The sequence below is a fragment of the Arthrobacter sp. NPDC092385 genome, from assembly GCF_044755105.1.
Taxonomy (GTDB): Bacteria; Actinomycetota; Actinomycetes; order Actinomycetales; family Micrococcaceae; genus Arthrobacter_D.
Genome location: NZ_JBIVQL010000007.1, coordinates 56,137 through 228,005 on the forward strand (window position 1 = coordinate 56,137; position 171,869 = coordinate 228,005).

Annotated in this window: 153 protein-coding genes, 1 tRNA gene, 1 other RNA gene and 3 pseudogenes (1 of these 158 running past the window's edge); 60 read left to right on the forward strand and 98 right to left on the reverse strand. The window is 68.4% G+C overall.

What is annotated here, in order from left to right:
* Together nadA and ACIQCY_RS10630 are read right to left on the reverse strand one after the other, a co-directional pair.
* Positions 1 to 99, reverse strand: the 5' portion of a protein-coding gene (gene nadA, locus ACIQCY_RS10625) for a quinolinate synthase NadA (RefSeq protein WP_400483859.1). 1,182 nt of this gene lie to the left of the window's left edge; 99 of the gene's 1,281 nt are visible here — the first part of the coding sequence; the start codon lies at positions 97 to 99; its stop codon lies beyond the left edge, outside the window.
* Positions 100 to 188: 89 nt separating this feature from the next.
* On the reverse strand, positions 189 to 1,019 hold the full coding sequence (locus tag ACIQCY_RS10630) for an NrtR DNA-binding winged helix domain-containing protein (protein WP_400483860.1): 831 nt from the start codon (positions 1,017 to 1,019) through the stop codon (positions 189 to 191).
* A gap of 245 nt (positions 1,020 to 1,264) precedes the next feature.
* On the opposite strand from ACIQCY_RS10630, the gene ACIQCY_RS10635 reads away from it, so the two are divergent.
* Together ACIQCY_RS10635 and ACIQCY_RS10640 are read left to right on the forward strand one after the other, a co-directional pair.
* Positions 1,265 to 2,062, forward strand: a complete 798-nt coding sequence (locus tag ACIQCY_RS10635; RefSeq protein WP_400483861.1) for an alpha/beta fold hydrolase — start codon at positions 1,265 to 1,267, stop codon at positions 2,060 to 2,062.
* 142 nt (positions 2,063 to 2,204) lie between these two features.
* Positions 2,205 to 3,230 (forward strand): serine/threonine-protein kinase, encoded by a 1,026-nt coding sequence (locus ACIQCY_RS10640; RefSeq protein ID WP_400483862.1) that lies wholly within the window; start codon positions 2,205 to 2,207, stop codon positions 3,228 to 3,230.
* A gap of 86 nt (positions 3,231 to 3,316) precedes the next feature.
* Here the strand turns inward: ACIQCY_RS10640 and ACIQCY_RS10645 are convergent, their stop codons facing one another.
* The 5 genes from ACIQCY_RS10645 to ACIQCY_RS10665 all read right to left on the reverse strand — a co-directional run bounded on the left by ACIQCY_RS10645 (position 3,317) and on the right by ACIQCY_RS10665 (position 10,336).
* Positions 3,317 to 3,469, reverse strand: a complete 153-nt coding sequence (locus tag ACIQCY_RS10645) for a hypothetical protein (RefSeq protein WP_400483863.1) — start codon at positions 3,467 to 3,469, stop codon at positions 3,317 to 3,319.
* A gap of 86 nt (positions 3,470 to 3,555) precedes the next feature.
* Positions 3,556 to 4,881, reverse strand: coding sequence for an MFS transporter (locus ACIQCY_RS10650; protein ID WP_400483864.1), 1,326 nt, complete (start codon positions 4,879 to 4,881; stop codon positions 3,556 to 3,558).
* A gap of 70 nt (positions 4,882 to 4,951) precedes the next feature.
* A complete protein-coding gene (locus ACIQCY_RS10655) occupies positions 4,952 to 8,005 on the reverse strand; it encodes an AAA family ATPase (RefSeq protein WP_400483865.1) in 3,054 nt (1,017 codons plus the stop codon).
* 9 nt (positions 8,006 to 8,014) lie between these two features.
* Complete coding sequence (locus ACIQCY_RS10660; protein ID WP_400483866.1) at positions 8,015 to 9,178, reverse strand: exonuclease SbcCD subunit D; 1,164 nt, start codon at positions 9,176 to 9,178, stop codon at positions 8,015 to 8,017.
* 66 nt (positions 9,179 to 9,244) lie between these two features.
* A complete protein-coding gene (locus ACIQCY_RS10665; protein ID WP_400483867.1) occupies positions 9,245 to 10,336 on the reverse strand; it encodes an aquaporin in 1,092 nt (363 codons plus the stop codon).
* Positions 10,337 to 10,474: 138 nt separating this feature from the next.
* Here ACIQCY_RS10665 and ACIQCY_RS10670 point away from each other — a divergent pair, with 138 nt between their 5' ends.
* Both ACIQCY_RS10670 and ACIQCY_RS10675 read left to right on the forward strand, forming a co-directional pair.
* Positions 10,475 to 11,524 carry an ADP-ribosylglycohydrolase family protein gene (locus tag ACIQCY_RS10670; RefSeq protein WP_400483868.1) on the forward strand — a complete coding sequence of 350 codons (1,050 nt, stop codon included), beginning with the start codon at positions 10,475 to 10,477 and terminating at the stop codon, positions 11,522 to 11,524.
* A 3-nt stretch (positions 11,525 to 11,527) separates the two neighbouring features.
* Complete coding sequence (locus tag ACIQCY_RS10675; RefSeq protein ID WP_400483869.1) at positions 11,528 to 12,442, forward strand: SDR family NAD(P)-dependent oxidoreductase; 915 nt, start codon at positions 11,528 to 11,530, stop codon at positions 12,440 to 12,442.
* Positions 12,443 to 12,461: 19 nt separating this feature from the next.
* Here the strand turns inward: ACIQCY_RS10675 and ACIQCY_RS10680 are convergent, their stop codons facing one another.
* A complete protein-coding gene (locus tag ACIQCY_RS10680) occupies positions 12,462 to 13,454 on the reverse strand; it encodes an exonuclease domain-containing protein (protein ID WP_400483870.1) in 993 nt (330 codons plus the stop codon).
* Positions 13,455 to 13,550: 96 nt separating this feature from the next.
* On the opposite strand from ACIQCY_RS10680, the gene ACIQCY_RS10685 reads away from it, so the two are divergent.
* Entirely contained in the window at positions 13,551 to 14,189 is a 639-nt protein-coding gene (locus ACIQCY_RS10685; protein ID WP_400483871.1) for an HAD family hydrolase, read from the forward strand.
* 21 nt (positions 14,190 to 14,210) lie between these two features.
* Here ACIQCY_RS10685 and ACIQCY_RS10690 read toward each other — a convergent pair whose 3' ends face one another.
* The 8 genes from ACIQCY_RS10690 to clpS form a co-directional block, all read right to left on the reverse strand.
* Positions 14,211 to 14,897, reverse strand: a complete 687-nt coding sequence (locus ACIQCY_RS10690) for a GNAT family N-acetyltransferase (RefSeq protein ID WP_400483872.1) — start codon at positions 14,895 to 14,897, stop codon at positions 14,211 to 14,213.
* Positions 14,894 to 15,601, reverse strand: coding sequence for a DedA family protein (locus ACIQCY_RS10695; protein ID WP_400483873.1), 708 nt, complete (start codon positions 15,599 to 15,601; stop codon positions 14,894 to 14,896). The genes ACIQCY_RS10690 and ACIQCY_RS10695 overlap by 4 nt, the downstream gene beginning before the upstream one ends.
* 76 nt (positions 15,602 to 15,677) lie before the next feature.
* Positions 15,678 to 16,307 carry an RdgB/HAM1 family non-canonical purine NTP pyrophosphatase gene (gene rdgB, locus ACIQCY_RS10700; RefSeq protein WP_400483874.1) on the reverse strand — a complete coding sequence of 210 codons (630 nt, stop codon included), beginning with the start codon at positions 16,305 to 16,307 and terminating at the stop codon, positions 15,678 to 15,680.
* On the reverse strand, positions 16,300 to 17,091 hold the full coding sequence (gene rph / locus ACIQCY_RS10705; RefSeq protein WP_400483875.1) for a ribonuclease PH: 792 nt from the start codon (positions 17,089 to 17,091) through the stop codon (positions 16,300 to 16,302). The genes rdgB and rph overlap by 8 nt, the downstream gene beginning before the upstream one ends.
* Before the next feature lie 83 nt (positions 17,092 to 17,174).
* The gene (locus ACIQCY_RS10710; RefSeq protein ID WP_400483876.1) at positions 17,175 to 17,972 is read right to left on the reverse strand and encodes an MBL fold metallo-hydrolase; all 798 of its coding nucleotides are present in this window, start codon (positions 17,970 to 17,972) and stop codon (positions 17,175 to 17,177) included.
* Positions 17,969 to 18,880, reverse strand: a complete 912-nt coding sequence (murI, locus tag ACIQCY_RS10715) for a glutamate racemase (protein WP_400483877.1) — start codon at positions 18,878 to 18,880, stop codon at positions 17,969 to 17,971. The genes ACIQCY_RS10710 and murI overlap by 4 nt, the downstream gene beginning before the upstream one ends.
* A gap of 105 nt (positions 18,881 to 18,985) precedes the next feature.
* The gene (locus ACIQCY_RS10720) at positions 18,986 to 19,561 is read right to left on the reverse strand and encodes a DUF2017 domain-containing protein (protein ID WP_400483878.1); all 576 of its coding nucleotides are present in this window, start codon (positions 19,559 to 19,561) and stop codon (positions 18,986 to 18,988) included.
* 8 nt (positions 19,562 to 19,569) lie between these two features.
* A complete protein-coding gene (gene clpS, locus ACIQCY_RS10725) occupies positions 19,570 to 19,878 on the reverse strand; it encodes an ATP-dependent Clp protease adapter ClpS (protein WP_400483879.1) in 309 nt (102 codons plus the stop codon).
* A 135-nt stretch (positions 19,879 to 20,013) separates the two neighbouring features.
* Here clpS and ACIQCY_RS10730 point away from each other — a divergent pair, with 135 nt between their 5' ends.
* Both ACIQCY_RS10730 and ACIQCY_RS10735 read left to right on the forward strand, forming a co-directional pair.
* A complete protein-coding gene (locus ACIQCY_RS10730; protein ID WP_400484002.1) occupies positions 20,014 to 21,330 on the forward strand; it encodes a nicotinate phosphoribosyltransferase in 1,317 nt (438 codons plus the stop codon).
* Positions 21,327 to 21,950: an isochorismatase family protein gene (locus ACIQCY_RS10735; protein ID WP_400483880.1), complete on the forward strand. Its 624-nt coding sequence runs from the start codon at positions 21,327 to 21,329 to the stop codon at positions 21,948 to 21,950. Before ACIQCY_RS10730 ends, ACIQCY_RS10735 begins: the two co-directional genes overlap by 4 nt.
* Before the next feature lie 82 nt (positions 21,951 to 22,032).
* On the opposite strand, the gene ACIQCY_RS10740 is transcribed toward ACIQCY_RS10735, so the two are convergent.
* The 3 genes from ACIQCY_RS10740 to ACIQCY_RS10750 all read right to left on the reverse strand — a co-directional run bounded on the left by ACIQCY_RS10740 (position 22,033) and on the right by ACIQCY_RS10750 (position 25,722).
* Positions 22,033 to 23,811, reverse strand: coding sequence for a DEAD/DEAH box helicase (locus ACIQCY_RS10740; RefSeq protein WP_400483881.1), 1,779 nt, complete (start codon positions 23,809 to 23,811; stop codon positions 22,033 to 22,035).
* Positions 23,808 to 25,274, reverse strand: coding sequence for an MFS transporter (locus ACIQCY_RS10745; protein WP_400483882.1), 1,467 nt, complete (start codon positions 25,272 to 25,274; stop codon positions 23,808 to 23,810). The genes ACIQCY_RS10740 and ACIQCY_RS10745 overlap by 4 nt, the downstream gene beginning before the upstream one ends.
* A gap of 145 nt (positions 25,275 to 25,419) precedes the next feature.
* Complete coding sequence (locus ACIQCY_RS10750) at positions 25,420 to 25,722, reverse strand: DUF3039 domain-containing protein (RefSeq protein ID WP_400483883.1); 303 nt, start codon at positions 25,720 to 25,722, stop codon at positions 25,420 to 25,422.
* A gap of 223 nt (positions 25,723 to 25,945) precedes the next feature.
* Here ACIQCY_RS10750 and ACIQCY_RS10755 point away from each other — a divergent pair, with 223 nt between their 5' ends.
* Entirely contained in the window at positions 25,946 to 27,184 is a 1,239-nt protein-coding gene (locus ACIQCY_RS10755; protein ID WP_400483884.1) for a DUF222 domain-containing protein, read from the forward strand.
* Positions 27,185 to 27,192: 8 nt separating this feature from the next.
* On the opposite strand, the gene ACIQCY_RS10760 is transcribed toward ACIQCY_RS10755, so the two are convergent.
* The 7 genes from ACIQCY_RS10760 to ACIQCY_RS10790 all read right to left on the reverse strand — a co-directional run bounded on the left by ACIQCY_RS10760 (position 27,193) and on the right by ACIQCY_RS10790 (position 35,520).
* Entirely contained in the window at positions 27,193 to 27,858 is a 666-nt protein-coding gene (locus ACIQCY_RS10760) for a PKD domain-containing protein (RefSeq protein WP_400483885.1), read from the reverse strand.
* Between the two features lie 305 nt (positions 27,859 to 28,163).
* Positions 28,164 to 28,760, reverse strand: coding sequence for a DUF6318 family protein (locus ACIQCY_RS10765; RefSeq protein WP_400484003.1), 597 nt, complete (start codon positions 28,758 to 28,760; stop codon positions 28,164 to 28,166).
* 272 nt (positions 28,761 to 29,032) lie between these two features.
* On the reverse strand, positions 29,033 to 30,598 hold the full coding sequence (locus ACIQCY_RS10770; protein WP_400483886.1) for a transporter: 1,566 nt from the start codon (positions 30,596 to 30,598) through the stop codon (positions 29,033 to 29,035).
* On the reverse strand, positions 30,580 to 31,389 hold the full coding sequence (locus ACIQCY_RS10775; protein ID WP_400483887.1) for an ABC transporter ATP-binding protein: 810 nt from the start codon (positions 31,387 to 31,389) through the stop codon (positions 30,580 to 30,582). The genes ACIQCY_RS10770 and ACIQCY_RS10775 overlap by 19 nt, the downstream gene beginning before the upstream one ends.
* 62 nt (positions 31,390 to 31,451) lie before the next feature.
* Positions 31,452 to 32,564 (reverse strand): NADH:flavin oxidoreductase/NADH oxidase, encoded by a 1,113-nt coding sequence (locus ACIQCY_RS10780; protein WP_400483888.1) that lies wholly within the window; start codon positions 32,562 to 32,564, stop codon positions 31,452 to 31,454.
* Positions 32,565 to 32,616: 52 nt separating this feature from the next.
* Positions 32,617 to 33,573 (reverse strand): co-chaperone YbbN, encoded by a 957-nt coding sequence (locus tag ACIQCY_RS10785; RefSeq protein WP_400483889.1) that lies wholly within the window; start codon positions 33,571 to 33,573, stop codon positions 32,617 to 32,619.
* A gap of 54 nt (positions 33,574 to 33,627) precedes the next feature.
* The gene (locus ACIQCY_RS10790; protein ID WP_400483890.1) at positions 33,628 to 35,520 is read right to left on the reverse strand and encodes a hypothetical protein; all 1,893 of its coding nucleotides are present in this window, start codon (positions 35,518 to 35,520) and stop codon (positions 33,628 to 33,630) included.
* A 198-nt stretch (positions 35,521 to 35,718) separates the two neighbouring features.
* Here ACIQCY_RS10790 and ACIQCY_RS10795 point away from each other — a divergent pair, with 198 nt between their 5' ends.
* A complete protein-coding gene (locus ACIQCY_RS10795) occupies positions 35,719 to 37,038 on the forward strand; it encodes an AI-2E family transporter (protein ID WP_400483891.1) in 1,320 nt (439 codons plus the stop codon).
* A gap of 13 nt (positions 37,039 to 37,051) precedes the next feature.
* Here the strand turns inward: ACIQCY_RS10795 and ACIQCY_RS10800 are convergent, their stop codons facing one another.
* Both ACIQCY_RS10800 and ACIQCY_RS10805 read right to left on the reverse strand, forming a co-directional pair.
* The gene (locus ACIQCY_RS10800) at positions 37,052 to 37,861 is read right to left on the reverse strand and encodes an alpha/beta hydrolase (RefSeq protein WP_400483892.1); all 810 of its coding nucleotides are present in this window, start codon (positions 37,859 to 37,861) and stop codon (positions 37,052 to 37,054) included.
* A 39-nt stretch (positions 37,862 to 37,900) separates the two neighbouring features.
* Positions 37,901 to 38,224: a hypothetical protein gene (locus tag ACIQCY_RS10805; RefSeq protein ID WP_400483893.1), complete on the reverse strand. Its 324-nt coding sequence runs from the start codon at positions 38,222 to 38,224 to the stop codon at positions 37,901 to 37,903.
* 88 nt (positions 38,225 to 38,312) lie between these two features.
* On the opposite strand from ACIQCY_RS10805, the gene nucS reads away from it, so the two are divergent.
* A complete protein-coding gene (gene nucS, locus ACIQCY_RS10810) occupies positions 38,313 to 39,008 on the forward strand; it encodes an endonuclease NucS (RefSeq protein ID WP_400483894.1) in 696 nt (231 codons plus the stop codon).
* A 44-nt stretch (positions 39,009 to 39,052) separates the two neighbouring features.
* The gene (locus tag ACIQCY_RS10815; protein ID WP_400483895.1) at positions 39,053 to 40,261 is read left to right on the forward strand and encodes an N-acetylglucosamine-6-phosphate deacetylase; all 1,209 of its coding nucleotides are present in this window, start codon (positions 39,053 to 39,055) and stop codon (positions 40,259 to 40,261) included.
* Positions 40,262 to 40,298: 37 nt separating this feature from the next.
* On the opposite strand, the gene ACIQCY_RS10820 is transcribed toward ACIQCY_RS10815, so the two are convergent.
* The 13 genes from ACIQCY_RS10820 to ACIQCY_RS10880 all read right to left on the reverse strand — a co-directional run bounded on the left by ACIQCY_RS10820 (position 40,299) and on the right by ACIQCY_RS10880 (position 51,834).
* Entirely contained in the window at positions 40,299 to 40,730 is a 432-nt protein-coding gene (locus tag ACIQCY_RS10820; protein WP_400483896.1) for a DUF2550 domain-containing protein, read from the reverse strand.
* Between the two features lie 10 nt (positions 40,731 to 40,740).
* Positions 40,741 to 41,034, reverse strand: a complete 294-nt coding sequence (locus ACIQCY_RS10825) for a F0F1 ATP synthase subunit epsilon (RefSeq protein ID WP_400483897.1) — start codon at positions 41,032 to 41,034, stop codon at positions 40,741 to 40,743.
* Between the two features lie 5 nt (positions 41,035 to 41,039).
* Positions 41,040 to 42,503, reverse strand: coding sequence for a F0F1 ATP synthase subunit beta (gene atpD, locus ACIQCY_RS10830; RefSeq protein ID WP_400483898.1), 1,464 nt, complete (start codon positions 42,501 to 42,503; stop codon positions 41,040 to 41,042).
* Positions 42,504 to 42,583: 80 nt separating this feature from the next.
* Complete coding sequence (locus ACIQCY_RS10835) at positions 42,584 to 43,477, reverse strand: F0F1 ATP synthase subunit gamma (RefSeq protein WP_400483899.1); 894 nt, start codon at positions 43,475 to 43,477, stop codon at positions 42,584 to 42,586.
* A gap of 92 nt (positions 43,478 to 43,569) precedes the next feature.
* Positions 43,570 to 45,204, reverse strand: a complete 1,635-nt coding sequence (gene atpA / locus ACIQCY_RS10840; protein WP_400483900.1) for a F0F1 ATP synthase subunit alpha — start codon at positions 45,202 to 45,204, stop codon at positions 43,570 to 43,572.
* Between the two features lie 98 nt (positions 45,205 to 45,302).
* Complete coding sequence (locus tag ACIQCY_RS10845; RefSeq protein ID WP_400483901.1) at positions 45,303 to 46,115, reverse strand: F0F1 ATP synthase subunit delta; 813 nt, start codon at positions 46,113 to 46,115, stop codon at positions 45,303 to 45,305.
* Positions 46,115 to 46,669 (reverse strand): F0F1 ATP synthase subunit B, encoded by a 555-nt coding sequence (locus ACIQCY_RS10850; RefSeq protein ID WP_133080843.1) that lies wholly within the window; start codon positions 46,667 to 46,669, stop codon positions 46,115 to 46,117. The genes ACIQCY_RS10845 and ACIQCY_RS10850 overlap by 1 nt, the downstream gene beginning before the upstream one ends.
* Positions 46,670 to 46,719: 50 nt before the next feature.
* Positions 46,720 to 46,935 (reverse strand): ATP synthase F0 subunit C, encoded by a 216-nt coding sequence (locus ACIQCY_RS10855; RefSeq protein ID WP_019481292.1) that lies wholly within the window; start codon positions 46,933 to 46,935, stop codon positions 46,720 to 46,722.
* Positions 46,936 to 47,010: 75 nt separating this feature from the next.
* Positions 47,011 to 47,832 carry a F0F1 ATP synthase subunit A gene (gene atpB / locus ACIQCY_RS10860; RefSeq protein ID WP_400483902.1) on the reverse strand — a complete coding sequence of 274 codons (822 nt, stop codon included), beginning with the start codon at positions 47,830 to 47,832 and terminating at the stop codon, positions 47,011 to 47,013.
* Positions 47,833 to 47,917: 85 nt separating this feature from the next.
* On the reverse strand, positions 47,918 to 48,235 hold the full coding sequence (locus ACIQCY_RS10865; RefSeq protein ID WP_400483903.1) for a hypothetical protein: 318 nt from the start codon (positions 48,233 to 48,235) through the stop codon (positions 47,918 to 47,920).
* A 1-nt stretch (position 48,236) separates the two neighbouring features.
* Positions 48,237 to 48,746, reverse strand: a complete 510-nt coding sequence (locus tag ACIQCY_RS10870; protein ID WP_400483904.1) for a hypothetical protein — start codon at positions 48,744 to 48,746, stop codon at positions 48,237 to 48,239.
* 149 nt (positions 48,747 to 48,895) lie between these two features.
* Complete coding sequence (locus ACIQCY_RS10875) at positions 48,896 to 49,918, reverse strand: glycosyltransferase family 4 protein (protein WP_400483905.1); 1,023 nt, start codon at positions 49,916 to 49,918, stop codon at positions 48,896 to 48,898.
* Positions 49,915 to 51,834, reverse strand: coding sequence for a polysaccharide biosynthesis protein (locus ACIQCY_RS10880; RefSeq protein WP_400483906.1), 1,920 nt, complete (start codon positions 51,832 to 51,834; stop codon positions 49,915 to 49,917). Before ACIQCY_RS10880 ends, ACIQCY_RS10875 begins: the two co-directional genes overlap by 4 nt.
* 204 nt (positions 51,835 to 52,038) lie before the next feature.
* Between ACIQCY_RS10880 and ACIQCY_RS10885 the strand changes: the two genes are divergently transcribed.
* Both ACIQCY_RS10885 and ACIQCY_RS10890 read left to right on the forward strand, forming a co-directional pair.
* Positions 52,039 to 53,031, forward strand: a complete 993-nt coding sequence (locus ACIQCY_RS10885) for a glycosyltransferase (protein WP_400483907.1) — start codon at positions 52,039 to 52,041, stop codon at positions 53,029 to 53,031.
* Positions 53,028 to 53,987 carry an NAD-dependent epimerase/dehydratase family protein gene (locus tag ACIQCY_RS10890; protein WP_400483908.1) on the forward strand — a complete coding sequence of 320 codons (960 nt, stop codon included), beginning with the start codon at positions 53,028 to 53,030 and terminating at the stop codon, positions 53,985 to 53,987. Before ACIQCY_RS10885 ends, ACIQCY_RS10890 begins: the two co-directional genes overlap by 4 nt.
* A gap of 34 nt (positions 53,988 to 54,021) precedes the next feature.
* Here ACIQCY_RS10890 and ACIQCY_RS10895 read toward each other — a convergent pair whose 3' ends face one another.
* From ACIQCY_RS10895 to argS, 10 genes are all read right to left on the reverse strand, one after another.
* Entirely contained in the window at positions 54,022 to 54,729 is a 708-nt protein-coding gene (locus tag ACIQCY_RS10895; RefSeq protein WP_400483909.1) for an L-threonylcarbamoyladenylate synthase, read from the reverse strand.
* Between the two features lie 61 nt (positions 54,730 to 54,790).
* Positions 54,791 to 55,726, reverse strand: coding sequence for a glycosyltransferase (locus ACIQCY_RS10900; RefSeq protein WP_400483910.1), 936 nt, complete (start codon positions 55,724 to 55,726; stop codon positions 54,791 to 54,793).
* Positions 55,723 to 56,595 carry a peptide chain release factor N(5)-glutamine methyltransferase gene (gene prmC, locus ACIQCY_RS10905; protein WP_400483911.1) on the reverse strand — a complete coding sequence of 291 codons (873 nt, stop codon included), beginning with the start codon at positions 56,593 to 56,595 and terminating at the stop codon, positions 55,723 to 55,725. The genes ACIQCY_RS10900 and prmC overlap by 4 nt, the downstream gene beginning before the upstream one ends.
* A 2-nt stretch (positions 56,596 to 56,597) precedes the next feature.
* Positions 56,598 to 57,677: a peptide chain release factor 1 gene (prfA, locus tag ACIQCY_RS10910; protein ID WP_400483912.1), complete on the reverse strand. Its 1,080-nt coding sequence runs from the start codon at positions 57,675 to 57,677 to the stop codon at positions 56,598 to 56,600.
* Positions 57,678 to 57,833: 156 nt separating this feature from the next.
* Positions 57,834 to 59,987, reverse strand: a complete 2,154-nt coding sequence (gene rho / locus ACIQCY_RS10915) for a transcription termination factor Rho (RefSeq protein ID WP_400483913.1) — start codon at positions 59,985 to 59,987, stop codon at positions 57,834 to 57,836.
* A gap of 372 nt (positions 59,988 to 60,359) precedes the next feature.
* Positions 60,360 to 61,349, reverse strand: coding sequence for a homoserine kinase (thrB, locus tag ACIQCY_RS10920; protein WP_400483914.1), 990 nt, complete (start codon positions 61,347 to 61,349; stop codon positions 60,360 to 60,362).
* A gap of 1 nt (position 61,350) precedes the next feature.
* On the reverse strand, positions 61,351 to 62,454 hold the full coding sequence (thrC, locus tag ACIQCY_RS10925) for a threonine synthase (protein WP_400483915.1): 1,104 nt from the start codon (positions 62,452 to 62,454) through the stop codon (positions 61,351 to 61,353).
* The gene (locus ACIQCY_RS10930; protein ID WP_400483916.1) at positions 62,455 to 63,786 is read right to left on the reverse strand and encodes a homoserine dehydrogenase; all 1,332 of its coding nucleotides are present in this window, start codon (positions 63,784 to 63,786) and stop codon (positions 62,455 to 62,457) included. It lies immediately after the preceding gene.
* Positions 63,783 to 65,312 (reverse strand): diaminopimelate decarboxylase, encoded by a 1,530-nt coding sequence (lysA, locus tag ACIQCY_RS10935; protein WP_400483917.1) that lies wholly within the window; start codon positions 65,310 to 65,312, stop codon positions 63,783 to 63,785. Before lysA ends, ACIQCY_RS10930 begins: the two co-directional genes overlap by 4 nt.
* Positions 65,313 to 65,314: 2 nt before the next feature.
* Positions 65,315 to 66,964, reverse strand: a complete 1,650-nt coding sequence (gene argS, locus ACIQCY_RS10940; RefSeq protein WP_400483918.1) for an arginine--tRNA ligase — start codon at positions 66,962 to 66,964, stop codon at positions 65,315 to 65,317.
* Between the two features lie 233 nt (positions 66,965 to 67,197).
* Here argS and ACIQCY_RS10945 point away from each other — a divergent pair, with 233 nt between their 5' ends.
* The 12 genes and pseudogenes from ACIQCY_RS10945 to hrpA all read left to right on the forward strand — a co-directional run.
* A complete protein-coding gene (locus ACIQCY_RS10945; RefSeq protein ID WP_400483919.1) occupies positions 67,198 to 67,725 on the forward strand; it encodes an FMN-binding protein in 528 nt (175 codons plus the stop codon).
* A 7-nt stretch (positions 67,726 to 67,732) separates the two neighbouring features.
* Positions 67,733 to 68,593, forward strand: coding sequence for an FAD:protein FMN transferase (locus ACIQCY_RS10950; RefSeq protein ID WP_400483920.1), 861 nt, complete (start codon positions 67,733 to 67,735; stop codon positions 68,591 to 68,593).
* A complete protein-coding gene (locus tag ACIQCY_RS10955; protein WP_400483921.1) occupies positions 68,590 to 70,101 on the forward strand; it encodes an FAD-dependent oxidoreductase in 1,512 nt (503 codons plus the stop codon). Before ACIQCY_RS10950 ends, ACIQCY_RS10955 begins: the two co-directional genes overlap by 4 nt.
* 281 nt (positions 70,102 to 70,382) lie before the next feature.
* A complete protein-coding gene (locus ACIQCY_RS10960; RefSeq protein ID WP_400483922.1) occupies positions 70,383 to 70,757 on the forward strand; it encodes a cupin domain-containing protein in 375 nt (124 codons plus the stop codon).
* Between the two features lie 132 nt (positions 70,758 to 70,889).
* Positions 70,890 to 70,962 (forward strand) — tRNA-Arg (locus ACIQCY_RS10965).
* A gap of 121 nt (positions 70,963 to 71,083) precedes the next feature.
* Positions 71,084 to 71,824 (forward strand): DUF4129 domain-containing protein, encoded by a 741-nt coding sequence (locus ACIQCY_RS10970; RefSeq protein WP_400483923.1) that lies wholly within the window; start codon positions 71,084 to 71,086, stop codon positions 71,822 to 71,824.
* Positions 71,825 to 71,828: 4 nt separating this feature from the next.
* On the forward strand, positions 71,829 to 72,356 hold the full coding sequence (locus ACIQCY_RS10975) for a hypothetical protein (RefSeq protein WP_400483924.1): 528 nt from the start codon (positions 71,829 to 71,831) through the stop codon (positions 72,354 to 72,356).
* Complete coding sequence (locus tag ACIQCY_RS10980) at positions 72,353 to 73,351, forward strand: AAA family ATPase (RefSeq protein WP_400483925.1); 999 nt, start codon at positions 72,353 to 72,355, stop codon at positions 73,349 to 73,351. The genes ACIQCY_RS10975 and ACIQCY_RS10980 overlap by 4 nt, the downstream gene beginning before the upstream one ends.
* Positions 73,352 to 73,388: 37 nt before the next feature.
* Complete coding sequence (locus ACIQCY_RS10985) at positions 73,389 to 74,765, forward strand: DUF58 domain-containing protein (protein WP_400483926.1); 1,377 nt, start codon at positions 73,389 to 73,391, stop codon at positions 74,763 to 74,765.
* A complete protein-coding gene (locus ACIQCY_RS10990) occupies positions 74,762 to 75,346 on the forward strand; it encodes a hypothetical protein (RefSeq protein WP_400483927.1) in 585 nt (194 codons plus the stop codon). The genes ACIQCY_RS10985 and ACIQCY_RS10990 overlap by 4 nt, the downstream gene beginning before the upstream one ends.
* Positions 75,347 to 75,395: 49 nt before the next feature.
* Entirely contained in the window at positions 75,396 to 76,403 is a 1,008-nt protein-coding gene (locus ACIQCY_RS10995; protein WP_400483928.1) for a helix-turn-helix transcriptional regulator, read from the forward strand.
* 22 nt (positions 76,404 to 76,425) lie between these two features.
* Positions 76,426 to 80,511, forward strand: a pseudogene (gene hrpA / locus ACIQCY_RS11000) (ATP-dependent RNA helicase HrpA); the annotation flags it as partial.
* Positions 80,512 to 80,543: 32 nt separating this feature from the next.
* On the opposite strand, the gene ACIQCY_RS11005 reads toward hrpA, so the two are convergent.
* On the reverse strand, positions 80,544 to 80,969 hold the full coding sequence (locus ACIQCY_RS11005) for an HIT family protein (protein ID WP_400483929.1): 426 nt from the start codon (positions 80,967 to 80,969) through the stop codon (positions 80,544 to 80,546).
* A gap of 177 nt (positions 80,970 to 81,146) precedes the next feature.
* The gene (locus ACIQCY_RS11010; RefSeq protein WP_400483930.1) at positions 81,147 to 81,974 is read right to left on the reverse strand and encodes a sulfurtransferase; all 828 of its coding nucleotides are present in this window, start codon (positions 81,972 to 81,974) and stop codon (positions 81,147 to 81,149) included.
* Between the two features lie 112 nt (positions 81,975 to 82,086).
* Here ACIQCY_RS11010 and ACIQCY_RS11015 point away from each other — a divergent pair, with 112 nt between their 5' ends.
* Complete coding sequence (locus ACIQCY_RS11015; RefSeq protein WP_400483931.1) at positions 82,087 to 83,202, forward strand: PLP-dependent cysteine synthase family protein; 1,116 nt, start codon at positions 82,087 to 82,089, stop codon at positions 83,200 to 83,202.
* Between the two features lie 6 nt (positions 83,203 to 83,208).
* Here ACIQCY_RS11015 and ACIQCY_RS11020 read toward each other — a convergent pair whose 3' ends face one another.
* Positions 83,209 to 83,868: an MBL fold metallo-hydrolase gene (locus ACIQCY_RS11020; protein ID WP_400483932.1), complete on the reverse strand. Its 660-nt coding sequence runs from the start codon at positions 83,866 to 83,868 to the stop codon at positions 83,209 to 83,211.
* Positions 83,869 to 83,947: 79 nt separating this feature from the next.
* On the opposite strand from ACIQCY_RS11020, the gene ACIQCY_RS11025 reads away from it, so the two are divergent.
* The 3 genes from ACIQCY_RS11025 to ACIQCY_RS11035 all read left to right on the forward strand — a co-directional run bounded on the left by ACIQCY_RS11025 (position 83,948) and on the right by ACIQCY_RS11035 (position 85,694).
* Positions 83,948 to 84,421 (forward strand): Fur family transcriptional regulator, encoded by a 474-nt coding sequence (locus ACIQCY_RS11025; protein WP_400483933.1) that lies wholly within the window; start codon positions 83,948 to 83,950, stop codon positions 84,419 to 84,421.
* 106 nt (positions 84,422 to 84,527) lie between these two features.
* Complete coding sequence (locus tag ACIQCY_RS11030) at positions 84,528 to 85,079, forward strand: MarR family winged helix-turn-helix transcriptional regulator (protein ID WP_400484004.1); 552 nt, start codon at positions 84,528 to 84,530, stop codon at positions 85,077 to 85,079.
* 75 nt (positions 85,080 to 85,154) lie between these two features.
* A complete protein-coding gene (locus ACIQCY_RS11035; RefSeq protein WP_400483934.1) occupies positions 85,155 to 85,694 on the forward strand; it encodes a MarR family winged helix-turn-helix transcriptional regulator in 540 nt (179 codons plus the stop codon).
* 27 nt (positions 85,695 to 85,721) lie between these two features.
* On the opposite strand, the gene ACIQCY_RS11040 is transcribed toward ACIQCY_RS11035, so the two are convergent.
* The 6 genes from ACIQCY_RS11040 to ACIQCY_RS11065 form a co-directional block, all read right to left on the reverse strand.
* Positions 85,722 to 86,603: a metal ABC transporter permease gene (locus ACIQCY_RS11040; protein ID WP_400484005.1), complete on the reverse strand. Its 882-nt coding sequence runs from the start codon at positions 86,601 to 86,603 to the stop codon at positions 85,722 to 85,724.
* Positions 86,604 to 86,605: 2 nt separating this feature from the next.
* A complete protein-coding gene (locus tag ACIQCY_RS11045; RefSeq protein ID WP_400483935.1) occupies positions 86,606 to 87,445 on the reverse strand; it encodes a metal ABC transporter ATP-binding protein in 840 nt (279 codons plus the stop codon).
* Positions 87,446 to 87,506: 61 nt separating this feature from the next.
* On the reverse strand, positions 87,507 to 88,532 hold the full coding sequence (locus ACIQCY_RS11050) for a metal ABC transporter solute-binding protein, Zn/Mn family (RefSeq protein WP_400483936.1): 1,026 nt from the start codon (positions 88,530 to 88,532) through the stop codon (positions 87,507 to 87,509).
* 95 nt (positions 88,533 to 88,627) lie between these two features.
* Positions 88,628 to 89,716: a hemolysin family protein gene (locus tag ACIQCY_RS11055; protein WP_400483937.1), complete on the reverse strand. Its 1,089-nt coding sequence runs from the start codon at positions 89,714 to 89,716 to the stop codon at positions 88,628 to 88,630.
* Positions 89,713 to 91,158: a hemolysin family protein gene (locus ACIQCY_RS11060; RefSeq protein ID WP_400483938.1), complete on the reverse strand. Its 1,446-nt coding sequence runs from the start codon at positions 91,156 to 91,158 to the stop codon at positions 89,713 to 89,715. Before ACIQCY_RS11060 ends, ACIQCY_RS11055 begins: the two co-directional genes overlap by 4 nt.
* Positions 91,159 to 91,451: 293 nt before the next feature.
* On the reverse strand, positions 91,452 to 92,903 hold the full coding sequence (locus ACIQCY_RS11065; RefSeq protein ID WP_400483939.1) for a GuaB1 family IMP dehydrogenase-related protein: 1,452 nt from the start codon (positions 92,901 to 92,903) through the stop codon (positions 91,452 to 91,454).
* Between the two features lie 210 nt (positions 92,904 to 93,113).
* On the opposite strand from ACIQCY_RS11065, the gene ACIQCY_RS11070 reads away from it, so the two are divergent.
* From ACIQCY_RS11070 to ACIQCY_RS11095, 6 genes are all read left to right on the forward strand, one after another.
* A complete protein-coding gene (locus tag ACIQCY_RS11070; protein WP_400483940.1) occupies positions 93,114 to 96,983 on the forward strand; it encodes a multifunctional oxoglutarate decarboxylase/oxoglutarate dehydrogenase thiamine pyrophosphate-binding subunit/dihydrolipoyllysine-residue succinyltransferase subunit in 3,870 nt (1,289 codons plus the stop codon).
* A gap of 160 nt (positions 96,984 to 97,143) precedes the next feature.
* Positions 97,144 to 97,743 carry a GDSL-type esterase/lipase family protein gene (locus tag ACIQCY_RS11075; protein ID WP_400483941.1) on the forward strand — a complete coding sequence of 200 codons (600 nt, stop codon included), beginning with the start codon at positions 97,144 to 97,146 and terminating at the stop codon, positions 97,741 to 97,743.
* A 229-nt stretch (positions 97,744 to 97,972) separates the two neighbouring features.
* Entirely contained in the window at positions 97,973 to 99,757 is a 1,785-nt protein-coding gene (locus ACIQCY_RS11080; protein ID WP_400483942.1) for an ABC transporter family substrate-binding protein, read from the forward strand.
* Positions 99,758 to 99,860: 103 nt separating this feature from the next.
* The gene (locus ACIQCY_RS11085) at positions 99,861 to 101,393 is read left to right on the forward strand and encodes an ABC transporter permease (protein ID WP_400483943.1); all 1,533 of its coding nucleotides are present in this window, start codon (positions 99,861 to 99,863) and stop codon (positions 101,391 to 101,393) included.
* Between the two features lie 8 nt (positions 101,394 to 101,401).
* A complete protein-coding gene (locus ACIQCY_RS11090) occupies positions 101,402 to 102,436 on the forward strand; it encodes an ABC transporter permease (RefSeq protein WP_400483944.1) in 1,035 nt (344 codons plus the stop codon).
* Positions 102,436 to 104,217 (forward strand): ABC transporter ATP-binding protein, encoded by a 1,782-nt coding sequence (locus ACIQCY_RS11095; RefSeq protein WP_400483945.1) that lies wholly within the window; start codon positions 102,436 to 102,438, stop codon positions 104,215 to 104,217. Before ACIQCY_RS11090 ends, ACIQCY_RS11095 begins: the two co-directional genes overlap by 1 nt.
* A 127-nt stretch (positions 104,218 to 104,344) precedes the next feature.
* Here ACIQCY_RS11095 and ACIQCY_RS11100 read toward each other — a convergent pair whose 3' ends face one another.
* Positions 104,345 to 105,310, reverse strand: a complete 966-nt coding sequence (locus ACIQCY_RS11100) for a zinc-binding dehydrogenase (protein ID WP_400483946.1) — start codon at positions 105,308 to 105,310, stop codon at positions 104,345 to 104,347.
* Positions 105,311 to 105,481: 171 nt separating this feature from the next.
* Here ACIQCY_RS11100 and ACIQCY_RS11105 point away from each other — a divergent pair, with 171 nt between their 5' ends.
* The gene (locus tag ACIQCY_RS11105) at positions 105,482 to 105,556 is read left to right on the forward strand and encodes a 50S ribosomal protein bL37 (RefSeq protein ID WP_369299106.1); all 75 of its coding nucleotides are present in this window, start codon (positions 105,482 to 105,484) and stop codon (positions 105,554 to 105,556) included.
* A 115-nt stretch (positions 105,557 to 105,671) separates the two neighbouring features.
* Here the strand turns inward: ACIQCY_RS11105 and rsrA are convergent, their stop codons facing one another.
* Together rsrA and ACIQCY_RS11115 are read right to left on the reverse strand one after the other, a co-directional pair.
* Positions 105,672 to 105,932, reverse strand: a complete 261-nt coding sequence (rsrA, locus tag ACIQCY_RS11110; RefSeq protein ID WP_400483947.1) for a mycothiol system anti-sigma-R factor — start codon at positions 105,930 to 105,932, stop codon at positions 105,672 to 105,674.
* Complete coding sequence (locus ACIQCY_RS11115; protein WP_400483948.1) at positions 105,929 to 106,609, reverse strand: sigma-70 family RNA polymerase sigma factor; 681 nt, start codon at positions 106,607 to 106,609, stop codon at positions 105,929 to 105,931. Before ACIQCY_RS11115 ends, rsrA begins: the two co-directional genes overlap by 4 nt.
* 372 nt (positions 106,610 to 106,981) lie before the next feature.
* Here ACIQCY_RS11115 and ACIQCY_RS11120 point away from each other — a divergent pair, with 372 nt between their 5' ends.
* The 11 genes from ACIQCY_RS11120 to ACIQCY_RS11170 all read left to right on the forward strand — a co-directional run bounded on the left by ACIQCY_RS11120 (position 106,982) and on the right by ACIQCY_RS11170 (position 116,703).
* Positions 106,982 to 107,530, forward strand: a complete 549-nt coding sequence (locus ACIQCY_RS11120; protein WP_400483949.1) for a DoxX family protein — start codon at positions 106,982 to 106,984, stop codon at positions 107,528 to 107,530.
* A 5-nt stretch (positions 107,531 to 107,535) separates the two neighbouring features.
* On the forward strand, positions 107,536 to 108,894 hold the full coding sequence (aroA, locus tag ACIQCY_RS11125; RefSeq protein WP_400483950.1) for a 3-phosphoshikimate 1-carboxyvinyltransferase: 1,359 nt from the start codon (positions 107,536 to 107,538) through the stop codon (positions 108,892 to 108,894).
* A complete protein-coding gene (gene rsgA / locus ACIQCY_RS11130; protein WP_400483951.1) occupies positions 108,891 to 110,021 on the forward strand; it encodes a ribosome small subunit-dependent GTPase A in 1,131 nt (376 codons plus the stop codon). The genes aroA and rsgA overlap by 4 nt, the downstream gene beginning before the upstream one ends.
* Positions 110,022 to 110,195: 174 nt before the next feature.
* The gene (locus ACIQCY_RS11135; protein WP_043446208.1) at positions 110,196 to 110,399 is read left to right on the forward strand and encodes a cold-shock protein; all 204 of its coding nucleotides are present in this window, start codon (positions 110,196 to 110,198) and stop codon (positions 110,397 to 110,399) included.
* Between the two features lie 132 nt (positions 110,400 to 110,531).
* A complete protein-coding gene (hisN, locus tag ACIQCY_RS11140; RefSeq protein WP_400483952.1) occupies positions 110,532 to 111,341 on the forward strand; it encodes a histidinol-phosphatase in 810 nt (269 codons plus the stop codon).
* A gap of 27 nt (positions 111,342 to 111,368) precedes the next feature.
* On the forward strand, positions 111,369 to 112,133 hold the full coding sequence (locus ACIQCY_RS11145; protein ID WP_400483953.1) for a class I SAM-dependent methyltransferase: 765 nt from the start codon (positions 111,369 to 111,371) through the stop codon (positions 112,131 to 112,133).
* Between the two features lie 31 nt (positions 112,134 to 112,164).
* Positions 112,165 to 113,088 carry a metal ABC transporter substrate-binding protein gene (locus ACIQCY_RS11150; protein ID WP_400483954.1) on the forward strand — a complete coding sequence of 308 codons (924 nt, stop codon included), beginning with the start codon at positions 112,165 to 112,167 and terminating at the stop codon, positions 113,086 to 113,088.
* The gene (locus ACIQCY_RS11155; protein ID WP_400483955.1) at positions 113,085 to 113,900 is read left to right on the forward strand and encodes a metal ABC transporter ATP-binding protein; all 816 of its coding nucleotides are present in this window, start codon (positions 113,085 to 113,087) and stop codon (positions 113,898 to 113,900) included. The genes ACIQCY_RS11150 and ACIQCY_RS11155 overlap by 4 nt, the downstream gene beginning before the upstream one ends.
* 1 nt (position 113,901) lies before the next feature.
* The gene (locus ACIQCY_RS11160; protein WP_400483956.1) at positions 113,902 to 114,786 is read left to right on the forward strand and encodes a metal ABC transporter permease; all 885 of its coding nucleotides are present in this window, start codon (positions 113,902 to 113,904) and stop codon (positions 114,784 to 114,786) included.
* Positions 114,786 to 115,538, forward strand: a complete 753-nt coding sequence (locus tag ACIQCY_RS11165; RefSeq protein ID WP_400483957.1) for a metal-dependent transcriptional regulator — start codon at positions 114,786 to 114,788, stop codon at positions 115,536 to 115,538. The genes ACIQCY_RS11160 and ACIQCY_RS11165 overlap by 1 nt, the downstream gene beginning before the upstream one ends.
* Before the next feature lie 64 nt (positions 115,539 to 115,602).
* Entirely contained in the window at positions 115,603 to 116,703 is a 1,101-nt protein-coding gene (locus ACIQCY_RS11170; RefSeq protein ID WP_400483958.1) for a glutamate--cysteine ligase, read from the forward strand.
* A 31-nt stretch (positions 116,704 to 116,734) separates the two neighbouring features.
* On the opposite strand, the gene ACIQCY_RS11175 is transcribed toward ACIQCY_RS11170, so the two are convergent.
* The 18 genes and pseudogenes from ACIQCY_RS11175 to ACIQCY_RS11260 form a co-directional block, all read right to left on the reverse strand.
* Positions 116,735 to 118,885, reverse strand: a complete 2,151-nt coding sequence (locus ACIQCY_RS11175) for an alpha-galactosidase (protein ID WP_400483959.1) — start codon at positions 118,883 to 118,885, stop codon at positions 116,735 to 116,737.
* Between the two features lie 40 nt (positions 118,886 to 118,925).
* The gene (locus ACIQCY_RS11180; protein WP_400483960.1) at positions 118,926 to 119,153 is read right to left on the reverse strand and encodes a hypothetical protein; all 228 of its coding nucleotides are present in this window, start codon (positions 119,151 to 119,153) and stop codon (positions 118,926 to 118,928) included.
* A gap of 46 nt (positions 119,154 to 119,199) precedes the next feature.
* A complete protein-coding gene (locus ACIQCY_RS11185; protein ID WP_400483961.1) occupies positions 119,200 to 120,507 on the reverse strand; it encodes a D-alanyl-D-alanine carboxypeptidase family protein in 1,308 nt (435 codons plus the stop codon).
* A 124-nt stretch (positions 120,508 to 120,631) separates the two neighbouring features.
* Positions 120,632 to 120,999, reverse strand: a transfer-messenger RNA (tmRNA) gene (gene ssrA / locus ACIQCY_RS11190).
* A gap of 117 nt (positions 121,000 to 121,116) precedes the next feature.
* Positions 121,117 to 121,491 (reverse strand): hypothetical protein, encoded by a 375-nt coding sequence (locus tag ACIQCY_RS11195; protein ID WP_400483962.1) that lies wholly within the window; start codon positions 121,489 to 121,491, stop codon positions 121,117 to 121,119.
* Positions 121,488 to 121,961: an SsrA-binding protein SmpB gene (gene smpB, locus ACIQCY_RS11200; protein WP_105030166.1), complete on the reverse strand. Its 474-nt coding sequence runs from the start codon at positions 121,959 to 121,961 to the stop codon at positions 121,488 to 121,490. The genes ACIQCY_RS11195 and smpB overlap by 4 nt, the downstream gene beginning before the upstream one ends.
* Before the next feature lie 70 nt (positions 121,962 to 122,031).
* Positions 122,032 to 123,606: a peptidoglycan DD-metalloendopeptidase family protein gene (locus tag ACIQCY_RS11205; RefSeq protein WP_400483963.1), complete on the reverse strand. Its 1,575-nt coding sequence runs from the start codon at positions 123,604 to 123,606 to the stop codon at positions 122,032 to 122,034.
* Positions 123,607 to 123,610: 4 nt separating this feature from the next.
* Positions 123,611 to 124,525, reverse strand: a complete 915-nt coding sequence (ftsX, locus tag ACIQCY_RS11210) for a permease-like cell division protein FtsX (RefSeq protein ID WP_400483964.1) — start codon at positions 124,523 to 124,525, stop codon at positions 123,611 to 123,613.
* Positions 124,522 to 125,226, reverse strand: coding sequence for a cell division ATP-binding protein FtsE (gene ftsE, locus ACIQCY_RS11215; RefSeq protein WP_400483965.1), 705 nt, complete (start codon positions 125,224 to 125,226; stop codon positions 124,522 to 124,524). The genes ftsX and ftsE overlap by 4 nt, the downstream gene beginning before the upstream one ends.
* Before the next feature lie 171 nt (positions 125,227 to 125,397).
* Entirely contained in the window at positions 125,398 to 126,513 is a 1,116-nt protein-coding gene (gene prfB / locus ACIQCY_RS11220) for a peptide chain release factor 2 (RefSeq protein WP_400483966.1), read from the reverse strand.
* Between the two features lie 107 nt (positions 126,514 to 126,620).
* Complete coding sequence (locus ACIQCY_RS11225) at positions 126,621 to 127,130, reverse strand: pilus assembly protein TadG-related protein (protein WP_400483967.1); 510 nt, start codon at positions 127,128 to 127,130, stop codon at positions 126,621 to 126,623.
* A complete protein-coding gene (locus tag ACIQCY_RS11230; RefSeq protein ID WP_400483968.1) occupies positions 127,130 to 127,579 on the reverse strand; it encodes a hypothetical protein in 450 nt (149 codons plus the stop codon). The genes ACIQCY_RS11225 and ACIQCY_RS11230 overlap by 1 nt, the downstream gene beginning before the upstream one ends.
* Positions 127,580 to 127,640: 61 nt before the next feature.
* Positions 127,641 to 127,985 (reverse strand): TadE/TadG family type IV pilus assembly protein, encoded by a 345-nt coding sequence (locus ACIQCY_RS11235; RefSeq protein ID WP_400483969.1) that lies wholly within the window; start codon positions 127,983 to 127,985, stop codon positions 127,641 to 127,643.
* A 78-nt stretch (positions 127,986 to 128,063) separates the two neighbouring features.
* Positions 128,064 to 128,279: a hypothetical protein gene (locus ACIQCY_RS11240; protein WP_400483970.1), complete on the reverse strand. Its 216-nt coding sequence runs from the start codon at positions 128,277 to 128,279 to the stop codon at positions 128,064 to 128,066.
* Between the two features lie 25 nt (positions 128,280 to 128,304).
* Positions 128,305 to 129,246: a type II secretion system F family protein gene (locus ACIQCY_RS11245; protein ID WP_400483971.1), complete on the reverse strand. Its 942-nt coding sequence runs from the start codon at positions 129,244 to 129,246 to the stop codon at positions 128,305 to 128,307.
* Positions 129,243 to 130,100 carry a type II secretion system F family protein gene (locus tag ACIQCY_RS11250; protein WP_400483972.1) on the reverse strand — a complete coding sequence of 286 codons (858 nt, stop codon included), beginning with the start codon at positions 130,098 to 130,100 and terminating at the stop codon, positions 129,243 to 129,245. The genes ACIQCY_RS11245 and ACIQCY_RS11250 overlap by 4 nt, the downstream gene beginning before the upstream one ends.
* A pseudogene (locus ACIQCY_RS11255) lies at positions 130,097 to 130,459 on the reverse strand (CpaF family protein); the annotation flags it as partial. The pseudogene ACIQCY_RS11255 and the gene ACIQCY_RS11250, both read right to left, overlap by 4 nt.
* Positions 130,460 to 130,583: 124 nt before the next feature.
* Positions 130,584 to 131,204 (reverse strand): Ltp family lipoprotein, encoded by a 621-nt coding sequence (locus ACIQCY_RS11260; RefSeq protein WP_400483973.1) that lies wholly within the window; start codon positions 131,202 to 131,204, stop codon positions 130,584 to 130,586.
* A 319-nt stretch (positions 131,205 to 131,523) separates the two neighbouring features.
* Here ACIQCY_RS11260 and ACIQCY_RS11265 point away from each other — a divergent pair, with 319 nt between their 5' ends.
* Positions 131,524 to 132,996: a recombinase family protein gene (locus ACIQCY_RS11265; protein ID WP_400483974.1), complete on the forward strand. Its 1,473-nt coding sequence runs from the start codon at positions 131,524 to 131,526 to the stop codon at positions 132,994 to 132,996.
* 134 nt (positions 132,997 to 133,130) lie between these two features.
* On the opposite strand, the gene ACIQCY_RS11270 is transcribed toward ACIQCY_RS11265, so the two are convergent.
* The 5 genes from ACIQCY_RS11270 to ACIQCY_RS11290 form a co-directional block, all read right to left on the reverse strand.
* Positions 133,131 to 133,799 carry a recombinase family protein gene (locus ACIQCY_RS11270; protein ID WP_400483975.1) on the reverse strand — a complete coding sequence of 223 codons (669 nt, stop codon included), beginning with the start codon at positions 133,797 to 133,799 and terminating at the stop codon, positions 133,131 to 133,133.
* A 98-nt stretch (positions 133,800 to 133,897) separates the two neighbouring features.
* On the reverse strand, positions 133,898 to 134,701 hold the full coding sequence (locus ACIQCY_RS11275; RefSeq protein WP_400483976.1) for a hypothetical protein: 804 nt from the start codon (positions 134,699 to 134,701) through the stop codon (positions 133,898 to 133,900).
* A 909-nt stretch (positions 134,702 to 135,610) separates the two neighbouring features.
* Positions 135,611 to 135,970: a hypothetical protein gene (locus ACIQCY_RS11280; protein ID WP_400483977.1), complete on the reverse strand. Its 360-nt coding sequence runs from the start codon at positions 135,968 to 135,970 to the stop codon at positions 135,611 to 135,613.
* A 459-nt stretch (positions 135,971 to 136,429) separates the two neighbouring features.
* Positions 136,430 to 136,759, reverse strand: a complete 330-nt coding sequence (locus ACIQCY_RS11285) for a hypothetical protein (RefSeq protein ID WP_400483978.1) — start codon at positions 136,757 to 136,759, stop codon at positions 136,430 to 136,432.
* Positions 136,760 to 136,838: 79 nt separating this feature from the next.
* On the reverse strand, positions 136,839 to 137,045 hold the full coding sequence (locus ACIQCY_RS11290; RefSeq protein WP_400483979.1) for a hypothetical protein: 207 nt from the start codon (positions 137,043 to 137,045) through the stop codon (positions 136,839 to 136,841).
* A 373-nt stretch (positions 137,046 to 137,418) separates the two neighbouring features.
* Between ACIQCY_RS11290 and ACIQCY_RS11295 the strand changes: the two are divergent.
* A pseudogene (locus tag ACIQCY_RS11295) lies at positions 137,419 to 138,789 on the forward strand (zinc-ribbon domain-containing protein); the annotation flags it as partial.
* Between the two features lie 135 nt (positions 138,790 to 138,924).
* Positions 138,925 to 139,602 carry a Helicase associated domain protein gene (locus ACIQCY_RS11300; RefSeq protein ID WP_400484006.1) on the forward strand — a complete coding sequence of 226 codons (678 nt, stop codon included), beginning with the start codon at positions 138,925 to 138,927 and terminating at the stop codon, positions 139,600 to 139,602.
* Positions 139,603 to 140,035: 433 nt separating this feature from the next.
* Here the strand turns inward: ACIQCY_RS11300 and ACIQCY_RS11305 are convergent, their stop codons facing one another.
* The 4 genes from ACIQCY_RS11305 to ACIQCY_RS11320 form a co-directional block, all read right to left on the reverse strand.
* Entirely contained in the window at positions 140,036 to 140,686 is a 651-nt protein-coding gene (locus ACIQCY_RS11305) for a hypothetical protein (RefSeq protein ID WP_400483980.1), read from the reverse strand.
* Positions 140,687 to 141,123: 437 nt separating this feature from the next.
* Positions 141,124 to 142,077 carry a hypothetical protein gene (locus ACIQCY_RS11310; RefSeq protein ID WP_400483981.1) on the reverse strand — a complete coding sequence of 318 codons (954 nt, stop codon included), beginning with the start codon at positions 142,075 to 142,077 and terminating at the stop codon, positions 141,124 to 141,126.
* A gap of 126 nt (positions 142,078 to 142,203) precedes the next feature.
* Complete coding sequence (locus tag ACIQCY_RS11315) at positions 142,204 to 143,004, reverse strand: hypothetical protein (RefSeq protein WP_400483982.1); 801 nt, start codon at positions 143,002 to 143,004, stop codon at positions 142,204 to 142,206.
* A gap of 20 nt (positions 143,005 to 143,024) precedes the next feature.
* The gene (locus tag ACIQCY_RS11320) at positions 143,025 to 144,095 is read right to left on the reverse strand and encodes a CpaF family protein (protein WP_400483983.1); all 1,071 of its coding nucleotides are present in this window, start codon (positions 144,093 to 144,095) and stop codon (positions 143,025 to 143,027) included.
* A 307-nt stretch (positions 144,096 to 144,402) separates the two neighbouring features.
* Between ACIQCY_RS11320 and ACIQCY_RS11325 the strand changes: the two genes are divergently transcribed.
* From ACIQCY_RS11325 to ACIQCY_RS11360, 8 genes are all read left to right on the forward strand, one after another.
* The gene (locus ACIQCY_RS11325) at positions 144,403 to 147,333 is read left to right on the forward strand and encodes a hypothetical protein (protein WP_400483984.1); all 2,931 of its coding nucleotides are present in this window, start codon (positions 144,403 to 144,405) and stop codon (positions 147,331 to 147,333) included.
* A 176-nt stretch (positions 147,334 to 147,509) separates the two neighbouring features.
* The gene (locus ACIQCY_RS11330) at positions 147,510 to 149,939 is read left to right on the forward strand and encodes a GH25 family lysozyme (RefSeq protein WP_400483985.1); all 2,430 of its coding nucleotides are present in this window, start codon (positions 147,510 to 147,512) and stop codon (positions 149,937 to 149,939) included.
* A 78-nt stretch (positions 149,940 to 150,017) separates the two neighbouring features.
* Complete coding sequence (locus ACIQCY_RS11335; protein WP_400483986.1) at positions 150,018 to 151,334, forward strand: hypothetical protein; 1,317 nt, start codon at positions 150,018 to 150,020, stop codon at positions 151,332 to 151,334.
* Entirely contained in the window at positions 151,331 to 152,332 is a 1,002-nt protein-coding gene (locus ACIQCY_RS11340; protein ID WP_400483987.1) for a glycosyltransferase family 2 protein, read from the forward strand. Before ACIQCY_RS11335 ends, ACIQCY_RS11340 begins: the two co-directional genes overlap by 4 nt.
* A gap of 58 nt (positions 152,333 to 152,390) precedes the next feature.
* Complete coding sequence (locus ACIQCY_RS11345) at positions 152,391 to 153,128, forward strand: glycosyltransferase family 2 protein (protein ID WP_400483988.1); 738 nt, start codon at positions 152,391 to 152,393, stop codon at positions 153,126 to 153,128.
* Between the two features lie 3 nt (positions 153,129 to 153,131).
* Entirely contained in the window at positions 153,132 to 153,605 is a 474-nt protein-coding gene (locus tag ACIQCY_RS11350; protein ID WP_400483989.1) for a DUF2304 domain-containing protein, read from the forward strand.
* Between the two features lie 7 nt (positions 153,606 to 153,612).
* On the forward strand, positions 153,613 to 154,554 hold the full coding sequence (locus ACIQCY_RS11355) for a glycosyltransferase (RefSeq protein WP_400483990.1): 942 nt from the start codon (positions 153,613 to 153,615) through the stop codon (positions 154,552 to 154,554).
* 22 nt (positions 154,555 to 154,576) lie between these two features.
* A complete protein-coding gene (locus ACIQCY_RS11360; protein WP_400483991.1) occupies positions 154,577 to 155,674 on the forward strand; it encodes an NAD-dependent epimerase/dehydratase family protein in 1,098 nt (365 codons plus the stop codon).
* Between the two features lie 144 nt (positions 155,675 to 155,818).
* Here ACIQCY_RS11360 and ACIQCY_RS11365 read toward each other — a convergent pair whose 3' ends face one another.
* Positions 155,819 to 157,678, reverse strand: coding sequence for a hypothetical protein (locus tag ACIQCY_RS11365; RefSeq protein ID WP_400483992.1), 1,860 nt, complete (start codon positions 157,676 to 157,678; stop codon positions 155,819 to 155,821).
* A 47-nt stretch (positions 157,679 to 157,725) separates the two neighbouring features.
* Positions 157,726 to 158,940 (reverse strand): acyltransferase family protein, encoded by a 1,215-nt coding sequence (locus tag ACIQCY_RS11370; RefSeq protein WP_400483993.1) that lies wholly within the window; start codon positions 158,938 to 158,940, stop codon positions 157,726 to 157,728.
* A 112-nt stretch (positions 158,941 to 159,052) separates the two neighbouring features.
* Here ACIQCY_RS11370 and rfbA point away from each other — a divergent pair, with 112 nt between their 5' ends.
* A complete protein-coding gene (gene rfbA / locus ACIQCY_RS11375) occupies positions 159,053 to 159,922 on the forward strand; it encodes a glucose-1-phosphate thymidylyltransferase RfbA (protein WP_400483994.1) in 870 nt (289 codons plus the stop codon).
* Positions 159,923 to 160,021: 99 nt separating this feature from the next.
* Here the strand turns inward: rfbA and ACIQCY_RS11380 are convergent, their stop codons facing one another.
* The 5 genes from ACIQCY_RS11380 to glf form a co-directional block, all read right to left on the reverse strand.
* Entirely contained in the window at positions 160,022 to 161,974 is a 1,953-nt protein-coding gene (locus tag ACIQCY_RS11380; RefSeq protein WP_400484007.1) for a DUF6541 family protein, read from the reverse strand.
* Between the two features lie 159 nt (positions 161,975 to 162,133).
* Complete coding sequence (locus tag ACIQCY_RS11385) at positions 162,134 to 162,862, reverse strand: ABC transporter ATP-binding protein (protein ID WP_400483995.1); 729 nt, start codon at positions 162,860 to 162,862, stop codon at positions 162,134 to 162,136.
* Between the two features lies 1 nt (position 162,863).
* Positions 162,864 to 163,772, reverse strand: coding sequence for an ABC transporter permease (locus tag ACIQCY_RS11390; protein WP_400483996.1), 909 nt, complete (start codon positions 163,770 to 163,772; stop codon positions 162,864 to 162,866).
* Positions 163,769 to 165,796, reverse strand: a complete 2,028-nt coding sequence (locus tag ACIQCY_RS11395; protein WP_400483997.1) for a glycosyltransferase — start codon at positions 165,794 to 165,796, stop codon at positions 163,769 to 163,771. Before ACIQCY_RS11395 ends, ACIQCY_RS11390 begins: the two co-directional genes overlap by 4 nt.
* Complete coding sequence (gene glf, locus ACIQCY_RS11400; RefSeq protein WP_400483998.1) at positions 165,793 to 166,980, reverse strand: UDP-galactopyranose mutase; 1,188 nt, start codon at positions 166,978 to 166,980, stop codon at positions 165,793 to 165,795. The genes ACIQCY_RS11395 and glf overlap by 4 nt, the downstream gene beginning before the upstream one ends.
* 325 nt (positions 166,981 to 167,305) lie before the next feature.
* On the opposite strand from glf, the gene ACIQCY_RS11405 reads away from it, so the two are divergent.
* Positions 167,306 to 171,313, forward strand: a complete 4,008-nt coding sequence (locus ACIQCY_RS11405) for an FtsK/SpoIIIE domain-containing protein (protein WP_400483999.1) — start codon at positions 167,306 to 167,308, stop codon at positions 171,311 to 171,313.
* Between the two features lie 6 nt (positions 171,314 to 171,319).
* Here the strand turns inward: ACIQCY_RS11405 and ACIQCY_RS11410 are convergent, their stop codons facing one another.
* Complete coding sequence (locus tag ACIQCY_RS11410; RefSeq protein WP_400484000.1) at positions 171,320 to 171,742, reverse strand: hypothetical protein; 423 nt, start codon at positions 171,740 to 171,742, stop codon at positions 171,320 to 171,322.
* Positions 171,743 to 171,869 lie beyond the last annotated feature (127 nt).

Sequence of the window (171,869 nt, forward strand, 5' to 3'; positions counted from 1 at the left end):
GGACCAGGGATCACGGGCGAGGTCGGGTGAGCAGGTCGCGGTCGACAGGGACGCTTCCGACTCGTCGCGTGAGTGCTGGATGGCGGTGGGAACGGACACGTGCTTCTCCTTGGAGTGGGGTCGGCCGGGCACGGCCGGCGACGGAGTCGGAGTCGGGGCTGGAGTGGGACGAGCGCGGTGGCACCGGATCAGGCCGGTTCTCGGGCCGCCGGTGCGCGGGCTGCGGGTGCGCGGGCTGCGGGTTCGGCGGCTGGTTCGGCAGCTGCGGGTTCGGCGGGTGCGCGGGCTGCGGGTTCGGCGGGTGGACCGCTCGCCGAGCCGGCGTCCGACGTCGATGCTTCCGCGGGTGTCCCGGTGTACCGGTAGAGGCGCGGCGGGCGGTTGCGCCCGCCCTGCAGCACCTCGTCCGTCGCGGCGATATCCTTCGCGGACCGGAGCTGGCGCCGGAAGTTCGCCGGATCGAGGTGCCTGCCGAGCACCGCCTCGTACACGCCCCGGAGCTGCGCGAGCGTGAAGCGCTCGCCCAGGAAGTGGTAGGCGACCGAGCCGTACTCGATCTTGCCGCGGAGTCGCTGGAGGGCGTAGGCCACGATCTCGTCGTGGTCGAAGGCGAGGCCTGCCGCATCGGCGGCACGGAACCACCGCACGTTCTCGGACTCCCGGGCCAGGTCGGCCTGGTCCGGCCGGACGAGTGCCCAGTACACGATCGAGACGAGGCGCTGGGTGGCGGACCGGTCGAGGCCACCGAAGGCGTACAGCTGCTCGAGGTAGGTGGGCTCGAGGTCCGTCGTCTCCCTCAGGTTCCGCGCTGCGGCGTCCTGCAGGGACTCCTGGCCACCCAGCGGCCCTCCCGGCAGCGCCCAGCGCCCGAGGTGCGGCTGCCGGATACGCCGGACCAGCGGGAGCCAGATCTCGGACCGCCCCGACCCGGGGTCGGTGCGGAGCGCGAAGATGACGGTGGAGATGGCGAGGGAGGGCGCCTGTGCCTGCCGCTCCGAGACGTTGGCCGAGCTGTGCATGACGGCCCTTTCGCCTCCCGCATCATTCCCCTTGTTAGGGTCAGAATGACTATAACTCATTCGGCGTGCGCTGTCAGGACGTCCGGCATGTTCGGACTGCGGTCGACGTCTCATTGCGGGCCGACCGGACCCCCGGGTTGCCCCGCGGGCGGAAAGTGTCTAAAGTCACAGTCGTCGGCCCGAGGGCCGCGCGGCGGGGATGTGTTCAACGGTGCACATATCTCTGCCGCCCTTACCATGGGGGCATGGACCACCACGCCGTACACGCCGTCGAAGGCGTCGACCCCCACCTGTCCATCACGCGCAGCGATGCCGCCGATCCGCGCCCCCTGCCGCCGATCCTGCTTCTGCACGGCTTCGGTTCCTCGTCCCGGCAGAACTGGATCGACACCGGCTGGGTGCGCTTCCTGGGGGACGCCGGGCGCAGCGTGATCATGGTCGACCTGCCCGCGCACGGGGACAGCGCCGCGCCGGATGACGCCGCCGCCTATGCCCCGAGCCGCATGCGGGCGGACATCTTGCAGGCCCTGTTCGATGAGAGGGTGCTGCCCCTCCGCGAGGACGACCGGACCTCCGGCGTAGACATCATCGGCTACTCCCTCGGCTCGCGCCTGGCGTGGGAGTTCGGCGCCACGCAGCCGGAGATCGTCCGCAGGATGGTGCTCGGCGGACCCGGCACGGGAGATCCGCTCGCCGCCTTCGACCTCGAGGGAGCCGAGCGCTTCCTCGCCGGCGGCGCCCCGCCGCAGGATCCGGCCACCGCCGACCTCCTGCGCATGGCGCAGGCGGGCCCCCACAACGACCTCCCGTCGCTCCTGGCGATGGTCTCCGCGATCAAGACGGAGCCGTTCGACCCACGAGGCGCCGTGCCGAGGATGCCCCTCCTCCTGGTCTCGGGCGACCAGGACGAGTACAGCGGCGGCATCGAGGACCTCGGCGACTGGGCTCCGCAGGCGAGGATCGCGACGCTGCCGGGCAGGAACCATGCGAATGCCATCACCGCCAGGGCCTTCAAGGATGCGGCCGTCGCGTTCCTCGGCTGAGGACTCCTGCGCGAATGTCCGCCGACGCGTGCGTGGCAGCGCCATTCAGGCGGTGCACCCGCGTTATACTGAAACTGATCAGCAGCCTTATGGTGAGGCTCGGCGATGATCGATACCCACAACCTGTAGCGGGAGGACACCCATGGATGTGCTCCTTGCTGACCGGTACCAGACCACCGACCTGCTCGGCGTCGGCGGAGCTGCTTCGGTGTACCGCGCCGTGGACAGGAATCTCGGTCGCGATGTCGCCATCAAGATCTTCAATCCCACGACGGCGGACGACGACAACTACCGACGCCAGCACACGGAGACGATGCTGCTCTCCACCCTGAACCACCCGGGTCTGGTGACGCTCCACGACGCCGGCATCCACGAGGACGACGAGGGCCGCACCACGGGGTTCCTGGTCATGGAACTCGTGGACGGCGAGGACCTCCGGCACCTCCTCAAGCGCGGCGCACTTCCCGCCGAGGACGTCGCCCAGCTCGGCGCGGACCTGGCGGACGCGCTGGCCTACATCCACTCCGAGGGAGTGGTGCACCGGGACGTCAAGCCGGCCAACATCCTGATGTTCCACAGCGGGGACAACGCCACACGCCTGTACGCGAAGCTGACCGACTTCGGTATCGCCCGGATGGTGGAAGCCACGATGGCCACGGCCATCGGTGCGACGATCGGTACTGCGAACTACCTGAGCCCCGAGCAGGCCAAGGGCGACCCGCTGGACGAGCGCAGCGACATCTACTCCCTCGGGCTCGTGCTCCTCGAGTGCCTGACCGGCGTCAAGGCCTTCCCCGGCCCGGTGGTCGAGGCCGCGCTGGCGAGGTTGCTGCGCGACCCCGAGGTGCCTGATTCGCTCGGCCCCGACTGGAGCGACCTCCTGCGCCGGATGACGTCGAGGAATCCGGCCGACAGGCCGTACGCGCATGATGTCGCCCTGCACCTGCGGAACGACACCGACGAGCATTTCGGTGGCCATCGACCCACCGCCGGCGCCTCGGTGGCGGTTTCTGCGCTGCCGGTTTCTGCGACGCCGGTTTTGGGGGCGCCGGTTTTGGGGGCGCCGGCTTCGGTGGCGGCCCAGGAGACGGATGTCGTCACCGGTGGCGTCTTCACGGGCAACATCCACATCCCCGACCCGCCGACCCGCGCCCCGAGCATCAGCTGAGTTCCATCAGCAGCTGAAGCACGCCGGCGAGCTGCTGAGACAGCTCGCCGGCGTGGTCCGCAAGTGTCGTAGGGCCCGCGACGCTCCTAGGAGCCGCCGTCGTCCTCTTCGGGTTCGAAGTTGCTCGCCTCGTCGGTGGATCCGGCCGCCACGCCGTCGTCGCTCACGGGGATCGTTCCCTCCGGGCCGATGCCGTCCGTGTCGTCCGTGTCGTTCTGCCCGGTGCCTTCGGTACTCATGCTTCCTCCTGTGTCTCGGATGTCCTTTGATCCTATGCTCGGCCCGAGGCAATTGACAGCAGGCTGATCATTGTCCGGAGCAAGGATCAGGGACGGGGCGGCCGCAGCGCGACGGCGGACGCGGCCCCGAGGACGAGCAGGACCCCCGCCGCCGACGCCGGGACGACGGCGGCCCCGGCCGCCCCGGCGGCTTCCGCGAGGGTTCCGGCGAGGGCCGAGCCGATCGCGGTCCCGGCGACGATGCCGCTCGCGAGCAGCGTCATGACGGTGCCCAGCCTGTGACCCGGGGCGACGGCGGAGCCGATGGAGAAGATGGTGACCATGGTCGGGCCGACGAAGACCCCGAGGACGAACAGCACGGCCAGCATGGCGGGGATGGAGTGCGGGAGGGCCAATGCCGCGGCAGCTCCCGCCATGCCCGCCGCCGATGCCATCCACCGGCCGGTGTGGCCGAATCGCTGCGACCAGTAGGCCACGGACAGGGCGGCGAATGCCGAGCTCAGTCCCATCACCGCGTACAGCAGCCCGGAGGACTCGGCCACGCCGAAGTCCCCGGCGAACGCCGTGAGGAACGTCTGTGTGGAGCCGAAGAACGTGCCGATGGCGATCATGCCCGCCACGGGAAGCAGGACGAGCGCGGGCCGGTAGTCCCGAGGCGCCGCGGTCTCCGCGCCTTCCCCACTCCCGGCGGTGCCGGCAGCCGGTGCGTCATCGCTGAACGCGACGGTCCGGTGCACCGCGAAGGCACTGACGAGCGTGATGGTGAGGGCCGCAGCCAGGGCGAGCGGAAGCCACGGAGCGATGAGGCTCGCGAGCAGCCCCACGAGGGCGGGACCGAGGACGAACGTGAGCTCGTCCGCTGTCCCTTCGTAGGAGAGCGCCGTGTCGAGATCCGACCGGGGGGTGCGGCGCGTCATCGCCATCCACCGGACCCTGGCGAGCGGACCGATCTGCGGGCAGGTGAAGCCCATGGCGAAGGAGGTTGCGAGGACGAGCGACAGGGCGTTACCGCTGAAGCCACTGCTGGTCAGCGTCACCACCAGCAGCGCGGCAATGGCCACGGTGTTCAGGACCGCCGACGCCAGCAGGACGATCCGCTGCCCACGCTTGTCCGCGAGGAAGCCGAGGAGCGGGGCACCGAGCGCGGAGCCGATACCGACGGCGCCTGCAGCGAAACCACCTGCCGCGTAGGAGCCGCTCGCAGTCGTGACGAGCGTCAGGGCTCCGACGGTGAGCATCGCGAGCGGAAGCCTCGCGAAGAGGCCCAGGACGAGGAACGAGGTGCCCGCGAGCTGCGGGAGGACACCGAACCTGCCGAGGCGGGACCGCCGGGGGCGGTCGGGGGCCGGAGTGGAGGACGAGCCCGCAGGGGGGAAGGAGTCCGGCGAAGCCGGTGAAGGGATTGTGTACATGCGCTTTCCGGGTGCATCAAACGCGCATCGTCCCCCCTCCCGATGCGCCCGACCCGGTAACCCGACAAGTTTACACGCCGGCCGGTTGCTCCACATAGCGCAGGATGGAGCCCTGCCTGCCCTTCAGGACCTGCAGTTGCGCCGCCACCCGCTGTTTGAGTTCGGGCACGTGGCTCACCAGGCCCACGACCCGGCCACCGCTCCTCAGCCCTTCCAGGGCGTCCATGACCTGTTCCAGCGCCTGGTCGTCCAGGGACCCGAACCCCTCGTCGACGAAGAGGGTCTCGATATCCAGGCCTCCCGCTTCCTGCTGCACCACGTCGGCCAGTCCGAGGGCCAGTGCGAGCGATGCCATGAAGGACTCGCCGCCGGAGAGGGTCGAGGTGTCCCGCCTGTTGCCCGTCCAGCCGTCGATCACGTTGAGGCCGAGACCCGACCTCTTGTTCCCGGACGTGGCATCGCTGTGGACCAGCTGGTACCGGCCGTCGGACATCTGCAGCAGGCGCTCGGTGGCGGCGGCTGCGACCTGTTCGAGCCGCGACGCCAGCACGTAGGTCGCGAGGGACATCTTGTAGAGGTTCTCCCCGCCGCCGCGCGCTGTGTCGGCGACGGCCGAGACCCGGTGCGCTTCTTCGCGCAGCGGTGCGATGTCGCGTTCGAGGTCGGCGAGCTGCGCGGCGTAGCTGTCCAGTTGCGCGACGGAGTGCCCGAGCACCTCCGCACCGATGCCGGCCCGATGTGCTCGCGCCCGGAGGTCGTCGGCGGCAGCACCGGCGTGCCGTTCGTCCTCCTCGGTAGGGGGTGTGACGCCGTCGCGTTCCTCGCGCAGGGCCTCGCGGATGCCGTCGTCGTCCCATGCGGCGTCCAGGTGGTGTCCGCGGACCTCGTGGTCCCTGATCGCCTGCACCGCGCGGGCGTGACGGTCGTCCGGCAGCAGTGCCGCGCGGGCTCCGTCCCCCGTGCTGAAGGGCGTGCCGAGGAGCGCTTCCTCGAGCCGCCGGCGGTTGTCCTCCCGGCGGGCCGCAGCGCTTCCTAGGGCGTCGAGTGATTCCCGAACGGCCTCGAGGTCGTCGAAGGCCGCCTGGACCTGGTCGATACGGGCCGCCAGCGAGGACGAGCTGCCCTGCAGGCCACTGAGCCGCTGCGCGAGGGTCTCCTCCTGGTCGAGCAGCGACGACCGCCGCGACTGTGCCGCGGCGCGTTCATCCCGCAGGGCATCGCGTACCGCACCGGTCCTCTCCTCCTCCTCCGCCGCGCGGCGCATCCGTTCCTCGAGGGCGGCACACTCGGCGTGGGCGGCCTCGGCGTCCTGCAGCCTGAGGCGGGCGGTACGCGTCAGCGCCGCCGCGTCCCCTGGCTCGGCGTCGCCGCCGCGGGCTGCGAGTTCCGCCACCTCCAGGCGTGCCCGGTCCCGCACTTCACGGGCATCGTGGAGCGTCGCTTCGGCGTCCGCCTGCAGGCGGCGTGCGGACTGTTCCTCGTCGAGGGTGATGCGGTCCCCTCCTGGGGAGGTCACCGGGGCCGGGTGCTCGGGGCTGCCGCACACCGGGCACGGCTGCCCGTCCTGCAACTGCTCGGCGAGTTCCTCGGCGGCCTGCTCGAGCCGTAGCTGCAGCTTGGCGAGCCACTCCTCCTTCAACTGCAGGAACCGCTCCGACGCTGCCCCGTGCTCGGTCTCGGCCGCATCGCGGCGGCCGGCGGCGGCGAGGTACTGCTCGACCGTCTCCTCCGCCCGCACGGCCGCGGCGAGATCGGCTCGGAGGTGGGTCAGTCCGTCGGCGGCCCGGCGCAGGTGGACGACGCTTTCGGCATCAACCGTGCGCTCGCGCTGAAGGCGGCCGATCGCCTCCTCCGCGTCGCCGATACGGGCGTCGAGCTGCCGGGTCCTCCCGGCCAGGGACTGCAGTTCGGACCGCACGTCCAGCAGCCGCTGCTCATCCGGCAGCGCCGCGCGGAGGACCCCCAGTGCGGAGGAGGACGCCGCGCAACCGTCGGTCAGCAGGCCGCGTGGCACCTCGTCCCCGGACAGGTCGTCCTCATCCAGGTACTCGGCGGCCGTCGCATTCTGCCGGAGGCGCAGCAGGGCGTCTCCGTGCAGCGTGCGAGCCCGTCCGAGTGCTTCCGTGCCTTCGTCATCGAGCCGTAGCAGGGCGGTCAGTGCCTGGGCCTGGTCGTGACGGCGCGTCAGCTCCTCGAGGCCCTCGATCTCCTGCGCGCGCCCCTCATGATGCTCGCGCTGGGACCGAAGCGTGGCGAGGGCTTCGGAGCGGGCGCGCTGTCGTCGCAGCAGCGTCAGTGCGCCGTCGGCGAGTGCGCTCTGCTCCGCCAGCTCCGTGCTCTCGAGGGCGGCAGCATCCCGGCGCTCGGCGAGGGCTGCGGCCAGATCCCGCATCGATGCCGCGAGGTCCTCGGAGGAGCCCTGGTCGGCACCGGCGGCCACTACGGCCAGGCCGTGGCGTTCGGCTTCATCGACGGCCCGCAGCAGGAGGTTCCGCTGCTTCCCCTCCTGCTCGGCCAGCTTCCGGGCGATCTGCTGGCTCGCCTCCGCGAACAACCCCTCGAGGTCCTCGAAGCGGGTGGTCGAGAAGAGCCTCTGCAGCAGTTCGCGCCGCGGCTTGGCGTCGGCCCGGAGGAAGGCCGCGAACTCGCCCTGCGGCAGCATCACCACCTTGGTGAACTGTTCCTTGTCCATGCCGAGCAGGGACTGCAGCTCCAGCCCCGCCTCGTCGTTGCGCGCCGACTTCTGGACCCAGTCGAATCCGATCCGCTCGCTGAGCAGGGTGCGTGCCTGCTCCGTGGTCGTTCCGCCGCCCCTCCGCGCCGGGCGTTCCCAGGCGGGTGACCGCACCACCTGGAAACGGCGGTCGGCGATGGAGAACTCGAGGGAGACCTCGGGAGCGACGGACTCGGCCGCGTGGTCGCTGCGCAGCCTCTTGGCGGAGTGGCGGGCTCCGGGCACCGAGCCGTAGAGCGCGAAGCACACGGCGTCGAGCACACTCGACTTGCCGGCGCCGGTGGGACCGTTGAGGAGGAACAGCCCCTGGCTCGAGAGCGCGTCGAAGTCCACGCTCTGCCGGTCGGCGAAGGGCCCGAAGGCCTGGATCTCGAGCTGGTGCAGTCTCATGGGACGTTCCTAGCGTTCGTGGGCGAGGCTCAGTGCGGCGTCGACGGTCGACCGGACGAGGGCCTGCTCCTCGGGTGAGGCCTTCCTGCCCCGGACGTGTTCCAGGAAGCCGCAGCAGATGTCGGCGTCGTCGCGCGCCTCCGCGATGCGCTGGCTGTAGGTACGGGCGTCGTCCCGCTGCCCTCCCTCGGGCGCGAAGGCCAGCACGAGGGTGTCCGCGAAACGTGTCCTCAGGCGCTCCATGGCGCGGGCGGGCCGCTCACGGTCGGTGAGGGTGATGTGGCAGTAGGCTTCCTCGGCCCACTGCAGGTCCTCGCGTCCCAGGAGGTCGTCGAGCGTGCCGCTGAGGACGGCAAGCTCGCGAGCGGCCGGCCATTCGACGGCGCGGACCTCGCGCACCCCGTCCGGCGTCACGTCCAGGAGCCAGGCTCCCTTGTTCTGGTCGACCTCCGAGAAGGAGTACGCGAGCGGTGAGCCCGAGTAGCGCACCGTCTCCGAGAGCTTCTGCCTGCCGTGCAGGTGGCCGAGCGCGGCGTAGTCGAAGCCGTCGAAGAGCGAGAGCGGCACGGCACCGAGACCACCGATGGCGAGGTCGCGCTCACTGTCGGAGGACGCGCCGCCCGCGGCGAACGTGTGGGCCAGGACGATCGACACGACACGCCGCTCGGCCCGCCGGAGCACCAGGTCCTCGCGGACGCGGTCGAGCGCTGCGCCGGTCACCGCGGTGTGCGTGGCCGCATCGGCCTTGAGGCCGTCCGCGACCACGCGGGGCTCGAGATAGGGGATGCCGTAGACCGCCAGTTCGGCAGCGGGTCCCAACGGCCAGGTCACCGGCACAGCGATGTCCTCCATGCGCGTTCGCAGATGGACGCCGCCGCGGGCCAGGATGCGACCGCCGAAGCCGAGCCTCGTGGCCGAATCATGGTTGCCGCTGCTGATGACCACCTGCGCACCGGCGACGGTCAGCCGTTCCAGGGCCTCGTCGAACAGCGCGACGACATCGACGGCGGGCAGGGCGCGGTCGTAGACGTCACCGGCCACCAGGACGACGTCGACAGCCTCCTCGCGCACGGTCTTCTCGAGGTTGTCGACGAAGATCCGCTGGGCGTCGATGGTCCCGGTGCCGTGGAACGACCGCCCCAGGTGCCAGTCGGATGTGTGGAGGATCCTCATGATTTTCACGCTACCGCCGCGCGCCGACATTCGAGTGTTCAGCGCGCGGCGGGGCCCGAGATGGCGCTAGCGGACCGGTCCGGAGGCGCCGGGGGCGTCGTCGCCGGACGTCGTCCCGCGCGCTTCGCGAACGCGCCCGTCGCGGGCGGGTTCGTCGAAGAAGGATGCGGCATCACCGGACGCCGTGTCGCGGAAGCCGCTGGAGTCGGCCGCCGTCGGGCTGTCATCGACGGGCGAGCCGTGCTGCGGTTCGGCCGCAGCGGCAGCGGCACCGGCACCGGCACCGGCACCGGCACCGGCACCGGCGGGAGCCTGCACAGCGTCCAGCGGCGCGTCCCTGCGGCGGGCCGGCGCCGGGGAATCGACGCTGCGGAAGACCAGTCCCGCGATCAGTGCGCCGACGATGGGTGCGACCCAGAACAGCCACAGCTGACCCAGTGCCCACGAATCGGCGAAGATCGCCGAAGCGGCCGCGCGGACCGGGTTCATGCCGCCGTTGGTAACCGGCAGGAGGAAGGAGAGCAGCCCGGCATAGGTGAGGCCGACGGCGAAGGGTGCGAGGTCGCGCCGGGCGCGCTGCGAACCCGCGCCCAGGAAGACCGCCACGAGGAGCGCGGTGGCGACGACCTCCAGCAGGAACGCGCTGGTCAGGGGGAACTGTGCCGCCGAGTGCTCGCCGAAGCCGTTCGATGCCGAGCTGAAGAAGTCGCCGATGTTGGTGAGCTGGGAGTTGGCGCTGAGCACGAGCCAGATCAGCCCCGACGCAGCGACCGCTCCGAGCACCTGGGCTAGGACGTACGGAGCGACCGACCTCCAGTCCGTCCGGCCCGCGACCGCGCACCCGATGGTGATGGCGGGGTTGAAGTGGCCGCCGGACACGTGGCCGAAGGCGATCATCGCGGCGACGACGGCGAAGCCGAAGACCAGCATGGGCTGGAGCGAGGTCTCCGTGGCCAGCATGGTCGCACCGAGGCCGGCCAGGATGACGAGGAACGTGCCGACCGCCTCGACGATCGAGCGCGCCACGAACCCGGGGGCCTGCAGTCCGTCGTGCCTGGTGCCGTCGTGCCTGGTGCCGTCGAGCCTGGTGCCGTCGAGCCTGGTGCCGTCGAGCGCGGGTTCTGCCGTCGCTCCGGCCGGTGTCGTGGGGTGGGTCATGATTGCGCAATCCTTCGATGGTGCCTCGGGAGACCGCCCGGTGCTTGTCCGGGCCGCCGACAAGCCTTCCATCCTAGTCTGCACGGCGGCTGGGAGGACCAGGAGCTCCGGGGTCCCGGGCCTCCCTAGACTGGACGGGTGACCACTGACAGTACTCCCGCACCCTCCCCCGCGAACCCCGGCTACGAGGACCGCGTCCTGGGTTGCCTGCTCGGCACGATGGCGGGGGACGCCCACGGCCTGCTGCGGGCCGCCGGCGATGATCCGTCCGCCGCGCTCGCCGACCCTGCGTCCCTCGCCGTCTCGGACGCCACCCACCTGACCCTGTACACGGTCGACGGCCTGATCGAGGCTCTGGAATGGGCCAATGACGGGGTCGCCGCGGACGAGACCGCCTGCCTGTGGCTCTCCTACCTCCGCTGGCTCGGCCGCCAGGGTGAACACCTGCCGCCCAACGCGCCCGCAGCGCCCGCGCGGTGGCTCGACCGGCAGGAGGACCTGCTGCCCGTCCACGATCCCGACGCCGACACCGTACGTGCCCTCCTCACGGGCGAGATGGGGACGCAGGCCAGGCCGCTGAATCCGCGTGCAGAGGGGCCGGGCGCGCTGATGCGCTCCGCTCCGTTCGGGCTCGTGCCGCGCATCCCCGCGAGCATGGTCGAGCGCCTGACGATCGAGGCCGCGGCGCTCACCCACGGGACCGCCGCCGCCCGGAGCACCGCTGCCCTTTTCAGCAACGTCATCAGGTCACTCGCCATCGAGGGCGTCAGCCTCGACGAGGCCGTCAGCGCCGCCCGGGGGGAAGAACACCACCTGGCCGACGGCGCAGGGCACGACGGCGCCGCGGCACTGTCGGCCGGTGAGGCGGCAGTCGCCTCGCACGGCGGAGGATCGGCCGCCGCCGGCAGGACGGCGGCGGGAACGTTCGAAGCCGCACTGCAGGCCGTCCTCGAGGCCGGCGCCGGGGCGTCGTCACCCCGGGACCAGCTGGCAGCGGCTCTGGCCCACGCAGCAGGAGCGGGCAGGCCCGATGCCTCACCGGTGGTCGCCTCCTCCGTGGCCGGCGCCATCATCGGTGCGCTCCACGGCACGGCTGCCGTCCCGTCGGCCTACCTCAGCGCCTCGGGGGTGCCCCACGTCGTCCGCACCATGGCACGGACGCTGCTCTCCGCGACGACGGGCTCCTGACCCATGTGGGATCCGGCCGCGCTTCCCCCGCTTGCCGGCCGGCGCGTCCTCGTGACGGGCGGTAATGCGGGCCTCGGCTACTTCGCCTGCGAGCAGCTCGCCGGAGCCGGAGCGGACGTGGTCATGGCATCGCGCAGCAGGGACAGGGCGGAGCGCGCCATCAGCGCCATCCGCAGCGTGCATCCGGATGCCGTCGTCACCTTCCAGCCCCTCGACCTGGCCGATCTCTCCTCGGTGAGGGCGGCCGCCGCGACCATCGCCGCGGGCCCCCCGCTGGGCGGCCTGCTGGCGAACGCCGGCGTCGTGGGCTCACCGCTCAGGCGCACGACGGCGGACGGCTTCGAACTGCAGTTCGGCACGAACCACCTCGGCCACTACGCGCTGATAGCCCTCCTCCTTCCGGCGCTGTCGGCCGCCGCGACGAGGATCGTCCACCTCGGGAGCATCAGCCACCGATGGGCGCGACTGACGCCGTCGTCGCTCCAGCCGTCGACGTACCGCAGCGCGAGCGCCTACGCGACGTCCAAGCTGGCCGTCATGTCCTTCGGCTTCGAGCTCGCGCGGCGCCTGGACCTGACGCGCAGCCCGGCGACGAGCGTCGTCGCCCACCCGGGCCTCGCCCTGGGGATGTTCACGCCGGACCGGCCGGGCGTCGAGGCGCGCCGGGAAGCGGCAGGATGGCAGCGGGGGATCATGCAGCCGGTCGCCCAGGGGAAGCATGAAGGGGCCTGGCCGCTCGTGCGCGCCACGATCGACACCGACATCCCGAACGGGTCCTACTGCGGGCCCGACGGCTGGTTCCAGCTCACGGGACGCCCCGCGCTCGTGCCGGCGGAACCCCGTGCACGGGAGAGCAATGCGGCCTCGAGGCTCATCGACCTGTCGGCCCACCTCACCGGGGTGGACCTGCGCTTCTGAGCGGAGGTCCGCGAGCGGGCTACTGGCTCTCCGCGGGCCACCGGCCGCCGGTCATCTGCAGGAACTCGGCCTCCGAGAGCACCTCGATCGCCTGGCCCCGCTCGTGCAGTTCCAGGACGCGCCGTGCCTTGCCCGTCACGCGGCCGTTGCGCAGGTCCGAGGCGACGAAGCCGTCACCGACCACGAGGACCGTTGTCCTGCGCGTGACGGAACTGGCCGGTTGCGCTCCCAGGCGTGCCGCCCGTTCCTTGGCCTGCGGACGCGGGATACCGAGGTTCCCGGTGAAGACGACGGTCTGCCCGTAGAGCGGGTGCCGCGGGTCGGCCTGCGCGTTCGCATGCGGGTTCTCGCCCTCCTCGGGCCAGCCCGACCAACCCGACGGCGAGGATCCGCGTTCGAGTGCCGTGCGCGTCGCCTTCGACAGCTCGTCGACGCCCGGTGCGTACGGCTCGGCACGGGACAGCGGGAGGTTGTGGTGCCCGAGGACGTCCTCGACGGTCGGGGCGCCGTACCGGCGGGCGATGTCGATCATGATGCCGGCGCACGCGCGCGCGTCCTCGACGGCGTCGTGGTGGTTGAGGAGCGGCACGCCCGCTGCCTCCGCGACGAACGGCAGGGAGTAGGACGGAAGCGAGTAGCTCCTGCGTGAGAGCACCACGGTGCAGGCGTAGTCCCAGGCGGGGCCCGGGAGGGCGGAGACTTCGAGCGCCGACCGGATGACGCCGAGGTCGAAGGCCGCATTGTGGGCGACCAGGACGTCGGAGCCGATGAAGCCGCCGATCTCCGGGAACAGGTCACCGAAGCGGGGGGCATCCTCGACCATGCCGGAGGTGATGCCGTGGATCGCGATGTTGCGGGAGTCGAAGTGGTCGTGCCCTACGGGCGGGCGCATCAGCCAGGACGCCTCTTCCACGACCCGGCCGTCCCTGACCTTCGTCAGGCCGACGGCGCACGGGGAGCCGCGGAAGCCGTTCGCCGTCTCGAAGTCGATGGCCGTGAACGCGATTCCCACGTGTACCAGTTTACCGCCCGCTTCCCCACCCCCCGTTCACGCAGCGTTAACCGACGGACAGCCGCGCGTGCGCCGGAGTTGGCCATACGCTGAAGCATGGCCCGCAACGACAGCTCCCGCCGGTGGTACCTCTTCGACTACGGCAACGTGGTCTCCACCTCCCCCACGCCCGAGGACTGGGAGCAACTCGCGGAAGCGACCGGTGTGGCGAACCTGCAGGCATCCACCTCGACCTACTGGCAGCACCGCCACGCCTACGACGCCGGAGCACTGACCTCCGACGAGTACTGGTCGCTCGTCTGCGGCCAGCGCGTGGGCGCGGTGAGATCCGGCTGGCTCGACATCCTCGACGACAACCAGTGGTCCCACCCGAACCTCGAGACGCTCGACGTCCTCGAGGACCTGGACGCGCGGGGCGAGCGCCTGGCGCTGCTCTCCAACATGCCGGCCGCCATGGTCTCCCAGTTCATCGACGCGCCGTGGACCAGCCTGTTCCAGCGCCTGTTCTTCAGCTCGTCGCTCCGGCTCGTGAAGCCGTCTCCGGCGATCTTCCACCACGTGCTGACGGAACTCGCCGTGGAACCGGACCTCGTGACCTTCGTCGACGACTCCCCGGCCAACGTCGCTGCCGCCCTGTCCCTGGGGATCGACGCCCGGCTGTTCGCGCCGTCGTCGGACCTCTCCCGCCTGCTCTCGGCACCCGCAGCCGCCGAGCGGCCCTTCCCGCGGGCGTAGGACACCGGATGCCCGGCCGGCTCAGGCCGCCGATCCGGTGATGAGGAACGCGAGCGCGCCCCGGGCCCCCTGCACCTCGGCGGTCCACTCGGGCCGGCGGAAGTCCTCGCGGGCCAGCACCAGGTTCTGCTGTACCTGGACCTCGCCCGGGCGGCCCTCCACCAGGGCCGTCCCGTTGGGGACGTAGCCGAGTCGCCGGGATACGCGCAGTGACGCCGCGTTCCAGTCGGCCGCCTCCGAGACGGCGGACGTGGCGCCGAGGTGATCGAACGCGAACTGCAGCACGGCGGCGCGCATCTCCGTGCCGAATCCCCGGCCGTGGACGGACCGCGTGAGCCAGGATCCGGAGCCGACGCGCCGCAGCAGCGGGAAGGAGCGTGCCATGAGGTCCTGCACGCCGATGACGCGCCCCTCATGGAGCACCGCGAAATTGATGGTCCAGTCCTCGACCGAGACGCCGGCCCGGATGCGCCACTGGTGCCTCGCGGCCGCCGGGATCAGGAGGTCGCGGGGTGCGTCCGTCCACGGGACGCTGAACGGCATCTCGGCGGGGTCGTGCACCCCGGCCAGGACGGCGTCCACCAGGTCCGGCAGGTGCTCGTCCCGGACCGGGGTCAGGACGAGGCGGGGCGTGGTGAGGACGAGCCCGAACAGCGGCCAGACGCGGACCAGCGGGTCCGGGGCGCGGTCTCCGGGACCGCGCGTCACTGCACCCGCTTCCCGGCGCGGTGCTTGCGCACCTTCGAGAACACGAAGTAGGCGGCGAACAGCACGACGGCGACGATCACGATCTTCTGGAACGTGTCGGCGTACTGCTCGACGATGTGCCAGCTCTCCCCGAGGAAGAAACCCGCCATCACGAAGATCGAGTTCCAGATGAGGCTGCCGGCCGTGGTCAGGAGCAGGAACTTGCCGAGAGGCATGCGTTCGATACCGGCCGGTATCGACACGAGGCTCCGGAAGAGCGGGATCATGCGGCCGAAGAACACCGCCCGGTAGCCATGCCGGTTGAACCAGGCCTCCACCTTGTCGACATCCTCGAGGTCGATGAGGGGCACCCTGGACACCAGGCGGCGCATGCGGTCGCGTCCCAGCCAGGCTCCGAGCGCGTACAGCGCGTAGGCGCCGACGACCGAGCCGAGGGTGGTCCACAGGATCGCCTCGAACAGGGAGAAGTTACCGCGGCTGGCGGTGAATCCGGCCAGCGGCAGGATCACCTCGCTCGGCAGGGGTGGGAAGAGGTTCTCGAGCGCGATGGCGAGCCCGGCACCGGGGGCCCCGATGGTTTCCATGAGGTTCACCGCCCAGTCCGTGACGGCGCCGAGGGCGGAGCCGTCCGACGTCGTGGTCGCCGTCGCGACCTGGAGCTGGGCTGTCTGGATGATGCTCACGGTGGTATTCGTCCCTCTCATGGTCCGTCCTGCCGGACGGCGCGTGGTGCTGGTGGTTCCTTCGGTGCTGCGGTCCTGCTGGATTCAGGCGCGGGGCTCAGGAGAGCGCCTCGATGAGGTGCGGCAGCAGGGCGCGGAAGGCGATGCCCCGGTGGCTGATGGCGTTCTTCTCCTCGGGTGCCAGTTCCGCGCAGGTGCGCTGCAGTCCCTCGGGCACGAGAATGGGGTCGTAGCCGAAACCGCCGTCGCCGCGCGGGGCCGTCAGCAGGGAACCGCGCAGTTCACCCCGCTCGGTGCGGTTGTGCTGCGGCCCGGCGAAGGGGCGCGCGATCGCCGCGGCGCAGACGAAGGCCGCTCCGCGTCGCTCGGCGGGGATGTCTGCGAGCTGGGCCAGGAGGAGCTCGAGGTTCGCGGCGTCGTCGCCATGCCTGCCGGACCACCGGGCGGAGAAGATCCCCGGAGCCCCGCCGAGGACGTCCACGGCCAGGCCGGAGTCGTCGGCGACGGCGATCAGGCCGGTGGCCCGGGCGGTCTGCTCCGCCTTGAGCAGCGCGTTCTCCTCGAACGTGACACCGCTCTCCACCACGTCGGGCGCTCCTGCCGCGGCGGCGTCGACGACCTGCGTGTCGACGTCGAGCCCCGGCACCTGGCCGCGGAGGAGTTCACGCAGTTCCCGCAGCTTGCCGGCATTGCGCGTGGCGAGGACGAGCCGGGGCGCGTCAGCCACCGGAGGAGTCCCGGAGGGTGTCGATCTGGATACGGGCGAGCTGGGCGGTGCCGAGCAGGGCGAGGTCCAGGAGCGCATCGAGCTCGGCGCGGTCGAAGGGAGCACCCTCGGCGGTGCCCTGCACCTCCACGAACGTGCCGGAACCGGTGACGACGACGTTCATGTCCGTCTCCGCGCGCACGTCCTCCACGTAGGGCAGATCCAGCATCGGGACGCCGTCGATGATGCCGACGCTGATGGCCGCCACGGTGTCCGTCAGCGGAGAGGCCGAGGCGGGGATGAGCTTCTTGTCCTTCGCGTACCGGATGGCGTCGGCGAGCGCGACGTAGGCGCCCGTGATCGCCGCGGTCCTCGTGCCGCCGTCGGCCTGCAGGACGTCGCAGTCGAGGACGATCGTGTTCTCCCCCAGTGCCTTCGTGTCGATGATCGAACGCAGCGACCGGCCGATCAGCCGGGAGATCTCGTGCGTCCTGCCGCCGATCCTGCCCTTGACCGATTCCCGGTCCGACCGCGTGTTCGTGGCGCGCGGGAGCATGGCGTACTCCGCCGTCACCCAGCCCTTGCCCTCACCCTTGAGCCATCGCGGGACGCCGCTGGTCAGGGAGGCCGTGCAGAGCACGCGCGTGTTGCCGAATTCGATGAGGGCCGACCCCTCGGCCTGCTTGGACCACCCGCGCGTGATGCTGATGTTGCGCAGCTGGTCGGGCGTCCTGCCGTCCGCGCGCAGGACGGGGGTCGCGGTGCCGGCGGAGGACGGAACGGGCGTGGAATTCGCGGAGGTCATGATTTCCAGTCTAGACGGGAGCACATGGGAGATTGCTGGTAGCGCGATGCCCGGCGGTCTGCCGCGCAGCCGCGTTCCGGTCCTCAGACCGTGTAGGAGACCCCGGCGACGGCGACCGCGAGGTGGCCGTGATAGCTCTGCCGGGCTTCGGTGACGGCCACGTTGGCGTCGTTCCACACCGGCAGGTGGGTCAGCAGGAGGCGCTTGGCGCCGGCCCGGGTGGCTACGTCGCCCGCGCGCCGACCGGTCAGGTGGACGCCGGTGATGGCGTCGTCACGGCCCTCGTGGAAGGCGGCCTCGCACAGGAAGATGTCCGCGTTCCGGGCGGCGTCCACGAGCCCGTCGCAGGCGTCCGTGTCCCCGGAGTAGGTCAGGACGTGGGGGCGGGGGTCGCCGTGCTCATCCGCTTCGGCGACCTCCACCCGCAGGGCATACGCCTCCTCGATGGGGTGCAGGACCTGGTACGGCGTGATGGTGAACGGCCCGACCGACACCGCGGCGCGGTCGTTCCAGGAACGGAAGTCGAAGTCCTCGTGCATGCCGGGATCCAGCTCGAGCCCATACGCGCTGGCCATCCTGTCCGCCGTCGCGGCCGGTCCCCAGACGGGGATGCGGGGCAGTCCCCAGCCCGCCGGGTCCCAGTGGACGGCCACGTGGAGACCGCACAGGTCCATGCAGTGGTCCGGGTGGAGGTGGGACAGGAACACCGCGTCGATCTCCCGCAGGTCCATGTACCGCTGCAGGGCGCCGAGCGATCCGTTGCCCAGGTCGAGGAGGATGCGCCAGGTGCGGCCCTCCCACTCCGCACTGAGCAGGTAGCAGGAAGCCGGCGACTGCGGCCCGGGGAAGGAGCCGCTGCATCCGACGATGGTGAGTTTCATGCGCGCGGGAATCCGGCGGCGGCGATCATCTCGGGCGTGATCCGCGCGAGGCTGCCGGTCGGGTACTGGGCGGCGACGTGGTCCACGTGCTGCACGGCGAGCACCTCCGGGCCCAGGAACCTGCGGGCCAGCACCTCGAAGCCGGCGGCGTCGCCCGTCGCGATGAAGCGGTGGACGGCCGGCGCTCCGTCGCTGCGCTCGAGGCCGTGGGACACGAGGGCCCGGTAGACGTCCTTGGCCGTCTCCTCCGCGCTGGAGACGAGGGTGACGGCGTCGCCCATCACGTAGGAGATGACGCCCGTGAGCAGTGGATAGTGGGTGCAGCCGAGCACGAGCGTGTCCACGCCCGCGTCCTGCAGGGGCCGCAGGTACTCCTCGGCCGTCCGCAGGAGGGCCTCTCCCCCGGTGATCCCGGCCTCCACGAACTCGACGAATGCGGGACACGCCACCGAGGTGACCTCGAGGTGCGGTGCGGCAGCGAAGGTGTCGTCGTAGGCGCGCGAGCCGACGGTCGCCGTCGTCCCGATTACGCCGATGCGGCCCGAGCGGGTGGAGGCCACGGCACGGCGGACGGCGGGCTGGATGACCTCGATCACGGGGATGCCGTACCGGGCGGTGTAGCGCTCGCGGGCGTCGCGGAGCACGGCGGCCGACGCCGAGTTGCAGGCGATGACGAGGAGCTTCACGCCCGAGTCGACGAGCTCGTCCATGACGCCGAGCGCGTGCGCGCGGACGCGGGCGATCGGGAGGGGTCCGTACGGCCCGTTCGCCGTGTCGCCGACGTACATGATCGATTCGTGGGGCAGCTGGTCGATGACGGCTCGCGCGACCGTCAGTCCGCCGACGCCGGAGTCGAAGATGCCGATCGGCGCTCCGCTGCGGTCCGTGTTCTCTGGCTCTGGGCTCATGGTCCTCTGACAATAGGACGTGTCGCGGACGAAAACTATCCGCTCCTCCGTGGGTTTTGTCACAGCCTGCCGATCATCGTTTGGGGCAGCAGGCGGCGCGGAGGATCAGCGTTCCAGCCGGGCGGCCTTCAGCATGGCCTGCACGAGGGATTCCTGCAGCCAGGTGATGAAGTTGTACACGAGCGCCAGGTAGGACTCGACGTCGTCGACGTCCTTCGAGTCCGCGATGTCGTGCAGCCGCTCGGCGTCCTCCTCCGTCTCGATGCTCAGCCGGTCGGCGAGGACCAGCCGGACGTCGTTGAGCGCCTGGGCGAAGAGCCTCGCCTGCTCGTCGTTGAGCGTCATGGGGCTCGACTCGATCAGGAGGGCGGTGCCGCGCAGCGCACCGATCTTCTGCTCGCGGAGGGAGCGCTCCGTCAGGCGGCGGAAGGCCAGCGCCTCGTCGTCGTCCCCGCGGACGGCGTCGGGCAGGAGGCGGCGGACGGCGGAGTCGTCCGGCGGGGCGGCCTCTGCATCAGCACCGGCCATGCCGACGAGCGCGGCCAGGGGATCGTCGCTGGGCGCCGTCTCGGGTTCGAGCATGGAGATGACGTCGTCGAGCAGCGCGCCGAGGAGGCGCGCCTCACCCGGCTCCAGCGCTCCGGTGATTCCGCGGCGCGTGGACTTGAAGGCTTTGGCCATGGGTGGGCTTACTCGCTTCCGACTTTTTCGAAGGTGGCCCACAGTCCGTACGAGTGGAGCGCGACGGTGTCCTGCTCCACCTTCTCGCGGCTGCCGGAGACGACGGCGGAACGGCCCTGCTCATGCACCTCGAGCATCAGGGTGCGCGCCTTGGCCTCGCTGTACCCGAAGTAGGTCTGGAAGACGTAGCTCACGTAGCTCATGAGGTTCACCGGATCGTTCCAGACCACCACGACCCAGGGCTGGTCCAGAGCGGTCTTCTCGGCCGTCCGCACCTCTTCCAGGGTGTCGGTGCCGGTTGCAAAGCCTACTGTCATGCCTTCCAGTCTAGGTGGGATCACCGACGCCGGGTGGCCGGGTACTCACACGGCGGACGCCCCGCTATCGTTTTGAGGGTGACCAACGCCCTGACCTCAGATCAGCCCGCCGCGACCGGTTCGGAGCCTCCCGCCGTGAACGCGCCGAACAGCGCGCTCTTCACCGACCAGTACGAACTCACGATGCTGCAGGCCTCCCTGCACTCGGGTGCGGCCCACCGCCGGTCGGTGTTCGAGGCCTTCGCGCGCCGCCTTCCCGCGGGCCGTCGCTACGGCGTCGTCGCCGGGACGGGCCGCCTGCTGGAGGCGCTGGCCACCTTCCGCTTCGACGACGCCCAGCTCGCGTTCCTCAGCGACCACCGCATCGTCGACGACACCACCCTCTCCTGGCTGGGGGACTTCCGCTTCACGGGCTCGATCTCGGGTTACGCGGAGGGCGAGGCCTACTTCCCGAACTCCCCCATCCTGACGGTCGAATCGACCTTCGCCGAGGCCTGCATCCTCGAGACCCTCATCCTGTCGATCCTCAACCACGACAGCGCGATCGCCTCGGCGGCGTCCCGGATGACGGGGGCCGCCGCGGGCCGCCCCTGCATCGAGATGGGCTCCCGCCGCACGCACGAGGAAGCCGCCGTCGCCGCCGCCCGCTCCGCGATCATCGGCGGCTTCGCCAGCACCTCCAACCTCGAGGCGGGCCGCCGGTACGGGCTCCCCACGGTGGGGACGGCCGCACACTCCTTCACCCTCCTGCACGACTCCGAGCGCGCGGCTTTCGAGGCACAGGTCGCCTCGCTCGGTCGCGGCACGTCGCTCCTGGTGGACACGTACGACGTCGAGCAGGGCGTGCGCACCGCCGTCGAGGTGGCGGGACCCGAGCTCGGGGCCGTGCGGCTGGACTCCGGCGACCTCGTGGCGCAGGCGCGCTGGGTGCGCGGACTCCTCGACGACCTCGGCAACCACACCACCAAGATCGTCGTGACGTCGGACCTCGACGAGTTCGCGATCGGGCTCCTCGCCTCCGCACCCGTGGACTCCTACGGCGTCGGCACGTCCCTCGTCACCGGCTCCGGAGCGCCGACCGCGGGCATGGTCTACAAGCTCGTGAGCCGGCAGGACGACGACGGCACGTTCGTCTCCGTTGCGAAGGCCGCCAAGAACAAGGCGTCCGTCGGCGGGCTCAAGCACGCGCTGCGCCGGCTCGACGAGAGCGGCACGGCGCAGGTCGAGGTCGTCGGGATCGGCATCAGCCCGGCCGACGACGGCAACGACCGCCCGCTCATCCAGCAGTTCGTCCGGGACGGCGTCGTCCTGCCCGGCTGGACCGGCCCCGAAGCGGTCGTCCGGGCCGCCGAGCGCCACACCCGGTCCCTCGCCGAGCTGCCCGGGGCCGTCCGCCGCCTGCAGCGCGGCGAACCCGTGATCCCCACCGAGTACGAGGAGGCAGCACCATGACGCGCGCACTGATCATCGTGGACGTCCAGAACGACTTCTGCGAGGGCGGCTCCCTCGCCGTCGACGGCGGGGCGCAGGTCGCCGCCGACATCAGCGACCACATCGACGAGCAGGCCGGCTCGTACGACTACGTCGTCGCCACCCAGGACTGGCACATCGACCCGGGAAGCCACTTCTCCGAGACGCCCGACTTCGTGGATTCCTGGCCCATCCACTGCGTCGCCGACACGAAGGGCGCGGACTTCCACCGCGACCTCGACACCGAGAGCGTGGACGCCGTGTTCCGCAAGGGTCAGTTCGAGGCCGCCTACTCGGGTTTCGAAGGCGTCAAGGCGCCCGACGACGAGGTGCCGACGGGCGAGCAGAAGCTCGGCGGCGCAGCGGTGGACAGCGACGAGGACCCGATGACGCTCGACGACTGGCTGCGGGACCACGAGGTCGACGACGTCGTGATCGCCGGCCTGGCGACGGACTACTGCGTCCGGGCCACGGCGCTCGACGCACTGCAGGCCGGCTACTCGGTCACCGTCATGGCCGGCCTGACGCGTGGCGTGCACGAGGACAGGTCGGAGGACGCCCTCGACGAACTCGAGTCCGCCGGGGTCGAGCTGGTGCGCTAGCTCTTCCTGCGGAGAAGGCCGGGCTGGTCCTCCAGCCCGGCCTTCTCCGTGGTCCTGCTTGCTGCGTGCTACTTCCTGCCTGCTACTTCTTGCCGATGAACCAGTCCTGCAGCTTCTGCAGTCGGCGCTGGAGCTGATCCTCGTTGGCCTGCGCCACGGCGGGACCGCCGCACTGGCGGCGCAGCTCGGTGTGCACCTGGCCGTGCGGCATGCCGGTGCGCGCGGCCCAGGCCGAGACGTTCTTGGCGAGCTGGCCACGCAGTTCGGTGAGCTGCCGGTGGTCCACCACGAGCGGCTCGGCCGCGGGCGCTGCCGTCGGCCCGGCCTTCCGACGGGACTGCTGCTCATGCTGGCGCTGGCGCAGCAGCTGGCCCATCTGGTCGGCGTCGAGCAGGCCGGGAATGCCGAGGAAGTCGAGTTCCTCGTCGCTGCCCATCTCACCACCGGTACCGAACTCGCCGCCGTCGAACAGCACGCGGTCGAAGGAGGCCTGCGACTCGAGTGCTTCGAACTTCTGCTTCGTCAGGGCGTCGGATGCCTTGTCCTCGCGGTTCGCGGCCTCCATCAGGCCGTCCTCGAGGCCGAACCCCTCGTCGTCCTTCTCGGGGCGGTCGAGGGCGTGGTCGCGTTCGAGTTCGAGCTGGTTCGCGAGCGCCATGAGGTTCGGCACGGACGGGAGGAAGATCGACGCCGTCTCCCCGCGTCGCCGTGCACGGACGTACCGGCCGACGGCCTGGGCGAAGAACAGCGGGGTGGCCGTCGAGGTCGCGTAGACCCCGACGGCGAGGCGGGGTACGTCGACGCCCTCGGACACCATGCGGACGGCGACCATCCAGCGCTTGTCGCCCTCGGAGAACTCCTCGATCTTCGAGGACGCCTTCGCGTCGTCGGACAGGATGACGGTCGGGGACTCCCCCGTGATCCGCTTGAGCTGGCCGGCGTAGGCGCGGGCGTCGTCGTGGTCCGTCGCGATCACGAGGCCACCGGCGTCGTGCACGGTGCGCCGCACCTCGGTGAGCCGCTTGTCGGCGGCTGCGAGGACGGCGGGGATCCACTCGCCGGCAGGGTTGAGCGCCGTCCGCCAGGCCTGTGCGGTGATGTCCTTCGTCACCGCAGCCTCGCCGAGGGACGCGGCCATCTCCTCGCCCCCGCTGGTCCGCCAGCGCATCTGCCCGGAGTAGGCCATGAACATGACCGGGCGGACCACGTGGTCGCGGAGTGCCTGGCCGTAGCCGTAGGTGTAGTCGGCGCGTGAACGGCGGATGCCGTCCCGGTCCTCCACGTATTCGACGAACGGGATGGCCGCGGTGTCGGAGCGGAACGGGGTACCGGTGAGGGCAAGACGCCGGGTGGCCGGCTCGAACGCCTCGCGGATGCCGTCGCCCCAGGACAGCGCGTCGCCACCGTGGTGGATCTCGTCGAGGATGACGAGGGTGCGCGCGGCCTCGGTCTTCGCGCGGTGCAGCATGGGCTTGCTCGCGACCTGCGCGTAGGTCACGGCGACGCCGATGAATGCGCCTCCGTGGCGGCCGTCCGCGTTCTTGAAGTTGGGATCGATCGCGAGGCCCACCTTGGCCGCGGCGTCGGCCCACTGGCGCTTGAGGTGATCGGTCGGCGCGACGACGGTCACCCGGTTGACGATCCCGCGTTCGACGAGCTCCGTCGCCACCCGGAGGGCGAACGTCGTCTTGCCCGCACCGGGGGTTGCGACGGCGAGGAAATCGCTCGGTGACTCCCGGAAATACTTCTCCAGCGCTTCGCTCTGCCACTGGCGCAGCTTGGGGGCTGTCCCCCAGGCGGCGCGCTCCGGATATGCGGGAGGCAGGGCTGCGCCGGCACCGAACAGGGTGTCATTACTCACGCCGGGACAGTACCTTCCATTGACTTCTTGGGGGTGAGGCCGGGGCCGCCATCGGATGGCCGTGCCCCTCTCAGACCCGAAACTATACCTGCCCCCGTGAACACCCACAGAGCCAGCCAGATCGCAACAAAGGTCGGCACGTGTCCGGCGTTGTCGGGGTCGTGCAGGAGGGCGAAGAGGGCTCCGGCACCCGCCGTTCCCGCAACGCCGCCGAGCTGGTCCGAGATCTGGAGCGCAGCGGAGTTTCGTCCCTGCTCACCCTGCGGGGAGAGCTTCAGAACCAGGACGGAGGTGCTCGAGAGCGTCATGCCCATCGCGAAGCCCGACAGCCCCCACACGACGACGAGCACCCAGAGCGGCGCTTCGACGGCGGTCGCGAGGGCGAACCCTCCCAGTGACAGTGACAGCACCGAGGACCCCGCCACCAGCAGCCACTGCCGCCCGAACGTGACCCGCGCCTGGACGAAGGACCCGGCGCTCCACCCGAGGGCTCCGGCGCTCAGGGTCAGGCCCGCCGTGCCCGGATCGATGCCGCGGGAGTTCACGAGCATGAGGGGGATGAAGGCCTCCGTCCCGAAGAACGCCACGTTCACGATCCCGCGCGTCGCGATGATGCTGGGCAGTCCGCGGGCCAGGACCAGGGTGCCCCTGGGCAGGAGCGCAGGAAGCACGGCCAGTGCTACGGCGATGCCCGCGGCGGCCAGGGACACCAGGGCGATCACCGTCCCTGCCGTGGGATCCGCCGTATCGGCGAGGTGGACGACGGCCCACTGCGCGGCGAAGACACCGCCGGCCAGTGCGAACCCCCGGAGGACCCGCGTCTTCGCCGGACCGGCGTCGGCCGCGACCAGGGCGCCCAGATCCTTCGTCTTCGGCCACACGATGACGACGGCGGCGATCACCACGGGCGCGACGCCGAGGAACACCCACCGCCAGCCGAACTCCTGCGTCACGAAACCGGCCACCACCGGCCCGATGAGCGCCGGGAGGACCCAGGCTGCGGCCAGCCACCCGAACACCACGGGTTGTGCCCGTTGCGGGAAGGACCGGCCGATCACGACGTACACCGCCACGATCATGAACCCGCCACCGAGGCCGGACACCGCGCGGCCCACCGTGACGAGCCAGAAGTCCGGCGCCGCTCCTGCCGCAAGGAGACCGAGGATCATGAGCGACATCCCGACGGCCAGGGCCGGCCGCGGGCCCTGGCGGTCGCACCACGAACCGGCGACGACGGTCCCCAGGAGTGATGCCGTCAGGTACATCGAGAAGGCCAGACCGTAGCTCGATTCGCCGGACAGCTCGTCCGCGACCACGGGCATCGCGGTGATGACGGCCATCGCCTCGAAGGCCGCACAGGTGATGATGGCCAGGATGCCGATGGTGAGAGGGCGCAACTCGGGAGACATCGCTCCCGTGGGCTTGTCCCCCGCCCCGCCGGACGTCTTGCTGGCCTCGCTCATTGCACCTGGTGTTCTACTCGGGGTGGGGACTGCGTGTTCTGCTCGGCGTGGGACTGCGGCTTCCCGGGTGACTGGAGCCCGGCGCTCTCCGCTGCGCGCCGTGGCCTCCCGTTACCGCGGTCGCCCTTCGCAGGCGACGCGCGGTTCAGCCCTTCGGCTTGTCGCCGCCACCCGGGCGCAGGCCGTTGTAGATCTCCTTGCATTCAGGACAGACCGGGAACTTCTCGGGGTCCCGGCCCGGGGTCCACACCTTGCCGCAGAGGGCGATCACGGGCTCGCCCGTGAAGGCGGACTCCATGATCTTCTCCTTGCGGACGTAGTGCGCGAATCGCTCGGCGTCTCCGGGCTCGACCTCCTGACGTACCTCCTCACGTTCGAGGGTGGCCGTCGAGCCGCCCGTGCCCGGATCGAGGGGATCGTTTGCGAAGGGATCTGGAGGCATAGTCATGGGCCCAGTCTATCGCTCGGCCCCCTTGACGGTCAGGCGTCTCGGCACTGCTCCGCCTGCCGCACGCTACACGACGGGCAGGTGTCGATGGGTGGCGAATTACCTTTCCCCAGGAAGATGTGCGGGTGCTCAAAATGTCGGTGGCGGGTTGGAGAATGATGGTATGCGCAGCGCTTCGGAGCATTTGGCGGAACTCGGACGGTTATCCGCTCGAATGCTTTCCTTGAGCGTCGAAAAAGCGCGTATCGACGCCGAGATCGCCGATACCACCGAACAATTGCGCACAGTCTTCGAGGACCGCATGTTCCAGAACATGCTGAAAGCGCCCAACAACGAGTCCAGCAATGCTCGCCGCCGCCGGACGAACCTCGCCGACACCACCACCGCCTCGGAAGTGGCGTGCCTGCTGCGAATCTCCGAACGGACCGCGCACCGACTCGTGCAGAACTCCGCACTCCTGGTCAACCACTACCCGAAGACCCTGGGGGCGCTCCGCGCGGGATCCATTTCGTGGGGGCATGCAACGGCGCTGCTGCACGAATACGCAGGGCTGCCTGACGCTGCGGCAGCACGTCTCGAAGGCACCCTCCTGCCCCTTGCGGAGAGCACCACCGTGCCTCGCCTTTCCTACCGGGCCCGCCGCCTCAGGACGCAGCTCCACCCTGTCGTCCTCGATGACAGGGCTCGTGCCGCCTCCGCCCGGCGATGCGTCGACTTCGAGCCTGCGGACGATGCGATGGCCTGGCTCCACGTCCATCTCCCCGCCACCGATGCCTCGGCCATCGATGCCCGGCTGACCCATGCTGCGCGCGCCCTGCAAGCTCCGGACGAGGGACGGTCCCTCCCGCAGCTACGGGCCGACATCCTGACCGATCTCCTCCTCGAGGAGCACCTGCAGGCTGCTGGAGGGCCGGCCGATAACGCCGGGGGCGAGGACGATCGGCCGGGCCGGCAGGGTGCACCTGCCACTGCAGGGGGCTATCGGGTTCGAGCACACATCAATGTCACCGTCCCGGTCCTGACTCTGCTCGGCGTCGACGACGCACCTGCGGATCTCGAAGGCTACGGCCCCATACCCGCTGAGATCGCTCGGAGGCTTGCAGCACATGCTCCCTCCTTCACCCGGTTGCTCACTCATCCCGAGTCAGGCGCCGTGCTCAGCGTCGGCCGCACCACGTACGCCGTGCCGGCCGACCTCAAGAATTGGTTACGGGTCCGCGACCGGACCTGTAGACACCCGGGCTGCTCCGTACCGGCATCGCGCTGCGAGCTGGACCACACGAAGCCCTGGTCGCACCAGGGGACGACGTCGCACGACAACCTCGCCCACCTCTGCCGCAAGCATCACATGCTCAAGAGTGAGGGGATCTGGCGCTATGACCAGCCGTCGGCAGGAGTGCTGACCGCAACATCACCCGGCGGCAGGACCTATGACTGCGCGCCCGAAGTCCTGCTTGCCTAGCTTCCCGGTCACCGGGTCGGTGCCTCGCAGCCGATCCCGGTCGGGTTCTCGATGCAGTTCTGGCTGACGTTGTGCCCCTCGGTCCGCCAGATACTCATGAGGTGAGGCGGTGACACCACGGCTGCTTCACCAGCTACCGGCTGGAAGGGCCCGCCGTCCACGGAGTAGTCGCCCGCGAAGAAGGTGGTCAGTGTGAGGTTGAAGTCGCCCGTCCGACCGTACTGATGGCTCGTCGGGGTCTGGGTATCGAAGGCACCACCTGGCACCGGGCCGCCAGGGCTGGTCGTCCTCGCTGTGGTGCCATCTCCGTAGTTCCACTGGTAGGACACCGGCCGGGCCTTCAGCACGATCATCGCGTCCTGGAACTCGAAGGTGAACTCCTGCTCCGTGGCCTCGGCGTAGATATTCGAGTGCGCGTTCCGTAGGCCGAAGTTCAGGGGCTGGGAGACGACCGTGGCGGCGAGTACGGGTTGCTTCTGGAACTCCTCGAGCGTGATGACGATGGGCGCTTCCTCCGGTGCTTCCGCTCCCTCGATCGGCGGATCGGGCACCTGCCCGGGGTACATGCACGACGATCGGCCGGTTGGCGTCTGCGTTGCCGGCTGCACGTTGCTGTTCACTTCGATCCAGTTGACGAGGACGCCGCCGTCCTGAGCGTCGCATTGGGCGTTCATCGTCGGGCACGTTGCCGGGTTGAGGTCACTGCCACTTCCGGCCGTGCACGCGCGCTCGTAGATGTAGTCAAGACCGTTTGTCAATGGAAGCGCTGCGGGCTGGGACGACGACTCAGTTACTCCTGTCTTCGTAGGCGGTCGGAGAGATTCACTTCGACCCTTCGATCCTGATGAATTAGAAGCACCAAATTCATTGTCTTCGGCAAAAGCCGAGGGGATTTTGCTATCCGCGACCGACGGAGATAAAGGGAGAAAGCTTAGAAGAACTACCCCCAACACGAGCAGTGGTCGTCCTTGCAGCCTCATCAGGTGCCCTCCGGTTTTCCGAAGTCGAGCACTACCCAAGCATCATCGCGATAGAGAGAAAAGAGTACGTTGACTGACGCATCCGGAGCTTCACCTAGTGTATTAGTCCCATCCTTCTGATAATAAATCAGGTCGGCCTGCTGATAGTTGACGAAGGACTGGATCGAGCCGGATGTGTTGAGACGAAAATCGGTGCCAAAATCGATGATTCGAAATTCGCCTCCTCCCATCCATCCTCCGTCTGCATAGAAGTCACCGACAACTTGCTTCGTCTGGGCGCAAGTCCTACACCCGGGGTCCGTCACCGCCTCGTACGGCACCCAGTCATTCGTCTCGTATCCATAAGAGAACAACTCGAACCAATACCTGGTGAACGCCTCGAGCCCCTCCGCCGAGTTCTGGTCCGCCAGTGCGGGCTTTACGGGGACAGGGATGTTGGCGGCCGGACCGGCAGAGGACGCGGGTGAGGGCTCAGGCGTCGCCGAGGCGGTCGGGGTCGAAGCGGGTTCGACGGTGGGAGCCGACGACGACGGCACTTCGTCGGATGGCTGATTCGCTGTGGGGTCGCCGTCGCCCTGGCACCCGGTCAGCAGCATCAGGGCCACGACTGCTCCCGCCAGGACCGGCACCGCCCGCTGACGAGCGCTCGCTCGCGCCCCTGGACCCGAATCTGAACTCGCAGAGATCACGCCACTCCCCCATCAAAGTCGGCTACCACCCGGAATGGCCCCCAGCATAGCCCGAAGCGGTCAAGCCGCTACAGGTTATGCACAGTCCAGATCGGCCGGAATTGCCAACTACAGGGGCGACCCTTGCCAGGGGTGGAAAGTCCCCTTATCGTTCGCGCGCCCGGGGCGAAGGGATGGAATCAGCGGTTGCTCGAGACGGCCAGCAGAAGCTCCGGTGCCCGGCGGTCGTACCATCGGCCACCGACACGGACACCGACCACCAGCAGAATCGCACCGAGAGCCAGCCCGACGAGCAGGCTCAGCCAACCGAACAGCGCATTCCCGGTAGCGAAGTAGGCGATGGTCAGGGCGATCTCGGGAAGCGCCAGCAACAGCATCACGAACCAGCCGACGAACTGCACGGCGAACATCAGGAAGTTGGTACCCGGTGGCGTCTTGAAGGCACTCTCGCCAGGAAGCGGGACGTTGTAGGTGTACCGCGCCGATACGACGCTCGAAAGCCCCGCGCCGGTCAGCAGGAGACCGATCGACAGACCCAGCATCACCGGCAGGTCCTCCGCCCGCCCCGTGATCAGGAGCGGCACCACGGTGAAGACCAGCGTGACCGGCAGCGCGAAGACCAGCAACGCGGCGACGCGTCCCATCCGGTCGTCCCGCCCGCTGACACCCGTGGACAGGTGGAGGCTGAAGGCCGTGTTGTCGTAGGAGATATCGGCGGAGATGGACCACGCCATGAGGAACGCGGTGATGGGCCCGAGGAACACGAAGGCACCTCCCGACGCTCCTCCGGAGAAATACAGCAGCACTGCGATGAACGGGATCACGACGAGCGATGCGAAGTACCGCGGGTCCCGCAGCCAGTAGGTGAGGGCCCTCGCCCCCACGGCACCGGCGGGCGTCGCGGGGAAGCGCCCGAACCACCCGAGATTCCCGCCGGCACGTTTCGCGACGGCGTTGTAGGGAGGAGTGACCAGGGCGTGGCCGAGGCTGCGGCTCCACAGCGCGAGGAACAGCACCAGCGTCACCACCCCGATCAGGAATCGTACGACGGCGAGACCGGCGTCACCGGCCGCGACGTCGGCCGGCGCCGCCCAGAGCGCGCCGAGCGGGGTCCAGGCCAGCACATCGGCGAGGGATGCGGCGAAGCCTGGCGAGTTCTGGAAACCGGCCGTCACTCCCGCGATGATCGGGCCGAGGAAGATCAGCGGAATGAATGCGACGATCCCGTTGACGTCCTTGAAGCGGCGGGATCCCGTCATCGAGGACACCGCCGTGGTCACGAGCCGGGACGCGACGACGCACAGGAGGACGGCGACCAGTCCGCACACGAGCGCCGTCAGCGCGGCCGCCGGGTACCGGATCCAGGTGAGTACCTGCGCCAGGGCTGCGATCAGCGTGACGACGCCGGGGATACCCACCAGCCCGCCGAGCACGAGCCCGGTGAGCAGCTGCCGCATCGGGATGGCGAAGGTCACGAACCGCGCCGGGTCGAGTGTCATGTCGATGCCGGTCACCGCGATGGGGATGATGATCCACCCGAGCACCGCCGCGGAGCCGCCGAGCACGAGGATGGTGCGGATGAACTCGAGGTCTGCCGCGCCCAGGAGCACGAGACCGACAACGAGGAACGACAGGATTCCCAGCCCGTACAGCCCGCCGAGGATCACCCCGATGAGTTGCGCGGTGCTCCGCTTGAACGTGTTGCGGAGCAGGAGGAGCTTCAGCCTCAGGAGGTCCGCAACCACGACAGCCCTTCCGAGGTGTTGCGACCGCCGACCAGCTCCACGAAGCGGTCCTCGAGCGTGGCGTCGCCCCGGACCTCGTCGACCGTCCCGGCGGCCAGGACGGTACCTCCGGCGATGACCGCGACGTGGTCGCACATGCGCTGGACGAGGTCCATGACGTGGCTGGACACGATGACCGACCCCCCGGACTGCACGTAACCCGCCAGGATGTCCCGGATGTTCGCCGCCGAGACGGGATCCACGGACTCGAAGGGCTCGTCGAGGACCAGCAGCTTCGGAGCGTGGATCAGGGCGGATGCCAGGGCGATCTTCTTGGTCATGCCCGCCGAGTAGTCCACCACCAGGGTTCCGGCGTCGTTCGTGAGGTCGAGGGCGCGCAGCAGGTCACCGGTCCGCTCGACGACCGTCTCCCGGTCCATCCCGCGGAGCAGGCCAGCATAGGTGACCAGCTGCTCGCCTGTCAGCCGATCGAACAGCCGGACGCCGTCGGGCAGGATGCCCATCAGCTTCTTCGCCTCGAGGGGCTGCGCCCACACGTCCACCCCGTGCACCAGCGCCTGCCCGTAATCCGGGCGCAGCAGGCCCGTCGCCATCGACAGCGTGGTGGTCTTGCCGGCTCCGTTCGGGCCGACCAGCCCGTAGAAGGAGCCCGGCGGTACCTCGAGGCTGACGCCGTTGACGGCGATCTTCTCCCCGAAACGCTTCGCGAGGCCGCGGATGCTCAATGCCGCCGTTCCGCCCTGGGTATGGGGATTGTCCGCAGGGGACGGTGTCGGCACGGGGGAACTCATACTTCAACGCTAGCAACGCCCGCTCGCGCCGCTCGTCATCCCAAAGGAGGAGAAGGAGCCCGTCAGAAGGAGCCGGCGCGCTCGTACTGCGCCGCGGGGACGAGATCGTGTCCGAGCTCGTGGGCCGCTCGCATCCACCAGTGCGGGTCACGCAGGGCGGCCCGTGCAACGAGCACGACGTCGGCCCGCTCGCCGCGGATCACCTCGTCCGCCTGCCGGGGGTCGCTGATGAGGCCCACGGCGCCGGTCGGCACGCCCGAGGACCGCACCTCCTCGGCAAGGGCGACCTGGTACCCCGGCCCCACGGGAATCGACGCCGCCGGCACGGCGCCCCCGGAGGAGACGTCCACGAAGTCCACCCCTTCCTCGGCGGCGCGCTTGGCGAGCCGTGCGGAGACGGCGCCGTCGAGCCCGCCCTCCGTCCAGTCGGAGGCGGAGATGCGCAGCAGCAGCGGCATGGTCTCCGGGATCGCACGCCGGACCTCGCGGACCACGTCGAGCGTCAGTCGGAAGCGGGCCTCCTCGGAGCCGCCCCAGCCGTCCGTCCGGGTGTTGACGAGCGGCGAGAGGAACTGGTGGAGCAGGTAGCCGTGCGCGGCGTGGATCTCCACGGTGTCGAAGCCGGCCTTCACGGCGAGCGCGGCAGCCGAGCCGAAGTCGCGGATCACCTTCGCGATGTCCTCTTCCGTCATCGCGCGCGGTGCGGCGTACCTGCCGAAGGCTTCGTCCGTGGGGCCGAGGGTCTGCCAGCCGCCCTCCGACGCGGGCACGGAATCGTGCTTGCCGCTGAAGGGCCAGTAGGTGGACGCCTTGCGTCCGGCATGCGCGAGCTGGACAGCCGTCTTCGTCCCGACGGCGCTGTGCTCGTGGATGAAGTCGTTGATGCGGCGCCACGCGTCGGCCTGCTCCTGCGTGTAGATCCCGGCATCACGGGGGCTGATCATGCCCTCGTGGCTGACGGCTGCGGCCTCGGTGATGATGAGCGCCGCTCCCCCCGTCGCGAACTGCCCGAGGTGGACGAGATGCCAGTCCGTCGGCACTCCGGCAGCAACCGCGGGATCGCACGAGTACTGGCACATCGCCGCGACCCAGCCGCGGTGCGGGAGGTCCAGTGAGCGGAGCGAGATCGGATCGAAGAGGCCGGGCGTGCCGGCCTGGGCAGCTGCGGAAGTCATGGCATCCTGTGGTCGTCGTACGGGTGGGGTGTGGTCGGGAGGGCTGGGGTGCCTAGAACAGGGCGCGGGCGAGGGCGCTCCGGGCCTTGGTCACGCGCGGATCGGCCACCCCGACGACGTCGAACAGTTCCAGCAGGCGCTTGCGCGCCACGTCCCTGTCCTCGCCGAAGGTCCGGCCGATGAAGGCGATGATCCGGTTGAAGGCGTCCTCGATGTGCCCGCCGGTGAGGTCCAGGTCCGCGACGGCGAGCTGGGCGTCCGCGGCGTCGGGCTCGTCCGCTCCGCGCTGCCGCACAGCGGCCGCATCCATGTCCTGCACGCGCTGCATGAGTTCCACCTGCGCCAGCCCGGCTTTCGCATCGGCGTCGGCGGGCTGCTCGGCCAGTGCGCGGCGGTAGGCTCCGGCGGCGGCCGCGTAGTCGCCGGCCTCGATGGCGTCGAACGCTTCCTGGTGCAGGGGTGGCAGGGGCGGTTCTTCCGCGCCGGCCGGGCCGGGCTCTGAGCCGTCGTTGAGCGTGCCGGTCACGCCGTTCGCCTCGGCGACCTTCATGAGCTCGTCGAGGTACGCGCGGATCTGGGGGTCCGGAAGGACACCCTCGAACAGCGGCACGGGCTGGCCCTTCACGACGGCGACCACGGTAGGCGCGCCCTGCGCCTGGAACGCCTGCGCGATCTGCGGCTGCGCCTGGAGGTCCACGTTCGCGAGCAGGATCCGGCCGTCGAACTCGACAGCCGCCGCTTCCAGCACGGTGGTCACCTGGTTCGACTGCTCGCTCCAAGTGGCCCGGAGGTTGACGACGACCGGCACCTGCGCGGAGAGCTGCACCAGCTGCGGGAAGGTCTGCTCCGTCACCTCGACGATGTACGGGCTCGGAGCCGCCGCGGCCTGCCGTGCCGCTGCCGGGCGGGCAGCCGCATCGGCGCGTGCCTTGAGCGCGGACAGGTCCACGGCTCCCCGCAGGTTCATGCTCGACGGCGGCATTCCGCCCCGCTGTGCTGGTGTGGACAATGCTCTGCCTTTCTCTGACTACTGCTGGTGGAAGCCTGGTGGCGGGTTGCCCGGCTAGCGGAGCTTGGCGGACAGCAACTGCTGGGCGGCGCCGATGACCCGGATCTTATCGTCGCTGCCGGCGGGGGGAACGTACATCATCACGGCCTCTCCGTAGTTGACGTCGATGCCCTTCTCGCTCGTCTCCGTGCCGGTCAGGGACTGGTACACCGTCCCCTTGAGGTCGATCGTGTCACCCGCGGCCTTCGGCACGCTGGAGTACGTGTGCGTCAGGTAGCCGAAGACCATCGCACCGCCGTCGCCGGTCAGCAGGGCCTGCGTCCGGTCGGTCCCTGCCTTGTGGACGAAGGTGATGGTGGCTGCCTTGTTGCCGGGATCGGCCACCACGCCGGACTGGAACTCGGTGATCGCGGCGGCGAACGAGTTCTGGTCGAACGTTCCCGCGTTGGCGCCGGACGGCTGCGTCAGGAAGTCCGCGATGGACGCGACGGCATCCTGCGGCGCGGTCGCGAGCGCGCCGGCCTCGTCGAGCGGGACAGGGCCCGTGGCTCCGGGAGCAGGCGGCGAGGGGAAGGTGGTCCCCGGCAGCATCTGCACGGCCGACGCCAGCTTGTAGTTGTCCCGTGGGGTGTCCTGGACGAGCAGGAGCGCCTGCGGCACCGGATTCTCGTCCCCCTGGGTCAGGGCGACGATCGTCCGGGGCCACTCCGGGTCGGTCGGGACCATGTCCAGCAGCACGGGGTCTGCGGCGACCGGCGCGAGGGCGGCGGCGCCCGCGTCCTTCGCACGCACCGCGTAGGAGCCGGTGCGCAGGTCCAGCGCGGCGCCGGCGACGCGCGGGGCCAGGCGCCGCGCGTCGGACGCGGCGTCGGCGTCGGCGACCGTCGAGGCGACGGCGGCGAGGATGCGTTCGAGCTGGGCGTCCAGCACGACCGGCGGACCGCTGGCCCCGCTCCCGGCCGAGGGCGCCCCGTTGGCGGCGGCCGTCGCCGCTGCGCTGGAAGAGCTGGTGGCGGAAGGGGTGGCGGAAGGGGTGGCGGAGACGCTTCCCGATGACGACGGCGAGGGAGACGGCGACGGCGTCGCCATGCCGGGGGCGATCCCGAGCAGCGATCCCGCTCCGACCAGGCCCGCGACGACGAGCGCCGGGCCGGGCGCGGCGATGGACGCCGCTCCACCGGTCGTGCCGCTCCGGGCGTGGCGCCGAGCATGGGCGCGGGTACCTTCGACGGCCTCGGCCGCCCGATTGCCGCCCCGGCCCCGCGGGGCGATGAAGAGGAGCGCGATGCCGAGGACGACGACGAGCGCGCCGCCGATGATCAACGGCAGGGCGAACGGGGTGGACTGGTCGTTCGGTCGGGTGATGGACACCTGCGTGGGAGCCGGCGCCTGGCCGTCGCCTGCGAGCAGGATCGACCAGTCCCCCTCCACGGGTTCGCTCCACCGGTAGGTCAGCGTCCCGTCGCCCGGCTCCTCGGTGGTCCAGAGATCGCTCCCGCTGGGATCGGGGACGGTGTCCTCGCCCTCGGAGTACTCGGAGGACAGCGCGTCCTCGCTCACGCCGTTCACGCTGAGGTGGGCGGCGTCACCGACCCACGCCTCGACGTCCGATGCCCGCCCGACCGCGAGGGTGAAGGGACCCTCGGCCTCGACGGTCACCTCGACCGACCCGTCGGCGTCGCCCCGCGAGCCTGACTCGATCACGGTGACGGGCCCCGACCGCGCGTCCTGCGCGACACGTGCGGTCACCGTCTCGGCGGGAGCCCAGACGGTCCGCTGCCCGATGCCGAGAAGCATCAGCAGGAGACCTGCCACGATGATCGCTACTGCTGTCTTTCCACGCACTGGCTGCCTATCGTCGTCCGTCACGGCGGACCGCGTGGCCCCTTCCGCTCTGATGGCCCGCAGCAGGGCATGCCGCTGCGGGAACTGCTCAGGAATAGTCACCCAATGGTAACGAAGTTCGTCCGGGGTGATCGGCGCGGCGCCGCGCCTCGCTCCAGGACCGGCGGGACGACGGCGTCCACACGGCCGCCCGGGGTGCCGCCCGCCAGGAGCGTCGCCGCCCTCCCCCCGGCTGTTAGGGTTTCGCTAGTTGGACCACCCGCGGACCAGTCACCGCACGGCCGAAAGCAGAGCTCCTCGTTGACAGACCACCAGGACGTCCCGCTCGATCAGCCGCTCCCGCGGCCCGAGGCCGAGGGGACCAGCGACGAAGGGCAGCCCTCCGCCGAACGGCCGACGGGCGTGACGCCGCCGCCCTCGACCCTGCGGTCCCTCTTCACGCTCGCGCGGCGATCGCTCCCCACCGCGCAGCCCCGTCCGCGTTTCGAGTTCCCCCCGGACCGTGAGCCCGACCCGGTGGCCGTCGATCCGGAGGTGTCGCTCGCCGACGAACGCCTCAAGTTCGGCGGTGCGTACCCGAGGAGCATGAGGGCCCACCCCATCCACTTCGGGTTCATGATGAGTGTCGGTGTGGGCCTGGCGCTCCTGGCCTTCTTCATCATCACCAACGTGGGCCAGCTGCTGGTGTGGATCGGGGCGGCCCTCTTCATCGCGCTCGGCCTCGACCCGATCGTCCGCTGGCTCGAGACGAAGCAGGTGCCGAGGCCGGCCGGCATCGCGGTGTCCCTCCTGATCCTGGTGGGGATCGTGGTCGGGTTCTTCGCGCTGCTGATCCCGACGATCGTGAGCCAGACCTCCCAGATCATCGACCGCGCACCGGGCTATGCGGACAGCTTCCTCAACTCCGAGTTCTTCACGACCGTCGACCAGCAGTTCCAGGTGCGGGAGCGCGTGACCTCCGAGATCGACAAGTTCTTCACCAACAGCGAGGCCGTGGGCGGCATCTTCGGCGGCGTCCTCGGTGTGGGGACGGTGATCGTCAACGGACTGTTCGGAGCACTGGTGATCCTGGTCCTCGCCCTCTACTTCCTCGCATCCCTGCCGGGGATGAAGAAGTGGGCCTACCGGCTGGCCCCGCGCTCGCGCCGGCCGCGCGTCGAGGTGCTGTCGGAGGAGATCACCCGCAGCGTCGGCATGTACGTGATCGGGCAGGCCTGCGTCGCCCTGCTGAACGGCTCGTTCGCGTTCATCGTGATGTCCATCGCGGACGTCCCGTTCTCGGTGCTGCTGGCGTTCGTCGTCGCACTGCTGGCCTTCATCCCGCTGGTCGGCGGGACCATCGCCGCCGTCCTCGTCACCCTGATCGCCCTGACGGTGGGCTGGCACACCGCCCTGCTGTTCGCCATCCCGTACGTGGCCTACCTGCAGTTCGAGGCGTACTTCATCTCGCCGCGCATCATGCAGCGTGCCGTCGCGGTCCCCGGTGCCGTCGCGGTGATCGCCGTGATCGCGGGCGGCAGCCTCCTCGGGGTCCTCGGAGCGCTGATCGCCATCCCGACGGCCGCGGCCGTGATGCTCCTGCTCAAGGAAGTCTTCATCGCGCGCCAGGACAGCCAGTAGCGGCGTCCGGCGCTCAGCCCGCCGCCAGCGGTGACGGGGCGACGGCGGCCGGTCCCGTCCATGTGGACGGGAGCGGCAGGTCCACCTCGGGCCGCACGACGCCGACGATCTCGTCGAGCGCACGGGCCGCGTACTTCTCCCCGACCCAGAGGTGCTTCGCCCCGTCGATCCCCGTCACGTCGGCCTGCGGTATGCGCGAGAACCGGTCCTCCGCCTCCTGCGGCACGAGGTAGTCGTCGAACTCGGGCACGAGCACCTTGAGCGGGAGTCCGCTGGAGGCCCACGCGTCGAGATCGGCATCGCCGGCGCGGTGCAGCGGGGGCGAGAGCAGGATCGCGCCCTCGATGAGTTCCGCCACCGGGTCCTGCGCCCCGTACTTCAGGCACAGCTCGGTGCCGAAGGACCAGCCGACCAGCCAGATGTGGTGGAGCCCCTGTGCCACGGCCCAGTCGACCGCGGCCTGCAGGTCGAGGCGCTCGGCGTCACCGCCGTCGAACGTCCCTTCGCTGCAGCCGCGGGGCGAGCAGGTGCCGCGCGTGTTGAAGCGCAGCACGGCGATGTCCGCCAGCGCCGGCAGCCGGAAGGAGGCCTTCTTGTACACGTGTGAATCCATGAAGCCGCCGTGCGTCGGCAGCGGGTGCAGCGTCACGAGGGTAGCCTTCGGCGTCCGCCCCTCGGGAGCCGCGAACTCGCCCACGAGGGTCAGACCGTCCGCGGTCCGCAGTTCGATGTTCCGGCGATCGGCCGGGAGCACCGTCGACGCGCGGATCTCGATCTCCTCGTCGCTGGTCGTGAAGGTGTAGTCGGGGGAATCGCTGGCCATGGGACCAGTCTAGGTGGGGCCGAGCCTGCCGCTCCGTCCTCAGTAGCGGAAGCTCCTGGTCTGCCAGCACCGCACATGCCAGTGCCTCCGGTCGGCGAGGGCCGTCTCGGGGCCGAACAGCGAATCCTCCCGCCACACCACGAGGTGGGCGATTCCGGGCAGGATGGACGAACTGCATCCGGGACACGTGTAGGTCTTGGCCGCATTCCGCTCGGTGATGCGGCGCACCGACCACTCGCCGTCGGGAGCCGACTCGCGCAGCGGAAGCCCCGCGCGCGCCCGCTCGAGGTCCACCTCGGGCGGCGCCGTCCACTTGGGTCGGGAGGACCCGCGGGGGCGGTTCGGACGGTTGGATCGGGGCATCCCTCCAGTCTGCCCGATCCGCCGCCCCGAGGACGCACCGCCGCCCGCCGCTCACGGGTCCGGCGTCCCGGCCGGTAGAGTCTTCGTCGTGCGTCTTGTCATTGCCCGCTGCTCCGTCGATTACATCGGCCGCCTCCGGGCGCATCTCCCGCTGGCCACCCGGCTCCTCATGGTGAAGTCGGACGGCTCCGTCCTCGTGCATTCCGACGGCGGGTCCTACAAGCCGCTGAACTGGATGAGCCCGCCCGCTTCCCTGCGCGTGAGCCAGCCCGACGACGCCGACCGCGCCGAGGGCGTCACCGAGGTCTGGACCGTGCAGCATGCCAAGAGCGACGACAAGCTCGTGATCAGCATCCGCGAGCACCTGCACGACTCGTCCCACGACCTCGGCGTGGATCCCGGGCTCGTGAAGGACGGCGTCGAAGCGGACCTCCAGCGGCTCCTCGCCGAGCAGATCGAACTCCTCGGCGCGGGCTTCACGCTGATCAGGCGCGAGTACATGACCGCGATCGGTCCCGTCGACATCCTCGCGCGGGACGCGGAAGGCCGCACCGTCGCGATCGAGCTCAAGCGGCGCGGCGACATCGACGGCGTCGAGCAGCTCACCCGCTACCTCGAACTGCTCAACCGGGATCCCATCATGTCGCCGGTCCGCGGGGTCTTCGCCGCCCAGCAGATCAAGCCGCAGGCCCGGGTCCTCGCCACGGACCGCGGCATCGACTGCCTCACACTGGACTACGACGCCATGCGCGGCGTCGACGACAGCGCGTCCCGCCTCTTCTAGGCAGGCCCCTAGGGGCCTGCCCTCCGGCCCCCTAGAATCGGACCATGGCCCTCTCCAGCGGAACGCCCCGTGCCCTGTCCGGACGAATGGTGACCGATGCGGGGATCGTCGAGGACGGCGTCCTACGGTGGGAGGGCTCGCGCATCACCGAGGCCGGGGCGTCGCACGGACGCGCGCCCTCGGAGCAGCTGCCCGAGGGCTACCTCATCCTGCCGGGCCTCATCGACCTGCACTGCCACGGTGCCGGCGGAGGCGACTTCACCTCGGGCTCGGTCGCGGACATCGAGGCGGCCGCGGCGCACCTGCACCGCAGCGGGTCGACGACGGTTCTCGCCAGCACCTGCGCGGCACCGCTCGAGGACCTCGAGGCGGCCTTCGGCAGGCTCGCGGCGGCCGCGGACGCAGGGCTGATCGCGGGCATCCACGCCGAGGGGCCCTTCCTGTCGAAGCAGCGCAACGGCGCCCACGATCCCGCTTTCCTGATCCTGCCCACGCAGGAGGACGTCTCCCGCCTCGTCACCGCGGCCCGGGGGCGCCTCGCCTCGATGACCTACGCCCCCGAACTGCCGGGGAGCGACGTCCTCGTCTACGAGCTCGTGATGCACGGGGTGATCCCCTCCATCGGGCACACGGACAGCACCACCGAGGAGACGGGCGCCGCCCTGGACCTCATCAACGAGGAACTGGCCTCGACCGGCTTCGCGGGTTTCAGTGGACGGCCGACGGCGACACACCTGTTCAATGCGATGCCGGTGATCCATCACCGCTCGCCCGGCCCGGCCCCCCTGCTCCTGCAGCGGGCGCGGGCCGGCGAGATCGCCGTCGAACTCATCGCGGACAACGTCCACCTGCACCCGGAGACCGTCCGGATGGCCTTCACGATCGCGGGCTCCGAGAACATCTGCCTGGTCAGCGACTCGACCGCCGCGGCGGGCCGTGCCTCCGGCACCTACAGGCTCGGGCACAGGGAGGTCACCGTCATCGACGGCGCGGCCGTCCTGCTGCAGGGTGGCGCTCTCGCCGGCGGCGCCGGGAGCCTCCTCGACGTCGTGCGCTGCACCATGGCAGCGGGAGTGGGGGTGGTCGACGCCGTCCGCGCCGCGACCGCGGTTCCTGCCGTCGTCCTGGGCCTGGCCGACGAGGTGGGCAGCCTCCGCAGCGGGCTGCGTGCTGACGCCGTCGTGGTGTCACCCGAGCTCGAGCTCAAGGGGGTCCTGCGCGGCGGGACCTGGATCCGGCCGATCGAATCCTAGGAGGGGCTGACCGGCTCCCCCGCATCCCGACCGGTGGTCAGCGCCAGGTGCCGATACCGATCACCGGACCGGCCTCGATCCACGAGGAGAGGCCCGCATAGACGTCGTACTTCATGGCGAGGTCGAACGGCTCGCCCTCGTAGGCCAGCTGGACGATGATCGCCCCCGGCTGGATCCGGACACGCTCCGCCTCGGTGGGCGCACGCCAGCCCTCGACCTCGAGCGAGCTGCGCAGGAAGCGGAACCTGGGGATGGGGCTCAGCGAGAGGAGGCTGAGCCACTCGAGGTTCTTGTCCGTATAACGACAAACCCCCACCCGCCAGCCCTTGGGAGGGAGGCGGATGGAGGCGTCGAAGGTGCCGAGGGCACGGTTGAGCTGATAGCGCCGGAGGAGGAATGCGCCGATCACGAGCACGAGCAGGCCGAAGACGACCGCAAGGCAGATGAACGTCACACCCAGTGCCTCCATGCCGAGGATCCTAGACGGATTCCGGAGTCACCGAACCGCCGACCTTGGCGTTGTCCGCCACGATCACGACACGGTTGGAGTCGACCGAGAAGAAACCGCCATCCACACCGACCACCAGGCGTTCGCCGTTGACCGGCTCCACCGAGAGCTCCCCCGCCTCGAGGATCGCGAGGATGGGGGCGTGGCCCGGGAGGATACCGATCTGCCCGTTGGCCGTGCGTGCGTTGACGGTGCGCGCCGCGCCCGACCACACGAAGTGGTCGGCCGCGACGATTTCGACCTCGAGTTCGCCGTTCGTCGCCATCGGCGCTACTTACCGGTCTGCTCTTGGATCTTGGCCCACTGGCGCTCGACGTCATCGAGTCCGCCGACGTTGAAGAACGCCTGCTCCGCGATGTGGTCGAGGTCGCCGTTGCAGATCGCCGCGAAGCCCTCGATGGTGTCCTTGATGGAGACCGTCGAGCCCTCGACGCCGGTGAACTGCTTGGCGGTGTAGGTGTTCTGCGAGAGGAACTGCTGGATGCGGCGCGCACGGGCGACGACGACCTTGTCCTCTTCGCTGAGCTCGTCGATACCGAGGATCGCGATGATGTCCTGCAGCTCCTTGTTCTTCTGCAGGATCTGCTTCACGCGCACGGCCGTGTTGTAGTGGTCGTGGCCGATGTACTGCGGATCCAGGATGCGCGAGGTCGACGCCAGCGGGTCCACGGCCGGGTACAGGCCACGGGACGCGATCTCGCGGGAGAGCTCGGTGGTCGCATCGAGGTGCGCGAAGGTGGTGGCCGGAGCCGGGTCGGTGTAGTCGTCCGCAGGCACGTAGATCGCCTGCATCGACGTGATCGAGTGGCCCTTCGTCGAGGTGATGCGCTCCTGGAGGAGGCCCATCTCGTCGGCGAGGTTCGGCTGGTAGCCCACGGCGGACGGCATGCGGCCCAGAAGGGTCGACACCTCCGAACCTGCCTGCGTGAACCGGAAGATGTTGTCGATGAAGAGCAGCACGTCCTGGTTCTGGACATCGCGGAAGTACTCCGCCATGGTCAGGGCCGAGAGGGCCACGCGGAGGCGCGTTCCCGGCGGCTCGTCCATCTGGCCGAACACGAGGGCGGTGTCCTTGAGGACGCCGGCCTCTTCCATCTCGACCCAGAGGTCGTTGCCCTCGCGGGTACGCTCGCCGACACCGGCGAACACCGAGGTGCCACCGAAGTTGCGCGCGACACGCGTGATCATCTCCTGGATGAGCACGGTCTTGCCGACACCGGCGCCACCGAACAGGCCGATCTTTCCACCCTTGATGTAGGGGGTGAGGAGGTCGATGACCTTGATGCCGGTCTCGAGCATCTCCGTCGAGCCCTCGAGCGACGCGAAGCTCGGAGCCTTGCGGTGGATGGGCCAGCGCTCGGTGATCTCGAGTGCGGACTCGTCGACGTCGAGGGGCTTGCCCAGGACGTTGAAGATGTGGCCCTTGACGCCGTCGCCCACGGGGACGGAGATCGCCGCTCCGGTGTCCTGGACCACGGTGCCGCGGACGAGTCCGTCGGTGGCCTGCAGGGAGATCGCGCGGACGAGGTTGTCGCCCAGGTGCTGCGAGGTCTCGAACGTGATCAGGCGGGTCTCACCGTTGAGAGTGATCTCGGTGGTGAGGGCGTTGTACATTGCGGGGATTGCGTCGGCCGGGAACTCGACGTCGACAACCGGGCCGATGACACGTGCAATACGGCCGGTGGCGCCGGGGGCAACTGAGTCCGTACCGTGTTCAACAGTCTGGGCAGTCATCTCTCTCACTTCATTTACGTAGATGGCGTGGAACTAAGTCTAGCTGTGCACCCGCGCCCACGAGGACCCGGATGGGGGTGTCAGGAGGCGTTCAGCGCATCCGCGCCGGCCACGATCTCCGAGAGCTCCTGGGTGATCTCCGCCTGGCGGGCGGTGTTGCGCAGGCGCGTGTACTTCTTGATGAGTTCCGTGGCGTTGTCACCCGCGGACTTCATGGCCCGCTGGCGCGCAGCGAGCTCGCTCGCCGCAGCCTGGAGCATGGCCGCGAAGATGCGCGACTCGATGTACCTCGGCAGCAGCGCGTCCAGGACCTGCTCGGGCTCCGGCTCGTACTCGTAGAGCGGGAGCAGCTCGCCGTCCTGCGGCACTTCCTCGTCCACGACCTCGAGCGGGAGCAGCCGCATGACCGACGGCTCCTGCACGACCATGGAGCGGAACTTCGTGTAGACCACGTGGATCTCGTCCACGCCGCCGTCCTCGTAGTCCTTCAGGAAGGTGGACAGGAGGGCTTCACCCACCTCGCGTGCTGTCTCGAACTCGGGAGCATCGGTGCCACCGGTCCAGACCTTCTCGTAGTCCCGGCCGCGGAAGTCGAAGTACGACTGGGCCTTGCGGCCGATCAGGTACGACTGGATCTCCTTGCCCTCGGACCGGAGGGTCTCGAAGAGACCCTCCGCCTGCTTGAGGGCGCTGGCCGAGTACGAACCCGCGAGGCCGCGGTCGGACGACAGCACCAGCACGGCAGCGCGCCGTACCTGACCGCGCTCGGTGGTCAGGGGGTGGTCGATCTCCGACTGCGACGATACGGCCGACACGGCGCGGGTGATCGCGTTGGCGTACGGCAGTGCCGCTGCGACACGCGTGCGCGCCTTGCCGATGCGAGAAGTCGCGATCAGTTCCATCGCCTTGAAGATCTTCCGCGTCGACGTGGTCGAGGCGATCTTCTGGCGGTAGACCCGGATCTGGGCTCCCATTCTTGTCCTTTCCTTCGCTCCCGCTGCGGGAAGCGATCAGGCCAGGGTGCTGCGGGCCGGGAGGGGCGGCGCCCCTCCCGGCTGCAGTACCTCTAGCGCTTCTGTCGAACGATCTTTTCCTGCTCGACCGAATCGGCGTCGATCGCCGCGTGCTCCTCGTGGCCTGCGCCGAAGCCGCTGGCGCCGACTCCGAAGAAGCCCTGCTTGAAGCCGGTGATCTGCGTCTTCAGCTCGTCCGCCGTCGAGTCCTCGAGCTTGCCCGTCTGGGCGAGGGTCGTGAGGACCTGCGACTTGTGGCCGAGGTGCTCCAGGAACTCCGTCTCGAAACGGTTTATGTCCTCGACGGGTACGTCATCGAGGTAACCGTTCGTGCCGGCCCAGATGGACACGACCTGCTGCTCCACCGGCATCGGCGAGTACTGGCCCTGCTTGAGCAGTTCCATGAGCCGTGCGCCGCGGGTCAGCTGCTGGCGTGATGCCGCATCCAGGTCGGACGCGAACATCGCGAACGCCTGCATGTCGCGGTACTGCGCGAGGTCGAGCTTCAAGGTTCCGGAGACCTTCTTCATCGACTTCACCTGTGCGGCACCGCCGACGCGGGACACCGACACACCGACGTCCACGGCGGGACGCTGGTTGGCGTTGAAGAGGTCCGACTGCAGGAAGATCTGGCCGTCGGTGATCGAGATGACGTTGGTCGGGATGTAGGCCGACACGTCGTTCGCCTTCGTCTCGATGAGCGGCAGGCCCGTCATCGAGCCTGCTCCGAGCTCGTCGGAGAGCTTGGCGCAACGCTCTAGGAGGCGGGAGTGCAGGTAGAACACGTCGCCCGGGTAGGCTTCGCGTCCCGGCGGACGGCGCAGCAGCAGCGATACCGCACGGTAGGCCTCTGCCTGCTTCGACAGGTCGTCGAACACGATGAGGACGTGCTTGCCGCCGTACATCCAGTGCTGGCCGATGGCCGAGCCGGCGTACGGAGCGAGGTACTTGAAGCCCGCGGGGTCGGAGGCGGGGGACGCGACGATGGTCGTGTACTCCAGCGCACCCTTGTCCTCGAGGGTCTGGCGGACGGCTGCGATCGTCGATGCCTTCTGGCCGATCGCGACGTAGATGCAGCGGACCTGCTTGTTCACGTCACCGGAAGCCCAGTTGGCCTTCTGGTTGATGATCGTGTCGACGGCGATGGCGGTCTTGCCGGTCTGGCGGTCACCGATGATGAGCTGGCGCTGGCCGCGACCGATCGGGATCATCGCGTCGATGGCCTTGAGGCCGGTCTGCATCGGCTCGTGCACCGACTTGCGCTGCGTGACGCCGGGAGCCTGGGTCTCGAGCGCACGGCGGCCTTCGGCGACGATCTCGCCGAGGTCGTCGATGGGCTGGCCCAGGGGGTCGACGACGCGGCCGAGGAAGGCGTCACCGACGGGAACGGAGAGAATCTCCCCCGTGCGGTGCACTTCCTGGCCTTCTTCGATCCCGTTGTAGTCACCAAGGACGACGACGCCGATTTCACGGGTGTCGAGGTTCTGGGCGAGTCCGAGCGTGCCGTCCTCGAACCGCAGCAGCTCGTTGGCCATGACGGAGGGAAGACCCTCGACACGGGCGATGCCGTCGCTGGCGGTGGTCACGCGGCCGACTTCGACGCGCTCCGCGTTTCCGGGCTCGTAGGACGCCGCAAAATCGTTCAACGCACTACGGACGTCTTCGGCGTTGATGGTCAATTCGGCCATCTCAGTCCCTGCTCTCCTGTGTTGTGGTCACCTTGGGATGCGTGGCGACCGGTGTGTGATTCAGTGGGTGGAACTCGGGTGTCGACAAGCGCGTGCGCCTAGCCCGCCAGCTTGCGGCGGAGTTCGGACAAGCGCGTGATCACGGTGGAGTCGACCATCTCGTCTCCGACGCTCACCCGGACTCCACCGATGAGTGAGGGGTCGACCTTCACGTTGACCTTGAGCTCGCGGCCGTACATGGCGTTCAGCCCGGACTCGAGACGTTCGAACTGGCTCGCCGTCAGCGGACGGGTGACGCTGACGTCGGCGATCCAGCGCTGCTGGCGCGCTGCGACCAGTTCCAGGAACCGCTGCACGAGGGCTGCGGGCTTCAGTCCGCGCGGCGCCCGCACGGCCTGGGCGATGAGGAGCCTGCCGGCGGCGCCCGCCTGCGGAACGAGCTTCAGGCCGAGTGCGACCTTCGACTCAGGGGTGGCTTGTGCTTCCGACAGCGCCCTCTGCAGGGCGTGGTTCGAGGCGACCACCTGGATGAAGGAGTACAGCTCGTTCTCGAGCTGCTCCAAGCCCTCCACACCGCGGCCCTGCTCGGCGACCGAGATGACCACGGTCGCCGCGAGGGTCTCCAGCGCGTCACCGATGTCCCGAGCATTGCCCCAGCGCTCGCTGACGAGGTCACGGACCACGCCGGCGGCTTCGGGAGACACGCGACCGGAGATCAGCTGATCGACCAGCACGGCCTTGTCCTTGCCGGTGCGCGACGGATCCGTCAGCGCCCGGCGGAGCCCGGCATTGCTGTCCAGGATCGCCAGCACGCCGAACAGGTCCTCGGCGAGGGCCAGGGTTGCGCCCGGCAGTCGGGACTCGAGTCCTTCACGGACCGTTGCCAGCGAGAGGCTCGATACTCCTGCCATTACTTCGCTGCACCTGCGCTCTGCGACGAGGTCTCGAGGTCGGCGAGGAAGCGGTCGATGACCCGTGAGGAACGGGCGTCGTCGGCGAGGGACTCCCCGACGATCCGGCTCGCGAGGTCCGTCGCCAGCGTGCCGACCTCGGCGCGGAGCGAGACCACGGCGGCCTGGCGCTCGGCCTCGATCTGCACGTGGGCCTGCTCCGTGATGCGTGCCGACTCGGCAGCGGCCTTCTCCTTGAGGTCCGCAAGGATCTGCGCACCTTCGGCGCGGGCTTCCTCGCGGATGCGGTTGGCCTCGGTGCGAGCGTCCACAAGCTGCTGCTTGTACTCGTCGAGTGCCGCGTTGGCTTCGGCCTGTGCGGCCTCGGCCTTGGCGATACCGCCTTCGATCGCCTCGGTACGCTCTGCGAACGTCTTCTCGAACGCCGGCATGACGTACTTGAAGACGATGAACAGCAGGACGGCGAAGCCGACAACGGTCACCAGCAGTTCCCATAGGTTCGGGATCAGAGGGTTCGATCCCTCTTCCGCCGCCATAATCGCTGCGTTAAGCATTTTTCACCCGTCTTTCTTCAACTGGTCTTCGGTCGGTCGGAGCGGCTGGATCAGGCGCCGATGACGAAGGCGAAGACGAGGCCCAGGATCGCGAGGGCTTCGGTCAGCGCCAGGCCGAGGAAGGCGATGGGCTGGAGGACACGCTGTGCCTCAGGCTGGCGAGCTACGCCATTGATGTAGGCCGCGAAGACGAGGCCGACACCGATACCACCGCCGATTGCGGAGAGACCGTATCCAACGAGGTTGAGGCTACCCTGTACTTCCATTGTGTTCCTTTCAAGATGCCGCTTTGCTGCGACAGGTTGTTTGGGATCATCCCCGACGGGGAAGACGTGTGTGAATCAGTGGGCGTCGGCGTGCAGCGCGCCTTCGATGTAGATCGCGGCGAGCAGCGTGAAGACGTAGGCCTGGAGGATCATGATCAGGGCCTCGAGCATGTACATCGCGACGGATCCGACGAGGACCAGCACGCTCGTACCCTGCAGGAGGATGTTCCCCGTGGAGACCATGTACTCGATGGCCGAGCCGGCGAGGGTCACGATGAGGTGTCCTGCGAGCATCGTCGCGAAGAGTCGCAGCGAGTGGGTGACCGGGCGGACGATGAAGTTCGAGATGATCTCGATCGGCACCACGATCAGGAGGATGTACCACGGGACACCGGAGGGCACCACGGCCAGCTTGAAGTAGCGGATACCGTGCTTCTTGAGGCCGATACCGACCCAGAGGAAGAAGAAGATGGCCGCGATGCCGTAGGCGCTGCCCGGGTGGGAGAACGTCGGCAGCTGCAGGAACGGGATGGCCCCGAAGATGTTGTTCACCAGCACGAAGAAGAAGGCGGTGAAGAGCCAGGGCACGTAGCGGAGGAACTCGCGTCCGCCGATGATGTCCTTGCCGATGGAGTTGCGGACGAATCCGTACGCGGACTCGCCGAGGAACTGCAGCTTGCCGGGGACCAGCTGTCGGCGGCGGGACGCGACCAGGAAGAAGGTCGCGATGAGGATGACCGAGAGGATGGTCAGCAGCATCTGCTTCCCGAATCCGGGGTCCAGCAGGACGCCGTACTCGCCGCCCCACGGAAGGATGTCCCGATAGTGGGTGTCCTCGATCGTCGGGGCTACGAATCCCTCTTCGGTAGTTGCGGCCGGGAGCGCAAGCGCGATCAACGCGTTTCCTCTCTGCAGTGTCCATCGTTGGGCAAGATCTGTTCGGTCGCAGTGGAACTGGTCCGACTCGTTAAGTTGTGAGGATTCACTCGGGTTCGGCCTCGGAACCGGGCGTGCCCCGGGATCCGCCAGGCGGATTCGGGGTGTGGTTCCGGGTGAGGTGGTGCATGTGGGAGAGGTAGAAACCCCCTGCTGCACCTAAGAACGCTCCCGCCAGCACCAACCAGCGCGTGTCGAGGAGATTATCCAGCCCCCAGCCTATCAAACTCCACACCAGGATCCCGCCAATCATGTAGCTGAAGACGGCCATCCCCGCGTTGTATCCGCCGTTGGAGAAGCGGGCGTCGCCCGGCTGCGGAGCCGTCGCGGAGGTCCTGTCCGGACCGTCGGCGGTGGTGGGCATGTCAGGATCCTTCCGATCGGCGCTCGACCGCCGCGGCGGGCGGCGGCCCGCCCGGTGCGTCGTCGTACAGGGGTGTCCGCAGGCGCGAGAAGGCCGCGACCTCCGCGACCTGCCAGGCGATGACGGTCGCGAGGGCCCCGGTGAAGAACCAGGTGCGGTCGAGCCAGCCCGGGGTCCCGAGGAAGAACAGGACGGCCGCGAATCCGACGACCTTGATCGCGTACGTGACGGCGAAGAGCCCGAGCGCGCCGGAGGGATTGGTCCTGCCGGTGAAGTGGCCGATCAGGAGGCTGATACCGAAGAAGGCCATCACGAGGACAGCGCCGAACAGGACGCTCAGGCCCGCAGGAGGCGAGGTGGCCAGCGCGGCCGCGGCGGCGAGCACCAGTGCGAGCACCCCGCCCGCTGCCGCGCTCCTGCCGAGGATCCCCAGCCAGGGTGACTCGGTGGCACCCGACGCCTGGACGAGGTTCGGGTGGGCTCCGGTGGCCGGGCGCTCCGGTCGTGGCACGTGCTGTCCGCTCTGTCGCTGCGCCGGGCGGCGCCCTGCTGGTCCTTCGTCGACGGCGTCGCGAGGGCTGGAGCCGGGGACAGCGGGACTGGACCAGTCGTACCCGGCGCCTGAAATTCTACAGCACCGCGAAGACGCGGCGCCGGTGGTCAGGCGTCCGCTGCGGCCCGGCGGCGTGCGAGTGCGCGGAAGATCCGCGGCGAGTAGAGGTACAGGGCGACGACGACGGCTGCGAAGAGGGACGCGGAGACGGCGAGGGGCGCCGGTGCGGTGGCGAGCACGAAGCCCGCCGCGCCCGTCAGCACGGACAGGACGCTGACGAAGATCGAGACCTGCACGTGGCCCAGGCCCGTGTCGGTCAGCCGCTGGTACACGTGCTGCCGGTGGGCGGTGTAGAGGCGCTCGCCCCGGCGCGCCCTGCGCAGGAACGTGGTGAAGGTGTCCGCGAGGTAGATCAGGACCGGTGAGAGCAGGTACTCGAGGTAGACCCCCGCCAGCAGGCCCGTGACCGCGATCGCGGCGATGGACGCGCCGAGCAGGTAGCTGCCCACATCGCCGAGGAAGACGAAGCCCCTGCCGAGGTTCCAGGGCAGGAAACCGGCGAAGGCGGCGGCCACCACCAGCCCGGCGACCGTCAGCCACAACTGGTCGCTGAGCACGCCCGCGACGGAGTAGAAGGCACCCACGACGACGCCGTGCATCCCCGAGATCCCGTTGATGCCGTCCATGAAGTTGGCCGCATTGATGTAGGTGGCGACGGCGATGGCACCGATGGGGACCCACCAGTAGCTGCTGTCGTCGATGGTGGTGGCGAGGGCGGCCGTGCCGATGGTCCCCACCAGGAGCTGCGCCGAGGCACGGACCCTGACCGAGATGCCGCGGAAGTCCTCGATCCACCCTAGGGTCGCGGAGGCCCCGACCATGCAGACGATGATCAGGATGAGCGACCGGTCGACGGCGACCAGGCCCGTGGCGAGGGAGAGGACGAGCGCCACGAGGATCGCCACCGCGACCGCGACGCCCATGCCGCGGATGACGACGGTGCTGTGCGAGGACCGGCTGTTCGGGATGTCGATGACGCCCAGGCGCTTCAGCACGGGCTTCACGACGACGGGCAGCGCGAGCGACAGGCCGAGTGCGGTGAGCCCGACGAGGACGAGGAGTCCGTTCACGACGTCGGTCCTCCGACGCGCGAGGCTGCGTGCGCGGCGGGAGCGGCGGCATGCCCATCGCCGGCCGAGCCCGGACCCGGGGAGATGCCCCGCCGGCCGTGGTCGAACCCGCCCTCCGCCTTCCACTCCTGCAGGCTGAGCTGCTGGGGGTCGAGCGGCGCCACCGAGGTGTGCGAGATCTTGGGATGCAGCGGACGGGAATCGTCCTCCCCCGCGCCCATGAGATCCTCGTGCATCTTCTCGCCCGGGCGCAGGCCCGTGAAGACGATGTCGATGTCCTTGCCGGACATCGCGATCATGCGCTGGGCGACGTCGAGGATCCTGACGGGCTCGCCCATGTCGAGGATCAGCACCTCCCCTCCCCTGCCGATCGCCCCCGCCTGGACCACGAGCTGGCAGGCTTCGGGGATGGTCATGAAGAAGCGCGTGACCTCGGGATCGGTCACCGTGATGGGACCGCCGTTGCGGATCTGCTCGGTGAAGAGGGGCAGCATGGAGCCGCGGCTGCCGATGACGTTGCCGAAGCGCACCGACACGTACCGCTGGCCCGTCCGCTCCGCGTGCCAGGACGTGAGCTTCTCCGCGACGCGCTTCGAGTGGCCGAGGACGCTCGTGGGATCGGCCGCCTTGTCCGTCGAGATGTTGACGAAACTCGTGACACCGACGGCCGCTGACGCGCGCAGGACGTTGAGCGACCCCTGGACGTTCGTCTTCCAGGCCTCCTCGGGGTACTGCTCGAGCAGTGACACGTGCTTGAGGGCGGCCGCGTGGAACACAACCTGCGGCCTGCGGTCCTCGAAGATGTTCAGCAGGGCGTCGGCGTCCCGGATGTCGGCGAGCACCGTATCGCGCCCCGTCAGCAGGCCGCGCCCCGTGAGCGAGATCTGCGTGGACTGGAGGCCGGTCTCGTCGCGGTCGAGCATGATGAGTTCCGCGGGCTCGAAGGCAGAGAGCTGGCGGCACAGTTCGGACCCGATCGAGCCGCCGGCTCCGGTGACCAGTACGCGTCTGCCCTTGACGTAGCCGGCCACCTCGTCGGGGTGGATGTCCACGGGACGCCGCCCGATGAGGTCCTCGACGGCGACCTCGCGGAAGTCGGCGATCGCCGCACCCGCGGCGCCGAGCATGTCCCGCAGCGGCGGCAGGACGAGCACCTTGATGTTGAGCCCCGCCACGAGGTCCGAGACACGGCGGACCTGGGCCGCCTCCACCTCGGCGAAGGCGATGACGAGGACCGAGGCCTGCGTCCGCGCGGCGACCTCCCGCAGGTCGTCGATCCGGCCGAGGACAGGCACGGTGGACAGCCGGAGGTGCTTCTTCGCGGGGTCGTCGTCGATCAGGCCGACCGGGAAGTACGGCGATTCCGGGTCCTGCATCATGCGGGTCACGAGCGAATTCCCGAGGAACCCGGCGCCGTAGATGAGCGTGCGCTGGGCATCCTCCCCCGGCTTGGCCTTGCTCTCGACGTACATGCGCTTGAGGTAGCGCGTGGCGGCGAGGAACATGCAGGCGAAGGGGAAGGCGATGATGCCGATGCTGCGGGGCACCTCGATGACGGTGAAGAAGGCGACGCTGACGAGCACGAGGATCACGGCGACGAGCACGGCGACGATGACCAGCAGCTTCGCCTCGTGGAAGCTGCCGAAGCTGTACCTGCCGCGGTAGAGGGCGAAGCTCAGTCCCACCACGAGCTGGGCCACGACGGCCACGGCGCAGAAGGCGGCGATGCCGGGGACGTTCACTTCCTTGACCAGCAGTTCGTAGCGCAGGATCAGCGCGAGGAGGATGGCCACGATCCAGGCGGCGGCGTCGAGCAGGTACTGCGACCACAGCCAGATCGCCGGCTTGTCGCCGGGAGGGGCTGCGGCCGTGGAGCCTTGTGTCCGGGCGGAGGCCCGGCCTTCGGTGATTCCCATGATTCCTAACCGTGTCATGCAGGCTGCCACCGCGTCCGCACCCCATCTGCCGCCGCCGGGAAGACCACGGCACCGGCAGGACCAGGTCTGGCCAGGCAGGGGCCCGAACACGGTGTAATAGACTGCTATTACCCGAGAATACTAACTGCACCGCCTGTGCCGGGCCCGTTGCCCACTGCCCTGGCGCGGCCCGGAAGGAACACGTTGCACGTCCCCGACGCCGGCTCATCGCGCGTGTTCATCGTCATCACCACCTTCAATCGGGCCTCCCATCTGCGGCAGCTCCTCGACTCCGTCGCGCATCTCGATCCGGCGCCGGCCGGCATCGTGGTCGTCGACAACGCCAGCACCGATGGCACGGCGGACCTGCTCGCGGCCGTGGATCTGCCCGTGCCGGTCATCGTGCACCGCCTCCCGGCGAACGTCGGCGGCTCGGGTGGTTTCGCCGCGGGCGTCTCCCGCGCGCTCGGGGAGGGGGCGGACTGGCTATGGCTGATGGACGACGACGTCGTCGTCCTCCCCGACGCCCTGACGTCCTTCGCGCCATGGATGCGCCGCTACTCCTGCATCCACGGCCGCCGGTACGACGCCGCGGGCGAGCCCTTCTTCTGGCAGCACATCCTCAACGAGTCCCTCGGCGTCCATCTGCCCGTGCGCGGGGACGTCTTCGCGACGTCGCCGGTCTTCCACACCAATGTGGGCTGCTTCGAGGGCATGCTCGTGACCGCCGATGTCGTCCGCGAGGTCGGCCTGCCCGACGCGCGCTTCTTCCTCAACGGTGACGACCTCACCTACGGGTGGCTCATCTCCCGGCGGCATCCCGTGGCGTACATCGATGCCTTCGTGCTGCGGAAGACACGAGCGCAGCGCCAGATGGACCTGGGGGTCCGGCACCTGAACGACGCGAGCGACCTCTCCCGCTTCTGCGGGATGCGGAACCGCGGGCACCTCGCCCGATACCTCCGGCTGCATGGCCGCTACAACCGCGTGGGCTTCGGCGTCGGGACGCTCCTCACGGCGGGGAAGGAGCTCCTGCGCCTGGTCGCCGTCGAACGCACGCTCGCAGGCGCGTCCTCGATCTGGCGGGGCTGGCGCGCTGCGCGGGTCATCCTGCGCGATCCCGGGTGGCGGCCCGAACCGCCCCTGGCCGGCCGGCCCGTGCCCGGTCCGGCGCCCCGGCCGGGAGGAGCCGTATGAGCTGGCTCGTCCTCGGCGGGTCCGGTTTCGTCGGCTCGGCGGTCCTGCAGGCGCTCCGCTCCGCCGGCATCGACGCCCGATCGATTCCCGCGCCGCGCCTCACGACGTCCGCGGGGACCCCGGAGGCACTCCTCGACGCCGCGCTGGGCACCGACACGACCGCCCTGGCCGCCGCGATCGAGGGACACGACGTCGTCGTCAATGCGGCGGGACTGGCCACGCCTTCCGCCGCCGGCGGCAAGGACCTGCTCGGCGCGAACGCCCTGCTGCCCGCCGTCCTCGCCCGGGCTGCGTCCGCCGGCGGTGCACGACGCCTCGTCCACCTCAGCAGCGCCGCGGTGCAGGGCCGCGCACCGGTGCTGGACGAGACGGACACGGTGCAGCCCTTCTCCGCGTATTCGCGCAGCAAGGCCCTCGGCGAGCAGGCACTGGACCTCACCGCGGTGCGGGAGCCCGCCCTCTCGGTCGTGACGGTACGCGCCACCTCCGTGCAGGGCACGGGCCGTCCCACGACGGCGGCGCTGGCCCGGCTCGCCCGCTCCCCCCTCGCGTCGGTCGCGTCGCCGGGGACCGCGCCGTCCCCCATCACCTCGGTGGAGACGCTCGCGGAACTCGTGCTCGCCCTCGGCCGCTACGAGGGGCCCGTTCCCGCCCGCGTGCTGCAGCCCTGGGAGGGACTCACGGTGCGCACGGTCCTCGAGGCCGCGGGCGGTCATCCGCGCGCGCTGCCCCCGGCACTGTGCAGGGCCGCCGTGACCGGCGGCTACGCCCTTTCGTCCCTGCTACGCGGCCGCCTCGACGGGCACGTACGCCGCGTGGAGCTCATGTGGTTCGGCCAGGACCAGGTACCCGGGTGGGCCGTGGACCAGGGCCTCGCGCCCGGCGCCCGGATCCGCGAGGTGCTCGCGGAGGCCCATGCTGCCGGCACAGGCGATGCCGTGGCGGCGAGGACGTAGGCGAACGACGCCGCGTGGAAGGCGAGACCGGGCGTCAGTTGCCCGAGTCCTCCGGCACGTCGGCCGTGTTGGCGGAGTCCGCGCCGTCCCCGTCGATCCCGACCACGCCCGGCACCACCTCGCGCAGGCGCTCCAGCGAGACGGTTCCCTGCCGGACGACGCGCAGGGTCCCGCCCGTGGCGTCGATGATCGTGGAACCCGTTCCATTGGCCGCGGAGCGCGGACCGGCGTCGAGGTAGACGGCGACCGACTCGGCGAGCTGGGCGGCGGCGGCGTCGGCCGTCGTGGCAGCGGGCTGCCCCGTCCGGTTGGCCGACGACACCGCGAGCGGACCCGTCAGCGTGAGCAGTTCGAGCGCGACGTCGTCGTCCGGCATGCGGAGGGCCACGGTGCCCAGGGTGTCTCCGAGGTCCCACGTCAGGGACGGCTGGGCGTGGCAGATCAGGGTGAGGCCGCCGGGCCAGAAGGCCTCTGCGAGCCTGCGCGCATCCGGGTGGACATCGGTGGCGAGGCCGTCGAGTGTCTGGATGCGCGGGATGAGGACGGGCGGCGGCATGTTGCGTCCGCGGCCCTTGGACGCGAGCAGCGTGGCGACCGCCTGCGGCGAGAAGGCGTCCGCACCGATTCCGTAGACGGTATCGGTGGGCAGGACGACGCACTGCTTGAGGGAGACCGCGCGCTGGGCGGCGGCGAGCCCCTCGCTGCGCTGGGCGGGATCGGAACAGTCGTAGCTGGTGGTCACCGGTCCATCCTTCCATTGCCGGGCGCGCCTCCGCACATCGGCGGCGGTGGCGTGCGCCGGGTCAGGCCTTCGGCGGCGGACCGAACCCCCTGCCGCGGAAACCGGCGGAATACGCCGCGAACCAGGCGCGCAGTCCCCTGAGATCCCGCTGCGTGAGGAAGTAGTAGGGGAAGCCGATGACGTCCGCGCCGAACCAGCGGAGGTTGCGGTACTTGCGGGCGAGGTAGGCACGATTGCGGAAGTAGGAGAACCGCTTGAAGTCCCCCTCAGGGATCACCGGGGTGATGAATCCGCCGAAGATCGGCTTCATCTCCGTCCAGGTGGCCGGGTGCCGCACCGCGACCGTCGCGAGGGTCCCGTACTTCAGGCCCGCCTTCCGCACGCGTGCAAGGAAGTCCACCTCGTCGCCCCGGATGAAGAACTTCATGTCCGGCAGGCCGATCTTCGCGAAGACCTCCGCACGGATGAGGGCCCCGTTGAAGAAGTGCACCATGTCCGGCAGGTACCCCATGGGTTCGAGCGTGGCGCGGTCGTTGGTGAGCAACCCGTTGATGCGGAAGTTGAAGGACAGGCGGGAGGGGTCCGACGTCGCAGCCACGAGCGGGCTCACGATGTCGAGATCGTGCTCGTGCGCCGCACGCAGCAGCTCGGCGAGGCAGCGCTCGTCCTCGGGGTGGCCGTCGTCGTCCATGAGCCAGATCCACTGCGCGCCGCTCGCCATGGCTGCGAGGATCGCGAAGGCGAATCCGCCGGCGCCGCCGAGGTTCGCCTCCGAGCGGAGGTAGTGGATGGTGCCGTCGGCGGCGTCGACGACGGCGCCCGCGGGCCTCGTTCCCGAGTCCACCAGGGCCACGGTCGCGATCGGTGCGCTCTGGGCCGCGAGGGAGCGCAGGAGCTGCGCCAGCTCCTCGTGCCGGTCGTAGGTGACCGCCGCGACGGCCACGGTGTCCGGAGCAGGGGTGGAAGCGGGGGTGCTGGAGGTGGCGGGCGCCGTCATGGAGCGGCCTTTCCGGTGGTGTCGGGCGGAGTGCTGTCGGTAGCCAGGACGGCGCTGGTCGCTCGATCGCGTCCGCTGAGGTCCTGGTGCGTCGTCACGGCGGTCCACAGGCCTGACCGCTCCAGGAAGGCGGCGACCCAGGGGGCCTGCACCTCGGCGTGCTCCAGGACGAAGTAGCCGCCCGGTCTCAGGAGGCGTGCAGCGGAGGAGGCAGCGGCACGCGGCAGCTCCATGCCGTCCGCTCCCCCGCCGTACAGGGCCATCTGCGGATCATGCTCGGCCACCTCCGGCTCGTTCGGGACCGCGTCGGCGGGGATGTACGGCGGGTTGGACACCACGATGTCGAAGGACCCGTCCTGCTCGGGCAGGGCCGTCGCCAGGTCGCCGCGGGTCAGGTGGACCCCGAACGGCGCGAGGTTGGGACCCGCCCACGCCAGTGCCAGGTCGCTCAGTTCGACGGCGTGCACCTCCGCTGCGGGGACCTCGTCCGCCACGGCAGCGGCGATCGCGCCGGAGCCCGTGCCGAGGTCCACGATCTTCGGATGCTGGAGTCCCGCCGCCCGGTCGATCACGAGCTGCGCGACGGTCTCGGTCTCTGGCCGCGGGACGAAGACGCCGGGACCCACGGCGAGGTCGACACGGCGGAAATGCGCCACCCCGGTCAGGTGCTGGAGCGGGACCCGCCGGGCACGCTCGTCGACGAGTGCGTCGAATCCCTCGGGGACCTGGGCGCCGGTGAGGGCGAGGGCACGCACGCGTCCGCGCGAGACTCCCAGCAGGTGGGCGGCCAGGAGTTCCGCATCGACGCGGGGACTCGGCACGCCCGCGTCCCGGAGTCGCCGCTCGGCTGCCCGCAGGGCCTCCTCCACGCCTACTCGTCCGTGCCGATGGCGTCCAGGCGGGCCTGCTCGTCCATCTCGATCGCTGACTGCACCACGGGTTCGAGGTCGCCGTTCATCACGGCGTCGAGGTTGTAGGCCTTGTAGCCCGTGCGGTGGTCCGCGATGCGGTTCTCCGGGTAGTTGTAGGTCCGGATGCGCTCCGAGCGGTCCATGGTGCGGATCTGCGACTTGCGGATGTCCGAGTTCGCCGCATCGATCTTCTCCTGCTCGTGGGCCAGGATGCGCGAACGCAGCACGCGCATCGCGGCCTCGCGGTTCTGCAGCTGCGACTTCTCGTTCTGCATCGCCACCACGATCCCGGTGGGGAGGTGGGTGATGCGCACGGCGGAGTCGGTCGTGTTGACGGACTGGCCGCCGGGACCCGAGGAACGGTAGACGTCGATCTTCAGGTCGTTCTGGCTGATCTCGACCTCCTCGGGCTCGTCGACCTCCGGCAGCACCAGGACCCCCGCGGCCGAGGTGTGGATGCGGCCCTGCGATTCGGTGACGGGCACGCGCTGCACGCGGTGCACGCCGCCCTCGAACTTGAGCCGCGCGTAGACGCCCTCGGCGGGATCGTTCGAGGATCCCTTGATGGCCATCTGGACGTCCTTGTAGCCGCCGAGGTCCGATTCGTTGGCGGAGATCAGTTCCGTCTTCCAGCCGCGCGACTCGGCGTAGCGCGCATACATCCGCAGCAGGTCGCCTGCGAAGAGCGCAGCCTCGTCGCCGCCCTCGCCGCCCTTGACCTCGATGATGACGTTGCGGCTGTCGTTGGGGTCGCGCGGGATGAGCAGGCGGCGCAGGCGCTCCTGCGCCGCGGCGAGCTGCTCTTCGAGGACGGGCACCTCGGCGGCGAACTCGGGATCCTCGGACGCCATCTCGCGGGCCGCTTCGAGGTCGTCGTCGAGCGCGCTCCAGCGGTTGTGCGCGTCGACGATCCGCCCGAGCTCCGCGTACCGGCGGCCGAGCTTCCGGGCCAGCGCCTGGTCGGCGTGCACGGCGGGGTCGGCGAGCTGGTCCTGCAGCTCGGAGTGCTCGTCGAGCAGTCCCTGGATGGATTCGAACATCGGGTGTACCTCTTTCGGCTGGAGCAGCCAGTCTATGAAATCAGGGGCGGACGGTCCGCGGCAGGACGATCCGCCGGTTAACCGACGAACCGCCCGGGAACACGGCCACGGCCCACCCTGGGTGAGTCGTGGCCGCGTTCCGGGCGGTTCTGGGTGCTAGTCGGAGTCCTTGGAGCCCAGCGTGGTCTTCTGGACCTGCATCAGGAACTCGACGTTGGACTGCGTCTCCCGGATCTTGTTGGTGAGCAGCTCGAGTGCCTGCTGGGTCTCCAGACCCGACAGCACGCGGCGCAGCTTCCACATGATCTTGACCTCGTCCGGCGAGAGGAGGTTCTCCTCGCGCCGCGTGCCGGAGGCGTTGACGTCGACGGCCGGGAAGATGCGCTTGTCGGCCAGGTTGCGCGAGAGGCGGAGCTCCATGTTGCCGGTGCCCTTGAACTCCTCGAAGATGACCTCGTCCATCTTGGAGCCGGTCTCGACGAGCGCGGTGGCGAGGATGGTGAGCGAGCCGCCGTTCTCGATGTTGCGTGCCGCACCGAAGAAGCGCTTCGGCGGGTACAGGGCGGCCGAGTCGACACCACCGGAGAGGATACGGCCCGACGCCGGAGCGGCCAGGTTGTAGGCACGTCCGAGGCGCGTCATGGAGTCGAGGAGCACGACGACGTCCATACCCATCTCCACGAGGCGCTTGGCGCGCTCGATGGAGAGCTCGGCGACCGTGGTGTGGTCGTCCGCGGGGCGGTCGAAGGTGGAGGCGATGACCTCGCCCTTGACCGTGCGCTGCATGTCCGTGACTTCTTCGGGACGCTCGTCGACCAGGACCATCATGAGGTGGACCTCAGGATTGTTGATCGTGATGGCGTTCGCGATCGCCTGCAGGATGAGCGTCTTGCCGGCCTTCGGCGGCGAGACGATCAGGCCGCGCTGGCCCTTGCCGATCGGCGCCACGAGGTCGATCACGCGGGGGCCGATCTTCTTCGGGTCCGTCTCGAGGCGCAGGCGGTCCGAGGGGTAGAGCGGCACGAGCTTCGCGAACTCGACGCGGTCCTTCAGGTCCTCGGCGGGCTTGCCGTTCACCGAGGTGACGCGGACCAGTGCGTTGAACTTCTGGCGCGCGCTGGCCTGGGTCTCGCCCTCGCGGGGTGCGCGGATGGCACCGACGACGGCGTCGCCCTTGCGCAGGTTGTGCTTCTTCACCTGGGCGAGCGACACGTAGACGTCGTTCGGGCCCGGCAGGTAGCCGGAGGTGCGTACGAAGGCGTAGTTCTCGAGGACGTCGAGGATGCCCGCTACGGGCAGCAGGACGTCGTCCTCGGTGACCTCGACGTCGTCGACCTCGGGGTTCTGGTTGCGTCCGCGGCGGCGGTCGTTGCGCTCGTTGCGGTCGCGGAACCGGCTGTTGCGGTCCTCGGCGACCGTGCCGCCGGTGCGGTTCGCACGATTGCGGCGGTTGCGCCCGCGGCCGTCGTCGTCCGCTACGTTGGAGCCGTTGCCGCGGTTGTCGCTGCGCTCGCTGCCGTTGCGGCCGTTGTCGCCCTGGCCGTCACCGTTCGAGCCATTGGAGCCGTTGCTGCCCGAGCGGTCCTCGTCGCGACCGTTGCGCGAGCGGGTGCGGCGCTCGTTGCGGTCGCCACGGCCCTCGCCCTGCTGCTGGCCGGACTGGACGTCGGCCTGGGAGTCGTTCTGCGCGTCACCCTGGGCGCTGCCCTGCGTCTCGGCCTGCGAACCGTTTTGGTCGTTCTGGCCCGGCAGGTCGGAACGGTCCTCGCCACGGCGGTTGCGGCGGTTGCGCTGGTTGCGGCCACCGTTCTCGCGGTCACCGCGGTCCTGCTGCTCGCCGGACTGGGTGTCCTCGACGGCGTCACGTACGGGAGCCTCCACCCGCTCGCTCGTGACGGTCGCCGCGTCGGAGGCGGGCGTCGAGACGACCCCGTCGCTGCCCGCACGCCTGTTGCGGTTACGGGTGCGCGGCTGGCGCTCGGCGGGGGCCGACTGCTCGTCCTGGACCCGCTCGGCTTCGGCCGGGGCGTCGGCGACGGCGGGACGCTCTGCGTCCGCGCTGCGCTCGCTGCGGACGGTGGGGGTCTTCTGGCGGTCGGCGACGGCGGAACCGCGCTGGTGGTCGGAGATCGCGGACACGAGGTCGCTCTTGCGCATCCTCGATCCGCCGGTGATCCCGAGCTGGCCGGCAAGGGCCTGGAGCTGGGCGAGCTTCAGGCCGGCGAGGCCGCTGCTCTTGGAAGTTGTTGCGCCGGCTGCTGCAGCGTCTTGGGTGGCCACACCTGGTAACAGGTCAGTGGTTTCAGTCACGAAGGATCCTTCCCCCTCGTCGGGCGGCCACCTGATCAGTGGTCCGCGGTGGTTTGCCCCGTGCCGCATATGAAGCAGGCGGGGTTCAGCCGTACCGGAGTCGATCCGGCGCCGGCTGGGTGTGCTGGGAGCCTGAGGATGTCGATGTGCGGGAGGAGAAGTCCGCACGCACATCGATAAGGTCGGAGGCTACACCGGAGGATGTGCTACTGCTGATGGAACCTGCAGTTTCGCGGCGGTCTAGAGAAGAGGACGGCCTGCTCAACAGAAGCGCACCGTGCCTGCTGACGGACACAGCGCCTGGTGAAGGACACGGAGTCTGATGAAGACACAGTAGCTTCGGTCGTGGCACTGCATGCAACAGATCGATTACTACCCTTGGTGCACTCCCACTTTAGCACCTTCCCGCTCTACTGCCAGCCGGAGAATCCGCCACATCCCCGGCGTGTCGCCCTGTTCGAGCAGTTCCTGCACGGCGTCCTCGGCGGCGCGGGCCCCGTCCTCGCCGACGGCGAGGGTGAGGACACTCGGGCCTGCTCCGGAGACGGTGCTGGCGAACCCCGCCGACCGCAGGCCGCGCATGAGCGTGGCGCTGGGCAGCATGGCCTGCGCGCGGTAGTCCTGGTGCAGCGCGTCCTGGGTGGCGGGAAAGAGCAGCGACGGATCAGTGCCCAGTGCGTGCACCAGGAGTGCGGCACGTCCGGCGTTGGCGGCCGCGGTCCGGTGGGCCACCGACGGTGGCAGGAGTGCGCGGGCGCTCTCGGTGGACAGCGCGAGGTCCGGGACCGCGAGCACCGGCACGACGTCCGGGTGCACCTCGACGCGCGTGCTGTGGAACGCCCTGCCGCTCTCCCAGGAGATGGCCAGCGACCCCATCAGGGCGGGCGCGACGTTGTCCGGGTGGCCTTCGATCGACGCCGCCCACTGCAGCACCTGCGCGGCGTCCAGCCGTTCGCCGACGGGCAGCAGCGCGTTGCCGGCGAGGACACCGGCGACGATCGCCGACGCCGAGGACCCCATGCCCCTGCCGTGCGGGATCACGTTCGTGGTGTCGAGCTCGAGCCCGGGGGCGCGGTGGCCCGCCCGGTGCAGGGTGCTGATCAGCGATCGGGCGATCAGGTGGCGCTCGTCGTCCGGCAGCGCGTCGGCGCCCTCGCCGGTGGCGCGCACGGTGGTCGCACCGGACGCCGTCGTGCGGACCCGCACGGTGTCGTGCAGCGTCAGCGCGAGTCCCAGCGTGTCGAAGCCGGGCCCGAGGTTCGCGCTCGTGGCGGGGACCCTGACGACGATGTCCTGCCCGGCATCGACGATCGGGAGGTCGAGGACCTCCGACGGCGCCGGTGCGGCGTGCAGCCCTGCCATGTCAGTCTTCGAGCCCGAGCGCCGCGGCGACGCTCACGACGTCGAACTCCACCTTGGTGGGCTCGACGTCGGCGCCGTCCGCCGTGCGCAGCGCCCACTGCGGGTCCTTCAGGCCGTGGCCCGTGACCGTGATGACGATGGTCTTGCCGCTCGGGACGAGTCCCTCCGCGTGCTTCTTGATGAGGCCCGCGACACCCGCGGCGGACGCGGGCTCCACGAAGACGCCCTCGCGCGAGGACAACCAGCGGTGGGCTTCGAGGATCTCCTCGTCGGTCACGGCCTCGATGAGCCCGTCGGACTCGTCGCGCGCGGCGACCGCGAAGTCCCAGGACGCCGGGTTGCCGATGCGGATCGCGGTCGCGATGGTGTCCGGCTCGGTGATCGGGTGGCCCTTGACGAGTGGGGACGCGCCCTCGGCCTGGAAACCCCACATGATCGGGGTCCGCGTGGCGACGGCGGGGAGCTCGCCGTGGTGCATCGAGGCATAGGGCGCCGCGTACTCCTTGTAGCCCTTCCAGTACGCGCTGATGTTGCCTGCGTTCCCGACGGGCATCAGGTGGTAGTCCGGTGCATCGCCGAGGGTGTCCACGACCTCGAACGCGGCCGTCTTCTGGCCTTCGAGGCGCGCGGGGTTCACGGAGTTCACGAGGAACACCGGGTAGGCCTCGGCGAGCTTCCGTGCGACGTCGAGGCAGTTGTCGAAGTTCCCGTTGACCTGCAGCAGCTGGGCACCGTGGGCGATGGCCTGGCTGAGCTTGCCCATGGAGATCTTGCCGTCCGGGACGAGCACGGCGCAGGTGATGCCTGCCTGGGTGGCATAGGCGGCGGCGGACGCCGAGGTGTTGCCCGTCGACGCGCACACCACGGCCTTTGCCCCGGCGGCGACGGCGGCGGTCATCGCCATGGTCATGCCGCGGTCCTTGAAGGACCCGGTGGGGTTCATGCCCTCGACCTTGAGGTAGACGGCGGAGCCCGTCAGCTCGGACAGGTGCCGGGCGTGGACGAGGGGCGTTCCGCCCTCACCGAGGGTGATGACCTCGGTGGCGTCCGTGACTGGCAGGCGTTCGGCATATTCGCGGATGACTCCGCGCCACTGGTGGGCCACTTAGATTCCCTCTACTCGGAGCACGGATGAGACGGCGGTGATGACATCGAGCGCGGCGACCTGCTTGACGGTCGCCGCGAGGGACGCCTCGGGCGCCCGGTGGGTGACGATGCGCAGTTCGGCGGTGGTGCCGCCGTCGGGCCCGCCCTGGTGGATGCGCTGGCGCATCGTCTCGATGGAGACGCCGTTCTCGGCGAAGATCTGCGCGATGCGCGCCAGCACGCCGGGCTGGTCCGCGACCTGCAGGCCGATGCAGTAGCTCGTGCGGACGGTGTCGATGCTGAGCGGCGGGACGTGCCCGGTGGTGGTCTCCGTGCGGCCCGGGCCGCCGAGCACCATGCGGCGCGCGGCGCTGACGACGTCGCCGAGCACGGCCGAGGCGGTCGGCGTGCCGCCGGCGCCCTGCCCGTAGAACATCAGCTCGCCGGCGTTCTCCGCTTCGATGAACACGGCGTTGAACGCGCCGTGGACGGCGGCGAGCGGGTGCGAGCGCGGCAGCAGCGTCGGGTGGACGCGGACGCCGACCCCCGCGGCGCCGGCCTCGTCGGTGAGCATCTCGGCGATGGCCAGCAGCTTGATGACGTAGCCGTCCTCGGCCGCGGCCGCGATGTCGTCCGCGGTGACGGCGGTGATGCCCTCGCAGTGGACGTTCTCGAGGGCGAAGCGCGTGTGGAAGGACAGGGAGGCGAGGATCGCCGCCTTCGCGGCGGCGTCGTGGCCCTCGACGTCGGCCGTGGGGTCCGCCTCCGCGTAGCCGAGGTCCTGCGCGGCCTTCAGGGCGTCCGCGAAGGAGGCTCCCGTGGAGTCCATCTGGTCGAGGATGTAGTTGGTGGTCCCGTTGACGATCCCGAGGACGCGCGTGATGCGGTCCCCCGAGAGGCTGTCCCGGATGGGCCGGAGGATCGGGATGGCTCCGGCGACGGCGGCCTCGTAGGACAGCTGGACGCCCGCGGCGTCGGCCTGCTCGTACAGTTCGGGGCCGTCCTGTGCCAGGAGCGCCTTGTTGCCGCTGACCACGGTGGCTCCGTGCTCGATGGCGCGCAGGATCAGGGACTTGGCGGGTTCGATGCCGCCCATGAGCTCGATGACGATGTCCGCATCCTCCACGAGGGACTCGGCGTCGAGCGTCAGGAGGCCGGCCGGGAGCTCGACGTCGCGCCGGGCGTCGAGGGTACGGACGGCGACGCCGATCAGTTCGAGCGGTGCTCCGGCACGGCGTCCGAGGTTCTCCGCGTCCTCGAGGAGGATGCGGGCCACCTGGGCGCCGACGTTGCCGCAGCCGAGCAGGGCTACGCGCAGGGGCTTTCCTGGGGTCGTTGCTGGTGAGTTCATGCGTTCCGTGGAGCTCCTGGTTCCGTGGCGGGCAGTGCGGGTTCGCGCTGGACGTCCCTGCGGAACAGGTCCTCCTCGGTCTCGCCGCGCACGATGAGCCGTGCGGCGCCGTCGGCCACCGCCACGACGGGCGGGCGCGTCAGGTAGTTGTAGTTGCTCGAGAGCACCCAGCAGTACGCGCCGGTGCCCGGAACGGCGAGGAGGTCACCGGCTCCGGTGTCCTCGGGGAGGTAGACGTCCCTCACCACAATGTCACCGCTCTCGCAGTGTTTTCCAACCACGCGGGAGAGCACCGGGTCGGCCTCGGGCGTCCGGGACGCCAGGACGGCCGAGTAATCCGCGCCGTAGAGCACCGGGCGGGCGTTGTCGCTCATGCCGCCGTCCACCGACACATAGCGTCGCGGGTGCGTAACGGACGTGTCCTGCACCACCTCCGAACCGTTGGCGGACGCGTCCACCCGGACGGTCTTCGTGGTGCCGGCGGTGTAGAGCGTGAAGGTGGTGGGACCGACGATCGCCCGACCGGGCTCGATCGAGATCCGCGGTACCCGCAGCCCGAGCTCCCGGCAGGTCGAACCGACGACGGCGGCCATCGCACGCGCGATCTCCGCCGCCGGTCGTGGCTCGTCCGCCTCCGTGTAGGCGATGCCGTAGCCGCCGCCGAGATCGAGCTCGGGCAGTTCGACGCCGTGCCGGTCGCGGACCCCGGCGAGGAAACCGAGCAGCCGCTGCGCCGCCAGTTCGAAGCCCTCGGGCTCGAAGATCTGCGACCCGATGTGGCAGTGCACGCCGAGGAGGTTGATGCCCGGGTGCGCGAGGGCGTCGGAGACCGCGCGGGCGGCGGGCGAGCTGGCGCCGTCGTCGTGCCCGTCGTCCTGGCCCGGACCCTGGTCGGTGGTGAGCGACAGCCCGAACTTCTGGTCCTCGTGGGCCGTGGCGATGAACTCGTGCGTGTGCGCGTGGACGCCCGGGGTGAGGCGGATCATGACGTTGGCCGTGCTGCCGCGTTGCACGGCCAGGTCGCCGACGAGTGTGACCTCCTGCAGGCTGTCGACGACGATCCGGCCGAGGCCGGCGTCGATGGCCCGCGTGATCTCGGCGGCCGACTTGTTGTTCCCGTGAAGCCCGAGCCGGTGCCCCGGCATCCCCGCGCGGAGGGCGACGGCGAGCTCCCCGCCGGAGCAGGTGTCGAGCCCGAGGCCCTCCTCGCGCACCCAGTGCGCCACCTCGGTGCAGAGGAAGGACTTGCCCGCGTAGAACACGTCCACTCCCCCGCACAGGTCGCGGAAAGCCTCGTCGAAGGCAGTGCGGAAGGTCGCGGCGCGGGCCCGGAAATCGCGCTCGGACATGACGAAGAGCGGCGTGCCGTACTGCTCCGCGAGGTCGCGGACGGAGACGCCGTCGATCTGCAGGACGCCGTCCGCCCCGCGGTCCACGTCCTCGGCCCAGAGCTTGGCGTCGAGCCGCTCCTGGTCAGCGGGGACGGACAGCCAGTCGGGGGCGAGCGGCGATGCTTCGGCTGCCACAGCTACATCCTCTCCGGCGCGGAGACGCCGAGGAGGTCGAGTCCGTTCGCCAGGACCTGCTGCGTGGCGTTGTTCAGCCACAGGCGCGAACGGTGGACGTCCTCGACCGGCGCGTCGCCCAGCGGCGCGACCCGGCAGGCGTCGTACCAGCGGTGGTACGTCCCCGCGATCACCTCGAGGTGGCGGGCCACGCGGTGCGGCTCGCGGAAGGTCGCGGACTGCGCGACGACGCCGGGGAACTGCCCGAGGGCGGCCAGCAGTTCACCCTCGGTGGGGTGGCCCAGCGCCGTGGCGTCGAACGTGCTGGTGTCCACTCCGGCGGACACGGCATTGCGGGCGACGGCGTGCGTGCGGGCGTGCGCGTACTGCACGTAGAACACCGGGTTCTCGTTGGTGCGGCGCGTGAGCAGGTCGAGGTCGATGTCGATGTTCGAATCGGCGGAGAAGCGCGCCAGGGTGTACCGCGCGGCATCCACCCCCACGGCATCCACGAGATCCTCGAGGGTCACGACCGTGCCTGCACGCTTCGACATGCGGACGGGCGCACCGTTCTGCACGAGGTTCACCATCTGGCCGATGAGGACCTCGACGGTGTCGGGGTCGTCGCCGAGGGCCGCGGCAGCCGCTTTCAGGCGTGCCACGTATCCGTGATGGTCGGCGCCCAGCATGATGATGTTGAGGTCGAAACCACGCCTGCGCTTGTTGACGAAGTAGCCGATGTCGCCCGCGATATAGGCAGGCGCTCCATCGGACTTGATGACCACGCGGTCGCGGTCGTCGCCGAAGTCGGTCGACTTCAGCCACCAGGCACCATCCTCGTAGAAGAGGTTGCCTGAGCCCTTCAGCTGCTCGAGGAGGCCCCCGACGAAGTCGTTCTCGAACAGCGAGTGTTCATGGAAGTAGACATCGAAGTCCACTCCGAAGTCGTGCAGGGATTTCTTGATGTCGGTGAACATGAAGTCGACGCCGACCGCGCGGAAGCGCTCGACGGCATCGGCCTCTCCGAGGGACAGGATGTCCGGCTCCGCGGCCACCACGCGCTGCGCGATGTCCTCGATGTACTGGCCGCCGTAGCCGTCGTCAGGGGCGGGCCTACCGGATGCACTCGCGTACAGCGAGTGCGCAAACCGTTCGATCTGCGCGCCGTGGTCGTTGAAGTAGTACTCCCGCACGACCGACGCGCCCTGGGACTGGAGCACGCGCGCCAGTGCGTCTCCCACGGCGGCCCAGCGGGTTCCGCCGATGTGGATGGGACCCGTGGGGTTCGCCGAGACGAATTCGAGATTGATCTTCTGGCCCGCGAGCGCGTCGTTCCGGCCATAGGCCGGTCCGGCCTCGACGATGGTGCGGGCGAGTTCGCCCGCCGCTCCGGCGTCGAGCGTGATGTTGAGGAAGCCCGGGCCGGCGATGTCGACGCTCTTGACCCCGTCGATCCCGGCGAGGCGATCGCTGAGCAGCTGGGCGAACTCCCGCGGGTTCATGCCCGCCTTCTTGCCGAGCTGCAGGGCGATGTTCGTGGCCCAGTCGCCGTGCTCCCGGTTCTTCGGTCGCTCGACACGCACCTCCGACCGAAGGTCGACGCTGAGGTCACCGGCCTCGACGGCGGCCTTCAGGCATGCGGAAATAGCGGCAGAGAGTTCTTCGGGAGTCACCCGTCAAGCATAGCGGCGCGCCCCCGGGCAGCCCGATCTTCGTGACGCGGCTCAAGTCCGTGGTTCCGGGCGCCACGCAGCGGACACGCATCGCGACAGTCCGGGACGCCCGGAGAAAAGAATCACGGAGAGGAACGGTGACCGGCTCGGACACGTTAGTTTGAGGTTCAACCGATCCTTCGGCGCGGAGCCCTCCGCGCGGTCCCATCCCGGCGACGCACCAGGAGCAACCAGTGACCAGCACAGGCCCCACCCCCATCGTCCCGAACGAGACGGCCGGCAGCGCCGGCTTCCCCCTGCACAAGCGGGTCCTGACGGCGCTCGCCGCCGTCTCGATCCTCGGTGCGGCAGGCTGCGCCGGTGCGGAGGCCACATCGCCCGCGGCGGAGCAGGCGGCGGAGAGCCCCGCGCAGGAGACGACGGCGGCCGCTCCGGAAGCGACGGCGGCGGCCACTGCGGACCAGGCGTACGAGGACGGCACCTACACGCAGACCGGCTCCTACCAGTCCCCCGCCGGCCCCGAGGAGGTGGGCGTGACGCTCACCCTGGAAGCCGACGTCGTCACCGCCGTCGAGGTGGAGCCGATGCCGGACAATCCGACCACCACGATGTACCAGGAGCGCTTCGCCGGGGGCATCTCCGATGCGATCGTCGGCAGGAAGCTCGACGATCTCGCCGTCGACAAGGTCGCCGGCTCCTCCCTGACCAGCGGCGGCTTCAACGAGGCGACCGACAGGATCAAGAGCGAAGCCCAGCTCTAGGACCGGCGTGGCGGACACCTTCGGCTTCGAGGCGATCGGCACCGGCTGGCGCGTGGACAGCGCCTCACCCCTGGTGTCCGAGCAGCGCCGCGGGCTGCTGCGCATCGCCGAGGAGTACGACGTCCTCTACTCGCGTTTCCGCAGCGATTCGGGCGTCACGGCGCTCGCGGCGTCCGGGGGTGCGCTCGCGCTCCCGCCGCACGGGGCCGAACTCGGGCGCCTCCTGCGCAGGCTCCACGACCTCACCGACGGCGCCGTCTCTCCCCTGGTCGGTGAACGGCTGGCCGCGCAGGGCTACGACGCCTCGTACTCCTTCGTCCCGACGGCGCCGCCCACTCCCGCCCGCGCCTGGGACGACGTCCTGGACTGGTCGGCGGGAGGCCTCACGCTACGCGAGCCGGCTCTCCTGGATGTGGGTGCGGCCGGCAAGGGCCAACTCGTCGATCTCCTGCTGGAGTATCTCCTGGCCGCGGGCCACGAGGACGTCGTCGTGGATGCGAGCGGTGACATGAGGCGGGCCGGGACCGGTGCGATCACCGTCGCCCTCGAGCATCCCTACGACGCCTCGTCCGCCATCGGGACGGTCCGCCTGGGTTCCGGGGCGCTGTGCGCCTCCGCTTCCAACCGCCGCGTCTGGGGCGACGGCCTGCACCACGTCCTCGACGCCCGGACGGGCCGCTGCGTCGAGACCGTCGTCGCGACGTGGGTCCTCGCTGAGGACGCCATGACCGCCGACGGTCTGTGCACGGCCCTGTTCGTCGCCGACCCCGCGGAGCTCGCCCGGGGCTTCGACTTCGACTACGTCCTGATGTACTCGGACGGACGCGCCCGCTTCTCCGCCCCACTCTCAGGAGCCCTGTTCTCATGACCGCAGCACTCGATGCCCTGCTGGGCCGCATGACCATGTACCGGCTGACCCTGGTCCTGCTCCTCGTCCTGACCGTCGAGGCGCTCGTGCTGTCCCTCACGGGCCTCCTCGCCTACACGCCGGCAGAACTCGGCGGCACCCTCGTGGCCGCGGTCGGCGGGACGATCATCGGCACACGGCTCATGGCCCTGATCCTGCGGCTGCGGCCGCACGGCGACTCGTCGCTCATCACCGGGCTCATCGTGTTCCTGATCATGTTCCCGTCCGGTACCGGCGCCGGGCTCGGAGGCATCCTCGTGGCCGGTGTCGCAGCGGGCGCCTCGAAGTTCCTCCTCGCCGTCGGCGGGCGCCACATCTTCAATCCCGCCGCGACGGGCGCCGTCGTCGCGACCCTGCTCGGAGTCGGTGCGGCGGCCTGGTGGGTCGCCAACCCCTACATGCTGCCCGTCGTGGCGGTGGGCGCGGCCCTCATCCTCTACCGGACGCGGAAACTCCCGATGGCGGCGGTGTTCCTCGTCGTGGCGCTCGGCATCCTGCTCACCGGTCTCGTGCAGGGCGGCATGGCTCCCGGTGCCGGCCTCCAGCTGGTCCTGACGTCGTACCCCGTGCTGTTCCTGCTCGGCTTCATGATGACCGAGCCGCTCACCCTCCCGCCACGGCGCTGGCAGCAGTGGCTCTTCGCGGCGATCGTCGCCGTCGTCCTCGCGCTCCAGGTATCCATCGGGCCGGTCTTCCTGGGCCCCGAATTCGCCCTCCTGATCGGCAACGCCGTGGCCTTCCTCATGGGTCAGCGGCGCGGCGTGCGGCTGACCTTCGCCGGATCACGGCAGCTGACACCCACCAGCACGGAACTGGTCTTCGAACCGGCCAGGCCCGTGCGGTTCAGGGCGGGCCAGTACATGGAGCTGAGCCTGCCGCACCCCGGGACGGACAGCCGGGGCAGCCGCAGGGTCTTCAGCATCACATCCGCGCCCCAGCAGCACGGGACCCTCACCTTCGGGCTGCGGACCACGGACTCCGGGAGTTCCTTCAAGAAGGCGCTCCTCGCCCTGCCGAGGGACGCCAGGATCACGGGCACCCTGGTGGGAGGGGACTTCTCCCTGCCCCGCGATCCGTCCGTACCCCTGCTGCTCGTCGCCGGTGGGATCGGAGTCACGCCGTTCATCAGCCACCTGCGGGACCTCGCCGCGCGCGGTGAGACGCGCGACGTCGTCCTCGTGTATGTCGTGCGGAGCGGGCAGGAGATCGCGTTCCGCGAGGAACTGGCGGAGCTGGGCACCCGCGTGGTGCTGTTCGCGCCGTCCGACGCCGACCTTCCGCCGCTTCCCGGCACCTGGACCTACGGGGGTGCGGACCCGACGGCCGAGGATCTGCTCACTGCGGTCCCGGACCTTTCCCGGCGAAAGGTCCTCGTCTCGGGCTCCCCCGCGTTCATCGGCCGCCTGCGTGCAACCGTGCACGAGGCCGGCGTCCCGCGGGTACGGACGGACGCGTTCCTGGGCTACTGACGCGGCTTCGACGCCACCCCCGATGATGGCCGACCCCCATCGAGCCGCTCCGACCGATGGTGGGAATCCTCCTCCTCGGGCAGGAGATCGGAGATCGTCCGTGCACGCCCTGCACCCGTTGACATCCGCCTCGGCCGGGAGCACGCTGTGAGAGTCGCTCGCACGTGATCGGCCCAGCCCTCGCCAGGTGTCTCTCCCGAGGTCCGCCGAATCCTCATTCCCGGAGCAACTGGTACTTCCTCCGGATGAACGGTTACAACCGACCAACCGAGGAGGACGAAATGCCTGCTGTTACCGTCAATGCCCTTGAATCGAAATCGTTCGACGAACCCGATGAGAGACGCCGTCCGCCCAAGACCGCGGTGGACGTCGTGAGCCTCGGCGACACCACACTGGGCAGGTTCACCTTCGAGCCCGGCTGGCGATGGTCCGAGACCGTGAAGACCGTGGTCCATACGGAGAGCTGCCAGAACAACCACCTGGGGGTCTGCACCGCGGGCACCCTGGAGGTGGAGATGAACGACGGAACCCGCAGCACCATCCACGCCGGTGACGCCTATTCCATTCCCGCCGGCCACGATGCCTGGGTCGGAAGCGACGGGACCTTCGTGGGCTACGAGATCATGAGCGCGGCTACGTACGCCAAACCTGCCTGACCCCGGCAACGCGAGCGGGGAGTTCTGGTCCTTCCGACCTGTCGACCGGTACAGCTGCGCCGGCGTTTTCCCACCGGAGCGCCACCTGCTAAGCTCGATAAGTCCCTAACGGGCACGGGAGTTCCCGTGTCTGCCTTCGTAGCTCAGGGGATAGAGCGTCTGCCTCCGGAGCAGAAGGTCGTAGGTTCGAATCCTATCGAGGGCACAGAGAGATCCACGCAGAGTGAACCGCCGTCGGCCGTCAGGCCGGCGGCGGTTCTGCTTTTGGTAGGCTCCACAGGACGCGGCCCCCGGGGCCGGGACCAGCACCTACCGGCGGGGGAAACGTGGGGACGAAGGTCGCACCGGAGCGGGGGCGCCGCCCGCACGTCCTGCCCACCATCCTCACGGTGGTCATGCTCGTCCTCGCCGTCCTCGCGGCAGGCTTCATGGGCGAGTTCTCCGCCGAACCGGTGCTGGAACCACCCGTCGCAGCGCCGGAGCAGCAGGGCGCGCCGCTTCCGACCGCCACGGCCACCCCCGAATCACTCGACGACGACGGCGAGCGCATCATCCTCGACGGCGGCACGGCCGCCGCGTCCCTGCTGGTGCTGCTGATGGCCGGGCTCGCGCTCCTGGTCCGCTTCCTCCTGCGGTTCCGGGCGCAGCAGGAACCCGACGGCGGGTCCAGGGAGCAGACCGGCCTGCAGCAGCCCGGTGCCCTCGTGCTCGTGGCGGAAGCCCTGCCGGCCTGGACCGAAGCCGCGAGCGCGGCCCTGCGGACGGACAGCGCCACCTCGGACGCCGTCATCCGGTGCTGGCTCGACTTCGAGCGGCGCTGTGCCGACGCGGGGATGCCACGCACTCCCGCCCAGACGACGTCGGAATTCGCGGGCTTCGTCTCCGCGGCGCTGGACCTTCCACCCGAACCGCTGTCGACCCTCAACCGCCTGTACCAGCGTGCGCGCTTCGGCCGGACGGGACACGGCCGCGCGCCCCTTCCGCTGGAGCCCGCCGACCGCGAGGCGGCTGCAGCAGCGATCCGTGAGCTGTCCGCCGCACTGGACCACCGTGCGGTGAGGAGGTGACGCGATGAAGCGTTCGGCGTGGGTCATCACGGGGGTCCTGGTCGGGCTCGCCCTCGGCGCAGGGTGGTTCTTCGGCCTCGACGGACGCCATGCCGTCGTCCTGGCCGGTGCGGCCTTCGCCGCGGGTGTCGCCAACGGACTCCTCGAGGCCGTCGACCTGCCGCGCGCGGCCGTGCCGGCACTGCCGGAACCGGTACGGGGCCTCGCCGACCTGCAGTCGCTCGAGTTCTCACTGTCCTCGACGGAGCCGGGCTCGCGCGCCGTCCTCGAGGTGCACGCACTCGCCGTCGCCGTGGCCGCAGCGCATCCCGACGCTCCACGGAGCAGGGCGCTCGATGCCTTCATCACCGACGCGCGCCCCGCGGTGCTCTCGCACCGCGAGATCCGAGCCTTCGTGGATGAGCTCGAACGCCTCGAGCCCGGACGGGGAGACCCCGGGCCTGCAGGATCCGCGTCGACGGCATCCCGCACCATCCTGCCGGAACGCCGACACCAGCCCGCCCCTCAACCGCCTCCCCAGGAGATCCCATGAACACCGCGGATTCCCGCACCGACCTCGGCGCCGGCACCGCCATCGCCGAGGCGGCCCGCATCGGCGCCGAGGTCCTGGCCCGCACCGGGACCGTCGTCGTCGGTGCCGAGGGCGCGCTGCGCCTGGCCCTGGCCGCCGTGCTGGCCGGCGGCCACGTCTTGTTCGAGGACCTCCCCGGCCTCGGCAAGACCCTCGCCGCCAAGACCCTCGCGCAGGCCCTCGGACTCGATTTCCGCCGCCTGCAGTTCACCCCGGACCTCCTGCCCTCGGACGTGACCGGTTCGTCCATCTTCAATCCCGCCACGCGGGAGTTCGAGTTCAGGCCGGGGCCGATCTTCGCGGGGCTCTTCCTCGCCGACGAGATCAACAGGACCTCCCCGAAGACGCAGTCCGCCCTGCTGGAGGCGATGGCGGAGGCGCAGGTCTCGGTGGAGGGCGCCACCCTGCCCCTCGAGCGTCCCTTCCACGTCTTCGCGACCTCGAACCCGATCGAGTTCGAGGGCACCTATCCCCTGCCGGAGGCACAGCTCGACCGCTTCATGGTCCGCCTGCGCTTCGGCTACCCCGGCCCGGGCGGCGAGCAGGACATCATCGCGCGGCGCATCAGGCGCCGGCAGGACGGGACGCGGGTGGCGGGTGTGACCTCCGCCGAAGGGTTGCTGCGCCTGCAGGCCGCCGTCGAGTCGGTGGGTGTGGACGACGACGTCATCGACTACGCCGTCCGCCTGGCCGCCGGGACCCGCGGCCACCCGGCGGTCGAGGTGGGCGCCTCGCCGCGAGGCTCCCAGGCGCTCGTGCTGCTGGGCCGGGCCCTCGCGGTGCTCGATGGCCGCGCCTTCGTCCTCCCCGAGGACATGAAGGAGGGCGCAGTCGCCGTCCTCGCGCACCGGCTCACGCTGACGCCGTCGTCCTGGGCGCAGGGCGTCGCCACCGAGACGGTGGTGCGGGACGTCCTGGCCGAGGTCCCGACGCCGCCGACCGCCCCGCGTGGCTAGGCCGGCGACGGCCCTCTCTCCCGGATGGGCGCTGGCCGTGATCCTCACCCTGGTCAGCATCGTGGCCGGGCTGGTCTCCGGACGTCCCGACACCGTTGCCCTCGGGGCTCCGTTCGCGCTCCTCGCCCTCGCCGGCCGCACCGGTGGACGTGCCGGGGGTTCCCCGGCCGTGCGCATCACCGTCGACCGGCGGGCCGAAGCCGGCAACCGACTCCTCCGGCTCCTGCTCGCCCCGCAGGCGAGCGGCACGCATCCTCCTCGCCGGCTGGTGGCGACGACGCTGGCCGCTCCGGGATGCCCGCCCGAGGCACTCGTCCTGCGCGAGGACGAGGAGTGCCCCGTCCTCGTCCTCGCACCCCTCTCAGGGGAGGCCGACGTGCTCTCCTACGGCACCGCGGTCCTCTCCGCCGACCTCGCCGACACCGCACCCTTCGTACCGGCGCAACCCGTCCGCGTGAGCATCCTGCCCCCTGTCGGGCCGTCCCTCGCACGGCCCGTGTCCCGGCGGCTCGTGGGCCTCGCCGGCACGCATGCCTCGAGGCGGCCGGGAGAGGGCGGCGAGCTGCGGGCGGTCGCCCCGCTGCAGCCGGGCGACCAACTGCGCCGGATCGACTGGCGGGCGACGGCCCGGCGCTCCACCGACCAGGACAGGCTGATGGTGCGGCGCACCTTCGCCGACGCCGAGGCCTCGGTCTTCCTCGTCCTCGACCAGGGACACGACCTGCCGGAGTCGACGGCGGACTGGTTCGCCGCCGGGCCGCCGCGCCTCGCGCCCGGCTCCCTGCACGTCGCGCGGACGGCCGCCACGGCCGTGGCGGCGTCCTACCTCGCCGCCGGCGACCGCGTGGCACTCGACGACCTCTCAGGGACGCGCCGGGCGCTGCGCTCCGCAGCCGGAGCCCGGCACCTCGAGCAGATTCGCACCCGCCTCGCGGGGACGTCCGTGGTACCGCGACGACGACGGCGACGCGATCCCGTGCCGCCGCCGGGCGCCGTCGTCGTGGTGTTCTCCGCATTCCTGGATGCGGAGCCGGCCCGCCTCCTGCGCCTCTGGCATGCACAGGGCCACCTCGTCGCCGGCATCGACTGCGTGCCTCCCCTGCGCCGCACGGAGTCGACGACGGCCCAGGCTCAGGCGGTCCGGCTCACGCTCCTGCGCCGGCGCCTGCTGCTGGACGAGCTGCGGCGCGAGGGAATCCCGGTGCTCTCCGGGTCGACCGCTGTTCCCGCGACGGCAGCACCGGGCGCTGATCCTGCCGCCGCGTCCACCGGCCGCGGCGCCGACGCACGCACGGGCCCCGACCGGAACCCCGGCTCGGACGTCGGGACCGGCCTCGATGCCGGCCTCCGCCTGCTGGCCCGCCGGGCGGCCAGGCGCGGCGGGCAGGGCGCTCGGAGAGGGCGTGCCCTGTGACGCCCGGACGACCGGCCCGTCCCGGGGCCCGCCCTGCCGTCCCCGACCGGCGCGGGCTCGTACCGCTGTCGGTACTGCGCGGCGCGGCCGCCCTGACCGCCGTCCTGCTGGGCGCGGTCGTCTGGAATGGCTCCGCGTGGATCATCCTTCCCGTCGTGGTGGCGGCGGGCGCCGCGGTGCTCCCGTCGATCGGCCTTGCCTCGCTGTCGCTGGTGCTCCTGGTGGTCGCCTATGCCGTGAACATGCCCGCCGGATCTCCGTGGCTCCTCGTGTTCGTCGCCGGGATCCACGCCGTCTTCCTCCTCTACCTCCTGCTCCTGCATCTCCCCCTGCGCGGGTGGATCAGCGTCGCGGCGCTCCGGGAACTAGGCCGGTCCTACCTGCGCAGCCAGGCCGTGGCCCAGCCGGTGGCGGTGCTCGCGCTCCTCGTGGACGACGCCGGATCGAGCCTGGTCGCGGTGGTCGCGGGCGTGGCCGCGCTCGGTGGCTGGGTGCTGTGGCTGGTCGGCCACCCGGGCACCACGCCGGGCCGGAAGCGGGTCCGCCCGGGCCGCGGACCCCGCCGCGGAACCGTCGGATGAGGGCCGAATGCGGACAGCTTTCGTCCGCCACGCGCCGTAGCGTAGAGCCATGATCGAGACGTCGGCACGCCTGCTGCAACTCCTGTCGCTGCTGCAGCTGCGCCGCGAGTGGACCGGGCCCGCACTCGCCCAGCGCATGGAGGTCACGGAGCGCACCGTGCGGCGGGACATCGGCAAGCTGCGCACGCTGGGCTATCCCATCAACGCCTCCCCCGGCGTCGCCGGCGGATACCAGCTGGGCGCCGGCGCCCAGCTCCCCCCGCTCCTGCTCGACGACGACGAGGCGCTCGCCGTCGCCATCGGCCTCACCGCCGTCACGGCCAGCCCCGTCTCGGGAGTCGGTGAAGCCTCCGTCCGCGCCCTCACCAAGCTGGAGCAGGTGCTGCCGCCCCGCCTGAGGCCCCGTTTCTCGGGACTGCGCTCGGCGGTGACGCGGATGGCGGCGGCGAGCACGCCGGTCAACCCGGAGATACTGACGGCGTTCTCCGCGGCCATCACGGAGCGTCGCTGCGTCGCGTTCAGGTACGACCGCCACGACGGCGAGTCCTCGCGGCGCGTCGTCGAGCCGTACCGGCTCGTGGACACGGGCAGGCGGTGGTACCTGGTGGCCTTCGACCGTTCCCGGGAGGACTGGCGGACGTTCCGGGTGGACCGCTGCCAGAGCGTGCCCGTGCTGCGCGAGCGGTTCGTGCCCCGAGCCCTGCCCGCGGCGGACCTCGCGGCCTACGTGCAGGAATCCATCACCCGCTCGCCCTACTCCTACGACGCCGTGATCCGGTTCCACGCACCGCTGCAGGACCTGGAGTCCCGCGTCCCCTCGAGCCCGGGCACCCTCGAGGCGGACGGGGAGGAGTACACGCTGCTCCGGGCGGGCTTCGACTCCCTCGACTTCCCCCTCGCCTACCTGGCGAGCTGGGACATCGACTTCGAGGTCCTGGAGCCGGCGGAGATGCGCGAGCGCGCCGTCGTGGTCGCGGACCGCCTCCGCCGTTCGGCGGGACCAGCCCCGGACGGCAGGACGGCGGAAGCAGGGACGGCGGAGCCCAGCCCTCGGTGAACACCAGCCTGCGCTCCCGTGCGAGCAACTAGACTGGCAGGCAACTATGGCACTGACAATCTCCTACCCCGCGGACCTTCCCGTCTCGGAACGCCGGGCAGACATCATGGCCGCCATCGCGGCCAACCAGGTCACCATCATCGCCGGCGAGACCGGGTCCGGGAAGACGACGCAGATCCCGAAGATGTGCCTCGAACTGGGGCTGGCGGAGCGCGGGCTCATCGGGCACACCCAGCCGCGGCGCCTCGCTGCGCGTACCGTCGCCGAGCGCATCGCCGAGGAGCTGCAGGTACCCCTCGGCGAGGAGGTCGGCTACCAGGTGCGCTTCACGGGCTCGGTGGGCCGGAAGACCAGGATCAAGCTGATGACGGACGGCATCCTGCTCGCCGAGATCCAGCACGATCGGATGCTGCGCAAGTACAGCACCATCATCATCGACGAGGCCCATGAGCGCAGCCTCAACATCGACTTCATCCTCGGCTACCTCCGGCGGATCCTGCCCGAGCGGCCGGACCTGAAGGTCATCATCACCTCGGCGACCATCGACCCCGAGCGCTTCGCCGCCCACTTCGCCGCCGATGCCGCCGTCGAGGACACCTCCCCCGCCCCCATCATCGAGGTCTCCGGGCGCACCTATCCCGTCGAGATCCGCTACCGGCCCCTCGACCAGCCGCCGGGCGGCCTGGACGACGGCGACGGCGGCGCGGACAGCGAGCTCGAGGAGGAGCGCGACCCGCTCGACGCCGTCTGCGACGCGGTGGACGAACTCTCCCTGGAGGCGCCCGGGGACATCCTCGTGTTCTTCTCCGGCGAGCGCGAGATCCGCGACGCCGCCGACGCCCTGCGCGCGCGCATCCAGTCCACGACCCGACTGCGCGGCACGGAGGTCCTGCCCCTGTTCGCCCGGCTCTCCCTCGAGGAGCAGCACCGTGTCTTCCGTCCCACCGGCAGCCATCGCCGCATCGTCCTCGCGACGAACGTCGCCGAGACGTCGCTGACGGTACCCGGCATCAAGTACGTCATCGACACCGGAACGGCCCGCATCTCGCGCTACTCCCACCGCACCAAGGTGCAGCGGCTCCCGATCGAGCGTGTCTCGCAGGCGTCCGCGAACCAGCGGTCCGGCCGCAGCGGCCGCGTGTCGAACGGCATCGCGATCCGTCTCTACTCCGAGGAGGATTTCGAGTCGCGCCGGCCGTTCACGGAGCCGGAGATCCTGCGCACGAGCCTCGCGGCGGTCATCCTGCAGATGGCCGCGATGGGCGTCACCCGCAGCCCGAAGGACATCGCCGAGTTCCCCTTCGTGGAGCCTCCCGAGACGAAGGCCATCAACGACGGCGTCGCCCTGCTGCGTGAACTCGGGGCGCTGAAGGACGACGGCGGGCTCTCCGCCGTGGGCCGCAAGCTCGCCCAGCTCCCCGTGGATCCCCGCCTCGGCCGCATGATCGTCGAGGCCGGCTCACGTGGCTCCGTCAAGGAGGTCATGGTCCTCGCCGCGGCACTGACCATCCAGGATCCGCGCGAGCGGCCCTCCGCGGACCAGCCGGCGAAGCAGCAGCAGGCGGCCGAGAAGCACAAGCGCTTCGTGGACGAGAACTCGGACTTCACGGCCTACCTCAACCTGTGGCGCTACCTGCAGGAGAAGCAGGACGAGCTGTCCTCCACCCAGTTCCGGAAGCTGTGCAAGGCGGAATTCATCAACTACCTGCGCGTGCGGGAGTGGCAGGACCTCTTCCAGCAGCTGCGCCAGCTCGCGAAACCCCTCGGCATCACCCTTCCGGCCGGTCCTGTCGACCCCGTGGGACTGCACGAGCAGATCCACATCAGCCTGCTCTCGGGCCTGCTGAGCAACATCGGCCTGTACGACCAGCGCAAGCGCGAGTACGCGGGCGCCCGGGGAACCCGCTTCGCCGTGTTCCCCGGTTCGGCACTGTTCAAGAAGTCTCCCGACTGGGTCATGGCCGCCGAACTCGTGGAGACCTCGCGGCTGTGGGCACGGGTTGTCGCACGCATCGATCCCCTGTGGGCGGAACAGGTGGCGCCGCACCTCGTCAAGCGCACCTACAGCGAACCGCACTGGTCGAAGAAGATGGGCTCGGTCATGGCGTACGAGAAGGTCACGCTCTACGGCGTGCCGATCGTGCCGCAGCGGCGCATCAACTACGGCCGGATCGACCGCGAGGTGGCGCGCGAACTGTTCATCCGCCACGCCCTCGTGGAGGGCGACTGGAAGACGCACCATACGTTCTTCAGCCGCAACCAGGCCCGCCTCGCGGAGGTGGAGGAGCTCGAGAACCGCCTCCGACGGCGTGACCTGCGGGTCGACGACGAGACGCTCTTCGAGTTCTACGACCAGCGCCTCGGGCGCGACGTCGTGTCCGAGAGGCACTTCGACTCGTGGTGGAAGACCGCTCGCCAGGAGCAGCCGGACCTGCTCGACTTCGATCCGGAGAAGCTCCTCAGCGAGGACGCCGCGGAACTCGACGAGGCGGCCTTCCCGAGCACGTGGCACCAGGCGGGCTTCGAACTGCCGCTCACCTACGAGTTCTCGCCCCTCACCCCGGGTGCACACGACGGCGTGACGGTGACCATCCCGGTCCTCTTCCTGAACCAGCTCGACCCGAAACCGTTCCGCTGGCAGATCCCCGGCCAGCGCGTGGAGCTCGTGACGGCCCTCATCAAGTCCCTGCCGAAGCAGGTGCGGAAGAACTTCGTGCCGGCGCCGGACGTCGCACGCACCGCGGTCGCAGCGCTCGAGTCCGACTTCGACCCCGCCCAGGACGACCTCGAGGCGGCGCTCGAGCTCGCCCTGCGCCGGCTGCGCGGACACGTCATCCCGCCGGGATCCTGGAACTGGTCGGCTGTTCCGGCGCACCTGCTGATGATGTTCCGGATCGTCGATGCCGCGGGGCGGATACTCGACGAGTCGCGTGACCTCGACGCGCTGAAGGAGTCCCTGGCCCCCGCGGTCAGCCGGGCCATCGCGCAGTCCCTCGGCGCGACGCCCGTCAGCACGCGCCCCGCGGGAGGACCCGGGAGGGGCGGCAACCGCAAGGGCTCCACCGGCCCTGCCGGTCGGGAGGACGGCGGCCACTCCGCGGGGCGGGGCTCCGGACGGAACACGGGAGCCCCTCAGACCGGCTCGTCCGGCGAGCGCGCCGGCGCTGGTATCGGCGAAGCCGCCGCGGGCACCCCGGCCCGCGGACGTGTCGCCGTGGCCGAGGCACCAGCGGTCGCCGAACGGACGGGTGAGAGAACCTGGGTCTTCGGCAGTATCGAGCGCGAGGTGTCCCGCACCGTCGCAGGACACCGCGTCACGGGTTATCCCGCCGTCGTGGACGAGGGCACCTCGGTGGGCCTGCGTGTCTTCCCCACCACCGGCGAGCAGGCCACGGTCATGCGGGCCGGGATCATCCGCCTCCTGTCCCTGCGCATCCCGAGCCCGGCGAAGTACGTCCTGGAGCACCTGAGCAACACGGAGAAGCTCACCTTCAGCCAGAACCCGCACGGCAGCGTCGCGGAGCTCATCCGCGACTGCTCGCTGGCCGCGATCGACAAGCTCGTGCCGGAGGAGCTGCCGTGGACCGAGGAGGCCTTCGACACGCTGTACGAGAACGTCCGCGCCGAACTGATCGACACGGTCTTCACCGTGACGGCGACCGTCGAGACGGTGCTCTCCAGCACCCGGCGCATCCAGAAGCAGCTGAAGGGGACCACGAGCCTCGCGCTGATCACGTCCCTCAACGACGTCCGCAGCCAGCTCGAACACCTCGTCTACCCGGGGTTCGTGGCGGCGACGGGCTACGCCCAGCTCTTCCACCTCCCCCGCTACCTCAAGGCCATCGAGGTCCGGCTCGAGAAGCTGCCCACCAACGTGCAGCGCGACGGCGTGGGAACCGCCGTGATCCAGCGTCTCGAGGACGAGTACGACGACGCCGTCGCCTCCCTCGCCGCCGGGCGGCACCGGCCCGCGGCGCTGGCCCGGGTCCGGTGGATGATCGAGGAGCTGCGCGTCAGCCTCTTCGCGCAGGACCTCGGCACCGCCTACTCGGTCTCGGAGAAGCGCGTGCGGACGGCGCTGAACGAGGCACTGGCCGCAGCGCGCTAGCAGGACGCGGCCGTGCTCCCCGGGCAGTACAGCTAGCCGGGCACGTGCACGCCGTGGCCGGCGTCCCTCAGGGCGCCGCGCAGGGTCTCGGCGGCACTGTCCATCACGGTGGGGTCCGGCGCGATGTCGACCCGCTTCACGTCGAAGTCCTGCGGCGACTGCGTCGGCCAGACGTGGACATGGAGGTGGGGCACCTCGTAGCCCTCGACCAGGACGCCCACCCGCCGGGCACCGAAGGCCTTCTCCTGCGCCCTGCCGATCGTCTGCGCGACGGCCATGACCTTCGAGAGCGTCTCCGGATCGGCCTCGAGCCAGTGCTCGATCTCCCGGCGCGGCACCACGAGCGTATGGCCCGGGGTGATCGGGGCGATCGTCAGGAACGCGACGACGTCCTCGTCCTGCCACACGAAACGGCCCGGCACCTCCCCGTTGATGATCCTGGTGAAGAGTGTCGTCATCGGTCCTCCTTGGATTGCAGCCGTGGGGACACCGCCGCGCTCCGGCTCATCGGGTAGCTGGGCTCCGCCACGCAGGGGCGGCGGGACGGGGCGTCCTGGGTTCATCCCCCGACGCTACCGCGCAGACCTCCGGCCGGCCACACCGCCCCGGAATCCCTGCCCTGGCGCATCCCGCCGTCAGGCACCCGTGGCGACGGGCAAGCCGTCCGTCGTCGCCCACTGGGACCAGGAACCCGGGAACAGCGAGGCGTCGATGCCCGCGATGGCCAGGGCCGCGATCTCGTGCGCTGCGGTGATGCCGGAGCCGCAGTAGACCGCGACGTGCCCGCGGTCCGCGCCGAGGGCATCGAAACGGCGCCGGAGTTCGTCCGCGGGACGGAAGCGCCGATCGGCCCCGAGGTTGTCCGCCGTCGGTGCGCTGAGAGCCCCGGGGATGTGGCCGGCCTGCGGGTCGACGGGCTCCTGTTCGCCGCGGAAGCGCTCGCCGGCACGTGCATCGAGCAGGACGTCGACCGTCGCCGGTTCGAGGAGGTCCGGGAGCGAGACGACCGGCATGTGCCCCTCGGAGAGGTGGACGTCCCCCACGCAGTGGCGTTCCTCCCCGCCCTCGACGTCGAGTCCCGCCGCGCGCCAGGCGGTCAGCCCGCCGTCGAGCAGGCTGACGGACGGAAAGCCGGCGTTCCGCAGGAGCCACCAGAGGCGGGCTGCCGCGAGGTTCCCCGAGTCGTCGTAGGCGACCACGGCGTCGCCGTCGTTGAGGCCCCACTGGCGGGCCGCTTCCTGCAGGGCATCGGCATCCGGCAGTGGATGGCGGCCGATTCCGGGGCCGCCGGGAGCGCAGAGCTGTGTCTCCATGTCCACGTACACCGCGCCGGGTATGTGGGCTTCACGGTAGTGCTCGTGACCGTGGGGGTCGCCCAGGGCCCAGCGCACATCGAGCAGGATGGTCTGCGCGCCGGAGGTCATCCGGTCCTGCAGTTCCTGCACATCCATCAGAGTCTTCATCGAGATCTCCTGTCGGGACGGGCGACCGGACCGCAGCGGTCGCAGCGGGCCGGTCCTGATGCACGCCAGTCCACCACACTCGTGGCACTCGTGCAGCTTGTAGGCTGGCGGGATGCCGAGGTTCACCGCTGCCGACAGATCGTGGTCGGACGAAGCCGTCCGGCGCATCGAGGCGGACGGCAACCGCTCGGCGGACACGCACCTGTTCGCCGTCCCCCTTCCCGCGCACTGGGGTGTCCAGGTGTACCTCAAGGACGAGTCCACGCACCGCACCGGCAGCCTCAAGCACCGCCTCGCCCGATCCCTCTTCCTCTTCGGCCTCGTCAACGGCTGGATCACGGAGGGAACGACCGTCGTCGAGGCTTCGAGCGGCTCGACGGCGGTGTCCGAGGCCTACTTCGCGCAGCTCCTCGGCCTGCCGTTCGTCGCGGTCATGACCGGGACGACGAGTCCGGAGAAGATCGCGCTGATCGAGCAGTACGGCGGCACCTGCCGTTTCGTCGAGCACGCCTCGGACGTGTACGCGGCGGCGGAGGAGGTGGCGCGGGAGACCGGCGGCCACTACATGGACCAGTTCACGTTCGCCGAGCGGGCCACCGACTGGCGCGGCAACAACAACATCGCGGAGTCGATCTTCGGGCAGCTCGCACTCGAGCCCCATCCGTTGCCCGCGTGGATCGTCGTGGGGGCCGGAACGGGCGGTACGAGCGCCACGATCGGCCGCTACCTGCGGTACCACCGCTACCCGACGCGCCTCGCCGTCGTCGATCCCGAGCACTCCGCGTTCTTCCCCGCGTGGTCGGATCCGGGATCGGCCGCGACAGGACGGCCGTCGCGGATCGAGGGCATCGGGAGGCCCCGGCCCGAGCCCAGCTTCGTGCCGTCCGTCATCGACACCATGATCCAGGTGCCGGATGCGGCCTCCGTGGCTGCGGCACGCCACCTGCGGGCGCTCACGGGTCTGCACGCCGGCCCTTCCACGGGCACCAATCTGTGGGGTGTGTGGCAGCTCGTCGCGGACCTGATGGCGGACGGCCGCACCGGGAGCATCGTGTCCCTCATGTGCGATTCGGGCGACCGCTATGCCGCGACGTACGACGACGACGCCTGGCTGGGGCGCCGCGGCCTCGATCCGACGGCGCCGCGCGCGATGCTCGAGGACTTCTTCTCGACGGGCGTCTGGCCCGGGGCGTGCGGCAGGCCCGTCTCCAGCCCCTCATCGGGCTGACCCGCGTCAGACGTCGACGCCCTCGCCCACACCGAGGTGCCGGAAGGACGTGCCGTACCGCGAGCCGAGTCGCGTCACATGGCCCTCGACCAGCCCGAGCCCCGTCTCGTTGAGGAGGGCGTCGTGGATCTGGAAGGCGCGCGGCGCACGCACCGACGCCACGAAGTCCACCACCTCCGCCAGCTTCGACCATGGTGCGTGCACCGGGACCAGGAGTGTCCCGACGGCGATCCCGTCGGGCACGATCAGCGAATCGCCCGGGTGGTAGACGGCCCCTCCGACGAGGAATCCCACGTTGGCGATCACCGGTATCAGCGGGTGGATCAGCGCATGCTGTCCGCCGAACGTCCTCACCTCGAATCCCGCGGCGGAGAACTGCTCACTGCCCGCCACGGCGTGGATGCGGTCACCGGCGGCGTCGCCGAGGCCCGCGGCGACGGCGTCGGCGACGCCCTGCGGTGCCCAGAGTGACACAGACCGGTTCCCGGCCAGCACGGCGACCACCCGGTCGACGTCGATATGGTCCGGGTGCTCATGCGTGATGAGCACGGCGGCGGCGCCCGCGAGGGCCTCCTCGACCTCCGAGAAGGTGCCCGGGTCGATGACGAGCACGGAGCCGTCCTGCTCGAGCCGCACGCAGGAATGGGAGAACTTGGTGAGCCGCATGGGCCCAGAGTACCCGCGGTGGCGCTGGTAATCTTGACTCTGGTCCAGGGCGCCCGAGCGCCCGCGGAAGGGGTATGACATGACGCCCGAGGCGACATCCGAGGCAGTACCGGCAGCAGGCGCCGAGGCCGCGCAGTCCGCCCGCAAGGGGTCGGAGCAGCGCGTCACGCGCCAGCGGCGGGCCGTCAGCGCAGCCCTCGACGAACTGGACGACTTCGTCAGCACGCAGGAGCTCCACCGGCTGCTCCAGGACAGGGGCGAGTCCGTCTCGCTCGCCACGGCGTACCGCATCCTCCAGTCGATGGCCGACGACGGACTCGTGGACGTCCTGCGCAACGGTGACAACGAGGCGGTCTACCGGCGCTGCGCGGTGGCGCACCACCACCACCACCTGCTGTGCCGTAACTGCGGCCGGGCCGTCGAGATCGAGGCACCCGCCGTCGAACAGTGGGCAGCCCGCATCGCTGCCGAGCACGGATTCACCGACGCCGCGCACACCGTCGAGATCCAGGGCCTGTGCCCCGAGTGCTCGGCGCCGGGCGCACGGTCCTGAGGCCTCCCGGCCCCGCTCACCCCTCCATCGCGTTCCTTCGCCGGCGCCGCCCGTCCCGGTTCGGGCCCTGACGATGTCGGTGCCGTCGATTAGGCTGGACAGCGTGATGTCTCCTGACAAGTCCGTCCGTGCCGTGCCGGACTCGGCCGAGGCCGGATCCGCATCCAGCACCGCCCCGGAGGACGCAGGCCCCCTCGATGAACTCGTCGACGCGGTGCGCCGCTACCGGAATGCGGAGAGCTTCATGCGCAGCCGTAGCCGGGACTCGATGCACCTCGGCAGGACGGACATGACGGCCCTGCGCCTCCTGCTCCTTGCCCGACGGTCCGGACGCCCGCTCAGCGCGGCCGCGCTCGCCCGCCAGCTCGAGATCTCCACCGCTGCCACGACCGTCCTGATTGACCGCCTGGAGAAGAGCGGTCACGCCGTGCGGCGCAGGAGCGAGTCCGACGGACGGGCGATCGAGATCTGGCCCACCGCGGCGTCGGACGAGGAGGTCCGTTCGACCATGGGAGTCATGCACGAGCGGATGATGGCCATCGCAGCCGCGCTCACACCCGAGGAGAGCGGCACCATCCATCGCTTCCTCGGCGCCCTGGGCCTGGCCATGTCGGAACTCGAGTTCCCCGAGCCGTCTCCAGCTCCGCCCTCCGCCTGACGTCGGCCCTCCCCGACGAGGGACCCCCGCACCTTACCTAGAGAGATTGACTACTAGATGGTCTAAGATACAGGCATGGAACCTTCGGATGCACGGCAGGGAGCTGGCTACTGGTACCCGCCCTCCGGAGACGGCGCGACCGATCGGTCAGCGACCGGCGTCGACGTCCTCAACGCCCTGCGGGCCTACCGCGACGTGGAGAGTGGCCTTCGCCGGCGCCTGAGCCAACGGCTCAGCATCAACGAGACGGATCTCGGCGCACTGCGGTACCTGCTCAGCGTCTGGCAGCGGGACCAGGGGGCCAGCCCCAAGGAGCTGGCACTCGCCCTCGGCATCTCGAGTGCGTCCACCACGCTCGTCATCGACCGCCTCGAGAAGGCCGGCTTCATCCGCCGACGGCGCCATCCGGTGGACCGCCGCGCGGTGATCCTGGAGCCCGGAGAAAAAGCCACCGAGGAGTTCAGGTCCGCCTTCGACATCGAGAAGCGGGGCGTCCTGGCGGCGGCGGACAACCTCACCAGCGAGGAGACGGAGACGGTCACCCGCTTCCTGCGAAACATGGAGCAGGCCATTGCCGACGCCGTCGGCCAGGCAGATCGTCCGCAGCAGTCCTAGGCCGGGCACCGGTCGCGCTGGGACGCCTCAGGACGGAACTGCGAGCCGTTCCGCGCTGCGTGAGCGGCGCGCAGAACGTCGCGATCCGATTCCCCGGCACGCGAGGTAGATCGCGAAGGAGATCGTGGTGACGTAGGGGCTGATCGGGATTCGCCCGCCCAGCGCCAGGAGGATGCCACCCACCACCGATGTGCAGGCGAAGAGCACGCTGAAGAGCACCACCAGCCCGGGCGCGGACGTGACCTTCAGCGCGGCGGCCGCAGGCGTGATCAGCAGGGCGAGCACCAGCAGTGCACCCACCACCTGGATGGACAGCGCCACCGAGATCCCCAGCAGCACCATGAAGAGGATCGAGAGCCCGCGTACGGGGACGCCGCGGGCCTCTGCGAGGTCGGCGTCGGCGCTCGCGAACGTGAGGGGACGCCAGATCGCGGCCAGGGCGATGATCACCACGACCGCGCAGCCGACGAGCAGATTCAGCTGGACGTCGTCGACGGAGACGATCTGCCCGGTGAGCAGGCCGAACTTGTTGGCAGCCCGCCCCTCGTACAGGGCGAGGAACAGGATCCCCAGGCCGAGGCCGAACGGCATGACCACCCCGATGATCGAGTTCCGGTCGCGGGCCCGGATGCCCATGAGGCCGAGGACGAGTGCGGCGAGGACGGATCCGACGAGCGAGCCCGCGACGACATTGGCCCCGACGAGCAGCGCGAACGCGGCCCCCGCGAAGGAGAGTTCGGCGATTCCGTGCACCGCGAAGGCGAGGTCACGCATCATGACGAAGGTCCCGATGAGTCCCCCGAGGAGCCCGAGCACCGCTCCGGCGATCAGCGAGTTCCGCACGAGGGGCAGCAGCTGGGCGTAGTTGTCGAACGTGAAGATGGCGCTGAGGATCTCCTGGAAGTCCATGCTCATGCGCTCTCGTGGTGGTGGGTGGTGGCATCGGGCAACCCGACCACCACGATCCGGCCGTTGCTGTGCAGGACCTCCACGGGACTGTCGTAGAGGTCCGAGAGCACCTCGCTCGTCATGACCTCCGCGGGGGAGCCGACGCGGAAGCGCCCGTCGGCGAGGTACAGGACGCGGTCCACGTAGTCGATGACGGGATTGATCTCGTGGGTCACGAAGACCACGGCGCTGTTCTTCTCGTGGCGCTGCCGGTTGATCAGCGAGCTCACCGCCTGCTGGTGGTTGAGGTCCAGTGACAGGAGTGGTTCGTCGCACAGGAGCACCGTCGGATCGGTGGCCAGCGCCTGCGCGGCGCGCAGGCGCTGCTGCTCGCCGCCGGAGAGGATTCCCACGGGGGCATCGGCGTAGGACTGCGCTCCGACATCGGCCAGGAGGCCTTCCACGCGCTCGTGATAGGCCTTGCTCCGCATCCTCAACCCCCAGCGGTGGCCATCCACGCCGAGGCCCACGAGGTCCCGCGCCCGGAGCGGCGTCTCGGGCGGGAAGGATTTCTGCTGCGGTATGTAGCCGAGGGCCCTGCTGCCGCGGGTGATGGGCCGGCCTCCGATGGTCGCGGTGCCCGCATCGAGGGGCTGCAGGCCCAGCAGCACCTTCAGGAAGCTCGTCTTGCCCGAACCGTTGGGCCCGAGGACGGCGAAGAACTCACCGGGCATGATGTCGAGGTCCAGCCCCTCCCACAGCGTGCGCCTGCCGAAGGAGAGCGCAGCGCCGCGCAGGCTGATCGCCGGCAGGCCGGCCCCCGCGCCCGGGGAGGATGCGTGCCGGGACATCGTCGAGCTCATGCGGAGCAGGTTCCAGTCTGTCGTGGTTCAGGGGTCCAGCGGTCGTGCGGAAGACCCGCCCTCAGGATGCGAGGGCGGCCTCGATGCTATCCGTGTTGGCGGTCATCCAGGAAACGTAGTCCTCGCCCTCGGGCAGCGTCTCGGTGAAGTCGAGCACCGGAAGGCCCGCGTCCTCGGCGGCCGAGCGCACCGCTTCCGTCTGCGATCCTTCCGTCTGGTCATTGTAGGCAAGGAAGGCGAGTGTTCCACCCGAGACGAGCGTCTTCATCTCGTCGAGCACCGCCACCGGGACGTCGGTCTCCTCCTCGATGGCCTCGCTGAAGTCCTCCGGCGTGACGTTCTCGAGTCCCGCGTGCTCCAGCAGGTAGACGGGGACGGGCTCGGTGACGGCCACGGTGCCTCCGGGCCCTTCCGCGGCGAGGGCGGCAAGGCGGTCCTGGAGCGGCTGCAGCTTCGCGGTGAAGGCGTCGGCCCGCTCGCGGTACGCGTCGGCATTGGCCTCGTCCAGCGTGCCGAGTTCTTCGGCGATCGCGTCGGCGAGCGTCACCATGGCAGGCAGGTCGTACCAGACGTGCTCATTGAAGGTGCCGTGGCCGTGGCCCTCCTCGCCGGCGTGCTCCTCGTCGCTGGAGTGGCCCTCCTCGCCGGCGTGCTCCTCGGCTTCAGCCGTGTGCTCCTCCGCGGAGCCCTCGCTCTCCTCGAGTCCGGACAGCTCGACGGCGTTGAGCACCGCTGCCACGCCGGTCTCCTCCGCGAGGCGGCCGAGGAACGCATCGTAGCCTCCGCCGTTCTCGATGACGAGATCCGCCTCGGACACCGACAGCTTGTCCTGCACCGTCGCCTCGTACGAGTGGGGGTCCTGGCTGAGGCTGTTGACGATCGAGGTCACCTCGACGTCGTCCCCTCCGACGGCCGCAGCGATATCGCCGTACACGTTGGTGGCGGTGACGATGCTGATCGACGCGTCGTCGGACGCGGAACCCGATGCACCCGCCGCGGCCCCGGACCCGCCCTCGCCGCACGCGGTGAGGCCCAGCGCGGCGAGTGTGAGGACGGCGGGCACGGTGAGACGGCGGGAGACAGGCATTCGGGACCTCGATCAGACTAATGAGAATTGTTTACGTTAGTCCTGAGCCTACCGGAAACGCGAACGGTTCGCATTTCACCCCCACCTGTCGGACGTCAGGAGACGGCTGCCTCCGTACCGTTGACGCCTTCTCCCGTCCTCCGCGCGCCCTGGCTCTGGGTCGCGTCCCGGATCTCGCCGATGAGCTGCTCGATCACGTCCTCGAGGAAGAGCACGCCGCGGGTGGAGCCGTCGGGCCCGAGCACGCGAGCCAGGTGCGAGCCCGTCCGCTGCATCACGGCGAGGGCGTCCTCGATCTCGTCCTGCAGCGACAGGTTCGCCAGGGTGCGCACCTTGTTCTCGGTGATGGGCCTGCGGTACATCGCCTGCGGCATGGACATGATGTCCTTCAGGTGCATGTAGCCGGTCAGGTTCCCGTGCTCGTCCACCATGACGAAGCGGGAGAAGCCGGTGCGGCCCACCGCGCGCTCGAAGTCCTCCGGGGTGGCATCCGTGCGCACGGTGACGAGTTCGCCGAGGGGCACCATCGTCGTCTCGGCCGTCTGCCCCGAGAACTCCAGGGCACCAGTGATCAGCCCGGACTCGTCGTCGACGAGCCCGCTCTTGGTCGACTCCTCGACGATCGACTGCACCTCCTCCAGCGTGTAGGTCGAGGACACCTCGTCCTTCGGCTCGACCTTCAGGGCGCGGAGGATGTGGTTCGCGGCCCAGTTGAGCGAGGAGATCACCGGATTCACCACGCGCGCGATCATCACGAGCGGAGGCGCCAGCAGCAGGGCCGCCTTGTCGGCGACGGACACCGAGATGTTCTTCGGCACCATCTCGCCGAAGGTCACGTGCAGGAACGTGACCAGCAGCAGCGCCAGCGCGAAGGCCACGCCGTCCGCCAGGCCCTCGGGAACCCCGACGGCCTCGAACGGCACCACGAACAGGTGGTGGATGGCCGGTTCTGCGACCTGCAGGATCAGGAGCGAGCAGACCGTGATGCCGAGCTGGGAACAGGCGAGCATGAGGGAGACATGCTCCATGGCCCAGATCGTGGTCTTGGCACGCTTCGATCCCGCGTCCGCCAGCGGCTCGATCTGGCTCCGGCGCGCGGACATGACCGCGAACTCCGACCCGACGAAGAACGCGTTGCCCAGCAGGAGGATGACGAGCCAGAGAATTCCCGCCCAGTCGCTCATCGGTCGTCCTTCCGTACTGCGGTGCTGCCGGCGAACGCCGGACGGGGGGCCTGCGGGGCGGCACCCCGCGTACCGGTCCCCTGGGGAACCGGCTGGTGCTCGGGTACGACGGCGCTCGAGGGAGCCGCGTCGTCGTTCCCCGCCGGCGCAGGCGCCGGGCGGAACTCCACGCGGTCGATCCGGCGTCCGTCCATGCGCTCGACCGTCAGGGTCCCCGCGGGAACCTCGACGCGGTCCCCCGTCACCGGGACACGGCCCAGCTCGGCCATGATGAATCCGGCCACGGTCTCGTACCCGGCCTCGTCCGGCACCACGAGCCCCGGTATCTGCATCGTGACCTCGTCGGGGCGCATCAGCCCGGGGAAGAACCAGTCCCCCGCGGCGCTCTGCAGCACGCCGGGCTTCAGCTTGTCGTGCTCGTCCTTCACCTCGCCGACGATCTCCTCCACGAGGTCCTCGAGCGTGGCCACACCGGCCGTGCCGCCGTACTCGTCCAGGACGACGGCGAGCTGGAGGTTCGCATCGCGCAGCTCGCGGAGGAGGGAGTCCAGATGCACCGTCTCGGGCACGCGCAGGACGTCGGTCATGATGGTCCCCGCGGGCAGGTCCGCGCGCTTGTGGCGCGGCACCGCCACGGCCTTCTTGACGTGGACCACGCCGCGGATGTCATCGGCGGACTCGCCGATCAGGGGGAACCGGGAGTAGCCGGTGCGCCGCGCCGCCTCCACGACATCGGCCACCGTCTGGTCGGAGTCGATGACCTCCATGCGGATGCGTGGCGTCATGACATCGGCAGCCGTCCGTTCCGAGAAGCTGAACGTCCGGGCGAGGAAGTTCGCCGTACCCTGGTCCAGCGTGCCCATCTCGGCGGAGCGCCGCACGAGCGAGGACAGCTCGGACGGCGTACGCGCACCCGAGATCTCCTCCTTGGCTTCGAGGCCGAAGATGTTGAGGATCCGGTTGGAGAAGCCGTTCAGCACGATGATGGCCGGCTTGAACACGGCGGTGAACACGAGCTGCGGCCGGGCGAGGGCCTTACCCACCTTGAAGGGCAGCGCGATGGAGAGGTTCTTCGGGACGAGTTCGCCGATCAGCATCGAGAGCAGGGTCGCAAGGGTCATCGCGAGGATGATCGATGTCGAGGCGATCAGCGCCTCCGACAGTCCGAGTGCGGCCAGCGGCGTCTCGAGCAGCTGTCCGACCGAGGGCTCCATGACGTACCCGGTCAGCAGCGTGGTCAGGGTGATGCCCAGCTGGCAGCTCGAGAGCTGCGTGGAGAGCGACTTCAGGCAGCGCAGCAGCGGCTCGGCCTTCGTGTCGCCGTCGTCGACCGCGCGCTGGACGTAGGTCTGGTCGAGGGCTACGAGGGCGAACTCGACCGCCACGAAGAACCCCGTGCCGAGGACGAGGAGCAGGCCGGCGGCCAGGTAGATCCATTCCACCGCTACATCCCCTCCTCGGCCGGGCCGGGACGGGAGTGCAGCGGCCCGCGTCTGAGGGGGTCCGCGGCGTCGGCTGGAAGGGGTGCTGCGTCCTGGCCGGAGCCGGCGTCGGCCGGGCGCCCCGCATCAGGTTCGTGCAGCGGATGGGCAAGAGGAGAGGGTATGCCGGCGTCGAGCCGGCCCCTAGAAGGACTGTCCATAAGAAGGCCAGTTTACCGGCTGGGGCGCCGCCCGCCACACGGATTTCCGTGAGCGTGCGCTGCGGGCGGAACGCCGCCTGCCGGACCCCGCGGCTACCAGCTCTGCTGGAGCGGCCGCCCCTCCTCGTAGCCCGCGGCCGACTGCACGCCGACCACGGCGCGTTCGCGGAACTCCGCGAGCGATGCCGCCCCGGCGTAGGTCATCGAGCTGCGGACTCCGGCGGTGATCATGTCGAGGAGGTCCTCGACGCCCGGCCGCGCCGGATCGAGGTACATCTTCGACGTGGAGATGCCCTCCTCGAACAGGCCCTTCCGCGCCCGAGCGAAGACGTCGTCACGCCGTGTCCGGTTCTGCACCGCACGCGCGGAGGCCATGCCGAAGCTCTCCTTGTACCGGCGGCCGTCGCTGTCCGCCTGCAGGTCCCCCGGGCTCTCGTACGTGCCGGCGAACCAGGAACCGATCATGACCTGGCTCGCGCCGGCGGCGAGGGCGAGGGCCACGTCCCGCGGATACCGTACGCCGCCGTCGGCCCAGACGTGGGCGCCGAGTTCGGCGGCCGCCTGCGCGCACTCGTGCACGGCGGAGAACTGGGGGCGCCCGACGGCGGTCATCATGCGGGTGGTGCACATGGCGCCCGGGCCCACGCCGACCTTGACGATCGACGCGCCGGCGGCGACGAGATCGCGCACGCCCTCGGCGCTGACGACGTTCCCGGCGACGATCGGGACCTTCGGGTCCAGGCCGCGGACGACGGCGAGCGCGTCGAGCATCTTCCGCTGGTGGCCGTGGGCGGTGTCGACGACGAGGACGTCGACGCCGGCCTCCAGCAATGCCGCCGCCTTCGCCTCCACGTCGCCGTTGATGCCGACGGCCGCCGCCACGCGGAGCCTGCCCGTCGCGTCGAGCGCGGGGTCGTAGATGGTGGAGCGCAGCGCGCCCGTCCGGGTGATCACGCCCTGCAGGACGCCGTCGCGCACCACGGGCGCGAGCGAGCTGCGGGCGCCGTCGAGGTCCTCGAAGGCCTTCTGCAGCGCGGCGGCGGGATCGTCATCGAACAGCGAGGCCTCGAAGGCTGCGGGAGCAGGCCGCATCACGGACTCGAGCGAGGCGAAGCGGTCCACCTCCTCGCAGTCGGCGGCGTTGACCACGCCCACGCACGCCCCGCCGTCGTCGATGACGAGGACCGCGCCGTGGGCACGCTTGTGCATGAGGTGGAGTGCATCGATCACGGTGTTGCCCGGCTGCAGCTTGAGCGGCGTCTCGAAGACGGGGTGCCGGTCCTTGACCCACGACGTGACCTCGGCGATCACCTCCACCGGCACGTCCTGGGGCAGGACGCCGATGCCTCCGCGCCTCGCGACCGTCTCGACCATGCGCCGTCCCGTCACCGCCGTCATGTTGGCGACGACGAGCGGGATCGTGGTCCCCGAGCCGTCGTCGGACGAGAGATCGACGTCGAAGCGCGAGATGACTTCGGAGGCGGACGGTACGAGGAACACGTCCGAGTAGGTGAGGTCGGTGGTGGGCGGATTGATGAAGCGCATGGTTCTCCCTGGTGGGACCGGGTTGGACGGCCGCAAAGAGTATAGTGCCTGCGGGCGCGCAGTATCGCACGGCGTGCCCCTGCGCGACACGCCTGATTGGATTGTTCGTTGCTCCTGTCACTACACTTGAACAGGGTCCAGACACGGCTTCTCGCCGATCTTGCCGACCGCACCGCGCTCAGGGCAACTTACGGAAGAGGCGTATACCAAGTGCCAGAACAAACCAGCCACCGTCTACCTGAAGAGTTCGGCGGGAACGAGTGGCTCGTTGATGAACTCTACGAGCAGTTCCAGAAGGACCGCCACTCGGTCGACAAGAAGTGGTGGGACCTGTTCGATTCGTTCGATGCGGACAACACGCCGGCGGAGAACGGCCGGCGCGGAGCAGGCGGGACCGCAGATCCCGCATCCGCCCCCGCGTCCACGACTCCTGCCGCTCCCGCACCCGCACCTGCCCCCAACGGCACCGCGCCCGCCGGCTCAGCGAGCGCGCATCCTCCGACGAAGGAACTCCCGGTCGTGAAGACCGAGGCCCCGGCGCCGAAGGCGTCCGGTGAGAGCCCGGCCAGCACGCAGCAGAGCGGCAAGCCGCCGGTCCCGAACGAACCGGCGAAGAAGCCGGAGACGTCGCGGGAGGACAAGCCCGCCGGCAAGCCGATCCCCGCACAGCTGCCGGCCTCGGATCGCAACGGCGAGATGGAGGAGAACCGGGTCAGCGTCCTGCGCGGACCCGCCAAGGCGATCTCCACCAACATGGAGGCCAGCCTCAGCGTCCCCACCGCGACCAGCGTCCGCGCCATCCCCGCGAAGCTCCTGATCGACAACCGCGTGGTCATCAACAGCAATCTCGCACGGGCCCGTGGTGGCAAGGTCTCCTTCACCCACCTCATCGGCTACGCGATCATCCGGGCCCTCGCCCAGTTCCCGTCGCAGAACGTCTACTACGACGTGATCGACGGCAAGCCCTCGGCGGTGCAGCCGGCCCACGTGAACTTCGGTCTCGCGATCGACATGCCGAAGCCCGATGGGACGCGCTCGCTCGTGGTGCCGAACATCAAGAAGGCCGAGACCATGAACTTCTCGGAGTTCTGGCACGCCTACGAGGACCTCGTGAAGAAGGCCCGCGCCGGCAAGCTGGGTGCGGACGACTACGCCGGCACCACGGTGTCCCTCACCAACCCCGGCGGCATCGGCACCGTCCACTCCGTCCCCCGCCTCTCCAAGGGCCAGGCCTGCATTATCGGAGCAGGCGCCCTCGAGTACCCTGCCGAGTTCCAGGGCTCGAGCGAGAAGACCCTCGCGAAGCACGCGATCAGCAAGACCATCACGCTGACCTCCACGTACGACCACCGTGTCATCCAGGGAGCCGGCAGCGGCGAGTTCCTCCGCATCATCCATCAGCTGCTGCTCGGCGAGCAGGGCTTCTACGACGAGATCTTCGAATCGCTCCGCATCCCGTACGAGCCCGTGCGCTGGAGTGCGGACATCCAGGTCGACCCGATGGACGAGATCAACAAGGTCGCCCGGATCCAGCAGCTCATCCACGCGTACCGCGTGCGCGGCCACCTCATGGCGGACACCAATCCGCTCGAGTACGTCCAGCGCAAGCACGCCGACCTCGACATCCGCACCCACGGACTCACGCTGTGGGACCTCGACCGCGAGTGGCCCACGGGCGGCTTCGGCGGCCAGCCGACGCTCAAGTTCCGCGACATGCTCGGCGTCCTCCGTGACGCGTACTGCCGCACGACGGGCATCGAGTACATGCACCTCCAGGACCCCGCCGAGCGGCAGTGGTTCCAGGACGAGCTGGAGCACCCCTACTCCAAGCCGAGCCGCGAGGAGCAGCTGCGCATCCTGCACAAGCTGAACTCGGCCGAGGCCTTCGAGACGTTCCTGCAGACGAAGTTCGTCGGCCAGAAGCGCTTCTCCCTCGAGGGCGGCGAGTCCCTCATCCCGCTGCTCGACGCCGTGATCTCCGGGGCGGCCGACGACGGCCTCGACGAGGTCGCGATCGGCATGGCGCACCGAGGCCGCCTGAACGTCCTGACCAACATCGCCGGGAAGACCTACGCCCAGGTGTTCCGCGAGTTCGAGGGCACGCAGGACCCCCGCTCCGTGCAGGGTTCGGGCGACGTGAAGTACCACCTCGGCACCGAGGGCACCTTCACGTCCGATGCCGGCAACGAGACCAAGGTCTACCTCGCCGCGAACCCGTCGCACCTCGAAGCCGTCGACCCCGTGCTCGAGGGCATCGTCCGCGCCAAGCAGGACCTGCTCGACCAGGGCGAGACCTTCCCCGTGCTGCCGATCCTCATCCACGGCGACGCGGCCTTCGCCGGCCAGGGCGTCGTGGCCGAGACCCTGAATCTCTCGCAGCTGCGCGGCTACCGCACCGGCGGCACCATCCACGTCATCGTGAACAACCAGGTCGGCTTCACCACGAGCCCGACGTCCTCGCGCTCCTCGGTGTACTCCACCGACGTCGCGAAGATGGTCCAGGCCCCGGTGTTCCACGTGAACGGCGACGACCCCGAGGCTGTCGTCCGCGTGGCGCAGCTGGCGTACCAGTTCCGCCAGCGGTTCAACAAGGACGTCGTCATCGACATGGTCTGCTACCGCCGTCGCGGCCACAACGAGGGCGACGACCCCTCGATGACGCAGCCCATGATGTACAACCTGATCGAGGCCAAGCGCTCGGTCCGCAAGCTGTACACCGAGGCCCTGATCGGCCGCGGCGACATCACGCAGGAAGAGGCAGAGCAGGCGCTGCGCGACTACCAGGAACGCCTGGAGCGCGTGTTCGCCGAGACGCACGCGGCGCAGACGTCGCCGATCCCGGTCGTCACGCAGGACCCGCAGGCGGTCTCGGGCCTCGAGCGGCCGCACGCGCAGCAGGCGGACGGCGGCGAGGCCGAGGTGCAGCAGACGGCGATCAGCGCCGAGACGCTGGCCCATATCGGCGCAGGACACACCGCGATCCCCGACGGCTTCACGGTCCACCCCAAGCTCAAGGCCCTGCTCGAGAAGCGTGAGCAGATGTCGCGCGAGGGCGGTATCGACTGGGGCTTCGGCGAGGTCGCGGCCTTCGGGTCGCTCCTCATGGAGGGCGTGCCCGTGCGGCTCGCAGGCCAGGACTCGCGACGCGGCACGTTCGTCCAGCGCCACGCCGTGTTCCACGATAGGGCGACCGGCCACGAGTGGCTGCCGCTCGACGACCTCAGCAAGGACCAGGCCAAGTTCTGGGTCTACGACTCCCTGCTCAGCGAATACGCCGCCATGGGCTTCGAGTACGGGTACTCGGTCGAGCGTCCGGACGCGCTCGTCATCTGGGAAGCGCAGTTCGGCGACTTCGTCAACGGTGCACAGACCATCATCGACGAGTTCATCAGCTCCGCCGAGCAGAAGTGGGGACAACGATCCTCGCTCGTGCTGATGCTCCCCCACGGCTACGAGGGCCAGGGTCCGGACCACTCCTCCGCACGCATCGAGCGCTTCCTGCAGATGTGCGCCGAGGAGAACATGGTGGTCGCCAACCCGAGCTCCGCGGCATCGCACTTCCACCTGCTGCGCCGGCACGCGTACAACCGTCCGCGGAAGCCGCTCGTGATCTTCACCCCGAAGCAGCTGCTGCGCCTGAAGGCCGCAGCGAGTCCGGTCGAGGACTTCACGCAGGGCAGCTTCCGTCCGGTCATCCCGGACACGCTCGAGACGCCGGGGAACGACGTCGAGCGGGTGATCCTGGTGTCGGGCAGGCTCTACTACGACCTGCTGTCGTCCCGCCAGAAGCTCGACGACGGCAGGACGGCGATCGTGCGCGTCGAGCAGCTGTACCCGCTGCCGCTGGACGAGATCAAGGCGGCGCTGGCCACGTACCCGAACGCCGAGATCGTGTGGGCGCAGGACGAGCCGGCGAACCAGGGACCGTGGCCCTTCATCGGGCTCAACCTGCCGCAGGAGCTGGACCGGCGGCTGCGGCTGGCGTCACGTCCCGCGTCCGCTTCGACCGCGACCGGATCGGCGAAGAAGCACGCGGTGGAGCAGGAACTCCTCATCAAGAGGGCTTTCGGCCGGCAATAGTAGGCCATCAGTATGATGTTGGGTGGGGTCCAGGCCCCACCCGACGTCTTTAAGGGCGGATGCAAGGCCGGTGCCCGCCCTCGGGCGGCGCGGCGCGCCTCCTGACCCCCAGCGAAGAGCAGTACCGACCAGCACCGACGACCAGCACACCGAGGGACCAGTGGAACAACGCAGAATCCGGCTAGCAGCAGTGGGCGACGAACTCCTCGCGGGGCTCGGTGATCCGCGGGCGCTCGGCTGGCTCGGACGCGTGATGGCCCGCACCCGTCCCGATACCGCCTCCGTGGAGGCGTACAGCCTCGCCGCTCCCGGAGAGGGGACGGAGGCCCTCGCCAACCGCTGGCTCCAGGAGGCCGGTCGGCGCTTCGCCGACGGCTTCGAGAACCGCCTGGTCATCGGCCTGTCCGATCGCGACCTCGACCTGGAGCTGTCGACGGCGCGGAGCCGCCTGAACCTCGCGAACATCCTCGACGGCGCATCCCAGATGAGCGTCAAGGTACTCGTCGTCGGACCTCCTCCCGGACTCGACGCCGAGCGCAACCGCCGGCTCGCCGATCTCTCGGCCGCCTTCGGGGACGTGACGACGCGCCGCAAGCACGTCTTCGTCGACACCTTCAGCCCCCTGCTCGCGCATGAGCAGTGGCGGCACGACCTCGCCGCCAACGGCGGTACCCCGGGGCAGGCCGGCTACGGCCTGATGGCCTGGCTCGTCCTGCACCGCGGCTGGTTCCAGTGGCTGGACGTACCCGCGCCAGAGTAAGCGCCAGCACTGCCAGAAAGCCCCGGAGACACGCCGTCTGCCGGGGCTTTCTCCATACTCAGAGACCTTATATTTCGCCGAGGTAACAAATGGGTTATCAACGGTTCACTGAGTGTCCGGAGGCAACGATCCTTCGCTATGCTGTCCGAGTGTGATTGCCGTCACCCCTGCAATCCGCCTCGTGGGACCTCCCTCAGTCCCTCGCGCCAAGCACAGTAAGGACTATCGAATGCGTAATAAGCGCACTATGACGCTCGCCGCACTGTCCATCGGAGCGCTCATGCTGAGCGCCTGTGGATCGGCGGGCGGTACCGCCGAGACCCCGGCATCGGAAGGTGCTGCGGAGAACCTGGCCTCGACGATCAACATCGCGATCAGCCAGTCACCCACCGGCTACAACGGCAACACGGCCGCCACGAACTCCGTCTACAACACGTACGTGGACAACCTGACGTCCAGCGGCTTCGCGGCCTTCACCGCAGCCGGCGAGCTGGAAGCCAACCCGGACTTCGGCACCTACGAGAAGACCAGCGACGATCCGCTGACGATCAAATACACCATCAACGACGATGCTGTATGGTCCGACGGCACGCCGATCGATTACGACGACGTCCTGCTGACCTGGGCGGCACTGTCGGGTACCCACCCGAGCGGTGAGACCGACCCGGAGACGGGAGCGGAAGCCGACATCTTCCAGGCATCGTCGACCAATGGATTCGCCCTCATGGAGAAGATCGAAGGGGAGCCCGGAGCCAAAGAGTTCGAGACCGTCTTCAGTGACCCCTACGCGGACTGGGAAGCGCTTCTCACACCCGGGACCCTGATGCCCGCGCACATCGCCGCCGAGCAGGCAGGGATGTCTCCGGAAGGTGATGGCGCCGAACTCGTCGAAGCCATCCAGGCCGATGACATCGAGGCTTTGAAGCCCGTTGCGGAATTCTGGAACGCGGGCTGGAACTACGAGGTCGACCTGCCAGCGCTGCCCGACACTGCACTGCTGCCGTCCTCCGGGCCCTACAAGCTCGACAATGCGACCGACGGGACCCTGACGCTCGTCAAGAACGACAAGTACTGGGGCGAGGAGCATGCCGGCAAGACCGACACGATCGTCTTCAAGACCATCGTCGACGAGGAGGCCGTCCAGGCGCTCCAGAACGGCGACGTCGACGTGATCGATCCCTCCAGTCCCACGGTCGACACCAAGGCCGCACTCGAGCAGATCGGCGAGACCGTGACGGTCGACACCGGCACGTCACTCACCTTCTCCCACATCGACCTCGACCAGCGTCCCGGCGCCGTCTTCGAGGACGTCAAGGTGCGCCAGGCGTTCAACGCCTGCACCCCCAAGGCCGACATGGTCGACAAGTTCGTCACACCGATCGATCCCGAGGGAACGGTCATGAACCTGCGGGAATACCAGCCCGGCCAGCCCGACTACGACACGGTCCTCGAGGGTGCTCCCGCCGCAGAGGGCGACGGCACCGCTGACATCGAGGGCGCCAAGGCACTCCTCGCCGAGGCCGGCAAGACCGAACCGGTCCGGGTCTCCCTGATGTACGCGGCCACGAGCCAGCTGCGCGCCGACATGGTGGCACTGGTCAAGGACTCCTGCGACAAGGCCGGGTTCGAGATCGTCCCGCAGCCCGAGGCGGAGTGGAGCGCCAAGCTCTCGCAGCCCGGTGCCTGGGACGCCGTCATCTTCGGTTGGTCCGGTTCCGGCCTGGTCGCCTCGGGTGAGTCCATCTACGTGTCCGGCGGCGAGCAGAACTTCGGCGGCTACGCCGACCCGGAGGTCGACCGCATCTGGAGTGAGATCGTCACCAACACCGATGAGGAGAAGGTCGTGCCCCTCAAGACCGAGCTCGAGCAGCGCCTCGCGGAGACCCAGTACAACGTGGTGCTCTACGCCAACGCCGACATCATCGGGCACTCCTCGAAGCTCCAGGGCGTCGAGATGAACCCGACGCAGACCGGCATCACCTGGAATGCCTACAGCTGGACGAAGCAGAACTGATTGCTCCCTCCGGACTGAAGCATGAGGACGGGCAGGCCCTCGGGCCTGCCCGTCCCTGTGCCCGGCCCCGCAACAGCCTGCACCGTTTCCTAGGAGCCCCCACGTGTTCTACTTCATCGCCAAGCGAACCATCATCTCGTTCTTCATCATGCTCGCAGCCACCACGCTGATGTACTTCCTCACCATCTCGTCGGGCGATCCCTTCGAGGACCTCGGTGAGACGAGCGGTCCCGAGAAGGCCGCCACCATCGCCGCGCGCACCGCCGCGATGAACCTGGACGTGCCACCCATCCCCCGCTACTTCCTCTGGCTGCAGGACGTCGGCCACTGCCTCGTCCCGGGTGGCGTGAGCTGCACCCTCGGCCAGGACCGCTCCGGGGCCGCCGTCCTTCCCCAGCTGGAGAACGCGATGGGCTCCACGCTGCGCCTCGTCGTCGTGGCCACCGTGCTCGCCCTCGTCCTCGGCGTCGTCGTCGGCATCGTCACCGCGATCCGCCAGTACAGCACCTTCGACTACTCCGTCACCTTCATCTCGTTCCTGCTGTTCTCGCTGCCCCTGTTCTGGCTCTCGACGCTCCTCAAGCAGTACCTGGCGATCGACCTCAACACCTGGCTGGCCAATCCGCAGTTCTCCTATCTCACGATCGCCCTGATAGGGGTGATCGCCGGCGTCGTCTGGGCGGTCGTCGTCGGCGGCGACCGCAGGCGCAGGCTGGTCGTCTTCGGCATCGCCGCCGCCGCCACCGCGCTCGCACTGTACCTCCTCCTGGTCACCGGCTGGTTCGTGAACCCGGGTCTCGGGATCGTCGGCATGCTCGTGTCGGCCGGAGGAGTGGCAGTGCTCTGGACCGCCCTGCTCGCGGGTTTCCGTCGCCGTCGCGTGCTGAACGCGGCCCTCGCGGCAGCTGCCGTGGGGTTTCTCGGCTACCTCGTCTCGATCCCCCTGCTCGAGGACCCGAACTGGCTGGTGGTGCTCGCACTCGTGCTCGTGACGGCCGTCGTCGCGTACTTCGTCGCCGGCCTCGTCGGTGGCCCGTTCCGGGCCCAGGCCGCGAAGATCGGAGCCGTGATCGCGGTGTCGGTGAGCCTGCTGATCGTGCTCGACCGCCTCCTCCAGGCCTACCCGACGCTCTCCGCCAAGGCGGGCGGCCGGCCCATCCCGACCACCGGCTCGCAGTCGGCGAACCTGGCCGGCACGTTCTGGGAGATCAACCTCGACTACGCGCTGCACCTGATCCTGCCGACCATCGCGCTGACGCTCATCTCGTTCGCGACCTACACGCGGTACACGAGGGCCAGCCAGCTCGACGTCATGAACCAGGACTACATCCGTACCGCGCGGGCGAAGGGCCTCAGCGAGCGGACCGTCCTCGTGAAACACGCGTTCCGCAACGCGATGATCCCGATCACCACCCTGATGGCCTTCGACTTCGCCGGAGTCCTCGGTGGTGCCGTCATCACGGAGCAGGTGTTCGGCTGGAACGGCATGGGCAAGATGTTCGTCGACGGCATCAACCACGTCGACCCCGGCCCCGTCATGGCCTTCTTCCTCGTCGTGGGGACGGCTGCTGTGCTGTTCAACATGCTCGCCGACATCGCCTACGCGTTCCTCGACCCGCGCATCACCCTGAGCTAGGACACACCATGAGCACTGACGACAAGATGCGGGACGACTCCCGCACGTCCCTGGAGCTGTCCGAGATGACGCTCCAGAGCCAGGACAACGACATCGCGACCGCCACCCCCACGCGGGACCAGACGGACCGCATCCGTACCACCGAGGCGAAGAGCCAGGGTCGCCTGATCAGCGAGCGCTTCTTCCGGCACAAGGGCGCCCTCGCGGGGATCGCCCTGCTGGTGCTGATCTTCCTCCTCGCGTTCAGCTCCATCGGCTTCGCCGGCATCCCCGGCTGGTGGAACAAGGACTACGACGAACTCGCAGCCCGTTTCAACGAGGGCCGGCCCACCCTCACGCTCTGGCCGTTCAGCCTCGGCGAGCACCCGTTCGGCCAGGACGTCCTGGGGCGCGACTACTTCGCACTGACGATGCGCGGCATCCAGACCTCGCTCATCATCGCGTTCATCGTCGGGATCGTGGCCATGGTCATCGGCACCACCGTGGGCGCCATCGCCGGCTACTTCCGCGGCTGGACCGAGGCCTTCCTCATGCGGATCACCGACGTCGTCATCACCATCCCGACGGTCGTCATCGCGGCCGCTGTGGCGGGTATCGTCGCGAAGCACGGCATCATCCCCTTCGCGATCTTCCTCGGCCTCGTCACCTGGACCGGCCTGGCACGCCTGGTCCGCGGCGAGTTCCTGTCGCTGCGCGAGAAGGAGTTCGTCGAGTCCGCGAAGTCGGTCGGGGCGAGTTCGGCCCGGATCATCTTCCGCCACATCCTGCCGAACACCGTCGGCGTGATCATCGTGTCGACGACGCTCGCCATCTCCGGGGCCATCCTCCTCGAGACCGCCCTGAGCTACCTGGGCCTCGGCGTCACGGCGCCCGACACCTCACTCGGCAAGGCCATCAACGACAACCGCTCCGCCCTCACGGTCCGGCCCTGGCTCTTCCTCTGGCCCGGAGCGTTCATCATCGGCATCGCCCTCGCGGTCAACTTCATCGGTGACGGCCTGCGCGACGCGTTCGATCCCAAGCAGACAAGGGTGAAGCAGTAATGTCACACAGTTCCGTCATCATCTCGGACGAGCAGGCTCCCGTCGGCAACGGGCCCATCCTCGCGGTCAAGGGCCTCGGCGTGGAGTTCAACGTGGACAACGAGTGGGTCATGGCCGCCGAGGACGTCTCCTACGAGATCCATCCCGGCGAGATCCTCGCCATCGTCGGCGAGTCCGGCTCCGGCAAGAGCATGTCCTCCATGACCCTGCTCGGCCTCCTGCCCCGCAACGGGCGCTCCTCCGGCAGCGCGAAGATGCTCGGCAAGGAGCTCATCGGCGCGCCGCAGGGCACGCTGCGGCGCGTCCGGGGCAACGAGATCGCCATGATCTTCCAGGAGCCCATGACGGCACTCAACCCCGTGCTGACCGTGGGCGAGCAGATCCGCGAAGCCGTGGAACAGCACACCGAGCTCTCCCCTGCGCAGGCGAAGAAGCGCGCCATCGAACTGCTCCGCATGGTGGAGATCCCGGAGCCCGAGCGCCGCTACGACTCCTTCCCGCACCAGTTCTCCGGCGGACAGCGGCAACGGGCCATGATCGCCATCGCCCTCGCCAACGACCCGATGCTGCTCATCGCGGACGAGCCGACGACGGCGCTCGACGTCACGGTGCAGGCGGAGGTACTGGACCTGCTGCGCAAGCTCAACAAACGGCTCAACAGCGCCGTGCTCCTCATCACCCATGACATGGGCGTGGTTGCCGACCTCGCCGACCACGTGATCGTCATGGAGCGTGGCCGGATCGTGGAGGCAGCGCCGACGGCCCAGCTGTTCGCGGCCCCGGCCGAGGCCTATACCAAGCAGCTCCTCGGCGCCGTACCGCACCTCGGATCGAAGGTCGGCGGCGTCCTGAGCGACGTCGAGGTGGTGGACGGACACCTGAGCATCCACGAGGAGTACGCGGAGGCCGCACTCCGGGCGAGGGAGACGCGCACGGCCTCCGGCGTCGTGCCGGCCCTCGAGCTGACGGACGTGGACATCGAGTACCCCGGGCGTTTCCGCCAGCCGCCCTTCAAGGCGGTCTCCGGTGTCTCGCTCACCATCAACCCGGGCGAGGTCCTGGGCCTGGTCGGCGAGTCCGGCTCGGGCAAATCGACCATCGCGCGCGCGGTGACAGGGCTGATCAGGACCTCCGGCGGCAGGGTCAGGATCGGTGGCACCGACATCACGGAGCTCAGCGCCCGCCAGCTCCTGCCCCTGCGCAAGAAGTTCGCGATCGTGTTCCAGGACCCGGCGGCCTCGCTGAACCCGAGGATGTCCATCGGCGAGAGCATCGGCGAGCCCCTGCTCCTGCACGAGAAGCCCGGCCGCGCGGAGCTGGACAAGCGCGTCGCGTCCCTGCTGGAGGACGTGCAGTTGCCGGTCGCCTTCCGCAACCGGTACCCGCACGAGCTCTCCGGCGGCCAGCGCCAGCGCGTCGGCATAGCCCGCGCGCTGTCACTCCGGCCGGACCTCCTCGTCGCGGACGAGCCGACGTCGGCCCTCGATGTCTCCGTGCAGGCCAAGGTGCTGGACCTGCTGCAGGAGCTGCAGCGTGAGCGGGGCTTCGCGTGCCTCTTCGTGAGCCACGACCTCGCCGTCGTCGAACTCCTCGCGAGCCACATCGCGGTGCTCAACAAGGGCACCCTGGTGGAGCAGGGCAGCACGGAGCAGATCCTGAAGTACCCGCGTGATCCGTACACGCGCCGGCTGCTCGCGGCGGCGCCGGTCCCGGACCCGGGCGAGCAGTCGCTGCGCCGTGAGCAGCGCGCGGCGATCCTCGCCGCGGGCGCCTCCGAGTAGCGGGCGCCTCCAAGCAGCCGGCGCCTCCGCGCAGCCGTCACCTCCGCATAGCCGTCAGGCGAAGGGGCCCTCCGTATCCACGGAGGGCCCCTTCGCGTGTGGCAGCCCGATCAGCGGCGGGACACGGTCAGTGGCGGAACACGATCTTCCCGAACACGTCGCCGTCGAGCATCCGCCGGAAGCCCTGCGCCGCGTCCTCGAGGGGCAGGACGGTGTCGATGACCGGCCGCACCCCGGTAGCCACCAGGAAACGCGTGAGCCGTACGAGTTCCTCCCGCGTGCCCATGGTGGATCCCAGCACGCGGAGCTGGAGGAAGAACACGCGGTTGAGGTCGGCCGAGGGCGCCGGGCCGCTCGTCGCGCCGCACGTCACCACGGTTCCGCCGGGCACGAGGGACTTCAGGGAGTGCGCCCAGGTCGCCTCTCCCACGGAGTCGAAGACGACGTCGACGCGGTCCGGCAGCCGCGCGCCGGCGTCGAAGGCCTGTTCGGCGCCCAGCCCCAGTGCCCGCTGCCGTTTCTCCTCGCTGCGGCTCGTCGCCCACACCCGGAAGCCCGCAGCCGAGGCGAGCGCTATCAGGGCGGAGGCCACGCCCCCGCCCGCCCCCTGCACCAGCACGGTGGACCCCGGCGCCGCCGGAGACACCGAGAAGAGCATGCGGTACGCCGTGAGCCAGGCCGTCGGCAGGCAGGCGGCCTCTTCGAAGGACAGCTCGGCCGGCTTGGGCACCAGGTTCCGCTCGGGCACCCACACGTAGTCCGCCATCGTCCCCGGGTGACGCTCCGACAGGAGCGAGCGCCTCGGATCGAGCGTCTCGTCCCCGCGCCAGTCGGGCGAGGAGAGGACGCCGTGCACGATCACCTCGGTGCCGTCGTCGTCGATCCCGGCCGCGTCGCATCCGAGCACCATCGGCAGCTTCTCCCCCGGCAGTCCGACGCCCTTCAGGGACCACAGGTCGTGGTGGTTCAGGCAGGACGCCACGACCCTCACCCTTCGGAAGCCGGCGGGCGCATCGGGCAGGTCGAGGTTCCCGACGACGAGGCCCGCGAGCGGATCACTCGCGGACTGGGTTGCTGCGTAGGCGGCGCGCATGCACAAGCTCCTTCGATCATGGCTGGTTCCCCAATCCTAGGGGCAGGCGGAACGGCACCGGCCGGACGGAACCACGGCGTCCGGCGGCTGTTTAGGTCACGCCCGTAGCTGTATGGGAGACTTGGGTGCAGTTCTGCACGACTACAGTGCCTGAAGAAAAAGGAGGCAGCCATGAGCAAGCGAGCACGCAAGCGTCGCGACCGGAAGCGTGGAGGCGCAAACCACGGTAAGCGCCCCAACACCTGAGTCCAGGCGTTACAAGCACCACCTGCATCGACGAAAGAACCTCCGGCCCCTCAGGGCCGGAGGTTCTTCTGTCCGTACCGCCGTCAGGACGGCGGTCAGCGATGCGTGCTGCTGCTCAGTGATCCACGGTCTTGAGCTGGCTGATGCGGTCCAGGATGCTCGTCTTCAGGGTCGACGGCGCCACTTCCGTGCAGGATCGCTTGACGACCGACCGGATCAGGCACTCGAGGTCATGTTCCTCGGCGCACTGCGGGCAACCGTCCAGGTGGTCCTTGATGTCCACCAGGTCCTGGTGCGACAGGGCACCGTCGAGGTACTCGTACAGCCGTTCGATCCTCGAATCGGCGCAATCGCCGAGGCTCTCGCAATCGCTCATTTCTTCATCTCCTGTTCCTTGCCTGCTGCAACCCGGGTCTTGGCTCCAGTGCCTGTCCCCAGGCCCCGCTCGTGCGCGTACTCCGCGAGGAGTTCGCGCAACAGCTTGCGGCCACGGTGCAGCCGGGACATGACGGTCCCGATGGGCGTGTTCATGATTTCCGATATCTCCTTGTACGCGAAGCCCTCGACGTCCGAGAAGTACACGGCGAGCCGGAATTCCTCCGGGATGGCCTGGAGGGCGCTCTTCACGTCGGAGTCCGGCAGGTGGTCCAGCGCCTCGGCCTCGGCGGACCGTAGACCACTGGAGGTGTGCTCGGCGGCCTTGGCGAGCTGCCAGTCCTCGATCGTGTCCGAGTGCGACTGCAGGGGCTCACGCTGGCGCTTGCGATACAGGTTGATATACGTATTGGTGAGGATGCGGTACAGCCACGCCTTCAGGTTCGTGCCCGGCTTGTACTGGTGGAAGGCCGAGAAGGCCTTGGTGTACGCCTCCTGCACGAGGTCCTCGGCATCGCTCGGGTTCCGGGCCATGCGCATGGCAGCGGAGTAGAGCTGGTCGACATACTGCATGGCGTCGCGTTCGAAGCGTGCCTTGCGGTCGGCTTCCGACTCCGTCGACACGTCCAACTCTGCATCTTCGGCCTGGCTGCTGCCTGCGGGGGCTGTTGTATTCATCGTGCCAAAGTCTACGCGTCCGCGCTCACGCAGTGCCGGGACGCCATCGCGCCGGACCGACGTCGAAAGCTGGAAATCCGGTCTCTCGACCGTTCCGATCGTTCCACCCGTCATCCGATCATCCCCTCTCCCGTTCCGCGTTCCCTTACCCTCCTTCCAACCTGCGCACCGGCCCTTCTATTCCTGCCGGCAGTCCGTCCCGGCCCCGCTTCGGGCCCACTCCTTCCGGTACCGCCGCCCCTCCCGCAAGCCCGGGCCGTCCGCGGGCCACGGAATCGCACCCGCTGGTGCGGCATGCAAAACTAGACCCAGCGTGCTTCGAAAACAGAAACCGATGCCCGGCGCCATCCCGTCGGCAACCAGGAGGCAGTTGTGACCCTTGTCCGCGTAATAGCCCGACCCTTGATCGCGAGCGGCTTCGTCTTCTCCGGCGTCGATCGCCTCCGCACTGCGGGAGCCACGGCGCCGCAGCTCAAGCAGGTCCTCGCGAGCGTGACCAAGGTGGTCCCCGCGGCCACCGCCGTCACGGGCAACGAGAAGCTCGTGGGCCAGGTCCTCGGCGCGACGCAGGTCGGAGCGGCGCTGCTGCTCTCCATCGGCCGGTTCTCACGCGTCGCAGCCCTGCTGCTGACGGTGACGGCCTCGGTGAACACGCTGGTCGATTACCGCTCCGCGGATGGCTCGACGGCCGAGGGCAAGAAGGCCCGCCGCTCGCAGCTGCTCAAGAACCTCTCCCTGGTCGGTGCCGTCCTGCTGGCCGCCGTCGACACCAACGGACGCCCGGGTATCGCCTGGCGTGCCGGACACCTCGCGACGGACGCGAGGAAGAACGCCGCCGGCTTCGGCAAGGATGCCCGCAAGCAGCTGCAGAAAGCCGACAAGGCCGTGCGCAAGACCGCTGCCGACGTCGTCGGTTCATAAGCTCCATGTCAGCGTCCTCAGGCGGGGTGCCCCACGAGATCTTGTGGCGGGCACCCCGCCTGACCCGTCCCGTGGACTCCGAGGTCTCGATCCCGGGATCGAAGTCCCTCACCAACCGCTACCTCGTGCTCGCAGCCCTCGCCGACGGGCCCTGCGTCCTCCGCCGGCCGCTGCACTCCCGCGACTCCGCCCTGATGATCGCGGCCCTGCGTGCACTCGGCGCCGTCATCGACGAGCTGCCCGGCGACGGCGGTTTCGGCCCTGATCTCCGGGTGACGCCCCTGCGGGCCCGATCAGGTGACGCACACCGCTCGGTGGACTGCGGACTCGCAGGCACCGTCATGCGCTTCGTCCCACCGCTCGCGGGCCTCATCTCCGGTACCACCACCTTCGACGGCGACCCGCATGCCCGTCGCCGCCCGATGGGCAGCATCATCGACGCCCTGCGGGGCCTCGGCGTGGCGATCGACGACGGTGGCTCGGGCTCCCTGCCGTTCACCGTCGAGGGCGAGGGCCGCGTCCGCGGAGGCCGACTCGTCATCAACGCCTCGGCCTCCTCCCAGTTCGTGTCGGCGCTGCTCCTCGTGGGTGCCCGGTTCACGGAGGGCCTGCAGCTCGAGCACGTCGGCAAGCCCGTCCCCAGCCTCGACCACGTCCGCATGACCGTCGAGACCCTGCGATCGCTCGGTGTGACCGTCGACGACTCAGTGCCGAACCACTGGCACGTGTCCCCCGGGCCGATCGCCGCCTTCGACGTCGCCGTCGAACCGGATCTCTCCAACGCCGGGCCGTTCCTCGCCGCCGCCGTCGTCACGGGCGGAACCGTCCGGGTGCGGAACTGGCCCGCTGGCACCACGCAGGTGGGCGACGAGTGGCGGCGCATCCTGCCGCTGATGGGCGCGGCCGCGAGCCTCGACGGCGACGTCCTCACGGTCACCGGTGGGGCGTCGATCTCCGGCGGGACGTTCGCCGACACCTCCGAGCTGGCCCCCACCGTCGCCGCGCTCTGCGCGCTGGCGGACTCGCCGTCGACCCTGACCGGCATCGCGCACCTCCGCGGGCACGAGACCGACCGGCTGGCGGCCCTCGTCGCGGAGATCAACGGACTCGGCGGTGACGCCGAGGAGACCGCGGACGGCCTCGTCATCCGGCCAGCACCCCTGCACGGTGGGACCTTCCGTACGTACGACGACCACCGGATGGCGACGGCCGGCGCGATCATCGGCCTCGCGGTCGACGGCGTCGAGGTGGAGAACATCGGCACCACGGCCAAGACCATGCCGGAGTTCCCCGAGCTCTGGGCTGCGATGACGGGGACTGCTGCTTCCGTGGCGGATCCCGCCGGCAGCGGGGCACACGCATGAGCGAGGCCGGCAACCGCCGCGGCTCCCGCGCCTGGGACGAGTCCGACGTCCGCATCCGTCCCAACAAGAAGGGATCCCGACCCCGGACGAAGAACCGTCCGGCCTACGAGGAGGCCGAGACGGGACGCGTGGTGACGGTCGACCGCGGACGCTACACGACCGTGGTGGACGAGGACACCCCCGACGAGCGCATCGTGATCGCCGCGCGTGCGCGCGAGCTGCGCCGCAGCGCCGTCGTCGCCGGTGACCTCGTGGCCCTCGTCGGCGACCTCTCCGGCGGACCGGACTCCCTGGCGCGCCTCGTGCGGATCGAGGAGCGCCGGACCGTGCTGCGCAGGAGTGCCGACGACACCGATCCCGTGGAACGCGTGGTGGTCGCCAACGCGGACCAGCTCGTGATCGTGGTCGCCGCCGCGAACCCGGAGCCCAGGACGGGCTTCATCGATCGCGCGCTCGTCGCAGCCTACGACGCCGGCATCGAGCCGCTGCTGTGCATCACCAAGGCGGACCTCCGCGACCCGGCTCCCCTTCTCGCCAACTACGAGCACCTCGACCTCCGCGTCATCATCAGCAGGACCGACGAGGGTGTCGGCATCGAGGCCACGTCCGACGACGGCGAGTCCGCACGGCTCTCGCACGGGGCCGTCGACGCCCTGCGGGACGAACTCGACGGACAGGTGAGCGTGCTGCTCGGCCACTCCGGCGTCGGGAAGTCCACCATGGTCAACGCCCTGACCGGTTCCACCCGCGCCACCGGCGGCGTCAACGCGGTGACGGGCCGGGGACGCCATACGTCGTCGTCGGCCCTCGCCCTCAAGGCCGCCGATGCGGCTCCGGGCACCTGGATCATCGACACCCCGGGCATCCGCTCCTTCGGCCTGGCGCACGTGGACGCCGACCGGATCCTGAAGGCGTTCCCCGACCTGGAGCCCGGGACGGAGCGGTGCGAGCGTGGCTGCCGGCACGACGGCAACGCCGTGGACTGCGGACTGGACAGCTATGTGGAGGAAGGGCTGGCCGGTGATTCCGGTCCGGTCAGGCTCGCCAGCCTCCGGCGCCTGCTCACGGCGGGGATCGCGGATCCGCGGGGCAGCGCGCACGACGCCAAGGAGCTCGGCCAGCAGTGAGTGGTCATCGGCGGTCCCCGGGGCTGCTACGCTGGAGGCTGTTGTTGTTTGCGCATTACATCTCTAAGCCTTGACCCTCCACCTGGAGTTCGACAGCTTTTTTGATAAGCGGGTAACGAACACCACGATGAGCCCCCGAACGTCGGGACGCTCTCCCAGGTAAGGATGTACAACATGGCTACTGGCACAGTGAAATGGTTCAACGCCGAAAAGGGCTTCGGCTTCATCGCTCCCGAGGACGGCGGCGCTGACGTGTTCGCCCACTTCTCCGCGATCAACTCGAACGGCTACCGTTCCCTCGAAGAGAACCAGAAGGTCAACTTCGAGACCACCCAGGGACCCAAGGGTCCCCAGGCCGAGAACATCACCGTTCTCTAACTTCCCCGATGCCGCTTCCGCGGCGACGGACCGAAAGCCACCGTGCGGCGCAAGCCCACGGTGGCTTTCTGCTGTCCCGGGCCACTCGCGCCCCGCGCGGGAAGAGGCCCGGGAGACGATAGGTTGATCGGTATGAGTTTCTCGCAGGGCTACAACGACGATCTCCGTCTGGCCCACATCATGGCCGATTCGGTCGACGACCAGACGATGTCGCGCTTCAAGGCGCTCGACCTCCGGATCGAGACGAAGCCGGACCTCACGCCCGTGACGGATGCCGACAAGGGAGCGGAGGAAGCCATCCGCGGCCAGCTCTCCCGGGCCCGTCCGCGTGACGCCGTCCTCGGCGAGGAGTTCGGCAGCACGGGGTCGGGGTCACGCCGCTGGGTCATCGATCCGATCGACGGCACCAAGAACTTCGTCCGCGGCGTACCGGTGTGGGCTACGCTCATCTCCCTGATCGACGACGGCAGGCCCGTCGTGGGCGTCGTCAGCGCACCGGCGCTGGGCAAGCGCTGGTGGGCGGCCGAGGGAACAGGAGCCTACACCGGGAAGTCGCTCGCGGCTGCGCAGCGCCTGCGGGTCTCCAACGTCTCCCGGCTCGAGGACGCCTCCCTGTCCTACTCCAGCCTCTCCGGCTGGCGTGAACGCGGCGCGCTGGCGGAGTTCGTCAACCTGACGGACCGTGTGTGGCGCACACGGGCGTACGGCGACTTCTGGTCCTACTGCCTCGTGGCGGAAGGCGCCGTCGACATCGCGTGCGAGCCGGAGCTGAACCTGTACGACATGGCGGCGCTCGTCCCCATCGTGACCGAGGCCGGAGGCCGGTTCACGTCCCTGGACGGCCAGGACGGGCCGTTCGGTGGCAATGCCCTCGCGACGAACGGCACGCTGCACAGCGAGGTCCTGCGGACCCTCAACCCCGATGTGGATGACCTGCTCTAGCGGCACGGACGGTCCGGGGAACGCCGCATGGTGAAAGGGGGGCCCCGGCTCGACGACGAGCGCCGCCGTGACATGGCAGGCGCCTACCTCTCGGGCGCGGGAAGATACGACCGCGTGCGCCCCGGCTATCCCGGCACCGTGGCCGACTGGATCGTTCCGGATTCTGCACGCACGGCCGCCGACGTCGGTGCCGGCACCGGCATCTTCACCGCCCTCCTGGCCGAACGCGGCCTCGACGTGACGGCAGTGGACCCGTCGGAGGACATGCTCGCCGTCCTCTCGGACCGCCTGCCCGACGTGCCCGCCGTCCGGGGCACCGCCGAGCACTCGCACCTGCCCGGGGACTCCATGGACCTGCTCACCCTGGCGCAGGCGTGGCACTGGTGCGACCAGCCGGCAGCCCTCCTGGAGTCGGCGCGGGTACTGAGGCCCCACGGGCGGCTCGCCCTGGTCTGGAACCAGCTCGACGTCTCGCTTCCCTGGGTGCACCGCCTGTCCCGCATCATGCATGCCGGCGACGTCTTCTCGCCCGCGTACCGTCCGTCGTTCGGCCCGCTCTTCACCGAGCCGCAGGACCTCCTCGTGCGCTGGTCCCAGGAGCTGACGATTCCCGGTGTCGTCGACCTCGCGCGGTCCCGCAGCTACTACCAGCGGGCCTCCCCTGCCCTGCAGGAGCGCGTCGAGTCGAACCTGCTGTGGTACCTGACGGACTATCTCGCCTTCGACCCCGGTGCACTCGTCCGCGTCCCGTACTACACGCATGCCTGGCGCGCCTCCCTGCTCGACGGGTAGTCATCGCGCGCACCGAGCGGTAGATTTAGGCATGCCTCAATTTCCTCGCGGCATCGCCGGGCCGGTCCGAACAGCATGGTGCCTCGCCCTCGTGCTGGTCGCGGCGGGGTGTTCTGCACAGGCCTCCCCCGCACCCCCGGCGGACGACCGCCCCCTCGTCCTGACGACCTTCTCCGTCCTCGCGGACCTCGCCGGGACCGTGGGAGGCGGTCATGTCCGGGTCGAGTCCATCACCAAGGTCGGGGCGGAGATCCACGGCTACGAGCCGACGCCGTCGGACCTCGTCCGGGCACAGGAGGCTGACCTGATCCTCGACAACGGACTGGGGCTGGAACGGTGGTTCGAGCGCTTCCTGAACTCGGTCGATGCCCCTCATGCTGTGCTCTCCGACGGCGTCGAGCCCGTGGACATCCGTTCCGGCGACTACGCGGGACGCGCGAATCCCCATGCCTGGATGTCCCCCCTCGCGGCACAGACCTACGTGGACAACATGGTGGAGGCCCTGGCCGGCCTCGCCCCCGAGCACGCCGCGGACTTCGAGGCCAACGGCCGGGAACTGAAGGACGAGCTCACGGATCTGCTGGAAGGCTTCCGTGCAGAGATCGCCTCCATCGACACCCCGGCGCTCGTGACCTGCGAGGGGGCGTTCTCCTACCTCGCCCGGGACGCGGGACTCGAGGAGGCGTTCATCTGGCCGGTCAACGCCGACTCCGAGGGGACGCCGCGGCAGATCCGCGACGTCATCGGGTTCGTGGAGGAGCACGAGGTGCCGACGCTCTTCTGCGAGTCGACGGTCAATCCCTCCGCCCAGGAGCAGGTCGCCCTGGCCAGCGGCGCGGAGCTCGGCGGGACGCTCTACGTCGACTCCCTGTCCGACGCGGACGGCCCCGTACCGACCTTCCTCGACCTCATCCGCCACGACCTGCAGACCATCGCGGAAGGACTCGCACGATGACGGACCACCCCGCCTCCGGACCGGCGCAGAGTCCTGCGCCGGTCCTGGACGTCCGGCACCTCAGCGTCCGGTACGACGACGTCCACGCCCTCGACGACGTCACGGTGGCCCTGGAGCCCGGCAGGATCTGCGGCCTCATCGGGGTCAACGGTTCAGGCAAGTCGACGCTGTTCAAGGCACTCATGGGACTCGTGGTCCCGCAGCAGGGCAGCATCGGGCTCTTCGGCACGACCACCGCGAGCGCCAGGAAGCAGGGACTCGTCGCGTACATGCCGCAGGCGGAGGAGGTCGACTGGACCTTCCCGGTGTCCGTGTACGACGTCGTCGCCATGGGCCTGTACGGACGGCTCGGCCCCGCGCGCGGGTTGAGCGGCGCGGACCGCGCGGAGGTCGACGACGCCCTCCGCAGGGTCGGCCTCGCCGACGTCCGGAAGCGTCAGATCGGCCGGCTGTCGGGCGGTCAGCGCAAGCGGGTGTTCATCGCCCGGAGCATCGCCCAGGACGCGCGGCTGCTCCTGCTCGACGAACCCTTCGCGGGGGTGGACCAGGCGAGCGAGCGCACCATGACCACGCTCCTGAAGGCACTCCGTGACGAGGGCCGCTCGGTGCTGGTGTCCACGCACGACCTCGCCGGCGTCCCCGACCTCTGCGACGAGGCGGTCCTCCTGCACCGGCGCGTCCTGGCACAGGGCGATCCGACGGCCGTGCTCACGCACGGCAACCTCGCCCTCGCGTTCGGTCCCGTGCCTCCGGCGCCGACCGTCCCGCCAACCGCTCCATCGCAGCCTGCCGCGCCGACGGGAGCCTCCTGACATGGACGTCGTCGCCTTCCTCCTGGAACCCCTGCAGTACGGCTTCCTCACGCGCGCGCTGGCCGTCACGCTCGCGGCCGCCGTCGTCGCCGCGGTGCTCTCGTGCTGGCTCATCCTCATGGGCTGGTCGCTCATGGGCGATGCCGTCTCCCACGCCGTCCTGCCCGGCGTCGCCCTCGCCTACATCCTCGGGATCCCGTTCTCCATCGGGGCGTTCGTCTTCGGCGCGGGTGCCGTCGCCCTCATCGGGATCGTCCGGTCCACCACCAAGCTGAAGGCGGACACCGTGATCGGCGTGGTGTTCACCGCGCTCTTCGCCTGCGGACTGGCCATCGTGTCCGCGACGCCGTCGCAGATCGACCTGATGCACATCCTGTTCGGCAACGTCCTCGGCGTCTCGGCCGGCGATGTGTGGCAGGTGCTGATCCTCGGCGCCCTGACCCTCGCCATCCTGCTGTTCAAGCGACGGGACCTCACCCTGCTGGCCTTCGACCGCACGCACGCCCACGTGATCGGGCTCAACACCCGGTTCCTGTCCGCGCTGCTCCTCGGCCTGCTCGCGCTCACCGTCGTCGTCGGCCTCCAGGCCGTGGGCATCATCCTGGTCGTCGCAATGCTCATCACCCCCGGGGCCACGGCCTTCCTGCTGTCCCGCAGCTTCGACCGGATGCTGGTCATCGCCGTCGCGCTGACCGTGGCCGCCTCAGTGGCAGGAATCTACGCCAGCTACTACCTGGACATCTCGACCGGAGCCGCGGTGGTCCTGTGCCAGGCCATCGTCTTCGCGGTCGTGTACCTCATCGGGCGTCCCGATGGCGTGCTGTGGCAGGTGCGACGGCGGGCCTCGGCCCGCAACCCCGCTCCCGCCGTGCGGGGAGGGGCCTGATGGCCGGCCGCAGGGGCGCCGTCCTCAGCATCGAGTCCACCAGCGTGCAGGACTACGTGAAGGCGATCTACGCCCTCACCGAGTGGCAGGAGGACGCCGTCACCGCGACCCACCTGGCCACCCGCCTGTCGGTCGCCAATTCCTCCGTCACCGGGATGGTCGCCAAGCTCGTGGACCTCGGGCTGGCGGAGCACCGCAAGTACGGTCCCGTCAGCCTCACGCCGGCCGGCCTCGCCCTCGCGCTCGCGATGGTCCGCCGGCACCGGCTCATCGAGACGTTCCTCGTCACCGAACTCGGGTACGGCTGGGACGAGGTCCATGACGAGGCGGAACTGCTCGAGCACACCGTCTCCGATGTCTTCGTCGAGCGCCTGGATGCGAAGCTGGGCAGGCCCCGCCGGGACCCGCACGGAGATCCGATCCCTCGGGCGGACGGCTCGGTCCGGTACCCGCGGGCCCACCGCCTCGACGGTCTGGACGATGGCCACGCGGGCAGGCTCGTGCGGGTCAGCGATGACGATCCGGACGTCCTGCGCTTCCTCGACCTCAACGGGATCATGCTCGACGACGTCCTCGTGGCACAGCACCGGGCAGGGTCCGTGCTGGAACTGCGCCTCGGCGGGGACACCGGCCCGGGCCTCGCCGTCGACGTCGTGTTCGCCCGCTCCCTGTGGATCGAGAGCGCCGGACCCCACGAGGGGTGCACGCTCGCCGGCCCGGGGGAATCGCGCCTGCGGGACAGCCGCTCCTAGACTGGTCGGACTGACCGTGCCTGATGTCCCCGGGCGTTCACGCGCCCCTGGAGGGAGTTCCACCATGACCACACTCGGACTGGAGGAGGAGTACCTGCTCCTCGAACCGGTGTCCGGACTGCCGTCCCACCGTGCTGCAGAGGTACAGGAACTGCTCGAGTCCGCTCCGGAAGTCGGCGCGGACGAGATCCAGCGCGAGCTGCTGTCGTGCCAGATCGAGACGGCCACACCGGTGTGCGACACGCTGACCCAGGCCGAGGAGTCCCTGCTCAACTTCCGCCGCATGTTCGAGGACGCGGCCCGGCGCGCGGGGACCCTCGGGGCCGCGACCGGCACGGCGCCCTTGATCCGCCAGGCCTACCCGGAGCTGACCGACAAGCAACGCTACGAGGACCTGCGGGCGAGCGCCCCGGGGATCGTGGGCGACCAGTTCGTCAACGGCCTGCACGTGCACGTGGGCGTCCCGGACCAGGAGCGCGGCGTCCAGGCCCTCAACCGGATCCGGCCCTGGATCCCGCTGCTCACGGCGCTCAGCGTGAACTCCCCCTACTGGCTCGGCAGGGACAGCGGCTTCGGCAGCTGGCGCGTGGTCCACTACCGTCGGTGGGCCGTCCAGGGCATTGCGCCCTGGTTCGCGGATGCGGCGGACTACGAGCGCAGGATCACCCGGCTCGGTGCCTCCGGTGCCATCCTGGACCGCGGCGTCCTGACCTGGGTGGCCCGGCTCTCGGACCACTATCCGACCCTCGAGCTCAGGGCCTGCGACGTGCAGCTCGAGGCACAGGACTCGGTGCTTCTCGGCGCGCTGACCCGGGCGCTCGTGGTCACGGCGCTGCAGGAGGCCGACGCGGACACTGTGCCCCTCGTCCCGGACCCCGAGCTCCTCGATGCGGCCCTGTGGCAGGGGGCGCGGGACGGCATGGAACACCACCTCGTGGACCTCGCGACGGCGGAGCCTGTTCCCGCACGGCAGCACCTCGCGTCCTTCCTCGAGCACATCGGCCCCGCCCTCGAGGCAGAGGGCGACACCGGGTGGGTGCGGGCGGGGCTCGGCACCATGGAGGAGCGGGGTACGGGCGCGGAGCGCCAGCGCCGTGCCATGCACGACGGCGGCGTGGAGGCGCTCCTGGCGCTCTACGGACGGACCCTCACCTTCGAGCCCTAGGCGCGGGCTGCGGCCGCACGGCGTCGCCCTGTCAGGACTCCACGGCACGCAACTCGATCAGCAACGTCTGTTCGGGCAGCAGCACGGGGGCCTGCAGCCCCGCCTGCGCCAGCACCTTGCCGGGGAGCCGGAGGGGCGAGCCGTCGAGGGCCGACTGCAGCCAGGCGAGCGGTGACTGCCCGTTCCCGGGATGCCCCTCGGCGGGCACGGCCGGTCGGATCTCGTAGAGCGCCTCCGGGTCGAGCCCGGGGAAGGCCAGCGGCCCGGGCGGGTAGCTGGCGCTCGACGCCGTGAGCGAATAGCCGAACAGGGCGCGCCTGCCGTCCTCGGAGACGATGCCCCGCAGATCCATCGCCGGGTCCACGAGGTCCGCGTGCACCACGGCCCCGCGGTGCAGGTCCGCGCGCCAGGACCGGTGGAGGTCGACGTAGCGGCCGAGGACGGCGTACTCCCCCTCGGTCAGCCCGGAGATGTCCCATTCGATGCCGTAGTGGCCGAAGACGGCCGTGCCGGCCCGGAAGGGCAGGGAGTGGGCCCGGCCGGTCGAGTGCGAGACCGGGCCGCCGACGTGCATGCCCAGGAGCTCGGGCGGCACCACGAGGCTCGTGTACTTCTGGTTCACGAGCCGCTCGATCGGATCGATGCAGTCACTCGTCCAGATGCGGTCCGTCCGGGCGAGGATCCCCAGGTCCACCCGGGCGCCGCCGGACGCGCAGCTCTCGATCTCGAGGTGGGGGTGGCGGCGGCGCAGTTCGTCGAGCAGCCGGTACAGGCCGACGACGTGGCGGTGGACGGCCGCGTGCCCTGTTCCCGCGTCCGCCGCCTCGAGCAGGTCCCTGTTGTGGTCCCACTTCACGTAGGCGATGTCGTTGGCGGACAGGATGTCGTCGAGGCGTTCCAGGATGTACCCGTAGGCATCCGGGTTCCCCAGGTTCAGGACCTGCTGCTGGCGCCCGGGCAGGGGCAGCCTCCCCTCCGGCTGCAGGATCCACTCCGGGTGCGCCCGAGCGAGGTCCGAGTCCGGATTGACCATCTCGGGCTCGAACCAGAGCCCGAACTCCATGCCCAGCCCGCGGACGTGCTCGATGATGGGAGCGAGTCCCTCGGGCCAGACCGTCTCGTCCACGTACCAGTCACCGAGGCTCGACGTGTCGTCGCGCCGTCCGCGGAACCAGCCGTCGTCGAGCACGAACCGCTCCACGCCGAGGGCGGCCGCGCGGTCGGCGAGGGCCAGTAGTCGCGGGAGGTCCAAGTCGAAGTACACGGCCTCCCAGGTGTTCAGCGTGACCGGCCGGGGCCGCTGCGGGTGCGTCGCACGGGAGCGCAGGTGCCGGTGGAACCGGCCGGACAGCTCGTTCAGTCCGTCGCCCCAGGACCCGATGGCCTCCGGGGTGGAGTAGCTCTCCCCGGGCGCCAGCACCATCTCCCGAGCCGAGAGCACCTCGCCCGCGGCGAGGAACGAGGAACCGGCCGGGATCTTCTCGACGAGGACCTGCTGGTTGCCGCTCCACGCGAGGTGGACACCCTGGACCCTGCCGTGTTCGAAACCGAACCCGGGGGTGCCGACGGCGAGGAGCACCGTCGCGTCCGCTCCCGGACGCCCGCGCCGGCTCGTGCGCGTGTAGGTGCCGGCCGTCAGGGCGTGCCGCTGCGGCGATCGCTCCCGGAGGTGCCGGCCGGTGGTGTCGAGGACCTCCGCGGCGGTGTGCTGCAGCGGGAAGAAGAGGTTGAGCGCACGCACCTCGTACTCGTCGTCGCCCGTGTTGGTGAGGACGAGGCGCTGCGTGAGCAGGCCGGACGCCGTCAGGCCCACGTGCGCGCTCAGCGCGAGGCCGACGTCGTCGTCACGGGCTTCGATGACCACGCCGGCGGACTCCGCGAGGCGGTTCATCGCGACCACGGTGAAGCGCGGGTAGAGGTGCGCTCCCGCGCGGTCACCCGCCAGGCCCGGGGTCCCCTGCCAGCCGGCGGACTCGAGGGGCAGGAGAGTCAGCCGGGCCGGGACGTCGATGCCCCCGGACACGCGCTGGGGGTGCTGCGCCACGGCGAGCGACCGCACCTCCCGATCCCCGATGTCGCCCAGGTCGGGCCCCCAGTACGCAAGGGCCGGGAGGCCGTAGGGGTGGGGCTCGAGCACCACGCTGGTGCCTCCGCGGGAAAGATGGACCGTCTCGATCGTCATTCTTTATTTTTACCGCGTAACGAAGTGCGGAGCAAAGAACCTACCTCCCGCGGGTGTCCCGCCGCAGGAGGCCGATGATCAGGCACAGGAGACCGAGCAGGAGGGGTATCAGCGTGTAGAGCGTGTGGGTCCCGCCGAGATAGCTCATGACGAAGATGTAGACGAACGTACCGCCGACGAGGATCCATCCGAGCACGATCAGGGCCCGCCCCCGGTGGGGAGGCGGCAGTGGAGGGAGCCACGACGGCGGCCTGTCGGTCCAGCTCATCGCCCAAGTGTAGTTCGCCCTCACCGTCAGTGCGGGAGAAGAGTCCTCAGTAGGACGGCGCCGCCGGCAGGTTCATGTAGTGCTCCAGCGTAGGCACTCCATGGACGCGCATCTCCGACGCGATCGTTGCGCCGACGTACCGCAGGTGCCACGGCTCGTACGCGTATCCGGTGACCGGCGTCTGGCCCTGGGGGTAGCGGATGACGAAGCCGTAGCGCCAGGCATTTCCTGCTGCCCACGCTCCCGCAGGAGTTCCTGCAAAGCATTCCTGCAAGCTGCACGTCCCATCGGAGATGCCGATATCCACCGCAAGGCCTGTCTGGTGCTCGCTGTATCCCGGGCGCGCGGAGATGAGGTCCGCAGTGGCCTGGCCGTACCGGTTGACATACGAGGCGTAGAGCGACGCCTGCGTGTCATAGGAACGGTAGCCGCTGATCGGAACCATCGCGATGCCACCGGCACGCGCGTCGGCGAGGAGACGGGAGAACTGCTGCGCCGCGTCGCTGCGGAGCAGGGGTCCTTCGACTCCGACCAGCGGGCCGGGGATGTAGCGCGCAGGGTTCAGCGGCCGGCGCTTGTTGACGACGACCACCGATGACGCAGCGACGTCGATATCCCGTCCAAGTACGGTTCCGCCGGCTGCGGTCCAGGCGATGACGCCGCGCTGGTAGCGCTGGTCGCAGGTGCTCCCCGTGCACCTCTCGTCCGTGATCGGGTAGCCGAGGGCGCCGTTCTCGAACCCGGTGGAGGCCCACCTCGTCCTGATCGCACCCACCGAGAGCCATGCCCCCGTACTCGGGGCCCAGACGATGGAGCCGCCCTGATAGTTCTGGTAGCAGCCTCCCCCGCGCAAACCGCACACCTCGTCCGTGGTCGGATACCCGAGCCTTCCGGCTTCGAACCCCGTCCGGGCCCAGGCGACGCGGATGGCACCTGTCGAGATGTGCGCCCCGGTCCTCTCCGACCAGATGATGGCACCGCCTTGAAAGTTCTGGTAGCAGCCGCCCCCCGTGATGCCGCAGACCTCGGGGCCGGTGGGATAACCGAAGCGTCCGTTCTCCGCATCATTGCCACGCCAACTCGAGAGGATGGCGCCGAACGATGGCTGCGCACCGGTGGCGGACGACCAGATAATCACACCGCGCTCGAAGTTCCGCTGGCACCCCCCTCCCCTCAGGCCGCAGAACTCGGCTCCGGTCGCCCCGCCTAGCCGGCCGCCCGCCCCACCCAGCTCGGCATACCTGGCGTCGATCGCCGTGGCTGCCTGGCTCGCCGGCGCAGTGATGACGCCGCCGACCACGAGCAACGCACAGATCAACACGGCTAGGAGGTCCGGGACGCTGCGCTTCATCATGTCTCCTGGGACTCGGTGGTGCAGCACAAGAGTAGGCTTCGGCGAGAGGGGCGACAAGGTCCCAGACGGCACGATCCGGCAACGACGAAGCGCCCCGCCGGATGCCGGCGAGGCGCTTCATGGGTGGTGGAGATGGCGGGAATTGAACCCGCGTCCGATGCAGTGTAGTCAGGGCTTCTCCGGGCGCAGTTTGCGTCGGTTTTTCTCGGCTCCAGCCATCGTGCAAACTAGTGGCTGCCAAGCCCAGTTGTATAGAAGTCCCCCCGGTCCCTACAACGAGGACCGGGAGCAGTGGCCCTCTAAATGACGCCAGTATCCGGGGCGAGAGCAAACCCGGGCTGACGGACTAGCTAGGCTGCTTAGGCAGCGAGAGCGAAGTCAGTGCGCTTTTGTTCGGCACTTATTGTTTTACAAGGAGCGTTTACGAGATAACCCTGTATCCTCGGCCCGCTTCCCCTGTCGCGACTAACATCGTCGAAACCTGTCATCCCCATGTTCAGTTATCAAGTGATCCCTGTGCCGTCCGGCCCACCGGCCGTCCGACTCATCCAGTCTACCGTACCCGGAGCTTCCGCTCCGGAGGACTTCGCTGGAGGAGAACGGCGGGCGCTACTGCGACAGGGGAATCCCGAGAATGACGACCGGCGATTGCCAGAGACCGACGACGACGAACGCGAGGGTGACGAAGGCGATCCCGAGGGCAGCCAGGGCCGTGGTCGCCGCCTGCTTCCGGCGGAAGCTCCACCAGAAGATGGCGATGTTCAGCACGAGCATCACCGGCGAGATCCAGACGAGGAGCTGTGCGAAGAAGACGTAGACGAGGAACACGAACGGGATCAGGGACAGGATCCCCACCGGCACCACGACCAGCAGCAGGATCAGGTCGACGACCGCTCCGATCGTCACCCACCAGGGCCGCTTGTACGTCAGTTCCGAAGGCTCCGGCTCCTCGTCCTCCTGGGCTTCCCAGAAGACATCGCTCACGCTCCCAGGTTCTTCTCGCGCATGGCGCGCAGCGCCTCCCGGTTGTCCTGCTTCTCGCGCAGCGTCTGGCGCTTGTCGTAGTCGCGCTTGCCCCTGGCCACCGCGATCTCCACCTTGGCCCTGCCATTGAGGAAGTAGAGCTGCAGCGGGACGAGGGTGAAACCGGACTCGCGGATCTTCTGCGAGATCTTGGTGAGTTCCTCACGGTGCAGGAGCAGTTTCCTCCTGCGACGCGCCGCATGGTTGGTCCAGCTGCCCTGCGAGTACTCCGAGATGTGGATGCCCTCGAGCCAGAGTTCATCGCCGTAGAAGATCGCATAGCCGTCGATCAGCGAGGCACGCCCTGCGCGCAGCGACTTCACCTCGGTGCCCATGAGGGCTATGCCCGCCTCGTACGTATCGAGCACGGCGTAGTCGTGGAAGGCCTTCCGATTGGTGGCCACCACTTTCCGGCCACTTTCCTTCGGCACGGCGATACTCCTTCTTGCGACACTGCTGCGGACTGGAGCCCGCGGTGGACAGTGCCTTCCATCCTACGACCTAGAGCAGCCCCATCGGATTCACGAGGGTGCCGTTGAGCATGGTCTCGAAGTGCAGGTGGCAACCGTTCGAGTTGCCCGTGGTGCCCGTGTAGCCGATGAGTTGGCCCGCACTCACGCGCTGGCCCGGGGACACGAGGTAGCTCGTCAGGTGGTAGTAGTTGGTCGCGAGGGCGTTGCCACCCACCACGCCGTGGTTGAGCACGATCCGGTTGCCGGCGCCCGGCAGGACGTTCGAGTCCGCGTACCAGACCTCACCGGCCGCGGGCGCGTACAGCGGGGTGCCGCAGCCCACGCCGTAGTCGATCCCCGTGTGCATGTAGCCGCCGGTGCCGTTGAAGTCGATGGTTCCCACCGGCGTCGGACGCCAGCCGAACCCGGAGGAGATCGACCCGCCGACCGGGGACCGCAGACCGAACGAGCTCGGCGTCGACGGTGCGGCGACGGGTGGCGGAGGCGGGAGGACGGGCGCGACCGGCGCGACCGGCGCGGGCGCGACGGGGGCAGGCGCCGGCCTGTTCGCCGCTTCGGCCTCCGCTGCCCGGCGGGCCGTCTCGGCGGCCGCCGCAGCCTCTGCCTCGGCCTGGCGACGAGCCTGCTCGGCGGCCGCCGCAGCCTCGGCTTCGGCCCGAAGCCGTGCCTGCTCCGCCCGCTCCGCCTGCTGGCGTGCTTCCTCGGCCTTGCGGGCTTCCTCGATCTGGCGGCGCTGGCGCTCGGCGATGTCCGCGTTGACCTGCTGCTGGGCCTGCTCCACGCCGGCGAGCTTCGCCTCGATGACGGGCTTCTGCTCCTGCAGTTTCGCGGAGAGCGCCGAGGTGTCGGCCACGAGCTTGTCGACCTTGGCCTTCTCTCCCGCAGCGGTATCGCGGGCCGACTGCTCGGCGGCGAGTGCGGCGTCGGCCTTCTCCTTGAGCCTGGTGATCTCGGCCTCGACGGCGACGAGCCGCGCCTGGCTGTTCGCGTTCGTGGCGTTCTGCTCGGACAGCCGCTCCATCGCGGCATTCTGGCTGCGGAGGGCCTGGTCCACCATGTCCATTGACTCCGTGAAGTCCTCCACGCCCTCCGCACCCAGGAGCAGCGAGACGTTGGTCGGAACCCCGCCGTTCTTGTAGGCCTCGGTGGCGATCTGCCCGATCACCTCGCGGGTCTCCTCCATCTTCCGCTCGTCCGCGCGGAGCTCTTCGGAGATCTTGGTCTTCGTCTCCTGCGCCAGGTCGACCCGGACGGCCAGGGCGCCGACCTCGCTGGAGGCCGTCTCGACCCTGCCCTGTGCGTCGGCGAGGGACTGCTGAGCGGCAGGAAGCTGCCCCTGGTAGGTCTTCAGGGTCCCGATCGTCTCGGCGATGTCCGAGTCCAGGTACTCCATGGATTGCTGGACCTCGGCGATCTCGTTCTCGAGGGCGCTCTTGCGATCGTCGAGGTCATCGGCCATGACCGGCGTCGCCGATCCGAGGGCGAGCGCGACCACGAGCGCAATGGAACTGCCGGCGGTGCCGCGGACCGCGAAGGCCGTCCTGTCCTGCCGCGCCCACCAGGTCCCTGGTGAGCGCACGTGTCCCCTGGCGTTGTGCAGCATGCTGTCAGACCTTTACGTATCGTCGGAGGGTGAGCAGGGATGAGAGCCCTGCGAGGACGGCTCCGAGCAGTATGAGTGCGGGAACCAGGATCAGGACCTGCTGGGACGAGATGAACGCCGTCTGGGGGAAGGAGTTCACGAGCCAGCCGTCGATCACGAACCGCGATACCCCCCACAGGGTCGCCGAGGCGAGCACGGCACCGATGACCGCGGCGATGACGCCTTCGAGGATGAACGGCAGCTGGATGACGGCTTTCGAGGCGCCGACGAGGCGCATGATCCCGGTCTCGCGGCGGCGGCTGAACGCCGAGAGGCGGATGGTGGTGGCGATCAGCAGGATCGCGCAGAACGTCATGATGCCGGCGATCGCGAGCGCGACGACGGAGGCCCAGTTCATGTAGCGGAAGATGGCCTCGAGGAAGTCCCGCTGGTCGCTGACGGCGTCGACGCCCGGCTCCGACGAGAAGGCCTCGTCGATGACCTCGTACTTCTCGGCGTCGACCAGGCTGACACGGAACGATTCCGGGAGCTGGTCGGCGGTCACGGAGTCGACGATCGGCGAGTTCGCGAACTGGTCGCGGAAGTGGCCGAGCGCCTCCTCCTGCGATTCGTAGGTCACGGTGTCCACGTACGGGGCGAACTGGTCGGACTCGAGCTTGGCCTCGACGGCCGCCCGCTGGTCCTCCGTCACCGGCCCCGTGGCGCAGCTCGTCTCGGACGAGTTGTCGACGCAGAGATAGATGGTGACCTGCACGCGGTCGTACCAGTAGCCCTTCATCTGGTTGATCTGCAGCTGGAACAGGCCGGCCGCACCCACGAAGGTCAGCGAGATGAAGGTCACGAGGATCACCGAGGTGACCATGGACAGGTTGCGGCGGATGCCCGAGGCGATCTCGGACAGGATGAAGGCGAGCCTCATTCGACCATCGCTCCGGGTTCGCCCACATAGATGCCCTGCGCGTCGTCGCGCACCACGGAGCCGCTGCGCAGTTCGACGACGCGCTTGCGCATGGTGTTGACGATGTCGTCGTCGTGCGTGGCCATGACCACCGTCGTCCCGTTCTGGTTGATCCTGTCGAGAATCTTCATGATCCCCATGGAGGTCGTCGGGTCGAGGTTTCCGGTGGGCTCGTCGGCGAGCAGGATGCCGGGACGGTTGACGATGGCGCGGGCGATCGCGACGCGCTGCTGCTCACCGCCCGAGAGCTCGTGGGGCATGCGGTTGTTCTTGCCCTCGAGGCCCACGGTCGCGAGCACATCGGGAACGGTCTCGCGGATGACCGCACGGCTCTTGCCGATGACCTGCATCGCGAAGGCCACGTTGGCGAAGACCGTCTTGTTGGGGAGCAGGCGGAAGTCCTGGAACACGACGCCGATCCCGCGCCGCAGCCGCGGCACCCGCCACGAGGGGATGTTCGCGACGTTCTGGCCGGCCACGTAGACGGCACCCCTCGAGGCGCGGTCCTCCTTGAGGACCAGGCGGATGAACGTCGACTTCCCGGAACCCGAAGCGCCGACGAGGAAGACGAACTCGCCGCGGTCCACGTCGAGGGAGACGGAATCGAGGGCGGGCTGCGACTGCTGGTCGTAGGTCTTCGTGACGTTGTCGAATCGGATCATGATCACTCTGCGCCCATGTGTGCGCCGGCGCACGGGCATTTGCTGGGGGAAGGAAGCGTCGGCTCTCCGACTATAACGACGGCGTCACGAACAGCCCTCTACCCCGCCGGTGTGTCGCGCGCAAGAGATGCAGGGAAGAACAGGTGGTTGGACCCGGGATTCGCGTAGTGCCTACGCGGCGTCGTTGCGGTTGTTCGTGCGCCAGCGGATGCCGGCGTCGATGAAATCGTCGATCTCGCCGTCGAACACCGCGGAGGTGTTGCCCACCTCGTGGTTGGTGCGGAGGTCCTTGACCATCTGGTACGGGTTGAGGACATACGAGCGCATCTGGTCGCCCCAGGACGCCTTGACGTCACCGGCGAAGGCCTTCTTCTCCGCATCCTCCTGCTGCTTCTTCAGCAGCAGGAGCCGGGACTGGAGCACGCGCATGGCGGCGGCTCGGTTCTGGATCTGCGATTTCTCGTTCTGCATGGACACCACGAGACCGGTCGGCAGGTGGGTCAGGCGCACCGCGGAGTCGGTCGTATTGACCGACTGGCCGCCGGGGCCGGACGACCGGAAGACATCGACACGGATCTCGTTGTCCGGGACCTCGATGACATCCGTCTGCTCGATGAGGGGGATGACCTCGACGGCGGCGAAGGACGTCTGCCGGCGGCCCTGGTTGTCGAAGGGGCTGATGCGGACGAGGCGGTGCGTGCCGGCTTCGACCGACAGGGTGCCGAAGGCGTAGGGGGCCTTGACCTCGAACGTCGCGGACTTGAGGCCCGCCTCTTCCGCGTAGGACGTGTCGAGGACCTGCGTCGGGTACCCATGCCGTTCAGCCCAGCGGAGGTACATGCGCAGGAGCATCTCGGCGAAATCGGCGGCATCCACTCCTCCGGCTCCGGAGCGGATGGTGACCACGGCCTCGCGCTCGTCCCACTCTCCGGCCAGCAGCGTCACGATCTCCAGGTCATCGAGGGACTTGCCGAGCGAGATGAGCTCCTTCTCGGCCTCGGCCAGCGAGTCCTCGTCGCCCTCGTCCTCGGCGAGTTCCACGAGCACCTCGAGGTCGTCGATGCGGCTGTCGAGGGTCTCCAGGCGTTCCAGCGCCGACTGCCGGTGGGACAGCTTCGACGTCACCTTCTGTGCCGCGGCGGGATCGTCCCAGAGGTCGGGTGCGCCGGCTTCCTCGCTCAGTTCGTCGATGTCCTTGCGGATCCCCTCGACGTCGGACACCTGCTCGATGGACTGGTACTTGGCGCGAAGGGCGCGGATCTCTGCGGGAAAATCAGTGGCTGCCATGGTGATTCCAGCCTACGTCATCCGCAGAACGGGGCGTCGAGCGAACCGTCCGTCGATGAGGCGGGTCCGTGCACCGAGGGCTGGTCCCCGTGGACCCGTGCGCGCCGTCAACGGGTGAGTTCGGCGCGAGCGTCTGCCTGAGCCACGATCGGGATCCCTGCCGGCACGAGGAAGTTCACGATCGGCGGACGTACGACGGCGGTGAGGACCACACGGGCGGTGCGGCCGTCGGGGGCACCTGTCTCAGGATCGATGGAGAGTTGCTCGAACCGGGTGTCAGCGCCGGTGGCGGTGAGGTACCCCGCGGTGGACTCCTCCACACCGGAGTCCTGCAGGGTAGGCAGCGGCGTCGTCGTGCCCTCCGCTCCGACCGCGACATCGATGCTGTAGTTGTCGGCAGCGGCGAGGGCAGCCCCGTCGGCTGCCGAGAGGAGCTTCTTGTGTTCGATGTAGACGGCGGAGACCGCGAGGACGACAGTGACGACGAGCAGGCTGACGAGCAGGTAGCCGATGACCAGGACGCCCACCTGTCCGTCCTCTCCCCGACCGGTCCGGGAATCTTCCGGCGGTCCGGCATCGAGGCTGCGGACCGATCCAGGCGTGCCCACGGCGGCCATCAGCCGAACCGTTCGACGATCTGCGTCGAGGTGGCATCGACGGTTGCTGCGGAGGGGTACGAGCCGACGACGGCGGGAACGAGGGGCAACGGGACATCGAGGCGGACGACCACCGTCACGGTCGAGCCCGGTGCGAGGCATTCACTGCTGCAGACGATCTCCACCGCCGCCTGTTCCTCGCTGAAGCCGAAGTCCGACAGGGCGATACGGGCGGCTTCGCGTGCGCGGGAATCTGCCTCCCCGGGTGTCGGCGCATCGACGTAGACCTTTGCGGCCTGGTCCGCGGCGCCGACGACGGCGAAGGAACCGCCCTGTAGTTGCCCGACGGTCAGCACGAGATAGACGACCGGCACCAGGAGCAGGACGCCGAGGAAGACGAACTCCACGACTGCGCTGCCCCGTTCGCTGCCGAACGCACGCGGACCGGCAGGCGGCTGCCTTGCCTCCACTCCCGCAGCGGGCCGCGTCGTGCTGCTCGGGTGGCACCAGGGCGAGGGAACCACCAAGCAGTCAGGACGGGAGCGCTGCATGGCCACGCACCTCCATCACTCCGGCAGGACCGATGAGCCCGATGACCGGCAACGGCGCCCGGACAACCACTTCGAGCGTCCTGACGCCATCGACCGTACTCTCACCGACCGAGATGTCGGACCCGTAGGAGTCCGCGAGGGACCCGCGGATCAACTCCTCTGCCCGCCCGACCGCGTCCTGCGGGCTGCGGTCCGCCAGCGTGCCGTAGCGCGCTCCAGAAGACGCGGCGTCGATCAGGGTATTACGGACATGCAGCACGAGTGTCAGCTGGATGATCGCGATGAAGACGACCGTCAGGAGCCCGCCGATCAGGGCGAAGTCCACAACGGCGGCTCCCCGCTCGTGACGCTCGCTGCCCCCGCGTCGACAACGGTCACGAACGGTCCCATGAGGCCGCACCACCTAGGGCGAGACCTGATCGATCGCCTGGTTGAACAGGCCCTCGAGGGCTGGGCCCGCGATCGCGAGCAAGGCGGCGACGAGGACGGCAGACATCAGGGTGATCATCACCCACCCGGGGACGTCGCCCCGTTCCGGGTCGTCCGTCGTCGTCGTCAACGCCGTAGCAATCGTGAGCAGAAGCAGGGCGACACGCGATGCTGCAGTCAGGATCTTCATGGACTTTCCCCTTGTCGTGGTGGTGTCAGAAACCGAGGTTGATCAGGGCGATGCCGGGATAGACGGCGAACAGGACGGTCAGTGGAAGGACTCCGAAGACCAGCGGGACCATCATCGCGATCTCCTTCTTGCCCGCGGACTCCATCAGGTCCCGCTTGGCCATGTCTCGGACGTCCTGGGCCTGGGCACGCAGCACGTCCGCCAACGGCGTTCCCCGTTGGACGGCGACCGTGATGCCGTCGACGAACCGCGCGAGAGGAGCAAGACGCGTGCGGTTCGAGAATTCCTGCAGCGCTTCCACGAGCGGCCTACCGGAGCGGGTGGCGGCAAGAACGAGGCCGAACTCTCCCGCGAGCTCGCCGGTTGCGGTCCTGCAGATGCGTTCGAGCGCGCCCGTCGTACTCTCCCCCGCGGAGACGGCGAGTGCCATCAGTTCGGCGAGGCTCGGGAATTCGGCGAGCATGCGGGCTTCACGCCGCTTGATGTCGGCGGACAGGACGTAGTCCCGGCCCATGAACCCCATCACCGCGCAGGCGAGGATGATGACGAGCGCGAGGGGCACGTTCGCCGAGCCCGATGCGGCCAGGAGCACCATCACCAGCGTCGACGCGGCGAGTCCGCCCGCGGCCCACAGGAGCTGCTGCGCGCGGAAGTCCGTCGTCGTCTGGCCCCGACCCGCCTGGGCGAGCCTGCGCGCGAGCGTCGCGGCCGCCGGATTGAACCGGTGGGACCAGGCGACAGCATCGGTCAGCAGGGGGCGGAGTATGCGCTCGAGCGGCCCGAAGGGCGTGACATTCGCCGGGGCATCCGCGAGGAGCCGTGACTGCACGTCCACTGCGCGCAACTGCGGCGCGATGCGCTGTGTCAGTGTCGGCGCCCGCATGACGGGAAGCCGGACGAGGACCAGCCAGAGCCCCACCCCGAGAACGAGGCCGCACAGCGCGGACAACGCGAGAACAGGGCTCATCGCAGCACCCTCTCGTCGTCGGGCAGTGCCCCGATGCGCAGCATGACGCGGTAGCAGACGACGGAGACCACCAGACCTCCGAGGAGGACGACCGCCCCGCCGGCCGAGTTGTAGGCCCGGACAGCTTCCGGACGGGTCGACAGGAGCATCAGGACGCACCACGGGGCAGCAACCGCGAGCCGAGCCGCGTTCACCGTCCACGACTGCCGGGCTTCCAGCTCACTCCGCGTCCGGGCTGCGTCCCGCAGGAACTCGGACAGCGTCCCGAGCAGCCTGCCCAGGTCGGATCCGCCGACTTCCCTCGTCATGCGCAACGCCTCGACGATGCGGTCGGCCACCGGATCCGCCAACCGCTCCTTGAGCCGGTTGAGCGCGTCGTCGAAGCGCCCGCCCGCCCGGTAGTCCGCGCCGAACGCGCGGAACGCTGGGCGCAGCTCGGCCGGCCCCTTCTCGCCGAGCTGGATGAGCGCCTCCGGGAGGCTCAGCCCGGCACGGATGGCAGAACGGAGATGATCAACGACATCGGGCCATAGCTCACGGAGGGATGCGGCGCGCTTCGCCGCACGCCACTTGACGATCGAGAACGGCAGGAACCCGCCGAACAGCGCGAAGCACAGCGCGATCGGCGTGGAACCCGTCAGGACGAACCCGACCAGCAGAACGAAGAGTCCGACGGCTCCGCACGAAGCAACGAGGCCGTTCGACGAGACGCGCTCCACCCCGGCGCGCAGGAGGAGGTCCTCCAGCGGACGCCGCCGCGATGGAGGCTTGCGTTCCTGCGGCGGCATTGCCCAACAGGACCACCAGATGAGGAAGAGGCCGGCACCCAGGGCGACACCGAGGGCCGTGCTCATGCGCGTGCTTCCAGCAGGGATGAGACGTCGACGCCCGCTGCAGCGAACTTCTCCTCGGCGGGCATGCCGCTCGCCGTCAGCTGAAGACTCCCGTCGACACGTTTGAAGACGGTCGAGGACTCGATGACTCCGTTCTCCACGCGTCGGCCGAGGGCCATGATCTCCATGACCCGGCGCTGCCCGCCCGACAGCCGCGCGCAGTGCACCACCAGGTCGATACATGACGCCACGGTCGGCACCACGAAGCTGCTCGAGATGTTCTCCCCGGCGAGCAGCGGCAGGGTGCAGATCTTCGTGATGGCGTCGTGCGCACTGTTCGCGTGGACGCTGCACATCCCGGGTAACCCGGACATTATTGAAGCACATACACCACTGCTGGTGAGACCGTAGCGGGATCTAGCAACCCTTGAAGTCCTATATATGGGGCCTCACACGGCGAAGGGGCCCCCAAGAAAATGGGAACCCCTTCGTTTACGCGACCTATCAGGGGAGGTTTTGAACCGCGTAATCGGCTTCCTCTGGCGTGAACTTCTCACCGAACTCCGACGTCAACTGCTCGCGGATACCCTCCGGAGACATAGCCATCGTCTCCTGGTACTCCTTTGCCTTCTCCAGCGCGTTTGCGTTGTAGTCTGCTTCGAGATTATCGACCGCATACTGCGCTGCCTCGGGCGAGAACTTCTCTCCGAACTCCGATGTCAGCTGCTGGTAAATGCCAGCTTTGCTCATGTGCATCATTTTGGAGTAGGACTCCGCCTTAGTCAGCGCGGACTTGAACTCGGTGGGGATTGCGGGTGCCGCCGCTTCTGCGGGAGGCTCCGTTTCTGCGGGTGCCGCCGCTTCTGCGGGAGGCTCCGTCTCTGCGGGTGCCGCAGTCGCAGAAGCTACTGCCGATGTGTCGGAGCTGCTATCGACGGCGGTTGAAGTGTCGTCCCCGCCACCGTTGAGAAGATTCGCGATGATCACGATCCCGACGATGATCAGAGGCAGCAAGAACCGCTTCTTCTTGTACCAAGGCCGTGTTGCCTTGCGGTAGGCCTTGTCCGCTTTTGCTTCGGCTTTCGGGTTGCGCGGAGCGCCGGGGGCGGTTTGGTTCTCTGTCATGGCTGATCCTGTCTGACTATCCTGGCTAATTTCTCTGGGTGGCGTCTCTGCCGCTGCATCGCTGAGATATAGCCCTGCGTCAAACCGAATGACAGGTCAGTCCCCCGGACACATCATAACTACAGGCCCAGCTGAGGCTACCAATGCTCCAGAGCTGCGCCCTGGGACTCGGCTTCGTTGAGAGGCCTTTGTTCTTGTGCGGTGGGTCTGCGTTCCCAGAACCCCAGCATCGGTCGAACACCTCGGCTAACGTCCAGTGCGCTCTGTAGGCCGGTAGACCGAATAACACGGAAGGGCACGTCACACATACGATCGGAGCATGAGTGATGCATTCATCTACTGCCGGATTAGCCAGGACCGTTCCGGCGAGGGCCTCGGTGTGCAGCGGCAGGAGGAAGACTGTCGGCACCTCGCTGCCAGCCTCGGGCTGAACGTGACCCGCGTCTACGTGGATAATGACATCTCAGCGTATGGGCGCTCGAAGCGCCCCGAGTACCAGTCAATGCTCCGCGCTCTCGCGCAGCGGCCGGGGATGGCGGTGATCGCTTGGCACGCCGACCGCCTGCACCGCAGCATCATTGAGCTTGAGAACTATATCGAGGTCTGCGAAGCCACTGGCGCCACTACCTACACCGTGAAGGCTGGCCAATTTGATCTCGCCACCAGTTCTGGCCGGATGATAGCGAGGATGCTCGGGTCTGCCGCTCGATATGAGTCCGACCTAAAGGGCGAACGCATTCGGCGGTCCATCGAGCAGAACGCTCGGGCTGGGAAGTGGACGGGCGGAGCCCGTCCGTTCGGCTGGGTGTTCGTCGATGGGAAGCCGGTTCTCGACCCGGCTGAGAGTGAGATCGTTGTCGAGATCTTCCATCATGTTCTCAGAGGCGGAAGCCTCGGGTCGAAGGTGACGGCCCTCAATGATCTCGGTATTGCAACTTCGATGGGGAACAGGTGGAGCTATGCGACGGTGCGTCAGCTCTTGCTCCGGCCTCGGAACGCGGGGCTCGCGGAGTGGAATGGGGAGATTGTCGGCGTGTCAGAGTTCCCTGCCATCGTCGGCGAAGACGTGTGGCGGGCAGTGTGCTCGATATTGAAAGACCCAAGCCGCCGCAGGTCGCAGACGAATAAGGCGAAGTACCTACTGGCAGGAATCGCCACCTGTCCGTGCGGTTCGGTCGTGCGCTCCGGGCTCACTACGCTGCGGGATGGGACGAAGCATCGGCACTATCGCTGCAAAGAGTCCGGGGCTGGGCACGTCGGTAAGCGGATCTCGTTCGTCGATGACGTGGTGAACCGCTGGGCGATTGCGTGGAGGGAGATAATGTCCGCTGCCGAGAGTTCGCCTGTCGTCGAGGTGGACACTTCCCCCCTCGAAATCGAGATGGTCGCCCTTCGCCGTCGCTTGGATGATGTCGCCCTCCAAGCCGCAGACGGTGACATCACGCCGTCGCAGTTCCGTCTGTTCTCTCGCCGCATCCAGGACAATCTGCTCCGCTTGGAGGGCGAGATGGTGGCGGCGAGGTCGCAGCCTGCCCCGCCCCCTGCGGTCATTCCGACGCTCAGTTCATCGGTCAGTAAAAAGCACGCGGATGAGTGGTTCGCGCTACCGCTCGATGATCGGCGTGACTGGGTCCGGAAGACGCTCGATGTCACCCTACTCCCGCACGGCAAGGGCAGTACGAAGGTTTTCAACCCGGCGACGGTGCGTGTGCTGCCGAAGGGCAGCACCATCCCGCGCACGCTAGAGGAGCAGAACACTGCTCGGCGTCGGGCGGGACTGAGTGAGATCTAGGAATAGTCCTCACTGCTGTAGCCAGTGGTGACAGGACGCCCCGCAGGGCGTCCCTGCTGCCGGTGTACCGTCGAGCCATGCTAGGTCGCCGTTCATGAGTGGCGACTGCGCGCTCGCCGTCCGGCTGTCGCAACTCACGCCCTGAAGCCCACCAGCTGTTCTCTCGCTGTGCTGTCGAGCACGGCCTTGATGGTGCTGGCGTACCACTTCGCGCCGCCCTGCGAGGTCGGTACGGCGTCGGCGTTCAGCTCTCCTGCGATCTTCGCCATGCTGAGCCCGGCGGCTCGAGCCGCCTTGATCCGCTCCACTACTTCAGCCGGAAGCTGGCGCTTCCGCCCGAGGTGCTTCGTCTTGCCGAGTTCGGTCATCGCGTCCTTCGTCCGCTTGCCGATGAACTTCCGCTCGATCTCTGCGAAGTTCAGCGCCATGTTGAACATGCCGGCTCCCATGATGGTTGCCGTATCCACGCCGAGGTCGAGACAGATGATGCGCCACCCCTGTCGGGTCGAGTCGGCGAGGATGCGTGTGCCGTCTTCCATGTTGCGGCTGAGCCTGTCGAGCTTGGAGACCATCAGTCCGGCGTAATTCCCTGCCTTCAGGTCGGCGAGGGTGGCTACCATCAGCGGTCGCTTGGACACGCTGGCCGCGCTGACTGCCAGCTCGGTGACGATGGTCAGCTCATATCCCATGCGTGCGGCTTCAGCCTTCAGCTCGGCTACCTGCACTTCGGGGCTGATGTCCTGCTTGTCGGTGGAGACGCGGACGTAGCCGACGATGCGGAGCGGGGTGTCTGCGGTGGTCATGACTAGAACGTACACCATCGGAACCCTTGCTGTATGACCAAGTGCCTTCCACCACTTCCAGACCGAACGAGATCACTTCAAGACCTACATCGCGGGCTCTACCCAACGTTGATGTATACGCGGATGATCCGGCCGTCGTGCATCTCGCCGTAGACGGGATAGACACCATCTCCCCAAGCAGTAGAGAAGGCAACCCCTGCCCCTGCGTGGCCCAACCTGTAAGCCAGGTCGCCGTAGCCGGTTGTCAGCGTGGTTTCCATGACCCCTCGATAGGAGTACGGCCGAAGTCTTTGATCATCGCCATCAACCCTATCTCGATCTAATGGTTGTTCGCTGGTGATCTTTGCGAGCATCTCGTCATCAACGGCGAGATCATGCTGCCACTCCTGATCGATGTAGCAGGGATCAGTGATCATGAGTTGCCCGCTGTCAACCCCCACCTCGCCCAACCGGACAACTTTGATCTGACCGACCTGCGGAAGCATTGACGCCGGGGACTCTACTTCGTTCTCCACATCTTCTTCGTCCCCTGCGTACTCTTCTTCTTCAAGAGCGAGCATGAGACTGAAGCCGCGTGACCTTGATAGATCGGCTTCCAGGTTGGCTTTCTCGCGTTCAAGAAGCGTGAGAGCCTCTTCATGTCGACCCTTGTCCTCGGCCAGACGGGAAATCTCACTCTCCCGGGTTTGGATACGTTCGCTCAGCATGCGCTCCATGAACTCGGGTGAGCGCTTCTCTAGCTCCTGCGCCTTGTCCCGCCACATGTCCCGGTTCTTCTCGACGCTCGAGATTGCTGCATCCTTGACTGCGACAGCAGACTTCAAGTTGTCGACGTAGAGCTTCCATATGACAGCACCGCCGACTAGTGCGCCGACATTGACCAGTAGCTGTACGACGTCCACTGCTGATGTAAGCCACGGTGGCATTGATCCCCTCTTCCTGGTGCGGTAGTTGACCAGAGAACGAATCATATCCACGCACGCCGGGCAGCCGTTTACAGAAGAGGTGGTCGGAGGATCCCCGTCTCACTGAAGGGGTGGGGGTGGACCCCCACTGACGCCTGCCGTGGCCCGGAGGTAGATAGCGCCTCTTGTGGCGTACGGGTCCCAGACTGTTTCCTGGGCCGCCTGTCATGGCCGGCGTTTGCGTTTAGCCCATGATGAGGGGGAAGGCGCCCGCGGAGCGGTGCGCCTGTCATGTGCTGACAATGGCTGCCATTGCTACTGGTGAGAGACGGCACAGGACACTTTGCCCAGCACCCGCACCCTCAGATGTCCCGCTGGGCCGTCCCTCATGATCAGCAACGCCAGCAGACATGTCAAAGTCGCCGAGCACGTGCGCGGTTTTCCAGTGCGGCCGCGAAGCGCGCCGCGCGAGCATGTGAACGGGCTACCTGAGCCTGGGCGTCAGCAACACATGACGTCGCGGCGTCTGTCAGCTGACCTGCGTGGATGAGCTAGCCCGAAGCGGAGAGCGTGGTGCTCGAGACACGTGCCCTGCATATGAGTGGGTGAGTTCGACGGAGGCGGAGGCCGAAGGCCGGGAGCCGAAGTCGAAGAGGGCCTCATTGCTGGAAAGGATTTGAGAAGAAAGCGCGGGGCGGAGCCCCGCCTACCTGGGAGATAAGCTACTTGCCGCGTACATGGATTAACACGTCAGCGTGTCTCTGGACTACGCCTTCGGCTTCGTCCAGAACGTCTGAAGCGGTGGCCGGTTGACGTACGCTCTTCCCCTCGGTAGCCCGTTGCCGCTCTTCCCCTCGGTAGCCCGTTGCCAGTGATCTATATAGGGAGACAAAACCTGTACCCCGCTTAGAACGGCGGCAGGCCGGGCGACTCGACGAACGGGATGAAGCCGTGGTCGACGTTGCTCGGAAAGATCGCAGCGAGCGCGTGCAGTCCCGGGTCCTCGTTGGGTTGCCGCAGCCCCGGCCAGACAAGCCAGTGATCGGATGTCCGGCGCATCTCCGGTGGGTAGTCGTAAGAAATAAGGAAGCCCTTTTCCCGAGCCTCCGCCCAGTGGCGCTGCACCGTGCGCGCATCTACGCCAGTTCCCTTTGCGATTCGGACGCGACTGATGCAGGTCCACCCGGAGTCGTCAACGAAGTCCAACATGAACGACAGCGTGATGACTGCCTTCTTCATGCCGGAAGCATGCAGCTTGCTGGCCATGAGTCCTCGGTCGAACCGTTGGACCGAACCGGCCCTATCCCCACGCAGGCAGATCGGAGTTCGCTTCAATGCTGGAGCATGCGGCAAGGTAGTCCCTATTCAGTTGTAGGTAGAGGCGTCAGGGTTTGACGAGATGCAAAGCCGGCTCTAGGAGCGCCAGCAATGGACTCATGCCTCCGTGGAGACCGGGCTAACTCGAGTAGTTGAACCTCAGCGTCGATTGCGCGTCGCATCATATCACATTGGCTACGCCAGGAGGTCGCGCCTGGGACGGCTATGGAGTGGCGCAGCGCAGACCTGAGGCTTGGCGGGCAACTCGGCGGATTCGCAATCGGCCCCGGGGATCCGATGAGTAGGGCACGCCTACCCACATCGAAGCTCTAAACCAATGGAGAGGTCCCCGAAGACCCGACTACCGCCTTGCCTAGCCGACGTCACGCCCTGCTTCTCGGAGAATCCTTAGCAATCTTGGTCGCCAGTCAGCCACGGTGACAGTGCCGGCGACGTCGCGCCGCTGAGATCTGCGATGACGACTTCGGCATCACGGAGGTACTCAAAAATTTGCATAGGTATCTCTCCGGACTCGCTAATCTTGTCCGACCGAATCGCCTTCAGGCCGAACTGGTCGCAGGCGGGCTGAAAGACCTCTTCCCACATTTGAAGGCTCTCTTCGTACCGCATACGTCCTTCAGTGCCGGGCGCCTCAAGCTTGCTGCCGATAGGGCTGACGATGAAGCAACGCTGACCGTCGCCCAAACTGTGATCGTCGGAGGGTTGGTGCGATTCCAATGGTGGTCCCTCAGTGAAGATGCGAGAGGGGGCTGTGGTGAGGGCCTCCTGGATGAGATGGCCCTCACCGAAGCTGTTGCTAGGCGTCCTCGTCCTTCGCGGGGTGCCATTCGAGCGGAGTCGAATCAAGATCGATGTTTGGCTCACTTGCCGCAGTGCTCGTGACGTGGAAGGGAGGGCCGGCACGGTACTCGCCGCCGTCCTCTGGAAGAACCGAAATCTCTTCCTCGGAGTTCAGCGTCTGGCCGTGTCGCGGCCCATTCAAGAATGTGTAGTTGTTCGTCATGAAGACGACATTACAGGCCACCACACCTAGTTGCTCCGGGAAATCGCCTAGCAGGCCGCAGATCACGTGCTCCCTGTAGCTCGCGCATGAGTAATGCCGGGAAGTACGGCGGATGGGGCACTCTGTCCTCGGCTACCCTTCCCTCCCTCGCTTGTCAGAGGCGCCGTGTAACCTCCGAAATCACAACTACCAGCGACGGTACGAGTAACGAACAGACGCGGTGGAGGAGGAGCAGACCCTTATGACCAGAGGCCAAGCTGTTGCGCCGGAAGGTGAGAGACTCGTCGATCTTCGACCAGACCTTGCAGCAATGGCTGTGCGAAACCTAACAAGGCCAGAAGTGGATCCGCGTCTAGTGTCCATCGCGTCCAACATGCGGGTGCTTTGGCAGTGTGACTGTGGGGAGGAGTTCGAGGCGTTCGTGGGAGCAGCCGCCAAGCTAGAGCGCTTCATTTGCCGTATCTGCCGCTACGGCGTCGACGACGCAAGGCTTTTGGAGGAGTTCGTTGAGAACCTCAGCCAACCTGGCACCGCGTTATCGAGGAGTTTGCGTACGAGCCCGGATGTCTGCCTCTGGAAGTGCAGTGAGTGCGGCGCAGACTGGGAGCAATCGATCGACAAGCGGGCCAGCCGGAGACGTTGGAATTGTCCGCACTGCGCAAAGCAGCGTGGTGCTGCAACCAGGAAGGCATCGCAGCCGGATCGAAGCGAAGCTTATTGGGACGAGAGATTCCGCCTGCTGGAGGCTCATGCGCAGAGGACCGGGAGCGCCAACATTCCGAACGACCACGTAGTAGGTGAAGTTGCACTCGGTGCCTGGGTTCAGTCGCAGCGGGATCACCGTGACCGCTTGAGTCCTTCCTGCACACAACTGCTCGAGAGCTTACCGGGGTGGGCATGGCAACGAACCACGAGAGGGCTCCTCAAGCTGGCTGACGCTCGTCCTGACCTAGCTGGGCAATGGCACCCGTCCAATGACCGCACCCCCAGCGAGGTCTCCGTCGGGTCCAGTTACCTTGCACGTTGGCGCGGCTGCACGGTGGACCCGCGGCATGAGTGGACGAGCATGGTGCGGTGGCGGGTGAAGTCACCGTTGATAGAGAATCCCTGCCTGATATGTTCCGGGTGGCAGGTCATGCCCGGGGTAAGCGATCTGGTCACAACTCACCCCGAAATCGCCGCTCAGTGGCATCCCGGCCTCAACGATCGGGCCGCGAGCTCGATCGGTCATGGGTCCGCATACCGAGCTTGGTGGACGAACTGCCCGAAGGACCCACGGCATGTGTGGCAGGCCGCAGTGGAAAACCGCACGAAGGCCGGCAGTGGCTGCACCGTGTGCTTGGGCAAGACTCTTATGCCAGGCATCAATGACCTAGCAACATTGGAACCTGAAATCGCCGCTCAGTGGCATTCCACTCTGAATCACAAGCTCCCTTCTGCCTACACGCGACACTCGAACGCTGTCGTGTACTGGCGCTGCAAGGAGGGTCATGTATGGCGAAGTTCGATCGCCACCCGCCAGAAGTCGGGCTGCGCCGTGTGCAGCAACAGAAAACTCCTGTCTGGCTACAACGACCTCGCTACCCTGCGCCCAGACGTAGCCGAGGACTGGGATACGTCGCGGAATGAGAAACGCCCTCATGAGGTTTTGGTCGGAAGCCACTACCGGGCTTCCTGGATCTGTCAGCTGGGGCACACTTGGGAAGCGATGGTAGTGACGCGCACGTCTGCTCGAGGATCAGGGTGTCCTGCGTGCGCTTGGAGGACGACCTCCCCGGAAAAGGCGCTACAAGTCGTACTCGAAAGCCTGGCTCCGTCTCTGACGTTGTCAGCTGATGCCAATCTCTTAGGACTGCGCTGGGAACAGAGCAATGTTCGCATGAAGGTCGATATCGCCGGTGTGCTGACGGTCGATCAGAGCTTCCCAGTCGCCGTGGAGTACGACGGCAGCTACTATCACCACGACAAGGTGAGCACACGGCGCGACATCGAGAAGACGATCGCACTTCTGAACGCAGGCTACGTCGTAATCCGCGTGCGGGAACAAACCCGGAAGGACAAGCTACTCAAGCTTCCCCTTCAGCATCCACGACTGCTTCAACTCACCCACGTTCTCGAGCATAAAAACCCGGTAGGACCCGAAGACCTCACTTCCTTGGCGGAAGAAATTGAGGTATGGATTCGACAGGGGAAGGAGAGCTTTGTCGAGGAGCGACACAATCTGACACCCGTGGTTCTCCTCGAAGCTGAGGGCTCCGATGACCCGGCACCCTCCCGAACCCGCAGGAAGGGCCTAGGACGTAGCGGGCGGACAGCAGCATGGATGTCCGCTCTCGATAAGCTCGCCGCCTACGTCGAAGCCAATGAATCCGCCCTTGTCCCGCAACGATACGTGACCGACGACGGCTTCTGGCTGGGGTCCTGGGTAAAGCGCCAACGTGGAAAAGTAAGTGAGCTTCAGGCTGACCAGATAAGCCTTCTGGAAGGAATGCCCGGGTGGAGTTGGTTGGATGCTCGCCCAGCCCCAGATGGGGGTGACAGAGAAAACCCCACGTAGTCCGTGTTACCCGATGAGAGCGTTCGTTCGGTACTGGATTAGTCCGGATCGTTCAGGTGAAGGGCTCGGCGTCCAGATAGTTTAGGCGGATTCGGGCGATAACCAACTGCTTGTGTCGTGCGCACCCAGTAGGGGGGTGTCCCAGATCGACGCGCGCCGTGGCCCGGAGGTAGTTAGCGTGTCTTGCCACGTACGGGTCTCAGACTGTTTCCTGGGCCGTCTGTCACGGCCGGCGTTTGCGTTCAGCCCATGATGACGGGGAAGGCGCCCGCGGAGCAGGGTGCCCATCGTGTTGAGAATGGCCGCTGTAGCCACTGATGAGAGACGGCCTGAGACACCATGCCCGGTACCCACGCCCTCAGACGCCCTGATAGGCCGTCCCTCATCACTCGCTACACCAGTGAAGGGGGCTGACGCCCCCTGTCGTCGCTGCCTACTGAGCTGATGCCCTGGCCGTGCGTCGAGCAGACAGTTCGCGCTGCGCTTCCGACAGCGCGTTGTCCATCATCGAGTTGAGCGACAGGTCCATCACGTAGGTAGTGCCGTCGACGTCGAAGCTCATGTCAGAAGGTCCGATGCGGATCGGAGACCGCGGGTTGCCGTTCCGGTAGTTGAAGCCGGAACCGTAGGCGGTGGTGTGAGTCAGAGAATGGACGTTGCTGAGGTGACGCTTGGCTACGGGCTCGAGCGCCAGCTCGAGCGGCTCCATGAAATCGGCGATCTTTTGCACGAGGTCTGCGACCCTCGCCGAGTAGGCCTCGCGGGAAAGGATCTGCCCGCTCGAGATGCGCTCGAGCAGCTCGTCAGTGTGGGCCTGGCGGATCGCTGCCTCAAAGCTGGGGAGTGTCGCAGCGTAGGCGTCTGCGAGCGCGGCGAGACGGTCAGCGGCGGGGCCTGCCTTGACAAGTTCCTCGACGTTCACCGTGGAGTCGCCGGCACGTAGCCGGCCTTCCAGTGTGGCGGCCGCGGAGCGGGCCGCGTCAGCCTGCCTGCGAGCTTCAGCTGCCTGAGCCTGGGCGTCGTCACGACGAGCGATCGCGGCGTCGACGAGCTGGCCTGCAGAGGAAAGGGTGGTGCTGGGCATGGGTGTCCTTCGTGTAGGTGGTGAGGGTCGACGGAGGCGGAGGCCGAAGGCCGGGAGCCGACGTCGGGAGGGTGAAGCATGGCCGGAAAGGAGCCGAGGAGGGGAAGGCACGGGGTGGAGCCCCGCACGCCTGGGAGATGAGCTAGTCATCGCGTAGACGTGTTGCCGAGTAGCTGCGTCTACACGTTTACGTGTCTCTGGGCTACGCCTTCGGCTTCGTCCAGACCGTCTGAAACTCCGAAGCCTTGACCTGCTGAAGCGGCATCTCGGTGTAGGTTTTCTGCCCCCCCCCCCTTACCCCCCACCTTAGTTCTAGTGCGGACCTTTCTAGGAGGCACGGGAGGAGGCTCACAGGAGGTCGTTCAGATGTACCCCACGAGGTTGCTGCAAAGGGCCATTCAGTAGGCCATCGAAGGACCCGAGTGATCCACAGACCGCTAGTTGCGCCGATTCTTCACACTGTTGACCCGAGGGTCTGGTGAGATGGCTCCCTTCGGGAACCCGATCCACTCTGGCGTAGTGACCATGCCGCCAACGCTGAATACGAACCAACCCTGTCCGGCGTAGAACACAAGGGTCAGGTATCTCCCTCCTGCTGTGTAGTAGCCCGTGGGCGTCTCGCGCAGCCGCTCTGCCTCAGACGGGATCAGCCGGACATAGGCAATCTGCGGCGTCCGGTACCACGTATGAGCAGCGAGGCCGTAGTCGGCCAGATCATTTCGCAACAGTTCGATGAGGTCAGGAGTGGTTGCCTTCCAGCTTGGAGCACCTTCAGCAAGGAATGGTTGAAGATCTCTGAGAGTGGGAGGCGAGCCGTCCTGGCGAAGGACATTGAGAAAGCTGATCGCTACGCCCATAGGGTTCAACCAGTTCGTCAGGTCCCCAATCTGCCGGGTGCCCTCTTCTTCGGTCAGTGGTGGGTCGACAACGAGCTGCGTCATCTCGATGAGCTTGCCATCGAAGTTTCTCCGCCATCGAACGGCCCGAGAGTCATCGAAGTCGATACGAGCCGCAGGCTCGTCAGGTACTGCTCCCACTCCACTGTCGAGAGCACTCAGGCCGGAGGAAATGTCCCACTCGCGATGTCTTCTAGGAGGAAGAACTGGGATGGGCGTCGGAACCGCAAGTGGCCCAACCTGCACCAGCGGGTCGCCTACTCCAATGATGACGTGGACGTCGAAGACCGGCTCGTTACTCTCATTGGCGACGATGACCTTACTTCGGCGAAGGTAGTGGGTACTGCTGGCATCCGGGACATACTCGACTTCCACCCAAGCCGATACGAGGGAGGCAACTCCAACTCGCTCCTGCTCCAACGAGCGCCCGCGCTCGTCCTCAAGAGCCCCTTCTGCGCGTCTCGCGCGCACACCCTCGCTGATCGCCAGCCCCACGGCGACAAAAGTCGCTAGGACCGTGCCGATGGCAGAGGCCGCGTCCCACCAGTCCGCACCCCACAACATCTACTTGCCCGGCAGCATCGTCAGCTCGCGGGAGGAGTGCCCGTGATCTTTCATCGGTTAGAGAAGAGCCGCTGTGCGGCTCTCCGTTCCATCGGGCGCGTATGTGATTGACGACCCGTCAGGGCGCTGAAGTGTCACACTGATGTCGTGCACCTCTGCGTACTTCTGGAGCGGAAGAAGTAATTGGTGGCCCACCTTCGGAGTGCCTTCTGGGAGAACGACTGAGACCCCCGAGCCGCTTTCATGCCAACGAATTTTGTTCAGGTCTAGATGCCAGGCCACGAGATTTGCAACCTCGTTCCCGTGGTCCGCGTCCTCCACTAAGTTTGAGCCCTTGACGAGTCCCTGCAGACGAGCAACATCTCGCTGCAGGGACCGAACAGTCGTGAGGACTTCCTCAAGAAGGTCTTTGTCCTCGCGACGGACCTGTGGAAGAGATTCTTCACTGGGAGCGCCTGAAATGGCGATCTCCAACTCGGGCCAGTGAGCGTTGAAAGTGACGTCGAGCGTCCCATCGCTTAGGGAATCATCGAGCACGCGATTCAGCGACCGCACGAGGGCGAGAACAGCATCTCGATCAGAAGCAGAGGAGTTCTGAAATTGCTTCAGGGGCCCCTTCACATCGGCATCCGATAAGCCCACCAGGAGGGGCGCGACGCGTGAGTCCGTTAGCGATCGGCCGAGAGCCCCCGCCTCGAAGTTGATCCAAGGCGAGTCTTGGTTGGAGCGCGTTACGACGACGATGCCGTACTTGCTTGCTTCCAATTCCGCGGCGATCTTCGTGAGCCCGCGGTCGCCTTTGTCGATGTCGTGGGAGGAGACGAATGGCTTGACCTTGTTGTCCAGGACCTTAGGCAACCAGACCCTCAGTGCGATCGCTACGTGCTGCGCTTCCTTACCTGACCAACTGATAAAAACCTGCAAAGCTGACCTTCCCCCAAACCCGAGCGGCGTTCCGCCGATCTGATCATCGTAACGGCGCGTGCGCCCCAACGCGGATCTCTAGTTGTGTCGACCACGTTCGCTGGCCGACGAGGGGTTCTGCAGTGTGCGTCTGCCATGTCGGGGAAGCCACTGTTCAAGGCGATCAACATGTCCAGGCTCTCGGCCTCGCGGACCTCGCCGACGATCAGCCTGTCCGGCCGCATCCGCAGCGCCTCCTTGACGAGACGCCGCAGCGGTATCTCCCCGTGCCCCTCGAGGTTGGGCTGTCGGCACTGGAGGCCCACGACATCGCGAAGCGGTAGCTGGAGCTCGAAGATCTCCTCGACCGTGATGACCCTCTCCCGGGGACCGATCGACGCACCCAGGCAATTGAGCAGTGTCGTCTTCCCTGCCTGCGTGGCACCGGAGACCAGGATGTTGAGGCCGCTTGCGACTGCTGCCCCCAGGAACCTGGCCGACTGCGGCGACAGCGTCCCCAGTTCCACGAGGTGTTCGAGCCGCGAGGCACGGGCGATGAACTTCCTGATGTTCACCGACCAGTGCCTCCGTGTCACGTCCGGAATCACCACGTGCAGACGGGATCCGTCGGGCAGGGAAGCGTCGACGAACGGGGAGGAGAGATCGAGGCGGCGTCCCGACGATTTCAGCATCTTCTCGACGAGGTCCCGCACCTGGTGGTCCGTGAGCGACAACGCCGTGAGCTCCGATTCACCGTGCCGGGCGATATACACCTCGGATGGGGCGTTGATCCAGATCTCCTCGACCGTGGGATCGTCCAGGAAGGGCTGCAGTGCTCCGAAGCCGGCGACTGCGTCGTAGATCTGCTTGCGCGCGATGTCGAGTCGTCCGAGCGGTGGGAGGACCCCGAGCACGGAGCGTTCCTCATAGTCGGCGACAGCGTCGTTCACGAGGAGCTGCACCTCGGCGATCTGCTGCGCAGGGTCCAGTCCGCGCCGGCGGATGAGCTCCCGCACTTCGCCCTCGACCAAGCGCACACCATCCATAGATATCCCCCATATATCTGCACGGCTCCACTGACGTGATGAGCGGGCCGCCTAAGCTCCCGCCGCCACTCACCCTACTGGGGGCATTCCGCCTCTGCTAGGGCCTACGGCGTATGTGGGCAACTACTTCGCTCAAGGATCAACAGCCGTCCAGAAGCCGACACGCCGGGAGGAATGCATCGACTTCCGCAGGTTTTACCTAAGATTCTTCCTTCACTTTGGAAACGTTCGTCACAGCAGTAACAGATATGTAGTCTTCTCGGGATTCACTCACCTGGCTGACGCCCGGATTCCGCTGGAGAAACCCGTGACCTTGCCCTCCCCCGCCCGGCTCCTGTGCGCCGCATTACTGTCCTTCGGTCTGATGGGCAGTGCGGTACCCGCAGTAGCTACGGACGCCGTACCGGCGCCTTCACCCTCCGCAACGGCGACCCCGGCTGCCCCCTCCACAACGTCGCTGCCCAGCACGACGGATGGCGCACCGGCTGCGGAGTCGGCAACGACCGCTCCCATCGAACCGGCTCCCGGTAACGGAGGCACCCCGAAGGCGTCAGACCCTCAAGAATCTGATGCCGCGCCCACGACGGCCAGTGCCGAACCGGGAAACCAGGAGGAGATCACATCCTTCGTTCCGGACCTCACGTGGAATCCGCTCAACGACCCGAACTCCAACGCCCGATACGGCGAACACTTCGCGCAGCCCCTGACCCCCATGAAGGCGGCCTCACCCCTGGGCCTCGACGGCAGCGCTGGTACAGCGGCAATCGCCCCGCGGACCGGAGAATTCAAGGTCACCCTCGTCACGGTGCAACTGTCGGGAAAGACAGTTGCCGATACCGACGCGATCAACATGACGGCCGCTCGCAATTCGATCACGAGTGCGAACAGCTACTGGAATTCAGCGTCCGCAGGACGGCTGAAATTCACGAAGGTGAATGAGTTCCGTCATGTATCCGCAGCGAAGATCACGGACTCGTACGGCACGATCATGGCAACCGTCACCCGCGAGCTGAACTGGCAGTACCGCTCGTATGAATCCCTGGTCATCTTCGTGCCGCACGCGGACCTGAACTACAACGGCTCCTGGGGCATCCTCGGCGGCGGTTTCACCGACAGCTCCACCAGCGGCCGCGTCATCATGCCGTACCCCTCGGCACTCACGAACAATGTCGTCACGCACGAGTTCGGCCATGTCCTCGGTCTGCACCATGCGAACTCACTGGCGTGTTCGAATGGACGATCGGACGTCCCGCGGTCCGGGGCATCCTGGGCGGATTCTGCCTGCTATTCGGCAGAATACAGCGATACGACCGACCTCATGGGGTACGCGCAGGTGAGCCTGCCCGTCATCAACTCGTTCCTCTGGGAGTACGGGGGGTTCGGCCGAGGTGACGAGATCCAGAACCTTGGAAAAGTGACGGATGCCAAGCAGGTATCCCTCCGACCCTGGGCGGGAATCTCGGCCGGCCGCGCAGCGAAGTTCACGGACCCTGTGAGCGGTGAAATCTATTATCTCGAATTGCGGGCTCCGGAGGGCTACGACGCCCAGTCGGCCGTCAACGGAAACCGCGGGATCAAGATCACCAAGCAGGACATCCTCGGATGGTCGGGAAATGCTTCGATCGTGCTCACTCCCAACAGCCGGGTCTCTGGTTGGGGCAATGCATCGTTGACCTGGCAGGCGGGGCAGACCTTCATCTCACACTCCGGGACGAAGATCCGCGTCGATTCGGTCAGCAATTCCGAGGCTCGAGTGACGATCGAACCCCTTCAGTCGTCGGCGAGTGTGGCGAAGCCGTTGGTGGATGCTTCTGCCGCGCGTACTCCGGCGATCGGCGGCGCCGTGTCGGCGTTGGTGTGCGGCATCAGTGGTGGTGGGTGCTACCAGAACTACCAGTACGGGCAGGTGCACTGGACGAAGGCCACCGGAGCCCACGCCACGCAGGGAGCCGTCAACACTGCCTGGGGCAGGTCCGGGTGGGAAGCAGGTGTCCTCGGGTACCCGGTCACCGACCTGGCCTGCGGACTCAAGGACAGCGGCTGTGTGCAGTCGTTCCAGGGCGGAAACATCTACTGGACCCCGGCAACCGGGGCAGCACTGACGCTCGGCGCGATAGACGGTACCTGGAGCGCGCTCGGCCGTGAACGCAGCACCCTCGGCTACCCCTTGGGCAACGAGATCTGCGGACTGACCGGCGGCGGCTGCTACCAGAACTTCCAGGGCGGCCAGATCCACTGGAGCGCATCGTCAGGAGCTTTCGCCACCTGGGGTTCCTTCAGCCGGGCCTGGGGTCAGACCGGCTGGGAAAAGGGCTCGCTGGGCTACCCCACGAGCAACGAGGCCTGCGGACTGACCGGCGGCGGCTGCTACCAGAACTTCCAGAACGGCCAAATCCACCGCTCATCCACCACCGACCCCTACGTGACGACCGGCAACCTCGCCCGCGCCTGGGCCGGCAGCGGCTGGGAACAGGGAAGACACGGTTACCCCACCAGCAACACGATCTGCGGGCTCATCGGCGGAGGATGCCTCCAAACCTTCCAGAAGGGCAACATCTACACGTCGCCGTCGACCGGAACGGCGATCACCACCGGATCGATCGACGCGACCTGGAGCGCGCTGGGCCGCGAACGAGGAAAGCTCGGCTACCCCACCGGTAACGAGGTCTGCGGGCTCACCGGCGGCGGCTGCTACCAGAACTTCCAGAACGGCCAGATCCACAAGTCCCCCACCACCGGAACCTACCCGACCTACGGCACCATCGCCTCTGCCTGGGGGAACTCCGGCTGGGAAAACGGCGTCCTGGGCTACCCCACCAGCGGCGAAATCTGCGGACTCACCGGCGGCGGCTGCTACCAGAACTTCCAGAACGGCCAGATCCACTGGTCCCCCACCACCGGAGCCTCCGCCACCCGCGGCGTGTTCAACACGGCGTGGGGCCAAACCCGCTGGGAAGCAGGAAGCCTCGGCTACCCCACGGGCAACCAGGCCTGCGGACTGACCGGCGGCGGCTGCTACCAGGACTTCCAGGGCGGCCAGATCCACTGGTCCCCCACCACCGGCGCCCACCCGACCACCGGAGCCATCGGAGCCGCCTGGCGTGCAACCGGCTGGGAGAAGGGCAGCCTCGGCTACCCCACCACCAACGAAACCTGCACCACGACCCAGACATGCACCCAAACCTTCCAGAAAGGCCGACTCAGCTGGTCACCGACCCGCGGCATCACCCGCTCCTAACCCCACCAGGCGCGAAGACGACTAGGACTTTCCACATGCACCCGTTCCCCCTGACATCCAGACTGGCAGCCGCAGCCTTCGTAGCAGTCTTCACTCTCGCACCTTTGCCGGCGGTGGCCTCGGAGCCCGACATCGCGTCTGCGCTCGTTCAGCCCCACCCGACGGCTGGTCCTTCAGTGCCTCCAGCCGAGGACCGGACCGGTGTCGATGAAGAGGATCGGTTCGATCCGGCACCTCCTACCGAATCCGCCGCGACGGAGCCAGAACCGGCACCGGATCCGTCCACTACGGCGAGTGCGGACCGGGACAACAAGGGTCAAGCATCCATCGCATCCCCGTCGATCGCCGACGCCGTCAGCGGTCTAGGCAATGCCCACATGGGCCAGGGGCTCGACCGGATTTCGGCTACCGGCAACGCCCAGGTCGCGCCCGCCACCCAACCGGAGCCGCTACAGGCGGCTCAGTCCGAGGGACTCGCTGCCACCTGGCGGCCCGCGGGTATTCAGGGCATCGACGTCAGCAGCCATCAAGGGAACGTCGACTGGCGGGGCGCCCGCATCCAGGGTGTGGAATTCGCCTACGTCAAGGCGACGGAGGGCACCGGATACATCAACCCGTACTACCCCCAGCAGTACAACGGATCGGCAGCCGAGGGCATGGTCCGCGGGGCTTATCACTTCGCCATTCCGACGCCGTCCTCATCCGGAGCCGCGCAGGCCTCATACTTCGTCCGCAATGGCGGAGGCTGGTCGGCGGATGGGCGCACGCTACCTCCCCTCTTGGACATCGAGTACAACCCGTATCCCTCGCTCGGCAACTCCTGCTACAACATGTCGGCAGCACAGATGGTCGCGTGGATTCGTGATTTCTCATCCACGGTCAAGTCCCTCACGGGACGCGTGCCGATGATCTATACGACGACGGATTGGTGGGCGACCTGCACCGGCAACTCGAGCGCGTTCGCTGACCACCCACTGCATATCGCCGCGTACGGGCAGACGACTGCCGGCCGCCTGCCCAATGGCTGGTCCTCCTATACGGTGTGGCAGTACAGCAGTACCGGCCCCTTCGTCGGTGATTCGAACGTCTGGCGCGGTACGGCAGCTGAACTGTCCGCGTTCGTGGCGAATTCCCAGGGTCAGTCGTCGGCGAGTGTGGCGAAGCCGTTGGTGGATGCTTCTGCCGCGAGTACTCCGGCGATCGGCGGCGCCGTGTCGGCGTTGGTGTGCGGCATCAGTGGTGGTGGGTGCTACCAGAACTACCAGTACGGGCAGGTGCACTGGACGAAGGCCACCGGAGCCCACGCCACGCAGGGAGCCGTCAACACTGCCTGGGGCAGGTCCGGGTGGGAAGCAGGTGTCCTCGGGTACCCGGTCACCGACCTGGCCTGCGGACTCAAGGACAGCGGCTGTGTGCAGTCGTTCCAGGGCGGAAACATCTACTGGACCCCGGCAACCGGGGCAGCACTGACGCTCGGCGCGATAGACGGTACCTGGAGCGCGCTCGGCCGTGAACGCAGCACCCTCGGCTACCCCTTGGGCAACGAGATCTGCGGACTGACCGGCGGCGGCTGCTACCAGAACTTCCAGGGCGGCCAGATCCACTGGAGCGCATCGTCAGGAGCTTTCGCCACCTGGGGTTCCTTCAGCCGGGCCTGGGGTCAGACCGGCTGGGAAAAGGGCTCGCTGGGCTACCCCACGAGCAACGAGGCCTGCGGACTGACCGGCGGCGGCTGCTACCAGAACTTCCAGAACGGCCAAATCCACCGCTCATCCACCACCGACCCCTACGTGACGACCGGCAACCTCGCCCGCGCCTGGGCCGGCAGCGGCTGGGAACAGGGAAGACTCGGTTACCCCACCAGCAACACGATCTGCGGGCTCATCGGCGGAGGATGCCTCCAAACCTTCCAGAAGGGCAACATCTACACGTCGCCGTCGACCGGAACGGCGATCACCACCGGATCGATCGACGCGACCTGGAGCGCGCTGGGCCGCGAACGAGGAAAGCTCGGCTACCCCACCGGTAACGAGGTCTGCGGGCTCACCGGCGGCGGCTGCTACCAGAACTTCCAGAACGGCCAGATCCACAAGTCCCCCACCACCGGAACCTACCCGACCTACGGCACCATCGCCTCTGCCTGGGGGAACTCCGGCTGGGAAAACGGCGTCCTGGGCTACCCCACCAGCGGCGAAATCTGCGGACTCACCGGCGGCGGCTGCTACCAGAACTTCCAGAACGGCCAGATCCACTGGTCCCCCACCACCGGAGCCTCCGCCACCCGCGGCGTGTTCAACACGGCGTGGGGCCAAACCCGCTGGGAAGCAGGAAGCCTCGGCTACCCCACGGGCAACCAGGCCTGCGGACTGACCGGCGGCGGCTGCTACCAGGACTTCCAGGGCGGCCAGATCCACTGGTCCCCCACCACCGGCGCCCACCCGACCACCGGAGCCATCGGAGCCGCCTGGCGTGCAACCGGCTGGGAGAAGGGCAGCCTCGGCTACCCCACCACCAACGAAACCTGCACCACGACCCAGACATGCACCCAAACCTTCCAGAAAGGCCGACTCAGCTGGTCACCGACCCGCGGCATCACCCGCTCCTAACCCCACCAGGCGCGCAAACGACCCTATGGGACCACCAAATTGTGCCGGGAGGTGACGGCGTCGCTATGATCGGGGCTTATGTCCCTGAGTAATCCGGCCGAGTCCGCGGCCGACCCTACGCAGGCGGGAACCGGCCGGTCCCCGGCCAAGGGACTACCGGCGGTGGGCATCGCGTCGGTGATCGCCGCAGCCGCGAGCTACCTGATACTGTTCATCGCCGCGCGGGCACTCCCTCCTGGGGAGAACGCCGAGTTCCTCACCTTCTGGGCAGTCCTGTTCTTCATCCTGGGGGTCCTCTCCGGCATCATCAACGAGTTCACCCGGGCTGTCCGGGCGGGAGCGGCGCGCGCCGCGTCACCAGGGCGAGGTGCGGCGGTCTTCCCGCTCGGGGTGCTGGTTGGTTGTGGGGCAGCTGTCGTGATCGCTGCTTCGTCTCCGCTCTGGGCCCCATTGATCCTCCCTGACGACACCGTCCTGCTGGTGGTGCTTCTCGCAGCTGCAGCGGTCGCCTACGCCGGGCACTGCTCACTGGCAGGGGCGGCAGGAGGGTCCCAGCGGTGGTCGCTTTTTGCAGGACTTGCTGCATCCGAAGCTCTGATGCGCCTTCTCCTCGTGGTAGTCGTCGTGGCCACCGTCTCCACACGACTCGGGCTGGAGGCCGCCAGTGCCGCTGGAGCGCTGACCTGGATGCTCATCCTCCTCGTCGTCGGGCGTTCCCGGTCGGCCCTGCGTGCACGGGCGGATGTCGGCATCGGTGCCCTCGTGTCGAACACCGCCCACGCCATGGTGTCCGCCGCCGCCACCGCGGCCCTCATCACGGGGTTCCCCATCCTGCTGCGATTGACGACGCCCGCCATGGAGTACGCGGGGGCGGCACCCCTCATTCTCGCGATCTCCCTCACCCGGGCACCGATCATGATCCCCTTGCAGGCCTTCCAGTCGGTGCTCATCTCGCGGTTCGTCGGAATGAAGGGCACCGCGCTCCTCCGCGCCATGGCCAAACCCGTGGCGGCGCTGCTCGCGCTCGGCGGCGTCGGAGCGATAGCGGCTGGTCTGCTCGGACCGTGGATCATGCTGGTCTTCGGTCCCGTGTACGTCGTCGGGCCCCTGACCATGGCGGCACTGACGTTCGCGGGGTGCCTGATGGCGATACTGACCGTGACGGGGACCGCCTGCCTCGCGCGAGGCGCGCATGCCTCCTACTCAGTGGGCTGGCTGGTCGCGACGGCGTCTACGTTCCTCCTGCTCCTGCTCCCGGGCACCCTCGAGACGCGAGTGACCCTCAGTCTGCTGCTCGGGCCCGTCGTGGGAGCCTTCGTTCATCTCCTGGCCCTTCTTGCCCTCACCCGGCGACGGTCCACCAACTCCACGGTGCAGGAAGGCACAGAGCGATGACAGTCGAAAGCTGCCCGCTGGTGAGCGTGATCGTGCCCGTCTACAACAGCGCGTCGACGATCGACCGCGCACTGGCGAGCGTCGTCTCCCAGACCTACGAGAACTGGGAGCTGCTAGTCGTGGACGACGCCTCGACGGACGACTCCGCCGACCGTGCCCGCGCCATTGCGGCAAGCGTTCGCGACAGACCGGTGCGCGTCATCGTCTCCCCCGAGAACCGAGGGAGCTCCGCTGCCCGGAATACGGGCCTCGACGTGGCGATCGGCGAGTTCGTCACATTCCTGGATGCCGATGACGAGTTGTTGCCCGACTACCTCGAAGCGATGATGAATGCCTGCGATGCCGAAACCGACATCGTCGTGTCCGGCCATCTCGTGTCCGTGGATGGTAGCGAGGAGCGCCCGCGAGCGAGCCGCAGCACCGGCCGGATGGACGGGCGAACCACTCTTCGCATGGCGTTGGCGGACCGCGTCACGCCGTTTCCCTGGGACAAGCTGTTCCGGAGGAGCCTGTTCGAGGACCTCCGCTACCCCGAAGGACTCAAGCGGTTCGAAGACATGGTCATGAACCTCGCCCTGTACCCCCGGGCGAGACACGTCGTCGTCATGAGCAAGCCCCTCTACCGCTACCGCATTTCCGCCAACTCCCTCACCTGGGGCCGGGTGCCGTCCGCGAACGACGTCGGGCAGGCCCTCGCCCACCTCGACGTCCACCTCGACCCGGCCTTCCGGCAGGGGTCATTCCGCGCGCCGTTCCAGGCGATGTTGACGCTCCTGACACTTCTCGTCGCCCAGAGCGCGGCGACATCCGCCGTTGGAATGGCGCAGGGACGCGCGGACCTCCGACCATACGGGACGGAACTGCCACTCGGGCGCCTCGCCAGCTGCGCCAGAGTCCGTCCCGATCTTGCTGCTGCCGGGCTCCTCCTCAAGGCAGCACCTGCGCTGTTCGGGGCCGTGTACCGGCGCTACGCCAGGCGATCCTACGGCACGGAGTAGACGGGGCGCGCCCCCCGGCAACCCGGCCCTCCGGGTGTAGTGGTATAGATTAGAAGTCATGCCCAATCCGCCCTACTCCCGCGCCCTCGTCATCATGCCCGCGTGGAACGAGGCCGAGACCGTCGGAAATACGGTCCGCGAAACGCTTGCCGTGCAGCAGCATTTCGACGTACTTGTCGTCGACGACGGATCCTCCGACGAGACCGCGGCGGAAGCCAAGGCCGCCGGCGCAACAGTGCTGAGGCTGCCTTTCAACCTCGGCGTGGGCGGCGCGATGCGGGCAGGTTTCAAGTACGCCGCCCGCACCGGCTATGACGCCGTCGTCCAGGTGGACGCCGACGGCCAGCATGATCCCCGCGATATCGAACGCGTACTCCGCGGTCTCGAAGGCGCTGACATCTCCATCGGGGCCCGCTTTGCCGAACGCGGTGAATATCGGGTCTCGGGCCCACGAAAATGGGCCATGCAGTTCCTCGCAGCCGTCATCTCGCGGTTGTCCCGCACGCGGCTCACCGACGTGACGAGCGGCTTCCGGGCCGCCAATACCCGGGCGATAGCGCAGTATCTCGACCACTATCCGGCCGAGTACCTCGGAGACACCATCGATTCCCTCGTCGTCGCGATCAAGTCCGGCTGCCGAGTGGTCCAGGTCCCTGTGGAGATGCGCGTCCGCCAGGGCGGTACGCCCAGCCACAATCCGACGAAGGCGGCCATCTACCTCGGCCGCTCCGTCTTCGCCCTGCTGTTCGCCCTGACCCGCAGGAAATCCGGCCCAGTACACCTCGTGGGAGCCTGACTCTTGGAAACCATCGCCGCCTTCGTGCTGGCCATCATCATCGTCGCGGTCATCCTCGACCTCCTGCGGCGCAAGAAGATCCGCGAGAAGTACGCCGCCCTCTGGCTGATCGTGGGCGCCGCCACGGTGCTGCTCGGAGCGTTCCCCGAACTCCTGGCGATCGCCGCGGAAGCTGTGGGCGTCACCGTTCCGTCGAACCTGCTCTTCGCCCTGGGAATCCTCTTCGTGCTCGGCGTACTGCTGCACCTCTCCGTCGAGATCTCCTCGGTCGAGGACGAGACCCGGACCCTTGCCGAAGAAGTTGCCATCCTGCGAGCCCAGCTCGAAGCCCTCGCCCCGCACGTGACCCTCCCGTCCCAACAGGCTGCTGCAGGCACCTCGGCTGCGTCCTCGGAGAATCGCGTACCGAAGCACGGCTTCACCGGAGAGAACGGCGCGGCCGCCGCGCATCCTGCACAGAAGCAAGACCACCCCTGACATCGCGATGCCCGGCGGAACACTCCGCCGCACCAACAACGGAAGGCCGGCCAACCACACCATGCCACTGGACATCTTCATCCCCTACTGGGGAGATCCCGGTTACCTCAAGGAAACGGTCCGGAGTGTCATGGCGCAGGACTCCGAGGACTGGCGGCTGACCGTCGTCGACGATGCCTATCCAGACCTGACGGTGAAGGAATACTTCGCCGGCATCGATGACGAGCGCATCACGTACATCCGCAAGGAGCAGAACGAAGGCATCACCGCGAACTACCGGACCTGCGTCTCACTGGCGACCCAGGAACTGATGACCATCCTCGGCTGCGACGACGTCCTGCTGCCGAATTACGTCGGTACAGTGCTGGCCGCGCATCGCCGCTTCCCGGAAGCTGCGATCATCCAGCCGGGAGTCCAGGTCATCGATGAGTCGGGCGCCGTCGTGACGACTCTCGCCGACACTGCCAAGCAGAGGCTGGTCCGCCCGCGTGGTAGCGGGATCCAACTCGTCTCGGGCGAGGCGATCGCGGCGAACCTGATGCACGGTGACTGGCTGTACTGGCCCTCGCTCGCATTCCGGACCGCCAAGATTCGTGAGGTCGACTTTCGTGAAGGCTTCCCCATCATCCAGGACCTCGCCCTCGTGATGGACATGATCTACAAAGGGGACCAGCTGCTCATCGAACCGACGCTGTGTTTCTCCTACCGGCGCCACTCCGCAAGCGCGTCCTCGTCCAAGCTCGTCGACGGCTCGCGGTTCGCTGGGGAGCGCGAGTACTTCTCCCTCGCGGCGGGCCAGGCGAAAGAGCTCGGATGGAAGCGTGCCGAACGCGCCGCCCGCATCCGCATCACCTCACGGGCCCACGCAGCGACCCTGCTGCCCGGGGCTCTCCTCAACCGCAATCGCACCGCAGCGAAGGCGCTCACACGCCATATCTTCGGCCTGTAACGGCCCCTTCAGGAAGGCTCATATGACCCACGTCCCACATTCCGGTGATTCGGAACAAACTGTCCTCGTCACGGGCGGAGCCGGCTTCATCGGCACTGCCATCTCCAGCGGACTGGCTGCCGCGTTCGGTCGCGTTGTCGTCGTCGACAACCTCCACCCACAGATCCACGCCACGGGAGAACGGCCGGCGGACCTCCACGAGTCAGCGGAGCTGATCCGCGGCGACATCACCGAAGCAGCCGTCTGGGACACCGTCCTCGCGACGACAACCCCCGACGTGATCATTCATCTCGCTGCCGAAACGGGGACGGGACAGTCTCTGGAGGAGTCGACCCGGCATACGACGACCAACGTCGTCGGCACGTCCCAGATGCTCGACGCGCTCAACCGCCACAAGAAGCTGCCGCGCCGCATCGTGCTTTCAAGCAGCCGTGCCGTGTACGGAGAGGGCGCATGGCGCCGCGCAGGGGCGCACTCGCTCTTCTACCCCGGCCAGCGCACCAGCGCTACCCTCGACCAAGCCCAGTGGGACTTCCCCGACGCCCAGCCGACAGCGATGAAGGCCGACGACGTCTTTCCGGCGCCGGTGAGCGTGTACGGGGCCACGAAGCTCGCCCAGGAGAACATCCTCCTGGCGTGGGGCAAATCCTACGGCGTCGAGACAGCCGTCCTCCGGCTCCAGAACGTGTATGGGCCGGGCCAATCGCTGATCAACCCCTACACCGGCATCATGTCCCTGTTCTGCAGAATGGCGAAGTCCGGACGTTCCATCCCCCTTTACGAGGACGGCGAGGTGCGCCGCGACTTCATCCTGATAGACGACGTCGCCTCGGCCCTCGTGGCCGCGGCCACGTCGCCCGCCGTCAGCGACACACCCCTCGATATCGGCTCCGGTGAGTTCCAGACCATCGGAACAGCGGCGGCGATCATCGCCGGCTACTACAACGCGCCGGAACCTCACGTGACGGGCCAGTACCGGCAGGGCGACGTCCGGCACGCCTGGGCCGATGTCAGCGCGGCTGAGCAGGTACTGGGCTGGGCCCCCCAGCACAACCTGGAGCAGGGCATCAGGCGGCTGGCTCAGTGGATCGATTCCCAGGCCGACGTCCAGCCCGCCTGACGGCCATGGCACCGCGGGCGGGTAGCTCCCGCCCGCGGTGCCATGGAGTCCCCGCGCAGTGCGCGGGGACTCTGCCGTCCTCCGGAGACACTCCGGTCTTGGACAGGCACAGCGGGAGGTTCTGCGTTTCGCCGGACCAGCGGGTCAGGGGTCGATGATGAAGCGCGTGTCCGGCGATTTCGCCCGGATCGCATCCACGACACCCTCGACCGCCGCCGGATTCCCGACCAGCGGGAACATGGAGAGCGAGAGTTCCCAGCTACCTTCGGTATACGTGCCGGTGAGCGCGCTGTACCACTGCTGAGCCAGCAGTGGGTGGAAGACACTCCAGTGCTCGGTGGTGATGTAGATCGCCGGTTCACCGTTCCCCGCCTCGACAGCGCGCAGAAGACCCTGGATGTGGGCGGGTACGTCTTCGAGAGCTTCCTGCTGGTCGGCGACCTCCCGGGCGGCAGCGGACGGCCCCAGCGGCGACTGGCCCCAAGGCACGGGAGCGGACCCGAACAGCTGTGTTGTCACCACTGCTGCAAGAACCGATACCGCCGTACGCGGAAGCCGGCACCTCGAAGAAACGAGGAGGGGAACACGCGGGTGACCAAGGACCACCGCCAACGCCGTAGCCGCAAGGACCAAGGCTACGAGTTCGAAGGCGATGAGGAACTTCAGGACGTAGTAGGAGAGCTTCCCTGCTTCGATCAGCTGGACGCCGCCGAACCATAGAGCAAAGATGCTACCTGCCGCCAAGACGAGGAGGGGCACGCGTGCCTGCAGCAGGGAAGCGCTCATGGCGCCCCGCCTGGGATATGCGAGGACGGACAGTACCGCGCATGCGACCAGCACTGCTGCGGTCTCGAAGACCTTGGGCCGGGGCACCCCCCCGGTCGCCTCGATGACCGTGGACACCTCGATCTCAGAGATCTGCCACAGCGCGAGACCCACCCCCACCAACGTCAGCGCCGCTGTCGCCAGTGCAGCGGCCCACACGCTCCAGCGAGCCCGCCATCGGGCTCTGCGCCACGGCAGGATCAGCACCAGCGGAAGCGGCACCAGGAACACAAGGAGGATGACCCAGTTCTGGGCGACACCGACGGCGGCCCCGCCAAGGGCAGCAAGGGGCAGGGGAAGGAGAGGCTTGTCCATGGTGGACACGACAAGCACTGCCGAGATCACCAGCGCAACACCGAGGTAGAAATTGGGAAACCCGTGGTGGTATGCCATCGCGCCGGGCCCGAAGACCCACCCGGCGGACACAGCGGCCACCACTGACAGCGATACCGCTGGCCGCCGACGCATCACAGGGAGAGACGCCAGTCCGGCTGAGACGAGAACAGCCGCCACCACGGTCACCGCGGCGGAAAGTCGTGCGAAGGCGAGAACCGCTGTTTCCGGCCCGAGGGTCGCCGGGCCGAATGCGAGTTGTGACGCCGTCGCCAGGACGGCGTGGAATCCCTGCGGGTAGTCCTGGAACGACCACCGACTTCCGTCGGCGGCAGTCCCCAAGAGCGGAATGACCCTGTCCCGAGCCTGCAGCGTGGAGTACATCATGAAATGCGACGCGTTGTCCCAGTTCAGGGACAACAGCGACAGCGCCCTGTCTGCGGATCGGGCAGTCAACATTGGCAGTTGTGTCACCACGGCGGCTGCGCCGGTCAGAACCGGCAGTGCATCAAGGGGCCCCAGCTCCGGAATCAGCCGCCCGAGCTCGCCGGGCCGTGCCGATGCCCAGGCAACCCACGCCGCGAACGCTCCAGCCGCCATCGCAAGGAGGAAGGTCCCGTAGTCGACGACGGTGAACAGCGCGGGAACCCACCACAGCAACGGAACGAATCCCAGCACTGGCGGGAGGGCCAGCAGAATCCGCCGGGACAGGGAGGTCGAGGTCGGAAAAGCCAGCAGGATCAGTCCGAAGACGCCGATCATGACCACGCCGTCCAGGAAACCTGCGAGGCGCAACACCACAATGACGAGGAATACTCCGATGCCCGCCGCGGCCGGTGCGAACATCCTCACCCGGCTCGCGAGGTTCGGACGGAACTCGGTCGGTGAAAGGCTCACCCGCCTGTCGCTCGGGTCTGTACAGTAGAAGACCCCCGCGGGACAACCGGGCCATCCTGTTGGTCCGGCGATGCACTTCCACCGGCCGGCGCTACTCCCGACGGCGGAACGGGGCCTGCTGCGCGTTCAGGAGCTGACCTCTTCCCATGCCGGCGCACACCGCGCATCACAGGCCGCTCGACGAGGAGCCAGCTGGCGATCCCGGCAGCGATCGTGAGGACCGCGGCCACGAGCATGTAGACGAGCAGCCCACGCTCGTGGACCCCATGGACCGCCAGCAACTGCTGGATCGGGAAGGCGTAGATGTATACACCGTAGGAGACATCGTTCTTCCGGATTAGCAGCGGCGACGGCAGGATCGTTGAGATCCAGAGCGTGCCGTATGCGATGAAGACGGCCGAGGCTGCTCCGCCCCAGTTCGGTACCAGAGCCGTGATCACGACGGCGGCTGCCACGGATACGGCGCCGGGGAACCAGTGGATACCTACGCGGTCCCTCCACGCCTGGACGACGGCTCCGCCGAGGAAGAAGGGCAGCAGGCGGAACAGCAGGTCGAAGTCGAAGTTCCCCTGAGTGTAGGCAGCAATGTCATCGATCGACGCGTGGGCGACCACGCTCGCAGCGAAGAGGACGGTGAGGGACCACGGAGACTTGCGGATGAACGCGAAGATCCCGAGGAACGCCAGGATCGCATAGCAATAGAACTCGTAGTAGAGGCTCCAGAGCGAGCCGTTCCACGCTCCCGGGTAGGGAACGTCCGCAGGGGTTCCTGCCACGTCGTACGTGACCATCTTCAGCCCGAGGTTGGAGAAGACATAGTTGAAGGGAGTAGTCCCGGTCGTGAGAAAACCTTCGAGGCTACCCTTGGCTGCGAAATAGCCCAGCGGCGCGAACAAGCCGGCGACGACGATAAGGCAGACGATGAAGGCCGGCATGATGCGGGCGACACGGTGCACCAGATAGTCCCCGAGGGAGTGGCTGAACCGGCTCGCAGTGATGAGGTAGCCGCTGATGACGAAGAAACCAGCCACGGCCCACCCTCCGAGCGTGTCCCCGGCGAAAAACGGCTCTTCTGCCCGCCCGGACAGGGGCCAACTGTGATGCACGAGCACCGTCAGCGCAAGCACCAGGCGAATAAGATTCAGGCTGTTGTTCCGGGTGTCGAAGGGTCGGCCGAACCAAAGCCCAGACAGATTCTTACTCCGTGGCACAATCTCTCCATCAGCACGACCGACACAAGGGCAACCCGATTCTACCCCGGCGCTTGCGCTCGACGGCCGGAGCGATTTGGCCTCTCAGTGCCGCCCGGCAATAATTCGAACCATGCGTGGGATCATCCTTGCCGGCGGAACCGGCTCCAGACTTCATCCGATCACCTTCGGCGTCAGCAAGCAGTTGATGCCGGTCTACGACAAACCGATGATCTACTACCCGCTGTCCACGCTGATTCTGGCGGGAATCCGGGACATCCTCATCATCACCACCCCCCAGGACGCCGACCAGTTCCGGCACCTGCTCGGGGACGGCACCCAGTTCGGTGTGTCGCTCACGTACGTGCAGCAGCCCTCCCCGGAGGGCCTCGCTCAGGCGTTCATACTCGGCGCGGAACACATCGGGCAGGAGACGGTGGCCCTGGTCCTCGGGGACAACATTTTCTACGGCCAGGGAATGGGAACCCAGCTCCGCCGCTTCGCGGACGTCGATGGCGGTGCGGTATTCGGCTACTGGGTGGCCGAGCCCTCCGCTTACGGTGTCGTGGAATTCGATAGCAGCGGGACAGCGCTCTCACTCGAAGAGAAACCGGAGAATCCGAAGAGCAACTACGCGGTCCCGGGTCTTTACTTCTACGACAATGACGTCATTTCGATTGCCAGGGACCTGAAGCCGTCACCCCGGGGTGAACTGGAGATCACGGACGTGAACAAGGCCTACCTCGAGGCCGGGCGCCTGCAGGTGGAGATCCTCCCGCGCGGAACGGCCTGGCTCGATACCGGGACGTTCGAATCCTTGAGCGACGCCTCGAACTTCATTCGAACCGTGGAGCACCGTCAGGGGCTGAAGATCGGCTCTCCCGAGGAGATCGCCTGGCGACAGGGTTTCCTGAGCGACGAGGACCTGCGTCGCCGCGCGGAACCCCTCGTCAAGAGCGGCTACGGGCGCTACCTTCTCGGGCTCCTCGCCCGCGGCAAGTAGGACCGGAGAACCTACCCTCTCCGGAGACTCCGGACGCGGAGCGAACCGCGACATCGCGCTCGCACCACTGCTCTGTCACCGGCGCGCCCGGAACGTCGGTTACTGGGAGGGCTGGCAGACCACGACCCGGTAGAGTTTCGCCTCGCCTTCCTGGTCGACGAGTTCAACGGCATCCGAGGTAGCGAGGTCGGCCAGGCCGGGGTATTCCTTGGCGGCTTCGCTGTCGGCCAAGTACTGCGTGCCGAAGTCCAGGGCGTAGGAGAGCTTCTCCTCGCGGATCGCCTCGCAGGCCTCGTCGGACCGCGCCGCGTCGTCGAGGCTTGCGGCGATGACCAGCGCATCTGGCGTCGATGTTTCGAAAAGGTGGTGCACGAGCGTCTCACGACCGGTGTAGGCATACGCGAGCGAACTGCCGTTCCATGGGTTGACGGCGATGACGGCGTCCTCGGGGACCTCTCCCTCGAAGCGGCTAAGAAGCGCCTGCTCGTCGGTCGAGAGGATCGATGTGGGCGAATCCGGGATGTAATGGATCTTCGCCCAGGATACGTATTCGCGCACGGCGCCCTGTTGCGTCGCGGGTACCAGGAGCACTACCAGCACGGCCAGGCTCGCGGTCGCGGTGGCCCACTTCAACACCCGCCTTTTGCCGAAGAAGCTGGCCCCTATCCGTCGTCGGACGAGTCGAAGAACACCGGACAACGCGTCGACGACGGCGACGGCACCGAGGGCGGCAAGCGGGACCGACACGACCGGGAGCACTGCGGCCAGCCTATTGGTGTCCGCGTACCAGATGCCGGTCAGCACAGCGCGCCACGGTCCCCGCTCGATGCTGGCGCCGACGAGGTACAAGTAGCCGATGATGACGAAGCTGATGATTAGCCAGGCCGACCGGCGGGTCCGCGCCGCGCTGATCAGGCCTAGGAGGCCTAGGGCCGATACCGTGTAGGCCATCAGTCGGTAGTCCATCGGGGCGTTCCCCAGGACCTCACCCACCGCCCCGGCCGTGGTCTGGTGCGGACCCCAGACGTCGTAAGGAACGGGCCGGAGTTTCACCCACAGGACGACGAGTGCAGCCAGCCCGAGCAACAGGCCCAGGACGCCCGGCACGTAACGCTTCGGTCCCGCACCACTGCGGGTAAGGGAAGCGAAATGCCCGGACAGCGCCCAGAGAGCCACCGGAAGGCTCAGTGCCAACAGGGTGTTGACGCTGCTCATGTGCGAAAAACCGAGGCTCGCGAGTGCCGCGGCGAGCCCGAGCCAGACCCGTACTGGCGCTTCTACGATCGAGGTGCCCAGCCGGCAGGCGAGCACCACCAGGGCCAGCGCGGCCGGCAGGAGCGCGACGGAGAGCATATAGGGGAAGAGCGGACCCCAAGCCATCAGCAGGTAGGGGAACGCCATGTACCCGGCAGAGACGACTCCCGCCGTTACCAGCCCCACCATGCGCGGCCCGACAACGACGCGAGCAAGAAAAAGAGCCGATATGGGCCATACGACGGCGGCCGTGACAATGTTGACCGCGTTGACCGCGAGAGGAATGGAGGCCCCAGTCAGCTGCATGACGAGCGCGCCAAAGGAGTGCCAGACCGCGGGGTATACAGCGGCGAATCCGGAGTTCCCGGTCATGGTGCCGAGCGTCAGGGTCGATGCATCCCCGGTTTCAAGGATGTAGCGGACGGCGTTGAGATGGAAGACGTTGTCGAAACGCTGGGAGATGTGCTCCGGGGCGCCGATCATCCGGACGGTACTGCGGGCGATCAGTAACCCACCCAGACCGGCTCCTGCGACGCCGGCTATCACCAGCGCCCAGGTGTCCCGCTGCGGCTTCGGTCCGCGTGCGTTCTTGGCAGCTGCGATTGAGATGAGCACACCGATGCCAGCCGTCACGACTGTCACGACTAGCAGGAGCCCGATATTCCACTCGATACCGGCGACGGAACCAAGTACCGCGGTGATTCCCGCGATGCCGACCGAAAACACCGGAGACACTCCGAGAAGACCGAGGCGGCGAAATCCGAGCGACAGGCCGATGATCATGCCTGGCCCGACCATTACGGCAATCGTCACTGCCAGGACTGGCGCAGTATTCCACCAGGACACAAATCCTCCAAAAATCGGCACATGATACGTATTGTTCGACCCCGCGGCGCCGGGACCGGCAGGGCGGCCCGACCACGACGCCGCGGTCAGGTCGTGACGCCGGTCGGGTTCCTAACCCTGCCTCAGTCGCTCGACCACATCGGCCACCGGCCCGTCCATCAGAATCCTTCCGTGGTCGAGCAGGACCCCGCGCTCACAGATCTTTGCGACCATGTCGAGATCGTGGCTGACCACGACGAGGGTCTTGCCTTCGTCCGCCAGTTCCTTGATCTTTGCCAGGCACTTCTTCTGGAACGGCTCGTCCCCCACTGCGAGGATCTCGTCGATGAGGAAGACCTCGGGGTCGGTGTGGACCGCGACGGAGAAGGCGAGCCGCAGGTACATGCCCGAGGAGTAGAACTTCACCTCGGTGTCGATGAACTGGCCGATCTCGGAGAACTCCACGATGGAGTCGAACTGCGCTTCGATCTCTGCGCGCTCCATCCCGAGGATCGCCCCGTTGAGATACACGTTGTCGCGGCCGCTGAGATCGGGGTGGAAGCCGGCGCCGACCTCGATGAGGCCCGCGACCCGACCCCGCGTCTGGACGCTGCCGGTGTCAGGACGCATCACACCGGAGATGTGCTTGAGCAGCGTCGACTTGCCGGATCCGTTGAAACCGAGGAGGGCCACCGTCTCGCCCTCCTGGATCGTCAGCGAGACACCCGCCAGCGCGTGGAAACGCTCCGACAGGTCGCCCTTTCGTCCCTTCATCAGCCAGACGAAGGCTTCCTTCATCGACCGCGTGTGCCGCAGGACGAACTGCTTGTTGACGTCTCGTATCTGGATTGCGGTACTCACGTTACAGCTCCTGGGCGAAGCGACCCTCGAGCCGCCGGAAGACGAGTTGACCGATGACGAGCATCAATCCTGAGGTCACGAGCGCCACGGGTATCCACAACGACAGCAGATTCGGCGGAATGGCCTCGGCCCGTTCCGTGGTGGGGAGCCAGAACGCGAAGTGGAAGGTCTCGACGGCGACCGTGATCGGGTTGAGCTGGTAGATCAGGAAGAACGTCTCCCCCAGCTTCTCGCGGACGAGCAGCCACGGGTACAGCACGGGCGATGCCCAGGTGGCGACCATCAGCAGCATGTCGACGAGGTTCTCGGCGTCGCGGAAGTACACGTTCACCGCACCGAACAGTAAGCCGAGCCCGATCGCGAACATCGTGACGATCAGGAACCCCGCAACCGCCGCCGCGAGCTGCAGCACCGTCGGCGACCAGCCGGTGAAGAGGCACGCCACGAGGAGGATGATGATCTGCGGGACGAAATGCACCGCGGACACCCAGGTGGACGCTATGGGGAAGAGCTCGCGCGGCAGGTATATCTTCTTGATCAGGCCGCCGTTGGAAACGATCGAGCGCGAGGCGTTACCGAGCGCCTCGTTGAAGTAGTTGATCAGGACGATGCCGGAGAACAGGTAGATCGCGTAGTTGGGCAAGCCGGCTGGATTGCGCTCGCTCTGTTCGAGTCCGAGGAAGACCCCGAGAGCGATGTAGAACACGACGAACTGGACCCCGGGCTTGACGTAGGACCAGAGCAGCCCCAGCACGGATCCGCGATAGCGTACCCGCAGCTCCTTCTGAACCAGCAGCTTCAGCAGGTAGCGGGACCGGACGACGTCGCGGAGGCCGTGTCCGTACCCGGGGACCACGAGCCCGCCCCGCGGGTCGCCCCCGGCTGCCGAGCGATCAGCGACACTGCTCACTTCGACGACTTCCCAGCGCCTTCAGCCGGGTGGGCGTTCTCGAACGTCTCGGCCCAGGCGCTCTGCGAGGTGAAGTCGGGCAGTGCGCGCTGGTATTCATGTGCGAGGTCGTCCCAACGGGCCAGGAGTCGCTGGTGCAGGACCAGGCTGCGCCTGAGCATCGACTGGAACTTGGCCGAGTCCCTCTTGTACCAGGACGCACCCGACCCGTCGGCGGACGAAACCAGGGCAGAGTCGAGCTGCGAGAGCCTCCACCACCGTGCGTCCATCGCCGGCACGTTCGCCTCGGGACGGACACTGGCCTCGGATCGTGCCGGCCGCACCTGGCGGAGGGCACCTGTACCAGCCTTGATCAGCGCGCTCCGGAGGGTGCGAGGGGGCTGTGGCTTGAGGCCCTTCTTCGGCGGCTTGACCCGCTTGACGTCGGGGAACTCGGCGATGTCCTTGCTGACGCGGGCGTCGTCGAACTCGGCGCGCCGATTGCGGATCTCCGGGAGCTTCGCTCCGATCGTGGCGTGCAGGTGGGAGGGGCCGTCGAGAAGGTCCTCCAGAGCGTTGAGCCGGAGTTCGACGGCGGAGTACTGCATCGACAGCAGATGCCGGACATCCACCATGAAGCTCTCTCGCGGCATCCGTCCGCCGTGCTTGTACGGCGAGTAGAGCATGGCGGCGAGCCAGCGGTTCCGCTGGTGGTAGTAGGCCTGCCAGTCGATCGTGTCGTCCTTCTCCGTCCAGGGCATGTGCCATACGGCGGCACCCGGCAGCGAGACGGTCCGGTAGCCGTGGGCCTTCGCGCGAATGCCGTACTCGGCGTCGTCCCACTTGATGAACACGGGCAGCGCGAGGCCGATCTCCCGGATGATGCTCGTCGGGATGAGGCACATCCACCAGCCGTTGAAGTCGACGTCGATGCGGCGGTGCATCCAGGGTGTCGTCCTCAGGTTGCTCGAGGAGAAGTCGTGCGCCTCGAAGGTGTTCGACACCGGCCCCCAGAAATAGCGGTACTCGTTGATCTCCTCGCCGAAACTGTGGAGGACGGACCGTTCGTAGAGATTGAACATGTGCCCGCCGACGATCGTCGGCTTGCGCGTGAAGTCGGCGAAATTGGCCGCCCGAAGGATTCCTTCCGTCTCGACGAGGACGTCGTCGTCGAGCAGGATGACGTACTTGCTCCGGCCGTCGTTGACGGTCTCGTGCATACCGCGTGCGAAACCACCGGAGCCGCCCAGGTTGCCCTGCTCGAGCAGGGTGAACTTGTCGCCGAGCGTCGCTGCGGCCTCGTCGAAACCGTCCTGGTCCCGTACCTTCTGCGTTCCCTGGTCCGTGATGATCAGGCGATCGAGGATACCGAGGAGATCGTCGGACTCCGCAAAGGTCGACAGGTGGCGGACACAGTAGTCCGGACGGTTGAACGTGGTCACCGCGACGGACACGGTGCCCGGTTCGAACCCCTCGGGCTGCGGGACGGCCCACTCCGCACGCTCGAGCGTGACGTCGCTGTCCAGCGCCACGAGGTCGAACCAGTACCAGCCGCCGTCGCCGAAGGCGGTGATCGGGAGGTCGACGCTCACCGGGCTTCCGGCGTCGACGTGGACGCTCTGGACCCGGTTCGAGCTACCGCGAGCACTCGACCGGTAGATGACGACGGATGCTTCGGCGTCCACTTCGACGACGAGCCGGACCTGGGCGACGTCCGTGTGCGCGCGCCAGTAACTCGCCGGGAAAGCATTGAAGTACGTGCCGAAGGAGACGCGCCGGTAGGCGGGCAGGCGGAGGCTGCGCCGATCCAGGATGAAGTCCGAGCGCTGGGTGCTGTGCTGCGCCACGACGGCGGTGGTCCCCGCCCCGGACCGTTCAGTCCGGTGCTGGTCGTCGACGACCCGCTGAGCCGCGTTGAAGTCCACGTACAGCGGGAGGGTGTCCGTGTCACCGTCGGTGGGGAAAACCACTCGGTGGACGGTCTTCCACTGGGTCGCGCTGACGTCGTCCGTCGTCCCGTCGATCACGCTGGAAACGATGCTCATGCGTCCACTCCTCCACTTTCCAGCTTTACTCCCGAAGTGAAGTGCGGCGTGATCTTGTTGTCGAACATGTTCAGTGCTGAGCCGATGGCCATGTGCATATCGAGGTACTTGTACGTTCCGAGGCGGCCGCCGAACAGCACGGACCTCTCACCCTTCGCCAGGTCGCGGTACGCGAGGAGCTTGGCCCGGTCGTCGCTCGTATTGATCGGGTAGTACGGCTCGTCGTCCTTCTCCGCGAAGCGCGAGTACTCCCGCATGATGACGGTCGCGTCCTTGGTGTAGTCCCGCTCCGGGTGGAAGTGGCGGAACTCGTGGATGCGGGTGTAGGCAGCATCCTCGTCGGGGTAGTTCATGACCGAGCACCCCTGGAAGTCCTCGATGGGCAGGACTTCCTCCTCGAGGTCGATGGTGCGCCAGGAGAGGTCGCCCTCGGCGTAGTCGAAGTACCTGTCCACCGGTCCCGTATAGATGACCGGCACCTGTCCGAGCGTCGTCGAGCGCGAGTACTCGTGGCCTTCGTCGAAGAAGTCCGTGTTCAGGTGCACGTCGATGTTGGGGTGGTCCGCCATCCGCTCGATCCACGCGGTGTAGCCGTTGACCGGCAGGCCCTCGTACTTGTCGTTGAAGTACCGGTTGTCGTAGGTGTAGCGCACCGGGAGGCGCGAGATGATCTCGGCGGGCAGGTCCTTCGGATCGGTCTGCCACTGCTTGCCGGTGTAGTACTTGATGAAGGCCTCGTACAGGGGGCGTCCGATGAGCTGGATGCCCTTGTCGTTGAGGTTCTGGGGATCCGTGCCTGCGAGCTCACCGGCCTGCTCCTGGATGAGCGCTCGGGCCTCTGCCGGGCCGAGGGCGGTCCGGAAGAACTGGTTGATCGTGCCGAGGTTGATCGGCATCGGATACACCTCGCCCTTGTGGCGCGTGTAGACCTTGTGCACGTACTGGGTGAATTCCGTGAAGTTGTGGACGTAGTCCCACACGCGCTCGTTCGAGGTGTGGAAGAGGTGCGCCCCATAGCGGTGCACCTCGATTCCGGTCCGAGCCTCGTTCTCGCTGTACGCGTTGCCTCCGATGTGATGGCGACGGTCGAGCACGGCTACCTTCAGGCCGAGTTGGCTCGCGGCCCGCTCGGCTATTGTCAGGCCGAAGAAGCCCGATCCGACGACGACTAGATCTACGCTCAAAATCTCTCCTGTGGTCACGTTTGGTCCCAATTATGCCGTAGTGCACCGGTCAGCCCTGACCCTCAGGGGCCGGAGGGCGCGCCGTCCGGTGATCCTCACCACCTTCCGGCAGGCGATCCAAGTCCGTGCACTCATGCCCGGGGTGTCACCGGAAGGGGTCGAGACCGAAGGCATCGACTACATCTGCCGAGTATCCGAACGGGCCAGCAGCCAACTGCTGGGATGTTGTCCACATGACCGGATGCACCCCTCCTGTCGAGCAGGACCACCCCTAGCCTCGGAGGGAGCTATCACCTCAGGAGGTCCAGTGGAAAGGCACGTCACCTTGGCGAGCGCTCCCCCGTCCGTCTTCCCTTCCCGTGAGATCGTCGTCGACACCGGGCAGCTTCACACGGGTGCTGCACTCGCGGACCGCCTGGAAGCGGCGGGGTACCCCGGACCGTTCTCGGTCGACGGCGTATCCCTGCGCGCAGCGGATCCTCTCGGCAGTGGGCTGACGGACGGGGCGACCATCGTCTGCGGGGCGCTGCCGGGACCTGGCAGCCGCGCACAGGTTCCGCACCTCGTCTTCGTCGTCCACTCGGGTCCGGATGCAGGCCAGGTGATTCCTCTCACGCGTGGCAGCTACACCATCGGCCGCGCATCGTGCGACATCGAGATCAGCGACCCGGCGCTGTCGAGGAGGCACGCCCTGCTGACGGTCGGTGAGGACGCCGTTCTCCTGGAGGACCTGGAATCGGCGAACGGGACATTCGTCGACGGGGAGGCCGTCGGCTCGGCGGACATCACCGTCGCGGTCGGCATCCGGCTGGGCTCGAGTCGGTGCCGTGTCGAGTTGGTCGACGACCACGGCCGGCACCCGGGCATCCACGAGGAGGTCCTCGAGCCGTTACCTGTCGGGCCTGACATGCCCCGGAAGCCCCCTCGCATCCTGATCCTGACCGCTGTGCTGCCGCTCGTCCTCGGTGTCGTCCTGGCACTGACGACCGGCATGTGGTTCTTCCTCGCCTTCAGCGCCCTGTCCGCGGTGACCGGCCTGGTTCCCCTCCTCACCCATCGACGAAGTGCCCGTGTCTTCGCGGATGCAGTGCGCGATACCGCCGAGGCCGACCGGAGGCGCCGCATCCTTGCGGTTCCCGACCCCGGCGAAACCGCCCTCGATGCCCTCCGGGCCCGCTATGACCCGACAGGGCGCTTGCCTCCCCGACCGCGGTCCTCCCCCGACACGGTCCTCCTGAGGCTGGGGACCGCCGATCAGCCCGCGAATCTCTCGGTGCGCGGAGACACGCCGTTCACACCGCCGATCCTCGAGGACCTGCCACTTGTCCTACCGTGTCCGTCGGGTGCCGAAGAGGAGAGCTTCACCATCACCGGCGAAGCGGGGCCCTTACGGCGGCTGTTGCATGCCCTCCTGCTGCAGGTGTCACATCCCCTCCACGCGGCTCCGTCCGTCATCTGCTGGGGATCGGCCCAGGAACTTCCCCGCCATGCCCGGTTCCTTCCGAACGTACGCCTCACGAAGGACCCGCGCGTCCTGGCGTCGTGCACCCAGCAGGCCGGCCTGCTCCTGATCTTCCAGCTCTCCGATGATCTTCCAGCCTTCTCCCGCCGGCCGGGTGTGGTCGTCGTCCGGTTCCGCGAGGGCCCGGGAAGCTCCACCGGTTCCGCAGGAGACAGCGGGCCGTCCGGGCCCGGGCTGACGATTGCTGCTGGCGGCGCCCGGGCGCGGATCGGTGGACGGGAGTACCCGGTCCATCCCGACGGCGTCTCTGCGCGGACTTTCGAGCGAACCGCGAGGACGCTCGCCAGGGCTGCAGCCACCTCGCCCGCCCTCGGGTGGTCGCACGGCCCCGGTCCGGTCGCACCCGCAGAGGGCGTCCTGCCACGGTCCGCCACCCTGTGGTCCGACCAGCTCCTGCCCGGCACCCTCGCGATGTCGATTCCCGGGCGGTGGGCGCACTCCGACGCGGCACACCCGTCCGCCTCCGTGGGTCGATCTGCTTCCGGTGCCGTAAGCATCGACCTCGTGGGGGACGGGCCGCACCTCCTGGTCGCCGGCACGACAGGATCGGGGAAGTCCGAATTCCTGCGAAGTCTGGTGCTCGGCCTGGCCCTCGACCAGCCACCCGAGCACCTGGCCCTCCTCCTCATCGATTACAAGGGCGGGTCGGGGCTCACCGCCCTCTCGGCGCTCCCGCACTGCGTGGGCATCCTGACCGACCTCTCCTCGGAATCCGCAGGGCGGTTCCTGGTGTCGCTGCGCGCGGAACTGCGGCGCCGCGAACAACTGTGCGCCCAGCACGGGACCCAGGACCTCGACGGATTGCGCAGGGCATCCCCGCGATCCTGTCCTCCGCGCCTGGTCGTGGTGATCGACGAGTTCAGGATGCTGAGCGACGATGTGCCGACCGCGATGTCCGATCTGATGAAGGTCGCGGCACTCGGCCGGTCACTCGGCGTCCACCTGGTCCTTGCCACGCAGCGAGCCCAGGGTGTGGTGACGCCGGACCTGCGGGCGAACCTGACCACCTCCGTGCTGCTGCGGGTACAGACGGCGCTGGAGTCGCAGGACCTGCTCGGATCCGCGGCTGCGGCCGACATACCGATCGACGCGCCGGGCAGGGCATTCCTCCGGAAAGGGGCAGGAGCGCCGATCGCCTTCCAGGTGGCGTCGGCGTCCGTGCTGCCCTCAGCCGACGACTCGCCCGGCTGGCAGGACTTCGACTCGTACCTCGATGACGAGGCGGTCGGCGCTCCGCCCGGCGGGAGCGCTCCGAGCACACCGGCCGGCGACGTCCTCGAGCAGGCGGTGGCCGGGCTGACGGCCGCGGCCGGCGGGGCGGCAGCGTCCCATCCTTTCCGGCCCGTCCTACCACCGCTACCGGAGCACCTTCCAGCGGCCGCGTGCAGCCGATTCCAGCCCGTCGGGTCGCAGGGGCGCGGACAGAGGAATGACGGCGGATCGACGCTCCGTGCGGTGCCGCTCGGCGTCGCCGACTTCCCCGATCGGCAGGCTCAGCGCCTCCTGTGCTGGGAGCCCGGGGACCATGGCCATCTAGCCCTCGTCGGGCTCCCCGGCAGCGGCGTCTCGGGAGCCCTCGCCTCCGTCATGGCCTCCCTGCCCGGAGCCGCCCCTGATGTCCACCTGTATGTCCTCGACGGTGACGGGAGCCTGCAGGGGTGTTCCAGGGCCCCACAGGTCGGCGCCTATGTCCGGTCCCACGAGACGAGGCGTGCCGCACGTGTGCTCGAGCGGCTCGCAGCCATGCCGCTCGGTACGGAGGATGCCCACCACACCGTCCTGGCGATCACCGGATGGGGGCGGTGGGGCACCCAGTTCCGCAACGGGCGCTTCGGACGAGCGGAGGAGGACCTGCACGGCCTCGTGCGGGACGGCGCCCACAGTGGCCTGTCGGTCCTCATGGCGGGAGATCGCGAGTTGACGGCATCACGGTTCTTCGCGCTGATGCCGAACCGCGTCTACCTGCCCCTCGGCGCGCACCAGGAGACGACCTTGACCTGGCCGAAGATGCCCCCCATCGAGCCGGTCACGGGCAGAGGCCTTGCGCAGGGACGCATCACCGGTAGCTGGGGTGACGGCGTCTGCCAGCTCGTCACGGAGCCCTGCACCGATGCAGACCCGGTCCGCCCTCCCGCCCTGACACCTTTCCGGGTGCATCCCCTTCCGCGTCTGGTTCCCCTGCAGCAGGTCCAGGCAGCAGCACAAGGCGGAGCCGGGAACAAGCTCCTGCTGGGGGTGCACGGTGACGATCTGGAGCCTTTCTCCGTCCCGCTTCGTCCAGGCGAGGTCTACCTCGTGCTCGGTCATGCGGCATCAGGACGGACGAATGCGCTGCGTGTCCTGCAGGAATCAGCCGGACGCCGCCACACGGTTCTGGCACCACCACGGGACGCCGACGGGATCGACGCCGCCGGCTACTGGCGTGGACTTGCGAGCCGCCCTGCCGGTCGCATGCCGAGGGAGGAGTGCATCCTGGTGGTCGATGACGCGGATCAACTACCCGTGGATGTCCAGCAGGTCCTGTCGGGGCTCGTCGGCCTCGGCGCCGCGGCCGTACTGTCCGCCGCGCCCGGCCCTGCCCTGATGTCACGTGTGCCCCTGTCGCTGCAGGCCCGCGGAACGGGCCGCGGACTCGTCCTGTCCCCCAGGGCGCCCACTGATGGCGACTTCTTCGGCGTCCGGCTCGAAGCGGAGGGCCCACCGATTGCGGGCCGCGGGTACGCCTGCGAGCCTTCGGGTGTCGTCGAGGTCCAGGTCGCCCGAGCCGCCATCGGGCACGCCGATGACGCGCGGACGGGCCCCGGTGGGTGAAGAAGGCTACAGGGCCATCCCGCTGCCGTTCGTCCGCACCGTGAACTCGACGACAGGCTTCGAGAAGAGCGTCACGATGACGACGGCGGCAGGAACGATCAGCACCAGGCCGACGAGGGGATTGCCAGCCGTGAAGTAGGGGAACGCGAGGATCACCAGGAACAACTGGACGACGAGCGAGGGCGACCGTGGCCAGCGGAAGCCCGCCATGAGCCTTCGCGCCATCGTGGCGAGCCCCGCTGCGACCAGCAGGAGCAGGACCGCCATGAAGACCGATCCCCCGACGGAGAGTGGGTCGGCCTGGAAGAGGGTCACGACGAATCCGGCGGCCACCACGACCAGGCCGACCGCCTCGAGCAGCAGGATCGCGACGATCAGGAGGACTCCGCGTGGCCTGCTGGAGGAAGCCGGAGCTGGGTCTGTGGGCACCCACGAACCATACCCGACCGCCTGCCGGCGCCCCTAGGTGTACTTAGACAGCAGGTTGGTTGCACCGGGTGATGGGTGGTTTGCCTCCGAGGCTGCCGTGGGGGCGCTGGTGGTTGTAGAAGTGTAG

Coding starts and splice junctions, on each gene's coding strand:
- thrB (WP_400483914.1), bottom strand. CDS start 61,349: ATGGCAGGGCTGCACGCCGCACCGGCGCCGTCGGAGGTCCTCGACCTC.
- ACIQCY_RS10805 (WP_400483893.1), bottom strand. CDS start 38,224: ATGCCCCGATCCAACCGTCCGAACCGCCCCCGCGGGTCCTCCCGACCC.
- ACIQCY_RS11340 (WP_400483987.1), top strand. CDS start 151,331: ATGACAGTCGAAAGCTGCCCGCTGGTGAGCGTGATCGTGCCCGTCTAC.
- ACIQCY_RS10655 (WP_400483865.1), bottom strand. CDS start 8,005: ATGAGACTGCACCAGCTCGAGATCCAGGCCTTCGGGCCCTTCGCCGAC.
- atpA (WP_400483900.1), bottom strand. CDS start 45,204: ATGGCCGAATTGACCATCAACGCCGAAGACGTCCGTAGTGCGTTGAAC.
- ACIQCY_RS11010 (WP_400483930.1), bottom strand. CDS start 81,974: ATGAAGACTCTGATGGATGTGCAGGAACTGCAGGACCGGATGACCTCC.
- ACIQCY_RS10635 (WP_400483861.1), top strand. CDS start 1,265: ATGGACCACCACGCCGTACACGCCGTCGAAGGCGTCGACCCCCACCTG.
- ftsE (WP_400483965.1), bottom strand. CDS start 125,226: ATGATCCGATTCGACAACGTCACGAAGACCTACGACCAGCAGTCGCAG.
- ACIQCY_RS10955 (WP_400483921.1), top strand. CDS start 68,590: ATGACCGCAGCACTCGATGCCCTGCTGGGCCGCATGACCATGTACCGG.
- ACIQCY_RS10735 (WP_400483880.1), top strand. CDS start 21,327: ATGACGCGCGCACTGATCATCGTGGACGTCCAGAACGACTTCTGCGAG.
- ACIQCY_RS10980 (WP_400483925.1), top strand. CDS start 72,353: ATGAACACCGCGGATTCCCGCACCGACCTCGGCGCCGGCACCGCCATC.
- ACIQCY_RS11145 (WP_400483953.1), top strand. CDS start 111,369: ATGGTGAAAGGGGGGCCCCGGCTCGACGACGAGCGCCGCCGTGACATG.
- ACIQCY_RS11090 (WP_400483944.1), top strand. CDS start 101,402: ATGAGCACTGACGACAAGATGCGGGACGACTCCCGCACGTCCCTGGAG.
- ACIQCY_RS10750 (WP_400483883.1), bottom strand. CDS start 25,722: ATGACTATGCCTCCAGATCCCTTCGCAAACGATCCCCTCGATCCGGGC.
- ACIQCY_RS11015 (WP_400483931.1), top strand. CDS start 82,087: ATGCCGAGGTTCACCGCTGCCGACAGATCGTGGTCGGACGAAGCCGTC.
- ACIQCY_RS11055 (WP_400483937.1), bottom strand. CDS start 89,716: ATGAGCGACTGGGCGGGAATTCTCTGGCTCGTCATCCTCCTGCTGGGC.
- ACIQCY_RS11115 (WP_400483948.1), bottom strand. CDS start 106,609: ATGAATACAACAGCCCCCGCAGGCAGCAGCCAGGCCGAAGATGCAGAG.
- ACIQCY_RS10630 (WP_400483860.1), bottom strand. CDS start 1,019: ATGCACAGCTCGGCCAACGTCTCGGAGCGGCAGGCACAGGCGCCCTCC.
- ACIQCY_RS11020 (WP_400483932.1), bottom strand. CDS start 83,868: ATGCGGCTCACCAAGTTCTCCCATTCCTGCGTGCGGCTCGAGCAGGAC.
- ACIQCY_RS11045 (WP_400483935.1), bottom strand. CDS start 87,445: ATGAGCTCGACGATGTCCCGGCACGCATCCTCCCCGGGCGCGGGGGCC.
- ACIQCY_RS10890 (WP_400483908.1), top strand. CDS start 53,028: ATGAGCTGGCTCGTCCTCGGCGGGTCCGGTTTCGTCGGCTCGGCGGTC.
- ACIQCY_RS10685 (WP_400483871.1), top strand. CDS start 13,551: ATGGCCCGCAACGACAGCTCCCGCCGGTGGTACCTCTTCGACTACGGC.
- ACIQCY_RS11025 (WP_400483933.1), top strand. CDS start 83,948: ATGACGCCCGAGGCGACATCCGAGGCAGTACCGGCAGCAGGCGCCGAG.
- ACIQCY_RS11300 (WP_400484006.1), top strand. CDS start 138,925: ATGAAGGTCGATATCGCCGGTGTGCTGACGGTCGATCAGAGCTTCCCA.
- ACIQCY_RS11030 (WP_400484004.1), top strand. CDS start 84,528: ATGTCTCCTGACAAGTCCGTCCGTGCCGTGCCGGACTCGGCCGAGGCC.
- ACIQCY_RS11380 (WP_400484007.1), bottom strand. CDS start 161,974: ATGGTCGGGCCAGGCATGATCATCGGCCTGTCGCTCGGATTTCGCCGC.
- ACIQCY_RS11365 (WP_400483992.1), bottom strand. CDS start 157,678: ATGTTCGCACCGGCCGCGGCGGGCATCGGAGTATTCCTCGTCATTGTG.
- ACIQCY_RS11160 (WP_400483956.1), top strand. CDS start 113,902: ATGGACGTCGTCGCCTTCCTCCTGGAACCCCTGCAGTACGGCTTCCTC.
- ACIQCY_RS10695 (WP_400483873.1), bottom strand. CDS start 15,601: ATGAGAGGGACGAATACCACCGTGAGCATCATCCAGACAGCCCAGCTC.
- ACIQCY_RS11345 (WP_400483988.1), top strand. CDS start 152,391: ATGCCCAATCCGCCCTACTCCCGCGCCCTCGTCATCATGCCCGCGTGG.
- ACIQCY_RS11080 (WP_400483942.1), top strand. CDS start 97,973: ATGCGTAATAAGCGCACTATGACGCTCGCCGCACTGTCCATCGGAGCG.
- ACIQCY_RS10855 (WP_019481292.1), bottom strand. CDS start 46,935: ATGGAAGTACAGGGTAGCCTCAACCTCGTTGGATACGGTCTCTCCGCA.
- ACIQCY_RS11280 (WP_400483977.1), bottom strand. CDS start 135,970: ATGGCCAGCAAGCTGCATGCTTCCGGCATGAAGAAGGCAGTCATCACG.
- rfbA (WP_400483994.1), top strand. CDS start 159,053: ATGCGTGGGATCATCCTTGCCGGCGGAACCGGCTCCAGACTTCATCCG.
- ACIQCY_RS10710 (WP_400483876.1), bottom strand. CDS start 17,972: ATGAAACTCACCATCGTCGGATGCAGCGGCTCCTTCCCCGGGCCGCAG.
- ACIQCY_RS11150 (WP_400483954.1), top strand. CDS start 112,165: ATGCCTCAATTTCCTCGCGGCATCGCCGGGCCGGTCCGAACAGCATGG.
- ACIQCY_RS11335 (WP_400483986.1), top strand. CDS start 150,018: ATGTCCCTGAGTAATCCGGCCGAGTCCGCGGCCGACCCTACGCAGGCG.
- ACIQCY_RS10845 (WP_400483901.1), bottom strand. CDS start 46,115: ATGGCAGGAGTATCGAGCCTCTCGCTGGCAACGGTCCGTGAAGGACTC.
- ACIQCY_RS11165 (WP_400483957.1), top strand. CDS start 114,786: ATGGCCGGCCGCAGGGGCGCCGTCCTCAGCATCGAGTCCACCAGCGTG.
- ACIQCY_RS11395 (WP_400483997.1), bottom strand. CDS start 165,796: ATGAGCATCGTTTCCAGCGTGATCGACGGGACGACGGACGACGTCAGC.
- ACIQCY_RS10865 (WP_400483903.1), bottom strand. CDS start 48,235: ATGCCCACCACCGCCGACGGTCCGGACAGGACCTCCGCGACGGCTCCG.
- ACIQCY_RS11205 (WP_400483963.1), bottom strand. CDS start 123,606: ATGCTGCACAACGCCAGGGGACACGTGCGCTCACCAGGGACCTGGTGG.
- aroA (WP_400483950.1), top strand. CDS start 107,536: ATGTCAGCGTCCTCAGGCGGGGTGCCCCACGAGATCTTGTGGCGGGCA.
- ACIQCY_RS11065 (WP_400483939.1), bottom strand. CDS start 92,903: ATGCGCTTCATCAATCCGCCCACCACCGACCTCACCTACTCGGACGTG.
- ACIQCY_RS10930 (WP_400483916.1), bottom strand. CDS start 63,786: ATGAACTCACCAGCAACGACCCCAGGAAAGCCCCTGCGCGTAGCCCTG.
- rph (WP_400483875.1), bottom strand. CDS start 17,091: ATGACCTCCGCGAATTCCACGCCCGTTCCGTCCTCCGCCGGCACCGCG.
- ACIQCY_RS10775 (WP_400483887.1), bottom strand. CDS start 31,389: ATGAGTTCCCCCGTGCCGACACCGTCCCCTGCGGACAATCCCCATACC.
- ACIQCY_RS11305 (WP_400483980.1), bottom strand. CDS start 140,686: ATGCCCAGCACCACCCTTTCCTCTGCAGGCCAGCTCGTCGACGCCGCG.
- ACIQCY_RS11290 (WP_400483979.1), bottom strand. CDS start 137,045: ATGACGAACAACTACACATTCTTGAATGGGCCGCGACACGGCCAGACG.
- ACIQCY_RS11100 (WP_400483946.1), bottom strand. CDS start 105,310: ATGCGCGCCGCCTACGCAGCAACCCAGTCCGCGAGTGATCCGCTCGCG.
- ACIQCY_RS11005 (WP_400483929.1), bottom strand. CDS start 80,969: ATGACGACACTCTTCACCAGGATCATCAACGGGGAGGTGCCGGGCCGT.
- ACIQCY_RS11170 (WP_400483958.1), top strand. CDS start 115,603: ATGACCACACTCGGACTGGAGGAGGAGTACCTGCTCCTCGAACCGGTG.
- atpD (WP_400483898.1), bottom strand. CDS start 42,503: ATGACTGCCCAGACTGTTGAACACGGTACGGACTCAGTTGCCCCCGGC.
- ACIQCY_RS10900 (WP_400483910.1), bottom strand. CDS start 55,726: ATGACGGCGCCCGCCACCTCCAGCACCCCCGCTTCCACCCCTGCTCCG.
- ACIQCY_RS11240 (WP_400483970.1), bottom strand. CDS start 128,279: ATGAAGATCCTGACTGCAGCATCGCGTGTCGCCCTGCTTCTGCTCACG.
- ACIQCY_RS10820 (WP_400483896.1), bottom strand. CDS start 40,730: ATGGAGGCACTGGGTGTGACGTTCATCTGCCTTGCGGTCGTCTTCGGC.
- ACIQCY_RS11035 (WP_400483934.1), top strand. CDS start 85,155: ATGGAACCTTCGGATGCACGGCAGGGAGCTGGCTACTGGTACCCGCCC.
- ACIQCY_RS11355 (WP_400483990.1), top strand. CDS start 153,613: ATGCCCGGCGGAACACTCCGCCGCACCAACAACGGAAGGCCGGCCAAC.
- ACIQCY_RS11360 (WP_400483991.1), top strand. CDS start 154,577: ATGACCCACGTCCCACATTCCGGTGATTCGGAACAAACTGTCCTCGTC.
- ACIQCY_RS11095 (WP_400483945.1), top strand. CDS start 102,436: ATGTCACACAGTTCCGTCATCATCTCGGACGAGCAGGCTCCCGTCGGC.
- murI (WP_400483877.1), bottom strand. CDS start 18,880: ATGAGCCCAGAGCCAGAGAACACGGACCGCAGCGGAGCGCCGATCGGC.
- ACIQCY_RS11245 (WP_400483971.1), bottom strand. CDS start 129,246: ATGAGCCCTGTTCTCGCGTTGTCCGCGCTGTGCGGCCTCGTTCTCGGG.
- ACIQCY_RS10880 (WP_400483906.1), bottom strand. CDS start 51,834: ATGGGAATCACCGAAGGCCGGGCCTCCGCCCGGACACAAGGCTCCACG.
- prfB (WP_400483966.1), bottom strand. CDS start 126,513: ATGGCAGCCACTGATTTTCCCGCAGAGATCCGCGCCCTTCGCGCCAAG.
- ACIQCY_RS11180 (WP_400483960.1), bottom strand. CDS start 119,153: ATGAGCTGGACCGACAGGCCGCCGTCGTGGCTCCCTCCACTGCCGCCT.
- ACIQCY_RS11265 (WP_400483974.1), top strand. CDS start 131,524: ATGAGTGATGCATTCATCTACTGCCGGATTAGCCAGGACCGTTCCGGC.
- ACIQCY_RS10975 (WP_400483924.1), top strand. CDS start 71,829: ATGAAGCGTTCGGCGTGGGTCATCACGGGGGTCCTGGTCGGGCTCGCC.
- ACIQCY_RS11260 (WP_400483973.1), bottom strand. CDS start 131,204: ATGACAGAGAACCAAACCGCCCCCGGCGCTCCGCGCAACCCGAAAGCC.
- ACIQCY_RS10640 (WP_400483862.1), top strand. CDS start 2,205: ATGGATGTGCTCCTTGCTGACCGGTACCAGACCACCGACCTGCTCGGC.
- ACIQCY_RS11175 (WP_400483959.1), bottom strand. CDS start 118,885: ATGACGATCGAGACGGTCCATCTTTCCCGCGGAGGCACCAGCGTGGTG.
- rsgA (WP_400483951.1), top strand. CDS start 108,891: ATGAGCGAGGCCGGCAACCGCCGCGGCTCCCGCGCCTGGGACGAGTCC.
- ACIQCY_RS10645 (WP_400483863.1), bottom strand. CDS start 3,469: ATGAGTACCGAAGGCACCGGGCAGAACGACACGGACGACACGGACGGC.
- clpS (WP_400483879.1), bottom strand. CDS start 19,878: ATGACAGTAGGCTTTGCAACCGGCACCGACACCCTGGAAGAGGTGCGG.
- ACIQCY_RS10745 (WP_400483882.1), bottom strand. CDS start 25,274: ATGAGCGAGGCCAGCAAGACGTCCGGCGGGGCGGGGGACAAGCCCACG.
- ACIQCY_RS11225 (WP_400483967.1), bottom strand. CDS start 127,130: ATGGCCGCCGTGGGCACGCCTGGATCGGTCCGCAGCCTCGATGCCGGA.
- ACIQCY_RS11050 (WP_400483936.1), bottom strand. CDS start 88,532: ATGCCTGTCTCCCGCCGTCTCACCGTGCCCGCCGTCCTCACACTCGCC.
- ACIQCY_RS10720 (WP_400483878.1), bottom strand. CDS start 19,561: ATGGCCAAAGCCTTCAAGTCCACGCGCCGCGGAATCACCGGAGCGCTG.
- ACIQCY_RS10780 (WP_400483888.1), bottom strand. CDS start 32,564: ATGACTTCCGCAGCTGCCCAGGCCGGCACGCCCGGCCTCTTCGATCCG.
- ACIQCY_RS10765 (WP_400484003.1), bottom strand. CDS start 28,760: ATGCTGCTGACCGGGTGCCAGGGCGACGGCGACCCCACAGCGAATCAG.
- ACIQCY_RS10675 (WP_400483869.1), top strand. CDS start 11,528: ATGTGGGATCCGGCCGCGCTTCCCCCGCTTGCCGGCCGGCGCGTCCTC.
- ACIQCY_RS10850 (WP_133080843.1), bottom strand. CDS start 46,669: ATGCTTAACGCAGCGATTATGGCGGCGGAAGAGGGATCGAACCCTCTG.
- ACIQCY_RS11320 (WP_400483983.1), bottom strand. CDS start 144,095: ATGGATGGTGTGCGCTTGGTCGAGGGCGAAGTGCGGGAGCTCATCCGC.
- ACIQCY_RS11185 (WP_400483961.1), bottom strand. CDS start 120,507: ATGATGAAGCGCAGCGTCCCGGACCTCCTAGCCGTGTTGATCTGTGCG.
- rsrA (WP_400483947.1), bottom strand. CDS start 105,932: ATGAGCGATTGCGAGAGCCTCGGCGATTGCGCCGATTCGAGGATCGAA.
- ACIQCY_RS11250 (WP_400483972.1), bottom strand. CDS start 130,100: ATGAGCACGGCCCTCGGTGTCGCCCTGGGTGCCGGCCTCTTCCTCATC.
- ACIQCY_RS10825 (WP_400483897.1), bottom strand. CDS start 41,034: ATGGCGACGAACGGCGAACTCGAGGTCGAAATCGTCGCGGCCGACCAC.
- ACIQCY_RS10800 (WP_400483892.1), bottom strand. CDS start 37,861: ATGGCCAGCGATTCCCCCGACTACACCTTCACGACCAGCGACGAGGAG.
- prfA (WP_400483912.1), bottom strand. CDS start 57,677: ATGTTCGAATCCATCCAGGGACTGCTCGACGAGCACTCCGAGCTGCAG.
- ACIQCY_RS10835 (WP_400483899.1), bottom strand. CDS start 43,477: ATGGGAGCCCAGATCCGGGTCTACCGCCAGAAGATCGCCTCGACCACG.
- ACIQCY_RS11155 (WP_400483955.1), top strand. CDS start 113,085: ATGACGGACCACCCCGCCTCCGGACCGGCGCAGAGTCCTGCGCCGGTC.
- ACIQCY_RS10815 (WP_400483895.1), top strand. CDS start 39,053: ATGGCCCTCTCCAGCGGAACGCCCCGTGCCCTGTCCGGACGAATGGTG.
- ACIQCY_RS11270 (WP_400483975.1), bottom strand. CDS start 133,799: ATGACCACCGCAGACACCCCGCTCCGCATCGTCGGCTACGTCCGCGTC.
- ACIQCY_RS10665 (WP_400483867.1), bottom strand. CDS start 10,336: ATGACCCACCCCACGACACCGGCCGGAGCGACGGCAGAACCCGCGCTC.
- ACIQCY_RS10660 (WP_400483866.1), bottom strand. CDS start 9,178: ATGAGGATCCTCCACACATCCGACTGGCACCTGGGGCGGTCGTTCCAC.
- hisN (WP_400483952.1), top strand. CDS start 110,532: ATGAGTTTCTCGCAGGGCTACAACGACGATCTCCGTCTGGCCCACATC.
- ACIQCY_RS11135 (WP_043446208.1), top strand. CDS start 110,196: ATGGCTACTGGCACAGTGAAATGGTTCAACGCCGAAAAGGGCTTCGGC.
- ACIQCY_RS10760 (WP_400483885.1), bottom strand. CDS start 27,858: ATGAACGCCCAATGCGACGCTCAGGACGGCGGCGTCCTCGTCAACTGG.
- ACIQCY_RS11040 (WP_400484005.1), bottom strand. CDS start 86,603: ATGGACTTCCAGGAGATCCTCAGCGCCATCTTCACGTTCGACAACTAC.
- ftsX (WP_400483964.1), bottom strand. CDS start 124,525: ATGAGGCTCGCCTTCATCCTGTCCGAGATCGCCTCGGGCATCCGCCGC.
- ACIQCY_RS10960 (WP_400483922.1), top strand. CDS start 70,383: ATGCCTGCTGTTACCGTCAATGCCCTTGAATCGAAATCGTTCGACGAA.
- ACIQCY_RS10650 (WP_400483864.1), bottom strand. CDS start 4,881: ATGTACACAATCCCTTCACCGGCTTCGCCGGACTCCTTCCCCCCTGCG.
- ACIQCY_RS10995 (WP_400483928.1), top strand. CDS start 75,396: ATGATCGAGACGTCGGCACGCCTGCTGCAACTCCTGTCGCTGCTGCAG.